This is a genomic window from Marinomonas arctica, assembly GCF_003259225.1.
Taxonomy (GTDB): domain Bacteria; phylum Pseudomonadota; class Gammaproteobacteria; order Pseudomonadales; family Marinomonadaceae; genus Marinomonas; species Marinomonas arctica.
Map to the genome: position 1 here is coordinate 1 of NZ_QHJF01000002.1, position 165,787 is coordinate 165,787.

Annotated in this window: 135 protein-coding genes, 2 tRNA genes, 2 pseudogenes and 1 CRISPR repeat array; of the genes and pseudogenes, 49 read left to right on the forward strand and 90 right to left on the reverse strand. The window is 44.3% G+C overall.

Going from position 1 to position 165,787, the window contains the following annotated elements:
* The 11 genes and pseudogenes from DK187_RS01150 to DK187_RS01200 all read right to left on the reverse strand — a co-directional run.
* Positions 1-604 (reverse strand): annotated as a pseudogene (locus DK187_RS01150) (hypothetical protein); the annotation flags it as partial.
* Complete coding sequence (locus tag DK187_RS01155; RefSeq protein ID WP_111605505.1) at positions 601-4,050, reverse strand: LysM peptidoglycan-binding domain-containing protein; 3,450 nt, start codon at positions 4,048-4,050, stop codon at positions 601-603. The pseudogene DK187_RS01150 and the gene DK187_RS01155, both read right to left, overlap by 4 nt.
* Before the next feature lie 335 nt (positions 4,051-4,385).
* Positions 4,386-9,993: a CRISPR direct-repeat array (repeat unit 28 nt; unit sequence TTTCTAAGCCGCGTGCTCGGCGGCGAAC).
* Positions 9,994-10,123: 130 nt separating this feature from the next.
* Positions 10,124-10,678: a type I-F CRISPR-associated endoribonuclease Cas6/Csy4 gene (gene cas6f, locus DK187_RS01160; RefSeq protein ID WP_111605506.1), complete on the reverse strand. Its 555-nt coding sequence runs from the start codon at positions 10,676-10,678 to the stop codon at positions 10,124-10,126.
* Between the two features lie 8 nt (positions 10,679-10,686).
* A complete protein-coding gene (gene cas5fv / locus DK187_RS01165; RefSeq protein WP_111605507.1) occupies positions 10,687-11,697 on the reverse strand; it encodes a type I-Fv CRISPR-associated protein Cas5fv in 1,011 nt (336 codons plus the stop codon).
* Positions 11,698-11,706: 9 nt separating this feature from the next.
* Positions 11,707-12,681, reverse strand: a complete 975-nt coding sequence (gene cas7fv, locus DK187_RS01170; protein ID WP_111605508.1) for a type I-Fv CRISPR-associated protein Cas7fv — start codon at positions 12,679-12,681, stop codon at positions 11,707-11,709.
* 3 nt (positions 12,682-12,684) lie between these two features.
* Positions 12,685-15,624 (reverse strand): CRISPR-associated endonuclease Cas3'', encoded by a 2,940-nt coding sequence (locus DK187_RS01175; protein WP_111605509.1) that lies wholly within the window; start codon positions 15,622-15,624, stop codon positions 12,685-12,687.
* A 2-nt stretch (positions 15,625-15,626) separates the two neighbouring features.
* A complete protein-coding gene (locus DK187_RS01180) occupies positions 15,627-16,436 on the reverse strand; it encodes a KilA-N domain-containing protein (RefSeq protein WP_111605510.1) in 810 nt (269 codons plus the stop codon).
* Positions 16,436-17,407: a type I-F CRISPR-associated endonuclease Cas1f gene (gene cas1f / locus DK187_RS01185; RefSeq protein ID WP_111605511.1), complete on the reverse strand. Its 972-nt coding sequence runs from the start codon at positions 17,405-17,407 to the stop codon at positions 16,436-16,438. The genes DK187_RS01180 and cas1f overlap by 1 nt, the downstream gene beginning before the upstream one ends.
* A gap of 136 nt (positions 17,408-17,543) precedes the next feature.
* Positions 17,544-18,371 carry a BrxR family helix-turn-helix transcriptional regulator gene (locus DK187_RS01190; protein WP_111605512.1) on the reverse strand — a complete coding sequence of 276 codons (828 nt, stop codon included), beginning with the start codon at positions 18,369-18,371 and terminating at the stop codon, positions 17,544-17,546.
* A 150-nt stretch (positions 18,372-18,521) separates the two neighbouring features.
* Positions 18,522-19,565, reverse strand: coding sequence for a virulence RhuM family protein (locus tag DK187_RS01195; protein ID WP_111605513.1), 1,044 nt, complete (start codon positions 19,563-19,565; stop codon positions 18,522-18,524).
* 123 nt (positions 19,566-19,688) lie between these two features.
* Positions 19,689-20,876 carry a methyltransferase gene (locus DK187_RS01200; RefSeq protein WP_111605514.1) on the reverse strand — a complete coding sequence of 396 codons (1,188 nt, stop codon included), beginning with the start codon at positions 20,874-20,876 and terminating at the stop codon, positions 19,689-19,691.
* Positions 20,877-21,054: 178 nt separating this feature from the next.
* Here DK187_RS01200 and DK187_RS01205 point away from each other — a divergent pair, with 178 nt between their 5' ends.
* Positions 21,055-22,251, forward strand: a complete 1,197-nt coding sequence (locus DK187_RS01205; RefSeq protein WP_111605515.1) for an amino acid aminotransferase — start codon at positions 21,055-21,057, stop codon at positions 22,249-22,251.
* 98 nt (positions 22,252-22,349) lie between these two features.
* Here DK187_RS01205 and DK187_RS01210 read toward each other — a convergent pair whose 3' ends face one another.
* The 8 genes from DK187_RS01210 to DK187_RS01245 all read right to left on the reverse strand — a co-directional run bounded on the left by DK187_RS01210 (position 22,350) and on the right by DK187_RS01245 (position 29,717).
* Positions 22,350-22,964, reverse strand: coding sequence for a UPF0149 family protein (locus DK187_RS01210; RefSeq protein WP_111605516.1), 615 nt, complete (start codon positions 22,962-22,964; stop codon positions 22,350-22,352).
* Between the two features lie 72 nt (positions 22,965-23,036).
* Positions 23,037-23,768, reverse strand: coding sequence for a hypothetical protein (locus DK187_RS01215; RefSeq protein ID WP_111605517.1), 732 nt, complete (start codon positions 23,766-23,768; stop codon positions 23,037-23,039).
* 1 nt (position 23,769) lies between these two features.
* On the reverse strand, positions 23,770-24,903 hold the full coding sequence (locus DK187_RS01220) for an AAA family ATPase (RefSeq protein ID WP_111605518.1): 1,134 nt from the start codon (positions 24,901-24,903) through the stop codon (positions 23,770-23,772).
* 53 nt (positions 24,904-24,956) lie between these two features.
* Positions 24,957-26,855, reverse strand: a complete 1,899-nt coding sequence (gene parE / locus DK187_RS01225) for a DNA topoisomerase IV subunit B (protein ID WP_111605519.1) — start codon at positions 26,853-26,855, stop codon at positions 24,957-24,959.
* Positions 26,856-26,987: 132 nt separating this feature from the next.
* Positions 26,988-27,569, reverse strand: a complete 582-nt coding sequence (locus tag DK187_RS01230) for a YqiA/YcfP family alpha/beta fold hydrolase (RefSeq protein WP_223232225.1) — start codon at positions 27,567-27,569, stop codon at positions 26,988-26,990.
* Between the two features lie 33 nt (positions 27,570-27,602).
* Entirely contained in the window at positions 27,603-28,094 is a 492-nt protein-coding gene (locus DK187_RS01235) for a DUF1249 domain-containing protein (RefSeq protein ID WP_223232226.1), read from the reverse strand.
* Between the two features lie 14 nt (positions 28,095-28,108).
* Positions 28,109-29,092: an acetyltransferase gene (locus DK187_RS01240; protein WP_111605521.1), complete on the reverse strand. Its 984-nt coding sequence runs from the start codon at positions 29,090-29,092 to the stop codon at positions 28,109-28,111.
* Between the two features lie 4 nt (positions 29,093-29,096).
* Positions 29,097-29,717: an NUDIX domain-containing protein gene (locus tag DK187_RS01245; RefSeq protein WP_111605522.1), complete on the reverse strand. Its 621-nt coding sequence runs from the start codon at positions 29,715-29,717 to the stop codon at positions 29,097-29,099.
* 116 nt (positions 29,718-29,833) lie between these two features.
* Here DK187_RS01245 and DK187_RS01250 point away from each other — a divergent pair, with 116 nt between their 5' ends.
* The 4 genes from DK187_RS01250 (at position 29,834) to pseF (ending at position 33,534) form a co-directional block, all read left to right on the forward strand.
* Positions 29,834-30,403: a DNA-3-methyladenine glycosylase I gene (locus DK187_RS01250; protein ID WP_111605523.1), complete on the forward strand. Its 570-nt coding sequence runs from the start codon at positions 29,834-29,836 to the stop codon at positions 30,401-30,403.
* 194 nt (positions 30,404-30,597) lie between these two features.
* Positions 30,598-31,593, forward strand: a complete 996-nt coding sequence (gene pseB / locus DK187_RS01255; protein WP_111605524.1) for a UDP-N-acetylglucosamine 4,6-dehydratase (inverting) — start codon at positions 30,598-30,600, stop codon at positions 31,591-31,593.
* The gene (gene pseC, locus DK187_RS01260; protein ID WP_111605525.1) at positions 31,580-32,767 is read left to right on the forward strand and encodes a UDP-4-amino-4,6-dideoxy-N-acetyl-beta-L-altrosamine transaminase; all 1,188 of its coding nucleotides are present in this window, start codon (positions 31,580-31,582) and stop codon (positions 32,765-32,767) included. The genes pseB and pseC overlap by 14 nt, the downstream gene beginning before the upstream one ends.
* Before the next feature lie 2 nt (positions 32,768-32,769).
* Positions 32,770-33,534: a pseudaminic acid cytidylyltransferase gene (gene pseF / locus DK187_RS01265; RefSeq protein ID WP_111605526.1), complete on the forward strand. Its 765-nt coding sequence runs from the start codon at positions 32,770-32,772 to the stop codon at positions 33,532-33,534.
* Here the strand turns inward: pseF and DK187_RS01270 are convergent.
* The 25 genes and pseudogenes from DK187_RS01270 to DK187_RS01380 form a co-directional block, all read right to left on the reverse strand.
* The gene (locus DK187_RS01270; RefSeq protein ID WP_111605527.1) at positions 33,531-34,532 is read right to left on the reverse strand and encodes a PseG/SpsG family protein; all 1,002 of its coding nucleotides are present in this window, start codon (positions 34,530-34,532) and stop codon (positions 33,531-33,533) included. The two genes, pseF and DK187_RS01270, sit on opposite strands and share 4 nt — an antisense overlap.
* Positions 34,529-35,548: a pseudaminic acid synthase gene (pseI, locus tag DK187_RS01275; RefSeq protein ID WP_111605528.1), complete on the reverse strand. Its 1,020-nt coding sequence runs from the start codon at positions 35,546-35,548 to the stop codon at positions 34,529-34,531. Before pseI ends, DK187_RS01270 begins: the two co-directional genes overlap by 4 nt.
* 8 nt (positions 35,549-35,556) lie before the next feature.
* Positions 35,557-37,665: a motility associated factor glycosyltransferase family protein gene (locus DK187_RS01280; RefSeq protein WP_111605529.1), complete on the reverse strand. Its 2,109-nt coding sequence runs from the start codon at positions 37,663-37,665 to the stop codon at positions 35,557-35,559.
* A complete protein-coding gene (locus DK187_RS01285) occupies positions 37,655-37,951 on the reverse strand; it encodes a hypothetical protein (protein ID WP_111605530.1) in 297 nt (98 codons plus the stop codon). Before DK187_RS01285 ends, DK187_RS01280 begins: the two co-directional genes overlap by 11 nt.
* A complete protein-coding gene (gene fliS / locus DK187_RS01290) occupies positions 37,944-38,384 on the reverse strand; it encodes a flagellar export chaperone FliS (RefSeq protein ID WP_111605531.1) in 441 nt (146 codons plus the stop codon). Before fliS ends, DK187_RS01285 begins: the two co-directional genes overlap by 8 nt.
* A 44-nt stretch (positions 38,385-38,428) precedes the next feature.
* Positions 38,429-39,784 carry a flagellar filament capping protein FliD gene (gene fliD / locus DK187_RS01295; protein WP_111605532.1) on the reverse strand — a complete coding sequence of 452 codons (1,356 nt, stop codon included), beginning with the start codon at positions 39,782-39,784 and terminating at the stop codon, positions 38,429-38,431.
* 41 nt (positions 39,785-39,825) lie between these two features.
* Positions 39,826-40,242: a flagellar protein FlaG gene (locus tag DK187_RS01300; RefSeq protein WP_111605533.1), complete on the reverse strand. Its 417-nt coding sequence runs from the start codon at positions 40,240-40,242 to the stop codon at positions 39,826-39,828.
* Between the two features lie 64 nt (positions 40,243-40,306).
* Complete coding sequence (locus DK187_RS01305) at positions 40,307-41,407, reverse strand: flagellin N-terminal helical domain-containing protein (RefSeq protein ID WP_111605534.1); 1,101 nt, start codon at positions 41,405-41,407, stop codon at positions 40,307-40,309.
* A 357-nt stretch (positions 41,408-41,764) separates the two neighbouring features.
* Complete coding sequence (locus tag DK187_RS21460) at positions 41,765-41,890, reverse strand: hypothetical protein (protein ID WP_261599262.1); 126 nt, start codon at positions 41,888-41,890, stop codon at positions 41,765-41,767.
* A gap of 1,119 nt (positions 41,891-43,009) precedes the next feature.
* Positions 43,010-43,870 (reverse strand): flagellin, encoded by an 861-nt coding sequence (locus tag DK187_RS21525; RefSeq protein WP_204355564.1) that lies wholly within the window; start codon positions 43,868-43,870, stop codon positions 43,010-43,012.
* A pseudogene (locus DK187_RS21185) lies at positions 43,867-44,347 on the reverse strand (flagellin N-terminal helical domain-containing protein); the annotation flags it as partial. The pseudogene DK187_RS21185 and the gene DK187_RS21525, both read right to left, overlap by 4 nt.
* Before the next feature lie 320 nt (positions 44,348-44,667).
* Positions 44,668-46,218, reverse strand: coding sequence for an HD-GYP domain-containing protein (locus DK187_RS01315; RefSeq protein WP_111605536.1), 1,551 nt, complete (start codon positions 46,216-46,218; stop codon positions 44,668-44,670).
* Positions 46,219-46,240: 22 nt separating this feature from the next.
* Positions 46,241-47,539 (reverse strand): flagellar hook-associated protein FlgL, encoded by a 1,299-nt coding sequence (gene flgL / locus DK187_RS01320; RefSeq protein WP_111605537.1) that lies wholly within the window; start codon positions 47,537-47,539, stop codon positions 46,241-46,243.
* A gap of 4 nt (positions 47,540-47,543) precedes the next feature.
* Positions 47,544-49,520 carry a flagellar hook-associated protein FlgK gene (gene flgK, locus DK187_RS01325; protein ID WP_111605538.1) on the reverse strand — a complete coding sequence of 659 codons (1,977 nt, stop codon included), beginning with the start codon at positions 49,518-49,520 and terminating at the stop codon, positions 47,544-47,546.
* Between the two features lie 98 nt (positions 49,521-49,618).
* Positions 49,619-50,617, reverse strand: a complete 999-nt coding sequence (gene flgJ, locus DK187_RS01330) for a flagellar assembly peptidoglycan hydrolase FlgJ (RefSeq protein WP_223232227.1) — start codon at positions 50,615-50,617, stop codon at positions 49,619-49,621.
* 14 nt (positions 50,618-50,631) lie between these two features.
* Positions 50,632-51,720, reverse strand: a complete 1,089-nt coding sequence (locus tag DK187_RS01335; RefSeq protein WP_111605539.1) for a flagellar basal body P-ring protein FlgI — start codon at positions 51,718-51,720, stop codon at positions 50,632-50,634.
* Between the two features lie 50 nt (positions 51,721-51,770).
* Complete coding sequence (locus DK187_RS01340; RefSeq protein ID WP_111605540.1) at positions 51,771-52,616, reverse strand: flagellar basal body L-ring protein FlgH; 846 nt, start codon at positions 52,614-52,616, stop codon at positions 51,771-51,773.
* 13 nt (positions 52,617-52,629) lie between these two features.
* On the reverse strand, positions 52,630-53,415 hold the full coding sequence (flgG, locus tag DK187_RS01345) for a flagellar basal-body rod protein FlgG (RefSeq protein WP_111605541.1): 786 nt from the start codon (positions 53,413-53,415) through the stop codon (positions 52,630-52,632).
* Between the two features lie 45 nt (positions 53,416-53,460).
* A complete protein-coding gene (flgF, locus tag DK187_RS01350) occupies positions 53,461-54,204 on the reverse strand; it encodes a flagellar basal-body rod protein FlgF (RefSeq protein ID WP_111605542.1) in 744 nt (247 codons plus the stop codon).
* Positions 54,205-54,342: 138 nt separating this feature from the next.
* Entirely contained in the window at positions 54,343-56,040 is a 1,698-nt protein-coding gene (locus DK187_RS01355; RefSeq protein WP_111605543.1) for a flagellar hook-basal body complex protein, read from the reverse strand.
* 12 nt (positions 56,041-56,052) lie between these two features.
* Positions 56,053-56,763: a flagellar hook assembly protein FlgD gene (locus tag DK187_RS01360; RefSeq protein ID WP_111605544.1), complete on the reverse strand. Its 711-nt coding sequence runs from the start codon at positions 56,761-56,763 to the stop codon at positions 56,053-56,055.
* 10 nt (positions 56,764-56,773) lie between these two features.
* Positions 56,774-57,223, reverse strand: a complete 450-nt coding sequence (flgC, locus tag DK187_RS01365) for a flagellar basal body rod protein FlgC (RefSeq protein WP_111605545.1) — start codon at positions 57,221-57,223, stop codon at positions 56,774-56,776.
* 5 nt (positions 57,224-57,228) lie between these two features.
* A complete protein-coding gene (gene flgB / locus DK187_RS01370) occupies positions 57,229-57,621 on the reverse strand; it encodes a flagellar basal body rod protein FlgB (protein ID WP_111605546.1) in 393 nt (130 codons plus the stop codon).
* A gap of 212 nt (positions 57,622-57,833) precedes the next feature.
* Entirely contained in the window at positions 57,834-58,667 is an 834-nt protein-coding gene (locus DK187_RS01375) for a CheR family methyltransferase (protein ID WP_111605547.1), read from the reverse strand.
* 58 nt (positions 58,668-58,725) lie between these two features.
* The gene (locus DK187_RS01380; protein ID WP_111605548.1) at positions 58,726-59,655 is read right to left on the reverse strand and encodes a chemotaxis protein CheV; all 930 of its coding nucleotides are present in this window, start codon (positions 59,653-59,655) and stop codon (positions 58,726-58,728) included.
* Between the two features lie 140 nt (positions 59,656-59,795).
* On the opposite strand from DK187_RS01380, the gene flgA reads away from it, so the two are divergent.
* From flgA to DK187_RS01400, 4 genes are all read left to right on the forward strand, one after another.
* Positions 59,796-60,488, forward strand: a complete 693-nt coding sequence (gene flgA / locus DK187_RS01385) for a flagellar basal body P-ring formation chaperone FlgA (RefSeq protein WP_111605549.1) — start codon at positions 59,796-59,798, stop codon at positions 60,486-60,488.
* A gap of 112 nt (positions 60,489-60,600) precedes the next feature.
* On the forward strand, positions 60,601-60,915 hold the full coding sequence (flgM, locus tag DK187_RS01390) for a flagellar biosynthesis anti-sigma factor FlgM (protein ID WP_111605550.1): 315 nt from the start codon (positions 60,601-60,603) through the stop codon (positions 60,913-60,915).
* Positions 60,916-60,952: 37 nt separating this feature from the next.
* A complete protein-coding gene (locus tag DK187_RS01395) occupies positions 60,953-61,432 on the forward strand; it encodes a flagella synthesis protein FlgN (protein WP_111605551.1) in 480 nt (159 codons plus the stop codon).
* Positions 61,433-61,513: 81 nt separating this feature from the next.
* Positions 61,514-61,589: transfer RNA gene (locus DK187_RS01400), tRNA-Arg, on the forward strand.
* Positions 61,590-61,666: 77 nt separating this feature from the next.
* Here the strand turns inward: DK187_RS01400 and DK187_RS01405 are convergent.
* The 4 genes from DK187_RS01405 to DK187_RS01420 are packed head-to-tail and all read right to left on the reverse strand — an operon-like array spanning position 61,667 to position 64,595.
* Positions 61,667-62,074 carry an OsmC family protein gene (locus DK187_RS01405; RefSeq protein ID WP_111605552.1) on the reverse strand — a complete coding sequence of 136 codons (408 nt, stop codon included), beginning with the start codon at positions 62,072-62,074 and terminating at the stop codon, positions 61,667-61,669.
* Positions 62,075-62,117: 43 nt separating this feature from the next.
* Positions 62,118-62,933: an indole-3-glycerol phosphate synthase TrpC gene (gene trpC / locus DK187_RS01410; protein WP_111605553.1), complete on the reverse strand. Its 816-nt coding sequence runs from the start codon at positions 62,931-62,933 to the stop codon at positions 62,118-62,120.
* A 19-nt stretch (positions 62,934-62,952) separates the two neighbouring features.
* Entirely contained in the window at positions 62,953-63,993 is a 1,041-nt protein-coding gene (gene trpD / locus DK187_RS01415; RefSeq protein ID WP_111605554.1) for an anthranilate phosphoribosyltransferase, read from the reverse strand.
* Positions 63,994-64,016: 23 nt separating this feature from the next.
* A complete protein-coding gene (locus DK187_RS01420; RefSeq protein WP_111605555.1) occupies positions 64,017-64,595 on the reverse strand; it encodes an anthranilate synthase component II in 579 nt (192 codons plus the stop codon).
* 207 nt (positions 64,596-64,802) lie between these two features.
* Between DK187_RS01420 and DK187_RS01425 the strand changes: the two genes are divergently transcribed.
* Both DK187_RS01425 and DK187_RS01430 read left to right on the forward strand, forming a co-directional pair.
* Positions 64,803-66,134 (forward strand): magnesium transporter, encoded by a 1,332-nt coding sequence (locus tag DK187_RS01425; RefSeq protein WP_111605556.1) that lies wholly within the window; start codon positions 64,803-64,805, stop codon positions 66,132-66,134.
* A 54-nt stretch (positions 66,135-66,188) separates the two neighbouring features.
* Positions 66,189-67,331 carry a mechanosensitive ion channel family protein gene (locus tag DK187_RS01430; protein WP_111605557.1) on the forward strand — a complete coding sequence of 381 codons (1,143 nt, stop codon included), beginning with the start codon at positions 66,189-66,191 and terminating at the stop codon, positions 67,329-67,331.
* A gap of 81 nt (positions 67,332-67,412) precedes the next feature.
* On the opposite strand, the gene DK187_RS01435 is transcribed toward DK187_RS01430, so the two are convergent.
* Both DK187_RS01435 and rpe read right to left on the reverse strand, forming a co-directional pair.
* Complete coding sequence (locus tag DK187_RS01435; RefSeq protein ID WP_111605558.1) at positions 67,413-68,093, reverse strand: phosphoglycolate phosphatase; 681 nt, start codon at positions 68,091-68,093, stop codon at positions 67,413-67,415.
* A complete protein-coding gene (gene rpe / locus DK187_RS01440; protein WP_111605559.1) occupies positions 68,090-68,764 on the reverse strand; it encodes a ribulose-phosphate 3-epimerase in 675 nt (224 codons plus the stop codon). Before rpe ends, DK187_RS01435 begins: the two co-directional genes overlap by 4 nt.
* 89 nt (positions 68,765-68,853) lie before the next feature.
* Here rpe and DK187_RS01445 point away from each other — a divergent pair, with 89 nt between their 5' ends.
* A complete protein-coding gene (locus DK187_RS01445) occupies positions 68,854-69,900 on the forward strand; it encodes a DUF3530 family protein (RefSeq protein ID WP_111605560.1) in 1,047 nt (348 codons plus the stop codon).
* Between the two features lie 25 nt (positions 69,901-69,925).
* Here DK187_RS01445 and djlA read toward each other — a convergent pair whose 3' ends face one another.
* On the reverse strand, positions 69,926-70,717 hold the full coding sequence (djlA, locus tag DK187_RS01450) for a co-chaperone DjlA (RefSeq protein WP_111605561.1): 792 nt from the start codon (positions 70,715-70,717) through the stop codon (positions 69,926-69,928).
* Positions 70,718-71,124: 407 nt separating this feature from the next.
* On the opposite strand from djlA, the gene DK187_RS01455 reads away from it, so the two are divergent.
* From DK187_RS01455 to DK187_RS01490, 8 genes are read left to right on the forward strand one after another with little or no spacing between them, the layout of a single operon-like run.
* The gene (locus tag DK187_RS01455; protein ID WP_223232228.1) at positions 71,125-73,101 is read left to right on the forward strand and encodes an LPS-assembly protein LptD; all 1,977 of its coding nucleotides are present in this window, start codon (positions 71,125-71,127) and stop codon (positions 73,099-73,101) included.
* A 2-nt stretch (positions 73,102-73,103) separates the two neighbouring features.
* Entirely contained in the window at positions 73,104-74,354 is a 1,251-nt protein-coding gene (locus DK187_RS01460) for a peptidylprolyl isomerase (protein ID WP_111605563.1), read from the forward strand.
* A 9-nt stretch (positions 74,355-74,363) separates the two neighbouring features.
* Complete coding sequence (pdxA, locus tag DK187_RS01465) at positions 74,364-75,383, forward strand: 4-hydroxythreonine-4-phosphate dehydrogenase PdxA (RefSeq protein WP_111605564.1); 1,020 nt, start codon at positions 74,364-74,366, stop codon at positions 75,381-75,383.
* Positions 75,380-76,180 (forward strand): 16S rRNA (adenine(1518)-N(6)/adenine(1519)-N(6))-dimethyltransferase RsmA, encoded by an 801-nt coding sequence (gene rsmA, locus DK187_RS01470; protein WP_111605565.1) that lies wholly within the window; start codon positions 75,380-75,382, stop codon positions 76,178-76,180. Before pdxA ends, rsmA begins: the two co-directional genes overlap by 4 nt.
* Positions 76,181-76,555 carry a Co2+/Mg2+ efflux protein ApaG gene (gene apaG / locus DK187_RS01475; RefSeq protein WP_111605566.1) on the forward strand — a complete coding sequence of 125 codons (375 nt, stop codon included), beginning with the start codon at positions 76,181-76,183 and terminating at the stop codon, positions 76,553-76,555.
* 8 nt (positions 76,556-76,563) lie between these two features.
* Positions 76,564-77,391 (forward strand): symmetrical bis(5'-nucleosyl)-tetraphosphatase, encoded by an 828-nt coding sequence (locus DK187_RS01480; protein ID WP_111605567.1) that lies wholly within the window; start codon positions 76,564-76,566, stop codon positions 77,389-77,391.
* Positions 77,388-77,708 carry a thiosulfate sulfurtransferase GlpE gene (gene glpE, locus DK187_RS01485; RefSeq protein WP_111605568.1) on the forward strand — a complete coding sequence of 107 codons (321 nt, stop codon included), beginning with the start codon at positions 77,388-77,390 and terminating at the stop codon, positions 77,706-77,708. The genes DK187_RS01480 and glpE overlap by 4 nt, the downstream gene beginning before the upstream one ends.
* Before the next feature lie 6 nt (positions 77,709-77,714).
* Positions 77,715-78,812 carry a tRNA nucleotidyltransferase/poly(A) polymerase-related protein gene (locus DK187_RS01490; RefSeq protein ID WP_111605569.1) on the forward strand — a complete coding sequence of 366 codons (1,098 nt, stop codon included), beginning with the start codon at positions 77,715-77,717 and terminating at the stop codon, positions 78,810-78,812.
* A gap of 11 nt (positions 78,813-78,823) precedes the next feature.
* Here DK187_RS01490 and folB read toward each other — a convergent pair whose 3' ends face one another.
* Positions 78,824-79,189 (reverse strand): dihydroneopterin aldolase, encoded by a 366-nt coding sequence (folB, locus tag DK187_RS01495; protein ID WP_111605570.1) that lies wholly within the window; start codon positions 79,187-79,189, stop codon positions 78,824-78,826.
* 1 nt (position 79,190) lies between these two features.
* On the reverse strand, positions 79,191-80,228 hold the full coding sequence (gene tsaD / locus DK187_RS01500) for a tRNA (adenosine(37)-N6)-threonylcarbamoyltransferase complex transferase subunit TsaD (RefSeq protein WP_111605571.1): 1,038 nt from the start codon (positions 80,226-80,228) through the stop codon (positions 79,191-79,193).
* A 435-nt stretch (positions 80,229-80,663) separates the two neighbouring features.
* Here tsaD and rpsU point away from each other — a divergent pair, with 435 nt between their 5' ends.
* From rpsU to DK187_RS01525, 5 genes are all read left to right on the forward strand, one after another.
* The gene (gene rpsU, locus DK187_RS01505) at positions 80,664-80,879 is read left to right on the forward strand and encodes a 30S ribosomal protein S21 (protein ID WP_009835737.1); all 216 of its coding nucleotides are present in this window, start codon (positions 80,664-80,666) and stop codon (positions 80,877-80,879) included.
* A 152-nt stretch (positions 80,880-81,031) separates the two neighbouring features.
* Positions 81,032-81,478: a GatB/YqeY domain-containing protein gene (locus DK187_RS01510; protein WP_111605572.1), complete on the forward strand. Its 447-nt coding sequence runs from the start codon at positions 81,032-81,034 to the stop codon at positions 81,476-81,478.
* A gap of 4 nt (positions 81,479-81,482) precedes the next feature.
* Positions 81,483-83,483 (forward strand): DNA primase, encoded by a 2,001-nt coding sequence (gene dnaG, locus DK187_RS01515; RefSeq protein ID WP_111605573.1) that lies wholly within the window; start codon positions 81,483-81,485, stop codon positions 83,481-83,483.
* 115 nt (positions 83,484-83,598) lie between these two features.
* Complete coding sequence (gene rpoD / locus DK187_RS01520; RefSeq protein WP_111605574.1) at positions 83,599-85,437, forward strand: RNA polymerase sigma factor RpoD; 1,839 nt, start codon at positions 83,599-83,601, stop codon at positions 85,435-85,437.
* Positions 85,438-85,805: 368 nt separating this feature from the next.
* On the forward strand, positions 85,806-87,212 hold the full coding sequence (locus tag DK187_RS01525; protein ID WP_111605575.1) for a PhoH family protein: 1,407 nt from the start codon (positions 85,806-85,808) through the stop codon (positions 87,210-87,212).
* Between the two features lie 79 nt (positions 87,213-87,291).
* Here the strand turns inward: DK187_RS01525 and DK187_RS01530 are convergent, their stop codons facing one another.
* From DK187_RS01530 to DK187_RS01545, 4 genes are all read right to left on the reverse strand, one after another.
* Complete coding sequence (locus tag DK187_RS01530; RefSeq protein ID WP_111605576.1) at positions 87,292-87,915, reverse strand: bifunctional 4-hydroxy-2-oxoglutarate aldolase/2-dehydro-3-deoxy-phosphogluconate aldolase; 624 nt, start codon at positions 87,913-87,915, stop codon at positions 87,292-87,294.
* A gap of 22 nt (positions 87,916-87,937) precedes the next feature.
* Positions 87,938-89,413: a glucose-6-phosphate dehydrogenase gene (gene zwf, locus DK187_RS01535; protein ID WP_111605577.1), complete on the reverse strand. Its 1,476-nt coding sequence runs from the start codon at positions 89,411-89,413 to the stop codon at positions 87,938-87,940.
* Positions 89,414-89,432: 19 nt separating this feature from the next.
* The gene (gene glk / locus DK187_RS01540; protein ID WP_111605578.1) at positions 89,433-90,407 is read right to left on the reverse strand and encodes a glucokinase; all 975 of its coding nucleotides are present in this window, start codon (positions 90,405-90,407) and stop codon (positions 89,433-89,435) included.
* A 103-nt stretch (positions 90,408-90,510) separates the two neighbouring features.
* Positions 90,511-91,575: a GGDEF domain-containing protein gene (locus DK187_RS01545; RefSeq protein ID WP_111605579.1), complete on the reverse strand. Its 1,065-nt coding sequence runs from the start codon at positions 91,573-91,575 to the stop codon at positions 90,511-90,513.
* A gap of 278 nt (positions 91,576-91,853) precedes the next feature.
* Between DK187_RS01545 and DK187_RS01550 the strand changes: the two genes are divergently transcribed.
* Positions 91,854-92,177 (forward strand): hypothetical protein, encoded by a 324-nt coding sequence (locus DK187_RS01550; protein WP_111605580.1) that lies wholly within the window; start codon positions 91,854-91,856, stop codon positions 92,175-92,177.
* Here DK187_RS01550 and DK187_RS01555 read toward each other — a convergent pair.
* On the reverse strand, positions 92,174-93,205 hold the full coding sequence (locus DK187_RS01555) for a DUF3080 family protein (protein ID WP_223232229.1): 1,032 nt from the start codon (positions 93,203-93,205) through the stop codon (positions 92,174-92,176). The genes DK187_RS01550 and DK187_RS01555 overlap by 4 nt on opposite strands.
* Between DK187_RS01555 and DK187_RS01560 the strand changes: the two genes are divergently transcribed.
* The gene (locus tag DK187_RS01560; protein WP_111605581.1) at positions 93,204-93,614 is read left to right on the forward strand and encodes an acyl-CoA thioesterase; all 411 of its coding nucleotides are present in this window, start codon (positions 93,204-93,206) and stop codon (positions 93,612-93,614) included. The two genes, DK187_RS01555 and DK187_RS01560, sit on opposite strands and share 2 nt — an antisense overlap.
* Before the next feature lie 54 nt (positions 93,615-93,668).
* Here DK187_RS01560 and DK187_RS01565 read toward each other — a convergent pair whose 3' ends face one another.
* The 15 genes from DK187_RS01565 to rlmE form a co-directional block, all read right to left on the reverse strand.
* Positions 93,669-94,259: an LPP20 family lipoprotein gene (locus DK187_RS01565; RefSeq protein ID WP_111605582.1), complete on the reverse strand. Its 591-nt coding sequence runs from the start codon at positions 94,257-94,259 to the stop codon at positions 93,669-93,671.
* A gap of 180 nt (positions 94,260-94,439) precedes the next feature.
* On the reverse strand, positions 94,440-96,548 hold the full coding sequence (gene pnp, locus DK187_RS01570; protein WP_111605583.1) for a polyribonucleotide nucleotidyltransferase: 2,109 nt from the start codon (positions 96,546-96,548) through the stop codon (positions 94,440-94,442).
* 176 nt (positions 96,549-96,724) lie between these two features.
* Positions 96,725-96,994: a 30S ribosomal protein S15 gene (gene rpsO / locus DK187_RS01575; RefSeq protein ID WP_111605584.1), complete on the reverse strand. Its 270-nt coding sequence runs from the start codon at positions 96,992-96,994 to the stop codon at positions 96,725-96,727.
* A gap of 111 nt (positions 96,995-97,105) precedes the next feature.
* Positions 97,106-98,032: a tRNA pseudouridine(55) synthase TruB gene (gene truB / locus DK187_RS01580; RefSeq protein ID WP_111605585.1), complete on the reverse strand. Its 927-nt coding sequence runs from the start codon at positions 98,030-98,032 to the stop codon at positions 97,106-97,108.
* A gap of 18 nt (positions 98,033-98,050) precedes the next feature.
* Positions 98,051-98,431, reverse strand: coding sequence for a 30S ribosome-binding factor RbfA (rbfA, locus tag DK187_RS01585; protein ID WP_111605586.1), 381 nt, complete (start codon positions 98,429-98,431; stop codon positions 98,051-98,053).
* Positions 98,432-98,443: 12 nt separating this feature from the next.
* Positions 98,444-101,017 carry a translation initiation factor IF-2 gene (gene infB, locus DK187_RS01590; protein ID WP_111605587.1) on the reverse strand — a complete coding sequence of 858 codons (2,574 nt, stop codon included), beginning with the start codon at positions 101,015-101,017 and terminating at the stop codon, positions 98,444-98,446.
* Positions 101,018-101,043: 26 nt separating this feature from the next.
* The gene (gene nusA, locus DK187_RS01595; protein WP_111605588.1) at positions 101,044-102,534 is read right to left on the reverse strand and encodes a transcription termination factor NusA; all 1,491 of its coding nucleotides are present in this window, start codon (positions 102,532-102,534) and stop codon (positions 101,044-101,046) included.
* Between the two features lie 27 nt (positions 102,535-102,561).
* Positions 102,562-103,023 carry a ribosome maturation factor RimP gene (rimP, locus tag DK187_RS01600; protein ID WP_111605589.1) on the reverse strand — a complete coding sequence of 154 codons (462 nt, stop codon included), beginning with the start codon at positions 103,021-103,023 and terminating at the stop codon, positions 102,562-102,564.
* 331 nt (positions 103,024-103,354) lie between these two features.
* Positions 103,355-103,440, reverse strand: a tRNA-Leu gene (locus DK187_RS01605).
* Between the two features lie 47 nt (positions 103,441-103,487).
* Positions 103,488-103,841 carry a preprotein translocase subunit SecG gene (gene secG, locus DK187_RS01610; RefSeq protein ID WP_111605590.1) on the reverse strand — a complete coding sequence of 118 codons (354 nt, stop codon included), beginning with the start codon at positions 103,839-103,841 and terminating at the stop codon, positions 103,488-103,490.
* Between the two features lie 3 nt (positions 103,842-103,844).
* On the reverse strand, positions 103,845-104,594 hold the full coding sequence (tpiA, locus tag DK187_RS01615; RefSeq protein ID WP_111605591.1) for a triose-phosphate isomerase: 750 nt from the start codon (positions 104,592-104,594) through the stop codon (positions 103,845-103,847).
* 90 nt (positions 104,595-104,684) lie between these two features.
* A complete protein-coding gene (gene glmM / locus DK187_RS01620; RefSeq protein ID WP_111605592.1) occupies positions 104,685-106,031 on the reverse strand; it encodes a phosphoglucosamine mutase in 1,347 nt (448 codons plus the stop codon).
* Positions 106,031-106,864: a dihydropteroate synthase gene (gene folP / locus DK187_RS01625; RefSeq protein ID WP_111605593.1), complete on the reverse strand. Its 834-nt coding sequence runs from the start codon at positions 106,862-106,864 to the stop codon at positions 106,031-106,033. The genes glmM and folP overlap by 1 nt, the downstream gene beginning before the upstream one ends.
* Positions 106,865-106,898: 34 nt before the next feature.
* Positions 106,899-108,872, reverse strand: a complete 1,974-nt coding sequence (gene ftsH / locus DK187_RS01630; RefSeq protein ID WP_111605594.1) for an ATP-dependent zinc metalloprotease FtsH — start codon at positions 108,870-108,872, stop codon at positions 106,899-106,901.
* 60 nt (positions 108,873-108,932) lie between these two features.
* Entirely contained in the window at positions 108,933-109,553 is a 621-nt protein-coding gene (gene rlmE, locus DK187_RS01635; protein ID WP_111605595.1) for a 23S rRNA (uridine(2552)-2'-O)-methyltransferase RlmE, read from the reverse strand.
* A 99-nt stretch (positions 109,554-109,652) separates the two neighbouring features.
* Between rlmE and DK187_RS01640 the strand changes: the two genes are divergently transcribed.
* The gene (locus tag DK187_RS01640) at positions 109,653-109,955 is read left to right on the forward strand and encodes a YhbY family RNA-binding protein (RefSeq protein WP_111605596.1); all 303 of its coding nucleotides are present in this window, start codon (positions 109,653-109,655) and stop codon (positions 109,953-109,955) included.
* A 103-nt stretch (positions 109,956-110,058) separates the two neighbouring features.
* Positions 110,059-110,898: a hypothetical protein gene (locus tag DK187_RS01645; RefSeq protein ID WP_111605597.1), complete on the forward strand. Its 840-nt coding sequence runs from the start codon at positions 110,059-110,061 to the stop codon at positions 110,896-110,898.
* Positions 110,899-110,964: 66 nt separating this feature from the next.
* On the opposite strand, the gene erpA is transcribed toward DK187_RS01645, so the two are convergent.
* From erpA to DK187_RS01675, 6 genes are all read right to left on the reverse strand, one after another.
* Entirely contained in the window at positions 110,965-111,312 is a 348-nt protein-coding gene (erpA, locus tag DK187_RS01650) for an iron-sulfur cluster insertion protein ErpA (RefSeq protein WP_110575191.1), read from the reverse strand.
* 70 nt (positions 111,313-111,382) lie between these two features.
* Positions 111,383-112,969, reverse strand: coding sequence for a peptide chain release factor 3 (locus DK187_RS01655; protein WP_111605598.1), 1,587 nt, complete (start codon positions 112,967-112,969; stop codon positions 111,383-111,385).
* A gap of 246 nt (positions 112,970-113,215) precedes the next feature.
* Positions 113,216-114,856, reverse strand: a complete 1,641-nt coding sequence (locus tag DK187_RS01660) for a diguanylate cyclase (protein ID WP_111605599.1) — start codon at positions 114,854-114,856, stop codon at positions 113,216-113,218.
* A 28-nt stretch (positions 114,857-114,884) separates the two neighbouring features.
* Positions 114,885-117,641, reverse strand: a complete 2,757-nt coding sequence (locus DK187_RS01665) for a PAS domain-containing protein (protein WP_111605600.1) — start codon at positions 117,639-117,641, stop codon at positions 114,885-114,887.
* Positions 117,642-117,666: 25 nt separating this feature from the next.
* Positions 117,667-118,056, reverse strand: a complete 390-nt coding sequence (locus DK187_RS01670; protein ID WP_111605601.1) for a response regulator — start codon at positions 118,054-118,056, stop codon at positions 117,667-117,669.
* 48 nt (positions 118,057-118,104) lie between these two features.
* Positions 118,105-121,014, reverse strand: a complete 2,910-nt coding sequence (locus DK187_RS01675) for a response regulator (protein ID WP_223232230.1) — start codon at positions 121,012-121,014, stop codon at positions 118,105-118,107.
* 318 nt (positions 121,015-121,332) lie between these two features.
* Here DK187_RS01675 and DK187_RS01680 point away from each other — a divergent pair, with 318 nt between their 5' ends.
* Both DK187_RS01680 and DK187_RS01685 read left to right on the forward strand, forming a co-directional pair.
* Complete coding sequence (locus DK187_RS01680) at positions 121,333-122,151, forward strand: alpha/beta fold hydrolase (RefSeq protein WP_111605603.1); 819 nt, start codon at positions 121,333-121,335, stop codon at positions 122,149-122,151.
* Positions 122,148-123,647 (forward strand): sensor histidine kinase, encoded by a 1,500-nt coding sequence (locus tag DK187_RS01685; RefSeq protein ID WP_111605604.1) that lies wholly within the window; start codon positions 122,148-122,150, stop codon positions 123,645-123,647. The genes DK187_RS01680 and DK187_RS01685 overlap by 4 nt, the downstream gene beginning before the upstream one ends.
* 49 nt (positions 123,648-123,696) lie before the next feature.
* Here DK187_RS01685 and DK187_RS01690 read toward each other — a convergent pair whose 3' ends face one another.
* Entirely contained in the window at positions 123,697-124,383 is a 687-nt protein-coding gene (locus DK187_RS01690; protein WP_162623465.1) for a 4'-phosphopantetheinyl transferase family protein, read from the reverse strand.
* 219 nt (positions 124,384-124,602) lie between these two features.
* Here DK187_RS01690 and DK187_RS01695 point away from each other — a divergent pair, with 219 nt between their 5' ends.
* From DK187_RS01695 to phnE (DK187_RS01720), 6 genes are all read left to right on the forward strand, one after another.
* Positions 124,603-126,495, forward strand: coding sequence for an ATP-binding protein (locus DK187_RS01695; RefSeq protein WP_111605606.1), 1,893 nt, complete (start codon positions 124,603-124,605; stop codon positions 126,493-126,495).
* A complete protein-coding gene (locus DK187_RS01700) occupies positions 126,496-127,863 on the forward strand; it encodes a sigma-54-dependent transcriptional regulator (protein WP_111605607.1) in 1,368 nt (455 codons plus the stop codon).
* A 233-nt stretch (positions 127,864-128,096) separates the two neighbouring features.
* Positions 128,097-129,140 carry a phosphate/phosphite/phosphonate ABC transporter substrate-binding protein gene (gene phnD, locus DK187_RS01705; protein ID WP_111605608.1) on the forward strand — a complete coding sequence of 348 codons (1,044 nt, stop codon included), beginning with the start codon at positions 128,097-128,099 and terminating at the stop codon, positions 129,138-129,140.
* A 94-nt stretch (positions 129,141-129,234) separates the two neighbouring features.
* Complete coding sequence (phnC, locus tag DK187_RS01710; protein WP_111605609.1) at positions 129,235-130,020, forward strand: phosphonate ABC transporter ATP-binding protein; 786 nt, start codon at positions 129,235-129,237, stop codon at positions 130,018-130,020.
* Positions 130,008-130,817 carry a phosphonate ABC transporter, permease protein PhnE gene (gene phnE, locus DK187_RS01715; RefSeq protein ID WP_111605610.1) on the forward strand — a complete coding sequence of 270 codons (810 nt, stop codon included), beginning with the start codon at positions 130,008-130,010 and terminating at the stop codon, positions 130,815-130,817. The genes phnC and phnE (DK187_RS01715) overlap by 13 nt, the downstream gene beginning before the upstream one ends.
* Positions 130,818-130,837: 20 nt before the next feature.
* On the forward strand, positions 130,838-131,635 hold the full coding sequence (gene phnE / locus DK187_RS01720) for a phosphonate ABC transporter, permease protein PhnE (RefSeq protein WP_111605611.1): 798 nt from the start codon (positions 130,838-130,840) through the stop codon (positions 131,633-131,635).
* A 79-nt stretch (positions 131,636-131,714) separates the two neighbouring features.
* On the opposite strand, the gene DK187_RS01725 is transcribed toward phnE (DK187_RS01720), so the two are convergent.
* The gene (locus tag DK187_RS01725) at positions 131,715-134,843 is read right to left on the reverse strand and encodes an efflux RND transporter permease subunit (RefSeq protein WP_111605612.1); all 3,129 of its coding nucleotides are present in this window, start codon (positions 134,841-134,843) and stop codon (positions 131,715-131,717) included.
* A 3-nt stretch (positions 134,844-134,846) separates the two neighbouring features.
* On the reverse strand, positions 134,847-136,046 hold the full coding sequence (locus DK187_RS01730; protein WP_111605613.1) for an efflux RND transporter periplasmic adaptor subunit: 1,200 nt from the start codon (positions 136,044-136,046) through the stop codon (positions 134,847-134,849).
* A 93-nt stretch (positions 136,047-136,139) separates the two neighbouring features.
* Between DK187_RS01730 and DK187_RS01735 the strand changes: the two genes are divergently transcribed.
* Positions 136,140-136,718 carry a TetR/AcrR family transcriptional regulator gene (locus DK187_RS01735; RefSeq protein ID WP_111605614.1) on the forward strand — a complete coding sequence of 193 codons (579 nt, stop codon included), beginning with the start codon at positions 136,140-136,142 and terminating at the stop codon, positions 136,716-136,718.
* Here DK187_RS01735 and DK187_RS01740 read toward each other — a convergent pair whose 3' ends face one another.
* The 4 genes from DK187_RS01740 to DK187_RS01755 form a co-directional block, all read right to left on the reverse strand.
* Entirely contained in the window at positions 136,719-137,600 is an 882-nt protein-coding gene (locus DK187_RS01740) for a DMT family transporter (RefSeq protein ID WP_111605615.1), read from the reverse strand.
* Positions 137,601-137,719: 119 nt separating this feature from the next.
* Positions 137,720-139,033 carry a Na+/H+ antiporter NhaC family protein gene (locus DK187_RS01745; protein ID WP_111605616.1) on the reverse strand — a complete coding sequence of 438 codons (1,314 nt, stop codon included), beginning with the start codon at positions 139,031-139,033 and terminating at the stop codon, positions 137,720-137,722.
* 234 nt (positions 139,034-139,267) lie between these two features.
* Positions 139,268-141,607, reverse strand: a complete 2,340-nt coding sequence (locus DK187_RS01750) for a glucose/quinate/shikimate family membrane-bound PQQ-dependent dehydrogenase (protein ID WP_111605617.1) — start codon at positions 141,605-141,607, stop codon at positions 139,268-139,270.
* A gap of 176 nt (positions 141,608-141,783) precedes the next feature.
* Positions 141,784-142,977, reverse strand: coding sequence for an FAD-dependent monooxygenase (locus DK187_RS01755; RefSeq protein ID WP_111605618.1), 1,194 nt, complete (start codon positions 142,975-142,977; stop codon positions 141,784-141,786).
* Positions 142,978-143,308: 331 nt separating this feature from the next.
* Between DK187_RS01755 and DK187_RS01760 the strand changes: the two genes are divergently transcribed.
* The 6 genes from DK187_RS01760 to DK187_RS01785 all read left to right on the forward strand — a co-directional run bounded on the left by DK187_RS01760 (position 143,309) and on the right by DK187_RS01785 (position 154,050).
* Entirely contained in the window at positions 143,309-144,763 is a 1,455-nt protein-coding gene (locus tag DK187_RS01760) for a circularly permuted type 2 ATP-grasp protein (protein WP_111605619.1), read from the forward strand.
* Between the two features lie 2 nt (positions 144,764-144,765).
* A complete protein-coding gene (locus DK187_RS01765; RefSeq protein ID WP_111605620.1) occupies positions 144,766-145,710 on the forward strand; it encodes an alpha-E domain-containing protein in 945 nt (314 codons plus the stop codon).
* Positions 145,707-149,069 (forward strand): transglutaminase family protein, encoded by a 3,363-nt coding sequence (locus DK187_RS01770; protein ID WP_111605621.1) that lies wholly within the window; start codon positions 145,707-145,709, stop codon positions 149,067-149,069. Before DK187_RS01765 ends, DK187_RS01770 begins: the two co-directional genes overlap by 4 nt.
* 28 nt (positions 149,070-149,097) lie before the next feature.
* Positions 149,098-151,677 (forward strand): circularly permuted type 2 ATP-grasp protein, encoded by a 2,580-nt coding sequence (locus DK187_RS01775; protein ID WP_111605622.1) that lies wholly within the window; start codon positions 149,098-149,100, stop codon positions 151,675-151,677.
* Positions 151,674-152,555, forward strand: a complete 882-nt coding sequence (locus DK187_RS01780; protein WP_111605623.1) for a transglutaminase family protein — start codon at positions 151,674-151,676, stop codon at positions 152,553-152,555. Before DK187_RS01775 ends, DK187_RS01780 begins: the two co-directional genes overlap by 4 nt.
* Before the next feature lie 109 nt (positions 152,556-152,664).
* Entirely contained in the window at positions 152,665-154,050 is a 1,386-nt protein-coding gene (locus tag DK187_RS01785) for a DEAD/DEAH box helicase (RefSeq protein ID WP_111605624.1), read from the forward strand.
* An 88-nt stretch (positions 154,051-154,138) separates the two neighbouring features.
* Here DK187_RS01785 and DK187_RS01790 read toward each other — a convergent pair whose 3' ends face one another.
* Positions 154,139-155,530: an L-cystine transporter gene (locus DK187_RS01790; RefSeq protein ID WP_111605625.1), complete on the reverse strand. Its 1,392-nt coding sequence runs from the start codon at positions 155,528-155,530 to the stop codon at positions 154,139-154,141.
* Positions 155,531-155,826: 296 nt separating this feature from the next.
* Between DK187_RS01790 and DK187_RS01795 the strand changes: the two genes are divergently transcribed.
* From DK187_RS01795 to modC, 4 genes are all read left to right on the forward strand, one after another.
* Positions 155,827-158,310 (forward strand): HD domain-containing phosphohydrolase, encoded by a 2,484-nt coding sequence (locus DK187_RS01795; RefSeq protein ID WP_204355563.1) that lies wholly within the window; start codon positions 155,827-155,829, stop codon positions 158,308-158,310.
* Positions 158,311-158,404: 94 nt separating this feature from the next.
* Positions 158,405-159,166, forward strand: a complete 762-nt coding sequence (gene modA / locus DK187_RS01800) for a molybdate ABC transporter substrate-binding protein (RefSeq protein WP_111605626.1) — start codon at positions 158,405-158,407, stop codon at positions 159,164-159,166.
* An 8-nt stretch (positions 159,167-159,174) separates the two neighbouring features.
* Positions 159,175-159,858, forward strand: a complete 684-nt coding sequence (gene modB, locus DK187_RS01805; RefSeq protein ID WP_111605627.1) for a molybdate ABC transporter permease subunit — start codon at positions 159,175-159,177, stop codon at positions 159,856-159,858.
* 2 nt (positions 159,859-159,860) lie between these two features.
* Entirely contained in the window at positions 159,861-161,000 is a 1,140-nt protein-coding gene (gene modC, locus DK187_RS01810; protein WP_111605628.1) for a molybdenum ABC transporter ATP-binding protein, read from the forward strand.
* A 112-nt stretch (positions 161,001-161,112) separates the two neighbouring features.
* Here the strand turns inward: modC and DK187_RS01815 are convergent, their stop codons facing one another.
* Positions 161,113-162,669: a Fic family protein gene (locus DK187_RS01815; protein WP_111605629.1), complete on the reverse strand. Its 1,557-nt coding sequence runs from the start codon at positions 162,667-162,669 to the stop codon at positions 161,113-161,115.
* Between the two features lie 590 nt (positions 162,670-163,259).
* Between DK187_RS01815 and DK187_RS01820 the strand changes: the two genes are divergently transcribed.
* Positions 163,260-164,447, forward strand: a complete 1,188-nt coding sequence (locus DK187_RS01820) for a tyrosine-type recombinase/integrase (protein ID WP_111605630.1) — start codon at positions 163,260-163,262, stop codon at positions 164,445-164,447.
* A gap of 12 nt (positions 164,448-164,459) precedes the next feature.
* Here DK187_RS01820 and DK187_RS01825 read toward each other — a convergent pair whose 3' ends face one another.
* Both DK187_RS01825 and DK187_RS01830 read right to left on the reverse strand, forming a co-directional pair.
* Positions 164,460-164,915 carry an STM2766 family helicase-associated protein gene (locus tag DK187_RS01825; RefSeq protein ID WP_111605631.1) on the reverse strand — a complete coding sequence of 152 codons (456 nt, stop codon included), beginning with the start codon at positions 164,913-164,915 and terminating at the stop codon, positions 164,460-164,462.
* 172 nt (positions 164,916-165,087) lie between these two features.
* Positions 165,088-165,708, reverse strand: coding sequence for an ATP-binding domain-containing protein (locus tag DK187_RS01830; protein WP_162623466.1), 621 nt, complete (start codon positions 165,706-165,708; stop codon positions 165,088-165,090).
* Positions 165,709-165,787 lie beyond the last annotated feature (79 nt).

Below are 165,787 nucleotides of genomic sequence, written 5' to 3' on the forward strand. Positions count from 1 at the left end.
CGTCTTGTGAGCCTCGGTAGCCTTCGTTTTGCTTGGCCACACAGATGGATATTTCACACTCGTCCCAAGGAATTCGATAAAGGACTTTTTTGTGCCACACATAGACTTCTTGGTTTTGTTTATGAAAGCGTACTGGCGTGGCTACAGGACGAAACAAGGTGCCAAAAGACAGGGCAAAAAATAGACCATAGCCACTGTAGGTTAAGATCTGGCGAAAAAGCTCGTTTTGCATATGCGACAGAGCAAAAGAATCAAACGCCCACCAAATAAAGAGACACACGAGCCCCATGTAAAAGAAGCCGTCGCGATTGGTCACCGAATTAACACGCATGTCCACATATCCTTCGTGACCTCCAGCCGAGGAGCCCTCAAAGACTTCTCCTAAGTATTTTGCAGAATCATCTCCAGTGTAATCAGGATCATCAGGTTCATCATCAAAATCAAAACGGATTTTTATATTGCCTGGCTGTACGGGGTCATGAATTAACGCGGGGCCATTGGGGTAGTGCTTTATTGCGTGATCGGTTTTTTTAAAATGCGGTGTCACACCAAAATCTTCAGGCCCGACCCAAAGATTCTCTTCTACTTGGCGTATTTTACTCATAATGCTGACTGCTCCAGATGAAAGTCATCAATCTCTGTTTGGTCACGCCAAAAGGAGAGCGACCATTTATCATCGTCTATGGTGATGTTGGGGTAGCGTAAGGTCACAGGGAAGCCTGAAGGGTATTTATACTCTAACGTCATCTGATAAGAGGTGTAATTCATTCCCTTGTCGCTTTGTTCATTCGTGTTGTTGTCGCGACGAGTAAACGTATTTTGACGACTCATTTGCCCCGTTTTCTTGATTTTATGCGTATCCAACGTGGCTTCATCCACTTCAAAGATAAGTAACCCTGTGCGGTCGTCGCTCATACTAAACGCACCTTTTAAGTTATTCATCTGCCAGCGGTTATCTCGGCTTTGGGTAGCCAGCTCTACGCTCGTCGCGCCTCGACGCCCTGTGATAGAGAACAGCACATCGCTTTTCCATTGGATAAACCCAGGTAAATACACCTGAATAATAAACTGGCTCAACCCCTTATCATTTTTGCTTGATTGAGTGATTTTAGCCAATGGCTTAAACAGATAGTCACAAAAAGCCCGTTGCTCTTTCAGAATCGCTTTGATGACGCTGTCTTCTGGCTTTTTCTCTTCCTGTTTCAGGGCTTTGAAAAAGTCCGTTCTGTCTTTCAGTGTTTCAAGGTTTGGCTCATATTTATAATCGCCATTCCCCCAGAAAGAGCGCTTGATTAATACGGTCGCCGCATCATCAACAAACATGCCATGCACTAGGTCTATCCCCAAGGCTAAAATACCCAATGTAATCGCCAAAGGAACCAGTACCGGGCCAGTGTAAATAATTGCGGAAGCAAACAGTACAAGGGAGGCAGTATTGGCCGCCAACGATAAGACCGACAGCGTGGTGGCGGTAGCATTTTGTTCTTGCCTATCTTTGCCTAGCTGCAAGCTACTCGATACTGTGGCAAACACCGCCCCCACGGCCGGCAAAGCACGAAAGCTATAACCAACGACCTTAGTAACACCTTTGCCTAATCTATTATAAAGTTTCATTTGTTTTTCGGAGCTAAATTTCAACATTTCAGAAACAGCCTCCAACTTACTTGAGTTTTTAAGGCCTTCGCTTACTTTGTTCCCTAGCATCACTGCACCTTTGCCCATGTCCTTACCTTCCCCTGCCATGTAAGCGGTAAAGTTAGTGCCAGCAAAGGATTCACGGCCAAACTTATCCACCAACGCAATAGACGCAGTGACGACACCATAAAATGCATTAAAGAAATCGACATAGGGTTTAGCACCGTCTTTTGAGGTGGCCTGCGCCATCGCGTCGTACAAGCTGATGGTGTTATACAGTTGTGCTGCGGCAAAAATCCCCACAAGGCCCGTTTGCCTTGCCGGGGTAAACAGCTTGTCACTGTTCGCGTAAGCCGTTTTTAAACCTTCGGAATTGGCGGCATAGACTTCTATTTTATTCATGTATTTCGCAAGGTAACGGGGGTACTTTTTCGGTTTATCCCCTTCTAAATTATAAAGACCAACCTTCTTACCCCTAAACACCGAATACTCGGAAGCCGCTTCTTCGAGGATGGTTTTATTGCCACTCACCGCCATCATTGCGGCATAGGACGCGGTAATATCAGGCACCACTTGACTTAAATCGGCTTGCTGTACACTCAACTGTACGCCATAACGCCACTCCATGGTCTCCATCGTGTGTTGCCACAGATTCTGACCTCGGGAAGAACTAACGCCAATACTCACCATGTGCACGGTGGCCGTTTCTAATAGAAGCTCAGTTGAGTGTGTGACTTTGAGCTTGGACGATTCCAATAAGTTCTTACGGTATTTTTCGACGGCATCACGCTCACCATCGACGAGACCACTAAAGGTATTCAGCCATGGAGAGCCAACTAATACGCCCTTACCAAGATAGCCCATGGCGATCATTAAATGCGCACCAAGCCCTTTTGTTTGAACTGGGTCGGTGTCTGATCCCTTTTCTATTTGGTCCGCTATGTAGTCCGTCCATTTCTTAGCCAGTTCAGCGCCTTTATCAAAGGCATTGATGTTATTTATCATCGCCGCGACCAAGGCTTCTTTTAATGGTATTTGTGTTTCATTGGCATCATCCAACCAGGTAAACGCTAGATCCAATGAGCCTTTGTCATCTTTTAGCCAACTCACCCAATCTTCTGCGAGGTTTTCTAGTATTTTTTTCTGTTCCTGAGCCGCGTTAGGGTGGTCTGCTAAAAACTGATCCATTTCTTTAACATGAATATGTTCTTCTAGTTCTGATTTTCTTTCTTGCGCATTTTTCTCGGCTTGAGCGGCGACATCCTTTTTATAGTCGTTTAAGTATTGTTGAAATGACTCTTCATGCTCAGCTCGCTTTTCCTCTAATATTCTGTTTTTTTTCTCATCGGAAAATCGCGATACGATGAGGGACTGAGTCAACTCAGGTGGCGGAAAGGTTCCAAACAATACTCGTAATCGACCTTCATCCATTTCTGTCGCTTTATTAGCTTTATTCGCTTCTCTATTAATAAGAGCCCGAGTCAACTTCGCCATTTGAAAAGGATGCTGAACGGTAGCCATATTGGTCATCACCATTTCATAGGCGATGGAAAACTCGCGGCACAAATCACTCGTAATAGTAATGGGGTCAACTAAGCACACACCGTAGCCGTTGTCTGGGGTGGCGTTATTGTAATCGCCTATAACGCCATTCTCTGTTGCCCCAGACAATAATGGCGCGGCCGTCCAGCTAAGCTGCTCGGTTACCTTCGTTAGTAGTTCGGCGATGATGTCTTTGCCTTTAAACAGAGGGAAAACATTGGCTTCTTTTCCCTTAGCGGCGTTCGCAAAAGTTATCTTTTGGCCAGCTTTTTCAATCAGTGAAGGGTTGTCTTTTAGCTGTGTGATCCGTGCCTCAGTTAAAGGCGCATGAGTTAGCCACATGACCACTTCGCTGCCTTTTTTTTGCTTAAACAGCGGCAGTGCACTCTTTATATCAGCTTCTGGCTTACCAAACACACAACGGCTGTCTTTGGCTTTCCCCGCTTCGTAGGTGACTTCTAATAAGTAGTGTTCTTTCGGATGATAAAGATAGACGCTTTGATCGGTCGCTTCACGCACAATGTATTTATGCTGCTTTAAGGCTGGCATGTCTGCGTTTATTGTAAAGTCTTTGGGTAGGCTAATGTCACTATCTTCGTCTACCACCGCATAACGTAATGGTTTTATGGTGAGCCATTCAGCACGTAGTGGGCAAGGCTGGACAACACTGTCGACACCAGAATTACTTTGGTTCATCGCAGCTTGTGTCGCTGGGTCTTCAATCTTTTCTGGAATCGTTAATTGATCCCCCACTTTAATAGCATTGGCGTCGCTGATGGATTGGTTGGCCGCTAATAATTTTTTCTGTGAAATACCATTGGCTTTTGCAATAGCAGAAATAGTGTCGCCTGATTCAATTATGTATTTTCTCATACGTTCACGTCCTTATTATTTAATGGCTCCTGCACATACTCTAACACCTACTAACTAGCCCACTGAACCCCGTTGTTGGTCAGTTACGATGTGTTAACAGAGTGTGCTCATATAATAGGTCAAGCTTTTTTCAACTTTTCTATTGCATGAAGCAGCTTGTTTCCTTTGTTTTGTGCTGTAAGCACACGACCAAGAATACCACGAATTGATTATGATTCTAGAGGGGTTAAATGTCGTTTATGATGACTTACCTTCTAAACCTAAGCAACACATAGAGGGAAGCGGACCTTGCTACTTCCACTTAATTCCACACTAGCACTTGAACAAAATGTGCTTTTCTAAGCCGCGTGCTCGGCGGCGAACATTATTGGTCGAAATTCAAAAATTCTTTGACGTTTCTAAGCCGCGTGCTCGGCGGCGAACGGACGGATGAAGTGATAGCGCATATTTTAAGATTTCTAAGCCGCGTGCTCGGCGGCGAACAACACCTATTCAACTTTCCCAAGCCATTTTTTTTCTAAACCGCGTGCTCGGCGGCGAACGTTGTCACAATCCTAATTTCCGTCGCGGGTTCTTTCTAAGCCGCGTGCTCGGCGGCGAACAAAGCGAAGTCACATACACCTGACCTTCTTGCTTTCTAAGCCGCGTGCTCGGCGGCGAACATTATTGATCGAAATTCAAAAATTCTTTGACTTTTCTAAGCCGCGTGCTCGGCGGCGAACCCGTTGTTCGTACGCCTATGTTTACTGTTAATTTTCTAAGCCGCGTGCTCGGCGGCGAACAAACGTTAGGGCTTACATTTACAGATAGCCAATTTCTAAGCCGCGTGCTCGGCGGCGAACAATCGGCGGTTGTCGTTGGGCTTGTCGTTCCATTTCTAAGCCGCGTGCTCGGCGGCGAACCTAGCGAGGCGCTAAACAATAGTTTTGGGTTTTTTCTAAGCCGCGTGCTCGGCGGCGAACCGCCTGCAAATGACTTTTACGGGTGACGTGCTTTTCTAAGCCGCGTGCTCGGCGGCGAACCGCCTGCAAATGACTTTTACGGGTGACGTGCTTTTCTAAGCCGCGTGCTCGGCGGCGAACACATCCATTCCGCTAATATGGTGCGTACTCATTTTCTAAGCCGCGTGCTCGGCGGCGAACAGGCTGGTACTGCGTACAGTGCTTTTATTGGATTTCTAAGCCGCGTGCTCTGCGGCGAACGAGATTAATAAAATTCTCACCCACGGTTTTTATTTCTAAGCCGCGTGCTCGGCGGCGAACTTTATTTTTTTATAATTCTATATTTATCAGTATTTCTAAGCCGCGTGCTCGGCGGCGAACTAGACGGGAAGCCCTTTGGTAATCGTCCTGACTTTCTAAGCCGCGTGCTCGGCGGCGAACTCGATTTGGTCTTTTTTCGGGTTGTCGATAATTTTCTAAGCCGCGTGCTCGGCGGCGAACTTTTGCGTGGGCGCCAAGTGCTGACCATAAAGTTTCTAAGCCGCGTGCTCGGCGGCGAACAGTAAGTCATGGGAAGCATCCGACGTTGAACATTTCTAAGCCGCGTGCTCGGCGGCGAACTGTCAAGGCACAAAAAAGCCCCGATACCTAAATTTCTAAGCCGCGTGCTCGGCGGCGAACCTTAAAAGGTCTTGCTCGATCTACTTGGAGAGTTTCTAAGCCGCGTGCTCGGCGGCGAACTATTCTTATGCGTATATCAGTGTGAAGTATCTTTTCTAAGCCGCGTGCTCGGCGGCGAACGAGCAAACTGTTGTCTTCGACACTAAACAAGATTTCTAAGCCGCGTGCTCGGCGGCGAACGACTTTCCAGCATGTGCGCGTTTTGTTGGTTTTTTCTAAGCCGCGTGCTCGGCGGCGAACAATCGTTTTTCACCCAACGAACAAAGTCCACGTTTCTAAGCCGCGTGCTCGGCGGCGAACCAGACGAAACCATCGAACAAGCTCTTTGTGAATTTCTAAGCCGCGTGCTCGGCGGCGAACATTACCGAACAAGACGCGCCCGTCCAACTACATTTCTAAGCCGCGTGCTCGGCGGCGAACCCGATAACATTTAATTACCGCTTTATCATTCATTTCTAAGCCGCGTGCTCGGCGGCGAACTCATAGCAAAGCAAAGGCTTGGGAATACAAAATTTCTAAGCCGCGTGCTCGGCGGCGAACATACTGAAAACTTTTATACCTGCAATGAAAAATTTCTAAGCCGCGTGCTCGGCGGCGAACGCGAAATTGTTGTAAGTATGGGGCCAAATAACTTTCTAAGCCGCGTGCTCGGCGGCGAACATTTAGTTGCTTTAAGTACTGCTAAGTGCATATTTCTAAGCCGCGTGCTCGGCGGCGAACGATTAGGCCAATGTACACGTCAGTAGGCAATATTTCTAAGCCGCGTGCTCGGCGGCGAACAAGGGCGGCTCGTCTGCCCGTATGAACATTCTTTTCTAAGCCGCGTGCTCGGCGGCGAACGTTTAGCAACATGATGATTCATGGCAGTAAAATTTCTAAGCCGCGTGCTCGGCGGCGAACGACCTTGTTTTTCAGCCACTTCTACGTATAAATTTCTAAGCCGCGTGCTCGGCGGCGAACTGTCGTGTGGTCGAATAGCATTAAGTCGTGCTTTTCTAAGCCGCGTGCTCGGCGGCGAACTCAAAGACGAGAAAGGTGTATCAATAGTTGTATTTCTAAGCCGCGTGCTCGGCGGCGAACAAAACAAAAAATCGTTTGTTGTCAGTAACTTATTTCTAAGCCGCGTGCTCGGCGGCGAACGGATGGAATTCGGTACGTCTCGATTGAGGTCTTTTCTAAGCCGCGTGCTCGGCGGCGAACCTCAAGGCAATTCTGACGACGACGCTGTTTTTTTTCTAAGCCGCGTGCTCGGCGGCGAACGATGGTGTCACTCAGACCAGTTACATCAAGTATTTCTAAGCCGCGTGCTCGGCGGCGAACTTTTTGGTTTTATGCTTTGGAAGCGCCCTAATTTTCTAAGCCGCGTGCTCGGCGGCGAACAAGGCTCGAATATTAATAGCATGGATTGATGATTTCTAAGCCGCGTGCTCGGCGGCGAACGTGTTTAGCTCTATCGAGTGGCTAGAGCGCGATTTCTAAGCCGCGTGCTCGGCGGCGAACAGAGTTAAGGCTCAACGCCTCACCCTCCATTATTTCTAAGCCGCGTGCTCGGCGGCGAACAGACAGACAGGCGATGTATTGACCGATATAGTTTTCTAAGCCGCGTGCTCGGCGGCGAACAAGAATCACGCCAAGTTTACGGCGCGCAATCATTTCTAAGCCGCGTGCTCGGCGGCGAACAAATTTATACCCAGCTTGATACTAATTATCGATTTCTAAGCCGCGTGCTCGGCGGCGAACACCTTTACGGACAGCAAGGCTTTTAAGTCTGCTTTCTAAGCCGCGTGCTCGGCGGCGAACTAAGACACTGCCGCCACGGGCATTATCTACTATTTCTAAGCCGCGTGCTCGGCGGCGAACTAGCGAGGGTGATGCTGCATTCCATGCGGTTCTTTCTAAGCCGCGTGCTCGGCGGCGAACTGCCCCGAAGTGTATCTTCGAAAATTACTCTGTTTCTAAGCCGCGTGCTCGGCGGCGAACTGTCTTCTAGTGTACCCATGCTTGTGATTACTTTTCTAAGCCGCGTGCTCGGCGGCGAACATTTTGTACTAATTAGTTGCAATGTATTAGATTTTCTAAGCCGCGTGCTCGGCGGCGAACTGTATGAGAAGATTTTTTTGCCAATCTTAAACTTTCTAAGCCGCGTGCTCGGCGGCGAACTATACTCGTACGAACGTTTTATTATAAGTACATTTCTAAGCCGCGTGCTCGGCGGCGAACCAGAAACCAGCGGTGGTGAATGGGGTCATATCTTTCTAAGCCGCGTGCTCGGCGGCGAACCAGGCTTTATCTTTTCCTTGTTGTTTCTAAAATTTCTAAGCCGCGTGCTCGGCGGCGAACTGATACCGCTAGCTGTTAGTCTACGGTATTCATTTCTAAGCCGCGTGCTCGGCGGCGAACTTGTTCTTATTGGCTTCATGCCATTAGTGATTTTTCTAAGCCGCGTGCTCGGCGGCGAACAATGGTGTAAACGTGGTGCTTGGAACGGTAAATTTCTAAGCCGCGTGCTCGGCGGCGAACAATGGTGTAAACGTGGTGCTTGGAACGGTAAATTTCTAAGCCGCGTGCTCGGCGGCGAACACGTTGAGTTTAACCGTAAAGCATTTTATGCATTTCTAAGCCGCGTGCTCGGCGGCGAACCAACGCAGACATAAAACATTAACTAAAATACATTTCTAAGCCGCGTGCTCGGCGGCGAACCAACGCAGACATAAAACATTAACTAAAATACATTTCTAAGCCGCGTGCTCGGCGGCGAACAATTGGCGTGAGGTGTCACACTGGCAACACGTTTTCTAAGCCGCGTGCTCGGCGGCGAACCACAAGGCCACACTTACGCTTCAATGATTGCATTTCTAAGCCGCGTGCTCGGCGGCGAACCTGTCGTTGAAGCGCCAAAAGTTGACGTGTCATTTCTAAGCCGCGTGCTCGGCGGCGAACGCAGGTAAACATTTCATTATTAATAGTTGTTTTTTCTAAGCCGCGTGCTCGGCGGCGAACACGACAGGTTCATGGATGGTTTCCGGATTGACTTTCTAAGCCGCGTGCTCGGCGGCGAACCATAATCGGAAAGACACATAAGATACGTGTCTTTTCTAAGCCGCGTGCTCGGCGGCGAACGTGATGGTTTGGGGGTGCGTGCGACGATTAAATTTCTAAGCCGCGTGCTCGGCGGCGAACCCATATCTATTTTCTGTCGTGAGCGTGTGTACTTTCTAAGCCGCGTGCTCGGCGGCGAACTGTTTGGTTGCTCAGTTGAGCAATAGCGTTGCTTTCTAAGCCGCGTGCTCGGCGGCGAACGAGCGAAAAATCCATAGGTGTCGTCAATGCCTTTTCTAAGCCGCGTGCTCGGCGGCGAACTCATGGCCCGATAGCCAGCAAATAATCCGTTATTTCTAAGCCGCGTGCTCGGCGGCGAACTGCGGTTTCACCGCTGTAAAAATGCAGGTAGTTTTCTAAGCCGCGTGCTCGGCGGCGAACCCAAACGTTACAGCTACGGACGCGCAGATTCATTTCTAAGCCGCGTGCTCGGCGGCGAACCCAAACGTTACAGCTACGGACGCGCAGATTCATTTCTAAGCCGCGTGCTCGGCGGCGAACTCACAACTTAACCGAGGTTTAGAAAACAGACATTTCTAAGCCGCGTGCTCGGCGGCGAACCAGCTGCAGCCTCGAAAATACCCCTCCAAAGTTTTCTAAGCCGCGTGCTCGGCGGCGAACCAAATATTTCTTTTTACATACCTAATGATAGATTTCTAAGCCGCGTGCTCGGCGGCGAACGCTGCGGTGATTTTATTGATACTTACGATTGGTTTCTAAGCCGCGTGCTCGGCGGCGAACCTACATCAACCCAGACGCACCCAGATTCATCATTTCTAAGCCGCGTGCTCGGCGGCGAACAGTAAATTGTTGCAGTTGTTGGGTTAGCTTGCATTTCTAAGCCGCGTGCTCGGCGGCGAACAATTCCTCTAGCCATTTTTAGTCACCTTTTTATTTCTAAGCCGCGTGCTCGGCGGCGAACTGTGGCGCTTTCTTATGCTGATTTAGATAAATTTTCTAAGCCGCGTGCTCGGCGGCGAACTTCATTATGGATCTACTTGGAAAGAAGAATGTTTTCTAAGCCGCGTGCTCGGCGGCGAACTAAATTTCTAGAATGCTGAAATTTGCGTGCAATTTCTAAGCCGCGTGCTCGGCGGCGAACAATACATCTTTCAGGAAGGTCGCAAAGTGTTATTTCTAAGCCGCGTGCTCGGCGGCGAACAGCAGGGAAACGAGAACGCAATTCAAGAGCTATTTCTAAGCCGCGTGCTCGGCGGCGAACAATAGTTTATTCGCAAAAAAATAAGTTACAACATGCAGTTAGGTAAAAATTAGCGTTTTTACCTATGTTTTTTCTGCATGTTATAACTTACTGTTTTTAAAGGATATTTTTAAAGAGCTTTTTTCATTGGTTAAAACCAAGGAATTGTTGCTGCTTTACTCAAGCCAAAATAGTCAAAATCACCAACCAGTGAACTATCTTGAACATCTGTCATTTGAATATAACGTCGATGATGATTTTTATTGGAAGTGCTTTCCATTTCAAGATAAGGCAAGGTAGTCATCTGCTCAGCAAACATTTTGGCTTTATAAGCCTTTATCTCATGTTCTGAAATTGAACCTCGCTTTATTAATCGTCTAAGGTGCGATTGACTCATATTAGGACGCCAACGGGAAACACGCCTATGTAAGGCATGTTCAGGAACGATTTTTATATCACTACATGCACAATAGCCTGATAAACCACCTAACCAAGAAAGCGCCATCAACTTTTCTAATCTTGCTTGATTCGAATGTACTCTAATTAGAGTGCCAAGCATGACTTTTGTTTCAGGAAAGCTAACACCTATATCTAAAGCTTGTAGGTCGAAAAGTGCTTTATGGAGTTTGGTATACACCTTGTTTAATAAAACATTTTCTCGCATTTCGGCATCTGGCCTAATACGGATATCAATATAAGAATCCATAATTCCTCCTAAACTCGAATATTTGACACATAAGCAAGCCCTTTTTTACCTAAGTAAAAGCTCGACACGCCAGCATTCTCAATAAGTTTTTTAATTTCGAGCCCTTTATCACGTTCAACATCAATGATGATTTCTAGTTGTCCACTGGCTTTAGTCATCATGGAGGTGACTTCCCCCTGCCCCTTTATCTTTTCTTTTTTAATAAAGGGATTTCCCCATATTGTTTTCTTTGGTCCTGTGGTGAATCGGTCCATGAAGTCTTTTTTAGTAAAACCTCGTTTTGAGATACCGCTTATTCCACCTGCTTTAGTCTTTGCAGAAGACATATCATATTTCTCTTCGAGTCGAACTAACTGTAAATACAAAGCAGAACAATAAAGACTAATGAGCATTACTTGTCCTTTTTTATTAAAATAATCAACATCAGGAAAAGTGGATTTTAAAGTATTCACTGCACTAGCAACAACTCCCTCATTTTCATGAGGTTTTTCTTTATTCAAAAATTCAAGACGGCTGATAATACTAATTGGATCTAGTTGAATTTTTTCATAAATTGTTGTTTCATCAACTATAAAATCACATAGTTTTGATACATCTAAACTTAATACTCCCCAAAAAGCTTCTGAATAATCGGATGAAAAAACAGGATCGGTCACTTTGATCATTCCCGTGAATGAATTTTGATCTGTACTACCATTCATGTTACGAATAAATGTCATTTCATTGGTCAATAGAGATTTATCTACAAAAGTTATCTTATTCTCTAAATTTTCAAAATAATAAGAACTTTCATACATTTTATTGCGCGCTTGGTAGAGCTTACGCTGGTCGCCAATTAATCGATTCAATAGTCCCATTACAGTATCTAATGTATTTTCACAGACTTTAAAGTTCCCCTCTTTTTTAAGGCTAGTCATAGAGCCTAAAAACTCTCTTCCATTTTTAGGTAGTGCTTCATTATTGGAGCCGCTTAAAAACGAGTTACGCCAGCATGAATCATAATCGATGGTTATTTTCATATTAACCACCTACTTTGCATAGAAATATTGAGCGTATTGAGACTGTGGTTCGCTAACGATTTCAGACTCATCGCGCTTAATACGCATCATTTTATGGCTATCATTGTAATCAACTGTGATTTCATCAACATACATGTAACCTTTGGCTTGGCGAATACTTAAATCGGTAATACGCGATAATGTATGCTCAATAATCGCTTGCATTGCATCGTCATTAAGTAAAACTCCGCATTCACCTTCTTCAAAAATAGTGCCTTTACGGACATAATTACTATGAAAAGTAGCAACAGGGTTTAATGATGGGTTTAACTGTTTGATAAAGCTTTGCACGGTCGCGGCAACTTCTTCACCTTGGCCTTCGGTAATGATCATGCTTGCGCGATCATACTTATTATCTAGTGAGATAAATTGCAGTTGCTCTACGCTGATAGAACCATATGATAGATATTCAGTATCGCCAAAAGTTGTTTTTGAAAAGTGAGAGTTACTCTTTTTCTCATTACCTTTATCATCCAACTCTTTAGATTTTGAACCTGAACGCCCCATTTGTTCAAAATTACCATTCCCTAGCAGGTCAACAAAATCTTCTAATAACAAAGGGCTAGTTCTTTTACACTGGCTTGAAGGCACAACATAACCTCGAATCAAACCGGTTATAGAGGCAAGCACCTTTTCAAGGTTCTTATCTTTAGCACTATGAAGATCATAAGCTTGATCTTTAAACAAATGATGGCGAATGCAATTTTGACTGATATACAAAGGCGTTTTTTTGAAGTCTATCTCTTCTGGGTCTTTTTTTAATTTATAACCTTTCTCACTTACTTCACCCGTTAAATTCGTGTAACCGCGTAATTTTGGTAAACTATGATTATCTATAATTTTACCATCACTCTGCAGAGTCGTCGGCCCATTCCAATTCACTACTCCATGACCCAATGCTTTAATTTTAAAATCAACACTTTTAATTCCGGTTACTTTTTCCATGATTTATTCCTCATCTTCTGTGGTTTGATTAATTTGTTTGATAGACATTGCGCCTATAGGTTGCTTCTCGCACACGGCGTAATAAATAGCGTGTGGATGTCGAGCACTTTCGCCGCCCACTGCTAGTAAGTCGTTAGTGGTGTAACTTAAATAAATTGGTGATTCTGGATCGCGCGCTTCATTTAACAATACATTATCGTTATAACATTTAATGCCACCCATAATATTGTGATGCTTTTTAAACATGTGAGATAGCAAGTCTTTGTCACTTTGATCATAACCACAGATAGCTTTGGTGGGGTATGTGAGGTTATCAATATTGCTATCATCATCCAGCGGCATTGAATAAGCGTATTCATCATCGCTAAAGTTGATTTTTTCAGGATTACTCAGATCAACAACCGCCAACTGCACAAAACGATTATCCCCGCGCAAAGAGCCTTTACTGATTTTGCTGCGTTTTTTATCTCTATTTTTCTTCGGTGGTACTGTGATGGGGTCAATCACTTTTGCATTAACTTGTTGCACACTATTCTTAAGTGCAGCCACTAGATCACCCTCTATAAACTTTCTATTACGTTCAGAGTGATGAAAGCGGGAATAAAGTTGATAGATTTCTGGCAAAGTAAAGGTCTTTCCAACAAGCTCATTTTGTAAAAACTGGTACCACGCTCGCACTGAACTCAACACATACATTTTTCCTAAAAATCCTGCTGCTGGGCTTTTTCCTTTTCCGTTGGCTATCGATTCTGGCACAGCTAAGGCGTAAATATTTACGTCGCTATTTTCGCCAAAACGGTCTAGTCGCCCTAACCGCTGCAAGCAATCTTCAGCGCAGGTGATCTCAGCTACCATATAATCACAACTTATATTGAGCGATGCCTGTACAATTGGCCCACTACGCAGAACACCATACTTGCGAGTACCGCCGCGCTTATAAGCCTCATACACTTCGGCAAACCACTTCTGTTTATCGCTTTTAATAAACTTTGAATGCAATAACACCGCATTCTCATTATGTTGATTAGCAATAAAACTATTTTGTGCGGTCAATGCCATGTTACTGATCACAAAGGTACAGTCGCTTTGCGGGACAAATAACGGGTTAGTATTATCAAGTTTGCTATCATCAAATACTTTAAAATCAATTTGATACTGGCTTTGGTTGAACGATGGCATGATTTTGATATCGTCTGGATGAATGCCCAATAAATCTTCAACAAAAACATAATGTGGCGTTGCCGACACTAATAAGGTATTCGCCTGTTGCTGCTGCATTTTTTTAGCCGCTATCAGCTCTGCAAACAACAAATTAAACGATGCCATATTCACGTATTCATGAAATTCATCGAATACCACATGCACGTTTAAAAAATCGATAAGCGTATTAGCCTTGGTGTGGCTGATAACTGAACCGAGAATTTGATCTATGGTGGTAATTACGATATCACCAGAAAAATTCTCGTCATCAGGAATTGGGGTGTCCCACTGATTATGAAATTTAAACTCACCGGTATTAATTTCAATTGTGCTGTGGGGCAGGTATTGCTCTGAGGTCAATTCATAAAATAAACCTTGGCACACTTGTACACGGGGACATACCCAAATGATGCGTTTTGCACCCTGTAGTTTTGCCCATTCCAAAGCAATTTTGGTTTTACCACAACCAGCAGCCCCCTCTAGTACCGCAACATCTTCGGCGGTAGTCAGTTGCTTAGCAATGTCACTTTGTTTTTTACTACGTTCACTACTAGGAAAAAATGAGCTTAGACAAGTATCGATATCACTGCAAAGAGTAGATTCAACTTCAAGCAATTCTGTAACGATATCGTTTAACTTACGCTCAAAAATGGCCGAATGTAACTCTGCCGCACTTAAAGTAGATACTTTGCGATCTGCGGTGATCAAACAAGCACGAGCAATATTATTTAAGGCGTTCACTTTTACATTGGTATTACTGGCCGATACTGACTCTTCTAACTCGTACTCTTTATAGCTAGGTAAAGGTGGTGCATCAGGAAGATTCTCCTCTAGTCCCTCTTTTATTTCAGTTAAAAAAGCTTTTTCTAGAAAACTGTTTGTTAACTCTCGATATTTTTTATCTATACCAACAACTTGTTTAAGTAGTGTTTGAGCTTGCATGACAATATCAGCTAAGCCAACTCCCTTCTGGTTTGCTGCCAGCTTTTTACAGATATCTTTGTAAGATTCAAAGCCACTTTTCTCTTTACGATATGGCTTAGCATGATGCCAGTAAATCGCATGTTTCACAGAGCGCTTATTGCTCTGGTTCAATACTTTAAGTTCTGTGCTATCCAGTAGTTGATAAAGCAATAATGACACTTCATTATGTCTAGGGTGTTTATCAAAGCTGAATTTAGCATCATCAATGTGTTGGCCGTCTTCTGCTACAAATTCTTTCTTTTTTGGATTTGTGACCCACTCTTGAAACTTTGGGTCAGTTTTCCCTAAATCATGCAAACAACCGGCAATAAAGTTTACTATTGAAAACTGAGTATTTTCAGGGAATAGCTTTCGATGTAGTTGCTCAGCAACATAACCGACAGCAAATAAATGCTCACTAAGTGGCTGTAGGTGAGTGTTAGCATACAACACACCTTGTTTGGGTTTATCTGTTACAACATCCATAAAAACCTCTTTTTCTGTTGTATTAACCGGCACAATGCCCTGCTCATTAAATTTCAATCGATTTCCCACTATCCATAACAGCTCGCTTCTGGCACGAGTTCTTATCCAGTGACAACTCACGGCGGTGTTTTTGCTGGCGCTTTTACGCAGCATTTTTTTAACAGTAAGTAAGCCGTCTTCCGTAATAAGAGTCTGCCATGTGTTATCACCTATACGGTTAGCGAAGGCATCCAGTACACGCCGTGTTTTTTTGAGCGAGTTTTTTTCGCATTGGGAAACAAAGATCACCATCATGATTATTTTTGCTCCAAGCTTGTAACAAATTTATCATCAAGCAGGATCTGCATCTGCGAGATGGCAATAGTGTTAAGTTTCTTCAATCGTTCTGCTTGGGGCATATTTTCATTAATAAACACCGCATTTATACTCTCCAAATTAGCTAAACAAACCAGTTGTGCTGTGTTTGAGTAATCGCGGATATTACCTTCTGTTTCTAGGTTCTGTTGACGCCACTCTTTTGCGGTCATGCCATATAGAGCCATATTCAAGACGTCTGCTTCATTGGCATAAACTATTTGAACTTGAGCAGAACTTAAGTTTGGTGGTAGAAGATGGTTCTTGATCGCATCCGTGTGAATTCGATAGTTCATTTTTGTTAGTGTTCGGCGGGCACTCCACACGTGCTGTGCCTGTTCAGTTTCTTTGAGTCGCTGAAATTCTTTTATTAGATATATTTTAAACTCGGCGCTTATCCACATGGCAAATTCGAAAGCAATATCTTTGTGCGCATAGGTTCCCCCATAACGCCCAGCTTTCGCTTGTAATCCAATAGCTTGGGTTTTATTCACCCATTCTTTAACACTAATTTTGTAACTATTTAACCCTGCTGAACTTTTAATTGTGGCGAATTCGCCATAATTAAAATCTGGATTGTGTATCCGCTCCCAAATGCCTAAATACTCCACTGTGTTGCGGTTGCGAAGCCAGTCTGAAATAAAAAAGTCTCCCTCTTTTGCCTTTAACATATCGGTCAGTGAAATGTAGTCATCATCGGTTATTGTGATATTTTCACCTAGGATACTTACTACTTTGTTCTTACTCCCCATCACTCTTCTCCTTGGCTTTGTAGCGCTAGGGATTTCACCGTATCAAACATAAAATCTAAGGCTTTATGGTCGGTGAATTTTTGTAGGATCTGCTGACGAAATTCTTGTTCTGTGGCGTTTTCTTTGGCGCAAACAAAGGCCCAAGGTAGGACGATGGCGTCTTTGATCAAGTCGGCGACATCGAACACCAAGGCACCTCGGCGGGTTTTGCCATGCATAACGGCAAAGCCATGAGGAATACCCAACACCCATAAACAGCAAGCAGCTAAGCCGTAGGCAAGATAATTACCGTGGTTTAAAAAGTCATTGGCTTTGTCGTTGGAGTCATGCTGACGTTTAAAATCCTCAATACGCACGGCATTGGCGGCGTACTTGTAAAGGGATTTGGTGAGCTGAGCTTCGGTAAGTAATAAGTCAGACTGCTTGGTTGCGGCATCGGTTCGGTTATGAAAGGTCTCAAAAGATGATTGTAATACTGCATCTTGCAGGGCGAAGCCTTCGCCTTTTAAGTCTTTGTCTTTTGTCCACACTCGTTCTAGGTAATCCAAGCGGGCTTTTTGAAAAGTCTTTGCTGCGTCAAGGCGTTTGCCGTCGTCAAACCAAAACTGCAACCAACCATGAAGGTATTCGGTAGGTCGATATTCGCTTTGCGGGGTAAACCATTCCACTTCGCACGCCATATAGAGTGGTGTTCCACCGCCACCACAAAACCCCACCAATACACCCGCTTGAGCGAGCATGCGCATGGCCGCCTGAGTAATCGACGTACCATTTCCCAGTAAAAGCACTGTTGTATTGGCAATAGGGATATTAAAGTACTGATTTTCTCCGGATTTATTATTAGAAAGCGCTTCCGTGAGATACAAGACACGACCATCTTTTTGCATCACGCGACAATATTCAAGGTAGTACATATTGGCTCGTTTGGAGTGCAATATGGTTTTCATGTCCGATGGTGAGAACTGTTCCATTGTTTATCCCTTCTCGCTTTTATTATCTGCCGTATATCCACTTTGCCTTGCTTCCCTCCACCCCACAACCCTGTCATTTTGCACAGGTAAAGTTATTTGACAGGTTTTGCCCTATGTCAGCGTTTTATGGTGTTTATCAGTCAAATAACCATTGTTTTATGTCGGTATAGTTAACACACACCAGTTGTTGGGCTTGGGGGTTGGCTTCGAGCATTTTGGTTTTGATTTGTAAGTCGTCTAGGGTGTATTTGACAAGGGCGGCGCGGGTGGTGACGTTGAGCTGTCCATCCGTCATGCCGTAGTCGTTTTCCAAGACGCGTTTTTGTTTGTCGGTGAGGCGCGAATCAGGGGCTAGAATGAGGCTGACTGAGGTGTTCCACAGTGTGTCTTGTTGCTCGGTATGTTCGCTGGCTTTGCCGTCGTAGTCGACATGCTGAAAGCGGCTCAAGACGAAGTCGAGGTAGTGTTGTCGCATGTCGCAGTAAGCACGAACGTGCCAGCGTCCTGCAGTTTTTACAAAGCTATGGGGATAGAGTAGCCGACCTTGTGGGTCGCTGCTGGAAACAGAGAGGTATTCGCAATCTACGGCGGTTTTGTCTCTGACGGCTTTTAATAACGGCCGCATGACTTGTGGCGAAACGAAGCGTGCTAGGGCTTCTATTCTGTGTTGAGCGGAGTGCGTGGCGGTATTCGAAAAAGTGGGGATTTTGCCGTAATTTAGCCAATCAAAATATTCATCGACGGTTTGGTCAATATAATGCGGCTGAAAATGATCGTCGATTGGATAGGCTTTTCGTTTGGCATCGTAAACAAAGTCATTACCCGTCGCTTCTTGGTATTGCTTAAACAACGCGCTGACACTTTGACGCGATAGGCCGAAGCTCTTGATTAAAGGGGTGGTGTTAATCTGCCCTTCCCAAAAAGCCAGTAGTTCTATCATCCAATAACGTTGCGCCACTTCCATTCTGAGCATTCCTTTACATTTGACGGTCTAGCAATGTAACGCAGTTTTTTACGATAGCCAAATCACAATTGTTGTCTTTTTGTTTTTGGGTTAATCAGTTTGTCGCTTTATGTTTGCTTGTTGATTAGCGCCCTGCCTATGCAGATGTATCTACGTCCTTTTTTTATTGCTCAGTAATTGCTTCACTTCACGGTCAAAATCTGATTCTATTTTTTGTTGTTTATTAAACTGTTCATATTCAATATGGGCTTTTTGCTCTGCAGCTTGACGCGATACTTGGCCGTAACCTTCTAACACTTGATACTCGTTGAAGGCTAAAAATTTATTAACGCTTTCCGCAAAGGCTTCCATGGTAAAGGTATTGCGCCGCTCAATGATGCCTTCAATGTAGTCAAAAAAGGCGGAAACTGTGCGCTCTAATTTTTTGATTTCATCTTCACTTAGGTAATTTTTCGCAATGGTTGTATCGGATTTAAGCACTCGACCTGAAGGGGCATTTTTATACGTCATCATGCCCATTAAGGGTTGGTTGGCATCGGCCTTCAGTGAAATTATTTCTGCCGCCGTATGCCCTGTAATAGCAAAGTGAAACTTATCTTGCACATGGGCATAGAACAAGTGCGTTGTTTCTGAACGTGGGTCGTAATCAATACTGCATTCAGCAAAAATATCGGTTATCTGCTGATAAACACGTCGCTCACTGGCTCGAATGGAGCGAACTCGTTCCAGTAATTCTTTAAAGTAATCCTTGCCAAAAAAGCGACCGTTTTTAAGACGTTCATCATCCATAGCAAAGCCTTTGATGATGTAGTCTTTAATGAGTTGAGTTGCCCAGATACGAAATTGGGTGGCTTGCGTTGAGTTAACCCGATAGCCGACCGAGATCACGGCATCTAAGTTGTAATATCTCACAGGTTTAGTTTGCGTTTTATCCGCCATGGCACCATGAGCAGTGGTATGTTCCAAAATGGAAATAACCAGTTCCTCTTGCAGCTCACCGCTTTCAAAAATATTTTTTAAATGCTTAGAGATAGCCGGACGTTGTACCCCAAACAGCTCTGCTATCCGCTCCTGTGTTAACCAAATGGTTTCACCACTGAGCAATACTTCTACTTTTACGTCTCCATTCGGGGCGGTATAAAGTAAGAATTCTGAGGTTTGGTCTTGTAGGCTAAGTTGCGTTTTTTTGGTCATAACACCCTCTCCCAATGGTCAATGTTATCTGCATCCATGCATGTTCGTTGGCGGTACATATAGCACCATTCTAAAAGAAAGCATCTCGCTAAACACTACCCGCTATAGTATCACAAAAGTCTCTTACGTCCGCGTAGCCCTTATCATCCAGTTTCTTGGGGTGAGGCTTTTGTCGCAAAACTCGCCTATCTCGACGTGGTAGCCGTGCTCTTCTAGGTACATGGCGCGGTCGAGGACAAGCCAATGTTCGAGCGCGGGGCGAAAGAGTTGGCTAATGGCTTCGAGTTTTTGTACTTGTTGGTAACGAGATTGGCCGATGGCTTCGAAGTTTTCAAAAGCGGTTTTAGAGGTTAAGTCCGTTAGCCCTTTTTGCTCGGCGGCCCACTGGCAAAAAGTGTGGAAGCCTTGGTTTAAACGGTTTTTTTGTATGGAAGGAACCGGCAGGTAGTCATCTTGCTGACGGGCGGTTCGTTGCCATGCGTCGAAGCCGAGTCGGTAAGTCAGTTCGAGCTGTTTGAGGCGTTGTTCACGGGCGCCTGCGGTGGCGACTTCTTTGACGGCCAGTTTGAGATCGGCTTGGCGTAGTGTCAGTGCGGATTGCTGGGCGGTCTGTGACAGCGGCTGATAATACTCGTCTTGTGTTAGGTGGTAGCAGCAAGGAGAAATACACAGCGAAGCAGTATGTACAGCAACAGCTTGTTTGATCAGTTCACGGTGCAAATCACCACAAGCATGAAGCGCCACAGCGCAGTGAGCGTTCGCTAACGCCTCTTGCCCTTCACCTTTCAGCACATCGGCATGAATGAAAGTTTGTGGAATTTTTAACCGTTTGGCCTCTTGTTCTCCCGCTTCACAGAGTGATTTTTGCCATTCTAGGCTGTGGACTGGGTGGCGATCTTCAAAAGCCAAGAGTTTACCCAAGTGGCCTTTACCAGCGCACCACTCTAGATAGTTATTGGCGTGCGGCGTATGCGCAACAAAGGCTTGGATCTGCGACCATTTGCGGCCTTTTATCCCCGCGGATACATAAGCAGGAAAGTCGTTAGTGAGTGTTCGCTTCGTCGTTAAGGTATTTTTTTCCTGTGCTTTTTCGTTAAATGGCGTCTGAAGCTCAGGACAAAGACGACATACTTCAGCGTAAAAGGCGTCATCAATTGGTTGCAGGCCATGGTTTTCTAGGTAATCGGCTAAGGCTAGATAGTCATCACGCCAAGGGGTTTTGAATTGGTGAAATGTATCAAATTGCCAAAGGGCTTGGTGCGTTTTTAACCAAATGTCTAAAGATTGAAAACGCTGTTGGAAAGAGGTCATAAACAGGCTCGGTGCAGGAGGAAAACTCAGTGTCTTTTTTTCTTGACAGTATTGGGGAAATTTCCCTCACTGTTGCATTGTATTTTGTCATAAAAACGGCAAAATGAAGAGGCTATTTAAGCAACGATTCTAGCCACAGTGATTTCCCTGTGACGTATATAAGGACCCCGTAATTATTATGTTCAAGCATCTTAAAGCTGTTTCTGGCGACCCTCTTTTAGCCCTTATTATGGCCCATAAGCAAGATACCAATCCAAAGAAAATCGATTTGGGTGTGGGTGTCTATAAAGACGATAACGGCCATACGCCGATTCTTAATACGGTAAAAAAAGCCGAAGCCATTTTGCTTGAACAAGAAGATTCTAAAAGCTATCTAGGCATTTATGGTGCCACTGAGTTTGAAGCCATTATTAAAGAGTTGATTTTGGGTGAAGGCAATCCGCTGATCGCGTCTGGCCGCGTTCGCTCAACGCAAACGCCTGGTGGCACGGGTGCATTAAAAGTAGCGGCTGACTTTATCAGTGCTAACTTAAAAGGCGCGCGCCTTTGGGTGAGTGACCCGACTTGGGGTAACCATAAGTCTATTTTTGATTCTGCTGGCGTTGAGGTGAAGAACTATCCTTACTACGATCCAGCCACGAACGGTTTGCGCTTTGACGACATGATGGCCACCCTTGAAGCCGAAGTAAAAGAAGGCGATGTGTTGTTGCTGCATGCGTGCTGCCACAACCCAACAGGCATTGATTTGCAATTCGATCATTGGAAAGTCCTAACGGAGTTCGTTAACAAGCGTGGTTTGTTAGCTTTGGTTGATGCGGCGTACCAAGGTTTTGGTGATGGTTTGGATGAAGATTTGGCAGGCTTGCGTTATATGGCGGCCAATGTTCAAGATATGTTGATCGCGAACTCTTTCTCGAAAAACTTTGGCATTTACCGCGAGCGTTGTGGTGGTTTGAGCGTGGTTGCAGCGTCTGCAGACGAAGCCAATGCAGCGTTTTCTATCATTGGTCAGGCGATTCGTGCCAACTACTCTATGCCACCCGCTCACGGTGCGGCGGTGGTTTATACCATTATGAGTAACCCTGAACTGAAAGCAGAATGGGTATTGGAAGTGGCGGCGATGCGTGACCGTATTAACGGTTTACGTGAAAAACTGGTCGCAAAATTGGCGGAGTCTGGTGCGAGCAAAGACTTTAGCTTCATCAAAGATCAACGCGGTATGTTCTCTTATTCTGGTTTAACGCTAGAGCAAGTGCGTACCTTGCGCAGTGAATACGCGATTTACATTGCGGATACTGGCCGTATGAGCATTGCGGGTGTCAGTGATAACAACATCGATTATTTGTGTGAAAGCATTGCGAAGGTTGTGGGTTAATTTTCCGCCCCTTTGAAAAGCAAAAGCCGTGATGTCGTCCATCACGGCTTTTTTTTGTTTCTGGCGAAAAAGAATACTGTACGAAAAAACCTACTGAATCAGTGTATTACGCGATTTTCTGAGTTCTTTTTACCCGCTTGCATATCTGGGTGATAGTACTGTACCAAGCGCAAAATCGAGGGTTCTAACATGTCGCGCCAGAAGGTCACTTCTTCTTCCACCATGACTTCTAATTTGTCCCAACCCGCTTCGGTACCGAATAGGCGAACCGGCGCCAGCGCCTCATCAAAGAATTCTCTGTCGCCGCCGATCCCCATACCAATCAGTTTGGCACCGCGAATGAAACCAACACACCATTCTTCAACCAAGATGCTGTATTCGCCATCCACTTCTTGCTCTAGATACACAGGGTAAAAATCCCCAAACAACAAGCTGTTCATGGTTTCCATGTACATGATCAACACGAGACTGAGAAACTCATCTTCCTGTTCGGTGGACTCCCAAACGGGCTGATCTTCATCTGCGCCCCAAATGGCGTTCAACCAAACATCCGGCTCTAATTCTTGTACAGAACAACCCAACGCGGTTAAAAAGCCATCTAACTCCGACACACACATCAGCGAACGATCGGTTCCAAACGTCAATAAATAGTGGTCTATTTTTTCGTACAGAACTTCTTCGCTAATGACATCATCGTTTATCTCTTCAGACATTTATTCGTTTCCATTTAGTTGAGCTATACATATATTTTAGCGTGTCTTGGCAAAGACGCCTAATCAGGCTGTTTATTTTACTAAAGTGACTATTTCAGAAAGCTTCTCTACAAACGCATCAAATGAAGGCATACTGATTCTACTTATATTGATCATGTCAGTCTGCACTAACGCGATAAGATTAGCCAAGGAGGCATCCCCTTTTAGAGAATCAGATAACTGAGATTTGAGAGAATTTTCAACACGGTCATTTCCAGATTCATTCTCAAGCAGTGAGCAATGTTGATAAGGGTTGTCTTTTGTCGCACAAAGTAACCAAGCCTCAGACTTCGGCTTGGGTATCATAGGAATACCAAAGTGAAAATTTTCTGCTTCGAATCCCCTCAGCATGGATTCTCTTTTTTTATCCCAGTCTCCACGCCCTGCAGATGCCGTTCCATCTGAATCCCTAAATAAAACAGCAACAACATGGTCTTCTTTTTCATCTGATAACGACTTAGCTTTTATAGCTAAAGCTCTCGCATTTTCATAATAATATTTTGTTTCCGTTGACCTCTTTTTTCCCGGAAGAGTCATCGATTTTTTAAGTGGCTTTGATTTATGTTCAGCAAGATAGGATTCTGAAACATAAGTTACCCTCTCTGTGTCGATATGAGAGAAATCGTATCCCAACGTTTTTTCAACCAACTTATCGACGACCAAAGCCATCGGTCCAGCTGAAAACATATCGGCGTCACAATATGACAAAGCAGCATTACAAACGCCAATATCGGTCGCACCTTCGCCACTAAGCAACAAGTACATTTTAAGAACTCCTTTCTTTCATACTTGCTATTTCATCATAAAGTTGTGTCAAATCGGTATCAACAAATGCTTCGCCAGGCCCCATAAATTGAAGCTTTTTAGACATACTGGGGATATCAAATAGTCGAATTGACTGAGTGTACCCACTTGCGTTTTTGTACAAATACACAACCCCATTTTTAGCAACATGATCTTCCATGAAATTTAAAATCATTGGACTATGTGTGGTCACTAAGACCTGATCACTGGTATTAACTAAATGATCAATTAAATATTCAATAAGCTCAGGATTAATACCATTTTCGATTTCATCAAATAACAAAAATGCATCACCCAACTCCAACTGTACTAATATCGCCATCAACCGCAGCATTCCATCATTCAAATGTCTGGCTGTTGTTGTCATCTTTTGTTGATCATAGTGCTCAACCACCTCTAGCTGCTTCCAACCAGACGCAAGAGACTTTGTTTTGACTTCATCCAAACTCTTATATATTTTTTTGAGTTCTGTAGCCAAGTGCTTTTTTACGACTGCACCAGATTCATCAATATAAGCAGAAAGCTTTTCGCCACCTAATCCCAACTTTCCATCAGAAGAACGAGCACGGCTGCGTAACAGCTCTGGCGATATGAGCTCTAAAGAATTAATATTCATCATCAATTCTTTGATGTCATGCAGTATTTTATTTTGCTGCCCCCCCTTAAAGAAAGAAAGAAAAGACCCTTGATATTCAAACATTATTTCATGGCGTTTTGCATCAAATGTATAATAACCATCTTCAACAGAAAGAATTTTTTTCCCATGCCCATCAGTAATAGACTCTTTTGTACAACTTAAAGAGCTGCGATTAAAACTTCCTTCCCATAAAACTTTTTCATTGGCAATATCAAACTCAACAGAAAAGAAAATGTTACTTTTTTTTGTTAATTTTGAATTCAAATCAGCACTAATCCAATGACGACGTTCTAACCAATTATCAACGTCTCCCACCATCAGCTGTGATAAAAAATCGATCACCTGTAAAACAGTAGACTTGCCTGCACCATTTAAACCAACGAGACAAGTGAATTTTGCAAGTGTGATTTCAAAATTTACCAATGACTTAAAGTTATCAATTACTATTTTATGAATCATATTCTTTCCCCGAGAAACCTTGCAAAATCACTTCATTCTATTGATAAAGTCCTTTAATCAATAATCGCCAAGTTGCCATAGGTTTCTAGCCAGTTTTTGCGGTCACCGGCACGTTTTTTCGACAGTAATTTGTCCAGTAGTTCGTCGGTATCCGGTTTGTCTTCCATAGTAAGTTGGATTAAACGCCGAGTATCGGGTGCCATGGTGGTTTCGCGTAGCTGGGATGGGTTCATCTCACCCAAGCCCTTAAAGCGCTGGACGTTCGGTGTGCCACGTTTGTTTTCGGCGGCTATTTTGTGCAAGGTGATGTCTTTTTCTTCATCGTCTAGGGCGTAATACACTTCTTTGCCGATATCGATTCGGTACAAAGGCGGCATGGCGACAAAGACATGACCACTGTTCACCAACGCAGGGAAATGTCGTACAAACAAAGCGCAAATCAAGGTAGCGATGTGCAAACCATCCGAGTCGGCATCGGCAAGAATACAGACTTTGCCATAGCGTAAGCCACTCAAATCGTCGTCGCCTGGGTCTACCCCAAGCGCCACGGAGATATCATGAATCTCCTGCGAAGCCAGCACCTGATTGGAGTCTACTTCCCATGAGTTAAGGATTTTACCGCGCAACGGCAAAATGGCTTGGAAGTCTTTTTCACGGGCTTGTTTGGCAGAACCGCCCGCCGAATCCCCTTCCACTAAAAAAAGCTCACTTCGAGAAGTGTCTTGTCCTGAACAGTCAGCCAATTTACCCGGTAAGGCAGGGCCTTGCGTAATGCGTTTACGCACAACTTTTTTACTGTCTTTTAGGCGCTTCTGCGCACTATTGATGACGATGTCGGCAATTTTTTTACCGTCTTCAACATGCGAGTTCAACCATAAACTAAAGGCGTCTTTGAGTGTCGCGGAAATAAAGGCCACAATTTGACGAGACGACAAACGTTCTTTGGTTTGACCTGAAAATTGTGGTTCTTGAATCTTAGCTGACAACACATAGCTGCAGCGATCCCATACGTCTTCGGCGGTCAATTTAATGCCACGAGGCAATAGGCTATGGAAATCACAAAACTCTCGAATAGCCTCTAATAAGCCGGTTCGTAAGCCGTTTACGTGAGTACCACCCTGCGCGGTTGGAATCAAGTTAACGTAACTCTCTGTCACTAACTCGCCGCCTTCAGGCAACCATTGTACGGCCCAATCAACGCCTTGTGTCTTTTCTGTCAGACCACCAATAAATGGCTCATCTGGCAATAAAACAAAACCCTCATTGGCCTGCGCAAGATAATCTTTTAGGCCATCTTGGTAAAACCATTCTTCCCTAACGTCTTCCGCGCCACTTTGGTCAATGAAAACCACATGCAAACCCGAACACAATACGGCTTTGGCTTTTAATAAATGTTTGAGACGAGAAACCGAAAATTTAGGGCTATCAAAGTATTTGCTGTCCGCAGTAAATTTTACTTTGGTGCCGGTGTTTTTCTTACCCACCGTGCCAATTTCTTTGAGCTCTGAGGTTTTAAAACCGTTCTCAAAACCGATGTGGTATTGAATGCCATTACGTCTTACCCATACTTCTAAAGAGGTTGATAACGCGTTCACCACAGAGACACCAACACCGTGTAAACCGCCCGAAAATTGGTAGTTGTCACCTGAGAATTTGCCACCAGCGTGCAGTTTGGTGAGAATCAATTCAACGCCCGATATGCCTTCCTCTGGGTGAATATCCACCGGCATTCCTCGGCCATTGTCTTCGACGCTCAAGGAGCCGTCTTTGTATAAAATCACTTCAATGCGGTCTGCATGACCCGCCAAGGCTTCGTCGACTGAGTTATCGATAACTTCTTGCCCTAGATGGTTCGGCCGCGAGGTATCTGTGTACATTCCTGGACGTTTTTGAACGGGTTCTAAGCCACTAAGAACTTCTATCGATCCGGCGTTATATTCTTTTGCAGACATGCGTGTTTTTGCTTCCAAGTTGATCGTGCACCATAGTGTCAAAATACTAGAGCGCGTGCGAGTGTAAATTAGATTCGTTAGAGTCTATCACTGGTTTTACGTGGTGTGAAATAGTCCAACAAGAGCGGTCGTTTACTCGGTTATAATTTGCGCAAAACGCAGAATTTCTAAGGAAAACCGCTCAAATTCGGTAAAGCTGTGATCGCCTTTTGCTTCGTGCGTTAAACGTGCTGTTTTAGAAAAAACGTTGAGTGCTTCTTGGTAGTCCAATACTTCATCGCCCTCTTGCACCATCAGCCAATATAACTCCGCGGTAGGTTCCGTAACGACTAACTGCTCAAGTTCTCGCATATGAGCCTCTGTCAGTTCGTATTTTTCTTGGGTATAAGGGTTGGTTTGTGGACCAAGATAGTCTTTTAATAAGATAGGCGCTTGCACAGCTGGGTTCACTAATATGGCTTTAAGGCGATATTTTTCGGCTAAGTAGGCCGCGTAAAAACCACCAAGTGAGCTGCCAATTAATGTGATGCCTTCGTTCTGTTTGGCTTCAATAATGGCTTCGAGCTGTTTAATCGCTTGCGCGGGCTGCCAAGACAAACGGGGGGAAATCACCGCATTTGCTCGCCCCAATGCCGTCGCCGCATGGACTAATACGGTGGCTTTATGGGAGTGTTCTGAACTATTAAAACCATGGATATATAATAAAGTGGCCAAAGTATTCTCTACACACATCAAATTAAACGAACATTAGGCAAATTGAAATGACAAGACCGTATTGAGTCGATGCCCATGCTTCAAACATAATTCCAATAGATCGGCTAATTGCTGATTAAGTCGAAACTTTTCATCACGATGCAGCATGGCGTCATTGGGATAAGGATACGCTCCTTGGTATTGTCGATGCCCATCGGTGATTTCGGCAATGCCGACATCATGATACAAGCGTATGGTCATGGATAGTTTTGCTTCGAATAGCAGTTTTTTCTCTATCTCAGGACCAAACTCTAACCCGACCTCTGAGGTAAAACGACTCTCTTTACCTAGGGTAAGGCTTAGACGGCTTTCTTGGTCGCCAGCACTGTGAATCGCAAAATGCCACGCGTCCATTTCTTCTTGGCCACGCATGAGTTTGCCTAGGCGACGGTAATTCAATTCGCCAAGCATCTGCAAACTCACCAAATCTGGCACATAGTGTTTTGACATTTTATCGATCATTTTGCCTTTATCATCTTTTCTCATGAGGTTTGCCATTGTCACGGGGCATTTTTTACGGAGTAATCGGTTTCTGTACCGATGCTCGAAGGATGCCTCAGCGCGTCAAGTTGGCGACTCAGACGTGTGTCTTTATCTTGCCAGTATAGATTAAACCACGCAAAAAAGTGCTCTCTGTCTTTGCCTGCTGCGTTGTATTCTGACGTTAACATTGTCTTTGGTAATGCGATGTCTCGCACTACCACTCTTACTTTGCCTATCCGGCCACAGAGTAAATCCCACCCCGTAACCGTCTGTTGTTCATACAAAACATTAATGTCAGTGATACTTTTGATGGTCGGTGTCATGGTTTGCAAAATAAAACTCACACCACCGGCCCTTGGTTTAAGAAGACAGCCATAAGGTGACGCTTGTTGCTTATGTTTGGCGTCGGTAAAGCGTGTGCCTTCCACAAAGCTCATAATGGCATTAGGACGTTTTAGTAACCGAATACAGGATTGTCTGGTGGTTTCTAGATCTTTGCCGATTAAATGCGGTTTTCTCTTTAAGGTTTCTTTGCTGTAACGCTTCATATAGGGAAACCCCATGATGTAAGTGGCGCTACCCACAAAGGGCATCCAAATCAAAGCCTGCTTCATAAACACTCGCGGCAAAGGACGACGACCTCTTAATTGCGCAAAGATCACAAACACATCTACCCAAGACCTATGGTTGGCAATAATTAAATGCCAGTGCTGAAAATCGACCTTCATGGTGTCGTCTAATTCCCAGTTTATGCCAAGCACATGCTGGAACCACCATTCGTTCGCCCCCGCCCAGCCCTCATAAAGACGATTAAAACACCGCTCAGCAAACGCCTCGTATTGAGTATTTTTCAGCAACAAGAGCGGTGCGACTAAGTGCGCTAACAGCGTCCAAAACAGCGCGTTACTGGACATAAAAATGAAAGATGACACCCCAGTGAACGGTTGTAAAACCATGCGTTTCAGTATGAGAGTTGAAGAGACGTTAGATTGATCAGTCATCAGTTTAGACACTCCAACGAGCAACAAGATCGTGTTTGTTTAACGCAAACCATTGCAGTCCCATTATTGTGCTGGCGTTTTCCACATCGTGTTTTAGCAAGGCAATGGCATCATCGGCAGAGATAAGGTGCAGCTTAATGTCTTCGTTTTCCGAGTCCAAACCATGCACTTTGTTGGTATCAACAAGACTCGAATCAAACTCCCCAGCGTACATGCGTAAGTACTCCACCAAACCACCTGGAGATGGCACGAATTTAAACATGTATTCCAGACGTTTTACAGTCACACCGGCTTCTTCTAAAGATTCACGACGGGCGACGTCTTCGTCACTTTCACCTTCTTCCACCATGCCCGCCACCAGCTCCAACAACCAAGGCGATTCGCTGCGCAGTACGGTTGGTCGAAATTGCTCAATGAGCAACACTTTATCCGCTACCGGATCAAACAATAAGACACAAATGGCGTCATTACGCACCATCATTTCACGGCTCATGGGTTGACTCCATTCACCATTAAACTTTTTATGCCGAAGTGTCAGTTTGCGCATTTCAAAAAAACCTTTGTAAAGGCATTCGTCAGCAAAAACTTCGACGTCTTTTTTACTATACATTGGTTTAAACTTCATGCTGTCTCGCTTTGAGTAAAACACTATGTTGAATCGACTCTGGTATGATCAGATCAGTAAATAAGAAATAGAAGGATCGATTTTCCTTCATTGATCATCTTAAGACGGAGCGCTACATGGACAATATACGTTGCACTTGGTGTTTGGGATCGCCCGAGTACATTCATTACCACGATACCGAATGGGGCATCCCTGTATACGATGACCCCTCGCTGTTTGAGTGCATTGTACTCGAAAGCGCCCAAGCAGGTCTAAGCTGGATTACCATTTTACGCAAACGAGAAGGCTATCGGGCCGTTTTTAATGGATTTGACCCAAGCAAAGTCGCTAAAATGACAAGGGATGATGTGGAAAGATTGTTACTGGACGAACGGATTGTTCGTCACCGAGCAAAAATAGAAGCCACCATTAATAATGCACAAGCCTTTTTAAGAATCGCCGACGAATTTGGCTCTTTCAGTCAATACTACTGGGGTTTTAGTGATCACAAGGTGATTGATAATCGGGTTAATGGACTGGCTGAGGTGCCCGCCGTCACAGAGCTGTCGACGCGTCTCGCCAAAGACTTGAAAAAAAGAGGATTTAAGTTTCTTGGTCCCACAACGTGTTATGCTTTTATGCAGGCTACGGGGATGGTGAATGACCATATTGCGAACTGTGTGGCTCGCAAAGCAAATGACGCTTAAAAGATTACCGCCTTCGAAGAAGCTGTCGTTTTTGCGATGGTCTGAAAAGGGACAGCCTCAAAGGAGGCACTTGATTTCATTAATGTTTCGCCTAGAGTAGTCGATACGGTAAAAAGATTCTTTGTCTATGAAACTGGTTCATCATCAACCTTCATTAGGCTTGTGTAACTTTCATTTTGGTTTGGTACTCATACATGTTTAACAACAAAAGTATTCTTATTACTGGCGGCACCGGGTCATTTGGTCGTCAGTATGTCAAAACGTTACTGGCCAATTACCACCCCAAACGCTTGATTGTTTACTCCCGTGATGAACTGAAACAATACGAAATGCAGCAAGATTTCGATGCCACCTGCATGCGCTATTTCATTGGTGATGTGAGAGACAAAGACCGTTTAACCCAAGCCATGCGAGATGTGGATTATGTTATTCATGCTGCGGCCCTCAAGCAGGTGCCAGCCGCGGAATACAATCCTATGGAGTGCATTAAAACCAACATCCATGGCGCGGAAAATGTGATTGCGGCGGCCATTGCGAACAATGTGGATAAGGTCATCGCGTTATCCACTGATAAGGCTGCGGCTCCTATCAATCTTTACGGTGCCACCAAGTTAGCCTCTGACAAGCTGTTCGTGGCGGCTAACAACATGGTTGGCCAAGGCCGTACGCGTTTCTCAGTGGTTCGCTATGGCAATGTGGTTGGCTCTCGTGGCTCTGTGGTGCCCTTTTTCCAAAAATTGGTAGCTGATGGTGCCAAGTCTATTCCTATCACACACCCTGATATGACCCGATTTTGGATCACCTTGCCAATGGGCGTCGATTTCGTCTTAAAGAATTTTCAGCGGATGCACGGTGGAGAGATTTTTATTCCTAAGATTCCCTCTGTGCGTATTCTGGATTTGGCAGCGGCCTATGCACCGAATATTCCCACTCGTGACGTGGGCATTCGTCCTGGTGAGAAACTCCATGAAGTCATGTGCCCCAGCGACGATTCCTACCATACCTATGAATTTAAAAATCATTATGTGATTGCGCCTAGCATTAAATTTTACCAAGACGATATGGATTTTGCTCACAGTCGTTTAGGGGAAACAGGTGAATTAGTTGAGCCTGGCTACGAATATCAATCTGGTAGTAACCCACACTTTTTAAGTGTTGAAGAGATTTTAACTTTCGATGACGCACACTGATTTTATACCTTACGGTCGCCAATCCATTAGCGAAGCCGACATTGCCGCTGTGGTCAAATCGCTGCGCTCTGATTTTTTAACCCAAGGTCCATGTGTTAGTGAATTTGAAAACGCCGTTGCGACCAAAGTCGGCGCCAGTTACGGCGTCGCTGCCAACAGCGCCACCTCGGCGCTGCACTTAGCCTGTTTGGCATTAGGGGTTGGCACTGGGGACAGGGTATGGACTTCGCCAAATACCTTTATCGCTTCAGCCAATTGCGCTCGTTATTGTGGTGCCTCGGTGGATTTTGTTGATATTGACCCTCGAACTTACAACATGTGTGCCAACAAATTGGCACAAAAGCTACAAGCAGCGAAGTTAACAGATACGCTTCCAAAGGTGGTTATACCGGTACATTTTGCCGGACAATCCTGTGACATGGCGGCCATTTACGCCCTATCTAAAGCATATGGCTTTCGCATTATCGAAGACGCTTCTCATGCCATTGGCGCCACCTACCAAGGCGGTCAGGTGGGCAATGGAAAATATAGTGACATCTGTGTTTTTAGCTTTCATCCGGTAAAAATCATTACCACCGCGGAAGGCGGTATGGCTGTCACCAACAATGAACAGCTCGCCAAGCACATGCGCACTCATGCTTCGCAAGGCACAACCAAATCGCCAGATGAACTCACGCAACAACCAGGCGATTGGTATTATGAACAACATACATTAGGCTTTAACTATCGTATGACAGAGCTACAGGCCGCACTCGGATTGGCTCAACTATCTCATTTGGACGACTTCATAGAACGCCGCCATCAGCAATTCGAACACTATAAAACCCTATTGAAAAATTTCCCCATTACTCTGCCCTATCAGTCTGAGGACAATTATTCCTCATTGCATTTGTATCCGATTTTATTACCAGAGCACAATAAGTCCGCAAGAAAAGGCGTGTTTGATGTGCTGCGTCACGCAGGCATTGGTGCTCAGGTGCATTATATTCCTGTGCATTCGCAACCTTACTATAAGCAGCTAGGGTTCAATGATGGCGATTTTCCTGTTGCAGAAGATTATTACGCACGCACACTGAGTTTGCCACTTTTCACCGATCTAACCTATGCTCAACAAGAGCGCGTGGCACTGATTTTAAAACACGCTTTAATCGCCAATCGTGTCATGAGAGCCTAACCATGTCAGACAACGCCCCCTTACAAGACACGGCCTTTTCCACCAATACGTCTTTTCCCACAAACACACCTTATCGAGTGGCGGTGATCCCCGCTCGTGGCGGTTCTCAGCGTATCCCACGGAAAAACATTCGATTATTAGATGGTAAGCCGCTAATAGCGTATTCCATTGAAACGGCGATCGCATCAGGCTTGTTTGATCGCATCATTGTATCCACCGATGATGCTGAGATTGCTGAAGTGGCACGACGTTATGGAGCGGAAACGCCCTTTATGCGTCCCGCCAATTTAGCGGACCACATGACTGGCACTACACCTGTGATGCAGCACGCGCTGAGCTATCTTATTGAAGAAGGCAGAACACCAGACCAAGCCTGCTTGATCTATGCCACTTGTCCCATGTTAACGCCTGACGATTTACAGCAAGGCTTTGCACAGTTGAATCAACGTACGGCGTTTTGCTTTTCCGCCACCACCTTTGCCTTTCCGATTCAACGAGCGCTTCACGTCCAGGAAAACGGCGAATTGGCGCCTATGTTTCCTGAGCACATTGGCAAACGCTCGCAAGATTTGGTGGAAGCTATACACGATGCGGGTCAGTTTTATTGGGCAAGTACAAAAGACTGGTTTGATGAAGTAATATTTGGCCCAAAATCCAAGCCTTTATTGTTACCAAGACATCGAATTCAGGATCTGGATACCGAGGAAGATTGGTTGCGATTAACGCAGATTATGCGTCTGAAACAAGCAGAAGATACGAAACGTTAAAATACACCAAAATACGCACTCACTTTTTTAGCAACTCGCTTCGCACCATTACCGTCGACTATACGACGAGCGATTTCACTGGCATTTTCTTGCCATTGAAGGTCCCCCCAGCAACGATTCAGCGCTTCGACCAAATACGCTACTTGTTGCCCACGCAAAGCGTCAGACACATGATCAAAGCGAACAGCACGACACCACCCGAGTGGCACATGCTGCTCTAGGGAACGCGTTTGATTATCGGCCACTTGCGCAAAGACCGTCGGCACCCCCATGCAGGCTAACTCAAATAATGTCCCACCAGCGGCGGATATGGCCATCTTCGCTTGTTTCATTAAGGGCGTCACGTCGGCTAAACCTTGCTTGTAGGCAATGGCCTGCTCATTACAAAGGGCGATAACTTGGTCTGCATTTTTGGCATTGGCCCCCAATAAAATCTGGATATCCTCTTTAGGGAAACCCGACCACAATAAGCCCTTTAAAATAGGCAAGGTCAGCGCAAGAGGATCGGTTCCACCTAGGGTAATAAGCAGTTTATTGGGTTGGGAAACATGGCTAAGTGAATCGCCCGCTGAATGGTACGAACGCTGAAATGCGGGCCTGAGCAAAGCGTATTGACTGCCCGTTAATAGCCATTCGATCTGCTCACTGTAGTCTTGCGATAAAGGGTTGAGAAGCCACTTAGCCGGAAATACGCCCCTGTCATTCATGTCATCTAGGACCAAAAGATTCGGCTGATGCTGATACAAACGTCGAATGTCTGCTGCACGGTAGCCATAGTGATCTAGGATGACTAAATCCGCCTGTTCAGCCACGTGCCAAAATTGCGCTTCCGTGTCCACAAAACTGTCTTTTGTTGAACCAAACGCTTGATAGCGACGATCCATCACAAACTGACATTGCCAACCCAATTCTTCAAATGCAGATACCAAGGCTTGGCAGCGAACTCTATGCCCCATGCCAATCTCGACAGAAGCATCGGCTCGTACCAACAATTTCACGCCATCATGTCCCAAGCGAGTGGCTGACCTTTTTGCACATCCATAGACAATGTTTTGCCCAACACATCAGGCCAGTGTTTCGGTGCAAGACCAAATGAGGGGCGAATGATTTTCAGATGTTTTTCAGTGAGTATTGTGCCAGCGGGTAGGTCCGTCGCAACATAGATTGAACGACGGTATTTTTTTGCTGCTTGCTCTGCGTCTGAGCCACCGTAGGTCACTGTACCAAGTGCGGCTTTCGCGGCACGACACGCTTCCACTAAGGCTGTCATTTCCTTTGGTTCCATGGAAAACGCCGCATCAACACCACCCGCACTGCGATCCAGTACAAAGTGTTTTTCAATCACAGTGGCCCCCAATGCGGTTGCCGCCACAGCAGCACCTAAACCTTGAGTATGATCGGATAGTCCCACAGAACAACCTGTCTTAGCGGCTAAATCCGCCATGGTAAGCAAATTTGAGTCTTCTATTTTAGCCGGATAAGTGCTGGTGCATTTGAGTAAGGTTAACGGGTTGTCACCAATCGCACGAATGGTGGCGACGGCTTCTTCTATCTCGTCTAACGTGGCCATACCAGTCGACATAATAATCGGCTTTCCGGTACGAGCAACCGCTTGTATTAAGGGAATGTCTGTCATTTCGAAAGAGGCAATTTTGTATAATGGCACATCTAAACTTTCTAAGAATGCCACAGCACTCAAATCAAACGGAGAACTAAACGCCACTAACCCCAAAGACTCAGCCAACTCAAATAAAGGTTTGTGCCACTCCCAAGGCGTGGATGCCTTAGCGTAAAGGTCGTACAAATTGCTACCACGCCAGAGGCTGTCGCTTTCAGACACCATAAATTCCCCATGACGAATATCCAGCGTCATGGTATCCGGCGTATAGGTTTGCAATTTAATAGCATCGACACCAGCGTCAGCGGCGGCATGAATCATGGCTTTAGCCAATTCAAAGTCTTGATCATGATTGCCCGATAGCTCAGCAATAATAAAGGGCATTTTCTCAAACATAGTGAAAATCAACCATTGTAGTAAGTAATAAGGTGATCGTTACCCTGATCAACATATTCAGAAGCCTGCTGAAGCATACTGGGCATCTCTTCTAGAAACTCACACCAAGGCTCAAATAAGTGACGCGCGCGAGCCACGGTTTCGGTTTCATCTTGATGCTTAAACAAAAACTGCACAATCAAAAAGGCCGAATAAGTAAAAGACCCTATCAATAAATCGTGTATATGACGGTAAACACTGCCTCTTAGAAAATAAATTTCTCGATGATAAGACCAAAGTAAATTACAAACATCTTCGCGTGTTTTTATACTTTCATCCCACCCCTGTTGAAGGATTTTACTTATTTTACGAAAGTCTTCTATTGAGATGAGCTCGTCTGGTGTTTGCTGTAAAACCGCCATTGGTGGCTCTGTGAAAAAAGCAGACTCCAATATATCGATCACTTCTTGATGATCAACTTCAGGGTCTGTTATTAACACATCCTCGATCAATAAAGGTGAGACACCTTCAATTTTTGCCACATCAGACAAGTTAAAACTTTCAAAGTTTCGGCGCTTTTTCAGGGTACGGATAAGAGATTCAAGTTGTACTCTAGAGGTATCCATTATACCTGTTGCGTAAACCGTTCCGCCAAAATTACCTTCTCGCTCAACCAACTTTGCTTCTTGAAAGGTTTGAAAGCCAGTTTCTTTACCGTCTTTGTAGTATCCACTGTGTACCGAGTGATGAGTATTTTTATCTTTAAAACCATTATCAACGCCAAGAAAATAGACATTGTTAAAACCAAAAAGATGGACATACGACAAGGCTAAATTTGCCACCACAGGGTTGCAATAATTCAGCTGCACATAGTTTTTATTGTCACCTTGCGCTCGCGCATGAGCTAGAATTAGAGAGGTAACCGCCTCTCCTGGCTTAAGGCCCATGCCTGAACGATCAAAGTAATCAAAAAACTCTGGATGCATCACATCAACAGAAAGCCCCCAGATTCCTTTTAGATACGCTTTATCCAAGAATAAAAACTTATCGACTGTCTGCTTCATACGTTCAATATCAACATGTATATCGGGAGTAATCCCCAATTTATTGAGCGTATTGATAGTGGACCCGCAAGAAATTAATAAAACCTGACTGCGAATCTGTTTTAGTAACTCAACCCCATGATCAAGAGAAGGACCATTACCTAAAATAAATACAGGGATATTTGTCAGCCATTTTGGCAATATGTCATAACTTTGAAAATGTGCCACTTTGGTTTTTGGCAGGGATCTTAATCCTTGGGCGATACCAATTAAAGCGTCATCAAAAAAACCCCAGCCCATGACCTGACGAGAATAGTGTTTTTTAAAATATTCCAAAGCTTTATCATTTTCAGGGCTCTGGTACCCCATAAAAAGATAGGTTTCTGGTGCTAAAAAGTAACCATTTTCTTGCAATTGTAAAAGATAAGTATCAGTAAATTCGTCCGGCTGAATACCTAAGAAGAAATGAATGGTCCGACCATCTCGATTGAATTGCTCTAAAATGTCTTCCCAGTCTATTGCGTACAAAGAATAATGGAAAAAATCTAAGTCGCTTTCATACAAATAAAGGTGCTTTATTTCCCTGTTGCTCAATAACAATTCAAGTTGATAACCAAACTCTATACCAAAAACAATAGTAGCCCCCACGAAATTAGGCCACTCACGCTCCTGAGTCATACCATCCGATTGGACTTCCACCTCATCAAGTATTTTATTACTGTAGAAAACATGACGGCTTTCATTCTTGAGGGAGCGTTCTAGATTTAGTAGAGTTTTTGCGGGATAAGAAAGTGCATGATCAACCTTCTCTTTTGCTTGGAGTCTAGGATTTTTTGAAAATAAAGGCAGGCCAATATCCTCCCTGAAAACATTCATGTCACCGGATTCTTCCATGTAAACATAACGTTTTTTAGGACTATAGCCTTTTAGCTCTTCATAGATGTGGGGCATTATTTGAGAAAAAGTCGTCATATTCTTTATATAACGATCTGTCAATTCTTGGTCTTTTTCCCTTAGTCTCTCAACCCCCTCTTTAAACGTAGCAAGAAAAGCTTCCGCATGCTTGATATTGGAACCATCATTTTTATTCTGCATGCTTTACGCCTTTATATTTCGTCACACTCTTGCGAGTTTTTATCGATTGATACAGTTGATCTTGCATTTTTTTGTGGGTGTTTTTAACAATTAAAATCGCAGACTGATGGATTTTAATAAAAGATTTTATTTTTTCATTCGCTAAAGAATTTTTTTTTTCAAGTTTTATCGAAAAAATGAAATCATTATTTTCTAAACACAAACGCTGAATGTCATCAGAATCGTTTCGTTGTACTGCACTCTCTAAATCGTCGGTTAACTTGGTCAGTTGTGCTAGATCAAGCATTAACAACCCCTGATCTAGCTTGAACACCGTGACTATAAGCTTGTTGTTTATCCGCTTCTGATATTTGATCCCAAGCACCTTTAATTTGCAAAATCAGTGCGATTACATGATCAATGACCGCACAATCCTTGGAGACGCTAGCTTCGTTTATACGAACTATCATATAATCATACAAACCATCTAGGTTATCAACCAGTTCAGGATTTACATCACGGTCTAATGCATCCCTTAATGCATTAATAATTTCTATTGCTCGAGTGAAAGCAGCCGCTTTACCAGCCCAGTCCGCTCGTTCTATACAGCCCTTACCCAACGCTAATCGCTCTAAAGCGCCTTGCATTAGCAATTGTATGACTCTATGAGGATCTGCCGAGGCTAAATCGGATTTAATAGAGTCCTTTTTATAGGCCTGAATCCCTTTTTTCCCGTACATAAAAACAACCTCAATATATTAACAAAAACCGTATCACTTTCGCGTTACAACTGATCCAACATGGAATTTAAGTAATTACCTTGCGCATTCATGTTCGCAAGCTGAGAATCTAAGTTCGTAAATTTGCTACGCAATGACGCTTCGTACTTTTCCATACGAGCCTCATAATCTGAAAGTGACTCTTCTGTACTACTTATCGACTTAGATACAGAATCCTTTAGCGTATTATTCATTCCTCTAGGGCCTGCATAGCTTTCTAATAAGCCATCAAGTGATTTGGCTAGGCCATTTTTCCCCACAAACAGAGAAGCCACACCATCAAAATCAGTTTCAACGGCACGATTGAATTTGTCGCTATTGTAAGCAAGCGTTCCGTTGTCAAGAAGCTCCACACCAACGTCAAAAATGGAAGTAAACGCACTGCCTTCACTCGCATGGTTCGACATCAAATCTCCAGCCAATGAAGTGCTTAAGTTTCGAATCATACTGTTACCGTTTAGTACAGCGCCCTTTGCGGTATTCTGTTTAAAGACAGCAATCAGTTCATTATAAGAGCCAACAAAACCTTGAATAGTTTCTTCCACTTTTTCTTTGTTGTAACTCACTTCCACTTTTTCAGGTTCTTTTGAGACATCTAAGGCCCTGATTGAAAGACCAGCAACAGCCTCATTAAAATCATTCGACTCGCTACGAACCCTAATGCCATCGACTGTGATTATCGCATCTTGTGCTTCACCTCCTGCAGGCACACTTAAACCTGGGAAAAAGCCACCAAGAGCAGCGCTATCCAACGTGAGATTACTACTGTCTATTTTTAGGGTATTACCAGCACCGGTTTTCGTTGAGGTGATAGTGAAAAACATATGGCCATCACCATCATCTACTAAGTTAGCAGAGATACCAAAGTCTTTTCCTTCTGAATTAATCTGCTCACGAAGCTTGGATAATGTCGTATTGGGCTTCACTTCCATCTCAAGCTTTTGATCACCTGCAGTCAGTTTAAGCTTACCACCAGAGGAGGTGACCTTTTCGTCTCGCGAAGAGAACGATGTTATGTCTGATACAAGGCGACTGCCTTTGGCTAATTGATTCACTTGAATGGAGTACGTATCATTGGAGGCCGTCTGATCGGCTGTAACGACGAAAGACTCTTTTTCATCTTTCTGCTCAACAATGGCATTGCGGCCAGAAAAAAGCGCATCATCGTTTAACGTTTGCACGAAATTTTTGAAGTTATCTATTGCGGAACCGACTGAACCAAGAGCAGAGAGCTCTGCCTCATACCCAGTCAGTTTATTTTCATACAACTTTACCTTGGTATCTCTTCTGGCGCTTACCATATCACTTACTAGAGACTCAAGATCTATACCAGATCCAGCACCTAACGAGCCAATAGCCATACAAATCTCCTAGTACAAATACCTATTATTTACGCAATAAATCACACTTGACTGTTAACCAAGGTACCTTTCACATCGCTTAGCTGACTCATGATAGCATCAATCCTTTCAGACATTTTAATAAACTCTTCTGTTGGCATTTGACGAACCACATCACCAGTTGTCTGATCTAACACTTTAACAATATTGTATTTACTGTCTTCTGTCATTTCAAAGGACAATTGAACATTGAGTTGCGACATTTTTCTGTTAGCGCTTTCAATTTCCTCAGCGGTCACTTTAGGTAACACTTGATTACTAGCATTCTCATTGCCTGTTTTACTACTATCGGCAGAATGCTGTATTGCTTTAGCGTTCGCTTGACGTAATGCCCTAAATTCTTCGCCAGCACGCTGATCTTGCCTAGTTGCAACGACTCCGGTTAATTGCTTTGGGAAGTCACTTGAATTAATAGACATATCACTAGCCCTCTAAATAAGACAAAAACTGGGACTGGGTCCCAGTTTTTTGTCAACACTAATCTTAACCTAAAAGAGACAATGCTGTTTGCGGGCGCTGGTTCGCTTGAGCCAAGATAGACGAACTTGCTTGTTGAAGAATTTGCGAGCTTGTAAGCTTAGCCGTTTCTTCAGCAAAATCGGCATCACGTACACGAGAACGTGCAGCGGATACGTTTTCTTGAATATTACTCAAGTTACTGATACTTGAACCTAAACGGTTTTGAATTGCACCCAACTCCGCACGCTTAGAACCAACAGCAGAAATCATGTTATCAATAATGGTAATCATGCTCTGCGCGTTTTCTATCGATGTAACAGACGGCGCCCCAAAACCTTGAGAAGTATCACCAAAACTACTGGATCTGCTTGCAGGTGGCTGAGGCATGGCTGGAGCGTTAGGATCTACATAGACCTCACCACGCGCTTCGGCTTCTTCTCTTGCTTCGATTTCTGGATCTACGTATTCGTCACCATTTGCTTCAGCTTCAGCTCTTGCTTGTGCTTTAGCCGCATCTTTTTGCACAAAGTAATCATTGTAAGCGGCAACTTCTTCTTGGTATTTGGCTTCTTCAGCGGCGTTAGAAGACAAACCCGCCATAGTGAAACCACCATTGCTTGCATAATCTTGGTTTTCACCTTTACTCAAATCAAAGCTAATAGTCTGATTTGCATCGGCACCTACTTGGTACACACCATCATACGTACCATCAAGCAAAGCGCGTCCACCAAACGTGGTGTCAGAAGCGATACGATCGATTTCAGTCGATAGAGCGCTTATCTCTTGTTGAAGCGCTTTACGGTCATCATCAGAGTTCGACCCGTTTGCAGATTGGATAGACAAAGTACGCATACGCTGCAACATATTTGTCGTTTCATCCAATGCACCTTCCGCAGTTTGAGCCACAGAAATACCATCATTAGCGTTACGAACCGCTTGATTCAAACCATTAACCTGAGACGTCAATCGGTTAGAAACCTGCAAGCCCGCTGCATCATCCGCTGCACTATTAATACGCAAACCAGAAGACAAACGCTGGAAAGAGGTATCTAAAGTCTTTCCAGAATTCATCAGCTGACGCTGCGCACTTAAGGATGAAGTATTCGTATTTACGTAAAGAGCCATATATAGCCTCCTAGGTTTTATTAAATCCTGCAAAAAAGCAGATCGTATAAGGTTTTCGACAAGAAACTGAAAACCTTTAGTCAATTTAGGAATATTTTTTCCTATTACAGGAAGAAACATTCCTACAAGACGGCATAAAAATGCCTAATTCATTGTTCTAACTAACTTTTATAACTTATCTATAGCATTGAAAATATTTTTAATTACAAAGAAAAATGCTCAAAAACAGCCATTTTCCTTACCATTTTGCTTACAATCGCTTCCTTAATCTGAAAAACATCACACAATAATGACGTAGCTATCTACAGACTTTGAACGGCAACATTTCACCATCATTTTGCGGTTTTCTTTTGCCGCTTAGCGCCATTCCATACCGCTGTTTTTAAGAGACGAGTGAATGCCAGGCAACTCAACAGCCAAACGGATACGACACGCAAAAAATCGTCGCGATTCACAAGCACACAACCCCTTACGGCTACTCAATAAGCACCTCCCAAGGATCTACACTAAGCCACCCTCTCCAACTAGGCCAATGGCGACCAGACACACTCAAGCCAAGCCGACCCAGACAAGAGTCAGCAGCACTCGGCCTAAGCCATCGCTTCAAAAAGACGAGCGAATGCCAGGCAACTCGACAGACAAACGGATACGACACCCTACGGCTACTCAATAAGCACCTCCCAAGGATCTGCACTAAGCCACCCTCTCCAGCTAGGCCAATGGCGACCAGACACACTCAAGCCAAGCCGCCCCAGACAAGAGTCAGCAGCACTCGACCTAAGCCATCGCGTCAAAAAAACGAGCGAATGCCAGGCAACTCGACAGACAAACGGATACGACACCGCAAAAAAACGTCGCGATTCGCAAGCACACAACATCAACATCCTACGGCTACTCAATAAGCACCTCCCGAGGATCTGCACTAGACCACCCTCTTCGGCTAGGCCAATGGCGACCAGACACACTCAAGCCAAGCCGCCCCAGACAAGAGTCAGCAGCACTTGGCCTAAGCCATCGCGTCAAAAAAACGAGCGAATGCCAGACAACTCGACAGACAAACGGATACGACACTGCAAAAAATCGTCGCGATTCGCAGGCGTACAACGGCCTATTGCTACTCAATAAGCACCTCCCCAGGAGACGAACTAGCCCATTCCCAATGAAAGGCAAGCCAAGAAGTGTTCGTCACCTTTCCCCTTGACCAAAAGACCAGCAACCAGTGCCTCCTAGAGGAATCTGGTCGCTTAAATCGTCTTTGCCTTTCAGTCTGGATACGCATACCGCCCCCTCTTATTTCATTCTCCCTAAACCCACTAAAGAGAAATCTTCGCTTTCAAAAAAACCTGTAGAAATAACAAGCCGATCTCAAAGTCAGTCAGGTAAATAAAACTTTTCCACTGTTAACTGATTTTGATATAAGCCTTAAAACCCACGCCCCTCCTAAAACAGCCCAAAAATGAGAAAAAACGCATTATTTAGGCAAAAAAAAGCCAGGTGAAAAATCACCCGGCTAAAAAGGCACCTCTAGGAGAGAGAAGTTGCCTGTATTCCGAGATTTACTCGAATTTTTACTTAAACCCTCAACCTATCTAGAACCACTAATTAAGATCCTAATAAGGCTAGAGCGGCTTGAGGTCGTTGATTCGCTTGCGCCAAAATAGTTGAACTCGCTTGCTGTATAATTTGCGAACTTGTTAAGGACGCCGTTTCAGCAGCATAATCTGCGTCTCTAACACGAGAGCGAGCAGCCGAAACGTTTTCCGATATACTAGACAAGTTATTCACAGTGGAACTAAAACGGTTTTGTACCGCACCAAGCTCAGCTCGCTTCGAGTCAACAGCTTGAATCATGGTATCCAGCATGGCGATCATACTTTGTGAGTTTTTAATGTCCGTGATTGACACTGTCTCTGCAGTAACTAAAGGCGTACCGTATTTCTTTTCAGCCTCAATGACTGTGCCATCTGGCTGGGTAGTGGAGCCATCAGGATGATTAATAGTGCCATCAGGATGAACGACTGAGCCGTCGGGCTGAATGACTCGCCCATCTGGGTAAGAAATACTGCCATCTAAACCTGTTGTTGTACCATCTGCATTCGAAATGGTGCCATCTGCATTGGCAACATCTTCTCTTGGGGTACCATCTTCATTGATCGGGGTGCCATTCTCGTCAATCAGTATGCCATGCTCATTTATTGGGCGATCCTCTTCATCAATAAGGACATCATTCTCATTAACTCGTTGACCTTTCTCATTAATAAGATCACCATTTTCGTTAATTAGATGACCCTCTTCATTGATCGCTTCACCATATTGATTAACAAAACCACCGTCTTCAGTCGGTATAATCCGCACTGGCTCTGGTTCTGGCTCAACATAAGCAACACCTGAGGTCAAACCTGACATAGTGAAGCCGCCATTCCCTGCTAGGTTAATCGAATTGTTGATACCACCAAATTTCATAGAGAAACTAATGGTTTGGTTTGCGTCTGCACCTACTTGGAAAATACCAGCGTACGTTCCGTCGAGCAAATTTCGACCACCGAATGTTGTGATATCCGCGATTCGATTGATCTCTTGAGCTAATTGACTCATTTCTTGTTGTAGTGCGATGCGGTCTTCATCAGCGTTTGAACCATTCGCTGACTGGATTGACAAAGTACGCATACGCTGAAGCATGTTTGTTGTTTCTTCAAGCGCACCCTCGGCTGTTTGAGCCAAAGAAATACCATCATTTGCATTTCGCACAGATTGGTTCAAACCATTGATTTGAGACGTCAAGCGGTTAGAAATTTGTAGACCTGCCGCATCGTCACCAGCACTGTTAATACGAAGACCAGATGACAATCTTTGATAAGCAGTATCCAGCACTTTACCGCTACTTGTTAGCTGACGCTGGGCGTTCAGCGATGACACATTTGTGTTTACATATAAAGCCATTTTCTTCTCTCCTAAGAATTTTAATCACAAGACAACCCTCTGATTTAATTAATTTTTTTGGGGTTTTTGTCTCTTATTAAAGTTATCGACACCGCGCTGATGATCTTTAATATTTTTTGTACTTTTTATGCTTTTTATTTTTTTGTTCTGACAAAAAATGTACGAACGGTTATCGAACAAAACACGAAGAACTTGAGTAGAAAATGAGGATTTAGGGGAAAAAACATTCAATTTATAGAGAAATTACTCTAGTGATCTGAATTCAGGTGAAATGGGGGAGAAAAATGAAGATATCAAGAGCAAAATGCTCTGAAAAAAATTTATGATATATGATTAATAAACTGCAAACTAAAATCTTGAGGGTCTACTTCTTTCTCAATAACGACTTCCGTTCTGAGATTAGCGGACTTGTTTAGCTCAATATCAGAGGCGGCTAAAAACGCCTTATTTGTAATGCTGTACACCTGTCGTATCAACGAAGGCTTAAAGGATTTATTCAGGGTCAGTACAAAACCGACGCGTCCATTAGATAATTGCACACAAGAACCCACCGGAATGGAACCAATACTCTTTAAAAAGACAGCTAAAATTTGTTTATCAAATGCCAAGCCCGATTCCTTCTGCATTCGCTGATAGGCTTTAATGGGCGTCATCGAGGGTTTATGAGGCTGTGCGGATGTCATGGCATCATACGCATCTATAATCGCCGCAATCTTGCCATAAACTGAGATTTCATCGCCCTGCTTGCCAGCGGGATAGCCAGAACCATCCATTTTTTCATGGTGATCGTATAGCATTTGATAAATGGCTTTAGGAACGCCTTCACACTTTTGTAAAATTTGCTCACCAAACTGAATATGCTTGCGAAACAGATCAAACTCACTATCGGTCATTTTTGTTGTTTTGGATACCATGGCCATTGGTAAACGAAAACGTCCCAGATCAAACAACAGCGCTCCGAGAGAAATAACTTCGATATACGCACTTGATAACTTCATGGCTTTCGCAAAATGAATGCCCAGAACAGCCATCCCCATGGCATGCTGCTCTAGATACATAGAAGCATCTTTTATATGGCGAATCGCCATTAATGAAAAATTATTACGCGTATGAGACTCTATTAAGCGACGACAAAACTTCATCAACTCTAGCATGTCCAACTGTTCACCACGCTTAAAACGTTCGACTTGAACGGACAACAGCGAATGGCCATCCTGAAACAACTTAAGTGCTGTAATCGTTTCATCATCAAATGAGGTTGGAATATACTTGCTTTCTAGGGGGGCTTTTTTACTTGTAGGGTAAGTTATACTTTTTTGCTCTGTTTCACTCACCACGCTAGTGTCATCTTTGACTAAATCATTTGCCACAACAGCACTTTTGTCCATACGGGCTTTATAACTCAAAATATATTCTCGAGTTTGCTCGTTTAATTCCTGTCTAAAATAACGAAATAAGCTTTGACCTCGAGCATGTTTGCTACGCAACTCTTTAGTATTCAGATCTGGATTGAGTTTTTTTAAACTGCGTACGGATCGACCATTGGCAATAGACAAACACAAAATCAGCAAACGCTCCTGCGCATCATACAACCTTTCACGGCGATTGCTTAATAATTGGTCATCATCAAAATACGGATCGTATGGAAGAAATTCAGCATCTAGAGTGGGGCGCAATACATCAAAGGTTACTTGACGCATGGCAACGCCTACGATGCGATCCTTTCGTCCATGCATTTTTATCAGACTCTGAATTCGCTTGCTGCCAATGACCTTATCTTTAATGTCCAGTATGCCGAGTATTTCTTCCATATCGAAATACCCAACATTGATATCTGCCCCAAAACAGGACTCAATTTTAAATACTGACATTATTCTACCTTACACGACAAAGTCACATCTGATTAAATAGGGACAGATTACTCATACGAGAAAAGACTTTCTGAGAGGCATTCAATGCTGATTCTTTCATCGATAACTCAGTCGCAGCAATTCCCATATCCAATTCCCCTTCTCGGCTTTGAGCAATAGAATTAGACAGCTGGTTAGCTGAACTAAAACCCTCCCTATCCGTAATCATATTAAGCCTTGCGCCAAGTTCAGATCGACCATCACCAATTTTTTGCTGAGTCTCATTAATACTAAAAGTAGCACTAAAAAAAGCCGCTTCTCGATCAGCATAAGTGGAGTTTTTATCCTTCAAAACCGCCAACGCATCCTTAATCTGATTAAGAACATTATCTTTTTTAGGCTTTTGAAGCGTTATATCGATTGTCGCTCCAGGCTCCCCTTCCACTATAAAAGACATACCCGAAAAAACAATGGGCTTACCGACCTTATAAACACCAGATTCCACCTCATTGCCTTCGCTGTCAGTAACAACATATTGAGCTGGCATGCCAGTAAATAAATGGTAATCATTTTTATCTTCATCCGACTTTTCGGTGCTCGCTTCTGCGGCGGGTGGCACCTGATCATCAGCATAAAACGTTTTAAGATGATATTTGTTTAAATTCGGATGCTCAGGATCATAATTTTTTGCCATGAAGGTATCCAGGTCTGCCTGATCCTTCACTTTATCCGTTAATAAAACATTACCTTCTACAATCTTGGCGTTAAAAGTTCGGTTAGTCCAAACATCTTGAAAAAGTGCTTTACCCGAGTTGGTGACAGGGATTTTCAAACCTTCTGAAATTTGAGCGTATTTCTGCTCTTCATTTCCTGACCAGTGATAACGGCCATCACTGCCTAGAACAAAGGCAGGATTTTTCGAATCAGTACCAGCAAAAATATAGCTGCCATCAACACTTTTAGAATTCATTAAATCTGCCATGGATTCTGTTATTAACGAAATTTCATGTGCAATTGCGTCAATATCGGCTTGAGTGTTGATATCATTCTGAGCCTGAATGAACAAGGTTCTAGCTGTATCCAAAAAATCTTTCATGCTGTCTAAAGCAATTTCTTGATACTCTAAATTACCGGTTGCCATTTTCATCGCTTCATCATATTGCCTTAAGGTTTGATTTTTACCATCATACATTAAGATCTGACTGGCCCCCACAGGGTCATCACTAGGCTTCAGAATATTAGTTTGAGCTGAGATTTTCCCTTGGATATCAAGAAGCTTATCATTAGATTGACCAATGTTCTTACTCGCTTGATTGTAAATTAAGTTGTTTGTTACACGCATAAACTTACCTCATAATCCCAAGCAATGTCTCAAACGTAGTACGAGCGGCCGTTACGACTTGCGCTGAAGCTGAATAAGATTGCTGATATCTCAAAAGATTCACGGCCTCTTCATCTAGACTAACCGCAGACAAACGATCACGACGAGCAACGCTTTCATCCATTACTATTTTGCTTGCATCTGCATGTCCTTCTATTTCAGCGGTTTTACTGCCGACGTAAGCAATAAAGCCAGAAAAAGATTTTATCAAAGTTGCTTTGCCGTCAACTAGGGACCTATTTTGCAAATCTGCTAAGGCAAGACCATTAAAATTATTAGATACTCCAAGATTATCGGTACCAATAGAAAACACATCCCCACGCTGAGGTTTAGAGGAGACCGCTACATCAAAACCAGCATCATCAGATAGCCCTGCTTGTTCCAACAATTTCGTATATTGAGTCACATTACTAACCGTAGCGATATCCACCCCAGACGCATCACGGACAACATATGAGTTGGGCGAGGTAAAATAAATCTGATGCGGAGCACTAGGGTAAAGAGAACCCTCTGTCGAGAAAGCGGAGGAATCTGGATTAGTATTGGCGACTGAAATCAAAGAAATACGTGCATCCGACAAGTTATCAGAGCTTGTACTAACAGAAAGCGGCGCACTCAAGGCAATCAACTCACCATTCTTTGCAAATAATGATAGATTGGAAGCTGCGCTTTCAGTTGGCGTAAACCTAAAAACATCATCGCTCTCAATTTCGCTTAAATCAGCAAGACGAAGATCCAAACCAAACTCATTAATATTAAAATACCCATCACTGTCTTTGGCTAACAGGTTAGGATCAAAAATAATAGGCTTTTCAGCCGACTTACCGTCCATATTGATTTTTTTAATTGAAAATCGATTGTCATCTGTTCTGGTTAATTCATAAGTGTCTTTCGTTACTTTAGCCGACTGCCCATCCGCCACTTTTACGGAAATATTTTTCGCCTTATGAATACTGTCCAACGCGCTATAGACTTTTATCTCTCCTAACGAGAATAAGTCTTTACCAAACTCCCCATTCGCATCAACCCCTTTTTTATTTTGAGTATTCATCGCATCAGCTAAAGCAATAGCATGTTGACCCAACGTTCTATCAGCGTACACGCTGAATTCGGATCGATAATCAATCAGCCCCCCTATGCTTCCGCCTAAATTTTGAGTTTTTAAACCAACTTCATAATCACCGAAATTTACCATTAGATCCGTTTTCTTTGGCTCTAATGGATTGGTTTTCGCAATGATTTTTGTCGGATATTGGTCCATCACTAAAGGCTGCCCATTCGCCAATTGAATGGTCATTAGACCTTTATCATTAAACTGGGCGTTAATATCTATATATTTAGACAAATCTTTCGCTAACAACTCTTGCTGGTCACGAAGCTCATTCGCAGGGGAAATGGAAAGCCCTTCATGCTTGAGGATCTGGGTATTCAAGTTTGAAATTTTGGTCGTGATAGCATTCAAATCCTCTAAAGAGGATGAAATCTGTTCATCAACTAAGCTTTCCTGATCACTCACCACACCAGACAAAACATGATATTGGCGCACTAGATTTTCTAAGCTAGTATGAGCCAACTGCCTCAGCGATACAGATGTAGGATCATTGTTAGCGGCTTGTAACGCATCAAACGACTTATTAAGATAAGTATTTAAGGAGATGCTATCCTCGGCCAACAAGTTATCGGACGTCGATATCATAGATTGATAGGCATCGTAATAAGAAAAAGTTGAGGTATCTGTTCGGACTTGGGCGCTGACAAATTTATCAACAAGACGTGCTGTATCACGAATGACAACGCCACCGACAGGCGAACTAGTGGTATCTGTTCTTTGACGGCTATAGCCTTCAGTATCCACATTGGCCGTATTTTGCCCTGTCGTATTAATACGGGCATTACTGGATTGTAATCCAGATAAACCAATTGAATATAAACTTGAGCCCATAGCTCACACCCCTAGTACGTTTGTCAAAAATAACTTTTAGTCTTATCGGCTATCTATGCAAAAACTTTACCAAAGATAGAGATTGTGCCATTTAATTGTTATAAGCCTTTGAACCACTTACTAGAAAGGATACTGTCTATTTTGTCGGAGTACTTAGGATCTGTCGCATAACCACCCTTTTGCAGAGAAGCGGCAAACATTGACGCGTCATCACCTGCCTTAAGGGCATCTTTATACCGTTCACTTGAGGAGAGAAAATTCGCATAATCTTCAAAACTCTGAGAAAAAGAGTCGTATGCTCTGAACGCGGCTTTTTCTCGTTTTGCCACCCCATCACGGAATTCTAAGGTATTCACCACCGCACGATCTCCTTGCCAACGACTGTCAGCCTTGATGCCGAACAAATTAAAACTCGCCGCGCCATTCTCTTTGGCAATAGGGTATTTGCCCCAACCTGTTTCCAAAGCCGCCTGCGCCAGCACAGCCTTCGGGTTCACACCTAACTTTTGTGCCGCACGCTGCGCATGGGGCCATAGATGCTCAACAAATTCATTTGGAGAATCAAATACAACGGAAATCGCCGATGGTGAGGGTTGAGCTGATTGTGCTGCAACAGGAGTGACGTTCTGTGATTGTTGTTTCGCTTCTTGCTGAACAGATTCAATAAACTCTGTTGAAGCACGGCGGGCCAAAGCCTGAATTCTAGCGAGATCCTGCTTGGCGACCTGATTAAGAAAATCGGTATCGCCTCGCTCTTTTGCCCCAGGGGAGCTGACTCCCCCTTGCTGCTGTGTTTGGTACTGTCGTATAAGCGCTTCCGATAAACCAATGCCACCTGACTTAGATAAAGTTTGAGACATCTGGGAGTCCATCATCTCTTGATACTGCTTGGTTTGAGCACTCGAAAAAAGATCGCTGCCAATTGCCTCATTCGTGCTGCGCATATTTTTAAGTAACATATTGATGAAAATGGACTCAAACTGTTGAGCAACCACTTCCAGTGCAGCATCAGGGTCTTGCTGAGCTTTCGTTTTTAACGCTGTTAACGTCGAGAAATCAGCAAAAAAATCTTGTTTAGGGGGCACCGAGCTCATCATAAAAAACTGATCACCTATATCACAACCAAATCCGCATTAATCGCACCAGCTTGCTTTAAACTTTCGAGGATAGCCATCACATCTCCCGGAGCGGCGCCAACCTGATTCACAGCTCGGACGATATCATTTAAAGAAGCACCTGGGTCAAACACAAACATACGACCACTCTCTGGAGCGATTTCAATCCCTTCACGAGGCGAAATAACGGTTTCCCCGCCTGTTACCGTACCATCTTGCCCAACCACAGGCGGCGTTTCTCTTATTGTCACCGTCAAACTGCCATGCGTAATCGCCGCTGGTGAAACTTTAACGTGTTGACCAATAATAATGGTTCCAGTGCGAGAATTCACCACGATTCGCGCCCGCTCTTCGGCCACATCTACTTCTAGGTTTTCCAGAATCGATAAAAACGTCACGCGCTGACTCGAATCTCTTGGCGCAGATACTCGTATTGACGTTGCGTCTAAAGTCGTAGCAACACCCGGCCCGAGAAGATCATTAATTTTATCAGAGACATGCTTAGCTGTTGTAAAGTCTGGACGATTTAAGTTAAACGTCAAGGTATCACCAGTATTAAAACTACTTGGTACCATGCGCTCTACACTGGCACCGTTTGGTATACGACCCACCGTAGGAACATTGACAGACGTTCGAGAGCCATCCGCCCCATTTGTCCCTAAACCACCAACAATTAGGTTACCTTGAGCAATCGCGTACACTTCACCATCGGCCCCTTTTAATGTGGACAGCAATAAAGTGCCACCACGCAACGCACTGGCGTTACCGATCGACGATGCTGTCACATCAATTTTTTGCCCCGGTTTTGAAAAAGCAGGCAATGTGGCGGTTAAAGACACCGCCGCCACATTTTTCGACGTCGCGCTGACGCCTTCGGGCAACGTCACCCCAAAACGTGACAGCATGCTCGCGAAGCTTTGATTGGTGAACGGTGTGCTGTCACCTGTACCATTTAGACCAATGACCAAGCCGTAACCAAACAATTGGTTTTCTCGGACGCCTTGAACACTGGCAATGTCTTTCAAACGCTCCGCTTGAACAGAAAAGGACAAGAAATATAAGACAACTAGCGCTGCGTACTTCATCACATCACCTATTGAGAGAAACCAATCTCTCTGCTATTAAAACCATTAAATTAATAAGGCATATCACTCGAATTGAGAAGACGACTCACCCAACCTTGTTCACTTCCAGCCGCCACCTCTCCAGTACCAGAGTAAGTAATTCTCGCATCTGCAACACGTTCGGAATCCACGGTATTATTTGGGGAAATATCTTGCCGACGCACAACACCAGAGAAACGAATGTACTCATCCCCTTGATTTAAACGCAGCCATTTTTCACCACGCACAGCCAAAAGGCCGTTCGGATAAGTGCGAAAAACGGTTACCGAAATGGTCCCACTTAAACTGTTATTTTGATTCGCAGAAGCATTGCCGGTGAAATCTGTCCCTTGTTGCGGCAAGGTGGTATCTACTTTCAGTTCTTGACCTAATACTGTTGGGTTTTCTATCGTTGCCGAAGACGATTTAGACACCGTAGCGGCATTGGCCTTTGTTGAGGTTGTCGTTTCGTTTAAATTGATTGTTAATATGTCACCGACCTTGCTGGCCTTTTGATCACCAAAGAACACATCACCCATGCTTGTCTGATAAATACCGCCTGTTGGCGCTTGGGAAGGCGTCATACCATTCGGATAAACGGGCGCATAATAAGGGTCATCGGACTGAATCGATTGACTGATTTGCGGACCATTCAGAGGATCGTTCGGATCAGGCACGTACCCTTTTCGTGGCACCTCAGCAGGCTCTTCTGGAGCCTCTTCTTCATCCGTTACCGCATCAATGACGGCATCCGTCACTGCGGCTGCCGCTCCTGCCGCTGCCGCATTAGCCACCGCTTGCTCATTAACATCCCAAGCAAGACAACCTGACAAGCAAGCACTGAACAACACTAAGAAGGCAAATTTAATCTTCATCATATTCCACACGTTACTATAATTGCTGTATTGCAAAACTCATCATACCATCGGCCGAGGCAATCACTTTCGAATTCATCTCATAGGCTCGCTGGGTGGTAATCATGTTCACCAACTCTTCGATAGAATTCACGTTTGACGCTTCCAACATCCCTTGGGCAATCGTTCCCAACGAGTCTGTACCAGGAACCCCAACAATCGGCGGACCGCTCGCATTGGTTTCCGTAAACAAATTTTGTCCTGCTGCATTCAGCCCGGTTGGATTGATAAAGCCAGCAATATTGATTGCGCCAACTTGCTGAGCATCGGCATCCCCATTGCGCCGCACTGACACGATGCCATCTTCAGCAATCATAATTTCAACCGCATCGGGATCAATCTGAATGCCTGGCTCAACCACCAAGCCACCAGATGAGACGAGCTGACCTTGACTATTAAGTTGGAGACTGCCATCCCGCGTATACGCGATGGTACCGTCAGGCTGTAATACTTGTAAGAAGCCTTTGCCTTGAATGGCAATATCAAGCTGCCTGTCCGTCATATTGTAATCGCCGTTCGAAAAATCTTTTTGGGTCGCGCCTACTTTTACCCCTGTACCTAGCTGCAGACCTGACGGCAACTCTGCATTTTGAGCACTCAAACCACCGGGCGCACGAACGGTTTTGTACATGAGGTCTTCAAATACCGCTCTGTCTTTCTTAAATGCCGTAGTAGAAACGTTTGCCAAGTTGTTGGCAACTACGTTTAATTGCTTGTCCATGGCACTTAAACCCGTTTTACTGACCCACAATGCTGAATTCATAATTGCCTCTTTTACATTCCGTTATTCATTATAAATTGATGGTACTTAAGCTGAACGCTGTAAAATTCGAGCGGAAGAATCCGCATTATCTCGAATCGTATCCATCATTTTCACATTCATTTCAAAGCGTCGCGCAAGGTTCATAATGTGGGTCATCTCTTCAACCGCATTGACATTGCTGCCTTCAATAAAGCCACTCACCAACTGTACGTTTGGATCAGGATCAAACTCCTGACCATCCCGAGAATGTATCAAGCCGTCTTCTTCTTTGCGTAAGTTCTGTCTGTCTGGATTAACCAACTTAATCTGGTTAAGTACTGCTACTTCATTCTCGGCCCCGCCTTGAGGCACAATAGAAATAGAGCCGTCTGCGGTAATGTTAATACTGTTAAACGGCGGTAAAAAAATAGGGCCGTCCACACCAGCAACAGGCAAACCTCGTCCCGTTACCAGTTGCCCAGCGGCATTAATTTGCAAGTCGCCAGCACGAGTATAGGCTTCCTGACCGCTTTCATCGTACACGGTAATAAAACCATCTCCAGCTACTGCGACATCTAAATTTCTTCCCGTTTGTATCATGTCACCTTGAGTATATCGCGTCGCTGGATTTTCGGTCATGGCATACACACGGCTAGGGTAATAGTCCCCGTAGACCTGCATAGAACGGGCCTGCTCAAAATCAGAACGAAAACCCGTCGTACTGACATTTGCCAAATTGTTAGCGTGTATTGTTTGAGCATTCATGGTTTGCACCCCACCACTCATTGCCAAATATAAGGCCTTATCCACAGCAACACTCCTCAAAAATTCACATTACATCATTAACTACTATCAAAAATCGTACCAACTTATAGAAAACATAAAAAAAGCAAAAAAAAGCCGGAACAGCAAAGCCGTTCCGGCACCAAATATTCTCTCTCCAGAAAATTAGCGAAGGTTAATAATTGTCTGTGTAACAGTATTTTCAGTTTCTAATGTTTTACTGTTTGCTTGATAGTTACGCTGCGCCTCAATAAGCGCAACAAGCTCAGACGTTAAATCAACGTTAGATTCCTCTAACGCACCTCCTTGAATTTTTCCGAACGTTCCCGAATTAGGACGCCCTATATCTGCAGGACCAGAACCCTTACTCGCCAACCAAGAGGTGTGCCCAGACGGCATAAGACCGTCGGTACTGTCAAAGCTTGCCAAGGCGATCTGGCCAAGTGTTGCCGTTTGCTGGTTGGTATAATTGGCCATTAAAAAACCATCACTATCGAAGGAGACACCTTGCAACTCACCAGCAGAAAAACCATCCTGTTCAAAGTTATCCGTATTATCTAGGGCAAACTGCGTTGACCCAGTCAAATCTAAAGGCGTAATTCGTCCACGATTGGTCGGGTCCACCCCCATGATCTCTAGCGTTATCGGTTCCGGAACGCCAAAAGGTGGTATGCCTCGATAAGTCCCCAATAAATTCCCTGCGGCGTCAAAAGAAACCGATGTATTTTTATCTAAAAACATCGTCTCCTCACCCGTCAAAGGATCAACATAGCTCTCCTCGCCATCCATAGTCACACGCAATTCATAAGTATTATTTTCACCTTGCTTGATAAAGTAATACCCCATGGTATGCGGCTCACCTAACGAATCATAAACGGTTCGAGTATTACCATAGTTATATGTATCAGGATCTAACGGATCGAATGTTTCTCGAGCAACAGAACTTGGCTTACGCACCTCTTCAGGTACAAGCTCAGAATTGATGGCCACACCACCAAGCGTTCCAGCTATCGCCAAGGGGTTTTTTGTTGCCGCTTCAATATCGGCCACACCAGGCTCTGTCGCACCAATATATAAAAGCTCAAAGGGTGGCTCTTCTGTTCCATCTCCGTTAAAGTCAATTCCAGCTTCCGCAGAGTTATAAGTAGCGTATGTTTCCCCTAAAAAAGCCGCCCCCGTATCATCAGTGAGGTTACCGTCCACAGTTGCATGAACTTTATAGGTGTTTGGCAGTTCACTTTTGGCATAATAATAAGTCACTATATGACTTTGCCCATTACCATCAACAACACCCTGTGTCTGTGTATAGTTATAGGTATCAGGATCCATTGGATCAAAATCAGCCTTAATAAAGGGAGGGATATCTTTATTCTTTGAGTCTAAATTCACTTTCAAACCCATTTCAGTTGTTGGCTCTGGCGGTATACGATCTGTTGGCACTTTCATGTCTTCCAGATTACCACCAACAATGCCATCGACCGCATTAAAACCCTGCACATTACTTCCTGTATTGGTGACCAAAAAGCCATTTTCATCTAACTTAAAGTTACCTGCACGGGTGTAAGATTGAGCGATGCCGGCATCAAGAACAAAAAAACCACTGCCATCGATGGCTAGATCTAAATTATTATCCGTATAGGCTAGGTTTCCCGAGGAGAACTCTTGAGACACTTTACTCACACTGACACCGGAACCAATGCTATTACCACTCCCAGCACCAAGAACGCTGGTGTTATAAAGATCGTCGAACTCAATGCGCGACTTCTTGAAGCCTGTTGTGTCTGCGTTGGCTATATTATTACCAGTAACACCCAAATAATCGGCAGAGGCTTTGATGCCGGATAGTGCAGTATTAAATCCCATGATGCTCTCCAATTACCCTAATATTTCTAATTCATTTGTCAGTTTGATTTTGCCGTGGTTTTCCACGTTTAAAACCGTGCCATTTTCACCATTGATGGTGACACCCTGAATCCGTGTAGGTAGCTGAGTGGTGAGTGCCGAAACCTCACCCTTTTCATTGATTGACGAGGCGGCAAAACGGTATTCGCCAGGCGGCAAAGGATTTCCGTCATCATCTAACTTGTCCCATTTGAATTCCCCAGAACTCAATGCAGCAGTGCGGACTAAACGATTATCTACATCGTATATTTTTACGCTGGCAGATTGAGAATTCTCAGGTATCACGGTTCTCAATTGCACTGACTCAAGACCCTCGGTGACTTTCGCTTTACTGCCATCCATCAGGATAGACTTACCCACTAAGGTAGACGCACTCAGAGCCTGATTGGATGTAAGCGAAGTGGCCATGTTCTCTAATTGATCTGAAATACTCGTCAGTCTCTCCAACGAACTAAACTGAGACATTTGTGCCACCATATCATTCGCATCTTGCGGAGACGTTGGGTCTTGGCCTTTAAGTTGTTCAATGTATAGCTTCAAAAACACATTTTGATCGGCTAACGCGCCAGCTTCTTCCGCTTTTGATACATCTGGCTTTTCAATGCCTGCTTTGGATTTAGCCGCGTCTGTTCCATACTGGGAAATTAACCCACCGAGACCTTTGCTATCAGATATATTTGCCATCTATCAGCTCCTATGACTGACCAAGCGTGAGCATTTTTTGCATCATGCTTTTCGCTGAGTTCATAATTTCTACGTTTGTCTGAAAGGATCTGGAGGCTGACATCATATCCGCCATTTCTTCCATCGGATTCACGTTAGGATAAAAAACATAACCTTCTTCATTCGCCATTGGATGATCTGGTTCATATCTTGGCTGCAACGGCGCGTCGGACTCTACAATACCATCAACCTTCACTCCAACACCGGCCCCCATGTCATCGGCCTTAACACTACCCCAGCCGTTTTCACGCATACTGTCATTCATCATTTCTGAAAATACCGGCTTGCGAGCACGGTATGTCTGATCTGCTGAACTGGCAGCGCTGTCTACGTTCGCCATATTACTGGCAATCGTATTCAAACGAACTGTTTGGGCGCTCATCGCAGACCCAGAAATCGTAAAAATATTACTCAATGACATGGCTATTAATTCCCAATAAGCGCTTTTTTCATACCGCTAATTTTTCTATCCAAGAACATAAAACTCGTATCGAATTGCAATGAGTTTTGCGCATACTCTGCCTGCTCTCTTTGCATATCAACGGTGTTACCGTCTAAAGATGGCTGATTCGCATTGCGAAAAAGCAGCTCATCGGACTCACCAGCAATCCCTTCTCCTGATATATGACGAGAATTTGTACCAGCAAGTTTCAGTTTATGGTTCTCAGCATTAAATAGTGAATCGAATGAAATATCTCTGGCCTTATAATTTGGCGTATCAGCATTGGCGATATTATTTGCTAGAACTGCCGCTCTCGCGCTACGAAACTCAAGCGTTTTATCATGCCCTGCAAAGGCACTTGCAAAAGATATGGCCATTCGATCCTCAACAACAATTTAGTAACTTGATCAATACTAAGCAATTATAGTGCCAAAAATAAAAACCCTTTTAATTCATGCACTTAAAAAAATAATATTGGGAAACGGCAAAAAGCGGCAAGATCTAAGAGATTGAATAAAGAAATAAAAAAGCCCATCGATGTTGATCGGATGAGCCCTTTAAATGACGGATAGGAGGAGAAGCGAGTAGCTTAAGATTTAGCCTTGTAGACTATTCCTGGATGACACTGTACGATTTCAAAGTAATCTGACAAACCACTCAGTGCTTCTGAACCGCCAAGAAACAAATACCCCCCAGGTTTCAAGCAAGCGTGCATTCTCTTCAAAATATCCAACTTAAGATCGACGGTAAAATAGATCAGCACATTTCGACAAAAAATCACGTCAAATTTACCCAGAGCAGAGAAGGATTCAATCAGATTCAAATACTTAAACTCAACCCGAGCGCTTAAATGCGGTTTAATCTTCCATGTTAAGTCGTTTATCTTGTCAAAATAGCGTCTTTGTAAGTCCGGACCAAGACCACGAGCAATCGCCAAGCTGTCGTATTCCCCTTGCTTAGCATGCTGAAGAATATTCGTACAAATATCGGTCGCCACTATTTTTTCACCTGTTTTCAATACCCCAGGGCGAGCCGATTTGAACTCCTCTATCACCATACTAATGGAATAAGGTTCTTGACCTGTTGATGACGCAGCCGACCAAATTCTAAGCGGACCTGAGGTCATTTCGGGCAACACCCTATCCTTTAAAATGGTAAACGGGTGAATATCTCTAAACCAGAGTGTTTCATTGGTTGTCATTGCATTAATGACTTCCTCTTTTAGTTTAGAGCTTCCATATTTTTCTAAGGCATCAACAAGCTGCTCGATCTTAGAAAAACCTTCTCTTTCTAAGACTTTACCCAAACGGCTGGCAACCAGATACTGCTTGTTATCACTCAGTGAAATACCACAAGCCTTCTGCAGATAGTCTCTAAATCTAATATACCCATTAGGTGTAATTGCATTTGTACTACTGAGCATTAAAACTCCATATTTTACAGGTTCCATTTAAGGCTAGACAAAGTACCCAGCCCAACCATTATTCAGACTGAACCTGCACTGTTTCTATTGCCAATCGAGCCAGCTCATCTGGCTGAAACTTCGCCAAGAAGCCATCTGCCCCAACTTTCTTAACCATTGATTCGTTAAAGACACCACTTAATGAGGTATGAAGAAGAATAAATAAGTCCTGTAGACGACTATCATTACGAATAGAAGTTGTTAACGTGTATCCATCCATCTCAGGCATTTCTATATCGGAAATGACCATAGAAAACTCTTTCGTCACATCCTTACCTTCCGCCACCATGTTTTGTAGGTAAGTCAGCGCTTCTCGTCCATCACAAAGAACCGTCGTTGCAAAACCGACTTGCTCCATACAACGCTTAATCTGCTTACGTGCCACAGAAGAATCGTCCACTATGAGTATATGGTGTTTCTGCGCATTTTCTGTGACACCCGCATTGACAATACCTTCCGAAATATCTTGGCGAGTCGGAGCCACTTCGGAAAGGATTTGTTCAACATCAATGATCTCAACCATCTCTTTATCAACCTGACAAACGGCGGTTAGATAGTTGTCATTTGACAAACCTTTTGGTGGCGGCTGAATATCACTCCAGTTCATGTTGACAATACGCTCTACGCCGCGCACTAGAAAACCTTGAATGCGACGGTTGTACTCCGTAATAATAACAAAACACTGGCTGATATTTTCCATTGGGCTAGCCCCAGTCGCCAACCCTAAATCCAAAATAGGGATAGTGCCACCACGAATATGGGCGACGCCTCTTACCACCGGTGAGCTATGTGGCATGGTTGTTAGCTTAGGGCACTGAAGCACTTCTTTGACTTTAAAGACGTTAATGCCATAAATTTGCTTACCATTTAAGCGAAACAACAGCAATTCAAGTCGGTTTTCTCCTACAAGCTGTGTACGTTGGTTAACAGTATCCAGAACTCCAGCCATAAACGCCTCCAAAATGTGTAAACATTATAATGAGGTATCACCTCAAAATTGTTAAAATGCATCATCCAATGATAAAGTGATTTTTACTTTTTTACTAACTATCTTATTTATAACTCAATCATAAACAAAGAGAGTGAATCATGCGAATAATAAGGCTAACCGCAGCCTTCCTTTGTTTCCATACAGGCCTAACATTCGCCTTATCAACAGAAGAACAAATTAATCACTACATCAATCAAGTAGAAATCCCTCGATTGTCAGAAATATACTCTGAGGCGGAAATCCGCATCACTTTGAACAATCTCGCTGCCCTCAATTATCTACCCGAATGTGAGGACGAGGCAATTCAAATCAGCAACCAACGCCCTGAAGCCATTAAACGCACAAACTATGAGATCAGTTGCAACTCACCGGCGTGGAAATCTTATATACCCGTCACCCAGGAAATTTTAATTCCTGCGATCAAAACCACCACTCCGATTAACCGTGGACAAGTTATAACACAATCCAATACGGACATAGGCGACGTTGATATATCCAGCCTAAGAGGGCAGGTTTATACCAAAAAGAATCCACCCTATGGCCTTATCGCCTCACGCAATTTACGCATTAACACCTTCATAACCGACGCGCTTGTAGACCAACCGACACTTGTCAAAAAAGGCGATCTCGTTTTAATTACAGCAAGCAGTGGCACCATTATAGTCAGAATGAATGGTGTTGCCTTAGAAAATGGTGTAAAAGGACAACAGATACGAGTAAAAAACACCAGTTCTGAACGAATTATATACGCCAAAGTTGTAACTGACAGTGAGGTTCTTGTAAACTATTGAGTACAGACTGATCGGCAATTTACCAAATCCTTTTTCTTAGACTTTTTATTAAAGTTTATATAGACCCAGCCGACAACATAGACAGGCATATCATTTAAGGGCGGAAAACCCAATGGCAATAAATTTTACAGGTCTATCAAACCAAGGCACGATCAACAAAAGCGAACGATCGCAAAAAGAAGATGCGACGGGTAGTGCTACAGAAAAACAAGGCTCTGTACAAAGCGGCGGCACACTAGCTGAAGATACCGTTCGACTAAGCGGTACCGCACAGACCTTGCAGAATCAGCAATCTAAAATTAACAATTTACCGGATGTCGATATGGCCAAGGTAGAACAAATCAAAAGTGCGATAGCGGCTGGCGAATACAAAATCGATACGCAGAAGTTAGCGAATAATATGGCTTCTATGGATTCGCTGTTCTAGACTGTATTGTAAATACAGTCTCTAAACGGTTTGCCTTATGATCCCCATTGCCCCTATATTTGTCAGAAGCAAAGAGTTACTAGAGAAAATATCTTTGCTTTTAGATGAAGAAAGATTGGCTTACAGTAAAATTGACAGCGACGCTATTATTAGTTTGTCTGAGCAAAAACAAGAACTCCTCAATGAAATGAATCAGCTCAATGAGAAAAGGGTTAATATTCTCATTAAATTTGACATTGTTGACCGAAAAAAACCTACTGAAGAAGCGTTTAAACATTGGCTTAGCTTGCAAGATAGCTCTATGGACAACGTCCGCTTGCTAATGCAAGAGTGTGAAGCACTGTTAAGACAGTGTAAAACCAAAAATAACACCAATGCACGCATTTTAAATACCCTGCAGAAACGCAATAAACACCTCTTCGAACTTCTTCAAGGCCATAGCAGTAAAAATAAGGTCTATACAGCCAGAGGATCCACCCGCCCAATTAGCAGCAAACACACATTAGGTAGGGCTTAAAAAGCCATACGAATCAACACTATAATGAGTGCGTGTTTGTGTTTCTGGCAAAAATAGGGTATAAAACCTCCTTCAAAATACGTCCTCATAGGTAAACGGGATATACCGGCCGCCTCCTAAGCAGCTATTCCAGGTTCGAGTCCTGGTGAGGACACCACTTTTCTGTATACATCAAGAAAAGCCAGACACAAAAAAAGCGCTTGTAAGCGCTTTTTTTGTGTCTAGAACAAGTGCTTATTCTACATCAATCACTTCAAAGCTATGAACGATTTTCACCCCACCTCTCTCAAGCATAAGAGAAGCAGAACAATACTCTTCTGCGGACAGTTTAACCGCACGGGCAACCACACTTTCTTTCAAGTTACGCCCCGTCACAACAAAATGCACTCGAATTTCAGTAAACACGGCCGGCACAGTATCAGCACGATCCGCATCAATCTGCGCAACGCAGGAAACGACATCCTGACGTGACTTCTTTAAAATCCCCACAACATCGTAGGAAGTACAACCACCAAGACCCGCCAACAGTAGCTCCATTGGTCTTGGACCAGCTACTTGATTACCGTCAATTTCCACCTTAAAGCCTGAGCCTGTTTCAGCGGTAAAATGCACATCCTCTTGCCAACTCACATTCGCTTTCATATTTTAACCTTATATTGTTCAGCCATGACTAAAACTGTCGCCACTACGATTGAAACAGCTCAGCTAATTTTTTACCTGGATCGTCAGCACGCATAAACGCTTCGCCGACCAAGAAGGCATGGATTCCTTTCTGACGCATTAACGCCACGTCATCACGGGTATGAATACCACTCTCAGTGACAATGAGTCGATCCGAAGGCACCTCTCCCATCAACTCAAACGTATGATCTAAACTCAACTCAAAAGTGTGAAGGTCTCGGTTATTAATACCAAGCAACTCGGTATGAGTATATTCCAGCGCCAAATCCAACTCGGGACGGTTGTGCACCTCAACCAAAACATCCATACCCAAATCGCGCGCCATTTGATCCAATTCACGCAACTTTTGGCCACTTAAACAGGCGGCAATCAGTAGCACGCAGTCTGCACCAATTGCCCTAGCTTCAAGGATCTGATATTCGTCAACAATGAAATCCTTACGGATAACAGGCAATTTACAGGCCGCTCGTGCTTGCACTAAAAATTCTTCATGACCTTTGAAAAAGTCACTGTCAGTCAACACAGACAAACAGGCCGCACCGCCTTTTTCATAGGACTTTGCTATATCCGCTGGAACAAAAGGGCTGCGTAAGATCCCTTTACTCGGAGAAGCCTGCTTAACCTCGGCAATAACGGCCGCCTTACCTATGGCAATCTGATGCTTTAACGCATGAGCAAAGCCACGAGGCGCATTATGAACATTGGCGACAGACGCCGCTACTTCTAAGTTGCCATAAGGCGTATGAGACTTTCGTTCGTTAATCTCTTCGTACTTACGAGCGACTATTTTCTTTAAAATGGTCGGAGTTTCTATTTGCATGGGTGACTGCTCCTCTCTATCACAGTGAATCAGGGCTCATAAAACAACGAGTAAAACTGGCCAATTCAGACATTTTTACCTTCGCTGTACCACCACCAATCACATCTTCGGCAATGTTTATCCCCTCAGCCAAGGTATCCGCAATACCTGAAACATAAATCGCCGCGCCAGCATTTAAAGCAACAATGTCTCGAGCCGGATTAATTTTCCCTTTGCCGTCCAACGCCATTTTTACTAACGCAAGACTTTCCGTCGCATCGGCCGCTTGAATGGTATCAATAGACTGCAGAGGAATACCAAAGTCTTCAGGGGAAATTTTGTATTCTAAAATCTCTCCATTTTTCAACTCCGCAACATAGGTAGGTGCCGCAATACTAATTTCATCTAGGCCATCTTCTGAATGAACCACCATCACATGTTCACTGCCCAGCGCTTTTAAAACTTCTGCAATAGGACGTACCCATTTTTGATGAAATACACCCATCACTTGACGCTTGGCATTTGCTGGATTGGTTAAGGGACCCAGTAAATTAAAAATGGTACGAGTGGCCATTTCTTTACGAGGACCAACCGCATATTTCATCGCTGAATGATGATTCGGCGCAAACATAAAACCTAAACCAATTTCCTCGACACATCGGCATACTTGCACCGCATCTAGGCCAAGGTAAATACCAGCCTGCTCCAATACATCCGCGCTACCTGATTTAGAAGACACGGAACGACCACCGTGCTTTGCCACCTTGCCACCGGCCGCCGCTACAACAAAAGCAGACGCGGTCGATACGTTAAATAAATTACCGCCGTCTCCTCCCGTACCACAGGTATCCACAACACCGTCAAGGTTTAACTCCACCTTACTGGACAACTCTCGCATGACTTGTGCTGCCGCCGTAATTTCTTCGACCGACTCACCTTTCATTCTTAGGCCAATAAGAAAACCACCTATTTGTGCTGGTGTGGCTTTTCCCGTCATGATGTCATTCATTACTATGCGCATCTCAGCACCATTTAAATCTTGGCGCTCAACAACAGCAGCAATCGCCTTTTGAATATCCACCAGCCTCTCCTATCGTATTAAAATTATCGTGTTAAGAAATTGGCCAATAAAGCATGGCCCGCTTCGGTCAAAATCGACTCAGGATGAAATTGCACCCCTTCTACGGCAAGCGTTTTGTGTCGAATACCCATAATCTCTTCCCTGTCGCCCGCCGCATTTTGACTCCAAGCTGTCACCTCTAAGCAGTCTGGCAAAGAGTCCGCAGATATGACTAATGAATGATAACGCGTTGCCGTTTGCGGATTAGGCAATCCTGTAAATACCGACGTATTGTGATGATAAATACGCGACGTTTTACCATGCATGACATTTTTAGCACGAATCACTTCGCCACCAAAGACTTGACCAATACTTTGATGACCTAAGCAAATACCCAATATGGGAATCTTACCCGCAAACGCCGCAATCGCCGCTAAGGATATACCCGCTTCGTTAGGCGTACAGGGACCGGGTGAAATCACCAGATGCGATGGGGCAAGACGCTCAATATCTTCGAGACTAATCTCATCATTACGAAATACCTGCACATCTGCACCCAACTCACGAAAGTACTGCACTAGGTTATAAGTAAAAGAGTCGTAATTGTCGATCATCAATAACATAAAGAAGAGACACGCCTAAAAGCAATAAAATTTCGTAATGTAAAATGCGCTAAATTCTACACTGTCGCAAACATTGTGTCTCGCCTAGGAAGGATACGATTTTTTGCCACTCCAACACAAAGCCCTGTTTGAAAGGCATACGATTATGCGACAACCCTAAAATCATGCTATCTTTACCATCATTATTTTGTGTTTTAAGGATGCTCTGTGCATAGCCAAGTCGCCGATCTCATCGAAACCCTCATTCATGACGAACATTCTCCCGAATCTATTAATAAGGCCATTTCCGAGTTAACGCCAGATGATGTGGCCTTAGCACTTGAATCCATCCCTCTGGCCCAACGTAAACAAGCCTGGGCGAATATTAAACAGGCCAATCGTCTTGATATTTTAGTTGAAATGCGCGGTGAATCTCGCCAGCTACTGCTAAAAGGGTTAGATGATACGGAAATAGAGACATTATTTACCGATGTAGATGCGGAAGACTTGCTTGAAATAACCGACTCGCTACCCGACCGATTAGTCGATATTGCACTTAAGCAAATGGACAACAAGCAGCGTGAATATTATCAACAAGGTATCGTTTACGATGACGATGTTGTCGGCCGCTGGATTGATCATGAACTCTTAATCGCCTCGCAGTCCATTCGCGTTTCAGAAGCGTTAAGGTTGCTCAAAAAAAGCACACCCAATTACACTGATATGGTGTATTTGGTAAATAGAACAGGCCGCTGGGTGGGTTGTGTCAGATTTGATCGTTTATTTAAGGCGCAAGGACATGAACCTATTTCTAGCTTAATCGATGAAGAATGTACCTTTATTCATGCCGATACTGCACTGACCAAGGCCGCCGAACAACTGGAACGATCCTCCTTATCGGCGCTACCTGTTGTGGACGACAATCACATTCTCTTGGGCCGCTTTCATGCAGGACTCGCCATGGAAACTTGGCGTCTAGAAAACGAAGCCCAGCAAATGTCGACAGCCGGCCTCAATGAAGAGTCAGACCTATTTGCGCCAGTAAAGCGCAGCGCTGCAACTCGTGGCATCTGGCTTGGTATTAATTTACTCACCGCCTTCTTGGCTTCGGCGTTTATCGGTTTATTTGAAGCCACATTACAGCAAGTGGTTGCCTTAGCGGTATTAATGCCCGTTGTTGCTTCAATGGGCGGCATCGCTGGCAGTCAAACCTTGACCTTAATTGTGCGAGGCCTAGCACTCGGACAAATTACCCGCAGCAACTTGAAGTCATTACTGTCAAAAGAATTAAAAGTCGGTGGATTGAATGGCTTATTATGGGCCATTGTCATCGGTGTCGTCACACTTTGGTGGTTCGAAAGCCCCATGCTGGGTGCCGTTATCGGCCTCGCCATTATTGTCAATATTTTTATGGCAGCGCTTTCTGGGGTACTCATCCCCGTTTTACTGGATAAATTACGTATCGATCCAGCCTTGTCTGGCTCCGTTATTTTAACCACGGTAACGGATATCGCCGGATTCGTCGCCTTCCTAGGGCTGGGAACGCTACTACTACTTTAACCCTTTTAGCTTTACCCCTTTAACAATTCATATGACAAAGAGATTAGAAAGAAAATGAACTGGGAAACAATGCAAATCTATTTAGGCCTTGGCGATACCCAAATGCATTGGGTAGTTCGAGTATTCTTGGTGGTGCTAAGCACGCTCCTTGCCAATTTTGTCGCTAATCATATTTTGACACGGATAGACAAACAACTAGAGCGCACCAAAACACCTTGGGATAACGTACTGATTCATGCCGCACAAAGACCCATCGGAGTCTTCATCTGGTTAGTAGGCTTAAGCGTTGCTGCTGAAATATCTGGCTCTGAGATGGATCCAGGACTGTCTTCACTGATTAAGTCTATCCGAGAAATTGGCGTTATTGTCATCCTCTCTTGGTTTATTCTGCGCTGCATATCCGAATGTGAAAAAACCCTCACTAATTCCCAAAAAATCAAAACCCCTGTTGATTACACCACCGCCAGCGCAATCAGCAAGCTATTACGGGCTTCTGTTGTTATCACCTCAGCATTGGTTATCTTGCAAACATTAGGCTATAGCATTTCTGGTGTATTGGCTTTTGGCGGCATTGGCGGCATTGCAGTGGGCTTTGCGGCAAAAGACTTACTGGCTAATTTTTTTGGTGGGTTAATGGTGTATTTAGATCGCCCCTTTGCTATCGGCGACTGGATTCGTTCACCAGATCAAAATATTGAAGGTACTGTTGAGCACATAGGCTGGCGACAAACACGCATCCGTACCTTTGAAAAACGCCCGCTGTATGTGCCAAATGCCACATTTTCAACCATTTCTGTCGAAAACCCATCACGCATGACCCATCGCCGTATTAATGAAACGATTGGCGTGCGTTACAGCGATTTCGGTCTTTTACCGACCATTTTGGCTGACATAAAAAACATGGTAGCCAATCATGAAGACCTAGATACAGACCAGACTTATATGGTGAATTTTAATCAGTTTGGCCCTTCATCCTTAGACTTCTTTATTTACGCCTATACCAAAACAGTGGACTGGAGAACCTACCACAACGTCAAACAAGATGTTTTATTTCAAGCCATGCAGATCATAGAAGCACATGGTGCAGAAGTCGCGTTCCCAACACACACGCTTCATATGGCAAAAGACAATAAAATGGCATTATTGCCTGAACAACCGGGATCACCAGACCCCTTATCAACCGAACCTGCACAATGACAATGGATTCAAAAAAAATGCCAAGTTACATAACTTGGCATTTTTTCATGTGTGCTTTGTTTGACCATCAGCCTACATCATCTAGACCAATAACTCCGCCAAATCGTCAATAATCGCATCCGCACCTAACGCAGCCAAATCCACACCCTGGTGATAACCATAGGTTACCAAAGCGCATTTAAACCCTGCGTTACTGGCGGCTTTAAAATCGGTAATAGAATCCCCTATCATCAGACAATTTTCTGGCAAGGCTTCAATCGACTCACTACAATGCAACAAAGGCAAAGCAGACGGTTTCTTCTCTTCTAACGTGTCACCACCTAACAACCAACCAAATTGCTCCGTTAACTCAAAATGATCCAACATAGGTTTAACAAACACACTTGGCTTATTAGTAATTAACGCAACGGGCACATTATGATGTTTCAGCGCTTTCAACAACGCTTTTACATTAGGATAAAGGGTTGTTTTATCCGTCAGGTGAGCATGATAATGCAACAAGAAAGCTCGATACGCTTCGTCGTGTTTGGTTTTGTCTATTCCAGCCCAATCCAATGCCTGCTCAATTAACTTAGCCGAGCCAAAGCCCACCCAGCCTCGTACGCGATCCTCCCCCGCTAAAGGGGCACCCAATTCCGCCAAAAACGCATCAACAGCACCGGCGATATCAGGCACACTGTCAACCAAAGTGCCATCTAAATCCAGACACACCAGTTCAGGCCATCCCTCAAACCAATCGGAAAAATGTTTAGGTGTTTTCATTGACGGACGCTCGCTAATTCTTTGCGCATGGTATCAATGACAGACTTATAGTCGGCTTTACCAAAAATAGCCGATCCTGCCACAAAAGTATCCGCACCAGCACGCGCGATCTCAGCAATATTCTTTTCACTGACACCACCGTCCACTTCAAGGCGAATATCGTATCCACTAGCGTCTATCAGTGCTCGAGCTTCACGAAGCTTGTCTAACGTTCCTGGAATAAAAGACTGACCACCAAAACCTGGGTTAACAGACATCAGTAAAATCATATCCACCTTATCCATCACGTGTTTTAAGTAATGCAAAGGCGTCGCTGGGTTAAATACTAAACCCGCTTTGCAACCGCCGTCTCGGATCATCTGCAAAGAGCGATCTATGTGCTCGCTGGCTTCTGGATGAAAGGTAATAAAAGAGGCCCCTGCTTCAATAAAATCGCCAATCATACGATCTACTGGTTTCACCATCAAATGAACATCAATATCCGCGGTCACACCATGTTTGCGCAACGCTTTACAGACCATAGGGCCAATCGTTAAATTGGGAACGTAATGATTGTCCATCACGTCAAAGTGTATGATATCGGCTCCGGCCTCCAACACATTGTCAACTTCTTCGCCCAATCGAGCGAAATCGGCAGAAAGGATAGAAGGGGCAATGATAAAATCATTCATATCTGACTCCAGCAGTGACACAATAAAGGTCTCATAATGAAAATTTACACGGCATTTTACCAAGACACTTAAAAGAAGTATTGAAAACAATGAAGAAATTTACCGCGCTAAGCCACGCCATCATTACACTTCTTTTCTTGAGCAAAAGCCTCCCTGTTTTAGCAGAAGAGCCACAAGCGGCGACCAATGGCACACCTGAAAACCCTATCACGCCAACAGACAGCACGACAAATGAGAGCGCCCCAGCACCAACCCCTGCAACACAAAGCAACGCTGAATATGTAATCCCTCAGCCACAAGCATCCCGCCTTGATGCACTAAAAACGTCTTTAATGTTGAGACAGCTAAATCATCAAATACAAACATTAGAGGCGAACGGCGAGCCTTTTCTTACCCTTTACAGAACATCAATGACCAGCGACACGCAAGGCTGCCTCATCCTCTTGCACTCAGATAACGAACACCCCGACTGGCCTGATGCTATAGCACCATTGCGTAATGCCATGCCGGAATACAGCTGGTGCACCTTATCCATTGACGTGCCAGACATTATCAAGCGCGCAGACCCTATAAAAATCAATACATCAACACCAAACGACTCATCAACCGCCGACAATACACAACCAACATCCGCTGAGCTGCCTAACCAAGCTATGGTTTTTGGTCGAATAAACGCCGCTATCACTTACGCAAAGACACAAAACATCGAACAATTTAGTTTTCTTGGCTATGGAACTGGCGCAAGTTACGCATTGAGTTTTTTAGCCGCGAACCAAGACGCGGGTACCGCTTTAATTCTCATTGACATGGAATCACCATCAAACTCTCCTAGCTACGAAATGGCTCAAAAAATTCGCCAAGTACCCCAGCCTATTTTGGACTATTACGTTAGCTCAACAAGAAGTGATCAATTTGCGATGTGGCGCAAACAAGCCGCCAACCAAAGGACTGAAAAACGAGGGGACTTTATTCAACTGGATGCCTTGCCCGATAGGGTCACTGGAAAAGACAGCAAACAACTGCTTATACAGCGAGTTCGAGGCTTTTTAAAACAAAATACCGATCAAAAAAACCAACAAAAAACACTACCCAGGGTAAATAAAGGGCTCTTTTACGAAAGCCCTATTAACAACTGAGCACAAAAAATGATGAATTAAGCTGTTACTTACGCGTTTTTTTAACCATCTCATATGCCGCTTGAATTTCTTGCGTCCGCTCTTTCGCCAGCTCAATCATTTCATCTGGCAAACCTTTTGCGCTTAACTTGTCGGGATGATGCTGACTCATTAAACGACGATACGCCTTTTTAATCTCAGCATCCGTCATCTCAGGCGTCACACCCAGCGCATCATACGCCGCTTTTAATAAATCTTTCGATCCCATGCCATTTGATGATGACTGATAACCTTGACTGAAGTGAGCTTGCTGTTTTACTTGAATATGCAGCGCTTCAAATTCTGCAACCGACACGCCAAGATACGAGCAAACTTGAGAGACAAACGCTTTCTCCTCCAAACTAAAATGACCATCAGCGTAAGCCGACACCAGCAACACCTCTAAAAGAGTGCGAGTTAAATCGCCAGGGCCAACCACCTGTTTGAAGGTATTTAGTACCGAAGCAAGGTCAAAATTTTCAGACTTTCCCTCATTAAACAATCGCTTAGCCTGATCCTGAGCCGCTGGCGATAATCTTAAACGTTGCATAACAGATTGAGCCAACTGGATTTCTGCTTCTGTTACTTGACCATCTGACTTAGCCAATCGCCCCATTAAAAGAAATAATGTGCGAAAAAAAGTTTCCTGTTGCAAGCGCACATCAGCTCGACTGCGAATACGGCTGAAAGCCCCGCCAGTCTGGGCTTTGTCTATCACCCCTCCCACAAAAAAACCCAATAAAGCCCCAACAAAACCGGCCAAAATATAACCCAAAATTGCACAAACAATCTTCCACATAAAGATATTTCTCCAGAATCGGTAGCCCCTATGGGCCTGCTTAGATTATCATTTGTCTCTCAACATGGACCCGCTTATGGGCAGTATCCGATTTCGGACAATAACTTTTGGTAGCAAGTATACCCTGCATGGTTAAGCATTTACGAACATACGCCTTATTTTTTCAAAGTCTTTTCGTATTGCCAGTGGCACACGGACAAGTGGATCAATGGGACTGGACTCCGAGAGAGTCCTTGACAACTGAGCAACAATCTCAGCTCAGTAGATACTGTCAAGGGTCCTATATTAACAGCTGGCAAGCGAACGATGTTCAAGGAACCGACCTCGCCGCAGACCTGATAGTCCGTGACGAAAACGGTGTGATCCACCTTCAAGGAGCGGCCGAAATACGCCAACCAGAAACCACCTTGTATGCTGATGAAATAGAAGGCATACCTGATGAATATTATCAAGCTGATGGGCATGTGACTCTGCGTAGTAACAATCAACTGATCCGCAGTTCACGCGCTTACATAACAAATAACAACAATTCGCCAACAGAATTCAGTGATGCTAAGTTTCTTAGCCACCAGTCCAAAACTCGAGGCGAAGCTAAACTACTCTCACGCAGTCAAAATGGCGTCATTTTTATAAAAGAAGGCTTTTTTACGACCTGCGAACCTACGCAAGAAAGCTGGCAGCTTTATGGAAGCTCTATAAAGATCGATACAAACAGTGGCTTTGGCACCGCTCAACACGTACAAATTCGCGTCGCTGGGCTGCCTATTTTTTATTTTCCTTGGTTGCGATTTCCAATTGACAACACTCGTCAAACTGGCTTTTTATTTCCTAGCTTTGGGTTCTCAGGGTCGGATGGTTTAAGCCTCTCAACCCCATTTTACTGGAACATTGCCCCTAACTATGATGCGACCATCACACCACAGTTTATTCAAGAAAAAGGCGAGGGACTCGATCTAGAGTTACGTCATTTAAGCCCTTATGGTGAAACAACTTACGAGCAATCCACATTTTTTGACAAGGATGAAAGTGAACAAACGCTCCTTAAACTCACCACCGCCCAAAGAATAAACACCTATTTTAACGCTGGACTCTTGCTAGAAGACAATCCAACAAGGGATAAATACCCTGAAGCAAACAGCACATCCATTGGCGAGAAAGATCATTATCAACGAAGCGTTTATATAAACGCTAACAATGGTAACTTCCTCAATAAGGTGACTTACTTAACCTATCAAACACCTGATCAGGCCATTGATCAACCTTTCGAATGGTTGCCCAGAATTGATAGTTCCTATCGTTTATCGACAAGCCGCTTAGATTATAGAATTGATGCTCAATACACGGATTTTTACGATCCAGATGAAAATAATTTTGATGGTAAAAGAATTGTTTTGAATCAAGATACAAAAGCAAACTTCAACAATGACTGGGGAAGCTTAACGTCAGGTATTTTAGCACAGTATCGAGATTATGATCTTCATAGCTATCAAACAAAATCGGATAGCGAAGAATCTATTGAGCATTTTACTGGATACATTGACTCCTCAATCGTTTTTGAACGTCGTTTAACCCTAGACAGCAGTGTGTGGCGGCAAACGCTTGAGCCGCAGCTAAGTTATTTAAATTCACCTTTTAAAGATCAAGACCTTATTCCTGACTTTGATGCAAGTGCACCAATAATGACCTATTCTCAAGCATTTAGTCACAACCGATTTAATGGCAACGATAGAATTGGCGATACGGAGCAAGTCACATTTGGTCTAGAAAGTCGTCTATATGATGCAAGCAATAATGAAAGATGGGCATTTAAAGCGGGTCAGATCTTTTATTTGAAAGATCGTTATGTTGGTATTACTGGCAACACGGATGAAAATAATGCAGTTGATGACTCACAGCGAAGCGACTTGCTCACCTCGACTAACTACAATGCCGATCGCTTTAGTTTAACGGGGAATTTGAATTACAACCTTGACAACAGCAAGGTAAACTTAGCTCAAGTCGTTGCAACTCTTAAACCCGTTGACGATGTTAAAATTAATCTTAGCTATTTGTATACAATTAATAACATTGACCCAGAGGATGATGCCAAACAAGCCAGTATAGGAAGTATTTTCCCACTCAATCAGAACTGGTCAATGTTTACCCAATACACCTATGACTTTTTGAGACAAGACTCCTCTAAAGAGATCGTAGGATTGGGCTATGAAAATTGCTGCCTAAAAGTGTCCTTAAGCTATCAAGATTGGCTTAATGAGGATAATAAATACGATCGGGGCGTCTTTTTACAATTTATTTTACGTAGTTTAAGCAGTGCTGGTCGCGCTAATACCGAAGCCAGTAATATTGCTGACAGCTATTGGAACCAAGGAAAAGTTGGATATTAATCATGAAGTTGTTTTCTTTTTTCTCTTTTATGGTCGTGACACTGCTGCCGCTGCAAACTTTGCATGCTGCACCGACAAAAATTGATGGCATTTCAGCCATTGTGGATTCAAAGCCCATTTTAGAAAGTGATATTCAAAATCGCTTCCAGATTGTCAAAGACCGAGTGCCTGGTGGGGTGATGACAGACAATATCCACCGTCAAATTCAAAATCAGATGATTGACGAAGCTCTGCAGGTAAACTATGCCCGCAAAATCGGCATGAGAGTCTCCAGCACTGATGTGGATAACGCCATCCTTGGCGTGGCTCAAAATATGAACTTAGACCTGCAAGGCTTAAAAAATGTGCTTGCGAGTAAGGGCATTAACTACTCACGCTATCGTGAGCAAATTGAACAAGAAATCTTAATCAATAACGTAAAGCGAGAAACTTTAAAAAAGCGCATTGTGATTTCTGAACAAGAAATTAACGATTATTTAAGCTCAGATACCAGCATCACCAAAGAAAAAGAACAAGTTCGTCTGCGTCACTTACTTATCAGAGCGAGTAACCCAGAAGAAGCCGAAGCCAAAATCCGGTCTATTAGGCAAAAAATCAATACCGAGGAGGATTTCATTCAACAAGCGGTTGAAAACTCTGACGGGCAATTTGCTATTGAAGGAGGCGACTTAGGCTGGCGTCCACTAAATCAACTCCCACCATTATTTGTTCGCGCTTTGGAAACCGACCAAGGCCCTCTTATTGGACCATTACAAAGCAATGCAGGCTTTCATTTACTTTGGTTGATCGAAAAACGTTCACCTGATGTCACCTTGCAGCAGCAGACCAAAGTACGCCACATTTTGGTCCGCGCTAATGAAATTCGCAATATAGAGCAAACTAAAGTATTAGCCGAAGAACTGTACAATAAGTTAGAAAATGGTGCCGATTTCGCCCAATTGGCGAAAGAGCAAAGTGAAGATCAAGGCTCTACCTTACAAGGTGGTGATTTAGGCTGGGTAACGCCAGGCACCATGGTGCCTGAATTTGAAAGCATGATGGATCAAACCAGTATCGGTAGCATTAGCAAACCTTTCCGCACACAATTTGGCTGGCATATCTTGCAAGTCGAAGGTCGTCGTGAAGCGGATATCAGCGACAAAGTAAAACGCAGTAATGCTGAGCGCGCCTTAACCGCTCAAAAACAAGACGTTGTGCTTGGCAACTGGCTTGACGAGCTACGTGCAGATGCCTTCATTGACATCAAAAAATAAGAGAAAAGCATGGCGAATAATCCGGTAGAGTCACTCCCTATTATTGCCATCACCTCTGGTGAACCGGCAGGAATCGGCCCTGACATTATTCTAAGCGCCTTAAACGAGCAGACTTTTCCTGCTCGTTTAATTATTCTTGCTGATCCACAATTACTAAAAGATAGAGCGTCAACACTGGGTCTAACTGTCGACATTCGAACACTCAGTCACTCACATGAAGTAAGCGCGCATCAACAAGGCATGATTAGCGTCTTGCCAATTCAGCAAGCGAAACAGACGATTGCTGGCGTTCTAGACATCGCTAATTCAGCTTATGTTTTAGAAACGCTCAAACACGCCGGGGAAGGTTGTCTACGAAAAGAATTTGATGCCATTGTCACCCCTCCGGTTCACAAAGGCATCTTATGCGAAACGGGTGTGCATTTTTCTGGGCATACCGAATTCTTTCAGGCTCAGTGTAAGTCACCACATGTGGTGATGATGCTAGCCACAGAAGCAATGAAAGTGGCACTCGTCACCACTCACCTACCACTAAAAGATGTGTCTGCTGCCATTACAGAGCAAAGTATCAGTCTTGTCATCAACGCACTGAATCAAGACCTGCAAGAGAAATTCGGGATTACAAAACCAAAGATCTTAGTCTGTGGTTTAAACCCCCATGCCGGTGAAGATGGTCATCTTGGTAGAGAAGAAATTGACGTTATTATTCCAACACTCGATAAACTGCGCCAAGAAGGCTTAGATCTTGTGGGCCCTCTTCCAGCAGACACCCTGTTTACCCCAAAATACCTAAATGATGCCGACTGCGCCTTGGCCATGTATCACGATCAAGGCTTACCTGTGTTAAAATATTCAGGTTTTGGTAATGCCGTCAATATCACATTAGGCTTACCTATTATTCGAACATCTGTCGACCACGGCACAGCCATTGATTTGGCTGGCACAGGCAAAGCAAATAACGGCAGCCTTAAAGTGGCCATTCAACATGCTATTAATATGGCAAATAACGCGAAAAAGTTTTCTAAATGAGCAAACAGCAGCCCCATAAAGCCAGAAAAAGATTCGGCCAAAACTTCCTTCATGATCACGGCGTAATTCGACGCATTGTGGCATGCATTGGCCCCAAAAAAGGTCAGCGCATCGTCGAGATTGGACCGGGCAAAGGCGCCTTAACGGAAGGCATAATCAGTGTTACTGAGCGCATGGATGTCGTTGAACTTGACCGTGATCTAATCCCTATTTTGAAGGTAAACTTATTCCGCTTTCCCGAGCTTACCGTTCATGAAGCGGATGCCATGAAATTTGATTTTGCCTCACTGAGCACGCCAGAACAAGCCATTCGTGTTGTAGGCAACTTGCCTTACAACATTTCAACGCCGCTTATTTTTCATTTATTAAGCCAAGCCAACGCCATTGAAGACATGCACTTCATGCTACAAAAAGAAGTGGTTGATCGTTTGGCCGCGCGCCCTGGTGATAGCCTTTATGGACGCCTTAGCGTGATGGCACAGTATTATTGCTCCGTCGAATCACTCTTTATTGTTGGGCCAGAATCATTCGACCCAGCGCCAAAAGTCGATTCTGCCATTGTGAGAATGACGCCACATAAAGCATTACCTTACCCAGTTAATGACATAAAAATGCTAGAAGACATGGTTAGAATCGGCTTTCAACAGCGCCGCAAAACCCTACGCAACAATTACAAAGGGGTATTAGACACCGATGATTTTTCGGCACTCAATATTGACCCCACATTGCGTCCTGAAAGGCTTGACGTGGAAGACTTCGTTCGAATCACCAACTACGTCCTCAAAAAGGAAGGGTAAATGCAGAAATATGACGTCGCGGTTTCTGTTCGCACAGAATATCTCGCAAGCCAATCAACACCTAATGAATCCCGTTACGTATTTGCCTATCACATTTCAATCACCAACTGCGGAACAGAGCCGGCCAAGCTTCAGACCCGCCACTGGATTATTACCAATGGCAATGAGCAGGTACAAGAAGTGAAAGGCAGCGGCGTCATTGGAGAATATCCGCACTTAGCGCCAGGAGAGTCTTTTCATTACACCAGCGGCACGGTGATGGACACAGTTGTTGGCAGCATGCAGGGTAGCTATCAATTTCTGGCAGACGATGGCACAGAGTTTGACGCCCCTATTCGCCCTTTCACTCTGTCTGTCCCCAATCAGGTTCACTGAGGCAATTTATGGCAACCTATGTTATTGGTGATTTACAAGGCTGTCTTACGCCTTTAGTGCAGCTTTTAGAACAAATTAATTACCACCCTGAACAAGACAAACTTTGGTTTGCTGGTGATCTGATCAATCGCGGTGAAGAGTCGCTAGAAACGCTTCGCTTCATCAAATCACTGGGCCACAACGCCACCATTGTTTTAGGCAACCATGACCTGCATTTGCTGGCGGTTTCCCATGGCTATGGAAAGTTAAAACGGGGTGATACATTAGCTGAAATACTGACAGCAGGCGATCGTGATGACTTAATGAACTGGCTTCGCCAACAGCCCTTATTTCACTACGATGAGCAACTTAATACCGTGATGACACACGCGGGAATCCCGCCTTGCTGGGATCTAGCAAAAACTCAATCTCTCGCCAACGAAGTCGAGACAAAACTCAAATCAGACAGTGTTGATGATTTTTTTGCGACCATGTATGGTAATACTCCAGACACATGGAGCGATGAACTGACAGGCTTAGATCGTCTTCGTGCGATCACTAATTACCTTACTCGCATGCGTTTTTGCGATGAAAACAGTAAGCTTGATCTTAAATCTAAAGAAGGCATTAACACCGCTGAGAAAGGCTTCGCTCCTTGGTTTAATTATCCCTCAAAAGTGCCTAAGGACTGCCATATCGTTTTTGGTCATTGGGCCGCTTTAGAAGGAAAAACCCAGTTAGAACGTATCCATGCATTAGACACAGGCTGCGTCTGGGGCGGAAGTTTGACGGCGTTGCGCTTAGAAGATAAACAGCGCTTTAGTACACCTTGCACACTTAATCGGAAGAATTCATGACTTTTCATTGTATTGATATTTCAGATGCACTGCCAATTATTGAAAACAATGCCACCATTGTTGATATTCGCGATCTGACCAGTTTCCATAACAGTCACATGACAAACGCAATCAGCTTAACCAATGATAACGTTCAAGACTTTATTGACAGCACCGCAAAAGACCAGCCAGTTATTGTCTGCTGCTACCATGGTAATAGCAGTAAAGGCGCGGCAGAATACCTAGCATCGCAAGGTTTCAAGGCAGTCTACTCACTAAATGGTGGTTTTAGTCAATGGAGCGCCATGTTTCCAGAACAATGCGAAACGGGTAGCTAACCAACCATGATAGCCAAGTATCAAGTCTATCTCGTTGGCGGTGCTGTGAGAGACGCACTTTTAGCACTGCCAGTTATCGATCATGACTGGGTTGTCACTGGTGCCACCCCAGAGCAACTTGAGCAACAAGGCTATCAGCAAGTAGGCAAACAATTTCCTGTTTTCCTGCATCCCAAAAGCAAAGAGGAATACGCTCTTGCTCGCAAAGAAAAAAAGCAAGGGCAAGGCTATACAGGCTTTATCTGTGACTTTTCTCCTGACATCAGCCTAGAAGAAGATCTGGAACGCAGAGACCTGACCATCAATGCCATAGCACAAGATAAAGATGGCGCCTTAATTGACCCCTTTCATGGTCAACAAGATTTACGAGATCGCGTATTACGTCACGTTTCGGATGCTTTTATTGAAGACCCGCTTCGAATATTGCGTGTTGCTCGCTTTGCCGCACGTTTCCATCATTTTGGCTTTACTATTGCCCCCGAAACCATCCGGTTAATGCAAACCATTAGCACCTCGGGAGAACTATCTAGTTTAAGTGCAGAACGGGTATGGAAAGAACTAGAAAAGGCCCTTAATACTCAACATGCCAATATTTTTTGCTCGGTATTAAAGGAAGTAAACGCTCTAGATAAGCTTTTTCCTGAGTTAGTATGGGAGGAAGACCTGAACCTTATCGAGAGTCTAAGCCAAAAGAACATAACACCCGCCCAGCGCTGGGCAATGTTATGCAAAAACACGCCACTTGCTCAACTCACCCGATTACATGAACGCATCCGCTGCCCAAATCAATTCAAAATACTGGCAGAGCAAACACGCTCATTCATAGAAAATCAACATATACCTATGGATTCCATCGCGTGGGAAAGCTGGTTAGTTTGCGTTAATGCCATAAAAAAACCCCAACCTTATGTTTTACTGATTGAGGTTCTGAGCCATTTGACGAACAGCGACATTCATGACTGGCAATCATTGCGAAATACCATAGCGACCATCAATGCCGCCCCATTCATCAAACAAGGCTTAAGTGGCGCTGAGCTAGGACAAGCGTTGAAAAAAGCCCGTACAGAGGCTCTCGACAAAACCCTATCCCCTTTGATCAATTAACACATAACGTCTCAATAAGTGACCGTAGACTTTCTGTGAATTTTCACACCTACGGCTTGAGCTGCTGACACCGCTCCAGGCTTTCGCAATGTTAGCGTGATCGCGTTTAATTTAAACTGTCCTATCAATTCAGCAACCAAGTGCTCTGCCAAGGTTTCAATTAGCTCAAATTGACGTTCAGCACAAAACGCTAAAATGTAATTGGAGATTGCCTCGTAATCCAATGTCTTCGCAAGATCATCCGTCTCTGCCGGAACACGATTATCGTGCTCCATTTCCAAGTCAAACACCAAATCTTGCTGGATTTTTTTTTCCCAATCGTACACACCGATCACAGCTTGCGTTTTTAAACCCTCAATAAACACTAGGTCGGTCACATTAAGACTCCTTTAGAGGTGGCAATTCAGATAAAGGCCAACGGGCGCGTATTGACAAACTAAGCTCAGAAAATTGACCATTGACCAAACGCTGAGCACCAGCATAAGCGATCATGGCACCATTATCGGTACAAAATTCCGGTCTGGCATAAAACACACTGGCTTTGATTTTTTTCAGTTGGCTTTCAAGCTGCTCACGTAATCGTTGATTCGCGCTCACGCCACCGGCAATAATCAATCGTTTCAAACCTTCTGCTTCCAGCGCTCGACGACACTTTATGACCAAGGTATCGACCACAGCGGTTTCAAACGCCAAAGCAGCATCCGCTTTGAACTGCTCATCGCAGCGATCATGATCTAATGCATCATGTACCGCCGTTAAAAACGCGGTTTTCAAACCACTGAAACTGAAATCCAAACCTGGACGATCTGTCATCGGGCGCGGGAATGTCAACCCAGATTCAGCATTACCACGTTTCGCTAACGCCGCAATATATGGCCCTCCGGGATAAGGTAGACCAATCATCTTAGCGGCTTTATCAAAAGCCTCTCCTGCCGCATCATCAAGAGATTGACCTAAAAGACGGTATTCACCGATCGCATCAACACGCACCAATTGAGTGTGTCCACCAGACACCAGCAAAGCAACGAAAGGCATTTCTGGTTGCGACTCTTCTAGCATTGGCGCTAAAAGATGCCCTTCCATATGGTGCACTCCCAAAGCTGGAATCCCCAATGCATACGCCAAAGAATGACCAATCGTCGCGCCAGCCATCAAGGCACCAACCAAGCCAGGACCACTGGTGTAAGCAATCGCATCCAGTTCCGATTTTTTTATTCCCGCAGCGTGTAATACCTCATCGATAAGCGGCAACGTTTTACGGACATGATCACGGGAAGCCAATTCGGGTACAACACCACCGTATTCAGCGTGCTGAGCGATTTGAGAGTAAATCTTGTGTGCCAAAAGACCTTTCTCGGTATCGTAAATAGCGATCCCCGTTTCATCACAAGAAGTTTCTAATCCCAATACTTTCATCAGAATAATCTCATTAATAATTTGCGTATATTGTACCTTATCTGTTCAGACCATTGCAGAGCAAACCGCAACTTAGTTCGTATTCAGCGTAAATGAGATTAGACACCGCTAGGTAAAAGCTTTATAATGCGCGCGTTTTAAATGTTTAAATAAAAAGGCAGGTGATTTTTCTAGCTTAACCCATGGCTTCCATGTAAAGAGAAGCAAAATGGCAAACAAGCACCCTATGAAAAAATGAATACCGTTACAGACGCGATAACAGTCTGTTCAGGGTTAAGCCTTTTGGCTTAGGCTTTTGGTTTAGGGAAATCGATCCATACTGGATCACACTCTGTTCAACAAAAGCGCGCTTTGAAAGCCCATTAAATACGGGTATAGTTCACGCCGTTTTTGTGAATACTTAAACGTTTTAAAAATATTCTTAAAGGTAAAAACATGCCAGCAGTAAAAGTAAAAGATAACGAACCATTTGACATCGCTCTACGTCGCTTCAAACGCTCTTGTGAAAAAGCAGGCGTTTTGGCTGAAGTTCGTCGTCGTGAATGCTACGAAAAACCAACAACACTTCGTAAACGCGCTGCAGCTGCCGCTGTGAAACGCCACGCGAAGAAAGTTTCTCGTGAGCAAAAGAAATTCCAACGTTTGTACTAGGCCAATCTGCCGTTTGGCACTTTGCAAAAAACAAATGTTTGCCTAGACGTTTCTAACTTTTAGGCTTATAAAAAACGGCTAGTTAACCAACTAGCCGTTTTTTTTGCCTATATGCCTACCCGACAACTATCTACCGAAAGTAAGAGGATCCCATGTCAGACCTAAAAAAACACATTTCAGATACATTAAAAGACGCGATGCGTGCCAAAGAAAAGCAACGTGTCACTGTCATTCGCACTATCCTATCCGAATGCAAAAAGATCGAAGTAGATGAACGCATTGAACTAGATGATGCTCGTGTATTAGCCGTTCTTGACAAAATGAACAAGCAGCGCAAAGACTCAAACCAACAGTTTATCGACGGCGGTCGCGAAGACCTCGCTGCGATTGAACAAGAAGAAATGGCCATCATTAGCGAGTTTTTACCAACACCATTGACCGACGATGAAGTCGGTGAGATTGTAAAAGCAGCCATTGCAGAAACGGGCGCAACATCCATGCAACAAATGGGCGCAGTTATGGCAATAGTAAAACCACAGGTTCAAGGTCGTGCCGATATGGCACAAATCAGCAAACAAGTTAAAGCACAATTAGGCTAATACTATGGCGGGACGTATCCCTGATCAGTTTATTGACGAGCTTTTGGCTCGAACCGACCTGACCGATGTGGTTGCGTCTCGCATTAGCCTCAAAAAAACCGGACAAAATTACAGCGCACTGTGCCCTTTTCACAACGAAAAAAGCCCTTCCTTTAGTCTCAATCCAAACAAACAGTTCTATTATTGTTTTGGGTGTGGCGCAGGCGGCAATGCGATTTCTTTTGTCATGGAACATGACCATTTAGACTTTGTCGATGCCATTGAAGTACTGGCAAAAGACGCGGGCATGGAAGTGCCAAGAGAACAAGGCGCACCAGACAGATACGAACAAAACGCAGAACTGCTTAAACGCCTATCCGAAAGCTCGCAGTTTTATCAGCAACAACTCACTCAACACCCTGACAAGAAAAAAGCCACCGACTACTTGTCAAAAGAACGCGGACTGTCTGGCCAAATCGCTAAAGTGTTTGGCTTAGGCTACGCACCTGCAGGATGGGACAATCTTCTTAAAAAAGTGGGAACTCGCGCAGAAAGCCAAGAACAGCTTTTATTAGGCGGCATGCTGATTGAGAAAAAAGACCAACCGGGCCACTACTATGATCGCTTTCGTGACCGGATCATTTTTCCCATTCGAGATTCTAGGGGCCGTGTGATTGCCTTTGGCGGACGAGCATTTGGCGATGAAAAACCCAAATATCTCAACTCGCCAGAAACCCCTGTCTTTCAAAAAAGCCAAGAACTCTACGGCCTATTCGAGGCGAAGCAGAATACCCCCATACTCGACCAAATTCTTGTGGTTGAAGGCTACATGGATGTCATAGTGTTGGCGCAACACGGCATTACCAACGCCGTTGCCACTCTAGGAACATCCGTCAATAGCCAGCACATACGCAAACTCTTTAAACTGGTTAGCAAGATCGTACTTTGCTTTGATGGCGACAAGGCTGGCCGCGCGGCTGCCATTCGAGGTTTAGAAGCCTCCTTGCCGGTTATGCAAGATGAAAAGCAAGTACGCTTTTTATTTTTACCTGAGGGTGAAGACCCCGACTCACTGGTCAGAAAGGAGGGCAAAGACGCCTTTAATCGTCGCCTAGAAGATGCGTCTTCGCTATCACATGTACTGTTTGATCACGCCAGAAACCAGGTAACCTTGGGCGATGAAGAAGGCGAAGCACAATTCGCTCGCAATGCCATGGAAATGATTAAGCAAATCCCCAAAGAGCTCACCTTTCGCTCAGTATTAATTCGCCAATTAAGCGATCAATCTGGTATCGACAGTGAAACGCTAGGCAATACTGTCTTTAAAACTCGACGCCAGTTCACACCGACGGAAGAGCAAACACTCACCCACCCAGACCATACACAACAAACACACCATTATAATGGCGACACTCCAGATTTAAGCGACTACGATTACGAACCGTCGCACAACCACTACGATGATTTTCATCCGTCTGATTACACAGCACCAAAAACCCAACCTACAACACAAGGTTCATTTAAAAAACCTTTTGGTAAAAAACCCTTTTCTAAAGGCAAGTTTTACAACGACGAGCCAGCACTTCCACCCGCTGCACCCAGTCTAAGCCGAATAAAACAGGCCTCTCTGTGCCTCCTACTGCATCCTCACATAGCAAAAGAGATCGATTTACCCGACCCCGTGATAAATCAAGCCAATGATGAGCTGCAAGTTTTCTGCAAAATATGGCGATATTTCACAAAATACCCCAATAAAAACACAGGACACCTACTAGGAGAAATGACAGATAACGTCACAACATCTTCCATTTACGCATTATTAAACCACAAAGATGCAATAACAAAGCAGAAAATAACCAATGCACATCAAGAAGTGCTCGATATGGTTATAGCGTTGGAAAAAAATCTTGGATTAAATAGCAGCATTGCACGGTTGAAAAGCAAAGGAAACGAATCCATAAAGGACAATAGCAGTAAGCAGGAATTACGGAATTTAATGGATCTGATTAGACAAAAAAAATCATAATGGTTGCTTAATTTTCACACACAAAAGAAAGGATTCGGTGGATAAAAGCGATAGATTTTGTTATAATCCGCGGCTTGCTAAACTCCCAAATGAATTTCTAACGATAGGTTGTCGAATGCCAGACACTCAACAGTCACGTCTCAAAGAGCTGATCACCAAGGGTAAAGAACAAGGTTACTTAACTTTTGCTGAAGTTAACGACCACCTCCCTGATGACCTTTCAGACCCGGAGCAAGTAGAAGAAATCATTGCCATGATCAACGACATGGGCATTACGGTTTCCGAAGTTGCACCCGATAAAGATAGCCTTCTCATGGAAGAAGGTGATGCGACCGATGAAGCCGCCGCGGAAGAAGCCGCTGCCGCTTTGGCCGCAGTAGAAGGTGATATTACTAGAACCACTGACCCAGTCCGTATGTACATGCGTGAAATGGGTACGGTCGAACTATTGACTCGTGCCGGCGAGATTGCCATCGCAAAACGTATCGAAGAAGGTACTCGTGAAGTCATGGCTGCTATCTCCTACTTCCCTGGTGCGGTAGATGTATTGCTCGACGCCTACTCAAAAGTACAGGAAGAAGAAGGCCGCCTAAGCGATATCTTTAGTGGCTTTATCGATGGCGACGGTGAAGAACCTATTTTCGAAGACACCGTTAACGATGAGCCATTAATCGATGAAGATACGGTCGATAGTGACGAAGACGATGATGATTCAGAGACCACCGAAGAAGAAACGGATAACGGTCCTGACCCTGAAGAAACGGCATTACGCTTCAACGATATCACGCGCATTTACAATGAATTAAAAGTGCTATTGGAAACACGCGACAGACAAGACCCTGACGTGAAAAATAAGCAAGAAGAGCTAAGCATTAGTTTTGCTCCTATTAAGCTTGTTCCAAAAATGTTTGATGAGCTGATCGATCGCGTACGTACACGTATGGAAAAAATCCGCGACCAAGAACGCCTTATCATGCAAGTGTGTGTGCGCAAATCTGGCATGCCAAGAACCGAATTTTTAAAACGTTTTCCAAGCAATGAAACCAATCCTGATTGGCTGAAAGAACAAATTGCTTCTGGTGCCGATTACGCCGCCGCACTGGAAGAAAACGAAGCTGAGTTTATGCGCAGTCAGCGTAAACTACGCGCTGTTTCTAAAGAAACAGGTTTAACCATTGCAGAACTAAAAGAAATTAATCGTCGCATTTCAATCGGTGAAACTCGTGCTCGCCGTGCGAAAAAAGAAATGGTTGAGGCCAACTTACGCTTGGTTATTTCTATTGCGAAAAAATACACTAACCGTGGCTTACAATTCTTGGATCTTATTCAAGAAGGCAACATCGGTCTAATGAAAGCAGTGGATAAATTTGAATACCGCCGTGGTTATAAGTTCTCAACTTATGCCACTTGGTGGATTCGTCAAGCAATCACTCGCTCCATTGCCGACCAAGCTCGCACTATCCGTATTCCTGTACATATGATTGAAACGATTAATAAACTAAATCGTATTTCTCGTCAGATGCTACAAGAAATGGGACGTGAAGCAACGCCTGAAGAATTGGCTGCTCGCATGGACATGCCTGAAGACAAAATTCGCAAAGTATTGAAGATCGCTAAAGAGCCGATTTCGATGGAAACCCCGATCGGTGATGATGAAGACTCTCACTTAGGTGACTTCATTGAAGACGATGGTGCGGAATCCCCTATTGATATCGCAACAATAGAAGGTTTGCGCGAATCAACCACTATGGTACTTGCTGGTTTAACGGCACGTGAGGCCAAAGTGTTGCGCATGCGCTTCGGTATCGACATGAACACTGATCACACTCTTGAAGAGGTCGGTAAGCAGTTTGACGTGACGCGTGAACGTATCCGTCAAATCGAAGCCAAGGCACTGCGTAAGCTACGTCATCCTAGCCGCTCAGAGCATCTAAGAAGCTTCTTAGACGATTGATATCAGTCGAACACAAAAAAACCGCTGCCATAAACAGCGGTTTTTTTATAACTAAAAATTGCTAAAAAAGCCTATTAGAACAAGCATAAGCAACAAAACTGTCATACACTCTAATTAGAGTATGGATAAAGACAGTGAGGTTCAACTTGCCAAAAAACCATAATCGTCATCATTTCAATACAATGCTCCAGCCTACTTTGGCGAATCAAGCTGCCAATCAGACAACGCTTACTAAATTACGGTTCACCCTGTTACTTTTCACTAAACTAAACATTCACCTCTTCAGTCATTATCTAAGCACTATGCGTTTCGTTCGTTTCTTCCCTATTCAAAAGCAAGCTTCATGTTCATTGCAGGAGTAATATTCTATGGAAAAAATCTACGTTCTCGACACAAATGTGCTATTGCACGATCCATTGGCAATTTATGCTTTTGCCGAACACAAAGTCGTCATTCCTATGACTGTCCTAGAAGAATTGGATGTTATCAAAGATAGGAGAGACAAAGACGTTAGTAGAGAAGCTCGAGTAGCGATCAACACCATCGACAAAATAGTGGGTGATGCCTCTCCCCGAGACCTACAAGCCGGCGTCCCAATACGCATTATCAGTAATGAAACAGATCAGGAGCAACCTAAACGCGTCGAAGGCTCTTTGGCCATTTATCCAGACCAACAAATCACCCTAACCGATAATATCCCATTTTTAAATGGCAACCATGATCACGCCAATGATAATCGCATCATCAATGTTGGCTTAAGCTTACAAGCAACGCACCCTCGCTCCTCTGTTTGCCTTGTAACAAAAGACATCAACATGCGCATCAAGGCAAAAGGCTCGGGACTAGAACGCGTAGAAGACTATCGTAAGGATAAGGTTCTTGACGATCTGGACCTAATGAGTAAGGGTTATATTCAGTTTGCAGGCAGTTTCTGGTCAACCATTGAAAGCGTTAAAACAGAAGCTCACGGCCGTCACACAGTTCATGTTATTAATAAAAGCCATTTACCTAATATCTATTTCAATATGTTTGTCATTGATGATGAAGACTTCATTGGCTTTGTGGTCAACCTGGACCAAGAACACGTCTACCTGCTCGATATCAATAAACAGCACCTGATGAATCAAAACTTCTGGGGCATTGTCCCCCGCAATCTAGAGCAAGCCATGGCGTTTTACTTATTACGTCATGACAACTCAGATCTCATGGTAATGACAGGGCCAGCTGGCTCAGGAAAAACACTGTTAGCCCTAGCGTATGGACTGCAAGTCACTATGGAGGAAAAACGCTTTAATAAAATTATCGTTGCTAGATCTACGCCTCCGATGGCGGAAGACATTGGTTTCCTACCTGGAACAGAAGAGGAAAAAATGGCACCATGGTTAGCAGCTTTTGACGATAACTTAGAAATTTTGCATGGCGCTGACGAACACTCTTTTAGCAGCATTGACTACGTTAAACAAAAAGCCAACATTCAATTCAAGTCTTTGAACTTTATGCGTGGCCGCTCATTTAATAATGCTTTGATCATCATCGACGAAGCACAAGGGCTCACACAATTCCAGCTCAAGTCCATCGTGACACGAGTTGGCAGCAATTCGAAAATCATTGTACTGGGCAATTTGGCACAAATTGATAACAAGTACATCACCCCACTAACCTCAGGATTAACTTACCTAGTGGAGAAAACAAAATCCTTTAAATACGCCAGCATCATGCACGTCAATGGCATAGAAAGAAGCCGACTTGCCGAATTTGCTGAAGAGAATTTATGAGTATTTAGATCGAAAAAAGGGGAAGAACAAACGTTCTTCCCCTTTTCATATTGCTACCAGCGATTAAATCACTCAGAACCTAAGCAACGGATTTCGCCAACTCGGTAATCTCATCCCACTTACCGGCACGCACTAAATCTGTTGGTACAATCCAAGAACCACCCACACATAGCACATTTGGCAAGGCTAGATATTCACGGAAGTTATCCGCACCAATACCACCCGTCGGGCAAAACTTAATCTGTGGCAATGGACCACCAAATGCTTTCAGCGCTTTAACACCGCCATTCACTTCAGCAGGGAAGAACTTAAAACGGTCATAGCCGTATTCCATACCAAGCAAAATATCAGAAATAGTCGCTACGGCTGGCAAATAAGGCACATCGAACTCTTTGCCCACCGCCAATAGATCAGGCGTCATCCCTGGGCTAATAATAAACTGAGAGCCCGCTTCAATGGCTTGAATATATTGCGCGCGAGAACACACCGTTCCGGCACCAACAATCGCCTCAGGTACTTCCTTACGAAGTGCCGTAATGGCCTCTAGGGCAGCTGGCGTACGCAAGGTTACCTCTAAAACAGGCACACCACCGGCGACAAGTGCTTTACCTAACGCGACCGCTTGCTCAACACTATCAACAACGATGACAGGAACAACAGAAGTGGCTGTCATTACCTGTTCAGCAGTATATGAAGTAGTCATTTTATTTTCCTTTTATTAAGACTTAATAATCATGCCAATTACGACCGTCTTTGATCGGTAATGCCATTGATGCAGCAGGCCCCCAAGAACCGGAAGCGTATTCTTTTGGACGCTCACTGGTTTGGTTCCATGCAGACATAATACCGTCTACCCATTTCCAAGCCGCCTCTACTTCATCGTAGCGCATAAACAACGTCGCATCGTTGCGCATCACATCAAGCAGCAATCGCTCATACGCTTCCGGACTACGCTTATCATTAAAGGCTTCCGTCAGACTCAAGTTCAAATCAACAGGCTGAAGAACCATGCCTTCGCTCACACCTGGAACTTTGTTCATTACCGTTAAAGAGATTTTCTCTTCTGGCTGAAGGCGAATGATCAACTGATTACGTTGCAGTTGACGATTACTTTCATCACTAAAGATACTGTGTGGCACGGCTTTGTATTGAATAACAATTTCAGAATAACGCTGACCTAAACGTTTACCCGTTCTAAGGTAAAAAGGCACGCCAGCCCAACGCCAGTTATCAATATCCGCGCGCAAAGCAACAAAGGTTTCCGTTCGTGAGTCAGGATTACTGCCTTCTTCATCGAAATACCCTTTTACATCTTTGCCTTTAATCATGCCCTTCGCATATTGACCGCGAACGGTTTTGGTATAGGCATTTGCTCCAGCAATAGGACGCAAAGCTTTCAACACCTTGATTTTTTCATCGCGTACTGAGTCAGCATCCATTCGGCCTGGTGGCTCCATCGCAACCAAGCACAATAACTGGATTAAGTGGTTTTGCACCATGTCGCGCATAGCACCGGCATTATCGTAATAACCCCAACGCCCTTCTACACCCACCGTCTCGGAAACAGTAATCTGCACATTATCAATATGCGCACTGTCCCATAATGGTTCAAACAAGGTATTACCAAAGCGAATAGCCAATAAATTTTGCACTGTCTCTTTGCCAAGATAGTGATCGATACGGAAGGCTTGCTGCTCATTGAAGTTCTTCATCACTTCGTCGTTAATTGCACGGGAAGATGCCAGATCTCGACCAAGCGGCTTTTCTAAAACAACACGCATACGGTCCGCATTCAATCCATGGGCCGCTAGCGAAGAACAAATCGAGCCAAATAGGTCAGGCGACGTCGCAAGGTAAAACACAACATCACGGTTATCGCCGCCCACTTGATGATCATTTAAGCGCGAAAAATCAGACGCTTCTTGTGCATCAACAGACACATAACTCAAACGCTCTTTAAAGCGCGGCCATGTTTTTTCATCCCCAACACTAGAAGGCACAAATTCATCAAGCGCTGCTCGAATTTTTGTCTGATATTCCTCAGTACTCACTTCTCGTCTCGAAGCACCAATAATACGCGTCGTCGGAGCAAGCAAACCATCCATATCCAAATGGTACAAAGCAGGCAACAACTTGCGCATTGCAAGATCACCGCCGCCACCGAAAATTACAACATCACAGGCTTTTAAACTGGCCTTCATATATTCTTTCTCCAACTATTTAGGCTTTCGACACAAGATAGGACGCATAACAAGCACATCCCATCAGCCCTGGGTATTCCGACATTACGACAAACGTCGGAATAGGTGAGACAAATTCTTTCATGCGCCCTTTATCTTGCATGGCATCACGAAAACCGCTCTTAAGGATTTCATTGAGATAACGAGGCACTATCCCTCCGGCAATATAGACACCGCCACGGGACTCAACCGACAGTACAAGATCACCAATCACGCGCCCAAGAAACACAAAAAACTGCTCTAAAGCGGCGCTGGCAATTGGGTCATTTCCTTGCTTTAGCGCTTCACCAATTTCGGGGGCTGTTAATCGTCTTTCAATGCCTTCTCGTTGTGCCATAGCCTCGTATATATTTTCAAGGCCCATTCCAGACAACACACGCTCAGCCGACACGCGTTTATGACGAGTACGTAAGAACTTTAAAATGTCGTCTTCAAGGTCGTTGCAAGCGGACAAATCCACATGCCCACCTTCCCCCGGCAACACCATATTAGGGCCGTTATCTTGAGGCACAACACAAGAAATGCCTAATCCAGTTCCCGCTCCTACGACCCAACATGGTGCTTTTGGATCTACTGTGGCGTGTTCACCCAATACCACCATATCGCTTTTAGGTAGAACCTCTAAGCTATAACCCACGGCATCAAAGTCATTAAGCAAGGCAACAGGTTTATCGTCACCAAAATAAGATTGCACTTCGGCACGAGTAAAGTGCCAAGGATTATTAGAAAAGCGAATGACAGCTTGATTGACAGGACCTGCGATGGCAAGAACGACAGCATCAATATTTTCCATATCGACACTACAATGCTCTATATAATCGGCCGCAGCGTCGAAAAAATTCGCATAATTCTTACAAGGGAGCACTCTAATTTCAAGAGGCTCATACTGATGGATGGGAACCAAGGCAAAGCGCGCATTCGTTCCACCAAGATCGGCGATTAAAGCATGGGACATAGACGAACCCTATTTAATTTTTTTGAAATTTTACAACAAAATTGAGGGGAAAAATACCGCAACTCTGAAAAAACAGCCGCTAAAATGTAATAAAATTACAATCCTATCTTAGCCTGTTTAAAAATTTAAATACCTTAGTCGGTACTAATCTTTTACGGTTATTTTTATAATCATAAAGACGCTCATCCGCTACTTTTAGCAGATGTTTGTAGTTGCTTGGCCTATCAGACATCACACTAGCACCACCATAACTGATCGTAATCGGCACAAGATTCGATTTATACCTTAATGGATTAGATTGAAGGTATTCCTGAATGGACTCAGCGACCATAATGGATTGCTCATAACTTTTACCCGGCATCACAAACACAAATTCATCGCCAGCAAAACGGAATGCCAAACCCTGCTTATGAACATATTTTAACAAACGCTTGGCAATGTATTCTAACACCTCATCGCCACAGTTATGTCCCAAGGTATCATTGATCGACTTAAACGCATCGCAATCAATAAATACAACCGTCAAATCACGCTCTTGCGACTTAGAGCGAGCGAATTCACGCTCCAACATCAACTCAAGCTGCCGACGATTTAATAGACCGGTTAACGGATCTCGAGTGGCTAAGTACTCAAGCTTTTCTCTTGCCGTCACGTTACTAAGACAAATTGAAATCTTGATGGCAAGCTGATCAAGCAAAAAAGTATCTTTGGTCATCGCATCATAACGCGTACTGTCCGAGTCGGCCTGACAAAACAGACCAACTAACTCACCGTCAATCGTCAGCGGAGAAATCGCCACAGAGGAAATAATATCACGATAAACGGTCGGAATGATCTCCCAGCAACGACCCAAGTTCGTATTCACCAGCACCGTTTTATTACTGGATTTAATAATATCAATCATAGATCGACGTCTAGTGAACAAGACCCGATCGCGTAAATCTGGCATTTTCTCTAGACTTTCTATGAGATGGGACAAAGGCGCTTCATTGATTAAGTTTACCCATACATAGGGGACATTAAATTGCTTTTGCACTTCTTTTGTTAACGTAGAAACAAACTGGTCACAACGACCAATCGAAAGAATACAACGCTCTATCTCAAAGAACTTGCGTGCAATCTCTTCATTGCGTCTAACATTGTCGATCAGTTCGTTAATATCATGCATGTACTATGCCCCACCGCACCAACAGTAAGCGGTCCACTTCTCTGAATAGAAAGCAGCAGATCCTAAAAACATTATTGATCTGCAATGCATTATAGTACGATGCTTACACAATTTGAGCTATACGTTGAAGAAAATTTGCCATCTAAACGGCATAAAAAAAACCCCCATCAAACATCCTCCACAGACAAGCTCTTCGTTATTTCAATTAATCCTTTGTTTTCTTAAGAAAAATCACTCTGTGCCGATAGCGTATCGTAACGAATTTAATAGGCATATAAATGAATATAAGAGACATTGTTGAAACACAGGTAACCCAAAGCAGTCGAGCGGGACAACCGGTTTCTGGCAATGCAAATTTTGCCTTATTAATGAGTCTATTCAGCCAACCAGGTCCGTCACTGATTGATACGGCTGACAAGTTGAGCCAACATCAACCCCATGCAATAACGCGTCCAATGCAATTTTCACAGAGCATTGGAGAAAATCCCATTGCCAACATAGCCTTACTAAAAGCATTGAGCTTCGAGCCTTTAGCAGAAGGTCCAGCTTACCAATACGACGCCGTAGAAAGTCTAGAAAGACAACTCCATACTCGCTTCTAAGACGCGCCTCCAACAGACAGAGAACAGAGACCAAAAAGAGCACTCCACTGCTGGGCATGCCCCTGAGACGCCCGTTGATAATGCTGCCAACGGCTGTCTGAAGCGACTAATGAGAACTGATGAGAGAAGACACGCATGTCGTTACTCAATGGTGCACTTAGCTCAAACAGCTTATTTAAAAGTGGTAAAACCTGATAAGCGCTACGATTAATGCGCCCCATATAAGGCTGGACGATCTTGACATAATGCGTTTCAAATTGCTGTTTAAGGTACCCAATTGGCGCACCACACATTTGTTGATCAAGCGCTGCCATCTCAGCGGTTACACGATCTAAATAATCCGTTATTCGAACTGTTGTGTATAACAACCTACCGGCATATTCACTGTCCATCAGTGTCTTTAGATCACCCTCGAAAACGTTTGCATCAACAACAGGTAAGCGATCAAGATTCTCACCTATGACAACCAATCGATTCAGAGCGTTCATTAATTCTTGTTGATCTGCTGTTGAGGAATTTAGCGGTAAATAACCATTGGATAAGCTGAAAAAAGCCTCACTTTCCGCACCATTAAAAAGCGCATTCCCAAACGCCATCGGCAATTCAAGGCGTTTCTGTTGTGCTATATGATGCAACTCCTCGGCCAAAGTGTCGTTCTTAATATCACACGATTCAATGGCTCGAATGATGTCCAGCTCGTATAAAAACCGCTGACTGTCAGGCATCACCTTACCCAAAATGCTGTTTTTTCTTCCCGCTACAAGACCAACATCACATTGCTGCAAGGACAAATAATCCAATAATCCAATATCAAATTGCGTTAGACCTTGTTGACGATGACGGGAAGACGGCAAGCTTGCTGGCATTAGGATTGCAGGAGAAGACACCGACATATACTGCGAGCGATTTAAACCAGCTGCATATTGAGATAAAACGTCCTCGCCCTGAAAACGCGTATCACAACCACTCACTCCTGCGAGTATAATGCCGCTTAACAGAATCATTGAAATAAAGGTTTTTACTAACATGAATAAACTACTCATCCAAAAACGAGAAGAAATATCGGAGACACGTGTTGCCAAAATGGTGTTTCCAGCCACAACAAACCATTACGATACCTTATTTGGTGGCATCGCCCTACAGTGGATGGATGAAGTCGCCTATATCGCTGCCACTCGTTTTGCCAGAAAAACCATGGTCACCATTTCAACAGAACAGGTTGACTTTAAACAACCCATCCCATCAGGTATTTTAGTCGAGCTCATTGCTCGCGTCGTTCATGTTGGACGAACGTCGCTAAAAGTAGAAGTGTCTATTTTTCTAGAACAACTCGACAGCGACAAACGCACAAAAGCAGTCACGGGGCATTTCAACTTTGTTGCTGTGGATAGCAACAAAAAACCAACCCCCATTTTCGATGAAGAAATAATGTCTTAGCCATCATCAAAAACACAGTGAGTCCACATGGCGACATCACTGTGTTTTTATGGCTTATTTTGCGTGTCGCTTAGCAATTTCAGCCGCGAGTTCATCAAAGCTTTTTTCAGCTTCAAGCTTTTGAAACAATGCCGCTTCATTTCGCATTGAAGAACGTAAAATGCTTTCCGCAACACCTTGCGCCTGCGTAGGATCTAAACCCACAAGCACCACTAAACCACCAGACGGGGTAGGCATTTGACGGATGATTTTTGAACCAATCAACTGCTGTTCAGTAATTTGTTTGGTAACAACACTGTTAACACGATCTACGGTTTCTGAATCACCCGCCCCCGTTGTTTCAACATATTGCTTAACCATGTTTTGCAAATCAACACTCAGCACTTGCGCCAACTCAACACGTGCTGCTGTCGCTGCCATCTGCTTCATATAATTCACACCCGCCGCGGATTTTTCACTGTAGCCAGCCGCGGATAAAATAACCCCATCCACAGGTGCACCACACACCCAATCAGGCGCAGGTTGGTTAGAGCCATCAGCAAAAACACAATCAGGGATGGCAGAAACAGGCGTATTCACGGCATCTTTACTGCATGCCGCCAATACAAGACTCGCCGCGATTAACCCTACCACTTTAAACGTCATGATCTTTTTCCTTTACTCTAGCTAAGACAATCAGAACTTTAAGCTCTACCAGCCTAAGTGCAATGCACAAAAGCACAATCAACAAAAGTGCAATGCTGTCATTTTAGCCTATTCATACCATTAAAAACAAAAAAAGGCGCTAATAAATAGCACCCTTTTTAATTTATCCGTCACACAAAATTATTCAGTGTAAGCGGCTTTCTCTTCTTCAGTAACGTCTTTCATAGACAGTTTGATACGACCACGAGCATCAACATCTAGCACTTTAACGATGACATCTTGACCTTCTGAAAGGAAGTCGGTTACCGCACGAATACGCTCTTCAGCGATTTGAGAGATGTGAACCAAGCCGTCTTTACCAGGTAAAATGTTAACAAAAGCACCAAACTCCGCTAAGCGAACCACTTTACCTTTGTAAAGCTTGTCTACTTCCGCTTCAGCGGTGATTTCATGAATCTTCAGCAAAGCGGCGTCAGAAGACGCTTTGTCTGCAGCGTAAATACGCACAGTACCGTCGTCGTCTAGATCGATAGAAGCGCCTGTTTGTTCCGTGATAGAACGAATAGTCGCGCCACCTTTACCGATAACGTCACGAATTTTCTCTGGATCAATTTTGATCGTCGCCATAGATGGCGCATTTGGAGACACTTCAGGACGAGCGTAACCGATAACTTTCGCCATTTCACGAAGGATATGAGTACGAGCTTCAAGCGCTTGGCTTAAGGCGATATCCATAATTTCTTCGTTGATGCCTTCGATTTTGATGTCCATTTGAAGCGCTGTGATACCTTCTGCGGTACCCGCTACTTTAAAGTCCATATCACCAAGGTGATCTTCGTCACCCAAGATATCCGTTAGTACTGCAAAGCCGTCGTCTTCTTTGATAAGACCCATGGCGATACCTGCCACTGGCGCTTTCAAAGGAACACCAGCGTCCATCATAGACAAAGACGCACCACATACAGACGCCATAGAGCTTGAACCGTTAGATTCAGTGATCTCAGACACGATACGAATGGTGTATGGGAATTCATCTTCAGAAGGCAATACTGCTTGAACACCACGACGAGCTAGACGACCGTGACCAATCTCACGACGACCAACGCCACCCATGCGACCACACTCACCTACAGAGTAAGGAGGGAAGTTATAATGAAGCATGAAGCTGTCTTTGCTTTCGCCAGTCAAACCATCCGTCATTTGTGAATCACGGCTCGTACCTAATGTACAGGTTGCAATCGCTTGTGTTTCACCGCGCGTAAACAAAGCTGAACCGTGAGTTTTGCTTAACAGACCCACTTCAACACTGATTGGGCGAACCGTTTTATTGTCACGGCCATCGATACGTGGTTTACCGTCGATAACACGACGACGTACAATGCGTTTTTCTAGTTTAGAGAAAGCGCCCGTTACGTCCGCTTCAGAAAACTCACCGCCTTCAGTTACTAAGGCAGCAACAGCAGCATCACGAACAACGCCTAGTTGAGCGTAACGAGCCATTTTCTCACTGATGCCATACGCTTCTTCGATTTGAGCCGCGTAGCCAGACTTAAGTGCATCAGTCAAAGACACATTTGCCGCTTCCGCTGTCCAATCCCAACGAGGCTTAGCGCACTCAGCTGCGAATTCAGTGATAGCAGAAATAGCTGCTTGCATTTCTTTGTGTGCGTAAAGAACCGCACCTAACATTTCGTCTTCCGTTAGTTCTTGCGCTTCAGATTCCACCATCAACACGGCATCTTTTGTACCCGCTACCACCATGTCTAGCAAAGAACCTTCTAGATCAGAGTAACTTGGGTTAAGCACGTAGCCAGACTCATCGTTGAAACCAACACGAGCTGCACCGATAGGACCATTGAATGGGATACCAGAAATTGTTAATGCTGCAGACGTTGCAATCATTGCAGCGATATCGGCGTCTAGGTTAGTGTTCGTAGACATAACCGTACAAACAACCTGAACTTCGTTCATGAACCCTTTAGGGAACAATGGGCGAATTGGACGATCGATCAAACGAGACGTCAGTGTTTCTTTTTCAGAAGGGCGACCTTCGCGCTTTAAAAAGCCACCAGGGATTTTACCAACCGCATAAGCTCGCTCTTGATAATGCACAGACAATGGGAAAAAGTTTTGACCAGGTGTCGCTGTTTTTGCACCAACAACCGTCGCTAGCACTTGCGCATCACCAATTGTACAAAGTACAGCGCCCGTTGCTTGACGAGCAATGCGGCCTGTTTCTAGCGTTACGGTATCGTTACCGAACTGGAAAGTTTTTGTCGTAATACTCACGCGTATTCCTTTTATTAAAAAAATTTCTTCTCCCAAAGACCTCTTTTTAAGCCAGTACTCATATGAACTCTTTAACACCTTTCTCTAACGGAAAGAAAAGCACATATGAAGTACAGGCTGTCCCTTGGGAGACCAATAAAAAAAGGGCCATAATAATTTATGGCCCTTTCTCAGTCTTAGCGACGCAGACCTAGTTTTTTGATCAAACTAGTGTAACGAGCTGCATCTTTACGCTTAAGGTAATCCAACAACTTACGACGCTGGTTTACCATGCGGATTAGACCGCGACGAGAATGATGGTCGTGGATATGAGCTTTAAAGTGATCTTGAAGACCTTCGATGTTCTTAGTCAACAATGCTACTTGAACTTCAGGAGAACCCGTGTCACCTTCTGCTACTTGAAACTCTTTTACCAACGCTGCTTTTGATTCTGCAGACAATGCCATAATCTTAATCTCCAAATTAATATGCTATTAAAAGTAAAGGATAGCCGAGCATATTTTCAGTCATCCTAGGCCAGCAAGTTTAGCACTTTTTTTAGCAGAACTCACTGCTATTTATAAAGAGAACTCACTAGTATTTACCAATCGATAAGGACGAATAGACGTTCCTTTTATCTGCCCAAGCCCCAAAAAGCGCTGTGATTGTTCATCATACATTCTGATCACGGTTTCATGCTCTAATGAAACAGGGCTAGAAACGGTCCGCCCAAACATCATATCTAAGGTGTCCGCCTCTGCTAAATCCACTTTTTCAAAGTGTTCTACGGCGGTATCCATTGAAATCAGATGAGAGTCCAACGCCTCGTAACCTTGCTCCGCTATCGCCTCAAATTGTTCTAGGGTCATCATATTTTCAGGCAAATACCCTGCCGTCGAAATACGATGCAAAGAGTGCAGATGTGCGCCACACCCTAACGCTTCGCCAATATCCTCACCAATAGTTCGGATATAAGTACCTTTAGAACACTGAATATCAAGCGTTAACGTATCGTCAGTTCTGGAAACAAGGGTGAGATTTGAAACCGTGACACGTCGACGTTTTCTCTCGATAACAATGCCCTGACGAGCATACTCATAAAGAGGTCGACCTTCATGCTTCAAAGCGGAATACATGGGCGGTATTTGCTCAATGTCACCACGAAACCTATCTAAAATCGCCTCAAGCGAGTCATCCGTCAGGGTAGGAATCAACTCTTCCGTTAACACGTCCCCTTCACGATCGCCCGTTGTGGTTCTTTTACCCAACTGAATGCAAGTCAAATAACGCTTATTTGCATCCAATAGATATTGTGAGAATTTCGTCGCTTCACCAAGACACAGTGGCAACATTCCTGTTGCCAAAGGATCGAGCGCACCAGTATGGCCCGCTTTCGCCGCTTGATAAAGACGGCGAACACGCTGCAATGCCTGGTTTGAACTAAGACCAATCGGCTTGTTCAGTAAAACAATCCCGTCTACCGAACGCCATTTTGCTTTCACCATACGACTTTATTACTCGCCTTAGTTACCGTTTTTCGTCTCATCATCACGAATCGCTTCGTCAATCAGAGCCGACATACGCGAACCATTGACCACACTTTGGTCATAATGAAAGCGCAAATGCGGCATAACACGAAGTTTCACTTCTTGTGCTAAACGACGACGTAAAAAACCTTTTGCGCTGTCAAGAGCCGCTTGGTTCTCTGCCAATACTTCTGGCTGATCGTCTTTACCCAAAACCGTGTAATAAATATCCGCATAGCCTAAATCTTTTGCTACACGCACTTCGTTGACAGTAACCAACCCTAAACGTGGATCTTTTACTTCAAACTGGATCAAGGACGCCAGCTCCTTTTGGAGCTGGTCACCAATCCGACTAGTACGACTAAATTCGCCTGCCATGATCTTGTCCTATTATAACGTACGCGCAACTTCGATGGTTTCAAAAACCTCGATCTTATCGCCTACTTTTACGTCAGTGTAGTTTTTAACACCGATACCACATTCCATGCCTCGGCTAACTTCATTGACCGCATCTTTAAAGCGACGCAGAGATTCAAGCTCACCTTCATAAATAACAACATCATCACGCAATACACGGATCTGTTTGTTACGGTAAACCGTCCCTTCTACCACCATACAGCCAGCAATCAAACCAAACTTAGGCGAACTGAACACATCACGTACTTCGGCCGTACCTTTGATGTCTTCACGAAGATCTGGAGACAACATACCGGACAACGCAGATTTCACATCGTCAATAATGTTATAGATAACACTGTAGTAGCGAAGATCAATACTTTCACGCTCAATGAATTGCTTAGCAGAGTTGTCCGCACGCACGTTGAAACCGAAAATAACCGCATCAGACGCTAGCGCTAACGTTGCATCCGTTTCCGTGATACCACCAACGCCACTAGAGATAACGTTAACTTTCACTTCATCTGTATTCATGTCAGTCAATGATTTAATCAAGGCTTCAAGAGAACCACGAACGTCCGCTTTAATAACAATGTTCAGAGTACGAACTTCGTCTTTGCCCATCTCAGAGAATAAGTTCTCTAATTTAGCAGAATGCTGGCGAGCAAAACGCACTTCACGGTACTTACCTTGACGGAAGTTCGCCACTTCACGCGCCTTACGCTCATCCGCTACAACGATGAACTCTTCACCTGCTTCTGGCGTTCCATCAAGACCAAGAATCTCAACAGGAATAGATGGGCCTGCCGAATCAATCGTCTTACCAGTTTCGTCCAACAATGCACGCACACGACCCATTTGAAGACCAGCCAACACGATGTCGCCTTTCTTCAAAGTACCGTTTTGAACGAGCAAAGTAGCAACAGAACCACGACCACGATCTAAACGAGCCTCAACCACCACACCTTTTGCTGGTGCGCTAGGAACCGCGGTTAATTCAAGTACTTCTGATTGCAACAACACCGCTTCTAGAAGCGCTTCAATACCTTCACCAGACTTAGCCGATACACCGACGAACTGAACGTCACCGCCCCATTCTTCAGGAATAACACCTTGCGCCACTAATTCGTTTTTAACACGATCTAAATCCGCGCCTTCTTTATCGATCTTAGTCATGGCAACGACCATTGGAACACCAGCAGCACGAGCATGCTGAATCGCTTCAATTGTCTGAGGCATCACGCCATCGTCTGCCGCACACACTAGAATAACAATGTCTGTTGCTTTCGCACCACGTGCACGCATAGACGTAAACGCCGCGTGTCCCGGAGTGTCCAAGAAGCTGATCATGCCGTGCGGTGTTTCAACGTGATAAGCGCCGATATGCTGTGTGATGCCACCAGACTCACCCGCAGCAACGCGAGTCGTACGAATATAATCAAGCAGAGACGTTTTACCATGGTCAACATGGCCCATCACAGTAACGACAGGTGCACGCTTGATCGCCTCACCTTCGTAGTCGATGGCTTCGATCATGTCATTTTCAACAGCATTTTCGTCGATTAGCTTAACCGTATGACCCATTTCCTCAACAACAAGCGTTGCTGTATCACGGTCAATGGTTTGGTTAATGGTTGCCATCGCACCCATTTTAAACATGACTTTGATAACTTCTGCGCCTTTCACTGCCATTTTTTCGGCAAGATCTGCCACAGTGATGCTTTCTGGCAAAGCGACTTCATGAATCATTTTAGCCGTTGGCTTTTGGAAACCATGCTCTTGTTTTGCTGGCTTCTTATTTTTACGTCCTAACTTGCCGCGACGAGTGAATTCATCTTCGTCATTAACATTTACGCGTGATGTGCGCTTGTTATCTGGATTAATACGACCACGAGGTTTGTCTTTATCGTTGTCATGTCTCACTGGGCCTTTTTTGCCTTTTGGTGCAACCGACGATTTCTTACTGTCCATTGCTGGTTGAGACATTTTTTTCGCTGCTTTAGGCTGCTTCGGTGATTCCACGGGTTCTGCCGCTCCTATATCGGAAACATACTGCTCCGTATAATTTACCGCGTCAGCATCCGCTACGGCGGCTTTTGCCGCTGCGTCTTGACGCGCTTTTGCTTCGGCTTCAGCTTTTGCTTTGGCCGCCTTCTCTTCTTCAATCTTACGCTCGGCTTCTAGACGAGCCTGCTCTTCAGCTGCCAAACGTTCTTGCTCTTCAGCAAGGCGCTGGGCAAGTAATAACTCTTCTTGCTTTTGAGATTCGCTGTCTGAATCATCACGCTTTACGTACGTGCGTTTTTTCTTCACTGCAATATTAACCGCTTTTCCGCCATCACGCGACAACGTACTTGTTGTCTTTCGTTGCAGAGTAATTCTTTGGCTATTGCCGCTGTCTTCGCCATGCTGACGTTTTAGATAATTCAGTAACGCTTGCTTTTCAACTTCAGAGACTTCTTGACTTGCACTCGTTTGAGGCAGGCCAGCGTCTTTCATCTGAGCTAGTAGCTTATCGACTGGCGTATTAACCAGGTCGGATAATATCTTTACGGTTTGAACTGTCATTAAGTTCCCCCTTATGTACTCAGATTTTATTCAGATTCAGCAAACCAAGGTGCACGAGCTGTCAATATAAGACTCGCCGCGCGCGCTTCTGTCATACCTTCAACATCTAGCAATTCATCAACCGATTGCTCTGCTAGATCTTCCATGGTGATCACTCCCATAGAAGCCAACACTAAAGCAAGATGATTATCCATACCTTCCATTGCTAACAAATCAGCAGCAGGCTTGGCATCATCCAATTGCTCTTCGGCTTGTAGAGCTCGGTTTAACAAGGACTCTTTTGCTCGTGAACGTAATTCATTTACCAAATCTTCATCAAATCCGTCGATGTCTAACATTTCTTCCATAGGGATATAGGCCACTTCTTCTAAAGAAGTGAATCCCTCTTCAACCATCTGAATGGCTAAATCGTCATCAATGTCTAAACCAGAAACAAAAATATCAATGAGTTTTTGTGACTCTTCTTGCTGTTTTGCCTCGGCGTCTTCGCTGGTCATTACATTCAATGACCAACCCGTCAATGTAGAAGCCAAGCGCACGTTTTGACCGTTACGACCAATGGCTTGCGCCAAGTTGTCGCTCTTAACCGCCACATCCATAGAGTGCGCGTCTTCATCAATAACGATAGAATCAACTTCAGCAGGCGCCATAGCGTTAATCACTAATTGAGCAGGGTTATCATCCCAAAGAACGATATCAACACGCTCGCCATTCATTTCATTTGATACTGCTTGAACGCGCGCGCCACGCATACCAACACACGCACCAATTGGATCGATACGACGGTCATTTGTTTTAACGGCAATTTTTGCACGCAATCCAGGATCTCGTGCGGCACCACGGATTTCAATAACTTCTTCTGCAATCTCTGGCACTTCAAGACGAAATAGCTCGATCATGAAAGCGGGGGCATTACGAGAAAGGATTAATTGCGATCCACGATTATCTTCACGAATTTCAAGTAACAACGCACGAATTCGATCATTCATTCTGAAACTTTCACGAGCGATAAGCTGATCTTTCGGCAAGGACGCTTCTGCATTCTCACCTAAATCAATGATCAGGCTATCACGGGTGACTTTTTTCACTTGCCCATGAACAAGCTTGCCTACTTTTTCGGTATACAGCGCAACCATTTTCGCGCGCTCGGCTTCACGTACTTTTTGCACAATAACTTGTTTTGCTGTTTGCGCGGCAATACGGCCAAATGCTTCAGACTCGACTTCTTCTTCGTATATTTCACCGATACCCAAGCCAAGATTTTGCTCTTCAGAATCGTCTATTGTCAGCTCTGAAGCTGGCGCAGAATATTCTTCATCGGCAACAATGTGCCACTGACGGTACGTTTTATAATCACCTGTACGCTGATCAATGGAAACACGAATTAGTGCGTCTTCTTCAAAACGACGCTTGGCAGCACTTGCTAAAGCAATTTCAACGGCTTCGAAAATAACTTGTTTCGGAACATCTTTCTCGTTGGAAACGGCTTCCACTACCAAAAGAATTTCTTTGCTCATCCTTTTAGCCTCTCTTCAAGGTTAATTTTAAAATTGTGGAACAACATTTGCCTTATCAATCAATTCGATAGGCAATAGGTATTCTTCTTGATCTACACGAATAACAATATCTTCGCTTTCGATCCCCATTAGTTGCCCTTTAAACTTACGTCGCCCATCAAAAGGCACTCGTAAACGCAAAGAAACAATAGAACCGATATACGCCTGATACTGAGCCAAACTGAATAAAGGCCGATCTAAACCTGGTGACGATACCTCTAGGCTATATTCCCCAGTAATAGGATCTTCAACATCTAAAATGGAACTTACTTGACGACTTACACGGGCACAATCTTCAACATCGATCCCCTTTTCAGCGTCCGTTTCGATATAAATACGAAGTACGGAATCCTTGCCTAAAGACAAGTACTCCATCCCCCAAAACTCTAACCCCAAACCTTCAACGACTGGTCGAATAAGTTCTTCTAAAATCGTGTATTTTGCTGACAATCGTTTTCTCCGAAAACCAATTTTGTAAAACGCAGAAACAAAAAACGGGCTCAAGGCCCATTTTCATTAAAACATAGTGCACGGTGCAGATAACAAAAAACCCCATATAGGGGTTCTTAGTACTCTACTCAATGAAGCATTGAAAGAGCATCCTTCCAAATAGAAGGCTATCAATCCTGACACCAAATACTAAGAACAAACTGCTGCGGATACCTAAATTAGGAAAACCATGAGAAGAACAACTCGTTAAAGTAACTCTAATCTCAACAAACCAGATTGCTCTGCATCAATATGACGACATCATACACAAAATACGATACCAATTCAATATTGGTGCGGATGGGGGGAATCGAACCCCCACGAGCGTTGCTCACCACCCCCTCAAGATGGCGCGTCTACCAATTCCGCCACATCCGCAAAACGCTTAACCAAACACTACTAACCAAACATCACAGCCACTAAAATTATTCAGTTACCGGAATATCAGATGTTGTGTTTTTGCTATCACCTAAATCAGGCAGACCAACTGTTTCTTCAACTTGAGGCGCTGAAGGAACAAAATCAAGTGCACCAGAAACACTTTTTGCTTGCTCACTCGCATAGTAAGCCAAACCAAAACTAGTCAAAAAGAAAATCAATGCAAAAAGCGCTGTCATCTTTCCAAAAAAACTGCCACCACCTTGACTGCCAAATACAGTCTGGGACGCACCACCACCAAAAGAGGCACCCGCGTCCGCACCTTTACCTTGCTGTAACAAGACCAACGCAATAATGACTACTGCCGCCAGTACATGCAAAACTAAAATAAGTGCTTCCATTAATTAACCTGCTGCTTTTACTATTGCTATAAATTCTTTTGCATCAAGCGATGCACCGCCAACAAGGGCACCATCTACATCAGGCATTTGAAACAAAGCCGAGCTGGTTGATGCCTTAACACTTCCACCATACAAAATCTGCACTTTCTGAGAAACAGATTCTGACGATTGAGCTAAAAACTCTCTGATTGCTTTATGAACTTCTTGTGCCTGCTCTGCACTGGCTGACAAACCGGTGCCTATTGCCCACACAGGTTCGTAGGCTATAACCAAGCCTTCGAACGCAGCAATACCAACAACATCAATGACAGCTTGAATTTGTCGTTCACATACTTCAAGCGTCTTGCCTGCTTCACGTTCTGCCAGCGTCTCTCCGACACATAACATAGGAACCAAGCCAAAATCTAATACTGCCTTTACTTTTGATGCAACTAACGCATCTATCTCACCATAAAGAGAACGTCTCTCAGAGTGACCAAGTAAAACATACTTAACCCCAAAATCACCCAACATGGAAGCGGATACTTCTCCCGTAAAGGCGCCTTTTACTTCTTGACTCACATTTTGAGCCGCTAGCACGATAGCACTGCCAGAAATCAAACTCTCAACTTGAGACAAGTAGGGAAAAGATGGTGCAACAACCACTTCAGAGTTAGAACCTTCCATCTCAAGTAAACCGTTAATCAGTAAGGATATGGACTCTTTTGAGCCATTCATTTTCCAATTACCAGCCACTATCTTTTGACGAATCATATTCTAACCCCTAAATTCGAGGCGCCCATTCTATGGAATGGGCGCTTTAGTTTCAAGTCATTTATTACTATTCAGCTCATAAATTTTGCTTTATGAGCTCGCTTTTGCTGAAACAACAGAATTCACTTCCTCGACCAAATAATCAACAAGCTCATCCACTGTTTGGTCGTCTCGACCTTCTACCATGACACGAATCAAAGGCTCTGTACCCGAAGCCCGAAGCAACACTCGACCAAGACCATTCAAACGCTCATTAGCGACGGCGATGGCTTTCTGCAAAGCAGGCTCTTCATTTGGCACAAAACGCTTAGCGACGCGTATGTTTTTTAATTTTTGTGGAAATTTTACAAGACCGACCAAAAGCTCATCGAGGGACTTACCCTCTTCCACCATGGCACGAAGTACTTGAAGGGCCGCAATAATACCGTCACCAGTCGTCGTAATAGAGCGACAAACAATATGCCCAGAAGGCTCACCACCTAACACCCAGCCATGCTGCATCAGCTTTTCATTCACATATCGATCTCCCACCGCCGCCCGACTAAAACCAATACCCGTTTCGGAGAACGCCAACTCAAGACCAAAATTACTCATCAATGTACCAACAACACCGCCACTAAAACGCCCTGTACGCATTAGATGATTCGCAATGATATAAAGAATATCATCGCCGTCACGAATTTCGCCATGACGATCAACCAAAATCAAACGATCGCCATCCCCATCTAGAGCAATACCGATATCAGCCTCTTCTGCCAAGACATTCTTTCGTAGCAATTCAGGTTTTGTTGCCCCACTAAACTCATTGATATTTAGGCCATCAGGATTGACACCAATAGAGATAACCTCAGCCCCTAGCTCTGAAAACACTCGGGGAGCAACATGGTAAGTGGCGCCGTCAGCACAATCGACGACAATCTTTAGCCCGCTTAATTGCAAACCGATCGGGAACGTGCCTTTACAGTATTCTATGTAACGCCCAGCCGCATCATCAATGCGCTTAGCACGCCCGATAAGACTGGACTCCACCACAACCATCGGCTGCTCAAGAAAATACTCAATGCGCTCTTCTATTTCATCAGAAATCTTCCCACCTTCTGCTGAAAAAAACTTAATACCATTGTCGGTATACGGATTATGGGAAGCACTGATAACAATCCCAGCGCTGGCGCGAAACGTGCGCGTCAGATAGGCAATGGCAGGCGTTGGCATAGGCCCCACTAAACGGACATCCGCACCCGCAGCAACAATACCGGACTCAAGCGCTGACTCAAACATGTAACCAGAGATTCGCGTGTCTTTACCGATTAAGATTTTTTTATCATTTTCTTTAAAAACCTGCCCAGCTGCCCAACCCAGTTTAAGCATAAACTCAGGTGTAATTGGCATAGTTCCAACTTTGCCACGAATGCCATCTGTTCCAAAATACTTACGCATCAAATTTCTCTCTCAATACGAGACATTAGTGCCAACATCTCAACATGCGGCCTAACATCATGAACCCTAAATAGACGAGCACCTTTTGAATAGGCAGAGGCATTTGCCCCCATCGTGCCATACAAACGCTCATCAACTGGTAAATTCAACACATCCCCTATCATGGTTTTTCTCGAAAGACCAATCAGGACCTCAAACCCCATTTCTTTAAACTGAGACGTCCGATTCAGCAAGGATAAATTATGAGACAAGGTTTTTCCAAACCCTATACCAGGGTCCAAAATAAGCCGAGAACGATCAATCCCCACACGCTCACACTCTACCACTCTGGACAATAGATATTGCATCACGTCATCTACGACCGAACCATAATCCGGTTGCTGCTGCATGGTTTGCGGCACCCCTTTCATGTGCATCAAACAAACAGGCAAGACCGTTTCAGCAACAGCTTGCAAGGCACCATCACGCTCAAGGGCACGAACATCATTAATCAGACCTGCCCCTAAGCGGGCGGCCTCTCGAATCACTTGAGTGGTACTGGTATCAACAGAGACTATGATATCAAAGCGTTTCTTTATCGCCTCTATAACAGGTAAGACACGATCCATTTCTTGCTGGATACTGACGGGAACAGCACCGGGGCGAGTTGACTCACCACCGACATCGATAATACTAGCACCTTCGACAATCATTTTTTCAGATTGACGCAGAGCCGCATCAAGGGAATGAAAGACACCGCCATCCGAAAAAGAATCTGGTGTCACATTTAAGATCCCCATTACATGAGGAAGGGACAAGTCTAACGACTTGTCCCCGAACGACATTAACGACATGAAAAATCCATATCAGCAGATTAACAAGGAAAAATCACTCACCCGTAGGTTTAGGAGATACTGTCCCAGTAGAATCATCAAGATTGGACGATTCTTCTTCAGAAGACTCAGTAACGCCATCCTCTTTCACCGCTTTTGCGTCATCACCTTTTGGCGAATTCGCACTAGGGTCTGACCAACCCTCAGGGGCAGAAGGCTTATTACCGTCCATAATTTCTTTAATCTGCTTCGCATCAATGGTTTCATATTGCATCAAGGCTTCCGCCATAACATCTAGCTTAGCGCGGTTCTCTTCTAATATCTGCGTCGCCTTTGCATAGCAACGAGTAATAATATCTTGAACCTCAGCATCAATGATCTTACCCGTTTCCGGTGAGAAGTAATTTGCCTTGCTGCCTGTAGGGCCCGTGATATAACTACCACTATTATCGTCTTCTTCGTAAGCAAATGGGCCTAATTTTTCAGACAAGCCCCATTTAGTCACCATGTTACGAGCTATACTAGTGGCTCGTTCAATATCATTTGAGGCACCTGTAGAGACGCCATCAAAACCATGGATCATCTCTTCTGCTATACGACCACCATACAAACTGCAAACCTGACTTTCAAGACCACGTTTACTGATACTGTATTTGTCTTCTTCTGGCAAATACATAGTGACACCAAGTGCACGACCACGAGGAATAATAGACACTTTGTATACTGGATCATGTTCTGGCATTAGATAACCAATAATAGTATGACCCGCTTCATGATATGCCGTGTTCAGTTTTTCTTTGTCACTCATCACCATGGTTTTGCGCTCTGCGCCCATGAGGATTTTGTCTTTCGCAAGCTCAAGTTGTTCCATGTTCACTAAGCGACGATTAGAACGAGCCGCAAACAACGCTGCCTCGTTAACCAAGTTCGCTAAGTCAGCACCAGAGAAACCAGGCGTACCACGAGCGATGTTTTTTGGCTCAACATCGTCATCACAAGGCACTTTACGCAAATGCACTTTCAAAATCTGCTCACGACCACGAATATCAGGCAAGCCCACTTGCACTTGACGATCGAAACGACCTGGACGCAATAAAGCAGGGTCTAATACGTCAGGACGGTTTGTTGCCGCAATAACAATAATGCCTTCATTACCTTCAAAGCCATCCATTTCAACCAATAGCTGGTTTAACGTTTGCTCACGCTCATCGTTACCGCCGCCCATGCCGGAACCACGATTACGGCCAACCGCATCAATCTCGTCGATAAAGATAATGCATGGCGCATGCTTTTTAGCTTGCTCAAACATGTCACGAACACGAGACGCACCGACACCAACAAACATTTCAACGAAATCAGAGCCTGAAATAGTGAAGAAAGGTACTTTGGCTTCACCAGCAATTGCCTTAGCAAGCAAAGTCTTACCTGTTCCTGGAGGTCCACACATCAGGATACCACGAGGAATTTTTCCGCCTAGGCGCTGAAATTTGCTTGGCTCACGCAAGAAATCAACAAGCTCTTCGGTGTCCTCTTTCGCTTCATCGCAACCTGCGACATCAGCAAAAGTGGTCTTAATTTGATCTTCTGGTAAAAGGCGTGCTTTGGATTTACCAAAAGACATAGGGCCGCCCTTGCCACCAGCGCCACCTTGCATCTGACGCATGAAGAACATAAAAATCGCAAGTATAAGAAGGATTGGGAAACTGGCCACCAATAATTGAGTCCAAATGCTTTGTTGCTCAGGCATGCGCCCCTCAACAACCACATTATTGCTCAATAAATCGTCCATTATCTTTGGATCCGCTGCCGCAGGACGCACGGTATCAAAAGTATCACCGCTCGTTCGGCTGCCGCTAATGGTATAGCCATCCACCACTACTTTTGCTATACGACCATCTTGCACTTCTTTTACGAATTCGGAATAAGAAATCCGGTTCGTATCGGCCGTTGTATTAAAATTGTTAAACACAGTTAGCAGTACAGCAGCTATCACTAACCATAACAGTATATTTTTCAGCATATCGTTCAAGAGCACACCTCTTAAAGGTTATTTTTAATATCTCTGGTAATGATACCAGAACATATCCCATTAACCCTTATATTGTCTTCCTAATAAGTAAACTTCGCGACTTCTTGCTCGCGAGGCATCCGGCTTACGTGTTACAACAGAATCAAATTGAGCCCGCATGGCTTTGAGGTATTCTTCAAACCCCTCCCCCTGAAACACCTTCACTAGAAAATTTCCGCCCGGACGCAGCACTTGAGATGCCATATCCAAAGCAAGTTCTACAAGATACATAGCTTGTGGCTGATCAGTAGAACTGTTCCCACTCATATTGGGGGCCATATCGGAAATTACAAGATCTGCTTTTTCATCTCCGATCTCCCTTAAAATCGCTTCGTATACTTCCTGTTCAGTAAAATCCCCCTGAACAAAACGCACACCCGGCAAAGGCGCCATTTCCAATATATCCGAAGCAACAACCGTTCCCTTATCTCCTACCAATTTCGCCGCCACCTGAGACCAGCCACCTGGCGCTGCACCTAAGTCAACGACACGCATCGTGGGTCGAAACAACTTATCCTTATCGTTTATTTCGATGAGTTTATAACTGGCTCTGGAGCGATAACCATCTTGTTGCGATTTTTTGACATACGGATCGTCAAAATGTTCCTTCATCCAATTATTACTACTTTTTGATCTTGCCACGTTTTCATCATACCTAAATCAGTCAATATTCCGCTATAATATCGCTTAACCTCTTCAGCCTCCAATAAAGAGGATCAACTAATATGAGAAAATTTTACTATGAGTCTTACAAACGCCCAAAAAAAGCAATATCGCCTAATCGGACACGCACTTAATCCAGTGGTTATGATTGCGGGCAACGGCCTAACTGAGTCCGTTCTTACTGAAATCGATCGCGCCCTTGAAGATCACGAATTGATTAAAATACGCATTAGCATCACAGATCGTGAAGTACGCACGGCTCTGATTGAAGAAATCAACAAAATAATGAAGTCTGAAACCGTACAAACAATTGGCAAAGTAGCACTTTTTTACCGTGCTGCACTAAAGCCAAATCCTAAATTGTCAAACTTACTTCGTTAATAGACCACGGTGAGATAGTCTTTTTTTGCTCAAAAAACAGACTATCTCTAAACTCTTTAAAAAAATGGCCGATACCTTTGACAGTCAACAAAGGAGCTAGACCATGATATTTATAGAGGCACTCAACAGAGCCAGCACCCAAACCAACGAAAAAAAGTTGATCTCTAGAAACAAATATCGTCCTGTCATCAGCAATAAAGACTCGGTTGATCTCAGTTCTGCGGCTCATCAAGTCAAAGAAATACACTTAGATAGCCAAACAAAAAAAACACTCACAGCGTCAACCAGCATTTTTGCCAATCTGATTGAGCACGTATTAAGCCACATCATGAATTCTACCCTTCACCTGCACTCCCCGGAAGAGCTTAATTTGGACTCAAAAGAGTGGAAGATATTTTTACAAGTCCCGCCACTGAACACAGAAAAAATCAATAAAGCAGATGACTACATAACACCAGAAGTCCCGCAAAGACCGCCGGCAAAGCAACTTATCTTCCATATTCCAGTAAAGCCGCTCTATGGCACTCCTGTTGAAATGACCGTTTTATTATCGCCCCATAACGGATCGCCAGAAACGCCCATTTTTTTTCATACCTTTCCAAAGGAAAGCTGGCTACCTATTTTGCACACACCCTATTCACCGGAATTTCTTAACCAGCAAATCACGCACTACCACATACTATTAGACCAAGATGGTGAACAAGATCAATTGTCGTCACTCCATGCACACATCAATCAAAGCAAAATCGCTGAAAACAATACCCAATCTGCGATTTTCGGTTTGCGAATTTGGAGGGCAAAAAACCAGGTTTTAACCCCCGCGGTGCTAGGAGACAGCAAAGTAGGCTTATTATTTGTGGGTCACTACCCTCCCATAGAAGGAAATCCCATTACCGAAGAAGAGCGAGCAAGACAGGCCAACAACCTTTATACAAAGGCATAAAAAAACCCTTCGCATCTGCATACGAAGGGTTATTTCTAAAGACGTCACAGACAAGCAACTAAAAGACTAAATACTAAAACTCGCACCACAACCACAGGTAGACGTCGCGTTAGGGTTTTGCACGACAAAACGCGAGCCTTCTAAATTCTCTTTGTAGTCTACTTCTGACCCAACAAGATATTGAAAACTCAACGGATCAACCACCAAGGTCACACCGTTACGCTTTACTTCTGTATCGTCTTCTTGATGCTCTTCATCAAACGTAAAACCATACTGAAAGCCAGAACAACCACCCCCTGTCACATAAACACGTAACATGAGCCGATCATTCTCTTCTTCTTCGATCAAAGATTGCAGCTTTGCAGCCGCTGCGTCTGTAAATTCGATAGGATCAATCGATTCAACCATGCTCATTTTGACACCACTATAACAATTACCGATGATCAGATTATCCGCTTAACCTAGTAATTTAGTCAAGTATTGATCAATGTTCTCGAGTTGAACGGAAACGAACCTGAGGCCACTTTTCCTCTGCCATCATTAAATTTACTCGCGTTGGTGCCAGGTAAGTCAAATGCCCACCGCCATCAACAGCCAAATAATCACGGCACTTATTCTTAAACTCTTCAAATTTCCTAGCGTCGTCGCAGTCTACCCAGCGCGCGGTGTTAACGTTGACCGCCTCATAAATACATTCTACCTTGTATTCATCCTGCAAGCGGTAGGCCACTACTTCGTATTGCAACTGCCCCACGGCCCCCACGATTAATTCGTTATTACGTTGTGGCATAAACAACTGAGTCGACCCTTCTTCAGAGAGCTGCTGAAGGCCTTTTTGCAAGGCTTTCATTTTCATTGGGTCTTTCAAGCGAACACGACGAAACAGCTCCGGTGCGAAGTGAGGAATACCAGTGAACTTTAAATCTTCCCCTTCCGTGAACGTATCCCCGATCTGAATCGTGCCATGGTTATGCAAACCAATGATATCGCCAGAAAAGGCCTCTTCAACCCCTTCACGATCGCCCGCAGTAAACGACACGGCATCCGTCACTTTAATGTCTTTGCCGATACGGCAATGACGCATCTTCATACCGCGACTATAGGTTCCAGAACACACTCGCATGAACGCGATACGGTCACGGTGTTTCGGATCCATGTTGGCTTGAATTTTAAAAATAAACCCTGAAAACTTCTCTTCCGTTGCTGATACTTTTCGGCTGTTGGTCTCACGATCAATCGGTGAAGGCGCCCACTCAACAAACCCATCCAGCATTTCACGAACACCGAAGTTAGATAAAGCTGTACCAAAGAAAACAGGTGTTAACTCACCGGCTAAATACGCAGCATGATCAAATTCATGGCTTGCACCACGCACCAGTTCGATCTCGTCTACATACGCTTCCCAATCATCACCCAACAAAGCCTTGGCTTCATCCGACTGCAGACCTTCGATGCGGATATCATCCATCAGCGTATGGCCGCGACCACGCACAAATACATGAATCGTGTCAGTATAAAGGTTATACACCCCTTTGAAAAAATCACTCATGCCGATCGGCCAAGTAATGGGGGCGGCGGCAATTTTTAGAACGTCTTCCACTTCATCTAACAGATCAATCGGATCACGAATATCTCGGTCCATCTTGTTGATAAACGTCAGAATAGGCGTATCCCGAAGACGACAAACGTCCATCAACTTGATAGTGCGATCCTCTACCCCTTTTGCGCCGTCGATAATCATCAATACCGAGTCAACTGCGGTAAGCGTACGGTAGGTATCTTCCGAGAAATCTTCGTGCCCAGGCGTATCAAGTAAATTGACGATGCGGTCTTTGTATGGGAACTGCATCACAGAAGAGGTAATCGAGATACCGCGCTGCTTCTCCATTGCCATCCAGTCAGATGTCGCATGCTTGTCACCTTTACGGCCTTTTACTGAACCCGCGGTTTGAATAAGCTGACCAAGCAGCAAAAGCTTTTCCGTTATGGTGGTTTTACCTGCGTCAGGGTGCGATATGATCGCAAAAGTTCTTCGTTCGTTTACTTCGTTGAGAAAATTCTGGTTTGCCATTAAAAAATTCTTTTAAGTTATACGCGGGCGTTGCTCTCATCTTCTTAAAGACCAGCACAGCATAATCAGCGCTTGCCAACCCCGTCATGTTAATCGTGATTACGTTTGGCGCTATTTTCGCTGATCTCGAGGTTATAAACAATCAATGTCCCCGCAGAAGACTCGTTTAATGGTATAAATATTTTTAAAAATACACTGAGCAATCCGCCCCTTAAATATGAAAAGAAGCGACACAGCATCAATAAATTAGGCATCAGCCAAAATAGACACCTGATTTCTACCATTATGCTTAGCTTGATACAAAGCCTGATCTGCTGCTTCAATCAGCGCATCCGCGCCAACAAACTCACGAGAACTGCACACCAAACCAGCTGAAAAAGTACAGCTAAATTGACTGTTAGCACCGCTAAATTGAATGCTCTTAAACGAATCCAAAAGAGATCCAAGTAATCTTTTCGCATTACTCACTGAACAATCGGGTAAGACCACCAAAAACTCTTCACCACCATAGCGCCCCGCCCGATCACTGCGACGTAGCCGTTTTTGCAATAATGCCGCTATCGTACTAATAACAATATCGCCGACAGCATGACCATGGGAGTCATTCACGCTTTTGAAGTGATCAAGATCGACCATAGCCACGCAAAAATGCTGCCCGTTACGCTTCATTTTTTCAAACTCAGTATAAACTGTGTCTTTGATTGAGCCGTGTCTCACCAACCCAGTCAAACTGTCACACTCAATCATAGATTTAATGTCGCGATTTCGAGCCAACCTCAACTTCACAGCACTCACCAAATGTTGATTACTGATTGGCTTGGTTAAAAAGTCATCAGCACCATAAGATAAAGCCTGCAACTGCCTGTGAATGTCATGCTCAGCCGATAAAAAAGTGATATGCAAACTACTGAGTTGGTCGTATTGACGGATCAAACCTGATACATCAGAACCTGAGTAGTCTGGCATATGCATATCTAACAACAACAAATCTGGCTTAAAAGACAGTAAATCTTGGATAATATATTTGGCCGACTCAATAACCTGAACCTCTATTCCTGCAGCACCTAATATCCAGCTATAATGCTCTGCCAATAACGAATCGTCGTCTAATATACTCACCTTTTTATCCACAAAGTCCATCTCATCAAACAGAAGAATAATTCTTTGCAAAATACGAGTGGAGTCTAGCTGACCAACAAAAAACGCTTGGGCCTGATGACGCACCGCATTAATACGAGTCTCAAAATCATCATCCTTAGAGCAAAGCATTAATTTCGTCTTGTTCTGTACAATACAATCGAGTAAATCATCCTGAGAAAATAAGGAATCGCCTGCCAATTGCGTCTCGCAAAACAATAAGCCTGGCATGCTATCTTTAATTGCGAGAGAGCATTCAGCGTAGGAAGAAAAACTTCTAACTGTAAAGTCAAATGCCGTCAGTTGAAGTTCAAGTTCTGAACGAAAATTTGAGTCGGGCAACACAAACCAAACACTTTGAATCGTGTTTGGAGCATTCAGGGCTTTACCCAAAGATTGAAGCGTTACTGGCTGATCTTTATTAGAATTAGATTCTTCAATAAAGTTATTAATCGCTTCACATAAATTGAGTCGGGCAACATCTGAGTCTGTCTTATCGCTAGTAAGCAAGGCATTCACTTCAATTTGACGCGCTAAGCGGCCAAGAAAGTGCAACCCAAAACTACCACAAGAACCGGCTAATTGATGGGCTTTGCTAATAACATCTGGCAGTTGTGAAAAGTCGTTCTCACGTATAGACACAAGGACTTGCGAAAAAAAATCCGTCCTTTGACTTAGAACATGCTTAAAATTAGCCTGCAATGACTGCATCGCTAATTGAATGTCTTCGGGTGTTTTTTTAGTAGGCAAACTTAGTGACCCCTATCCATAAATAAATTTAAGATGTTACTGGTATTGGTAAATGAAGATAAAATCTTGCTCCAGACGTTTTATTTGATGTGTAGCCAATCGTCCCTCCCATTGCTTCCACTAACTCTTTACACAGCGCAAGCCCTAATCCAGTCCCGCCCTTCATTTTTGAAGTGCTTGTGTCGGCCTGAGAAAAACGCTGAAAAATACGGGAACGAAATTCTTCTGGAACACCTTCCCCTTCATCTTCTACCGAAAGCTCGATATAGTTGGCTATTTTTTGTGCAGACAATGCTACCATGCCCTCATTAGGCGAGTACTTAACAGCATTGGATAATAAATTTGCTAATATTTGCATCAAACGATGTTCGTCAATAAGAATGGAGATCTCGTCTATACATTCTGCAATATTTAAAGCGAAGCGAACGCTTTTTCCGCCCAAATACAATTGATGATCATGTATGGATCTTTGAAGTACCGACCTAATATTCGTCTCTCTCATTTCAAACGACATTTTGCCAGCCACAAGCTTCTCAATATCCAGTAGATCACTTATTAGATGTATTAGCTGATTACAATTATTACTTGCGATATTCAGTAATTTAGCAGATTTTTCAGATAAAGATGCAAGTTCACCCGACTGCAGCAGATTCAGTGCACCTGAAATAGACGTCAATGGTGTTCTTAACTCATGACTGACTGTTGCAATAAATGCTTCTTTCATTTTCTGCAACCTCATTCTTTCCGTGACATCTTGCACCGACCCGACCATAATCAACTCAGGATTTTTCTCTTCTGGTACAAACTGAGACAATTCATGTACCCAACGAATTTCGCCATCTGAGCGAATAATACGATGCACCATATTATAGATGCCAGACTGTCTAGCTTGCTCCTGTCCCTGCTCTACTTTTTTCACGTCATCAGGGTGAATCATACTTTTAAATAAAGAAAGGCTGGGCTGAATATCCTCAGAATTGAAACCAAGTATTTGATAGATAATGGGAGACCACCACAGCGAACCATGCTTAAGCGATATTTTCCAATACCCTATTTGCGCCTGCTCACTAGCAAGATCTAAACTTTGCTGAGCCACTTTTAATTGCTGATTAAGCTTTTCAAGGGTTAAATAATATTCTTTTGTTTGAGTGATATCTTGAATGTACCCATGCCATAGCGTGCTACCATCGGGCATTTTTTCAGGTGTCGCATTACCTGACAGCCACATAATAGATTGATCATCTCGGTGTACTCGATACTCATCCTGCCAAACCGTTTGATGCTCACGTGACACCTCAATACTTTGGATAATCGCATCTAGATCATCTGCATGTATTCGAGAAAATGCCGCTGAAGCATCCTCAATAACATCATCTGGAGTAACACCATAGATAGATTTAATAGCGACACTAGCATAAGGAAACGCAGAGTGTCCGTTAGGCCATAACTGAAATTGATAAACCATACCGGGCAGTTGTTGAGTGAGCTTGATTAAACGCTCTTGCAATTTCTTTTCATTGCTTACGTCTAATATAAAGCCGTTAAGATAAAGCACTTGCCCAACATCGTTATATTCTGCCGCTCCTCTTTCTTCAACCCAACGAATAGAGCCATCGGCATGTATAATCCGATAATGAAGTAACCAGCTTGATTTGTCATTAAGGGCAACGTCTATACTGTGCTCCAGACGCGTTCTATCCTCAGGATGGATAACGCTACTATACGTACGAACAGCGTTACCAATAAAATCACTCGACGGGTAGCCAGACAAAGGATCAATATGACCGCTCATAAACAGCATGGTCCAACTCTCGTCCGCCTTACATCGATAGGTTATTCCCGGAATATTCGCGACTAAGGTTCTAAACTGATCTCTGCTTTCGAGTAGAGACATCTCGGCATTCATCTGCTCTGAAATATCAGCGTGGGTTCCGTACATCATCAATGGCTTACCATCTTCCGTCCATGAAACCACTTGCCCTCTATCATGGACCCAGACGTAATGGCCATTTTTATGTTTCATGCGACATTTATAGTCGTAAAAAGGACTCATACCGTTGAAATGTTCTTCGAGCAACCGACCAGATTCAGCCAAATCGTCTTGATGAGCGAAAGACAACCAAGTTTCAATAGAAATAGGTTCAAGTTCATCCAGCTGATAGCCAATAATATTGGCCCAACGCTCATTGAAAATAGTCTCTCCTGTCTGAATATTCCACTGCCAGGTGCCTATTCTAGTACCGTCAAGCACAGAGCGATACATCTGTTCACTAGTGAGCAATTTATCATGGGCATATTCTTGCAACCGGTCTTCTATTTCCTGCTCAACGGCTTGTGCAAATTCAAACGCAATTTCACGTTCTTCAACAGAAAAAATACGGGGTTGACAACCAAGGAAGCACAGTGTGCCTACTGCTTGCCCATCGTATTTGAGGGGAACTCCAGCGTAAAAGCGAATAGATGGCTCACCCACGACTAGGGGATTATCAGCAAAGCGCTCATCTTTCAATGTGTCTGATATCTCAAAAATATCGCCACTTAAAATAGTATGACCACAAAATGAGATATCACGACCAGTCTGGCAAACCGCTAACCCTTGCCGAGATTTAAACCATTGTCTATCCTCGTCAACCAGTGAAATCAGTACAATATCACTCTTTAAGCTAAACTGCGCTAAACGCGTTAATCGATCAAAACGCGGTTCTGACGGTGTATCAAGCATTTGAATTAGATGAAGTGCTTCGAGGCGTTCAACTTCATTGTCAGGCTTACTTGGTATTTGCATAAAAGATACCTACCACCCTTATACTTTAAACACCTTGATGGCACTGGTCATAAATAGACAATAATTCATTACCTAAGTTAGCGGCATCAAAAGGCTTTTCAATCACAGCAACCGCACCAGCTTCTAGATATTGTTTCTTTTCGGATTGTTGGACACGTGCCGTCATGAAAACAACTGGAATAGATTGGCAACTTGGTATCTTTCGGATTTCTGCTAACGTTTGCAATCCATCCATACTAGGCATCATGGCATCAAGCAAAATCAAGTCAGGTTGTAACCCCTCCACTGCAGCACTTGCATCCTTACCATTGTCAAACGAGAAGAGAGTAAACCCCAAAAGATCCACCAGCGACATTTCTACAATCACTCGAATAGACTCATCGTCCTCTACATGTAAAATTGTATTTAGTTCCATTAGTCCCACCATCTCTGTTTTATTCTATATCAATCCATTTTATACATTTTAGCTTGGTTTAGACGTTTGAATGCGCGTGTTAATTCCATTCAGTAATTCTTGGCTAGACAATCGCGATTTAAGCATCACCGCCTCTACCTTGCTCGCTTCTTGTACAGCTATATCCTCACCCGATAATATGACGACTTTAGTGGCTGGCATAAACGCTCTTATTTCAGGCAGTAATTCCCAACCCACCCCATCTGGCAGACTAACATCTAATAAAATAACGTCAAACGGCTCTTTTTTTAACTTTAACCGTGCTTCCTCTAAGGTACGAGCCACCTCAAAGTCAAACAATTCACCCGCCATAGCTCGAATCACTTCATGCAAATCTGCATCATCTTCTACATGCAGTACACGGGAATGCCGTTCACTTTTCAACGACAGCTGATGATGCACAATACTAAGAAGACGTTGCTGATCAATAGGTTTTGCTAACCAATCAATATTGGAAACATCCCCACTAATCTCTAAACGTCCTTGCTCTACTTTGGCTGAAACTACCACTATCGGCAAATTTAACGTCTCTGAATCTTGTCGCAACTTTCTAATAACATCTAACCCTCCTATGTCTGGTAGCATTAAATCAACACTAACCAAATCATAGCTTTGCACCTGCAGACGATTTAAAGCATCTTGGCCTGTGAGAGCAATATCGACAACATAGCCCGCTTCTTTCAGCATAATACTCAGTAGATTAGCGACGTCTGCATCGTCTTCTATTACCAAGATACGTTGTGTTTTCGACGTAATTTCAGTGTTAATATGGTTTACAAATGAAACACTGTTAATAGGCTGCATCACAGGTAATTCAAAAAAGAAACGCGCGCCTTTGCCTTCAACAGACTCAAAATCTACACTCCCTCCCATTCGCTCAATCAACTCACGAGTAATAGCAAGACCGAGTCCTGTTCCCTCTTTTGCTCTCGTATCAGAAGAATCGGCTTGTGCAAAGCGTTGAAAAACTCGAGCTCGGAAAGCTTCAGGGATACCAGGTCCATGATCAACCACACTGACAACAACTTTATCATTGAAGGTTTCTACCTCAACAGATACATGACCATTCTCTGGTGAAAATTTAATCGCATTTGATAGCAGATTAACCAGCACTTGCATCAAACGCTGACTGTCCACTTTGATCAGTGTGTAACTGGCACTGGTTGTCAGTGTCGCAGTCACTCTGCGCTCAGTGCTAAACTCTTGTATGGACTCTAATGCTTGCTCAAGTAAGGGCGTTAACTCTTGAACCTGCATATCAAAATGTAGTTTACCAGCTGTAATTTTCTCGAAATCTAATAAGTCATTAATCAATAAGGCAAGCCGCTTACTATTGCGATGAGCTGTTATTAGTAGCTTATTGGCTTTTTCTGGCAAGACACCAAAGCTTCCTCCCACCATTAAACCCAATGCTCCGGATATAGAAGTGAGAGGAGTTCGTAACTCATGACTTACAGTGGAAATAAACTCACTTTTCATCTGGTCAATACGTTTTCGCTCTGTAATATCCTCAGCAATACCAAGATAACCAATGATATTATGCGATTCATCACGCATCGACGTGACAACGAGTGAAACAGGAATATACTCGCCATTTTTATGTACGTAAGTCCATTCCCGTGTCTCAACACCCTGAGCTTCTGCTTTTTCAACAAATACTCTAAAACCTTCTATTGGTTTGCGTAACTCTGCCGTTAATTCGGCCGATCTTGCCTTTACCTCGTGATCAAGATGAAAAATGGCAGGCGTTTTTTTATTAATCGTATCCAACTTAGTATAGCCAAGCATCTTTTCAGCACCTTTATTAAAGGCCGTTATTAGGCCATTCGCATCGGTCGCAATAATAGAAAACTCCGAAGCCGCCTCCAGTACGCTGGATAAAAAACGCTCAGTATCTCGAATAGTAGCATTGGTCGCTTTTCTCTCGCTTTCGAGGCGATTCATTGCTCGTACTAACGCTCTCACTTCGGGTCCTCCTTGCTCTTGGAGGTCGACGTCAAACGTATTTTTTTCAACCATTTTATCGATTCGATGAGTCATTATTTCGATCGGGCGAGTTAAACTTCGTGCCATCCACACGCCCGCTAAACTCACCAACACCATGGCACACAGTGTAATAAATAAAAAATGACGGTAAGACGCTTTAGCTGGTGCTATAGCATCTTCATAAGGAATGGCACGTAACGCAATCCACCCTAGAGTATCTAACTTCTCGGTCGCTACTAAATACCTCTTTTTATTGTATTCAATTAACGTGCCTGCCGATGCGAGGGACAAAGCGGCATCGACCATAGCATCAGTGCCCTCAGGAGGAAGTCGTTGAGGCGAGGTAAACCTTTTCTGCATAGATACAAAAAGACGGTGTCGAGGATCAACAACTACACTGTAAACACTGGAGTCGTCTTTTAGTGCAACCTTTGAATCAATAAGAGGAGTGTTCGATAAATCAAGCAAGCCGGCAATAAAACCTTTTATTTCGCCATCAGAAGAAAGAATAGGCTGAAGAAATGAAAGCAAGGGAAGACCCGTTACTCTGCCTAAAATAGGTTCAGAAATAATGGCTTTTTTGGTGAAAAAACTTCGCTGAAAATGCGGTCTGTCTAAGTAACTGGTTCCTAATCTATTGGGCACATAAATACTTTCCGCTATGGCAACGGCATTCGCATCAAAAGCCAATAAGCCATCGGGGAAAAGATCACCTGCCACAGAAGGCCTTAACATTAGAGTTTGTAGCGATTGAGTTTTTAATAGCTCATTATTGTCATCTAAAAATCTTGTCGAAAATGCCTCTAATCCCAGCACCCGCTGCTTTAATGACAGCTCCAGTTCTGATGCTAAACGTTCTATTTGTACAGACTCTCGTTCAACCACGAGTTGAGTATAATCATCAATGATCAATCGATAAAAAGTAATTAACATTCCACACACTAATATACCAATAGTGAGAAGAATTAGCAGTATAACTCGAACATTAAGCGACAACCGGCTCATTTTTTTCCCTATATTTTCTGAGTAATATTTTTTTTCAACATTATCCTACTACTTTACAAAAATGACCTACTTATACTCATAAAACTCCCTATTTATTATAAAAATCACACCGGATTTTTTTGCTATCAAATAAAATTAAGCGTAAATTCTTTAATTGGCAACTTTATTATAACGTGTGAAATTTATTGGTACGGTTTTACGATCTGTTCTACACTATCTGTAGAACGCAGGCTATGGGAGTTCTTTATGAATGTCTTGCATCGGAACAATGTGCATGTATCAACCCACCATGTTAACAAACCCACTCTACTTTATGCCCACGGCTTTGGATGCAGTCAAGCCATGTGGAATAATGTGATACCAGCCTTTAAAGAGAAAGCCAAGCAAATTTCTTTTGATTTTGTTGGAAGTGGTCAATCAGACATCGCAGACTACAGTTTCGAACGTTACAGAAGGTTAGAAGGATACGCTCAAGATGTTATCGAAATTTGCGACGCTCTAAAACTTGATTCCGATGTCATTTTTATTGGCCACTCAGTCAGTTGCAGCATTGGGGTGCTCGTCGCGAACGAGAGACCAAATTTATTCAAAAAAATGATTTTTTTAGGCCCTTCTCCTTGCTTCTTGAACATGCCACCAGATTACCAAGGAGGCTTTGAGCGAGCAGACCTTGAAGGGTTATTAGAATTGATGGATCAAAACTACCTTGGCTGGGCAAGCTACCTTGGGCCAGTGGTTGCTGGAACCGATGCAGATCCAAAAATATCGGGGCAGCTATCAGACAGCTTTTGTTCAACCGACCCAATCATTACTCGACACTTTGCTAAAGCGACGTTTTTCTCAGACAACCGAGAGGATTTTACCAAGCTCGAAGTGCCTAGTCTCATTTTACAGCATAAAGAAGATGCCCTTGCGTCGGTAGAAGTAGGAAAGTTTTTACACCAACACATACCAAATAGCACGCTGCAGATACTGGATGTCGCCGGCCACGCGGCACACATGAGTCACCCTCATCTGGTGATTGATGCGATTGAAGAATATCTTAGATCGGATTTACCCGCATGACGCGACACTCTGAACTTGACGCCCTGCCCTGCCCTTTGGTTATTACTGACCAAGAGGGCGGTATCGTATTCATCAATGAATGCGCCATAACGTCTTTTGAACTGACAAGCCCACACGAAATAGAGCATATTGAGCAGCTTTTTCCCGTTCCGACTAGGATCTTTTTGCAAACCCACCTCTGGCCTATGTTAAGAGCCAATGGTGTCATCAAAGAAATGTATGTAAAAATCAATCTGGCAGATGGAATCACTCTGCCGATTTTATTGAACGCCCAATCCGGACACTTTGATGAGCAGTCCTGTTATCAATGGGTTATGTTACCCGCTGCCGAACGTGCCAGCTTTGAGCAAGAATTACTTAAAGCCCGCCAACAGCTACAGGAATACGCACAAGAAGCCAATTCAAACCGTCACCTTCTGCAAACAGTACTTGATGGCGCTGAAGACATCGCAATATTAGCCGTATCAGAACACGGACTTGTTATATTCGCTAACAAGGGAGCAGAGACACTGTTTGAACAACAATTCAACAATCTAAAAGATCAACCTATCCACACCTTACTCAACCCCGTGACACCATGCGCAGAATTAGATGCATGGTACAAAACCATGTTATCAACAGACATACCATTTTCTATGGTCAATAATGCCTGCGTATTTGATACCAAGATTCATCAAAAACACACAAAATCAATCGACATTCATATTCAAATTAGAAAGATAGAAACGGAGTTTAGTACTAACAACATTCAATTTATCGTTCTCATAAGTAATATTAGCCAAAGAAAGGAATACGAAACCCTACAAAATAATTTCATTACCACCATAACACATGAGCTGAAAACACCATTAACCTCCATTCTTGGTGGATTAAATATATTAAAATCGGGAAAAGTTGGATATCTATCTAAAAAATCAAGATATCTAATCAACATAGCATTAGACAATGGCAATAGACTTAAAGATCTAATCGATAAAATTATTGACTTCTCTGAAATAGAATCTATCTCGCCCCCCATATCGATGCAAAGCGTTTTTTTACAATCGTTATTAGAAAAGTCCATCGAAAAGCAAAAAGATTATGCAAACAAAAAACAAATAACACTATTGATGGAAGGTCCTACTGAAAATATACCTATTTACCTCGATCCTGTACGTTTTTTAAAGGTTATGGCAACTTTAATTTCTAATGCTATAAAATTTTCAACATCGAACACGACAGTTAAAGTGGTTTTTTTTGTGGAAAATAAATACGTATTGTTAAGAGTTGAAGATCAAGGAATAGGCGTTAGTCCTGACTTTATTCCTTATTTATTTGCGCCCTTTCGCCAACAGGACAGCAAGACAGATCGCCGCTATGAAGGTACAGGACTAAGCTTAGCGGTAAGTAAGGGCCTAATAGAAGCAATGGGAGGAGAAATATCCTTTCTACCGACGCAAAAAAGCGGTTCTATTTTTCAAATAAAGCTGGCCATTAGCTTCCGTAGTCAAAAATAACGGAATATCAAAATCTTAAAATCATACAGCACAGCTAGTTCAGCGGAAGTTACAAGCGAATAATCTCAACAATAGGCGCCCCAGATGTCCAATCAACCAGTTGAATATCAGACACACTGAGCCTTTCTCGCCAGGCAAGAGAAATCACCCCCCAAGGAAAATGAAAGCTTTGCAAGCGATATTGATCACCTTGCCAAGGCAAACCATACGCCTCCCCATTCAGCAAACTCGGGGCACAGTTAATCTGACTCAAATTATCAACTAAGCCGCTGCCATTGGCTTTTAATAGCGCTTCTTTGGATGTCCAAAGGCAAAAAAAACTCGCTTGCCTGTCTGCACATACATTCAGCTGACTCTTCTCATCTGGATGACATACCATATCAATCATGCTCTCAAGATCATCCATATCTTTGTAACATTCTACGTCCACCCCGATAGCGCATTCATCGCTAGACTGAGCCAACGCTACTGCCACCGACTCCGCGCTGTGACTCAAATTAAAGGCAATGCCCTCTTGTATAAAAGGCTTACCAGACGACGTTCGATAAAAGCACCATTCTGATGTTTTTTTAAATGGAAAATAATGACTCAAAACGCGACGTTTAAAGGCATGGGCAAACACATAAGCATCACGTAAATGCGCAAAGCGAAATGCAGCAGCACGCAACCTTTCTGCTTCGTCCAGACTATTTTCAATCGCAAACGCTTTTTCACTGTATGCCAAAGTCAAAATCATATCATTTCCAAAACAGCTCATTCCCAATCATCGGTATCATGATATATTCCGATGAGATTAATTCCCAAACACTTTAAATGGGACATTGTTGTCCTCAGCGTCACTCAATCCCCCTGAGTACACAGGCTAAAAGTTGGCATTAATTTTTCATTGTACTAACCGACACAAGAATCGTACCAACGTGTCATCCAATTATAAAAATAACAGGACAAGTGACTAATGGGTATTCCCACATTATTTTGGCTTCGCAATATCGGCATTGGTGGTCGGCTTTTTCTCGCCTTTGTGCTGATTTCCTCTATTACCATTGTCGCCAGCGGCTTGGCAACCAATACCTATTTGCAACTGAGTGATCGCCTTTTACTACTAAAATACCAAGACATTCCGGGCCTAGATGCCGCCGCTAGACTAAACGATAAAAGTCGTCTCATTGTCGCAACGGCACCACTTCTGGTCACTAGCGATGCCGCCATCTCAAGAGAACAAACCATGGCAGCACTCCGTCTTGCTATCAGTGAAATGGACGCTTTAATGCGTAACTTACCGGATTACAATCGATACTTTTTGGAACTCATCACTCAGATCCAAAATAGCCTCACGTTACTCAACCAAAGCGTTGAACGCCGCGAAGTCATAAGGCGCGAATTGGCGCAAACATCCTTACTCATCTTCCCCCTGTTTCAGGCGAATATTCAACAACTGGATCAGCTAGAACGCAGCGCCGAATTAGAGCAAATCATTCATCGGCTACATTACTTTTCCGGCTTAATGGAAAAAATCGGCAACGATGCATCATTCAACGAACTGGATTACACCTTTTTACGGCTGGAAAAGCTGGGTGGGGAAATCGCTCAATATCTGACATTACTACCACAAGTATCCCCAGCATTAAGGCAAAATTTACGAGCGCTTTTACACATGAGCTCTCGGCAAGGCGAACTGTTTCAACTCAAAAACGAAGAATTGGATTTACTGTATCAGCAAAGCTTTTTACTTGAAAACAGTCAGCGACATATTCAACAATTGGCCGCCCAAATCAATCAATACACCAACTATACCAACACCAGTATTCGAGGTTCGCTAGAAGGTGCCATTAAATCCATCAACAGTAGTATTCGCAATATCTTACTGCTGTCTCTCATTAGTTTAAGCGTTGCCTGCGCTATCTCTTGGTTTTACGTCCGTCGTAATGTGCTGCAACGTATTATAGAACTGCAACAAAACATGCGTGCCATTGCCAGCTCTCAGCTCGACACGCAAATCCGTATTCTAGGCAACGATGAAGTTTCCAGCATGGCACGTGACCTACAGTATTTCCAACAAACCGCCATTCAGGTGGAACGAACCAACCAAAGACTCGCGGCGGAGATAGAAGAAAGAGTCGCTGCCGAAGCACAGCTAAAAGCCACTCAAAATGAACTGGTACAAGCTGGAAAACTCGCGGCACTAGGCCAACTTGGCGTGGGCATTACCCATGAAATCAATCAACCGTTAACCGCCATCGCTAGCCACCTTCATACAGCGGGACGCCATATGGAAAAAAATCAACTGGATAAAGCACAAAACAGCCTAGATAAAATTGGCCAGCTGCTCACCAAAATCACCCGCATTACCAAACACCTTAAAGCCTTCGCACGCGTTGCCGGCACAGAACTGACACCCGTTCGCTTAACCACCGTGATTGAAGATGCGATTGAACTGATGTCTAGCCAGATCCATGAACAAAACGGCACGCTCCGTTATCGGTCAAGTCATCCCTCACTGTGCGTATTAGCCGAACCCATTCGCCTTGAGCAAGTAATGGTAAACCTGATCAGTAACGCTGTTGACGCCTTGTCTAGCGCCCCAGTTAAGCAATTAAGCATTGAAGTATTCGAGCTCGACGATACCGTCATGATTGATGTAAGTGATACAGGCATCGGTATAGAAGCAGACAAGATAGAACAAATATTTGATCCCTTTTTTACTCAAAAAGACGTAGGGCAAGGCCTCGGACTTGGCTTATCCATCAGCTATAACATAGTGCAAGATTTTGGTGGTCAAATGAGAGTGGTATCGACACCGGAAAAAGGCAGCCGCTTTACCTTAGTATTAAACAAGGCAGAAAAATAAATGGGCAATACAAGCAAAGTAATCATCATTGACGACGACCAAACCATTATCGAAGCATTAACCGAAATGCTAGAACTCGAAGGCTTCCAAGTCATCAGCTATTTACATGCGGATAAAGCCATTAACGCATTGGATCACCAAAGCGCCGCGGTTGTTTTAAGCGATGTTAGAATGCCCAAAATGGATGGCTTAAGCCTGCTAGCACGTATTCAGGCGTTGGACAATGAACTGCCGGTTATCCTGATGAGTGGTCATGGGGATATTCCTATGGCGATAGAAGCCATGAAGGAAGGCGCTTACGACTTTCTCGAAAAACCGCTACAACCTGCGCAACTGATCAACCAACTGCAACGCGCAGTGGAAAAAAGACAATTAGTATTAGAAAACCGCAAACTAAAGCAAAACATTGCCCAACAAACTGGCCTAGAATCACTGATTATTGGCGAATCGGCGGCCATCAAGAGCATTCGTCAGCATATATCCTCTTTGGCACAAGCCAATATCGACACCATTATTTACGGTGAAACGGGCTGTGGTAAAGACGTTGTTGCCCGAGCTTTACATCAGTTTAGTCTTAGAAACAAAGGTCGCTTCATTGCCATCAACTGTGGTGGCATCAGCGAAAGCCTGATTGAAAGTGAGCTTTTTGGTCACGAAGCTGGTGCCTTCACAGGTGCCAATAAACGCCACATTGGCAAAATAGAAGCTGCCAATGGGGGCACCTTGTTTCTCGATGAAATAGAAACCATGCCACTACCCGCACAAATCAAATTATTGAGAGTGCTGCAAGAACGTACGATTGAGCGCGTTGGCAGTACTCAGCCCATTCCCGTTGAACTGACCGTCATCGCTGCCAGCAAGGACAACCTTGCCCAATTGGGCGAAGAGGGAAAATTCCGCAAAGACTTGTTTTACCGTCTTAACGTTGCCAATCTCACCATTCCGCCCCTCAGAGACCGTCCGGAAGATATTCTCCCGCTTTTCCATCATTACGCCCGCAAAGCCGCCGAGCATTTTTCTAAGCCCTTACCTCTCATCACATCTGCGTACTTAGAATACTTAATTCAGCACCCGTGGCCTGGCAATGTCCGTGAACTGAAAAATGCCGCTGATCGTTTTGTGCTCGGTATCAGTGAAACTTCCCTCGCCTCCATTAAGCGCGAAGACGATAGTAACGGCAGTTACGAAGAACGCATGGAGCAATTCGAACGTCACATAATCGAAGAAGGGCTAAGAGTCACAAACGGTCAATTAAACGAAGCGGCCGAACTGTTGGATATGTCACGTAAAACGCTGTATCGCAAAATGAAAAAACACCAGTTAGACAAACAGCACTTTAAAACGCTCGAGGATGAAGGACAAGAATGACCCATTTGACGTTTTTGATGAGACGCGAAAGTCCCAAAGCCCAAAAAACCTAAGCCAACAGAATACACAACACTATGTTTTACATGGATTTTTCACTATTGGCACCAGCCTTGCTATGTTCTATGTGCTCACAAGGCAGTCAGTCCTGTGTATTTACAGGATTGACCCATCTCCGACAACGGAACCTCCCGACCGGTGATAACAATAAAAAATACATCTCGAGGAAAACAATAATGTCTATTAAATTACTGACTGGTTTAATGCTCTCTGGCTCACTCTTGATAGGAAGCAGTGTCGCTTTAGCCGATGATTGCCGCTATCGTGGCGTACTGGATGATAAGTTCTGTGACGAAAACTACGATCTCGTTGCTGATCTTCCAAAAGATCAAAGCCAATGGCGCGATCCTAGTACCTTAGTGTTTACCTACACGCCGGTAGAAGATCCTGCGGTTTATAAAGACGCGTTCAGTGACTTCCAAAAATACCTCAGTGAAGTCACTGGTAAAAAAGTGGTGTATTACACGGTTCACTCTAATGCCGCCGAAGTGGAAGCATTGCGCTCAGGCCGTTTACACATTGCTGGTTTCTCAACCGGTCCAACCGGTTATGCTGTTAACTTGGGTGGTCTCGTTCCTATCGCCGTAAAAGGTACCGAAGAAGCATTTCAAGGCTACAACCTAGTCACTATTGTCCGCAAAGACAGTAGCATCATGAAAATGGCAGACTTAAAGGGCAAGGTGGTTGCTCATACCTCTGCGTCGTCAAACTCGGGAAACCTTGCTCCACGAGCGATTTTTCCAGCGCTAGGGCTGACACCAGACCAAGACTATGAAGTAAAATATTCAGGCAAACACGATCAGTCCGTGATGGGGGTATTATCTGGGGATTACGATGCCGCTCCGGTTGCTTCTGACGTGTTAAAACGCATGATTGACGCCAAACGTGTCAGTGAAGACGACTTCCGTATTATCTATACCAGTCCACGTTTTCCAACCTCTTCGTTTGGATACGCCTACGATTTACACCCTGAGCTGGTTGAAAAAATCAAACACGCTTTTTTCTCTTTCCGCTTTCCAGCCGAAATGCAAAAAACCTTCGGTGGCGCTGACCGTTTCTTCCCAATCACCTATAAAGAAGATTGGCAAGTCATTCGTGACATCGCCCACTCCTCAGGTACTGCCTATACCAAAACGGGACTTAAACAGTTAGCCGAAGCCGATGCCGCCAAAGCGGCTGCGGATAAACGCGCCAAAGAAGCCGCCAGCAAAAGCCAATAAGCAGCGGTCTTTCGCTTAACCAACCATTCAATTAACACATGCTAACAGCCTAAGTCACCAGGTTGTTAGCCTTCTTCGCCCGTAGGAAATGATTATGTCTGTCACGCAAAGCTCTGTTGAGCACTCAAACTTCCTTGAAATTCGCAACTTAAAAAAAGAATACACGGCTGGTAACCCCATTTTAAAAGGCATCGATATTCACATTACGGAGCCAGGCATTGTGGCCATTATCGGCCCGTCTGGAACAGGAAAAAGTACGCTATTACGTTGTATCAACCGATTAATTGATCCAACGGAAGGTAAGATCCTGTTTGATAACGCCGACCTTTGCTTAGCCAAAGGGGCTCAGCTACGCAAACTACGCCGTCAAGTCGGCATGGTGTTCCAAGAGTACAATCTTGTTGAGCGCCTCACTGTGATTGAAAACGTCTTAACTGGACGGCTTGGTTATATGTCTGCATGGCAAGCGTGGCGACGCAAATTTAGTCAACAAGACATCAATACCGCCTTTGAATTATTGGATGCCGTTGGTTTAACCGAACATGCCAGTAAACGCGCGGACAGTTTGTCTGGTGGTCAACGTCAGCGTGTCGGTATTGCCAGAGCCGTGATGCAAAACCCTCGCATCTTGCTTGCGGATGAACCGACATCGTCTCTTGATCCTAAAACCGCCGTCGAAATCATGGAGCTTTTAGAGCGTTTTTCGCAAGAAAAGAACATCCCAGCCTTAGTGAATATTCACGACGTAAAACTAGCGAGCCGCTTTGCGAAACGCATGATAGGCATGAGCAATGGCGTGGTGGTGTACGACGGTCCGCCAGAAGGCATCACCGACGAACACCTAAAACAAATCTATGGAGGTGAATCATGGCTGGCGTAAACTCTACTCGCTTGGGCGCTAATAAGGACAGAGAAAACCCATTCAAACATAACTGGCTGGTCAGCTCACTTTGGCTACTGGTTGTCTGTTATATTGTCTATTCCTTCAATGCAATGGATCTGAGCTTGGGACGGATTAGCGACGGCTTAGGACACGCCAGTGACTTATTGGCGCGTATGGTGCCACCGAATTTTAGTCGCTGGTCATTATTATTAAGCGGCCTGATAGAAAGCTTAGAAATTGCTGTAATTTCAAGTATTTGCGGCATTTTCATTTCATTATTCCTCGGCTTATTTGCCGCACGTAATTTAATGCCAAGCTGGATTAGTACGCCTGTACGGGCTTTGATTGCCCTTTGTCGTACTTTTCATCCCGTTATCATTGCTATTTTGTTCGTCAAAAGTGTTGGCTTTGGCGCGCTGGCAGGCATTCTCACCCTCGTCGTTGCGTCAATTGGCTTTATTGCCAAACTGTTTGCTGAAGCGATTGAAGAGATTTCTCTCAAACAAGTGGAAGCCATTCGAGCGACCGGTGCCGGTTTCACCAGCATCATTTTGTTTTCCGTCATGCCCCAAGTATTTGCGCGTTTTATTGGCTTTTCAACCTATCAGCTCGACTCGAATCTGCGTAACTCCACCATGGTCGGCATTGTCGGCGCGGGTGGATTAGGAGGCACCTTATTCTCAGCCTTTCAGCGCTTTGATTACGATTTTGTGGCGGCTATTTTAATCGTCATTATCGCTCTGATTATGTTTGGCGAATTTCTTTCCAACATCGTTCGACACATTTTTCGCTAACCTGACTTAGGAGCTTTTTTATGAACGCTATCGATCATCATTGGCAACGCTTTACCCTAAAGCAAAAACTGTCCCGCTATGCTGTTTATTTGGTGTTGGTGATGGCTTTTGTACAGTCTATTCAGTCTGTTGAGGTGATTCCCGAGTTCTTGCTGGATGCACCAGAACAAATGGCGGATATGTTTTCTCGCATGTGGCCCATGGATTTCGCCTACTACCCAGTAACCGTCCATGACGCCATGATTGAAACCCTCAACATTGCCACACTAGGAACCTTAATTACGTTGATTTTTGCCATTCCTTTGGCCCTTATGAATGCCAGCAACATCGTAAGCTCCACTTGGTGTCACTGGATTTCAAAGTTTTTTCTAGTGTCTTCCCGCTCAGTCAATTCCTTAGTATGGGCCCTCTTGTTCGTCTCTATCTTTGGCCCTGGGGTCATCGCAGGGGTATTGGCTATTGCCTTTCGTTCCATCGGTTTTGTCGGCAAACTTTTGGGAGAAGCACTCGAAGAAGTGAACATGGGCTCCATTGAAGCGCTAAAAGCCACCGGAGCATCTTGGCTGTCGATTTTACTAAAAGGCTATTGGCCACAAGTCTTGCCTGCCTTTTTTAGTATTGTCCTTTTTCGTTGGGACATAAATGTCCGAGAGTCTGCGGTACTTGGGTTAGTAGGAGCCGGTGGTATCGGTGTAGTGCTGGATGATTCCATGAACTTGTTCCAATGGGATCGGGTGGCTGTGTCTCTGTTGGCGATCTTTATTATCGTGATTCTAGCCGAAATTCTAGTGGTAAACGTGCGTAAGCGCCTCATCTAAGCCATCGTTATGAATGCCCATTAAGCAATAAAAAAGGAGTCCGCGTTGGACTCCTTTTTTTGTTTACACTTTCAAAAAATCAATCAATATTCTTTGACTCAACTAGACCATCAGGACGCTTAGGGAAAATGCGTCGCACCACGACAAAGAAGAGAGGCACAAAGAAAATCGCCAGCACGGTGGCGGTTAAAGTACCACCCACGATACCGGAACCAATCGAGATTCGGCTGTTGGCGCCCGCGCCAGAAGACAAGGCCAACGGCAGTGTTCCCACCATGAACGCCATAGACGTCATGATAATCGGACGTAACCGCAAACGCGCGGCTTGGGCGGCGGCATCCCATACGTTTAACCCTCGACGGTACGCCGCTTCCGCAAACTCAACGATCAATATCGCGTTTTTCGACGACAGACCAATGGTCGTTAACAGAGCCACTTGGAAATACACATCATTTTCCAAACCACGTAAATGCGCTGCTGCTGCCGACCCAATGACACCAAGCGGTATCACCAATATCACCGAGAATGGCACCGTCCAACTTTCATATAGAGCCGCAAGACACAAAAACACAACTAGGATAGAAATCGCATAGAGTATTTGAGTTTGCCCGCTTGATAAGCGCTCTTGATAAGACAAACCGCTCCACGCGCCGGTTACACCAGTGGGCAAGTCATCAGAAATACGCTGTAACTCATCCATGGCAGCACCAGAACTCACGCCATCCGCTCCCGAGCCTTGAATTTCATAGGAAGCTAATCCATTGAAACGCGTTAAACTTTTCGGTCCGTAGGTCCATTCGCTCTTAGCAAAAGCAGAGAAAGGCGTCATGGTATTATCGTTACCGCGTACATACCAATGCTGCAGATCTTCAGGAGAAGAACGGTACTGTGCATCGCCTTGCATATAAACGGTTTTAACGCGACCACGATCCACAAAGTCATTGACATAAGATCCCGCCCACGCACTGCTCAAGGTTGAACTAATATCAGACAAAGACAAACCGAGTGCCGAAGCTTTTTCTTGGTCAATATCAATATGTAACTGCGGGGCTTCAGAATCCGACCCCAAACGCACCCCTGTCAGCAAAGGACTGGTGTTAGCGTTTTGCAATAACGCATCGCGCATTTCCAACAAGGTTGCTCGATCAGTATTGCCCGTTGCTTGTAACTGGAACGTAAAGCCACTGCTCTGCCCTAACCCTTGAATAGAAGGCGGAATCAACGAGAAAATTCTGGCATCACGTAATCCAGCAAACGCACCGTAAGAACGGCCAACAATTGCACTGGCACTGTTTTCTGGTCCAACACGCTCGCTCCAATCTTTTAGCGCAACAAACGCCATACCAGCATTTTGTCCACTGCCCATGAAGTTAAAGCCAGAAATAGTGAAGATGGCGTTTACGTTGCTTTTTTCTTTCTCCAAAAAGTAGCTTTCCACTTCTCGCATCACTTTATCAGTACGAGACATGGCAGCACCTTCCGGCAAAGACACCATCACCATGACGCGGCCTTGATCTTCCGTTGGCAAGAAACCAGACGGTAAGGTCATCATCAAACCACTTAAACCAGCCACAATAATGCCGTAACCTAGCATCCAACGAACGGGTTTCTTAATGATGCGATTAACACCACTAAAATATTTCCCTGTTGCACGGTCAAAATTACGGTTAAACCATGCGCCTAAGCCTTTCTTCGCCGTTTCATGATTGGGTTTTAAGAAGGTGGCACACAACGCTGGAGTCAAGGTTAATGCAACCAAAACAGACAAGGTCATGGCCGCAACGATAGTGATGGAAAACTGGCGATAAATCACCCCAGTGGAACCACTAAAGAAGGCCATCGGTAAGAACACGGCTGACAAGACAACAGCAATACCAATCAAGGCACTGGTAATCTCTTTCATCGATTTAATGGTTGCCTCTTTGGGAGACAACTTCTCTTCTTCCATCACCCGCTCAACGTTCTCAACCACAACGATCGCATCATCCACCAGCAAACCGATGGACAACACAATACCAAACATAGTGAGCGTATTAATGGAAAAGCCAAATAGTTCTAAAACACCAAAGGTACCCAAAAGAACAACAGGTACGGCAATCGCAGGTATCAAGGTTGCGCGCCAGTTCTGCAAGAAAATGAACATGACGATAACGACCAACAAGATCGCTTCAAACAATGTCTTCACTACCTCTTCGATCGAGATACGAATAAAGCTCGTATTATCAACCGGGTACGAAAGCTTATAGCCATCTGGTAAGCTACTAGACAGGCCATTTAATACGCTTTTCACCGCTTCAGAAGTAGACAACGCATTCGCCCCAGGCGCCAGCATAACCGCCATACCTGAAGCAGGGTGACCATTCAAACGTGGAATATAACCGTAAGATTCACTGCCCAATTCCACTCTAGCCACATCACTCAAACGAACCGTAGCACCACTGTCATCGTACGCTAGAATGATATTTTTAAACTGATCAGCGGTTTGTAACTTGGACTGCGCCGTAACGGTAACGTTTAACTCCTGCCCTTTTACAACCGGATAAGCCCCAAGGCTACCCGCTGCGACTTGAGTATTTTGAGCACTAATGGCAGAAGATACATCAGAAGGCATCAGTTTATAAGACGCTAATTTCAGCGGGTCTAACCATATACGCATGGCATATTCGGCACCAAACACCTGAATACTACCGACACCATCAACACGAGAAACAGGATCTTGAACCGTCGAGACTAAAAAGTCCGAAATATCATTGGCGGTATCCTTGTCTGTCTCATCATAAATCGCCGCCACCATCAAGAAATCCGAGTTCGATTTTCTAACAGTGACACCGTTTTGCTGTACAGAAGTCGGTAGATTTGAAGTGATCTGCTGGATTTTATTTTGCACCTGAACCTGAGCAATATCCGCATCAGTGCCTTGTTCAAAGGTTACATTGATACTGGTACGGCCATTGGAACTGCTTGAAGAGGAGAAATACAACAAGCCATCCAAACCTGTCAGCTGTTGCTCTAATATTTGTGTCACACTGTTCTCAACCGTTTCAGCAGACGCACCTGAATAAGTGGCCGAAATACTAATGGTTGGCGGTGCCACGTTTGGATATTGAGCAACTGGCAGATTCAAAATAGACGCAAGACCTGCCAGCATGATCGCAATGGATATAACCCATGCGAAGACTGGACGATTGATAAAAAACTGCGCAAACATAGATTAGTTCCCTTGGGCTGTAGAGCCATTAGCGTTGTCGGCAACAATGGCGCCTGTTTGACTATCACGCTTCATATTGACCGTGGTCACTTCGCTTCCTGATCTAATTTTTAGCGATCCTTCAACAACGACTTTATCACCCGCCTTAATACCATCCGTGACCAACCACTGATTATCAACCGTTCTTTCTACTGTCAAAATGCGGCTTTCTATTACGTTATCCGCATTGACCACGTACGCAATAGGATTGCCTTTTACATCTCTAGAAACGCCCTGCTGCGGCACCAAAAGTGCGGCATTATGAGTCAATTCATGGATCAAACCACGCACAAACATGCCAGGAAGCAACAAGTTGTCAGGGTTAGGAAACTCCGCACGCAGTGTGACACTGCCTGTCGATTCATCCACACTCACTTCTCGTGCTTTTAAGGTACCTTGATCTTGATATTTGGTGCCATCTTCCAACAACAAAGCAACCTTGTTAGAGCCCTTTTCAACATCATCTAATGCCAAAAAAGTACGCTGTTTAAGCTGATCCAAACTGGTTTGCGCCAAGTCAACAAAGATAGGATCCAAGGAGCGCACTGTCGTCATTACCGTCGCTTGACTGCCTGTTACCAATGCACCTACGGTGACCTGTGAAATACCGATACGACCATCAATAGGTGAGCGAATTTTGGTGTAGTCTAAATTGATTTTGGCACTTTCTAGTGCGGCTTCTGAGCCTTTTTGTTTGGCTGTTGCTTCTAAAAAAGCCACCTGTGCGTCATCAAGATCTTGCTGAGAGACGTTATTTTGCTTACGTAATTGCGTGTAACGCTCATATTTTAGCTGTGCGGATTTTAGGCTGGCATTGGCAGATTCTAAATCAGCCTGCGCTTGCTTGTAGGATGAAATGTAAGTGGAATCATCCAATTCATAAAGTAAATCGCCGGTCTTCACATCTTGACCTTCTTCAAAAAACCGTTTCTTAACAATACCACCTACTTGTGGACGAATTTCCGCCACCAAGCTAGACGTGGTGCGACCAGGCAGTTCTGTAATCAAGTCGATTTTTTGGGGTTCAATAGTCACAATACCAACCTGAACTTTCGGTGCAGATGGTGCAGACGGTGCAGCAGCAGACTGAGGTGCCTCCTCCTGACAACCAGCTAACAATAGAACAAGCAGCACACTTGAAGCATATTTAAATCTAGACAACATTGAGGAGACTTCCTTTTGAAACATTGAGAATGATCATTCACTAGCACTATAATATAAGCAATGTACCTAATATATGACAAAACGTGCAAATAAATGAGAACTAATAAATTACCCTATGACAGCGCTCAACGTAAACAATGCATTATTGATGCCATGGAACAACACGCACTAACAAAGGGCTTCCATAAAGCAAGTATGAGCGAAATTGCCAAATCCGCAGGATTAAGTGTAGGGCAAATTTACCGCTATTTTGCCCACAAAGACGACATTATTCGTGAACTGGTCGAACAGTTTACCCAAAAAAGATTACACTTTATGGCGTCCTTTTTAGACAAAAAAGATTGGTTAGACCGTCACTTTTCTGAAGAAAATCAAGAAACTCACAATATGAGGATTATGCATGCAGAAATTCAAGCAGAAGCCACTCGAAACCCTGTCATTGCTGAAATCCATATAGAATCCCACAGCCGCTTACAAAACAGAGCCGTAGGAATTTTACAATCACGCTATCCAACCATCACCAAAAGCGAGGCCATAGCACGAATTGAAATGCTCGTGACACTGACAGAAGGATTACTGGTTCGCTGGGATTTCCAAACGAGACCTTTCAATGAGGAAATGCAACAAATTTATCGCCAAACATTGGATATTATTTTACCTGACAACATTTAATTAATGAGGTTTAAAAATGGCTCTAATTTGCGGCCAACGACTGACCAGCATGGCGATAAAGATCAGTAAACAACCAATCACCTGACCGCCCCCCATCGATTCGCTAAACCAAAATACCGCAAAAATAGCCGTCCACACAGGCTCTAAATTCATAATCACCGCAGCATGGCTGACAGGGGTTAAACTCATACCATAAGTCTGCAATAAAAATCGTAAACTGCTGGCAATCAAGGTACTGGCCAAAAACCAACCTGCGACCTCCATGCTAATGCTGTGTGGTAAGGTTTCCGTTAACAAAGAAAGAAAAAGCAACAAACTCCCCGCCACGCTTAATTGAATGGCGGTTAACACTAATGCATGCATACGCATGGAAAAACGCGACAATAAGTTCAATTGTAAAGCCGACCCCAGCGCAGCGCCCAAAAAGTACACATGCGCAAACTCAAAATCTAAGCCGTTATTGAGCGCTAAAAAACCAAGCCCTATGATCGCAATGGGTAGAGCCACCCAAATACTCAACGGCGGCCTAGCGCCAAACATAAATCGCGCAACCACGGGAACAAGTACCACACCAAGACTGGTAATAAAAGCGCCCACACCAAGATTAGAACCTTGATCCAATCCCGTGACCCAAAACATCATGGTAATGCCCATGACCATACCAACCAAACTGGCCTGCTTAACATCTTGCCAATCTAAACCGCGAAAATATTTCTGGCCTGCGAGAAACAACACAAAACCGGCAATGATAAAACGCACGCCCATAAAAAACAGCGGTGGTAACCCAGCCAACGCCTCTTTCGAAAATATCCAGCCGAACCCAGCAAGAATGGTCACAAATACCAAAATAAGTTCTGCTTTTACATGAGTAACCTGTTTCAAAAATATTCCTTATCGCATAAAACGTACTAACATTAGACAACACAAAAAAGCCCGCACACCTAGTACAAAAAGACTAGATTAGCGGGCTTTGAAAAGGATTATTTACCCTTTAAGAAAGTCTATTTTGCGCCTTTAGGCCAAGCGATCACAATAGAAATCAAAGCAGCAACAGCCAACAACCAGCTGTACTGAACATAACCAATCAAAGCAAAAGGAGAAACGGCCGCCAAAGAAGAGGCTAGCAATATTTGCGCACCATAAGGTAAAACGCCTTGTACCACACATGAGAAAATATCGAGCAAGCTGGCACTGCGTCTTGGATCCACATTGTAGCGTTCAGCGATATTTTTTGCGACAGAACCGTTGATTAAAATAGACACCGTATTGTTCGCCGTGCACAAATTGGTTAACGCGACAGCCGCGCTGATGCTCAATTCACCTGCTCGTGTTGATCCTGCTTTGGCGCCCAGTACACGACTAATACGTTCAATAGAACCGACCAACCAATCAAGCCCGCCTTGGGATTTCATTAAGGCGGCAAGACCACCAATCAACAGCGAAAGAATCAAAATCTCTTGCATGCCAGTATAACCAGCATAAATATCAGATGACCAAGATGCGACCGTATAGTCAGCTTGCATGGTCAAGCCAATCACACCCGCCAAAATAATACCGCTAAACAATACTAACATGACATTGACGCCAGCGATTGCTAAGCCCAACACCACAACATACGGCAAAACACGAATTAAATCATAATCTTGGATATCCGCAATCTGCGCATTACTACTTTGAAAGAACAACCACACTAATGTCACTAACGCCGCAGGCAAAGCAATTTTAAAGTTCATACGGAATTTATCACGCATGTCACAACCTTGCGTTCGCGTCGCCGCGATCGTGGTGTCTGAAATAATCGACAAATTGTCACCAAACATGGCACCGCCGATGACCGTACCAACCGTTAACAATAAGGGGAGATCCGCCGCTTCAGCAACACCAATGGCTATCGGTGCTATCGCTGCAATCGTGCCCATAGACGTTCCCATCGATGTCGCAACAAATGCTGTAATCACAAACAAACCTGGCAACAACAAAGAAGGTGGCACAATACTCAAACCTAAATTGACTGTTGCGTCCACACCACCAATACTCTTCGCAACACTCGCAAACGCGCCTGCCAACAAATAAATCAATACCATGGTGATAATAGTGTTATCACCCACACCATTAATAAAAGTTTCAATGCGCTGGTTAAATTGGCCCTTGGCCAACAAAACAGCCAAGGCAATCGCAGGCAAAATCGCAACAGGCGCTGAGATTTGGTAGAAAGCAAAATCGACACCTTCGGATTGATACCAAAGGCCACTACCCACAAAAAGAACCAGAAAAAGTAACAGTGGCAACAATGCCAGAGGAGATTTAGAAGTCATATCGTCTGAGGATTCCAGATTAAGTTAGCCCCACAACTTATGGTCGAAGGGAAAAGAGGCGCAGATAATAGTAAAAACAAATAGCGGAAGCCAATAATAAATAGTGCTGTGTTTGGTGCTAAACGTTATAACAAAATAAACAACAAAACCCACTCCTTATACTTTATATTTATATAAAATAGCCCAGCAAAAGCCGGGCTACGATTTATTCACGCAAATTTGTGGCAAACCTACCTATTTCTTAAGCTTATAGGCAACAACATAATCACCAATGGTTGTGCCAATAGACCCGTGTCCCCCAGCCACCTGAACCACCATCTGCTCACCCTTACTGTTCAAGTAAGTCATGGGTGTCGCTTGCCCGCCGGCTGGTAAACGGCCTTTCCATAACTCTTCGCCAGTAGACAAATCGTAAGCGCGTAGATAGTTATCAACCGCTGCGGCCATGAAGACCACACCACCATCCGTAATAACCGGACCACCGATCCCTGGCACACCGATTGTTATTGGCAGCTTAAAGGGCGTCATGTCTTCAATAGTACCGTTTTTATGCTGCCATGCTGTTTTGCCTGTTTTCAAGTCCACACCAGCAACAAAACCCCAAGGCGGTTGTTGACAAGGCACCCCTAACGGCGACAAGAAAGGTTTTAACTGAACGGCAAAGTCGGCACCATCGTTAGAGTTCACACCCTGTTCGCCTTTGTTTGTTTCGCTTAGATCTAAATCCGCTTTCGGCACTAAAGTCGATGTAAACGCGAGATACAAAGGCATCCCGAACATTTGCTGACGCTTCGGATCAACCGCAATACTGCCCCAGTTAAACACCCCAAAGTTACCAGGATAAACAATAGATCCTTGCTCGGAAGGTGGCGTATAACGCCCTTCATAGCGTAATTGTTTAAATTCAATCCGACACAATAACTGATCTAACGGTGTCGCTCCCCACATATCCGCTTCGGTTAAATCGGCCGGTTTAAAAGACAGCGCTGAAGTGGGCTGAGTTTTCGCCGTATATTCACCTGGAATAGCGCCTTGCGGTGCCGGCTCTTCGGTGATTGGGAAAATCGGCTCACCAGTAGCTCGATTCAACACATACACATCCCCCTGCTTTGTCGGAACAACCAAAGCAGGCTGCTTACCTGATGGGGTATCTAAATCCAACAAAGAAGGTTGCGCTGGTGTGTCCATGTCCCATAAATCATGGTGAACAAACTGTTGCACCCAAGACACTTGGCCCGTTTCTAAACTTAACGCCACAACAGAGGTCGCGTATTTCTCTTCGGCTGGACTGCGGTACATGCCCAACTGATCCGGCGTACGGTTGCCCATGGGAAAATACGCTAACCCTAATTTTTCATCCGCACTGGCCACCGACCAACTATTTGGCGAGCTCGTCGCATACACATCATCCGTGCCAATTGGCGCCGTATCCTCAGGGTTTCCAGAATCCCAGTTCCACTTTAATGCCCCCGTTTTTACATCGTAAGCCCGAATCACACCAGAGGGAGAATTAATATCGTAGTTATCATTGACGGACCCCGCAACAATCACCACACCACCAGCAACCAATGGTGGCGACGTAGAGTAATAATAACCTGACTGTTTAAACGGCATGTTATGCATTAAATCCAAGACACCATTGTCGGCAAAATTCGCACAACGGGCCCCCGTCGTTGGATCCACGGCTATGAGACGCGCATCGGAGGTTGGTAAAAACAATTGGGCGTCACACTGCATACTATTTAGACTTTCTGCAGGAACAGACGCTTTTTGTACAGGTGGAAGCGTATCCATATTAGACGGTGGTAAGTAAGACACACCACGACAAGTCTGGTGTTGACGCTGACTGTCAGCAGGCACTTTTGCATCGTATACCCATTGCTCCTCTCCGGTATCGGCATCCAAGGCCACAAGCCAGTTATGTGGAGTACAAACATAAAGGGCATTCGCCAATTTTAGTGGGGTTGCTTCGTACGTTGTCTCGCCAATATCTTTTGGCCCTTTTTTATCACCAGTCTGGTATTGCCACGCTAACTGAAGCTGATTTGCATTATCTGGCGTAATTTGGCTGAGAGGAGAAAAGCGCTGCCCTAAATTACTACGTCCATAGGCGTTCCACTCTCCCTGAGCGACATCTCCCATGTCAGTATCAGGCAAAGTAACAGAACGCGTCAGTTCACCTTCGATTGTTGTTGGTGACGTCATAAATAAAGGAGAGAGCGTCACTAAAGCTGTCGCGAGCCAAACTGGAAATAAAAAACGACTGCCACCACGGTGTTTAAAATACGCCATGAGCAAGAGCGGAATAGCGAGAACTAAGAAAAGCCCCATACGCGTTGCAAGCGGCCACCAGCTTAAACCTGACTCCATAATCGACCAGATCAAGGTACCTATTAACAACAAAGCGTATAAAAAGTTGGCGACTTTGCTGCGCTTTTTTAACAACAAAGCAACGGCAATAAATGCTATACCAGCAATAACATAATAGAGGCTGCCACCAAGTGACACGAGCCAGCCACCACCCACGAGCAAAGCTAAACCAATAGCCCAAAAGAGTACCGAGAGAACAATCATAGGACACAATTCCTTCGCGTTTAAATTCGTTGTTTAATTCATAAAAAAGCCGCAGCACGACCACAAAATAACCGTCAGCCGCTTATTTACAATAAATAATTACAACTCAAAGAAAAAGTGTAGAGCATAAAACAACAAAATAGACTCTTTTCTTACATATTTATAATCTCTCCGCCTCAATCCTTGGTGACATCATAACCATACACAGCATCTAACTTAGCTTGAATGACAGTAGGAACAAACCGACCAGCGGCTTGAAGGGCGGTTAATTTCATTCTACCAAGCATGCCCCCATGCATGTGATATAGGCCAGCATTGGCTTTCGACATTTGCTGAATTTTAGTCGCTCGAGGTTTGCGAGATTGTTCATATTGCAGCAAAGCATCTTTCAAGCTGTGGCGAGATAGGCACTTTGCTAAAACATACCCGTCTTCAATCGCCATCGCGGCGCCTTGTGCCATGAAAGGCAACATTGGGTGACAAGCATCCCCCAACAAAACCACTCTACCTTTGTGCCACGTTGGCAATTCCTCACGGCCATTTAATGCCCACAAAAACGTACTGTGCGCCGATTTTAACAAACCACTCACTTCTGGATGCCAGCCAGAAAAAGCACGCTGCAATGCTTCAACATCCCCCTCTTCACGCCATGATTCGGACTGCCAATCGCTACGCTCTTCCACAGCGACAAAATTCACATAATCACCACCACGCAGGTAATAACTGACAAAATGCCGGCCGGGTCCCGCCCACACACAGGCATCGGGCTTCACATCAACCGTCAAATCACTCACTGGAATCACTCCGCGCCAAGCAACTTGCCCCATAAACCTTGGCGACTCAGGCCCTAACATGTGCTCGCGAATGTTAGAACGAATGCCATCCGCACCAATCAACAAACCGGCGGTGAGTTCACGACCATCGGCTAAATCGATTGAAACCTGCTGCTGTGCAACATGTTCTCGATACCCTAACACGGTCGAATTGAGTACCAATTCCACACCGGCTTGTAAACAGGCATCTACCAACACTCGATGTAAATCAGCGCGATGTAAATGCCAATAAGGCGCACCATAACGCTCTTGCGCGAATGCTCCTAGCGGTGATTTAAGATAATAGTCGCCCGTTCTATAATCCCGGATCGCCGCATGCTGAGGCACGAAAGCAAAAGGCCGTAGTTCCTCCTCTAAGCCCAAATGTCGCAACACTTTCAAGGCATTTGGGCTTATCTGCAAACCAGCACCCACCTCACTCAGCGTTGTTGCCTGTTCACAAACTAGCACTTGAATACCCTGTTTACTAAGCGCTAATGCCGCACATAAACCACCAATTCCTGCCCCAGCAATCACCACACGACCCAGCTGATCCACACACCTTTCCTTTTTATTAACAGCGAATTCATACAAACTTAACGACATCATATTAGCGAATTCCAAGCGGAATAGAACCGATCTATATCACGCTTAATGAAACCTAACTGGCGAAAAAACTTTTCAAATACTATGGCTCGATCCTTGCTTTATTCCCTCAGTAGTGCGAAAACACTATGCGTGACCTAACAAAAAGACAACGATATCACTGGGTCTACCCTTACAAAGTGAAGAAGTCTCCCCAATGTGGGGCGGATGCACAAAAAAGGCACACAATCATGTGCAAATTTAAAGCACCCACCTCCGGCTTGATAAAGAGAACGAGGTATACATGGAAAAACTAACGAGCCATTATCAGTCATCTAATTTTTTTGATGAGTTAATAGATGACAAAGGCGCCCCAAGATCGCCAGCAAAACAACTCTTGGGATATTTAGACAGTCTCTCAGAAGATGAACTCGAAAAAAGACGTCTCACCGCCGAAGCGACAATACAAGAGATGGGCATCAGCTTCACGGTCTACACAGAAGAAGGCAACATAGATAGAGCATGGCCCTTTGACATCATCCCCCGAACCATCGAAGCCTCAGACTGGAAAATCGCAGAAGCAGGATTAAAACAACGACTCACCGCCCTAAACCTTTTCATTAACGACCTCTACCACGATCAAAACGTCATCAAAGACGGCATTATCCCAGAACACATTATTAAAGACTCAAAAAACTTTCGACCTGAATGCGTGGGCGTATCACCAGCCTACGGGGTGTGGGCACACATTTGTGGTACCGACTTAGTACGCGATGAAAACGGCGATTTTTTTGTACTGGAAGATAACTTACGCGTCCCTTCCGGTGTGTCCTATATGCTAGAGAACCGCGCCATTACTAAGCGCGTGTTGCCAGAATTATTTGAAAACGAATCCATCTTGCCAGTTGACTCTTATACTTCTCAACTGTTTGACACCCTAGCCGCCTTATCGCCCAGAGACATAGAAAATCCAGAGATCGTTGTACTAACACCAGGCATCTACAACTCCGCGTATTTTGAACACGCTTTCTTAGCTCAACAAATGGGAGCCGAGTTAGTCGAAGGCAGCGACCTGTTTGTCGACAGTGATGATTGTGTTTATATGAAAACCATCGACGGTCCAGAACGCGTGGATGTTATTTATCGTCGCATAGACGATTTATTTATCGACCCAGAGGCCTTTGATCCTGAATCGGTGTTGGGGGTGGCTGGTTTGATGCGCGCCTGGCGAGCAGGCAATGTGGCCTTGGCAAACGCGCCAGGTGCTGGCGTCGCCGATGACAAGGTCGTATACGCGTATGTACCCGCGATTATCCGCTACTACCTAAATGAAGAACCGATTCTTAACAACGTCGAAACCTTCTTGTGCGACGACCCAGAACAACGGGCTTATGTGCTAGAAAACCTCGATAAACTAGTCGTTAAACCCGCCAACGAATCCGGCGGTTATGGTATGTTAGTTGGTCCACATTCCACCAAAAAAGAACAAGCTTTGTTTGCCGAATTGATTACGAAAAATCCTCGTAATTATATTGCTCAACCAACGCTCAAATTATCCACCGCGCCAACACTGATTTCCAAAGGTGTCTTAGAACCTCGCCACTTAGATCTGCGTCCTTTTATTCTGCAAGCCAAGGAGACCTACGTCACCACTGGCGGCCTCACGCGTGTGGCCATGAAAAAAGGCTCCTTGGTCGTTAATTCGTCACAAGGTGGTGGTAGTAAAGATACTTGGATCGTCGAAACAAAGGGGCAGTAATCATGTTATCTAGAGTCGCAGAACGCTTATATTGGAGCGCCCGATACTTGGAGCGCGTTGAAAACACCGCCCGCTTGGTCAGTGTGTATGACGATCTTCTTTTTGATCTTCCAAGAGACATAGAAGTATCTTGGTACAATCTTATTGAAATTTTAAGTGGCGAAGAAATTTTTGAACAACGCTACAAAGTAAAAGACGAACGCAACGTAGTAAAATTTCTGTTAGCGGATGACACGAATGCCAGCTCTATGCTGTCATCGTTAAAAATGGTCCGCGAAAACATTCGAACGACCCGCGATGTGGTGCCCAAAGAAACATGGGAGCTGATTAACGAACTCGATTTGTATGCTCAACAAAACATTAAACAAGGCATCAATCGTTCAGAACGTCATCTGTTCTTAAATACCATTATCGAAGGCTGTCAAAAAATCATCGGCCTCTTTGCTGGCGCCATGAGCCGTGATTCTGGCTGGCACTTTCTCATTATGGGACGTTACCTAGAGCGTGCTGACATGGGCACGCGTATTCTGGATGCGGCCGTTTCGCTGATGCTGAAATCCGAACCGGAAGCGAGAACACAACTCGGTCAAGTAACCTGGTCAAAAGTGCTCAAATCACAAAGTGCTTATTTGGATTATCGCCGCACCGTAAGAACGTCCATCAATGGCGCAAAAGCGGCGACGTTTTTAATGAACGATCCCTGCTTCCCACGTACCTTGGCGTATTGCTTTAAGCAAATAGGCGAAGCCGCCACAAAACTACCACGCGCTGGGTTGCTTACCGCCAAAGTGGATAAAATTCTTGAATTCGATTATCCACTGGTTAGTTCGGAAGATTTGGATGAGGATTTCCACAATCATTTGAACGATCTACAGATCGCCATCATTGAAATAAATCACCAGATCACCGAAAACTGGTTTCATTTTCGGCAAGGAGACGCTGCATGACCATTAGAGTCGCAATACAGCACAAGACGACTTATGAGTTTGACCGCTTTGTAAACGTGGCCCCCCACGTTTTACGACTAAAACCTGCGGCTCATTCGCGTACTAAAATTCACGCCTACTCACTGAAAGTCTTGCCTGAAACGCATTTTATCAATGTGCAACAAGACCCGTTTGGTAACTTTCAAACTCGCTTGGTGTTTCCCGAAAAGACCAATAAGTTAGAGTTTTATGTGGAAGTGATCGCCGACATGACGGTCATCAATCCGTTTGATTTCTTTGTCGAAAGCTACGCGGAAACCTTTCCGTTTGCGTATAAAAAAGAACTCAAAAAAGAACTTGAGCCCTATTTGCAAGTCACTGAATCCTGCCCGTTATTGGACAAATGGCTATCTACGGTTGATCGCAAAAGTGTGCCGATTAATGATTTCCTTGTCTCCATCAACAGCCGCTTAGCGGCCGAAATTGGCTATGGCATTCGTCTAGAACCGGGCGTTCAAACCTGCGAAGAAACCCTGACTCTTAAAAAAGGTTCTTGCCGCGATACCTCCTGGTTACTGGTTCAAATATTACGCAGCCTAGGCTTAGCGGCTCGTTTCGCATCAGGCTACCTGGTACAACTGACAGCAGACGTGAAAGCGCTTGATGGCCCGTCCGGCCCAGAAGCAGACTTCACCGACCTACACGCTTGGTGTGAAGTCTTCTTACCGGGCGCAGGCTGGGTTGGCTTAGACCCAACCTCTGGCTTGTTTGCTGGCGAAGGACACATTCCTCTGGCTTGTACGCCAGAACCCGCATCCGCCGCGCCCATTACCGGCTTTGTTGACGAATGCGAATGCGAATTTAGCTACAGCAACATCGTTACGCGTATTCACGAAGACCCACGTGTTACCAAACCTTATGCAGAAGGCGAATGGGAAACCATCAAAGCGCTGGGGTTTGCCGTCGATAAAGAGCTTGAGAAAGGCGATGTTCGTCTCACCATGGGCGGCGAGCCAACCTTTGTGTCCATTGATGACATGGATTCAGAGCAATGGAATACTGGTGCCTTAGGCGCAGAAAAGCTCAAACTCGCCAAAGACTTGCTGATCAAAATGAAGCAAGAATTCGGTGCTAACGGCCTACTCCATTATGGGCAAGGCAAATGGTATCCGGGTGAAGAAGTACCACGCTGGGCGCTGGGGTGTTTCTGGCGCACCGACGGTGAAGCCCTATGGAATGATCCCAAATATTTAGCACGTGTGGACAAAGACTACAAACACACCATCAAAGACGCGCAAGCCTTTGGGGAATTGTTGTGTGAAAAGCTCGCCCTAGATAAGCAATATCTGCAAAGCACTTATGAAGACACGCTTTACTATTTATGGATGGAACAATCCCTTCCTGTGGACGCGGATCCAACCAAAGCGGATTTAAAAGACGATTTAGAACGTCGCCGTCTCGCTAAACTGCTTAGTCGTGGATTGAGCACCACCACAGGCTTTATTTTGCCGCTGGAATTCGATGGCTATCAAAATCGTTGGAACAGTTCACTTTGGCCAATGCGCAGTGACGTTATCACCTTGATTCCGGGCGACAGCCCTATGGGTTATCGTTTACCTCTGAATTCTTTGCCAGCGCAAGCCGAAGAGGACCGTATTCCAGAGCGCGACCCGTTTGATCCTCGCCAACCTTTGGCGAACAAAAAAGACAACGCGGTATTAGACAGCGTAGCCAAACAGCATTTTGCTAAAAAACCAGCTGTCGCCCCTGCTTTAGCACCAGAAAAAACGCTGAAAAACGTGATTCGTACTACCTTGTGTATCGAGCCACGTGATGGCCGCTTGCATATTTTCATGCCGCCAATGACACATCTTGAGCACTTTGTTGATGTGCTTGGGCAGCTGGAAGCAGTCGCCAAAACGCTGGATTTGCCTATCGTTATCGAAGGTTATGAACCACCAAAAGATCCACGCTTGCAGAAGTTTCTGATCACGCCAGATCCAGGCGTAATCGAAGTAAACATTCATCCTGCGGCCAGCTGGAAAGAATTGGTTCATAATACCGAAACCTTGTACCACCAAGCGTATCTTTCACGCCTTGGTGCCGAGAAATTCATGCTAGATGGTCGCCATACTGGCACAGGCGGTGGCAATCACGTGACACTAGGTGGTCGTACACCGGCGGACAGTCCACTGTTACGTCGCCCTGAATTACTGCAAAGTTTGGTCACCTTCTGGCAGCATCATCCCGGCTTGTCTTATCTTTTCTCTGGTATGTTCATAGGCCCAACCAGCCAAGCACCACGTCCAGATGAAGGGCGCGACGAAGCCCTGTATGAAATGGAAATTGCTTTCCAAAACATGCCATCCGGTTTCGTTGAAGAACCTTGGTTGGTGGATCGTTTGATGCGTAACTTACTGGTCGATATCACAGGCAACACACACCGCTCTGAATTCTGTATCGATAAGCTCTATGCGGCTGGCAGCGCCAGTGGTCGCCAAGGTCTATTGGAATTCCGTGGTTTTGAAATGCCGCCGCATCCGCACATGTCTCTCGTGCAAATGCTGTTGTTGCGCTGCTTAGTTGCGCGTTTCTGGAAAGAACCCTACAAGAAACCTTTGGTTCGTTGGGGCACCAGCTTGCATGATAAATTCATGCTGCCACATTTTGTTTGGCAAGACGTCAAAGAAGTGGTCGAAGATCTTCAGCGCCATGGTTTCCCATTCAAACTAGAATGGTTAGCGCCGTTTGAAGAGTTCCGCTTCCCTCATTATGGTCGTCAAAAAATCGATGACATGGAAATTGAATTGCGTTGGGCGATTGAGCCTTGGCACGTTCTAGGAGAAGAAATCACTGGATCGGGTACTGCTCGCTATGTGGATTCTTCCGTTGAACGTTTGCAGGTGAAACTATCAGGCTTAACCGATGGACGCTATGTACTGAGCTGTAATGGCCGTCGTGTGCCGATTCGCGCCACAGGTCGCAAAGGCGAATACGTAGGCGCAGTGCGCTACAAAGCGTGGGCACCGCCATCTGCTTTGCACCCAACACTGGGAACAGATACGCCGCTAATATTTGATTTGATCGATACGTGGAATGGTTTATCTGTGGGCGGTTGTACTTATCATGTGTCTCACCCAGGTGGGCGCACGTATGACAACGTACCGGTCAATAGCAATGAAGCAGAAGCCCGTCGTGTTAACCGTTTTTGGGATCACGGCTTCACTCAAGGCACGCTGTCTCCACCGCCAGCCTTCAGTGCATTGCGCTCTTTTTATCCGAATGGCAATGAACCACGTGCTATGTCACCACCAGCAGAAGAGCCAATGAATGAATATCCGCATACATTAGATCTAAGGAAGCAGTATAATGTTCTCTAATAATTAATTTTTTAGGCTCAAGCACATTATGCAATTTCAAACAGGTACTTTTTTAACGTCGGTGATCGATGAGAAACCGACGTTATCTTCCGCCTATGATACTCCTATGCATGCTTATGATGAGGCCTTCACGGAAGATCGCCAACCTCGCCCTCATTGGGAGTCCATCATGCGTCACATGGGGAGTCTTACCAATGAGGAGATGCTTGATAGGCAGCGTCGTGCCCAGCGTATCCTTCGTGAAGATGGCGCCACCTATAATTTAACCAGCGACCCGCTCACCCCCAGTGTGTGGTCGCTGGACCTTATTCCAAATATCATTCAGACCGAGGAATGGCTCACGATTGAACAAGGTTTAGCACAGCGCTCAACCTTGTTTGACCTGGTGCTAAAGGATCTTTATGGCCCACAAGAATTATTGAAAAACGGCATCATTCCTTCTGAAATCATTTTTAGTCACCCAGGCTTTTTACGCCAATGCCATGGCGTAACCGTACCTGGCGCTCACCAATTATTGTTGCACGCCGTGGATTTGGTACGTGATCCAAGTGGCCAATTTCAAGTTATTGGCGACCGAACCCAAGCGCCCAATGGCGCAGGTTATGCGTTGGAAAACCGGACGGTTGTCTCACGTGTGATTCCAAACAGTTTCCGAGACAGCCAAGTACGTCGACTCGCAAGCTTCTTTTTGTCTTTCAAAAGCATGCTTTCTTCGTTAGCCAGCCAATGGACAGATACGCCACGCATCGTAGTACTCAGCCCTGGAGCATTAAGCAGCACCTATTTCGAGCAAGCGTACCTAGCGAATTATTTAGGCTTTTCACTTGTTCAAGGCAGTGACTTAACAGTACGTAATGGCGCCGTATGGATGAAGTCGCTCAACGGCTTAGCCCGTGTCGATGTTATCTTACGTCGTGTGGATGACGCCTATTGCGATCAAGCAGAATTAAGAGCCGACTCCTTCCTTGGCGTACCGGGCTTACTGGAAGTGGTTCGAGCTGGCAACGTCGTGCTTGCCAACCCGTTGGGCAGCGGCATTTTAGAAGCCCCCGCTTTGATTAAGTTTTTACCGGCCATCAGCGAATTTTTATTGGGCGAACAGCTGTCCATTCCCTCTGTGTCAACATGGTGGTGTGGCGACAATGACGATTTCCATTACGTCCTTGCCAATATACACAATTTAATTATTAAGCCGGCCATTCGTCGCCATGACAGTAGCAGTGCCTATGGTCATACGCTAACGGAAAAACAAAAGCTGAGTCTGATAGAAAAGATCAAAAAAAATCCGCATCTTTATGTGGCGCAAAGCTATGTCCCAGGATCCATGTCCCCCATTTGGTTAGAGGGCAAAATGCAAGCTCGCCCGAGTATTTTGCGCGCCTTTACTGTCTCCAATCCAACGGGATACACAGTGATGCCTGGAGGATTATCTCGCACTGGGGAGTCGTCCCAAGAAGCCATCGTCTCGCACATCAGTCGCTCAAAAAGCAAAGACACTTGGATACTGGCCGCCGAGCCAGAAGAACAAACGTCCTACCAAATAGACCAAGTTCTTCTGCACGATGAAGCACTACAGTCCAACCTACCTAGTCGAGTGATTGAAAACTTATTTTGGATGGGACGCTATGCTGAACGCGCTGAAATCAGCATGCGCTTACTGCGTACTATTTTTAAACAAATGAACGGGGTGGACCCATTACCAGAAGAAAGCCAACGCACATTACTGGAAATGGCGTCTACTCAGACAAGCTGTTTACCTGGCTTTATGGAAGGCGATGAGGATATGTTTGCGCATCCTGAAGCTGAGCTAGTTTCCATTATTACGGATGGCAGCAGAGCCGGCTCCGTGAAAGCCAACCTACAAGCCATGCTAAGTTGCAGTGAGCAGGTCAAAGAAATGCTGTCTGCCGACACTCGTATTATTATCAACGAGTTACGTGATCACATCCATGAATTGGATCGCGCCTATACCAATGGCCTCCCGTCTGCCCCAGAGGAGTCTTTAGACAGCTTAGTGACCTCATTATTGGCGCTATCAGGCTTGAATCACGAAAGTATGTTGCGTGGTCTCGATTGGACTTTCCAAGAAATTGGTCGTCGTACAGAGCGCGCGCTGCAAACCGCCACCTTGCTACGCTCGGCATTAACCAAACCTTTGTCTTCTACTTCTCAACAACAGATTCTAGAATCGGTTTTATTGAGCGTCGAAGCCCTTATTTCTTTCCGTCGCCGCTACCGCAACCGAGCACGTGTTGCCTACGGACTAGACTTGCTGATGATTGATGGCACCAATCCACGCTCTTTGTTGTATCAAGTGGAACAATTGCGCAAGTATATTATCGAATTACCAAGAAACAACAGCACCACGGCTGGCCTAAGTCCCGAGCACAAGATTATCCTCAAGTCATTGAACGATATTCAGCTTGCCGATTTAGAGGCACTGGCCAAGGTCGATGACAAAACACAAAGCCGTGTCAAATTAGAAGGATTGATGACCGAGCTTTTAGAACAACTAGAGCAGTTTACCGTGCTCATTAGTGATAAGTATTTTGATCATACCGCTGGCCCTCAATCCTTGACCGACGCAATCAAAGGAACTCGCCTATGAGATATCGTGTTCGTCATATTACAGAATACACTTACGGCGCGCCTGTCAGCTTATGCTACAACATGGCACATCTACTGCCGCGCGATACCCGAAATCAACGCTGTCTTCATCAGAAAATACAGATCAATCCGCCCCCCGTTTACCAAAACGATGGGGAGGATTATTTTGGCAATCAAACCTTCTATTTCTCAATTCAAGAAGCGCATAAAAAATTGGTGATCGACGTCACAACCGACTTTGAAATCGCCTCGCTTAACGTGCTTGAGTGGCAAGCACAAAGTACGCTCAGTTGCGGTGAATTACGCGCCATGTTGAACGCCCCCAACACGCCAGAACTGCGGATGGCAAAAGAATACTTATTAGATTCACCACAAATTCGCCGTTCAGAGGATTTAAAAGCCTACGCTCTAAGTACTTTTGCCGATGACGAGCCTGTTTTGCAGGCCGCCATGGCGTTTACCCACAAAATTTTCAGCGAATTTAAATTCGATCCCAGCACCACAACCGTTGCGACGCCTCTCGAACAAGTGCTAAAGCAACGTAGTGGTGTGTGCCAAGACTTTGCCCATTTAGCCATCGGTTGCTTGCGCTCAGTGGGCATTCCAGCACGTTACATGAGCGGTTATTTAGAAACCTTGCCCCCACCAGGACAAGAAAAGCTGGTCGGAGCGGATGCCTCTCACGCTTGGTTTGCAATATTTACACCGGATTTTGGCTGGGTAGAATTTGATCCTACGAACGATTTAATGCCAAATGAACAGCACATTGTGACCGCGTGGGGCAGAGACTATTCAGACGTCACCCCCTTACAAGGCGTCATTTTTGAAGGTGGCGGCTCCCAACAATTAGCGGTCTCAGTGGACGTAAGAAGAGTTTGACTTGATAGTACATAGCATGTGAATCAGATATAAGGTAAGCTTCGCACAATTCTTGCATAACCTGACCATTCAGCTTTGCGCCTGCCTTTGATATAACATGAGAACATCTATGAGTTTCAACAAACTTGGGCTTTCTGCCCCCATCTTAAAAGCCATTGAAGACCAAGGCTATACTGAGCCATCTGCAATACAAGCTCAGGCTATACCCGCTATCCTTGAAGGCCAAGATGTGATGGCCGCCGCCCAAACCGGCACAGGTAAAACCGCTGGTTTTACCTTACCCTTGCTTGAACTGCTTAGTAAAGGCGAACACGCTCAAGGCAATCAGGTTCGTGCATTAGTCTTAACACCCACACGAGAGCTTGCTGCCCAAGTGGCGGAAAGTGTGAAAGATTACGGACGTCATCTCGCCCTAAAATCCACTGTGGTTTTTGGTGGCGTAAAGATCAATCCACAGATGATGGCACTGCGTCGCGGCGCGGATATTTTGATCGCCACGCCTGGCCGCATGATGGATCTATACAACCAAAACGCGGTGAAATTCGACAAGCTCGAAATACTGGTATTGGATGAAGCAGACCGCATGCTCGACATGGGCTTTATTCATGACATTAAAAAAATCCTCGCGATTCTGCCGAAGAAACGCCAGAACCTTTTGTTTTCTGCGACCTTTTCACCTGAAATTCGTCAACTTGCTAAGGGCTTGGTAAACAACCCTATCGAGATTTCTGTGACGCCGCGCAATGCCACGGCCGTGTCTGTTGAACAGTGGTTGCACCCTGTCGATAAGAAACGCAAAACGGAACTATTGATTCAATTGATTTCCGAGGGACGTTGGGACCAAGCTTTGGTGTTCTCACGCACCAAACACGGCGCCAATAAGATCACCAAACAACTAGAAGACGCGGGCATTCGTTCTAGCGCCATTCATGGCAACAAAAGCCAAGGCGCACGTACTCGCGCTCTGGCCGATTTTAAAGAGGGTAGAATTCGTATTCTGGTCGCAACGGACATTGCTGCCCGTGGACTAGACATCGAACAACTGCCCCATGTAGTGAACTTCGACCTACCCGATGTAGCAGAAGATTACGTGCACCGTATTGGCCGTACAGGACGTGCTGGCGCAACAGGCAAAGCCATTTCATTGGTAGCCGCCGACGAGCTAGATCAATTACGCGCTATTGAACGTTTGACTCAGAAGCTCATTGAGCGTCGTTATGAAGATGATTTCATGCCAACACACATGTTGCCTGATACCACTCTTGATACGCGTCCAATCAAGCCTAACAAGCCGAAAAGACCGCGTGAACAAACCAATGCACCAAGACAAGGCAATGGCGCGAAACAAGGTGGTAACCCAGCAAGACAGGGCAATGCGCCTAAATCTGGCAACCGTCGCCCAGCGCCAAAAGCCGAAGTCACCCCAGGCCAAGGTCTGCGTAGCAAGCCGCTTGCTCCTGCTCGTCGTAACCGCAAACCAAGCAGCGACAATTAGTCGTTACTCATCGCGTAAAAACTAAGTAAACAGCATAAAAAAACCACCGCTTAGGTGGTTTTTTTATGCTTTACAGTCTGAAATGGAACTAGCTGTTTTTCAGCTCTAACTCTGGCTCTTCATCGCGTGCAAACACACCTGCGTCTGAATGTCCTAACCACTTCGACGTAATAGTGCCGGCCGTCATGGCACCGTTCACGTTCACAGCAGTACGCCCCATATCGATCAAAGGCTCAATCGAGATCAACAAACCTGCCAAGGCAACAGGCATATCCAAGGCAGACAGTACGATCAAGGCCGCAAAAGTCGCGCCACCACCGATGCCCGCAATACCAAATGAACTGATGGTTACGATAGCAATCAGTGAAATAATAAAGCTTGGATCCAATGGATTAATACCAATCGTCGGAGCAATCATCACAGCGAGCATGGCCGGATACAAACCGGCACAACCATTCTGGCCCATGGTGGCACCAAAAGACGCCGAGAAGTTAGATTCACCTTCACCGTTACCAAGGCGTTTGACCTGAGTATCAATGTTCAGTGGAATCGTGCCAGCGCTTGAACGGGAAGTAAAAGCAAACAACAAAACAGGCAATACTTTCTTTAAATAACGTAAAGGGGAAATACCATTAAACGCCAGCAAGCATAAATGCATAACCAGAATCAGCGCCAGCCCCACATAAGACGCTACAACAAAGTTTAACAAGGTCAAAATATCAGACACATTGGACCCTGCAACCACTTTGGTCATCAGAGCAAGAATACCGTATGGTGTTAGGCTTAGCACCATGCGCACCAAAGTTCTAACAATAGATTGAGCGACGTCAACAAAACGCTCGAAACTTGCCCCTAACTCTGGCTCTTTACGCGCAACTGTCACACCAGCAATCCCTACAAAAGCGGCAAAAATAACCACCGCAATCGTTGAGGTAGGACGACTACCTGCTAAATCAGCAAAAGGATTGCCTGGGAAAAAAGAGGTAATCATGTCAGCAAACGACACACTGGCCAACCCTTCTAGGCTAGTTTCTAGCGCCGCGCCTCGTGCCATTTCACGGGCGCCTTGTACGATACCTTCTGCAGACAAACCAAATAAGTTACTAACGAAAACACCGATCAAGGCAGACACCGCCGTCGTCGCAAGCAAAATACCAATGATACCGCCAGACATTTTGCCCAAAGAGCCCGTGTCTTTTACCTTCACTATGGCGCCAATGATTGATACCAAAATCAACGGCATAATGATCATCTTCAGCAAGCTAACATAGCCATAACCAACAATGTTGACGTACTCTAACGTCTCACTGTTGGTTGCACTGTCAACACCATAGATAAATTGCAACGCCGCACCAAACGCCACGCCCAAACCCAAACCAGTAAATACTTGAGTGGATAAGGTCTTTTTGGCTTTTTGTAATTTAAACAACAAAGCGATTAACAAAGCGAACACCGCTAAGTTAAGAATGGGATACAACATGGAGGAAAACCTTAAAAAATCACCTATAGAACACCGTCTTCTCTGCTACTTAACGACAGCAAGCAGAAAAACGATACGTTAAGCCCATGTTAACAAAATGCTGACCAAATGGATAAGACGGAAAAATCATTAACTTATATAAGAAAAACGAATAAGAAGTACTTCCCTTCACAAATCAGTAAAAAAATCGAATTATACTGCCTAGGAGTTTGCAAAAATCCCCAAGCTCAACTTCTATTAAAAGACAACAGCGTCCCGTTATTACTAACACAACTCATAGACCATGGAAGTACATAGTGACGATTGAAAAAACAGTACTCAGACGCTTCCCTATCAGAATACTCGTTGCCAACATGTTTCTTATGGCGATTGTAATGACGGCGGGTATCGCCATCTCATTACAATACAATGCCAGTAAAAATATGGTCGTTGCTCACATACTGTCTAGCATGAATTTACTGTCAGCTCATATGAGAGACAGTGTTCACAGTCTAGAAAATGACGCCAAACAAACCGTTACCTTACTGACAGAACTCATCGATACAGACCTATCAGACACCCGTATTGAAGACAAAACTAGCCTATTAAGCGCATTTTTACGAGAACGTCCAGAGCTATACAGCCTTTATATTGGTGACAAACAAGAGAACTTTTTTCAAATCGTTAACTTGGACTCAGCCAAAGACATAAGACAACGAATGGGAGCTCAAACGGATGACCGTTGGGCCGCAGTTGATATTTCAGGCATCGGAGAACAACGGCTACGCCGCACTTATTACTATTCTGATACCTTGCGTTTAAATCATCAAAAGACTGAAAACAGCCATTTCTTCCCCACAAAACGACCATGGTTTGTGGCATCAGAGCAAAATCACATTGACAAAACGCAGCCCTACCTTTTTCAGCACTTACAAATATCGGGGCAGACCTATGCCAAAAGAATCCGCAATACCGAACAAGTCGTTGGCTTAGACATACTGCTCTCTTCCCTATCAGATCAACTGACGTTGTCTTCATCAACGTTTTTAAATGGCCAAGAGCAAGCGGTCTTGTTTAACCAAAATGGCAACATTCTCGCCTCAAATAAAACACTCTATGACTCAGACAAAACAACCCCCATTCAATCTTTACAGGATTACCTTGGCACCTCCCCCAATCATTTAATCGACCTAGCTAATGACCCAAAAGCACAACAACCCATATTGATCGAAAAACGAGATCGTCAGCAATATTATGTGTTTGTCACCGCCATCGGTAATGACATATTGAATCGACAATACCTAGCCATGCTTTTGCCTAAAGACCTATTGTTTCAACACGCCACCGAAGAAGCACTCCATTCCGCACTGTTTAGTGCTCTGGTCATGGTCGTTCTATTGCCTATTATCTGGCTATTTAGCGCTCCCATCGTGCGCCCTATTAGACAATTACAACGCGAAACCGAGAAGATAAAACAACGTCAATTTGACGATGTCACATTCACCGATTCACACATCAAAGAAATCTGGCAACTGTCTAACGCCTTTGTCGCCATGTCTCAAGACATCAAACAACATGAAGCCAGTCAAAAAGAATTTATGGAAGCCTTAATTCGTTTAATCGCTACTGCTATTGATAATAAATCGGCTCATACAGGCGGTCATTGTTATCGAGTACCAGAACTAGGATTAATGTTGTCCGAGGCCTTAGAGCAGACCCAAGAGGGCCCTTATAAAGATTTCGCCTTCGCCAATGATAACGAACGTCTAGAGTTTCGCATTGCGGCTTGGCTGCACGATTGCGGCAAAATCACCATGCCCGAACACATTATGGACAAGGGCTCCAAACTAGAATGTCTCTATAATCGTATTCACGAAATCCGCACTCGTTTTGAGGTCCTATGGCGGGATGCCGAAATAGCGTATTTACATGCAGTGCACATGGAAAAACAAAACCCAGCGGCGGCTTTAAAAGTCTGGCAAGAACGTCAAAACGCCTTACAGGAACAATTTGCTTTTATTGCCAAAGCCAACCTTGGCAGCGAGTTCATGAGTGAAGCAGACCAACAAAAAGTCAGAGAGATTGGCACACAGACATGGACACGACACTTTAGTGACCGCTTAGGCTTATCGCCCGCAGAAGAAACCATGCGAACCACACAAGCCCAAACAGTCGATCTAAACCATGAAGAAACAGCACAGCAAGGCATAACAGAAAGTCTATTATCCGATAAACCTGAGCACATTATTCCGCGTTTCAAAGAAATGACATTTGATCCATTATTAGGCATCAAAATGGCCATACCAGAACACCAATATAACCAAGGTGAAATCTACAATCTCACCATACAAAAAGGCACACTGACCAAAGAAGATCGATTTAAAATCAACGAACACATTATCAGCACCATTACCATGTTGGAAAACCTGCCCTTTCCACCCGAGCTCAGTCGAGTACCGCATTACGCTTCCACTCACCACGAAAGAATGGACGGCCAAGGCTACCCACGCAAACTCAATGCCGAACAACTGAGTATCCCTGACAGAGTGCTGATGATCGCCGATGTATTCGAAGCACTAACCGCCTCAGATCGCCCCTACAAAACAGCCAACCCCATCAGTGTTGCCATCGACATCATGTACAAGATGTGCCTAGAAGGTCACCTTGACCTACAGATGTTCCGTTTCTTTTTAACCAGTAAAACCTATTTAAAATACACACAGAAATTTTTGCCAGACAGCCAAATAGACGACATTGATATCGAACCCTATTTAGAAAATAAACAGAGAGAAGATAAATAGAAAATACCGCAGACTTGCGCCACCTCACTGTATAACGCAATATACAACGCATCAATATCAGCCCTATCCACGACAATTCGATAAGGATGCCTTCATGCGCTTCTTGCGTCTATTCAGCGCTCTACTGTTTAGCGGCTTACTGGTCATCAGCCCTTCCCTCTACGCGGAAGTAGTCTATGTTGCTGTCGCTTCCAATTTTACAGACGCCATGAAAGACATTGCCAAACAATACGAGGCAGAGTCAGGCAACAAAGTGGCACTCACCTTTGGTTCCTCAGGTAAATTCGTCGCTCAAATTCAACACGGCGCGCCTTTTCAAGTGTTTTTATCCGCCGACCAAAACAAACCTGATGCTTTAGAGAAAGCCGAACTGGTCGTTCCAAACAGTCGTTTTACTTACGCCATTGGTGCGCTGGCCTTGTGGTCAGCCAAAGCGGATTTCATTCATAATAATGAGGACCGTTTAAAAAACGGTGACTTTAATAAAGTCGCATTAGCCAACCCAAAACTGGCGCCTTATGGCGTGGCCGCCATGGAAGTGCTGGAAGGTCTTGGTCTAACCACGGCCACCCAACCAAAATGGGTCATGGGCGAAAACATTTCACAAACCTATCAATTTGTTAGCACAGTGAATGCAGACCTAGGGTTCGTGGCGTTGTCACAAATCATGAGCCAAGGGCAAATTAAATCAGGCTCAAGCTGGATCATCCCCGCGGATCAATACAGTCCTATACGCCAAGATGCCGTCTTATTAAAAAGCGCCGCAAGCAGCGCTGCTGCACGAGACTTACTTGACTACTTACGCAGTGACAAAGCCCGTCGCATCATTCACTCCTACGGCTACAAAATGGAATAACCCCAAAAATGCTTTCTGCGTCAGACTTAGAAGCCATTTGGCTCACTATTAGAGTGGCGACCACCGTCACGATTATTTTATTACTGATTGGCACCCCAATCGCTTGGTGGCTTGCACGTACTCACTCACGTTTGAAAGGGCCAATCAGTGCCATTGTTGCCCTACCACTGGTATTGCCGCCCACTGTATTAGGCTTTTATCTACTGATCGCCATGGGCCCAAACGGTTTTATTGGTCAATTAACTCAAGAACTCGGCTTAGGAACCCTGCCCTTTACCTTCTGGGGACTGATCGTAGCCTCGGTATTTTATTCCCTGCCCTTTGTCGTACAGCCCATACAAAACGCCATTGAAGCCATTGGAGAGCGTCCACTGGAAGTCGCCGCTACCTTGCGCGCCAACAGTTGGGATCGGTTTTTTACCATTGTTTTACCACTCGCCAAACCGGGCTTTATTACCGCAGCCATCTTAGGTTTTACCCATACGGTCGGCGAATTTGGCGTTGTCTTAATGATAGGTGGCAATATCCCAGGGCAAACTCGCGTTATATCCGTGCAAATCTACGATCATGTTGAAGCCTTGGAATATGATCAAGCCCATAAGCTCGCCGCTATCATGATCATTTTTTCTTTTTTAGTCTTACTCAGCCTGTATAGCTTCCAACGGAAAAACACTCTATGGGGAGCGAAATAACAATGCCGAAACAAAGCACGACCACGCAAAACACCAACAGCTTAGAAAAGACAAACAAGACAGAACAAGGGCTGTACGCCAAATTTCACTTACAGCACCCACAATCTCGCTTTGCCTTAAATGTCGACCTCATCCTTCCAGACAGTGGCGTAACGGCGATCTTTGGCGAGTCAGGCTCAGGCAAAACCACCATGCTACGCTGTATTGCAGGGCTAGAGCGAGCACAACAAGGGCATTTTGTGATGAAAGGCGAAACATGGCAAAGCGACACTGTTTTCTTGCCGACTCATAAACGACCATTAGGTTATGTGTTTCAAGAGCCGAGCCTCTTTCCTCACCTAACCGCGAAAGGCAATTTAGAGTACGCCATTAAACGCAGCGGCATTCCCTTACCAGCGGGCTTATATGACCAAATCATCGACTTAATGGGCATCGAATCCGTACTGGCGAATAATTCACAACAACTGTCTGGCGGAGAAAAGCAACGGGTTGCCATTGCGCGCGCATTATTGATTCAACCGACATTGTTACTCATGGATGAACCGTTGGCTTCGTTAGATAACGCCAGAAAACAAGAGATTTTGCCTTACCTCGAAAAGCTTAAATCCACCCTTAAAACACCGATTTTATACGTCAGCCATTCGGTCGAAGAAGTCATGCGTCTGGCGGATCACGTGGTGCTAATGCAGGATGGAAAGGTCGCAACACAAGGCGCGATTGAAGAGGTGTTTGCACAGCTTAAATCGCCACTGCTAATGAATAATGACACCAGCGTCCTCTGGCAGGGTCAGATTATCGAGCAGGACGCCCGCTGGCACTTGTCAAAGGTCAATTGCGCGGGAAGCAAATTATGGATTCGCAACAATGGCGACGACATAGGACAAACCATTCGAGTACGCATACTCGCTACCGACGTCAGCCTAACGCTCTCGCCCCATGACGACTCCAGTATATTAAACAAACTGCCCGTCACCGTGCTCGACATTGTTCCCGACCAAGACCCCGCCATGGCGCTAGTCAGGTTACAAACAGAGAAAAACACGCTTATAGCAAGATTGACCTATCGATCCGTAGACCACCTCGCCTTGGCAGAAGGGAAAACACTCTGGGCGCAAATTAAAAGCGTAGCGCTGGTCAGATAAATATTAAGGCTCAACTACCGCTTGCTAGCCTAAGCCAATCATCAAGCAAAGCTTCTAACTTAAATAACTGTGCTGCGTATTTTGTAGAATTCTCGCGGCATCTTATTATTCGTTAACTGCGAGGTAGTGGAGGTTCTTCCTTACCCTCTAGAGCAGCCTGAACAAGTGATCCTAAAAATTTTGCGAAAGGCTTTATGTTTTGGTTAACACTTACCTCTTCAAGAGCTGCCATATAGTCATTGCGTTTTTCTAGCGGCACAATCGTCCAAGGGTAGCCACCACTCGCCAACATTGCATTCATTAAAAAACGTCCCGTGCGGCCATTCCCATCCATATAAGGATGAATATAGACAAATATAAAATGCCCAAGCACAACGCGCACAGCGGCATTTTCTTCTCCTTGTAGCAACTCAAAGAATGCAGGCATCATATCCCGCACCGCCTCTTTACTGGGAGGCGTATGCTTGGAACGTCGGATAAACACAGGAGCATTCCGATAACCTGCCAGATCGGCAGGCTTGTGGATGCCAGCCGTTACTCCGGGCGCAAACATTTCGCGATACCACACTCGATGATCATTATCGACGACTTGCCCTGCATTATGTCCATCAAGTATTTGATCTATACTTTTGCGCACGGCTTGATAAGCCTGCCAGTATCCTCGGGCGGCTAAAGCATTTAACCTTTCTTTATCGTCGGTATTTTGCTCTGGGTTCCAATCTCCAGCACGAACACGGTTTATTAGCTCTGGTGTTACGCGATAACCCTCGATAGAAAGCGAGTGATAGGCGTCGGTTACATACACGTCTTCGACACGCTTCATGTACGCGGTTTTATCAACTGTTCGCGAAGGAGGTGCTGGAAAGTGCTCTATCACTGTTTCCCGCATATCCTGCCACATAAGCCGAAGACGATTTACGTATGGGGATTGCTCTCGTCGAGAGAAGCTTAGACTTGACTGATATTCAAACGGATCAGACTCTCGCAAATCATACCCAGCGGCTCGCATCGTGCTCAAAATATCATCGGCAATTTGATTGCGGCCAATATTCCTAAATGCGCCAGCTAAACGACCAGCAATAGCGCTGTGGCCACCCTCTAACAGCTGCTCTAGGACGTCGGATGCGTCACTTATCATGGATAATGCGGCACGCATGTCTGTTGGTTTTTGAGTGAAGCTTTGTTTACTACAAGCAATTAATGCAGCGGAAAGGCTGTAAATACGCAACCCATTTTTGACGCTAACCTGATCGGGTTCAGGGAGAGAAGAACGGATATCCAAAAGTGACGTGCCATGAGGCAATGCTGTTACATTGTTCCGTGCTTTGATGGCTCGAACCAATAACTGTTTTGGTACTGTCATATTCTCAATATGAAGCGCGATAGATTGCTCAGGTGACAAGCACCAATCATCGCCTTTTAAATAATTAAGGTAGGCAGCACAAAATTGCCAAAAGGACGCATACCAAGCCGTGCTTTCACCACGCGTTTCATCGGGTCTCGCTGGCACATACCAACCCTTGATAACTTCCTCAAGAAAGCCATTTTGAACAAGGCGTTCACGATAAGTACGCGAGAGCTCAGCGGAACGTATAGCCACTAGGCCATTTTTTTGGAGTTGATGAAGGACTTCTAATGCATCAGCCAGTTTTTCGGAGGGAGTTGCCATTGTGCCTACTCTTCCTATTTTTCTGTGAAAAGATTCGCTTATCGGGCGTATCTATTATTCGCTTATTAAGTTGTACCATTATTCGCTTATTGCGTCTAATCATAATTCGCTTATTGTGCTGGATAGGTAGTAGGCGCTGAGCATTCAAGAATAAACTCCTGCCAGAGCATTAAAACACTGTCACAGTAGAGTTAAGGTAAGAGGTGTTAGAAATATCTGTCTTTCTGGGAGCTAACAACCATTATGCCTTGAGGAGCGATTTAAAATTATTCAGTAATTACGGCATACATTCCAACCAACGGACTCCCCTAGAGCACTTTTCAGACAATAAAAAAGCCCCGATACGTCAGTTTTCACTAACCTATCGAGGCTTATTTTATATGGTGGGCCTGCCCAGACTTGAACTGGGGACCTGCCGATTATAAGTTTTAATCCCTATTAGTTGACGTAGCTTTATACAGATTGATAAAAATATATTTATACATACAAATCAATTATTTAAATTAAAAACAGTTTTATTGAGCTTTACTTAACAATACCTATATTGATAGATTATGTAGCACATTTGTAGCACGTAATTTAGGTATCATATGAAACTGAAGTTCACTAAAGAGATCATTTCCGCCATAGAGCCGTTAGATAAAAGACAGCGCATTCAAGACGCTAAGGTCGATGGACTAGTGATTGAGGTGCTTCCTTCTGGTAGAAAATCATTTCGTGTCTACAAACGCCTCAAAGGACAAAGCTCTCCTGTAAGCATTACATTAGGCCAATTCCCTTCTTTAACCATTGAGAACGCTCGAAAAAAAGCACTAGAGGAATTATCCAAGCTTGCACATGGCATCAACCCAAATGAACAAGCAAAAGCCGATGTAAAGTCAAAAATTACATTAATAGAAGTTTATGATGACTACATATCACAAAAGGAGCTGTCTGAGTCGAGCCTACGCGGCTATAACCAAATAATGCGATCCTATCTTGCTGACTGGCATAAATCGGCCCTTGCAGACATTACAGAGAGCATGATCAAAGAAAAACACGCGAGTCTCTCATGCACTAGTCGAGCGCAAGCCGACTATTGCATGAGAGTACTCAGAGCTTTGTATAACTTTGCTCAATTCGAATATAAAAACGCCCAAGACAAACCAATCTTTCTCTACAACCCAGTCCAAATACTTAGCCATAAAAGGCAATGGAATCACGTACCACGCAAACAAACACGCCTAACAAGGTCTGAAATTCCTAAATTATTGAGCGGCTTGAACACTGTTCGTAAAACCGCAGATACATTTTTATTTGCTGTATGTGACTTCGTTGAAGTAGCGTTATTCACAGGATTAAGAAAATCTGAGTTACTAAACTTGAAATGGGAACAAGTAAGCCTAGAAGAGAGAACTTTTAGAATTTTAGAAACGAAAAATGGTGATGCTTTAGAGCTGCCAATGGCAGATCATTTACATTCTATTTTTGAGAGACGCAAGGAAATGACCAGTAATGGGTATATTTTTCAAGCTGAAAACGACTATGGATACGTTCGAGAGCCCAAAAAATCAATACAGAAAATTATAGATGAAACAGGGATTAGCTTTACACTTCACGACCTTAGGAGAACTTTCACAAGCACAGCTGAGCTCTTACGAGTCGGCACCTATACGATTAAACGCTTACTAAACCACAAAACAGGACGGAATGATGTAACTGCAGGATACACAATTCTCACTGCTGAAGAGCTTAGACCTTTCACTAAAGAAATAGAGAAGAAACTACTTTTAAAATGACCGTGTGTCCATTTATTTTTCTAAGTATTTCTTCTCATTTTTATACCCAATCATTTCTAATACAAATTTATGGCTTGGCATTACATGAGAACCAATTTTAAATGTTGAGCTATTTGAATAGAAAAAATCAAAGTGATTCAAAGGGTGCACTCTTCCATTCTCACTATCAGGATCATGATCAAACCTAAAATAACCTTCCTCAAATAAAATCATAGCAGTTAAAACTCTCTTTAGATGATAAACATTACCTTCATACTCATCTGCTAATATAGAAATATCACTAACATCAAAAACATCAAAATCATCGTCTAAAAAAATAGATTTCATATAACTTATCATCATTATATCAACTTCAAAATCATCATATTTAAAAGATATACCGCCATCGTAAAGATATAAAAAAAAACGGAAAAGAAACTGAAAAAACCTTATCTTTAGAATGAAAAATAAGCCTTGTGGTTTTATCATCCTTTAATACATGAATAAAATCTTTTTCTTCTCTACTTACATCAACATAACTTAGAAGATATGAAGCCACTTCACATATAAGAATTAAATAATCCTTTTTCTTTCTAATTGGTTTCATTACTTTATGAGAAAGATAACTAGGCATAATAATTTTGTTATCGAAATTCATAAATTAAAACCTTTTGAATATTTCTGAATTAGCAACAATTAAGCTCTCAATATCTTTAACAGTAAGCTCTTTAGTTTTAGATATATTCTTTATCAAATCGAAAATATCAGGCCTAACTGAAACATCAATACCTAAATATTCAAATGCTTCATGTGTTATTTCGTAGATTGATTTATTATCTTCTCCAGACGATTTTATAGAAATTATTCGAGCTTTTATTGCTGCCTTTTCTTCTTCAGATGGCTCATCTATAAGCAATGAATTATTTTCATTAACATAGTTTAGATTTTCATTAACCCTATTAACAAAATCTTCATTCCTACTATAGTCTATTAAAAGATAGCTCTTCAAAAAAGATCTCGTCATCATCATATATAAAGCATTTCTATATGATGTTAAATCAGTTACATCACGAGTAACACAAATAACGAAAGGAAACTCCAAACCTTTTACATTATTACGATTGCTTAAAAAAAGCTGTCCGGATTTCTTGGTTTTACTTTCAACTGCATTATTAACTTCCCATCCAAAGCTAGACATCACATTATGATATATTTGATTAAAACACTCATAAATATAATTCGATCCATCAATAAAAACCACACCTATATCATCTGGTTTCACAGTTGGATTCTCATGCGTATTTCGGAGCATTCCGAACAGCCATTTCGGTATGACCCGAACACCTATTTCGGTTTAATCC

Bases quoted from the DNA above. Each gene is read 5' to 3' on its own strand.
- fliS (WP_111605531.1), bottom strand. From the start codon at position 38,384: ATGTACGGGAAAAAAGGGATTCAGGCCTATAAAAAGGACTCTATTAAA.
- secG (WP_111605590.1), bottom strand. From the start codon at position 103,841: ATGGAAGCACTTATTTTAGTTTTGCATGTACTGGCGGCAGTAGTCATT.
- flgG (WP_111605541.1), bottom strand. From the start codon at position 53,415: ATGAATTCAGCATTGTGGGTCAGTAAAACGGGTTTAAGTGCCATGGAC.
- DK187_RS01445 (WP_111605560.1), top strand. From the start codon at position 68,854: ATGAAGAAATTTACCGCGCTAAGCCACGCCATCATTACACTTCTTTTC.
- DK187_RS01200 (WP_111605514.1), bottom strand. From the start codon at position 20,876: ATGACCTCTTTCCAACAGCGTTTTCAATCTTTAGACATTTGGTTAAAA.
- DK187_RS01480 (WP_111605567.1), top strand. From the start codon at position 76,564: ATGGCAACCTATGTTATTGGTGATTTACAAGGCTGTCTTACGCCTTTA.
- pseI (WP_111605528.1), bottom strand. From the start codon at position 35,548: ATGTTTGAGAAAATGCCCTTTATTATTGCTGAGCTATCGGGCAATCAT.
- rpe (WP_111605559.1), bottom strand. From the start codon at position 68,764: ATGAATGATTTTATCATTGCCCCTTCTATCCTTTCTGCCGATTTCGCT.
- flgL (WP_111605537.1), bottom strand. From the start codon at position 47,539: ATGCGTGTAACAAACAACTTAATTTACAATCAAGCGAGTAAGAACATT.
- pseC (WP_111605525.1), top strand. From the start codon at position 31,580: ATGACGCACACTGATTTTATACCTTACGGTCGCCAATCCATTAGCGAA.
- DK187_RS01155 (WP_111605505.1), bottom strand. From the start codon at position 4,050: ATGAGAAAATACATAATTGAATCAGGCGACACTATTTCTGCTATTGCA.
- cas7fv (WP_111605508.1), bottom strand. From the start codon at position 12,681: ATGGAAAAAGTAACCGGAATTAAAAGTGTTGATTTTAAAATTAAAGCA.
- DK187_RS01395 (WP_111605551.1), top strand. From the start codon at position 60,953: ATGATCCCCATTGCCCCTATATTTGTCAGAAGCAAAGAGTTACTAGAG.
- DK187_RS01645 (WP_111605597.1), top strand. From the start codon at position 110,059: ATGATATTTATAGAGGCACTCAACAGAGCCAGCACCCAAACCAACGAA.
- phnE (WP_111605610.1), top strand. From the start codon at position 130,008: ATGGCTGGCGTAAACTCTACTCGCTTGGGCGCTAATAAGGACAGAGAA.
- DK187_RS01405 (WP_111605552.1), bottom strand. From the start codon at position 62,074: ATGAAAGCGAATGTGAGTTGGCAAGAGGATGTGCATTTTACCGCTGAA.
- DK187_RS01530 (WP_111605576.1), bottom strand. From the start codon at position 87,915: ATGACTACTTCATATACTGCTGAACAGGTAATGACAGCCACTTCTGTT.
- folP (WP_111605593.1), bottom strand. From the start codon at position 106,864: ATGTCGTTAATGTCGTTCGGGGACAAGTCGTTAGACTTGTCCCTTCCT.
- DK187_RS01315 (WP_111605536.1), bottom strand. From the start codon at position 46,218: ATGTCAGTATTTAAAATTGAGTCCTGTTTTGGGGCAGATATCAATGTT.
- rpoD (WP_111605574.1), top strand. From the start codon at position 83,599: ATGCCAGACACTCAACAGTCACGTCTCAAAGAGCTGATCACCAAGGGT.
- DK187_RS01825 (WP_111605631.1), bottom strand. From the start codon at position 164,915: ATGATAAAACCACAAGGCTTATTTTTCATTCTAAAGATAAGGTTTTTT.
- DK187_RS01745 (WP_111605616.1), bottom strand. From the start codon at position 139,033: ATGACTTCTAAATCTCCTCTGGCATTGTTGCCACTGTTACTTTTTCTG.
- DK187_RS01380 (WP_111605548.1), bottom strand. From the start codon at position 59,655: ATGGCTGGAGTTCTGGATACTGTTAACCAACGTACACAGCTTGTAGGA.
- trpC (WP_111605553.1), bottom strand. From the start codon at position 62,933: ATGCAAATAGAAACTCCGACCATTTTAAAGAAAATAGTCGCTCGTAAG.
- DK187_RS01675 (WP_223232230.1), bottom strand. From the start codon at position 121,014: ATGTTAATTACTTTTTATCGATTGATCATTGATGATTATACTCAACTC.
- DK187_RS01655 (WP_111605598.1), bottom strand. From the start codon at position 112,969: ATGGCAAACCAGAATTTTCTCAACGAAGTAAACGAACGAAGAACTTTT.
- glpE (WP_111605568.1), top strand. From the start codon at position 77,388: ATGACTTTTCATTGTATTGATATTTCAGATGCACTGCCAATTATTGAA.
- cas5fv (WP_111605507.1), bottom strand. From the start codon at position 11,697: ATGAAAATAACCATCGATTATGATTCATGCTGGCGTAACTCGTTTTTA.
- zwf (WP_111605577.1), bottom strand. From the start codon at position 89,413: ATGAAGGCCAGTTTAAAAGCCTGTGATGTTGTAATTTTCGGTGGCGGC.
- DK187_RS01700 (WP_111605607.1), top strand. From the start codon at position 126,496: ATGGGCAATACAAGCAAAGTAATCATCATTGACGACGACCAAACCATT.
- DK187_RS01420 (WP_111605555.1), bottom strand. From the start codon at position 64,595: ATGTTATTGATGATCGACAATTACGACTCTTTTACTTATAACCTAGTG.
- flgC (WP_111605545.1), bottom strand. From the start codon at position 57,223: ATGTCATTGAGTAATATTTTTACGATTTCTGGGTCTGCGATGAGCGCC.
- DK187_RS01545 (WP_111605579.1), bottom strand. From the start codon at position 91,575: ATGCATGATATTAACGAACTGATCGACAATGTTAGACGCAATGAAGAG.
- flgM (WP_111605550.1), top strand. From the start codon at position 60,601: ATGGCAATAAATTTTACAGGTCTATCAAACCAAGGCACGATCAACAAA.
- modA (WP_111605626.1), top strand. From the start codon at position 158,405: ATGCGCTTCTTGCGTCTATTCAGCGCTCTACTGTTTAGCGGCTTACTG.
- DK187_RS01775 (WP_111605622.1), top strand. From the start codon at position 149,098: ATGCAATTTCAAACAGGTACTTTTTTAACGTCGGTGATCGATGAGAAA.
- DK187_RS01205 (WP_111605515.1), top strand. From the start codon at position 21,055: ATGTTCAAGCATCTTAAAGCTGTTTCTGGCGACCCTCTTTTAGCCCTT.
- DK187_RS01280 (WP_111605529.1), bottom strand. From the start codon at position 37,665: ATGCAGAATAAAAATGATGGTTCCAATATCAAGCATGCGGAAGCTTTT.
- DK187_RS01685 (WP_111605604.1), top strand. From the start codon at position 122,148: ATGACGCGACACTCTGAACTTGACGCCCTGCCCTGCCCTTTGGTTATT.
- DK187_RS01725 (WP_111605612.1), bottom strand. From the start codon at position 134,843: ATGTTTGCGCAGTTTTTTATCAATCGTCCAGTCTTCGCATGGGTTATA.
- DK187_RS01510 (WP_111605572.1), top strand. From the start codon at position 81,032: ATGTCAGACCTAAAAAAACACATTTCAGATACATTAAAAGACGCGATG.
- glmM (WP_111605592.1), bottom strand. From the start codon at position 106,031: ATGCGTAAGTATTTTGGAACAGATGGCATTCGTGGCAAAGTTGGAACT.
- DK187_RS01250 (WP_111605523.1), top strand. From the start codon at position 29,834: ATGGACAATATACGTTGCACTTGGTGTTTGGGATCGCCCGAGTACATT.
- DK187_RS01560 (WP_111605581.1), top strand. From the start codon at position 93,204: ATGAATAAACTACTCATCCAAAAACGAGAAGAAATATCGGAGACACGT.
- pseB (WP_111605524.1), top strand. From the start codon at position 30,598: ATGTTTAACAACAAAAGTATTCTTATTACTGGCGGCACCGGGTCATTT.
- rbfA (WP_111605586.1), bottom strand. From the start codon at position 98,431: ATGGCAGGCGAATTTAGTCGTACTAGTCGGATTGGTGACCAGCTCCAA.
- infB (WP_111605587.1), bottom strand. From the start codon at position 101,017: ATGACAGTTCAAACCGTAAAGATATTATCCGACCTGGTTAATACGCCA.
- flgJ (WP_223232227.1), bottom strand. From the start codon at position 50,617: ATGATGAGCTCGGTGCCCCCTAAACAAGATTTTTTTGCTGATTTCTCG.
- DK187_RS01690 (WP_162623465.1), bottom strand. From the start codon at position 124,383: ATGATTTTGACTTTGGCATACAGTGAAAAAGCGTTTGCGATTGAAAAT.
- phnD (WP_111605608.1), top strand. From the start codon at position 128,097: ATGTCTATTAAATTACTGACTGGTTTAATGCTCTCTGGCTCACTCTTG.
- DK187_RS01190 (WP_111605512.1), bottom strand. From the start codon at position 18,371: ATGGAAGTGGCGCAACGTTATTGGATGATAGAACTACTGGCTTTTTGG.
- DK187_RS01305 (WP_111605534.1), bottom strand. From the start codon at position 41,407: ATGGCTCTTTACGTAAATACGAATACTTCATCCTTAAGTGCGCAGCGT.
- DK187_RS01460 (WP_111605563.1), top strand. From the start codon at position 73,104: ATGAAGTTGTTTTCTTTTTTCTCTTTTATGGTCGTGACACTGCTGCCG.
- DK187_RS01765 (WP_111605620.1), top strand. From the start codon at position 144,766: ATGTTATCTAGAGTCGCAGAACGCTTATATTGGAGCGCCCGATACTTG.
- DK187_RS01770 (WP_111605621.1), top strand. From the start codon at position 145,707: ATGACCATTAGAGTCGCAATACAGCACAAGACGACTTATGAGTTTGAC.
- DK187_RS01490 (WP_111605569.1), top strand. From the start codon at position 77,715: ATGATAGCCAAGTATCAAGTCTATCTCGTTGGCGGTGCTGTGAGAGAC.
- DK187_RS01750 (WP_111605617.1), bottom strand. From the start codon at position 141,607: ATGATTGTTCTCTCGGTACTCTTTTGGGCTATTGGTTTAGCTTTGCTC.
- pseF (WP_111605526.1), top strand. From the start codon at position 32,770: ATGTCAGACAACGCCCCCTTACAAGACACGGCCTTTTCCACCAATACG.
- DK187_RS01340 (WP_111605540.1), bottom strand. From the start codon at position 52,616: ATGATGAAGATTAAATTTGCCTTCTTAGTGTTGTTCAGTGCTTGCTTG.
- DK187_RS01815 (WP_111605629.1), bottom strand. From the start codon at position 162,669: ATGGCAACTCCCTCCGAAAAACTGGCTGATGCATTAGAAGTCCTTCAT.
- DK187_RS01780 (WP_111605623.1), top strand. From the start codon at position 151,674: ATGAGATATCGTGTTCGTCATATTACAGAATACACTTACGGCGCGCCT.
- DK187_RS01730 (WP_111605613.1), bottom strand. From the start codon at position 136,046: ATGTTGTCTAGATTTAAATATGCTTCAAGTGTGCTGCTTGTTCTATTG.
- DK187_RS01680 (WP_111605603.1), top strand. From the start codon at position 121,333: ATGAATGTCTTGCATCGGAACAATGTGCATGTATCAACCCACCATGTT.
- flgK (WP_111605538.1), bottom strand. From the start codon at position 49,520: ATGGGCTCAAGTTTATATTCAATTGGTTTATCTGGATTACAATCCAGT.
- cas1f (WP_111605511.1), bottom strand. From the start codon at position 17,407: ATGGAACAGTTCTCACCATCGGACATGAAAACCATATTGCACTCCAAA.
- DK187_RS01790 (WP_111605625.1), bottom strand. From the start codon at position 155,530: ATGTTGTATCCCATTCTTAACTTAGCGGTGTTCGCTTTGTTAATCGCT.
- DK187_RS01210 (WP_111605516.1), bottom strand. From the start codon at position 22,964: ATGTCTGAAGAGATAAACGATGATGTCATTAGCGAAGAAGTTCTGTAC.
- DK187_RS01760 (WP_111605619.1), top strand. From the start codon at position 143,309: ATGGAAAAACTAACGAGCCATTATCAGTCATCTAATTTTTTTGATGAG.
- pdxA (WP_111605564.1), top strand. From the start codon at position 74,364: ATGGCGAATAATCCGGTAGAGTCACTCCCTATTATTGCCATCACCTCT.
- DK187_RS01235 (WP_223232226.1), bottom strand. From the start codon at position 28,094: ATGAGAAAAGATGATAAAGGCAAAATGATCGATAAAATGTCAAAACAC.
- tpiA (WP_111605591.1), bottom strand. From the start codon at position 104,594: ATGATTCGTCAAAAGATAGTGGCTGGTAATTGGAAAATGAATGGCTCA.
- DK187_RS01195 (WP_111605513.1), bottom strand. From the start codon at position 19,565: ATGACCAAAAAAACGCAACTTAGCCTACAAGACCAAACCTCAGAATTC.
- DK187_RS01245 (WP_111605522.1), bottom strand. From the start codon at position 29,717: ATGAAGTTTAAACCAATGTATAGTAAAAAAGACGTCGAAGTTTTTGCT.
- fliD (WP_111605532.1), bottom strand. From the start codon at position 39,784: ATGGCTATTGGCTCGTTAGGTGCTGGATCTGGTATAGATCTTGAGTCT.
- DK187_RS01525 (WP_111605575.1), top strand. From the start codon at position 85,806: ATGGAAAAAATCTACGTTCTCGACACAAATGTGCTATTGCACGATCCA.
- flgA (WP_111605549.1), top strand. From the start codon at position 59,796: ATGCGAATAATAAGGCTAACCGCAGCCTTCCTTTGTTTCCATACAGGC.
- dnaG (WP_111605573.1), top strand. From the start codon at position 81,483: ATGGCGGGACGTATCCCTGATCAGTTTATTGACGAGCTTTTGGCTCGA.
- DK187_RS01550 (WP_111605580.1), top strand. From the start codon at position 91,854: ATGAATATAAGAGACATTGTTGAAACACAGGTAACCCAAAGCAGTCGA.
- DK187_RS01335 (WP_111605539.1), bottom strand. From the start codon at position 51,720: ATGAAGTACGCAGCGCTAGTTGTCTTATATTTCTTGTCCTTTTCTGTT.
- DK187_RS01375 (WP_111605547.1), bottom strand. From the start codon at position 58,667: ATGCTCAGTAGTACAAATGCAATTACACCTAATGGGTATATTAGATTT.
- truB (WP_111605585.1), bottom strand. From the start codon at position 98,032: ATGGTGAAAGCAAAATGGCGTTCGGTAGACGGGATTGTTTTACTGAAC.
- DK187_RS01735 (WP_111605614.1), top strand. From the start codon at position 136,140: ATGAGAACTAATAAATTACCCTATGACAGCGCTCAACGTAAACAATGC.
- parE (WP_111605519.1), bottom strand. From the start codon at position 26,855: ATGTCTGCAAAAGAATATAACGCCGGATCGATAGAAGTTCTTAGTGGC.
- erpA (WP_110575191.1), bottom strand. From the start codon at position 111,312: ATGAGCATGGTTGAATCGATTGATCCTATCGAATTTACAGACGCAGCG.
- DK187_RS01220 (WP_111605518.1), bottom strand. From the start codon at position 24,903: ATGATTCATAAAATAGTAATTGATAACTTTAAGTCATTGGTAAATTTT.
- DK187_RS01360 (WP_111605544.1), bottom strand. From the start codon at position 56,763: ATGGCAAATATATCTGATAGCAAAGGTCTCGGTGGGTTAATTTCCCAG.
- DK187_RS21525 (WP_204355564.1), bottom strand. From the start codon at position 43,870: ATGAAATTTGGTGGTATCAACAATTCGATTAACCTAGCAGGGAATGGC.
- nusA (WP_111605588.1), bottom strand. From the start codon at position 102,534: ATGAGCAAAGAAATTCTTTTGGTAGTGGAAGCCGTTTCCAACGAGAAA.
- DK187_RS01430 (WP_111605557.1), top strand. From the start codon at position 66,189: ATGAACTGGGAAACAATGCAAATCTATTTAGGCCTTGGCGATACCCAA.
- modB (WP_111605627.1), top strand. From the start codon at position 159,175: ATGCTTTCTGCGTCAGACTTAGAAGCCATTTGGCTCACTATTAGAGTG.
- flgB (WP_111605546.1), bottom strand. From the start codon at position 57,621: ATGGCCATATCTTTTGCAAGTGCCTTTGCAGGGCATGATAAAACGCTT.
- DK187_RS01555 (WP_223232229.1), bottom strand. From the start codon at position 93,205: ATGTTAGTAAAAACCTTTATTTCAATGATTCTGTTAAGCGGCATTATA.
- DK187_RS01820 (WP_111605630.1), top strand. From the start codon at position 163,260: ATGAAACTGAAGTTCACTAAAGAGATCATTTCCGCCATAGAGCCGTTA.
- glk (WP_111605578.1), bottom strand. From the start codon at position 90,407: ATGTCCCATGCTTTAATCGCCGATCTTGGTGGAACGAATGCGCGCTTT.
- phnC (WP_111605609.1), top strand. From the start codon at position 129,235: ATGTCTGTCACGCAAAGCTCTGTTGAGCACTCAAACTTCCTTGAAATT.
- DK187_RS01435 (WP_111605558.1), bottom strand. From the start codon at position 68,093: ATGAAAACACCTAAACATTTTTCCGATTGGTTTGAGGGATGGCCTGAA.
- rpsU (WP_009835737.1), top strand. From the start codon at position 80,664: ATGCCAGCAGTAAAAGTAAAAGATAACGAACCATTTGACATCGCTCTA.
- DK187_RS01285 (WP_111605530.1), bottom strand. From the start codon at position 37,951: ATGCTTGATCTAGCACAACTGACCAAGTTAACCGACGATTTAGAGAGT.
- apaG (WP_111605566.1), top strand. From the start codon at position 76,181: ATGCAGAAATATGACGTCGCGGTTTCTGTTCGCACAGAATATCTCGCA.
- modC (WP_111605628.1), top strand. From the start codon at position 159,861: ATGCCGAAACAAAGCACGACCACGCAAAACACCAACAGCTTAGAAAAG.
- cas6f (WP_111605506.1), bottom strand. From the start codon at position 10,678: ATGGATTCTTATATTGATATCCGTATTAGGCCAGATGCCGAAATGCGA.
- DK187_RS01240 (WP_111605521.1), bottom strand. From the start codon at position 29,092: ATGACTGATCAATCTAACGTCTCTTCAACTCTCATACTGAAACGCATG.
- rpsO (WP_111605584.1), bottom strand. From the start codon at position 96,994: ATGGCATTGTCTGCAGAATCAAAAGCAGCGTTGGTAAAAGAGTTTCAA.
- DK187_RS01665 (WP_111605600.1), bottom strand. From the start codon at position 117,641: ATGCAAATACCAAGTAAGCCTGACAATGAAGTTGAACGCCTCGAAGCA.
- DK187_RS01175 (WP_111605509.1), bottom strand. From the start codon at position 15,624: ATGATGGTGATCTTTGTTTCCCAATGCGAAAAAAACTCGCTCAAAAAA.
- DK187_RS01695 (WP_111605606.1), top strand. From the start codon at position 124,603: ATGGGTATTCCCACATTATTTTGGCTTCGCAATATCGGCATTGGTGGT.
- DK187_RS01670 (WP_111605601.1), bottom strand. From the start codon at position 118,056: ATGGAACTAAATACAATTTTACATGTAGAGGACGATGAGTCTATTCGA.
- DK187_RS01300 (WP_111605533.1), bottom strand. From the start codon at position 40,242: ATGTCTATTAATTCAAGTGACTTCCCAAAGCAATTAACCGGAGTCGTT.
- DK187_RS01565 (WP_111605582.1), bottom strand. From the start codon at position 94,259: ATGACGTTTAAAGTGGTAGGGTTAATCGCGGCGAGTCTTGTATTGGCG.
- DK187_RS01180 (WP_111605510.1), bottom strand. From the start codon at position 16,436: ATGGGGAGTAAGAACAAAGTAGTAAGTATCCTAGGTGAAAATATCACA.
- tsaD (WP_111605571.1), bottom strand. From the start codon at position 80,228: ATGAAAGTATTGGGATTAGAAACTTCTTGTGATGAAACGGGGATCGCT.
- rsmA (WP_111605565.1), top strand. From the start codon at position 75,380: ATGAGCAAACAGCAGCCCCATAAAGCCAGAAAAAGATTCGGCCAAAAC.
- DK187_RS01355 (WP_111605543.1), bottom strand. From the start codon at position 56,040: ATGGGATTTAATACTGCACTATCCGGCATCAAAGCCTCTGCCGATTAT.
- DK187_RS01640 (WP_111605596.1), top strand. From the start codon at position 109,653: ATGAGTCTTACAAACGCCCAAAAAAAGCAATATCGCCTAATCGGACAC.
- djlA (WP_111605561.1), bottom strand. From the start codon at position 70,717: ATGTGGAAGATTGTTTGTGCAATTTTGGGTTATATTTTGGCCGGTTTT.
- DK187_RS01215 (WP_111605517.1), bottom strand. From the start codon at position 23,768: ATGTACTTGTTGCTTAGTGGCGAAGGTGCGACCGATATTGGCGTTTGT.
- DK187_RS01785 (WP_111605624.1), top strand. From the start codon at position 152,665: ATGAGTTTCAACAAACTTGGGCTTTCTGCCCCCATCTTAAAAGCCATT.
- phnE (WP_111605611.1), top strand. From the start codon at position 130,838: ATGAACGCTATCGATCATCATTGGCAACGCTTTACCCTAAAGCAAAAA.